Origin of the sequence: Streptomyces virginiae, from assembly GCF_000720455.1 — a bacterium.
In the GTDB taxonomy this organism is placed as follows: Bacteria; Actinomycetota; Actinomycetes; order Streptomycetales; family Streptomycetaceae; genus Streptomyces; species Streptomyces virginiae.
Genome location: NZ_JOAK01000016.1, coordinates 171971 through 402656, shown reverse-complemented (window position 1 = coordinate 402656; position 230686 = coordinate 171971). Strand labels below are relative to the sequence as shown.

At 73.2% G+C, this 230686-nt stretch carries 192 protein-coding genes and 4 pseudogenes (2 of these 196 cut by a window edge); 106 read left to right on the top strand and 90 right to left on the bottom strand.

The genetic code is table 11. From position 1 onward, the window contains the following. Positions 1 to 52 carry the 3' end of a TetR/AcrR family transcriptional regulator gene (locus IG86_RS0124075; RefSeq protein WP_030832945.1) on the top strand. It extends 566 nt beyond the left edge of the window, so only the last 52 of its 618 coding nucleotides appear in the window; its start codon lies beyond the left edge, outside the window; its stop codon occupies positions 50 to 52. 44 nt (positions 53 to 96) lie between these two features. Here the strand turns inward: IG86_RS0124075 and IG86_RS0124070 are convergent, their stop codons facing one another. Continuing rightward, a complete protein-coding gene (locus IG86_RS0124070) occupies positions 97 to 735 on the bottom strand; it encodes a TetR/AcrR family transcriptional regulator (protein WP_037942893.1) in 639 nt (212 codons plus the stop codon). Between the two features lie 77 nt (positions 736 to 812). Here IG86_RS0124070 and IG86_RS0124065 point away from each other — a divergent pair, with 77 nt between their 5' ends. From IG86_RS0124065 to IG86_RS43070, 3 genes are all read left to right on the top strand, one after another. After that, on the top strand, positions 813 to 2420 hold the full coding sequence (locus IG86_RS0124065; RefSeq protein WP_030899509.1) for an FAD-binding oxidoreductase: 1608 nt from the start codon (positions 813 to 815) through the stop codon (positions 2418 to 2420). Between the two features lie 74 nt (positions 2421 to 2494). Then, a complete protein-coding gene (thpR, locus tag IG86_RS0124060; protein WP_037942892.1) occupies positions 2495 to 3079 on the top strand; it encodes an RNA 2',3'-cyclic phosphodiesterase in 585 nt (194 codons plus the stop codon). 47 nt (positions 3080 to 3126) lie between these two features. Then, positions 3127 to 3276: a hypothetical protein gene (locus tag IG86_RS43070; RefSeq protein WP_157854875.1), complete on the top strand. Its 150-nt coding sequence runs from the start codon at positions 3127 to 3129 to the stop codon at positions 3274 to 3276. Between the two features lie 107 nt (positions 3277 to 3383). Here IG86_RS43070 and IG86_RS0124050 read toward each other — a convergent pair whose 3' ends face one another. The 6 genes from IG86_RS0124050 to IG86_RS0124025 all read right to left on the bottom strand — a co-directional run bounded on the left by IG86_RS0124050 (position 3384) and on the right by IG86_RS0124025 (position 10510). Further along, on the bottom strand, positions 3384 to 3935 hold the full coding sequence (locus tag IG86_RS0124050; RefSeq protein WP_157854874.1) for a hypothetical protein: 552 nt from the start codon (positions 3933 to 3935) through the stop codon (positions 3384 to 3386). A gap of 2 nt (positions 3936 to 3937) precedes the next feature. Beyond that, positions 3938 to 4501, bottom strand: a complete 564-nt coding sequence (locus IG86_RS0124045; RefSeq protein ID WP_030832929.1) for a zinc metalloprotease — start codon at positions 4499 to 4501, stop codon at positions 3938 to 3940. 88 nt (positions 4502 to 4589) lie between these two features. Further along, positions 4590 to 5885: an MFS transporter gene (locus IG86_RS0124040; RefSeq protein ID WP_157854873.1), complete on the bottom strand. Its 1296-nt coding sequence runs from the start codon at positions 5883 to 5885 to the stop codon at positions 4590 to 4592. Positions 5886 to 6336: 451 nt separating this feature from the next. After that, the gene (locus IG86_RS0124035) at positions 6337 to 7179 is read right to left on the bottom strand and encodes a MerR family transcriptional regulator (RefSeq protein WP_030899502.1); all 843 of its coding nucleotides are present in this window, start codon (positions 7177 to 7179) and stop codon (positions 6337 to 6339) included. A gap of 150 nt (positions 7180 to 7329) precedes the next feature. Then, the gene (locus tag IG86_RS0124030; protein WP_030899501.1) at positions 7330 to 7986 is read right to left on the bottom strand and encodes a hypothetical protein; all 657 of its coding nucleotides are present in this window, start codon (positions 7984 to 7986) and stop codon (positions 7330 to 7332) included. Positions 7987 to 8242: 256 nt separating this feature from the next. Then, on the bottom strand, positions 8243 to 10510 hold the full coding sequence (locus IG86_RS0124025; RefSeq protein ID WP_030899499.1) for an MMPL family transporter: 2268 nt from the start codon (positions 10508 to 10510) through the stop codon (positions 8243 to 8245). A 175-nt stretch (positions 10511 to 10685) separates the two neighbouring features. On the opposite strand from IG86_RS0124025, the gene IG86_RS0124020 reads away from it, so the two are divergent. Beyond that, positions 10686 to 11858 carry a sensor histidine kinase gene (locus IG86_RS0124020; protein WP_030899497.1) on the top strand — a complete coding sequence of 391 codons (1173 nt, stop codon included), beginning with the start codon at positions 10686 to 10688 and terminating at the stop codon, positions 11856 to 11858. After that, complete coding sequence (locus IG86_RS0124015) at positions 11833 to 12495, top strand: response regulator (RefSeq protein WP_030832911.1); 663 nt, start codon at positions 11833 to 11835, stop codon at positions 12493 to 12495. Before IG86_RS0124020 ends, IG86_RS0124015 begins: the two co-directional genes overlap by 26 nt. A gap of 172 nt (positions 12496 to 12667) precedes the next feature. On the opposite strand, the gene IG86_RS0124010 is transcribed toward IG86_RS0124015, so the two are convergent. Beyond that, positions 12668 to 13639 (bottom strand): helix-turn-helix transcriptional regulator, encoded by a 972-nt coding sequence (locus tag IG86_RS0124010; RefSeq protein WP_037849796.1) that lies wholly within the window; start codon positions 13637 to 13639, stop codon positions 12668 to 12670. A 97-nt stretch (positions 13640 to 13736) separates the two neighbouring features. On the opposite strand from IG86_RS0124010, the gene IG86_RS0124005 reads away from it, so the two are divergent. Continuing rightward, positions 13737 to 14387 carry a TIGR03086 family metal-binding protein gene (locus IG86_RS0124005; RefSeq protein ID WP_030899495.1) on the top strand — a complete coding sequence of 217 codons (651 nt, stop codon included), beginning with the start codon at positions 13737 to 13739 and terminating at the stop codon, positions 14385 to 14387. Positions 14388 to 14663: 276 nt separating this feature from the next. Here IG86_RS0124005 and IG86_RS0124000 read toward each other — a convergent pair whose 3' ends face one another. Continuing rightward, positions 14664 to 14867, bottom strand: coding sequence for a cold-shock protein (locus IG86_RS0124000; RefSeq protein ID WP_030832902.1), 204 nt, complete (start codon positions 14865 to 14867; stop codon positions 14664 to 14666). A 178-nt stretch (positions 14868 to 15045) separates the two neighbouring features. On the opposite strand from IG86_RS0124000, the gene IG86_RS40105 reads away from it, so the two are divergent. Then, positions 15046 to 15588 (top strand): SMI1/KNR4 family protein, encoded by a 543-nt coding sequence (locus IG86_RS40105; protein WP_051785364.1) that lies wholly within the window; start codon positions 15046 to 15048, stop codon positions 15586 to 15588. A gap of 24 nt (positions 15589 to 15612) precedes the next feature. On the opposite strand, the gene IG86_RS0123990 is transcribed toward IG86_RS40105, so the two are convergent. From IG86_RS0123990 to IG86_RS0123980, 3 genes are all read right to left on the bottom strand, one after another. Next, complete coding sequence (locus IG86_RS0123990) at positions 15613 to 16323, bottom strand: hypothetical protein (protein WP_030899492.1); 711 nt, start codon at positions 16321 to 16323, stop codon at positions 15613 to 15615. 89 nt (positions 16324 to 16412) lie between these two features. Beyond that, positions 16413 to 17633, bottom strand: a complete 1221-nt coding sequence (locus tag IG86_RS0123985; protein WP_030899488.1) for an alpha/beta hydrolase family protein — start codon at positions 17631 to 17633, stop codon at positions 16413 to 16415. Positions 17634 to 17843: 210 nt separating this feature from the next. Beyond that, positions 17844 to 18752: a GlxA family transcriptional regulator gene (locus IG86_RS0123980; RefSeq protein WP_051785380.1), complete on the bottom strand. Its 909-nt coding sequence runs from the start codon at positions 18750 to 18752 to the stop codon at positions 17844 to 17846. A 130-nt stretch (positions 18753 to 18882) separates the two neighbouring features. On the opposite strand from IG86_RS0123980, the gene IG86_RS0123975 reads away from it, so the two are divergent. Together IG86_RS0123975 and IG86_RS0123970 are read left to right on the top strand one after the other, a co-directional pair. Beyond that, positions 18883 to 19476, top strand: coding sequence for an MBL fold metallo-hydrolase (locus IG86_RS0123975; RefSeq protein ID WP_030899480.1), 594 nt, complete (start codon positions 18883 to 18885; stop codon positions 19474 to 19476). Between the two features lie 190 nt (positions 19477 to 19666). Then, entirely contained in the window at positions 19667 to 20317 is a 651-nt protein-coding gene (locus IG86_RS0123970) for a hypothetical protein (RefSeq protein WP_030899478.1), read from the top strand. 189 nt (positions 20318 to 20506) lie between these two features. On the opposite strand, the gene IG86_RS45105 is transcribed toward IG86_RS0123970, so the two are convergent. Continuing rightward, complete coding sequence (locus IG86_RS45105; RefSeq protein ID WP_276329193.1) at positions 20507 to 22006, bottom strand: YncE family protein; 1500 nt, start codon at positions 22004 to 22006, stop codon at positions 20507 to 20509. Positions 22007 to 22548: 542 nt separating this feature from the next. Between IG86_RS45105 and IG86_RS0123960 the strand changes: the two genes are divergently transcribed. From IG86_RS0123960 to IG86_RS43670, 4 genes and pseudogenes are all read left to right on the top strand, one after another. Then, a complete protein-coding gene (locus IG86_RS0123960) occupies positions 22549 to 23034 on the top strand; it encodes an NUDIX hydrolase (RefSeq protein ID WP_208864274.1) in 486 nt (161 codons plus the stop codon). Continuing rightward, positions 23031 to 23405, top strand: a pseudogene (locus tag IG86_RS41435) (NUDIX domain-containing protein); the annotation flags it as partial. The gene IG86_RS0123960 and the pseudogene IG86_RS41435, both read left to right, overlap by 4 nt. 195 nt (positions 23406 to 23600) lie before the next feature. Further along, on the top strand, positions 23601 to 24140 hold the full coding sequence (locus tag IG86_RS0123955; RefSeq protein ID WP_051785378.1) for a P-loop NTPase family protein: 540 nt from the start codon (positions 23601 to 23603) through the stop codon (positions 24138 to 24140). 82 nt (positions 24141 to 24222) lie between these two features. Continuing rightward, on the top strand, positions 24223 to 24378 hold the full coding sequence (locus IG86_RS43670) for a DUF6131 family protein (protein ID WP_167751162.1): 156 nt from the start codon (positions 24223 to 24225) through the stop codon (positions 24376 to 24378). A 68-nt stretch (positions 24379 to 24446) separates the two neighbouring features. Here IG86_RS43670 and IG86_RS0123945 read toward each other — a convergent pair whose 3' ends face one another. Both IG86_RS0123945 and IG86_RS0123940 read right to left on the bottom strand, forming a co-directional pair. Then, on the bottom strand, positions 24447 to 24833 hold the full coding sequence (locus tag IG86_RS0123945) for a VOC family protein (RefSeq protein ID WP_030832874.1): 387 nt from the start codon (positions 24831 to 24833) through the stop codon (positions 24447 to 24449). A gap of 50 nt (positions 24834 to 24883) precedes the next feature. Beyond that, positions 24884 to 26101 carry an FUSC family protein gene (locus tag IG86_RS0123940; protein WP_030832871.1) on the bottom strand — a complete coding sequence of 406 codons (1218 nt, stop codon included), beginning with the start codon at positions 26099 to 26101 and terminating at the stop codon, positions 24884 to 24886. 135 nt (positions 26102 to 26236) lie between these two features. Here IG86_RS0123940 and IG86_RS0123935 point away from each other — a divergent pair, with 135 nt between their 5' ends. Then, on the top strand, positions 26237 to 26422 hold the full coding sequence (locus tag IG86_RS0123935; protein ID WP_045937198.1) for a hypothetical protein: 186 nt from the start codon (positions 26237 to 26239) through the stop codon (positions 26420 to 26422). A 40-nt stretch (positions 26423 to 26462) separates the two neighbouring features. On the opposite strand, the gene IG86_RS0123930 is transcribed toward IG86_RS0123935, so the two are convergent. Next, complete coding sequence (locus IG86_RS0123930; protein ID WP_030899466.1) at positions 26463 to 26837, bottom strand: hypothetical protein; 375 nt, start codon at positions 26835 to 26837, stop codon at positions 26463 to 26465. A gap of 147 nt (positions 26838 to 26984) precedes the next feature. Between IG86_RS0123930 and IG86_RS0123925 the strand changes: the two genes are divergently transcribed. After that, the gene (locus IG86_RS0123925) at positions 26985 to 27521 is read left to right on the top strand and encodes a SixA phosphatase family protein (protein ID WP_030832862.1); all 537 of its coding nucleotides are present in this window, start codon (positions 26985 to 26987) and stop codon (positions 27519 to 27521) included. 46 nt (positions 27522 to 27567) lie between these two features. Here the strand turns inward: IG86_RS0123925 and IG86_RS0123920 are convergent, their stop codons facing one another. Together IG86_RS0123920 and IG86_RS0123915 are read right to left on the bottom strand one after the other, a co-directional pair. Next, positions 27568 to 28026, bottom strand: coding sequence for a DUF5709 domain-containing protein (locus tag IG86_RS0123920; protein ID WP_030832859.1), 459 nt, complete (start codon positions 28024 to 28026; stop codon positions 27568 to 27570). 64 nt (positions 28027 to 28090) lie between these two features. Next, entirely contained in the window at positions 28091 to 28441 is a 351-nt protein-coding gene (locus tag IG86_RS0123915) for an STAS domain-containing protein (RefSeq protein ID WP_051785363.1), read from the bottom strand. 110 nt (positions 28442 to 28551) lie between these two features. Between IG86_RS0123915 and IG86_RS0123910 the strand changes: the two genes are divergently transcribed. The 6 genes from IG86_RS0123910 (at position 28552) to dacB (ending at position 35579) form a co-directional block, all read left to right on the top strand. Next, positions 28552 to 29442, top strand: coding sequence for an oxygenase MpaB family protein (locus tag IG86_RS0123910; protein ID WP_030832853.1), 891 nt, complete (start codon positions 28552 to 28554; stop codon positions 29440 to 29442). Positions 29443 to 29513: 71 nt separating this feature from the next. Continuing rightward, positions 29514 to 29918: a hypothetical protein gene (locus tag IG86_RS0123905; RefSeq protein WP_030899462.1), complete on the top strand. Its 405-nt coding sequence runs from the start codon at positions 29514 to 29516 to the stop codon at positions 29916 to 29918. A gap of 176 nt (positions 29919 to 30094) precedes the next feature. Further along, positions 30095 to 31528 carry a carotenoid oxygenase family protein gene (locus tag IG86_RS0123900; RefSeq protein WP_030832847.1) on the top strand — a complete coding sequence of 478 codons (1434 nt, stop codon included), beginning with the start codon at positions 30095 to 30097 and terminating at the stop codon, positions 31526 to 31528. Between the two features lie 185 nt (positions 31529 to 31713). Continuing rightward, a complete protein-coding gene (locus tag IG86_RS0123895) occupies positions 31714 to 32586 on the top strand; it encodes an isocitrate lyase/PEP mutase family protein (RefSeq protein WP_030832845.1) in 873 nt (290 codons plus the stop codon). Continuing rightward, positions 32583 to 32837, top strand: coding sequence for a hypothetical protein (locus IG86_RS0123890; RefSeq protein ID WP_030899458.1), 255 nt, complete (start codon positions 32583 to 32585; stop codon positions 32835 to 32837). Before IG86_RS0123895 ends, IG86_RS0123890 begins: the two co-directional genes overlap by 4 nt. A gap of 1101 nt (positions 32838 to 33938) precedes the next feature. Beyond that, positions 33939 to 35579 carry a D-alanyl-D-alanine carboxypeptidase/D-alanyl-D-alanine endopeptidase gene (gene dacB / locus IG86_RS0123885; RefSeq protein ID WP_030899455.1) on the top strand — a complete coding sequence of 547 codons (1641 nt, stop codon included), beginning with the start codon at positions 33939 to 33941 and terminating at the stop codon, positions 35577 to 35579. Positions 35580 to 35668: 89 nt separating this feature from the next. Here dacB and IG86_RS0123880 read toward each other — a convergent pair whose 3' ends face one another. After that, entirely contained in the window at positions 35669 to 36502 is an 834-nt protein-coding gene (locus IG86_RS0123880; RefSeq protein WP_030822181.1) for a class I SAM-dependent methyltransferase, read from the bottom strand. 136 nt (positions 36503 to 36638) lie between these two features. On the opposite strand from IG86_RS0123880, the gene IG86_RS0123875 reads away from it, so the two are divergent. From IG86_RS0123875 to IG86_RS0123860, 4 genes are all read left to right on the top strand, one after another. Then, positions 36639 to 37169, top strand: a complete 531-nt coding sequence (locus IG86_RS0123875) for a hypothetical protein (protein ID WP_030899451.1) — start codon at positions 36639 to 36641, stop codon at positions 37167 to 37169. 58 nt (positions 37170 to 37227) lie between these two features. Continuing rightward, positions 37228 to 37962: an ArsR/SmtB family transcription factor gene (locus tag IG86_RS0123870; RefSeq protein WP_030899449.1), complete on the top strand. Its 735-nt coding sequence runs from the start codon at positions 37228 to 37230 to the stop codon at positions 37960 to 37962. 55 nt (positions 37963 to 38017) lie between these two features. After that, positions 38018 to 38977 carry a DMT family transporter gene (locus IG86_RS0123865; protein WP_030899448.1) on the top strand — a complete coding sequence of 320 codons (960 nt, stop codon included), beginning with the start codon at positions 38018 to 38020 and terminating at the stop codon, positions 38975 to 38977. 124 nt (positions 38978 to 39101) lie between these two features. Then, positions 39102 to 39611 (top strand): hypothetical protein, encoded by a 510-nt coding sequence (locus IG86_RS0123860; protein ID WP_244306043.1) that lies wholly within the window; start codon positions 39102 to 39104, stop codon positions 39609 to 39611. On the opposite strand, the gene tsaD is transcribed toward IG86_RS0123860, so the two are convergent. Next, positions 39605 to 40693, bottom strand: a complete 1089-nt coding sequence (tsaD, locus tag IG86_RS0123855; RefSeq protein ID WP_030822161.1) for a tRNA (adenosine(37)-N6)-threonylcarbamoyltransferase complex transferase subunit TsaD — start codon at positions 40691 to 40693, stop codon at positions 39605 to 39607. The two genes, IG86_RS0123860 and tsaD, sit on opposite strands and share 7 nt — an antisense overlap. Positions 40694 to 40829: 136 nt before the next feature. On the opposite strand from tsaD, the gene IG86_RS0123850 reads away from it, so the two are divergent. From IG86_RS0123850 to IG86_RS0123830, 5 genes are all read left to right on the top strand, one after another. After that, the gene (locus tag IG86_RS0123850; protein WP_157854872.1) at positions 40830 to 41921 is read left to right on the top strand and encodes a PI-PLC domain-containing protein; all 1092 of its coding nucleotides are present in this window, start codon (positions 40830 to 40832) and stop codon (positions 41919 to 41921) included. A 115-nt stretch (positions 41922 to 42036) separates the two neighbouring features. Then, positions 42037 to 43266 (top strand): cytochrome P450, encoded by a 1230-nt coding sequence (locus IG86_RS0123845; RefSeq protein ID WP_030899441.1) that lies wholly within the window; start codon positions 42037 to 42039, stop codon positions 43264 to 43266. Between the two features lie 202 nt (positions 43267 to 43468). Next, on the top strand, positions 43469 to 44008 hold the full coding sequence (locus IG86_RS0123840) for a rhodanese-like domain-containing protein (protein WP_030822152.1): 540 nt from the start codon (positions 43469 to 43471) through the stop codon (positions 44006 to 44008). A gap of 123 nt (positions 44009 to 44131) precedes the next feature. Beyond that, entirely contained in the window at positions 44132 to 44383 is a 252-nt protein-coding gene (locus tag IG86_RS0123835; protein WP_030652127.1) for an EF-hand domain-containing protein, read from the top strand. 174 nt (positions 44384 to 44557) lie between these two features. Beyond that, positions 44558 to 45400: a class II glutamine amidotransferase gene (locus tag IG86_RS0123830; protein WP_030822150.1), complete on the top strand. Its 843-nt coding sequence runs from the start codon at positions 44558 to 44560 to the stop codon at positions 45398 to 45400. Here the strand turns inward: IG86_RS0123830 and IG86_RS0123825 are convergent. Together IG86_RS0123825 and IG86_RS0123820 are read right to left on the bottom strand one after the other, a co-directional pair. After that, on the bottom strand, positions 45381 to 46481 hold the full coding sequence (locus IG86_RS0123825; RefSeq protein ID WP_051785361.1) for a mechanosensitive ion channel family protein: 1101 nt from the start codon (positions 46479 to 46481) through the stop codon (positions 45381 to 45383). The two genes, IG86_RS0123830 and IG86_RS0123825, sit on opposite strands and share 20 nt — an antisense overlap. Before the next feature lie 85 nt (positions 46482 to 46566). Beyond that, entirely contained in the window at positions 46567 to 47487 is a 921-nt protein-coding gene (locus tag IG86_RS0123820; RefSeq protein ID WP_030822144.1) for a SigB/SigF/SigG family RNA polymerase sigma factor, read from the bottom strand. A 194-nt stretch (positions 47488 to 47681) separates the two neighbouring features. Here IG86_RS0123820 and IG86_RS0123815 point away from each other — a divergent pair, with 194 nt between their 5' ends. Next, positions 47682 to 48059, top strand: coding sequence for a helix-turn-helix transcriptional regulator (locus IG86_RS0123815; protein ID WP_045936705.1), 378 nt, complete (start codon positions 47682 to 47684; stop codon positions 48057 to 48059). Positions 48060 to 48114: 55 nt separating this feature from the next. Here IG86_RS0123815 and IG86_RS0123810 read toward each other — a convergent pair whose 3' ends face one another. Continuing rightward, positions 48115 to 48387 carry a hypothetical protein gene (locus IG86_RS0123810; RefSeq protein WP_030822140.1) on the bottom strand — a complete coding sequence of 91 codons (273 nt, stop codon included), beginning with the start codon at positions 48385 to 48387 and terminating at the stop codon, positions 48115 to 48117. A 245-nt stretch (positions 48388 to 48632) separates the two neighbouring features. Continuing rightward, on the bottom strand, positions 48633 to 49064 hold the full coding sequence (locus IG86_RS43065) for an SsgA family sporulation/cell division regulator (RefSeq protein WP_051785360.1): 432 nt from the start codon (positions 49062 to 49064) through the stop codon (positions 48633 to 48635). Positions 49065 to 49390: 326 nt separating this feature from the next. On the opposite strand from IG86_RS43065, the gene IG86_RS0123800 reads away from it, so the two are divergent. Then, on the top strand, positions 49391 to 49714 hold the full coding sequence (locus IG86_RS0123800; protein ID WP_053679307.1) for an SH3 domain-containing protein: 324 nt from the start codon (positions 49391 to 49393) through the stop codon (positions 49712 to 49714). A 52-nt stretch (positions 49715 to 49766) separates the two neighbouring features. On the opposite strand, the gene IG86_RS0123795 is transcribed toward IG86_RS0123800, so the two are convergent. Both IG86_RS0123795 and IG86_RS0123790 read right to left on the bottom strand, forming a co-directional pair. Beyond that, positions 49767 to 51344, bottom strand: a complete 1578-nt coding sequence (locus IG86_RS0123795) for an amidohydrolase (RefSeq protein ID WP_030899425.1) — start codon at positions 51342 to 51344, stop codon at positions 49767 to 49769. 85 nt (positions 51345 to 51429) lie between these two features. Further along, on the bottom strand, positions 51430 to 51642 hold the full coding sequence (locus IG86_RS0123790) for an MbtH family protein (protein ID WP_030822128.1): 213 nt from the start codon (positions 51640 to 51642) through the stop codon (positions 51430 to 51432). A 93-nt stretch (positions 51643 to 51735) separates the two neighbouring features. Here IG86_RS0123790 and IG86_RS0123785 point away from each other — a divergent pair, with 93 nt between their 5' ends. Together IG86_RS0123785 and IG86_RS0123780 are read left to right on the top strand one after the other, a co-directional pair. After that, a complete protein-coding gene (locus IG86_RS0123785) occupies positions 51736 to 52824 on the top strand; it encodes an alpha/beta hydrolase-fold protein (protein WP_030899421.1) in 1089 nt (362 codons plus the stop codon). 69 nt (positions 52825 to 52893) lie between these two features. Further along, positions 52894 to 53529, top strand: coding sequence for a GNAT family N-acetyltransferase (locus IG86_RS0123780; RefSeq protein ID WP_030822123.1), 636 nt, complete (start codon positions 52894 to 52896; stop codon positions 53527 to 53529). Between the two features lie 30 nt (positions 53530 to 53559). Here IG86_RS0123780 and IG86_RS0123775 read toward each other — a convergent pair whose 3' ends face one another. From IG86_RS0123775 to IG86_RS0123740, 8 genes are all read right to left on the bottom strand, one after another. Next, complete coding sequence (locus IG86_RS0123775; protein ID WP_030822120.1) at positions 53560 to 55260, bottom strand: ABC transporter ATP-binding protein; 1701 nt, start codon at positions 55258 to 55260, stop codon at positions 53560 to 53562. After that, complete coding sequence (locus IG86_RS0123770) at positions 55247 to 66187, bottom strand: non-ribosomal peptide synthetase (protein WP_030899417.1); 10941 nt, start codon at positions 66185 to 66187, stop codon at positions 55247 to 55249. The genes IG86_RS0123775 and IG86_RS0123770 overlap by 14 nt, the downstream gene beginning before the upstream one ends. Before the next feature lie 73 nt (positions 66188 to 66260). Continuing rightward, the gene (locus IG86_RS0123765) at positions 66261 to 68048 is read right to left on the bottom strand and encodes an ABC transporter ATP-binding protein (RefSeq protein ID WP_030899414.1); all 1788 of its coding nucleotides are present in this window, start codon (positions 68046 to 68048) and stop codon (positions 66261 to 66263) included. Between the two features lie 2 nt (positions 68049 to 68050). After that, on the bottom strand, positions 68051 to 69109 hold the full coding sequence (locus tag IG86_RS0123760) for an iron-siderophore ABC transporter substrate-binding protein (RefSeq protein WP_030899411.1): 1059 nt from the start codon (positions 69107 to 69109) through the stop codon (positions 68051 to 68053). Between the two features lie 76 nt (positions 69110 to 69185). Then, a complete protein-coding gene (locus IG86_RS0123755) occupies positions 69186 to 70061 on the bottom strand; it encodes an ABC transporter ATP-binding protein (RefSeq protein WP_030822110.1) in 876 nt (291 codons plus the stop codon). A 41-nt stretch (positions 70062 to 70102) separates the two neighbouring features. Continuing rightward, positions 70103 to 71179, bottom strand: coding sequence for a FecCD family ABC transporter permease (locus IG86_RS0123750; RefSeq protein WP_030899409.1), 1077 nt, complete (start codon positions 71177 to 71179; stop codon positions 70103 to 70105). Then, positions 71176 to 72249: a FecCD family ABC transporter permease gene (locus IG86_RS0123745; RefSeq protein WP_167751161.1), complete on the bottom strand. Its 1074-nt coding sequence runs from the start codon at positions 72247 to 72249 to the stop codon at positions 71176 to 71178. Before IG86_RS0123745 ends, IG86_RS0123750 begins: the two co-directional genes overlap by 4 nt. 47 nt (positions 72250 to 72296) lie before the next feature. Further along, positions 72297 to 73655, bottom strand: coding sequence for a lysine N(6)-hydroxylase/L-ornithine N(5)-oxygenase family protein (locus IG86_RS0123740; RefSeq protein WP_030899404.1), 1359 nt, complete (start codon positions 73653 to 73655; stop codon positions 72297 to 72299). 274 nt (positions 73656 to 73929) lie between these two features. Here IG86_RS0123740 and IG86_RS0123735 point away from each other — a divergent pair, with 274 nt between their 5' ends. After that, positions 73930 to 74877, top strand: a complete 948-nt coding sequence (locus IG86_RS0123735; RefSeq protein WP_030899401.1) for a methionyl-tRNA formyltransferase — start codon at positions 73930 to 73932, stop codon at positions 74875 to 74877. An 85-nt stretch (positions 74878 to 74962) separates the two neighbouring features. On the opposite strand, the gene IG86_RS0123730 is transcribed toward IG86_RS0123735, so the two are convergent. Genes IG86_RS0123730 through aceA form a run of 3 tightly spaced genes read right to left on the bottom strand, consistent with a single transcriptional unit; the run spans position 74963 to position 78746 of the window. Next, complete coding sequence (locus IG86_RS0123730) at positions 74963 to 75835, bottom strand: 3-hydroxybutyryl-CoA dehydrogenase (RefSeq protein ID WP_030899397.1); 873 nt, start codon at positions 75833 to 75835, stop codon at positions 74963 to 74965. Next, positions 75832 to 77424, bottom strand: a complete 1593-nt coding sequence (gene aceB, locus IG86_RS0123725; protein ID WP_030899394.1) for a malate synthase A — start codon at positions 77422 to 77424, stop codon at positions 75832 to 75834. The genes IG86_RS0123730 and aceB overlap by 4 nt, the downstream gene beginning before the upstream one ends. Positions 77425 to 77456: 32 nt before the next feature. Next, on the bottom strand, positions 77457 to 78746 hold the full coding sequence (gene aceA / locus IG86_RS0123720; protein ID WP_030822089.1) for an isocitrate lyase: 1290 nt from the start codon (positions 78744 to 78746) through the stop codon (positions 77457 to 77459). A 380-nt stretch (positions 78747 to 79126) separates the two neighbouring features. Here aceA and IG86_RS0123715 point away from each other — a divergent pair, with 380 nt between their 5' ends. The 6 genes from IG86_RS0123715 (at position 79127) to IG86_RS41425 (ending at position 84799) form a co-directional block, all read left to right on the top strand. Continuing rightward, a complete protein-coding gene (locus IG86_RS0123715; protein ID WP_030822086.1) occupies positions 79127 to 80533 on the top strand; it encodes a short-chain fatty acyl-CoA regulator family protein in 1407 nt (468 codons plus the stop codon). Between the two features lie 105 nt (positions 80534 to 80638). Continuing rightward, positions 80639 to 80881 carry a hypothetical protein gene (locus tag IG86_RS0123710; protein WP_030822083.1) on the top strand — a complete coding sequence of 81 codons (243 nt, stop codon included), beginning with the start codon at positions 80639 to 80641 and terminating at the stop codon, positions 80879 to 80881. After that, a complete protein-coding gene (locus IG86_RS0123705; RefSeq protein WP_030899392.1) occupies positions 80878 to 83253 on the top strand; it encodes a heavy metal translocating P-type ATPase in 2376 nt (791 codons plus the stop codon). The genes IG86_RS0123710 and IG86_RS0123705 overlap by 4 nt, the downstream gene beginning before the upstream one ends. Positions 83254 to 83303: 50 nt before the next feature. Continuing rightward, on the top strand, positions 83304 to 83819 hold the full coding sequence (locus tag IG86_RS0123700) for a copper chaperone PCu(A)C (RefSeq protein ID WP_030899388.1): 516 nt from the start codon (positions 83304 to 83306) through the stop codon (positions 83817 to 83819). A gap of 212 nt (positions 83820 to 84031) precedes the next feature. After that, positions 84032 to 84298, top strand: a complete 267-nt coding sequence (locus tag IG86_RS0123695) for a DUF6296 family protein (RefSeq protein ID WP_030899385.1) — start codon at positions 84032 to 84034, stop codon at positions 84296 to 84298. A 102-nt stretch (positions 84299 to 84400) separates the two neighbouring features. Beyond that, positions 84401 to 84799 (top strand): helix-turn-helix transcriptional regulator, encoded by a 399-nt coding sequence (locus IG86_RS41425; RefSeq protein WP_078848300.1) that lies wholly within the window; start codon positions 84401 to 84403, stop codon positions 84797 to 84799. On the opposite strand, the gene IG86_RS39010 is transcribed toward IG86_RS41425, so the two are convergent. From IG86_RS39010 to IG86_RS40100, 3 genes are all read right to left on the bottom strand, one after another. Continuing rightward, entirely contained in the window at positions 84720 to 85118 is a 399-nt protein-coding gene (locus IG86_RS39010) for an ATP-binding protein (protein ID WP_030899384.1), read from the bottom strand. The two genes, IG86_RS41425 and IG86_RS39010, sit on opposite strands and share 80 nt — an antisense overlap. Positions 85119 to 85279: 161 nt before the next feature. Then, on the bottom strand, positions 85280 to 86758 hold the full coding sequence (locus tag IG86_RS0123685) for an MFS transporter (RefSeq protein WP_030899381.1): 1479 nt from the start codon (positions 86756 to 86758) through the stop codon (positions 85280 to 85282). A 104-nt stretch (positions 86759 to 86862) separates the two neighbouring features. Then, on the bottom strand, positions 86863 to 87591 hold the full coding sequence (locus IG86_RS40100) for a hypothetical protein (protein WP_157854871.1): 729 nt from the start codon (positions 87589 to 87591) through the stop codon (positions 86863 to 86865). A gap of 186 nt (positions 87592 to 87777) precedes the next feature. On the opposite strand from IG86_RS40100, the gene IG86_RS0123675 reads away from it, so the two are divergent. The 4 genes from IG86_RS0123675 to IG86_RS0123660 all read left to right on the top strand — a co-directional run bounded on the left by IG86_RS0123675 (position 87778) and on the right by IG86_RS0123660 (position 93575). Continuing rightward, a complete protein-coding gene (locus IG86_RS0123675; protein WP_234316085.1) occupies positions 87778 to 89391 on the top strand; it encodes a phospholipase A2 in 1614 nt (537 codons plus the stop codon). 112 nt (positions 89392 to 89503) lie between these two features. Next, positions 89504 to 91921 carry a proprotein convertase P-domain-containing protein gene (locus IG86_RS0123670; RefSeq protein ID WP_037848241.1) on the top strand — a complete coding sequence of 806 codons (2418 nt, stop codon included), beginning with the start codon at positions 89504 to 89506 and terminating at the stop codon, positions 91919 to 91921. 107 nt (positions 91922 to 92028) lie between these two features. Beyond that, positions 92029 to 92547 (top strand): hypothetical protein, encoded by a 519-nt coding sequence (locus IG86_RS40095; protein WP_051785358.1) that lies wholly within the window; start codon positions 92029 to 92031, stop codon positions 92545 to 92547. Positions 92548 to 92585: 38 nt separating this feature from the next. Beyond that, a complete protein-coding gene (locus tag IG86_RS0123660; protein WP_045936698.1) occupies positions 92586 to 93575 on the top strand; it encodes a hypothetical protein in 990 nt (329 codons plus the stop codon). Positions 93576 to 93601: 26 nt separating this feature from the next. Here IG86_RS0123660 and IG86_RS0123655 read toward each other — a convergent pair whose 3' ends face one another. Both IG86_RS0123655 and IG86_RS0123650 read right to left on the bottom strand, forming a co-directional pair. Then, on the bottom strand, positions 93602 to 94141 hold the full coding sequence (locus IG86_RS0123655) for a hypothetical protein (RefSeq protein WP_030899377.1): 540 nt from the start codon (positions 94139 to 94141) through the stop codon (positions 93602 to 93604). A gap of 90 nt (positions 94142 to 94231) precedes the next feature. After that, on the bottom strand, positions 94232 to 95494 hold the full coding sequence (locus IG86_RS0123650) for an amidohydrolase (RefSeq protein ID WP_030899375.1): 1263 nt from the start codon (positions 95492 to 95494) through the stop codon (positions 94232 to 94234). A gap of 172 nt (positions 95495 to 95666) precedes the next feature. Between IG86_RS0123650 and IG86_RS0123645 the strand changes: the two genes are divergently transcribed. Beyond that, positions 95667 to 95840, top strand: coding sequence for a thiazolylpeptide-type bacteriocin (locus tag IG86_RS0123645; protein WP_007268044.1), 174 nt, complete (start codon positions 95667 to 95669; stop codon positions 95838 to 95840). Between the two features lie 68 nt (positions 95841 to 95908). On the opposite strand, the gene IG86_RS0123640 is transcribed toward IG86_RS0123645, so the two are convergent. The 10 genes from IG86_RS0123640 to IG86_RS0123595 all read right to left on the bottom strand — a co-directional run bounded on the left by IG86_RS0123640 (position 95909) and on the right by IG86_RS0123595 (position 112240). Continuing rightward, on the bottom strand, positions 95909 to 97846 hold the full coding sequence (locus IG86_RS0123640; RefSeq protein ID WP_030899371.1) for a TOMM precursor leader peptide-binding protein: 1938 nt from the start codon (positions 97844 to 97846) through the stop codon (positions 95909 to 95911). After that, positions 97843 to 98598, bottom strand: coding sequence for an ABC transporter permease (locus tag IG86_RS0123635; protein ID WP_030822042.1), 756 nt, complete (start codon positions 98596 to 98598; stop codon positions 97843 to 97845). Before IG86_RS0123635 ends, IG86_RS0123640 begins: the two co-directional genes overlap by 4 nt. After that, on the bottom strand, positions 98595 to 99578 hold the full coding sequence (locus IG86_RS0123630) for an ABC transporter ATP-binding protein (protein WP_037848237.1): 984 nt from the start codon (positions 99576 to 99578) through the stop codon (positions 98595 to 98597). The genes IG86_RS0123635 and IG86_RS0123630 overlap by 4 nt, the downstream gene beginning before the upstream one ends. A 53-nt stretch (positions 99579 to 99631) precedes the next feature. After that, positions 99632 to 100732, bottom strand: coding sequence for a metalloprotease (locus tag IG86_RS0123625; RefSeq protein WP_030822037.1), 1101 nt, complete (start codon positions 100730 to 100732; stop codon positions 99632 to 99634). Then, on the bottom strand, positions 100729 to 101811 hold the full coding sequence (locus tag IG86_RS0123620) for a lantibiotic dehydratase C-terminal domain-containing protein (protein WP_385872548.1): 1083 nt from the start codon (positions 101809 to 101811) through the stop codon (positions 100729 to 100731). The genes IG86_RS0123625 and IG86_RS0123620 overlap by 4 nt, the downstream gene beginning before the upstream one ends. After that, complete coding sequence (locus IG86_RS0123615; RefSeq protein ID WP_051785357.1) at positions 101808 to 104567, bottom strand: lantibiotic dehydratase; 2760 nt, start codon at positions 104565 to 104567, stop codon at positions 101808 to 101810. Before IG86_RS0123615 ends, IG86_RS0123620 begins: the two co-directional genes overlap by 4 nt. Positions 104568 to 104580: 13 nt before the next feature. After that, on the bottom strand, positions 104581 to 106146 hold the full coding sequence (locus tag IG86_RS0123610; RefSeq protein WP_030822022.1) for a SagB family peptide dehydrogenase: 1566 nt from the start codon (positions 106144 to 106146) through the stop codon (positions 104581 to 104583). 40 nt (positions 106147 to 106186) lie between these two features. Beyond that, a complete protein-coding gene (locus IG86_RS0123605) occupies positions 106187 to 108121 on the bottom strand; it encodes a TOMM precursor leader peptide-binding protein (protein WP_030899362.1) in 1935 nt (644 codons plus the stop codon). Beyond that, a complete protein-coding gene (locus IG86_RS45100) occupies positions 108111 to 110369 on the bottom strand; it encodes a TOMM precursor leader peptide-binding protein (RefSeq protein WP_030899358.1) in 2259 nt (752 codons plus the stop codon). Before IG86_RS45100 ends, IG86_RS0123605 begins: the two co-directional genes overlap by 11 nt. Positions 110370 to 110524: 155 nt before the next feature. After that, complete coding sequence (locus IG86_RS0123595; RefSeq protein ID WP_078906010.1) at positions 110525 to 112240, bottom strand: AfsR/SARP family transcriptional regulator; 1716 nt, start codon at positions 112238 to 112240, stop codon at positions 110525 to 110527. A gap of 646 nt (positions 112241 to 112886) precedes the next feature. Here IG86_RS0123595 and IG86_RS0123590 point away from each other — a divergent pair. Continuing rightward, on the top strand, positions 112887 to 113840 hold the full coding sequence (locus IG86_RS0123590; RefSeq protein WP_030822009.1) for an alpha/beta hydrolase: 954 nt from the start codon (positions 112887 to 112889) through the stop codon (positions 113838 to 113840). A gap of 26 nt (positions 113841 to 113866) precedes the next feature. Here IG86_RS0123590 and IG86_RS0123585 read toward each other — a convergent pair whose 3' ends face one another. From IG86_RS0123585 to IG86_RS0123575, 3 genes are all read right to left on the bottom strand, one after another. After that, positions 113867 to 115702, bottom strand: coding sequence for a glycoside hydrolase family 15 protein (locus IG86_RS0123585; protein ID WP_030822003.1), 1836 nt, complete (start codon positions 115700 to 115702; stop codon positions 113867 to 113869). Positions 115703 to 116106: 404 nt separating this feature from the next. After that, on the bottom strand, positions 116107 to 116646 hold the full coding sequence (locus tag IG86_RS0123580) for a GNAT family N-acetyltransferase (protein ID WP_030821999.1): 540 nt from the start codon (positions 116644 to 116646) through the stop codon (positions 116107 to 116109). A 92-nt stretch (positions 116647 to 116738) separates the two neighbouring features. Then, positions 116739 to 117005, bottom strand: coding sequence for a DUF4235 domain-containing protein (locus IG86_RS0123575; protein ID WP_030899351.1), 267 nt, complete (start codon positions 117003 to 117005; stop codon positions 116739 to 116741). Between the two features lie 166 nt (positions 117006 to 117171). Between IG86_RS0123575 and IG86_RS0123570 the strand changes: the two genes are divergently transcribed. Continuing rightward, positions 117172 to 117747, top strand: coding sequence for a hemerythrin domain-containing protein (locus tag IG86_RS0123570; protein ID WP_063761562.1), 576 nt, complete (start codon positions 117172 to 117174; stop codon positions 117745 to 117747). A gap of 26 nt (positions 117748 to 117773) precedes the next feature. On the opposite strand, the gene IG86_RS0123565 is transcribed toward IG86_RS0123570, so the two are convergent. Then, a complete protein-coding gene (locus tag IG86_RS0123565; protein ID WP_030899349.1) occupies positions 117774 to 118892 on the bottom strand; it encodes a serine hydrolase domain-containing protein in 1119 nt (372 codons plus the stop codon). Positions 118893 to 119024: 132 nt separating this feature from the next. On the opposite strand from IG86_RS0123565, the gene IG86_RS0123560 reads away from it, so the two are divergent. Then, on the top strand, positions 119025 to 119684 hold the full coding sequence (locus IG86_RS0123560; RefSeq protein ID WP_030821987.1) for a TetR/AcrR family transcriptional regulator: 660 nt from the start codon (positions 119025 to 119027) through the stop codon (positions 119682 to 119684). A 19-nt stretch (positions 119685 to 119703) separates the two neighbouring features. On the opposite strand, the gene IG86_RS0123555 is transcribed toward IG86_RS0123560, so the two are convergent. Further along, positions 119704 to 121230: an APC family permease gene (locus tag IG86_RS0123555; RefSeq protein ID WP_078906008.1), complete on the bottom strand. Its 1527-nt coding sequence runs from the start codon at positions 121228 to 121230 to the stop codon at positions 119704 to 119706. A gap of 96 nt (positions 121231 to 121326) precedes the next feature. Next, on the bottom strand, positions 121327 to 122034 hold the full coding sequence (locus IG86_RS0123550) for a TetR/AcrR family transcriptional regulator (RefSeq protein ID WP_030821982.1): 708 nt from the start codon (positions 122032 to 122034) through the stop codon (positions 121327 to 121329). Between the two features lie 112 nt (positions 122035 to 122146). Here IG86_RS0123550 and IG86_RS0123545 point away from each other — a divergent pair, with 112 nt between their 5' ends. The 5 genes from IG86_RS0123545 to IG86_RS0123525 all read left to right on the top strand — a co-directional run bounded on the left by IG86_RS0123545 (position 122147) and on the right by IG86_RS0123525 (position 127534). Beyond that, complete coding sequence (locus IG86_RS0123545; RefSeq protein WP_030821979.1) at positions 122147 to 123394, top strand: saccharopine dehydrogenase family protein; 1248 nt, start codon at positions 122147 to 122149, stop codon at positions 123392 to 123394. A 91-nt stretch (positions 123395 to 123485) separates the two neighbouring features. After that, positions 123486 to 124388 carry a class A beta-lactamase gene (gene bla, locus IG86_RS0123540; RefSeq protein WP_030899344.1) on the top strand — a complete coding sequence of 301 codons (903 nt, stop codon included), beginning with the start codon at positions 123486 to 123488 and terminating at the stop codon, positions 124386 to 124388. Between the two features lie 198 nt (positions 124389 to 124586). Continuing rightward, complete coding sequence (locus tag IG86_RS0123535) at positions 124587 to 125375, top strand: DUF72 domain-containing protein (protein WP_051785356.1); 789 nt, start codon at positions 124587 to 124589, stop codon at positions 125373 to 125375. A gap of 147 nt (positions 125376 to 125522) precedes the next feature. After that, the gene (locus IG86_RS0123530; protein ID WP_030821971.1) at positions 125523 to 126440 is read left to right on the top strand and encodes an SAM-dependent methyltransferase; all 918 of its coding nucleotides are present in this window, start codon (positions 125523 to 125525) and stop codon (positions 126438 to 126440) included. Next, positions 126437 to 127534 carry a terpene synthase family protein gene (locus tag IG86_RS0123525; RefSeq protein ID WP_051785354.1) on the top strand — a complete coding sequence of 366 codons (1098 nt, stop codon included), beginning with the start codon at positions 126437 to 126439 and terminating at the stop codon, positions 127532 to 127534. Before IG86_RS0123530 ends, IG86_RS0123525 begins: the two co-directional genes overlap by 4 nt. A 57-nt stretch (positions 127535 to 127591) precedes the next feature. Here the strand turns inward: IG86_RS0123525 and IG86_RS0123520 are convergent, their stop codons facing one another. The 6 genes from IG86_RS0123520 to IG86_RS0123495 form a co-directional block, all read right to left on the bottom strand. Next, the gene (locus IG86_RS0123520; RefSeq protein WP_030821964.1) at positions 127592 to 129001 is read right to left on the bottom strand and encodes a cytochrome P450; all 1410 of its coding nucleotides are present in this window, start codon (positions 128999 to 129001) and stop codon (positions 127592 to 127594) included. Beyond that, positions 128998 to 129618 carry a GTP-binding protein gene (locus tag IG86_RS0123515; RefSeq protein WP_030651948.1) on the bottom strand — a complete coding sequence of 207 codons (621 nt, stop codon included), beginning with the start codon at positions 129616 to 129618 and terminating at the stop codon, positions 128998 to 129000. Before IG86_RS0123515 ends, IG86_RS0123520 begins: the two co-directional genes overlap by 4 nt. Then, positions 129599 to 129958, bottom strand: a complete 360-nt coding sequence (locus tag IG86_RS0123510; RefSeq protein WP_030651945.1) for a DUF742 domain-containing protein — start codon at positions 129956 to 129958, stop codon at positions 129599 to 129601. The genes IG86_RS0123515 and IG86_RS0123510 overlap by 20 nt, the downstream gene beginning before the upstream one ends. Continuing rightward, complete coding sequence (locus tag IG86_RS0123505) at positions 129955 to 130359, bottom strand: roadblock/LC7 domain-containing protein (RefSeq protein WP_030651942.1); 405 nt, start codon at positions 130357 to 130359, stop codon at positions 129955 to 129957. Before IG86_RS0123505 ends, IG86_RS0123510 begins: the two co-directional genes overlap by 4 nt. 6 nt (positions 130360 to 130365) lie before the next feature. Next, positions 130366 to 131910, bottom strand: coding sequence for an ATP-binding protein (locus IG86_RS0123500; RefSeq protein WP_030899338.1), 1545 nt, complete (start codon positions 131908 to 131910; stop codon positions 130366 to 130368). Between the two features lie 427 nt (positions 131911 to 132337). Continuing rightward, positions 132338 to 132961, bottom strand: a complete 624-nt coding sequence (locus tag IG86_RS0123495) for a TetR/AcrR family transcriptional regulator (protein ID WP_037848232.1) — start codon at positions 132959 to 132961, stop codon at positions 132338 to 132340. 104 nt (positions 132962 to 133065) lie between these two features. On the opposite strand from IG86_RS0123495, the gene IG86_RS0123490 reads away from it, so the two are divergent. After that, positions 133066 to 133854, top strand: a complete 789-nt coding sequence (locus tag IG86_RS0123490; RefSeq protein ID WP_030821953.1) for an SDR family NAD(P)-dependent oxidoreductase — start codon at positions 133066 to 133068, stop codon at positions 133852 to 133854. A gap of 82 nt (positions 133855 to 133936) precedes the next feature. Beyond that, on the top strand, positions 133937 to 134269 hold the full coding sequence (locus IG86_RS0123485) for a hypothetical protein (RefSeq protein ID WP_063761561.1): 333 nt from the start codon (positions 133937 to 133939) through the stop codon (positions 134267 to 134269). Between the two features lie 426 nt (positions 134270 to 134695). Here IG86_RS0123485 and IG86_RS0123480 read toward each other — a convergent pair whose 3' ends face one another. The 4 genes from IG86_RS0123480 to IG86_RS0123465 all read right to left on the bottom strand — a co-directional run bounded on the left by IG86_RS0123480 (position 134696) and on the right by IG86_RS0123465 (position 139070). After that, entirely contained in the window at positions 134696 to 135889 is a 1194-nt protein-coding gene (locus IG86_RS0123480) for a glycoside hydrolase family 64 protein (RefSeq protein ID WP_051785353.1), read from the bottom strand. A 130-nt stretch (positions 135890 to 136019) separates the two neighbouring features. Then, positions 136020 to 137213 (bottom strand): spore photoproduct lyase family protein, encoded by a 1194-nt coding sequence (locus IG86_RS0123475; RefSeq protein WP_030899333.1) that lies wholly within the window; start codon positions 137211 to 137213, stop codon positions 136020 to 136022. 109 nt (positions 137214 to 137322) lie between these two features. Continuing rightward, on the bottom strand, positions 137323 to 138507 hold the full coding sequence (locus tag IG86_RS0123470) for a zinc-dependent alcohol dehydrogenase (RefSeq protein WP_030899330.1): 1185 nt from the start codon (positions 138505 to 138507) through the stop codon (positions 137323 to 137325). An 83-nt stretch (positions 138508 to 138590) separates the two neighbouring features. Further along, a complete protein-coding gene (locus IG86_RS0123465; RefSeq protein ID WP_030821937.1) occupies positions 138591 to 139070 on the bottom strand; it encodes an MSMEG_6728 family protein in 480 nt (159 codons plus the stop codon). Positions 139071 to 139293: 223 nt separating this feature from the next. Between IG86_RS0123465 and IG86_RS44540 the strand changes: the two genes are divergently transcribed. Further along, positions 139294 to 141048 carry a SpoIIE family protein phosphatase gene (locus IG86_RS44540; protein ID WP_051785352.1) on the top strand — a complete coding sequence of 585 codons (1755 nt, stop codon included), beginning with the start codon at positions 139294 to 139296 and terminating at the stop codon, positions 141046 to 141048. 315 nt (positions 141049 to 141363) lie between these two features. Here IG86_RS44540 and IG86_RS44535 read toward each other — a convergent pair. After that, positions 141364 to 142212 (bottom strand): annotated as a pseudogene (locus IG86_RS44535) (MFS transporter); the annotation flags it as partial. Between the two features lie 133 nt (positions 142213 to 142345). Between IG86_RS44535 and IG86_RS0123450 the strand changes: the two are divergent. Further along, positions 142346 to 142918, top strand: a complete 573-nt coding sequence (locus IG86_RS0123450) for a TetR/AcrR family transcriptional regulator (protein WP_078848291.1) — start codon at positions 142346 to 142348, stop codon at positions 142916 to 142918. Between the two features lie 4 nt (positions 142919 to 142922). On the opposite strand, the gene IG86_RS0123445 is transcribed toward IG86_RS0123450, so the two are convergent. Then, positions 142923 to 143840: an MBL fold metallo-hydrolase gene (locus tag IG86_RS0123445; RefSeq protein ID WP_030899315.1), complete on the bottom strand. Its 918-nt coding sequence runs from the start codon at positions 143838 to 143840 to the stop codon at positions 142923 to 142925. Between the two features lie 171 nt (positions 143841 to 144011). Between IG86_RS0123445 and IG86_RS0123440 the strand changes: the two genes are divergently transcribed. Continuing rightward, complete coding sequence (locus tag IG86_RS0123440; RefSeq protein ID WP_030821922.1) at positions 144012 to 144221, top strand: hypothetical protein; 210 nt, start codon at positions 144012 to 144014, stop codon at positions 144219 to 144221. Further along, positions 144208 to 145605, top strand: coding sequence for an Asp-tRNA(Asn)/Glu-tRNA(Gln) amidotransferase GatCAB subunit A (locus IG86_RS0123435; RefSeq protein ID WP_030899312.1), 1398 nt, complete (start codon positions 144208 to 144210; stop codon positions 145603 to 145605). The genes IG86_RS0123440 and IG86_RS0123435 overlap by 14 nt, the downstream gene beginning before the upstream one ends. A 42-nt stretch (positions 145606 to 145647) precedes the next feature. On the opposite strand, the gene IG86_RS0123430 is transcribed toward IG86_RS0123435, so the two are convergent. Further along, positions 145648 to 146016, bottom strand: coding sequence for a hypothetical protein (locus IG86_RS0123430; protein WP_030899302.1), 369 nt, complete (start codon positions 146014 to 146016; stop codon positions 145648 to 145650). Positions 146017 to 146289: 273 nt separating this feature from the next. On the opposite strand from IG86_RS0123430, the gene IG86_RS0123425 reads away from it, so the two are divergent. Both IG86_RS0123425 and IG86_RS0123420 read left to right on the top strand, forming a co-directional pair. Beyond that, on the top strand, positions 146290 to 146787 hold the full coding sequence (locus tag IG86_RS0123425; RefSeq protein WP_030821913.1) for a metallophosphoesterase family protein: 498 nt from the start codon (positions 146290 to 146292) through the stop codon (positions 146785 to 146787). A 124-nt stretch (positions 146788 to 146911) separates the two neighbouring features. Continuing rightward, on the top strand, positions 146912 to 148060 hold the full coding sequence (locus tag IG86_RS0123420) for an AfsR/SARP family transcriptional regulator (protein WP_078906007.1): 1149 nt from the start codon (positions 146912 to 146914) through the stop codon (positions 148058 to 148060). Here the strand turns inward: IG86_RS0123420 and IG86_RS0123415 are convergent, their stop codons facing one another. After that, positions 148061 to 148714: a cutinase family protein gene (locus IG86_RS0123415; protein WP_030821908.1), complete on the bottom strand. Its 654-nt coding sequence runs from the start codon at positions 148712 to 148714 to the stop codon at positions 148061 to 148063. Positions 148715 to 149005: 291 nt separating this feature from the next. Between IG86_RS0123415 and IG86_RS0123410 the strand changes: the two genes are divergently transcribed. After that, positions 149006 to 150592 (top strand): PLL family lectin, encoded by a 1587-nt coding sequence (locus IG86_RS0123410; RefSeq protein WP_385872944.1) that lies wholly within the window; start codon positions 149006 to 149008, stop codon positions 150590 to 150592. Here the strand turns inward: IG86_RS0123410 and IG86_RS0123405 are convergent. Further along, on the bottom strand, positions 150585 to 151547 hold the full coding sequence (locus tag IG86_RS0123405; protein WP_078906006.1) for an aldo/keto reductase: 963 nt from the start codon (positions 151545 to 151547) through the stop codon (positions 150585 to 150587). The genes IG86_RS0123410 and IG86_RS0123405 overlap by 8 nt on opposite strands. Before the next feature lie 131 nt (positions 151548 to 151678). On the opposite strand from IG86_RS0123405, the gene IG86_RS0123400 reads away from it, so the two are divergent. The 9 genes and pseudogenes from IG86_RS0123400 to IG86_RS0123360 all read left to right on the top strand — a co-directional run bounded on the left by IG86_RS0123400 (position 151679) and on the right by IG86_RS0123360 (position 165084). Next, positions 151679 to 152635 (top strand): ArsR/SmtB family transcription factor, encoded by a 957-nt coding sequence (locus IG86_RS0123400; protein ID WP_051785348.1) that lies wholly within the window; start codon positions 151679 to 151681, stop codon positions 152633 to 152635. A 141-nt stretch (positions 152636 to 152776) separates the two neighbouring features. Then, a complete protein-coding gene (locus IG86_RS0123395) occupies positions 152777 to 154291 on the top strand; it encodes a DUF8189 domain-containing protein (RefSeq protein ID WP_030899295.1) in 1515 nt (504 codons plus the stop codon). Positions 154292 to 154356: 65 nt separating this feature from the next. Next, on the top strand, positions 154357 to 156390 hold the full coding sequence (locus tag IG86_RS0123390) for a DUF8189 domain-containing protein (protein WP_030899292.1): 2034 nt from the start codon (positions 154357 to 154359) through the stop codon (positions 156388 to 156390). Between the two features lie 305 nt (positions 156391 to 156695). Then, positions 156696 to 157508, top strand: a complete 813-nt coding sequence (locus IG86_RS0123385) for an FHA domain-containing protein (protein WP_030899290.1) — start codon at positions 156696 to 156698, stop codon at positions 157506 to 157508. Continuing rightward, entirely contained in the window at positions 157505 to 158986 is a 1482-nt protein-coding gene (locus tag IG86_RS0123380) for a serine/threonine-protein kinase (protein ID WP_030899287.1), read from the top strand. Before IG86_RS0123385 ends, IG86_RS0123380 begins: the two co-directional genes overlap by 4 nt. A 439-nt stretch (positions 158987 to 159425) precedes the next feature. Next, positions 159426 to 160922 carry a xanthine dehydrogenase small subunit gene (locus tag IG86_RS0123375; protein WP_030899282.1) on the top strand — a complete coding sequence of 499 codons (1497 nt, stop codon included), beginning with the start codon at positions 159426 to 159428 and terminating at the stop codon, positions 160920 to 160922. Further along, positions 160919 to 163318: a xanthine dehydrogenase molybdopterin binding subunit gene (gene xdhB, locus IG86_RS0123370; protein WP_030899280.1), complete on the top strand. Its 2400-nt coding sequence runs from the start codon at positions 160919 to 160921 to the stop codon at positions 163316 to 163318. The genes IG86_RS0123375 and xdhB overlap by 4 nt, the downstream gene beginning before the upstream one ends. A gap of 1 nt (position 163319) precedes the next feature. Beyond that, positions 163320 to 164096, top strand: a pseudogene (gene xdhC, locus IG86_RS0123365) (xanthine dehydrogenase accessory protein XdhC); the annotation flags it as partial. 244 nt (positions 164097 to 164340) lie between these two features. Beyond that, a complete protein-coding gene (locus tag IG86_RS0123360) occupies positions 164341 to 165084 on the top strand; it encodes a class I SAM-dependent methyltransferase (RefSeq protein ID WP_030821876.1) in 744 nt (247 codons plus the stop codon). Positions 165085 to 165313: 229 nt separating this feature from the next. Here the strand turns inward: IG86_RS0123360 and IG86_RS0123355 are convergent, their stop codons facing one another. Beyond that, positions 165314 to 166285 (bottom strand): TetR/AcrR family transcriptional regulator C-terminal domain-containing protein, encoded by a 972-nt coding sequence (locus tag IG86_RS0123355; RefSeq protein ID WP_030821873.1) that lies wholly within the window; start codon positions 166283 to 166285, stop codon positions 165314 to 165316. A gap of 166 nt (positions 166286 to 166451) precedes the next feature. Here IG86_RS0123355 and IG86_RS0123350 point away from each other — a divergent pair, with 166 nt between their 5' ends. Beyond that, complete coding sequence (locus IG86_RS0123350; protein ID WP_030899274.1) at positions 166452 to 167561, top strand: FAD-dependent monooxygenase; 1110 nt, start codon at positions 166452 to 166454, stop codon at positions 167559 to 167561. A 24-nt stretch (positions 167562 to 167585) separates the two neighbouring features. Here IG86_RS0123350 and IG86_RS0123345 read toward each other — a convergent pair whose 3' ends face one another. From IG86_RS0123345 to IG86_RS0123335, 3 genes are all read right to left on the bottom strand, one after another. Continuing rightward, complete coding sequence (locus tag IG86_RS0123345; RefSeq protein WP_030899271.1) at positions 167586 to 168560, bottom strand: phosphotransferase family protein; 975 nt, start codon at positions 168558 to 168560, stop codon at positions 167586 to 167588. After that, positions 168553 to 169020 carry a hypothetical protein gene (locus IG86_RS39000; RefSeq protein WP_037942888.1) on the bottom strand — a complete coding sequence of 156 codons (468 nt, stop codon included), beginning with the start codon at positions 169018 to 169020 and terminating at the stop codon, positions 168553 to 168555. The genes IG86_RS0123345 and IG86_RS39000 overlap by 8 nt, the downstream gene beginning before the upstream one ends. Before the next feature lie 266 nt (positions 169021 to 169286). After that, on the bottom strand, positions 169287 to 169859 hold the full coding sequence (locus IG86_RS0123335; RefSeq protein WP_063761560.1) for a universal stress protein: 573 nt from the start codon (positions 169857 to 169859) through the stop codon (positions 169287 to 169289). A gap of 310 nt (positions 169860 to 170169) precedes the next feature. On the opposite strand from IG86_RS0123335, the gene IG86_RS0123330 reads away from it, so the two are divergent. Both IG86_RS0123330 and lysA read left to right on the top strand, forming a co-directional pair. Then, a complete protein-coding gene (locus IG86_RS0123330) occupies positions 170170 to 170523 on the top strand; it encodes an SAV_915 family protein (RefSeq protein WP_030821859.1) in 354 nt (117 codons plus the stop codon). Continuing rightward, the gene (gene lysA / locus IG86_RS0123325) at positions 170520 to 171854 is read left to right on the top strand and encodes a diaminopimelate decarboxylase (protein WP_030821856.1); all 1335 of its coding nucleotides are present in this window, start codon (positions 170520 to 170522) and stop codon (positions 171852 to 171854) included. Before IG86_RS0123330 ends, lysA begins: the two co-directional genes overlap by 4 nt. Before the next feature lie 14 nt (positions 171855 to 171868). Here the strand turns inward: lysA and IG86_RS0123320 are convergent, their stop codons facing one another. Beyond that, positions 171869 to 172291 carry a MarR family winged helix-turn-helix transcriptional regulator gene (locus tag IG86_RS0123320; protein ID WP_030821853.1) on the bottom strand — a complete coding sequence of 141 codons (423 nt, stop codon included), beginning with the start codon at positions 172289 to 172291 and terminating at the stop codon, positions 171869 to 171871. Positions 172292 to 172456: 165 nt separating this feature from the next. On the opposite strand from IG86_RS0123320, the gene eno reads away from it, so the two are divergent. Next, the gene (eno, locus tag IG86_RS0123315; RefSeq protein ID WP_030899265.1) at positions 172457 to 173764 is read left to right on the top strand and encodes a phosphopyruvate hydratase; all 1308 of its coding nucleotides are present in this window, start codon (positions 172457 to 172459) and stop codon (positions 173762 to 173764) included. A 22-nt stretch (positions 173765 to 173786) separates the two neighbouring features. On the opposite strand, the gene IG86_RS43060 is transcribed toward eno, so the two are convergent. Both IG86_RS43060 and IG86_RS38995 read right to left on the bottom strand, forming a co-directional pair. Next, on the bottom strand, positions 173787 to 173960 hold the full coding sequence (locus tag IG86_RS43060) for a hypothetical protein (protein ID WP_157854870.1): 174 nt from the start codon (positions 173958 to 173960) through the stop codon (positions 173787 to 173789). 85 nt (positions 173961 to 174045) lie between these two features. Further along, positions 174046 to 174771, bottom strand: a pseudogene (locus tag IG86_RS38995) (APC family permease); the annotation flags it as partial. A 354-nt stretch (positions 174772 to 175125) separates the two neighbouring features. Here IG86_RS38995 and kdpF point away from each other — a divergent pair. From kdpF to IG86_RS43055, 6 genes are all read left to right on the top strand, one after another. Further along, on the top strand, positions 175126 to 175215 hold the full coding sequence (kdpF, locus tag IG86_RS40585) for a K(+)-transporting ATPase subunit F (protein WP_037695290.1): 90 nt from the start codon (positions 175126 to 175128) through the stop codon (positions 175213 to 175215). Between the two features lie 8 nt (positions 175216 to 175223). Then, positions 175224 to 176903, top strand: a complete 1680-nt coding sequence (gene kdpA, locus IG86_RS0123290) for a potassium-transporting ATPase subunit KdpA (RefSeq protein WP_030821843.1) — start codon at positions 175224 to 175226, stop codon at positions 176901 to 176903. Next, on the top strand, positions 176900 to 179008 hold the full coding sequence (gene kdpB / locus IG86_RS0123285; RefSeq protein ID WP_030821840.1) for a potassium-transporting ATPase subunit KdpB: 2109 nt from the start codon (positions 176900 to 176902) through the stop codon (positions 179006 to 179008). The genes kdpA and kdpB overlap by 4 nt, the downstream gene beginning before the upstream one ends. Before the next feature lie 6 nt (positions 179009 to 179014). After that, positions 179015 to 179731, top strand: a complete 717-nt coding sequence (locus IG86_RS0123280) for a potassium-transporting ATPase subunit C (RefSeq protein ID WP_030899261.1) — start codon at positions 179015 to 179017, stop codon at positions 179729 to 179731. Between the two features lie 176 nt (positions 179732 to 179907). Continuing rightward, positions 179908 to 181098, top strand: a complete 1191-nt coding sequence (locus IG86_RS0123275; protein WP_030899260.1) for a hypothetical protein — start codon at positions 179908 to 179910, stop codon at positions 181096 to 181098. A 366-nt stretch (positions 181099 to 181464) separates the two neighbouring features. Further along, positions 181465 to 181641, top strand: coding sequence for a hypothetical protein (locus tag IG86_RS43055; protein ID WP_157854869.1), 177 nt, complete (start codon positions 181465 to 181467; stop codon positions 181639 to 181641). A gap of 86 nt (positions 181642 to 181727) precedes the next feature. Here IG86_RS43055 and IG86_RS0123265 read toward each other — a convergent pair whose 3' ends face one another. Beyond that, a complete protein-coding gene (locus IG86_RS0123265; protein ID WP_051785346.1) occupies positions 181728 to 183014 on the bottom strand; it encodes an extracellular solute-binding protein in 1287 nt (428 codons plus the stop codon). Between the two features lie 346 nt (positions 183015 to 183360). On the opposite strand from IG86_RS0123265, the gene IG86_RS0123260 reads away from it, so the two are divergent. Beyond that, complete coding sequence (locus IG86_RS0123260; protein WP_030899256.1) at positions 183361 to 183939, top strand: hypothetical protein; 579 nt, start codon at positions 183361 to 183363, stop codon at positions 183937 to 183939. A 91-nt stretch (positions 183940 to 184030) separates the two neighbouring features. Beyond that, positions 184031 to 184552, top strand: a complete 522-nt coding sequence (locus IG86_RS0123255) for a hypothetical protein (protein ID WP_107056272.1) — start codon at positions 184031 to 184033, stop codon at positions 184550 to 184552. Between the two features lie 249 nt (positions 184553 to 184801). Here the strand turns inward: IG86_RS0123255 and IG86_RS0123250 are convergent, their stop codons facing one another. From IG86_RS0123250 to IG86_RS0123240, 3 genes are all read right to left on the bottom strand, one after another. Continuing rightward, positions 184802 to 185653, bottom strand: a complete 852-nt coding sequence (locus IG86_RS0123250) for an NmrA family NAD(P)-binding protein (RefSeq protein WP_338116754.1) — start codon at positions 185651 to 185653, stop codon at positions 184802 to 184804. Between the two features lie 108 nt (positions 185654 to 185761). After that, positions 185762 to 186229 carry a hypothetical protein gene (locus IG86_RS0123245; RefSeq protein ID WP_030821819.1) on the bottom strand — a complete coding sequence of 156 codons (468 nt, stop codon included), beginning with the start codon at positions 186227 to 186229 and terminating at the stop codon, positions 185762 to 185764. A 157-nt stretch (positions 186230 to 186386) separates the two neighbouring features. Then, positions 186387 to 186905, bottom strand: a complete 519-nt coding sequence (locus tag IG86_RS0123240; protein ID WP_030899252.1) for a MarR family winged helix-turn-helix transcriptional regulator — start codon at positions 186903 to 186905, stop codon at positions 186387 to 186389. Positions 186906 to 187142: 237 nt separating this feature from the next. Here IG86_RS0123240 and IG86_RS0123235 point away from each other — a divergent pair, with 237 nt between their 5' ends. The 5 genes from IG86_RS0123235 to IG86_RS0123215 all read left to right on the top strand — a co-directional run bounded on the left by IG86_RS0123235 (position 187143) and on the right by IG86_RS0123215 (position 195048). Further along, positions 187143 to 189263: a DUF11 domain-containing protein gene (locus tag IG86_RS0123235; RefSeq protein ID WP_063761559.1), complete on the top strand. Its 2121-nt coding sequence runs from the start codon at positions 187143 to 187145 to the stop codon at positions 189261 to 189263. Positions 189264 to 189518: 255 nt separating this feature from the next. Further along, positions 189519 to 191972, top strand: coding sequence for a SpoIIE family protein phosphatase (locus IG86_RS0123230; RefSeq protein WP_030899249.1), 2454 nt, complete (start codon positions 189519 to 189521; stop codon positions 191970 to 191972). Between the two features lie 18 nt (positions 191973 to 191990). After that, complete coding sequence (locus IG86_RS0123225) at positions 191991 to 192845, top strand: class I SAM-dependent methyltransferase (RefSeq protein WP_030821806.1); 855 nt, start codon at positions 191991 to 191993, stop codon at positions 192843 to 192845. Between the two features lie 302 nt (positions 192846 to 193147). Further along, positions 193148 to 193867, top strand: coding sequence for an RlpA-like double-psi beta-barrel domain-containing protein (locus IG86_RS0123220; protein ID WP_420894114.1), 720 nt, complete (start codon positions 193148 to 193150; stop codon positions 193865 to 193867). Positions 193868 to 194085: 218 nt separating this feature from the next. After that, on the top strand, positions 194086 to 195048 hold the full coding sequence (locus tag IG86_RS0123215) for a hypothetical protein (protein ID WP_157854868.1): 963 nt from the start codon (positions 194086 to 194088) through the stop codon (positions 195046 to 195048). A gap of 3 nt (positions 195049 to 195051) precedes the next feature. Here the strand turns inward: IG86_RS0123215 and IG86_RS0123210 are convergent, their stop codons facing one another. The 6 genes from IG86_RS0123210 to IG86_RS0123185 all read right to left on the bottom strand — a co-directional run bounded on the left by IG86_RS0123210 (position 195052) and on the right by IG86_RS0123185 (position 203623). Continuing rightward, the gene (locus tag IG86_RS0123210; RefSeq protein ID WP_030899244.1) at positions 195052 to 196614 is read right to left on the bottom strand and encodes a dynamin family protein; all 1563 of its coding nucleotides are present in this window, start codon (positions 196612 to 196614) and stop codon (positions 195052 to 195054) included. After that, the gene (locus IG86_RS40080) at positions 196611 to 198554 is read right to left on the bottom strand and encodes a dynamin family protein (RefSeq protein ID WP_051785345.1); all 1944 of its coding nucleotides are present in this window, start codon (positions 198552 to 198554) and stop codon (positions 196611 to 196613) included. Before IG86_RS40080 ends, IG86_RS0123210 begins: the two co-directional genes overlap by 4 nt. Continuing rightward, positions 198551 to 200212: a hypothetical protein gene (locus IG86_RS0123200; RefSeq protein ID WP_030899241.1), complete on the bottom strand. Its 1662-nt coding sequence runs from the start codon at positions 200210 to 200212 to the stop codon at positions 198551 to 198553. Before IG86_RS0123200 ends, IG86_RS40080 begins: the two co-directional genes overlap by 4 nt. A gap of 5 nt (positions 200213 to 200217) precedes the next feature. After that, the gene (locus IG86_RS0123195) at positions 200218 to 201276 is read right to left on the bottom strand and encodes a hypothetical protein (RefSeq protein ID WP_030899238.1); all 1059 of its coding nucleotides are present in this window, start codon (positions 201274 to 201276) and stop codon (positions 200218 to 200220) included. A 73-nt stretch (positions 201277 to 201349) separates the two neighbouring features. After that, complete coding sequence (locus IG86_RS0123190) at positions 201350 to 202246, bottom strand: TRAFAC clade GTPase domain-containing protein (RefSeq protein WP_030821791.1); 897 nt, start codon at positions 202244 to 202246, stop codon at positions 201350 to 201352. 87 nt (positions 202247 to 202333) lie between these two features. Beyond that, positions 202334 to 203623, bottom strand: coding sequence for an Hsp70 family protein (locus IG86_RS0123185; RefSeq protein WP_051785344.1), 1290 nt, complete (start codon positions 203621 to 203623; stop codon positions 202334 to 202336). Positions 203624 to 204055: 432 nt separating this feature from the next. Between IG86_RS0123185 and IG86_RS0123180 the strand changes: the two genes are divergently transcribed. The 16 genes from IG86_RS0123180 to IG86_RS0123105 all read left to right on the top strand — a co-directional run. Further along, positions 204056 to 204916: a Crp/Fnr family transcriptional regulator gene (locus IG86_RS0123180; protein WP_051785343.1), complete on the top strand. Its 861-nt coding sequence runs from the start codon at positions 204056 to 204058 to the stop codon at positions 204914 to 204916. A 119-nt stretch (positions 204917 to 205035) separates the two neighbouring features. Further along, complete coding sequence (locus IG86_RS38985; protein ID WP_157854867.1) at positions 205036 to 206667, top strand: hypothetical protein; 1632 nt, start codon at positions 205036 to 205038, stop codon at positions 206665 to 206667. Then, positions 206664 to 207242 (top strand): hypothetical protein, encoded by a 579-nt coding sequence (locus IG86_RS0123170; RefSeq protein WP_051785342.1) that lies wholly within the window; start codon positions 206664 to 206666, stop codon positions 207240 to 207242. Before IG86_RS38985 ends, IG86_RS0123170 begins: the two co-directional genes overlap by 4 nt. Positions 207243 to 207306: 64 nt before the next feature. After that, complete coding sequence (locus IG86_RS0123165) at positions 207307 to 209943, top strand: P-loop NTPase family protein (protein ID WP_030899232.1); 2637 nt, start codon at positions 207307 to 207309, stop codon at positions 209941 to 209943. Between the two features lies 1 nt (position 209944). Then, positions 209945 to 213415, top strand: a complete 3471-nt coding sequence (locus IG86_RS0123160; RefSeq protein ID WP_030899230.1) for an Hsp70 family protein — start codon at positions 209945 to 209947, stop codon at positions 213413 to 213415. Then, on the top strand, positions 213415 to 214914 hold the full coding sequence (locus tag IG86_RS42355; RefSeq protein ID WP_030821777.1) for a hypothetical protein: 1500 nt from the start codon (positions 213415 to 213417) through the stop codon (positions 214912 to 214914). The genes IG86_RS0123160 and IG86_RS42355 overlap by 1 nt, the downstream gene beginning before the upstream one ends. Further along, positions 214911 to 216386 carry a hypothetical protein gene (locus IG86_RS43970; RefSeq protein WP_030821775.1) on the top strand — a complete coding sequence of 492 codons (1476 nt, stop codon included), beginning with the start codon at positions 214911 to 214913 and terminating at the stop codon, positions 216384 to 216386. Before IG86_RS42355 ends, IG86_RS43970 begins: the two co-directional genes overlap by 4 nt. Next, positions 216383 to 217747 (top strand): hypothetical protein, encoded by a 1365-nt coding sequence (locus tag IG86_RS0123145; protein WP_030821773.1) that lies wholly within the window; start codon positions 216383 to 216385, stop codon positions 217745 to 217747. Before IG86_RS43970 ends, IG86_RS0123145 begins: the two co-directional genes overlap by 4 nt. 83 nt (positions 217748 to 217830) lie before the next feature. Next, the gene (gene recQ / locus IG86_RS0123140) at positions 217831 to 219834 is read left to right on the top strand and encodes a DNA helicase RecQ (RefSeq protein WP_030899228.1); all 2004 of its coding nucleotides are present in this window, start codon (positions 217831 to 217833) and stop codon (positions 219832 to 219834) included. 438 nt (positions 219835 to 220272) lie between these two features. Next, positions 220273 to 220512, top strand: coding sequence for a hypothetical protein (locus IG86_RS0123135; protein ID WP_030899227.1), 240 nt, complete (start codon positions 220273 to 220275; stop codon positions 220510 to 220512). A 99-nt stretch (positions 220513 to 220611) separates the two neighbouring features. Then, positions 220612 to 221418, top strand: a complete 807-nt coding sequence (locus IG86_RS0123130; protein WP_030821766.1) for an HlyD family efflux transporter periplasmic adaptor subunit — start codon at positions 220612 to 220614, stop codon at positions 221416 to 221418. Beyond that, on the top strand, positions 221415 to 223706 hold the full coding sequence (locus IG86_RS0123125) for an NHLP family bacteriocin export ABC transporter peptidase/permease/ATPase subunit (protein WP_078848282.1): 2292 nt from the start codon (positions 221415 to 221417) through the stop codon (positions 223704 to 223706). The genes IG86_RS0123130 and IG86_RS0123125 overlap by 4 nt, the downstream gene beginning before the upstream one ends. Before the next feature lie 10 nt (positions 223707 to 223716). Beyond that, positions 223717 to 226593: an NHLP bacteriocin export ABC transporter permease/ATPase subunit gene (locus IG86_RS0123120; protein WP_030899226.1), complete on the top strand. Its 2877-nt coding sequence runs from the start codon at positions 223717 to 223719 to the stop codon at positions 226591 to 226593. A 226-nt stretch (positions 226594 to 226819) separates the two neighbouring features. Continuing rightward, positions 226820 to 227830, top strand: coding sequence for an alpha/beta fold hydrolase (locus IG86_RS0123115; protein ID WP_030899225.1), 1011 nt, complete (start codon positions 226820 to 226822; stop codon positions 227828 to 227830). Between the two features lie 47 nt (positions 227831 to 227877). Then, positions 227878 to 229980 carry a vWA-MoxR associated conflict system protein gene (locus IG86_RS0123110; RefSeq protein ID WP_157854866.1) on the top strand — a complete coding sequence of 701 codons (2103 nt, stop codon included), beginning with the start codon at positions 227878 to 227880 and terminating at the stop codon, positions 229978 to 229980. After that, positions 229977 to 230686 carry the 5' portion of a MoxR family ATPase gene (locus IG86_RS0123105; protein ID WP_030899223.1) on the top strand. It continues 256 nt past the right edge of the window, so only the first 710 of its 966 coding nucleotides appear in the window; it begins with the start codon at positions 229977 to 229979; the stop codon falls past the right edge of the window. Before IG86_RS0123110 ends, IG86_RS0123105 begins: the two co-directional genes overlap by 4 nt.

Here is a 230686-nt window from a genome sequence, read left to right as displayed (position 1 = left end):
GCGGACCATCGCCCCCACGCTGGCGGTGGACCCGACGTTCCCGGAGGTGTGACGGACGCGTCCGGCGAAGGCGGCCGGCCGGGGCCGCAGGAAATGTCAGCGGAACGGGTCGGCGGGGTCGGATGTGAGGGCCGCGGCCGCCGCGAAGAGGCGGGCGCAGCGCCGGGTCATGGCCTCCGGGGACTGGTCGGGGTGTTTGACCCACCAGCGGACGAGGGTGGCGACCAGGTCCCGCCACACGTACTTGAGCGCGTCCGCGTCCAGGGGGTCGTCGGACCCGGCGGCGCGCAGCAGGTCGGCGGTGCCGCCGGCGGCGAGGGCGTCGATGGCGGACCAGTACTCGGCGGCCCGGCGGGCGGCCGCGCCGTCGGCCGGCAGGGAGGTGTCGTACAGGACGAACCACGCCTCCCGCTGCCCCTCCAGGGCGGTGAAGATGCTCTGGAGCACGCGCAGGGGGGTGTGCGCGGTGGTGCCGTCGCGGCCCATCGCGGTGCGGACGGTGTCCAGCAGGCGGTCCCCGACGGGCACCAGGCAGGCGAGGTACAGATCCTCCTTGGTGCCGAAGTACTGGTGCAGCAGGGTCTTGGTGACCCCGACGCGCTCGGCGATGGCGGGGAGGGAGGCGGCCGCGTAGCCGCGGGTGCCGAACTCCTCCGTGGCGGCGGCCAGGATCTGCTGCTGGCGGTGCTGCCGCGGGACTCCCTTGGTACCGGCTTTCGAGCGTGGGGTTGCCATGGACGGATATTATCAGTAAGTAATTTACCGCAAGGTAAGTTCCTCACGTTCCCGTCCCGCGATCTCTGGAGCGCCCCATGCCCGGTACGACGCCGCAGCCGACCTCCGCCACGCGCACCCGGTCCTGGTGGGGGTGGGGGTGGGCGGACGCGCACCCCGACGACGCGGAGTGCGCCGCGATGGGCGCCCTGATACCCGGCACCCTCGCCCACCCCCTTCCCGTCCCGCGCGTCCGCGACCTGGACATCGAGCGGCCCGCCGTGGAGCCTCCCGCCGGCCTGGCGCACCTGGTCGCCACCGGGCCGCGGGAGCGCGCCGCCCACGCCATGGGCAAGGCCTACCGGGACGTCGCACGGGCCCTGCGCGGACGCCCCGGCCGCATCCCGGACCTCGTCGCACGCCCGACGGAGGAGCGGGAGGTGGCCGACCTGCTGGACTGGGCCGGCGAGCGGCAGGTCGCGGTCGTCCCGTACGGCGGCGGCTCCTCGGTCTCGGGCGGCGTGGAGTACCGCGGCGACGCCCACCGCGCCGTGCTGTCCCTGGACCTGACCGCCATGGGCCGCGTCCTGGAGGTCGACGCCGTCGGCCGGGCGGCGCGCATCCAGGCCGGCACGCTCGGCCCGAGCCTGGAGGACCAGCTACGGCCCCACGGACTGACCCTGCGGCACTTCCCGCAGAGCTTCGAGTTCTCGACGCTGGGCGGCTGGCTCGCCACCCGGGCCGGCGGCCACTACGCCACCGGGCGCACGCACATCGACGATTTCGTCCAGTCCCTGCGCGTGGTCACGCCCGCCGGCACGAGCGCCTCCTGGCGGCTGCCCGCGTCCGGCGCGGGCCCCTCCCCCGACCGGCTGTTCCTCGGCTCCGAAGGCGCGCTCGGGATCATCACCGAAGCATGGGTGCGGCTGCAGGAACGCCCCACCCACAAGGCGTCCGCCTCCCTCGCCTTCACCGACTTCCACGCCGCGCTGGAGGCCGTGCGCGCCATCGCCCAGTCGGACCTCTCCCCCGCCAACTGCCGGCTGCTGGACGCCGGCGAGGCCGCCCTGTCGGGCGCCTCGCACGACGGCTCCGCCGTGCTCGTCCTGGGATTCGAGTCCGCGGACGGGCCGGTCACCGCCCGGCTCGGGCAGGCCGTCGACCTGGCCCGCTCCCACGGCGGCAGGCGCGGCGGCGTGGACGGCGTGGACGGCGCGGACACCGACGCGGCCGTCGGCGCCTGGCGCTCGGCCTTCCTGCGGATGCCCTACCTCCGCGACGGTCTGGCCCGGATGGGAGCCGTCGCGGAGACCTTCGAGACGGCGGCCACCTGGGACCGGATCCCCGGCCTGATCGAAGCGGTCCGTACGGAGGTCGGGGAGGCCGCGCTGAAGGCCTCCGGCCACCCGGCGACCGTCAACTGCCGCCTCACCCACGTCTATCCCGACGGCGCGGCACCGTACTTCACCGTCCTCGCCGCCGGCCGCCCCGGCGACGAGGTGGCCTTCTGGGACGACCTCAAGGCCGTGGCGAGCGACGTCCTGCACCGCCATCGGGCCACGATCACCCACCACCACGCCGTCGGCCGCGACCACCGCCCGGGCTACGACCGCCAGCGCCCCGACCCCTTCGCCCTCGCGCTGCGCGCCGCGAAGGGCGCGCTCGACCCGCGGGGCATCCTCAACCCGGGCGTGCTCGTCGACTGAGCGGCGGCGCAGCGCCGCCGCTGCGGCGGGCCCGAAGATGACCGGAGCGTGCGGCGTACGGTACGAAGACTCCTGTGAAGGAACAGATCCAGCCCTCGACCGTCCGCGTGTTCATAGCGCTCGCCCCGCCCGACGACGCCAAGGAGGAGCTCGCGCGGGCGCTGCGGCCCGCCTACGCGGCTTACCCGGGCATGCGGTGGAACCGGATCGAGGACTGGCACATCACCCTGGCGTTCCTCGGGGAGCTGCCGGTCGGGACCGTTCCGCTCCTGCGGCCGCCGCTGGCGGACCTGGCGGCGGGCCACCGCGCCCTCGAACTGGCGCTGCGCGGCGGCGGGCACTTCGACGAGCGGGTGCTGTGGAGCGGTGTCGACGGCGACCTCGACGGCCTGCACCTGCTCGCCTCCGAGGTGCGCGCCGTGGTCAAGGAGTGCGGTGTGCCCTTCGAGGACCGCCCGCTGCGCCCGCACCTCACCCTGGCCCGGACCCGCCGCAACGATCCCGCCTGCGTGGTGGAGGCAGCCGCCGGACTGGCCGACTTCTCCGGCCGCCGATGGCGGGCCGCCCGCCTGCACCTGGTGGGCAGCAACATCGGCCGCGGCCCGGGCCCGATCCACTACCGCGACATCGAGGCCTGGAGCTTCCGGCAGGGCGGCTAGGTCGTGTCCGCTAGAGGGGTTCGGCCGCCGTACGGCGCCGCGCGGAGGTGCGCCACCGAGTCCGCGGGGGCGCCCAGGGCGAGCGGGCGGAACAGGACGGCGGCCGCATGGTCGTCGGCGTACGCCTCGTCCGGGAGACCGACCTCGCCGCCGCGGCACGTACCACCCTCGCCCTGCGCAACGCCGCCAGCAGCTGACCTGCCTGCTCCACGCCGAACTGGTCCACGACGTCTTCGAGGTGTCCCCGCCGGGCCACGCACCCGCCGGCTGACGGCCCCGCGCACGGGCGCGGCGGGGCGCCCGGTCAGCCCGCCGACGCGTCCACGTCCTCACACGCGCTGCCGGCCGGCGTCTCGGGCGGAGTGGCGATCGCCTCCCGCCAGTGTTCCCGCTCCCCCGTCAGGCCCCGGTCGGCCGGCTCGGCGTACCAGGCCCACGCCTCGGTGCCCGCGGTACCCGCGGTCGATCCGGACTGGACCGCGACGACGTACTGGCGGCCGGGCTCCAGCACCGCGTAGCGGTCCGGGTCCTCCGTGGCGTACCGGCCCGGGGCCCCGCCGTTCTTCACCCCCTGCGTCACGTGGACGACGTCGCCGAACTCGCCCTTGAGAGCCGCCAGGGTCTTCACCCGGGTCGTGAGGTAGGCGCTGCCGCCGTCCTCCCGGTAGCGGGTGTTCTCGACGGCCTCGACGACTGCCACCGCCTGGGACTGCGCGGCGACGACGTCGTCACGGCCCAGATCGGGACCGCACACCGCGTGCGTGGTCCCGGCCTCCTGGGAGGCGGCGAACCAGGCCGCGCCCGCCGCGGCGACGGCCGCGACGAGGCAGCCGCCGACCCATACCTTCACGCCCATGATCAGCCCCACAGCTTCTTCAGGTTGGCCTTGTCGACGTCGGTCGGGGCGTCCGGGTACTGGGCTGCGTCCGGCCACATCACCGAGGACACCGCGTTCTTCCCGCTGCCCGACTTGTGGCACAGTCCGAGCGCGTGCCCGAGCTCGTGCGCCGCGACCATCCGGCGGGTGGCCGGGTCGTAGGTGTCCATGCGCGCCTTGTTGAAGCGGACGAGGTCCGTCGCCGCCGGACCCGGACGCCGCGACCACAGCCCGGCCGCAGAGCTGCGCGGGTCGGAGAAGTCCTCGTAGTTCAGGTCGTTGACGGTCGTCGCCGCATCCGGCGCGATCCTGATCCTCGCCCCCGGGTACGACCACGCCCGGTTGGCGTGGGCGTACTCGGCCTTGTACTTGGTGCTCGCCGTCCACCGGATCTCCCCGTCGTCGACCGAGCTGTCCTCACGCGTCTCGGTGGCGTCACTCCCCGACTTCGCGATGCACGGCGCCGCCACCGCGGCGTGCGCGGGGGCCGGAGCGAGGAGCAGCACGGCGGCGAATGCCGCCGGACCCGCTGAGAAGTTGCGCATCCCATCAACGGTAGGGCAGCCCCCGCCGGGGACGATCGTTTCAGCACGGCCACCCGCCACCCGGCCTTCCCTGCGCAGGGGGCGGCCGTCATGAGCCGGAGGGGGCTCCGGGCGGCCCGGGGGTGGTGCCCGCGTTCCCCGGCTCCGATGCCGGTCCCGGCCTCACGGACGGCACTGCGCGCAGGAGGGGAAGGCAGGCCGACAGGAGCAGGCCCGCCAGGGCCCAGGGGGCGTCGAGCCCGGTGTGCTGGGCCAGGGCTCCGCCCGCCGACGCGCCGATCGGCATGGCCCCCCAGGCGGCCAGGCGGTAGCCGCTGGTGACGCGGCCCAGCATGTGCGCTGGCGCGAGGCGTTGCCGGAGCGACACGGTGCACACGTTCCACAGCACCACTCCGGCGCTGTTGAGGGCCAGCATGAGGGCGACCAGCGGCCACCACGGCAGCACGGCGACCACCAGATAGCTGAGCGCCGACACGGACACCGCCACCTTCAGGCTCCGCCCGGACCCCAGCCACCGCGCGGTGCGGGCCGCCGCGCTCGCTCCGGCGAGGCTGCCGACGGCGGCCGCGACCAGCATCAGGCTGTAGCCGTAGCCCGGCAGCCCGAGTTTCCGTTCCACATACACGACGAGAACCGCGTAGACCGCCTGCTGCCCCACGCCCAGCACCGCCACCACCACCATGAGCCGGCGCAAGACCTGGTCCCGCCCCAGGAACCGCAGTCCGGCCCAGGTGCCGTGCAGCAGGCTCCGCAGGCCCCGCTCGTCGGCTCCCGACTCCGAGGGCGCGGTCCGCGACGGCAGGCCCATCAGCAGCAACGCCGAGGCCAGGAACGTCACGCCGTCCAGGAGGAACGGCAAGGGGTGCCACACCGCCCACGACGCGGCCCCGACAGGTGGCCCCACGAAGCCGGTTCCGGTGATCTGCGCGGCGATGACCCGGGCGTTCGTCCGCTCCAGTTCGTGGTCCGCGGCCAGCATCGGAACGACGGCCTGCGCGGCGCAGTCGAAGAACACCTCGGCCACGCCCGAGGCCAACGCCAGCAGCACCAGTGCCGTCACCGACGTCCGCCCCGTCGCCACGACGGCGAACAGCAGGAGCAGCATCACGCAGCGCGCCAGATCTGCGCCGACCATCGATCGCCGCCCCGGCATGCGGTCCACCAGGGTGCCGATGACGGGTGCGAGCAACCAGGCCACCCGGCCGGCGGCCGCGACCGCGGACACCCAGAACACGTCGCCGGTGCTCCGGGCCGCCAGGAGGGGAAGCGCGGCGAACCGCGCGCCGTCCCCCACCGAGCTGAGCGCGTTGGCGGTGACGAGCCGTCGTAGGACCGGCGTTCGTGACCCTTCGGCCGGACGAGAGGGAGAACCGGCGAATTTCATGGGCAGCGGATTCTTTCGTCGGCAGGACGTCGCGGGCGCGCACACGAATCCATCCGAAGGAGCGGATGTGTCACAGGAACTGCAGCAGGCACACTTCCGCCCTCGCCTGCCCCGTCCGCGGCTGACCATTCATGCTGACGGAGGTGCACGACGGCCGGACCGGCCGGCCCTCCCCCACCCGCACCTGCGAGCGGACGGCGCCATGACACGTAGGGATGTCTGGCGGGGGGGTCCGCCTGGCCGACGGGGGGGACCTCCAGTCCTTGGCCGCCGGTGTACTCGCCGGGTGCGGTCCGACGACTGACGATGCGAAGCCGGGCGGCAGCACGTCGGCGGCGGCCGCGAGAGCGGGAGGTGCCGGGGTTGCTGCGCGGGGTCGGGACGCCAGGCGGTGGTGAAGGGGTCGTGGCGGCGGCCGATCCGGGATCCTCACGCAGGGCCGCACCGGCGATCAGCTGTCTGCGGAGAGGTCCCCGGCAAGGAGCCGTGCCGTGAGTTCCATGCACCGCGTCCGGGCCGCGGAGAAGCCGTAGGGCATCTTGGTCACCGCTTCGAAGGCACTCATCGTGGGGTCCGCCTCGCCGCTCGCCTCGGCGTCGTAGATCTCGAAGAGCTTCTCCTCGGCCACGTCCAGTCCGGCGGCTTCAATGGCCTGGAGCAGGGCCTCGTGGTGGGCGCAGTGTTGCGCGGCGAGTTCCTCGACCCGCGGGTCGTGGGGGTCGACGGTGTCATCGAGGGCGGCGTCGGCCGCGTCGAGGCGGTCTGCCTCGGCCCGCAGGCCGGGATGGGTCGCCAGGGTGATGAACACGCTGGCCTGAACTGCGGCTCCCAGCGGCCCGAAGATCCGTTCCGTGACCAGCAGGGCGTCCAGGTCGGAGGGGCGCAGTGCGTCAGAGGGCAGATGGCCGAGCCGGTCGGTGACCAACGGGGAGAGCAGGCCCAGTGGGCTGCCCACGGCCCGCAGGCGCTGGACTGCCGCGCGCTGACGCTTGATGTCGGCCTCCTGGGCGGCCAGGGTCTCCTCCAGCCGGCCCAGGACGTCCTCGACGTCCCCCGCCTCGTCGAAGGCGGCCCGCATGTCGTCCAGGCTGATGCCGGCCTCGGACATCTTGCGGATCCACAGCAGGCGGATCATGTCGTCGTAGCCGTAGCGGCGGCGTCCGTCTCCGCCTCGTCCGGGCTCCGGCAGCAGACCTATCTGGTGGTAGTGACGAATGGCGCGCGGGGTGGTTCCGGCGAAGGCGGCGGCATCGCCGATCCTGACCTCGCGGGGAGGCATGGCGGAGGGGTACATCGCAGACAGGGCCTTTCGTGCTGTGGTGCCCTCGACGACACCACATGCCGCTACGGCATGTGCAAACAGGGACTGGGGATTTGCAAGGAGCCCCGGCCACCAGGGCGGCCGGGGTACCGCCCTCGGTTCCGACCGCGCCGACTGCCCGCGTCAGTCGCAGGTGTGGAACGTGCACAAGCGCAGATCGACGACCTCCGGCAGCTGCAGGATCTGCTCCTTGGGCCTTTCCTGGCTCTGCCCTTCCGCGAAGGCGTCGGGTATCCCCACGTCGAGTACGAACTGACCGGTCCCGCGCTCATGGACCGAGACCCGCGTGGCGCCGAAGTCTCGCAGCCGTTCCTTGCGCTGATGGAAGTCCCGGTCGAAGTCCCGGTCGTGGACCCGGGTGCCGATGTCGAGTGTCGCGTTGAACCACGGTGGCGGTTCGTTGTCCGGGTCCGGCGGCTGGAGGTAGAACCCCGCCACGACCGCCGCAGCCGCGATGGGCGCGGCCAGGGTCAGCCATGCGCCCGGGCGGTTGCCGGCCGCGGCGAAGGCGGCGACGAGCAGCAACAGGGCCGCCGGGATGAACAGGAACATGCCGATGACGGCGCCGATCATCGCCCAGGCCAGCAGGCCCACCCCGACGACGAGACAAGCCCGGGCGAACAGCTTCGGCTGGTTCCGCATCATCAACGGGACTACGACCGCTGCCGCGCTGATGATGAACAGCCCGGCCAGGTAGGGGCCCATCACGAGCCCGAAGGCCGTCACCAAGGCTGCCGCCACGACCGCCGCCAGCGCCCACCCCCATTGCCGGGCGGACACCCTCTGAGATTCCCCCACCACAAACCCCCGATTGAACGCGTTCAACATACGTGTCGTCAGGGCAGCCTGGCAAGGCGCCCGGCGCGGGCGACTCACGCCGCCGCGTACCTCCGCAACCGGCGTGTGAACGAGGTCCGCAACCCCTACGGCAAGACTCCCGACAGCTACCTCACCCGGACCACCCGATCATCACGACTCGATGTGCCCGTAGGTGACGCGCTGAGGTGCCGGACGCCAAGGGCGGGCAGGAGTTGAGTCAACGGTCGACCAGCCGTGGGTGCGGGGCCTCACCCCCGGATTCCGCGTCGGGGTCGTCGGTGCCGACCGGGCCGCGGGGAAGCATCCGGTCCAGCCACTTCGGCAGCCACCAGTTGGTCCGGCCGAGGAGCGTCATGGTCGCCGGTACCAGCACCATGCGTACGACCGTGGCGTCGATGAAGATCGCGGTGGCCAGGCCGAGCCCGAACATCTTGGTGGAAGGGTCGTCTGCGACGGCGAAGGACAGGAAGACCGCCACCATGATGAGGGCGGCCGACGTGATGATCCGGGCGGTGCCCGCGACGCCCTCCACGATCGCCGTGCCGTTGTCGCCGGTGCGCACGTACTCCTCGCGCACGCGCGAGAGGAGGAACACCTCGTAGTCCATCGACAGGCCGAACAGGATGGCGAAGAGGAACATCGGGATGAACGACACGATCGGAACCGTCGCCTCCAGCCCGATGAGCGCACCGCCCCAGCCCCACTGGAAGACCGCGACCATGACCCCGTAGGCCGCGCCGATGCTCAACAGGTTCAGCAGCACCGCCTTGAGCGGTACGACGACCGAACGGAAGACCAGCATCAGCAGCAGGAACGAGAGCGCCAGCACGGCGGCGACGAACGCCGGCAGGCGTTCGCTGGTGCGTCGGCCCACGTCGGACAGGCTCGCGGCGGCGCCGCCCACGTGCGCCCTGGCCGGGCCGTGCCCGATCGCCGTAGGCAGCACCTCGGTGCGCAGCCGGGCGATGGTGTCGGCCGTGGCCCTGTCCTGAGGGCTGGTGGTCGGGAACACCACGAGGATCGCGACGCCGGTGGCACCGTCGATGTGCGTCGGCGCGACGGACGCGATGCCCGGATCCGCCGCGACCGTCGCGACGAGACGGTCCACCACTCCCGGATCACCGGCGGGGTCCGCGGCGATGACGAGGGGACCGTTGGTGCCCGGGCCGAACCCCTCGGCGACGAGGTCGTAGGCACGGCGCTCGCTACGGCTCTGCGGCAGTGAGCCGTCGTCGGGCAGGCCGACGCGCAGGCCGAGCACGGGCAGCGTCGCCGTCAGCAGCAGCGCCGCCGCGCCGACCGCGTACGCCACCGGGTGCCGGCCGACGTGCCCGATCCAGCGCCGCCACCCGGCGGCGGGGACGGCGCCCGCCGCCGTGTCCCGCCGTCGGCCGAGGCGGCCCGACCGCCCGGCCCGAAGAGCCCGGCCGATCCGGCCGGCCCGGCCCAGCCGCGGACCCGCCGCGCCGAGGAAGGCTGGCAGCAGCGTCACCGACGCGAGCACCATCGTCAGGACGACGATCGAGACGGCAACCCCGCCCACCGTCATGAACGGCACGTTCGCGACCGCCAGGCCGAGGATCGACACGACGACGGTGCCACCGGCGAAGACCACCGGCCGCCCCGCCGTGGCCACCGCTCGTCCGGCAGCCGCGTGCGGATCGAGCCCGCGCGCGAGGTACTCCCGGTGCCTGGCGAGCACGAACAGCGCGTAGTCGATGCCCACTCCGAGCCCGACCATGCTGCCCAGGACCGGTGCGAAGGTGGGGACGTCCGTCACCCCCGCCACTACCGTCATCGTGGCGACCCCGACGGTCAGCCCGAAGACCGCCATGCCGATCGGCAGCGCGGCGGCGACGAGCGAACCGAACGCCAGGAACAGGATCGCGGCCGCGGCGAGGAGGCCGATCAACTCGCTCGCGCCGCCGTCGGGGTCGGAGAAGGCGTAGAAGAGGCCCCCGCCCATCTCGATGCGCAGGGGCAGTTCGGCGCGCAGCCGGTCGCCGAGATCGACGAGGGCGTCGAGGTCTTCGGCCGACAGCCGGCTCTGGCCGGGGTACTGCACCCGGACGACCGCGATCCGCCCGTCGGCCGAGACCAGGCCGCCGCGCACGGCGGTGTCCCCGCCCGCGCCGAGTGCCCCCGCCGGGTCGCTCGTGCCGAGCACGTGCGGCAGCCGCTGCACCTCGGCCCGCAGCCGCGTGAGAGCGGCGCGCACGTCGTCGTCGAAGAACGTCGCACCGTCGTCGCGGGGGGTGACGACCACTTGGGCGGTCATCCCCTCCTGGCCGGTGCCTGCCCGCTCGATCAGTTCCGCGGCCCGTCGGGAGTCCAGTCCCGGAGCGGTCATCGAGTCCGCGGTCCGCCCGCCGAAGGCGACGGCGGCGAGGACGGCGAGCGTGGCGGCGATCAGCCATGCCGCGATCACCCGCCAGGGATGGCGGGCGGCACTTGCGCCCAGGCGCAACAGGGCTTTCGAGAGCATCGGGTCCTCCAACCACCTCGTCGGCCGTCCTTGTACGGCCGCCGATGCCGAGGCTCGTCGCCACGGCGCTCCGCGGCATCGGCCCGCAGGCCGCGGATCCGTCGGCCCCGGGGCGGAGTGACGACCCGTCCTTTCGGCCGATGCGCGGCACGCCGCGGTCCCTAGGCTGAGAACCGTGCACCGAGACGACCTGCGAACCCTGTGGACCGAACCCCGGCCGCCCGACGCGCCCGCCCGGGTGTGGCGGGACTGGGCGCTGCTCGCCGCGGGCCTTGCCGGTGTGGCGCTGGAGGCCACCCTGCGCGAGAACGTCGTGTGGCGGCCGGTGGCGGTGGTGTTCACCGTATGGCTGTGCCTGCTGCTCCTGTGGCGCCGGACCCGCCCGCTGGCGATGGTGACGCTGGCGTTCGGCTCGGTGATCCTGCTTCCGGTGGCCTCGCTCGTCGCAGCACCGGCCGAGCCCGTCGGCCTGTACACCGGCGCGGTCGTGCTCGTGCTCGTGTACGCGCTGCCCCGGTGGGGATCGGGACGGGAGATCGTGCTGGGCGGCGCGGTGGTCCTCGCGGTAGGCGCGCTGTGTGTCGTCACGGACGAGACCCCCGTCGTCGAAAAGGTCGTGGGCTTCGTCTTCCTGCTGCTGCCCGGCGTGGTCGGGTCTGCCGTGCGGTTCCGGGTGACCGCTCGCGAGCGGCAGTTGGAGCAGTTGCGCTCCCGCGAGCGCGAGCAGCTCGCCCGGGAACTGCACGACACGGTGGCCCACCACGTGTCGGCCATGGTGATCATCGCTCAGGCGGGCCGGGTGCTCGCGGGCACCGACCCGTCCGCCGCCGTCGAGGCGCTGGAGGGGGTCGAGGAGGAAGGGGCGCGCACGCTGGAGGAGATGCGCGCCATGGTCGCCGCGCTGCGCGACCGCGGGGTCGGCGCCGAGCTGGCGCCGCCTGCCGGCGTCGCGGATCTGGAACGCCTGGTGCGCACCCCGGGTGGTCGCCTCAGGGTCGACCTGGGACTCGACGGCGAGCTGGACGCGCTGCCCCCGGCCGTGGACGCGGCCGTCTACCGGATCGTGCAGGAGTCGGTGACCAACGCGATGCGCCATGCGGTCGACGCGACCGAGGTCGTCGTCCGGGTCGCCGCCGAACGGCACGCGGTGCGGGTGAGCGTGCGCGACAACGGCCGGCGCACCGGCCGGGGTCGCGACGGATACGGACTTACCGGATTGCGCGAGCGCGCGACGCTGCTCGGCGGCACACTACGAGCCGGCCCCGGTACCGACCGGGGCTGGCACGTCGACGCCGAACTGCCGAGAGCGAGGAGCGAGAGCGGTGTCCATTCGCGTCCTCGTCGCTGACGACCAGACGATCATCCGCACCGGGTTGCGGATCATGCTGAACGCCCAGCCCGGCATCGAGGTGGTCGGCGAGGCCGCCGACGGGCGGGAGGCGGTACGTCTGGCCCGCGAACTGCGCCCCGACGTCTGTCTGTTCGACATCCGCATGCCCGTACTCGACGGGCTCGAGGCCACCCGGCTGGTCGCCGGCCCGGGCGTCGCCGACCCGCTGGCCGTCGTCGTCATCACCACGTTCGACCTCGACGAGTACGTCTACGGCGCGCTGCGTGCCGGCGCCCGCGGATTCCTCCTCAAGGACACGGGACCGGACCTTCTGGCCCAGGCCGTGCGGTCGGCGTCCGGCGGTGAGGCGCTCATCGCGCCCAGCGTCACCGTCCGTCTGCTCCAGGCGTTCGCGGACCTGCCCGCCGGCCGGCCCGTGGCCCAGCCGGTCTCCCCCGTCACCGCCCGCGAGGAGCAGGTGCTCCTCGCCGTCGCTCGCGGGCTGACCAACACCGAGATCGCCGATGCACTGCACATCAGTCTCAGCACGGTGAAGACGCATCTGGCCAGCCTGATGGCCAAACTCGGCGCCCGCAACCGGGTCGAGATCGCGATGTGGGCCTACGAAACGCGCCGCATCCTCCCCGGAACCTGAGCCGGGTGCCGGGGCCATGTCCCATGTCCCATGTCCCAGCCCGGACATCAGTGCACCGGTCGGCTTCACCGGGCGCCCCGAGGAGTGCACCGCGGGCCGGATCCTCACGCAGGGCCCTCCCCGCAACCGGCGAACGGTGCGGCCGTCTTCGACCGAGTCCTTTCGCCATCGGCTACGGGCCGTGGGGTGCTTGTGGTTCCTCCCCCGCGTACATCCCCGTGAGTTCGGCGGCGATCCGGGCCAGCCACTGTCGTACCTCGGGCGGCTCCAGTACCTCGACCCCCGCTCCCAGCCCGGCCAGATGTCCTGCCAGGGCCTTGGCGGCCGGGCCGTCGACCCACACCTCGGTCCAGCCGTCGGGCAGCGGACCTCCGACGCGCACGCGGCCGCCGAGGAACCGTTGCAGGAGGGCCAGCGTGCCGGGGTGGACGCGGGCCCGGGCGGTCACCGCGTTCATGCCGTCCTGGAAGGCTCCGGACAGCGTCCGCCACGCCGTGGCGAGGTCGAAGTCGGGCGGCCGGACCACCGGTTCACCGGTCGGCTCGACGGAGGTGACCCGGCTGAGCCGGAAGGTGCGCAGGCCCTTGTCCGTACCGGCGACCAGGTAGTCCACGCCCGCCTTGGCCACGAGCCCGAGGGGGTCGACGGTGCGTTCGCCGACTGGTTTGCCGACCCCCGCGTACCCGAGGCGGACGCGGATCCCGTCCACGACGGCGCCCTGGAGCGCGGAGCGGTGGGCGGCATCGGCGGTGACGGCGTTGCGGGACCAGTCCGTGGCGTCGACGACCCCCGCGCGGGTCGCGGCCTGGGCCTGCGCCCGCATGGTCGGCGGCAGGGCCCGGACCAGCTTGCGCAGCGTGGTGCGCAGTTCGGGGGTGGCCGACAGGGGGCCTGTGACGAGGAAGAGCGCCCGGATCTCGTCGGCGGTCAGTCCGGTGAGGTTGGTACGGGCCCCGCCGACGAGGGACCAGCCGCCGCCGCGGCCGCGCTGCGAGTAGACGGGGATGCCGGCCGCGGCCAAGGCCTCCAGATCTCGGCGCGCGGTGCGCTCGGAAACCTCCAGTTCGGTGGCCACTTCGGGGACGGTGACGCGGCCGCGTTCTTGGAGGAAGAGCAGGGTCGCCACCAGCCGGTCGGCTCTCATCTGGCCTTTTCCTCCTTCGTGGGTGCCGCGTCGTCGCCTTTCATTCTCGTCGGAAAACTGGCCAGAAGGTGGCCACTTTCGCTTGCACGATGAACCCATGAACAAGACCGAGCAGCTCATCGACACCCCGTCCGACTCCACCGGCGACGTCGCCGCCCCCTCCTCCCCCTCCCCCTCCCCCTTCGATCCGCGGACCGACCTCGCCGCGGCCGTCGAGCTGGCGGGCCGTACGCTGGCCGCCGTGCGGCCCGAGCAGTACGACGCTCAGACCCCCTGCGACGAGTTCGACGTACGGCGGCTGTCGAGCCACCTCGTCGCCGTCGTCCGCCGGATCTCGGTGATCGGGCGCGGCGAGGACCCGTTCAGCGTCCCGTCCTTCGCCGACGAGATCGCCGACGGCGCATGGGCGCAGGCCTGGGTGCCGGGCGCCCGCGAGGTCGCGGAGGTGTGGGCGGATCCGGGCATCCTCGGCCGGCAGCTGCGCCTGCCGATGGGCGTCCTGCCGGGCGCGGCCGCAGCGGCCGTCTACACCCACGAACTCACGGTGCACACCTGGGACCTGGCTAGGGCGACGGGACAGCACCCGGACTGGGACGCGGCCCTCATCGAGCGTGTGATCGGCGTCGTACGCCGTGCGTTGCCGGCCGAAACCCGCGGCGGGCGGATCCCCTTCGCAGAGGTGGTGGACGTGGACCCCGGGGCCCCGGCCATCGACCGGCTCGTGGCCTGGGCCGGACGCCGGCCCTGAGGGCCCCCGTGCGGCGGGCCGCCTCCTGGATCAGTCTGCCGGAAGGGGCTGCTCAAGGTCAGCCCCGCAACCCCTCCAGACAGAGCCCGCGACGCCGCCTTGGCACTACCCGTGCGCGCGGCCCGGGCGATGCTCCGTCCGGCCGTACCGTTTTGTCGAAGCCGTCCGTCGGACGCGGGTGAGCCGCCGTCGTCCTGCCCTTCGGAGGGTCCCGCAGATGGGACATACGCGGGGCAGGGTCGGGTTCCGCGGCAGCGGGTGCAGGCGGGAAGGGAATCAGATGGGGCGGACCTGCTGCGCCTGGGGACCCTTGGGTCCCTGGCCGGTGGTGAACTCCACCCGCTGGTTCTCCTCGAGCGACCGGAACCCGGACGCATCGATCTCGGAGAAATGCACGAACACGTCCGGAGTACCGTCATCCGGCGAAATGAAACCGAACCCCTTCTCCGCGTTGAACCACTTCACAGTCCCCTGAGCCATGACACGCCTTTCCTGTCCACCCCGGCCCGCGAACACCGCGGCCGGCAGCAACCCGATGTTCCCCCCACCCTTCACAGGCGAAACACCTCCCGAGAGTGAACCAACCGGGCGCGGTCCTGTCGTAGCCGCGTGCGAAGGTGGGCCACGACATTGCCCATGAAGTGGGACGGGAGACAAGATGGCGGCCGCCTTGGAGAGGCTGAAGGAACTGCTGGGCGAGCCGGCCTGCTGGGGCTGGGCACGGCCGCGCCTCTGGGAGGCCGCCGAGGAGCACCTCGGCGTACGCCTGCCCGCCGACTACAAGGCGTTCCTCGACCTGTACGGCCCTGGCGCCTTCGACGGCTTCCTTTGGCTGTCGCGGCCCGTGGACGGCACTCCGGAGGAGCTGGAACGGCTCTGGCCCCGGTCAGGGGGCAAGCTCGATCTGCACCTCACCGATCCCGGCCGCTACCCGTTCCCGTTCCACCCCCGGCCGGGCGGCCTGATCGAGTGGGGCGGAGAAGAAGACGGCACCGTCTACTACCTCCTCCCGGAGGAACCCGACCCGGCCGACTGGCGCGTCGTCGTCGAAACAGAAGACGGCGAATGGCACGAGACTCCGGGGCCCGTAACGGAGTTCCTGCTCACCCTCGCCGAGGAACCCCACCGCCTGACTTTCCTGGGGCGCTACCGCCCCGGCCCCGAAATCCGCTACCACCCGGCCCCAACCCCCGCCCCGTGACGGAAGCGTGCGGCCCCGCCGGGGTCAAGAGGCGGCGCAGGCGTAGTGGTCGGCGTATTCCTGGAGGCGGGGAGCGAGCGGGCTCTCGGCGCCTGCGGAGTTGGCCCGCATCCACAGCTCGTTCTCCACGACGAAGCGGTACGCGAACTCCTCGAAGGTGTCGGCGCACCGCATCAGCGAGGAGGCCACCGCTGCCCGGACCTCCTCGGTCGGCTCCCCTTCCGCCCACCAGCCGGCGGACTCCAGTTCCAGATGTGAGAAGACCACGAACGCCTCGCCGGAGGGGCGCAGGTACAGGTACCAGATGACGCAGTCCTGCTGGTCGCGCAGGAACCGTACGAGACGGGCGCCCTCCTCGGCCGGGCTGGGCAGCGGGCCGGAAAGGTGGCTCCAGCAGGCCGTCACCGAGACCTCGTCGAAGGCGCGGGAGAGGTGCTCGCTGCCGTAGAAGGCGGCGAAGCCCTCGGGGAGCGACAGTCCGGCCTCGGCCAGTTCCCGCTCCATGGTCGCGAGATGCTCCGCGTGCGCCGATCGCGGCCCGCCCGCTCCGCCCAGCCAGTCGAAGCCGTCGCCGAGGTGGGCGGCCTCCAGCGGCGGCAGGCTCTCCAGGGGGTACACCTCGTAGGTGTACGCGCACGGCCGCAGGCTCCCCAGGTCCGTGGCGCACCAGCCGGTGGGGAAGGAGACGGCCGCGGCATCGGCTGCGGGACCGGAAACGGAATCGGAAACGGACATGGAGAACCCTTCAGAAGTGGGCTGGTTCAGCGGTACGCCCGCATCCTCTCGCCCCCCACTGACAACGGCCGGCCGGACACCGGCAGGGGTCAGGCCGCGGCGCCGAGGGTGTCGTCGAGCCAGTCGTAGATGCGGGCGATGGACAGACGCATCGCGCCGGGGTGGCAGTGGGCGCCGGCGCCTTCCTCCGTGGTGAACAGCATGAGGGTCCTGGGGCAGGTCAGGTGGTCGTAGAGCTGCTCGGGCTGGCCCTTGAAGAAGATGTCCTCTTCGGCGTCGCACACCAGGGTGGGGCACTGGATCCGCTCGGCGATGCCCCCGGCGAGGGTGTGGTCGAGGTAGGAGGCGTTGAAGGCACGGGGGGTGTCCACGCCCATGACGTACATGCCGTGGTTGATCGCCCAGCGTGCGATCGGGTCACTGTTCATGGCCTGCTCGAAGGCGGCGTCGAGTTCCGGGGCGGACGCGGCGCGCAGCAGTCGTTCGGCCTCCTCGCGGGTGCCGGGGACGTTGCGTACGGCGATCTGGCCGAGGTCGTAGAGGCCGTCCACGGCGATCAGCGCGGCCAGACGGTGCTCGAACGCGGCGGCCCGGGGGGCGAGGAGACCGCCCATGCTGAGTCCGATGAGCGCGATGCGGCTGTCGTCGACCTCGGGGAGGGTCTCGGCGAAGTCCACGACGGGAGTGATGACGTTCTCCCAGTCCGGGCGGAAGACCAGGCCCTGGTGGTGACGCGGGCCGGGCATGCCGGGGCCGTCGAAGGCCAGTACGTTGTAACCGCGCTCGACGGCGGCCATCGCCCCGAAGAAGTGCAGTTCCTCCGCGGTGCCGTCGAAACCGTTGTGCATGATCAGCGTCGGACGGGGTGTCCCCGAGTCGTCGACCCGGTAGAAGTAGCCGGGCAGGGTGGTGTCCTCGTAGGGGATCTCGACCGGCTCGATGACCGGGGTGAACAGCGCTGCCGCCGCCCTGAAGCAGGCCACGGAGCGGTCGTAGACGTGGTCGTGACGCGGGTCGCAGGGGTGACCGTGGAGGAAGAACTCCGCAGACCGGTAGTAGTTCGACGCACGCAGGAACCCGTCTCGGGCACTGATCCGGTGGCCGGCTGCCAGCGCCTTCTCCGCCTCGCCCGACACACGGTCCGCGGTGGCCGTCCACTCGACGAACCAGCTGTCGTAGTCGCCTTCGGTGATCCGCTCGCCGGTGGAGACCACCTCACCGAAGTCCGCACCTCCGTAGGCGATGTGGCTCATCGACCGCAGGGTCTCGTACCAGAACTGGACGTTGTTCGGGAACAGCAGCGGCTTCATCGGATTCTCCTGTCGTTCGAAACGTGGGTGTGCACGCCTTGGCACTTGGCGAGCGTGTCCGCTCGACCGTTCACCGCCGCCTTCGCGGTGCGCTCTCCGGCGTGGTCCAAGATTCCGGCAGGACGATGTCCACCTTCCAGGCCGCACGGGGACGATGACTGTCCACCCTTGTCCGCTGGTGTCCGGCCGCTCGACCGGACCGCTTTTTCGTCACGGCGTGTTGGTGAAAGAGCGGCGGTAGGAGCGGGGCGGCACTCCGCGGCGGCGCACGAACTGTTCCCGCAGGATGGCCGCGCTTCCGTATCCGACGCGGCGGGCGATCTCCTCGACGGGCAGGTCCGTGGTCTCCAGGAGTTCCTCGGCGCTGCTCAGGCGCAGGCTCCGCAGCCAGGCGTGGGGGGTGGTGCCGGTCGCGGCGGTGAAGCGGCGGGCGAAGGAGCGTTTGCTCATCAGGGCTCGCCGGGCCAGTTCCGCGACGGGAAGCGGCTCGTGGAGGTTGGCGCCGGCCCACGCGAGAACCTCGGCGAGACGCTCGTCGGTGCAGTCCTCGGGGACGGGGGCGGCCAGGTACTGGGCCTGCCCACCCTCGCGGTGGGAGGGCAACACCACGTCCCGGGCAACAGCGTTGGCCACCGCGGCTCCGTACTCCCGGCGCAGCAGGTGCAGGCAGAGGTCGAAGCCCGCGGCGGCTCCGGCGCCCGTGAGGACGGTTCCTTCGTCGATGTAGAGGGCGTCGGGTTCGACGGAGACTTCGGGGTGGCGGCGGGCGAGCAGTTCGGCGAACCGCCAGTGGGTGGTGGCCCGCCGGCCGTCGAGCAGTCCAGCGGCGGCGAGCGCGAAAGCACCGACACAGTGGGCCGCGACCACTGAGCCGCGCTCGTGTGCGGCCGACAGCGCATCGAGCACAGCGGGATCGGGTGGCGAGCGGAAGCCGGCCCACGGCAGGGCGATCACCAGGTCGGCCGAGGCGAGCCGGTCCAGGCCGTGCGCGATGCTGAGCGGCACGCCGAGGTCGGTGGGGACCGGCCCGGGCCGGTCGGTGCACAGGGTGAAGTCGAAGCCCGGCAGTTCCTCGCCGTGCGGGCCGAAGACCTCGGCGACGATGCCGACGGCGAGCATGCCGACTCCGGACGGGGCGTACGCGGCGACGGACACGAAGGGAGACACGCGTGCAGTGTGGCACTAATCCTGCGATCAGTGGCAGCTGTGCCAATCGTGAACGGCCGCTCCGGCCGGGAGGATTGGGGCCATGACAGACGCACCGTTCGGCCGCAGCGCCGTGTACACGATCCTGACCACCGGATACGTCGGCTCCACCGGCCCTGGAGTCGCCGCCACCGTCTCCTACATATCCGACGCCGGCCGCCATGTGATCTTCGACCCGGGCATGGTTGCGAGTACCGACCTCATCCTCGCCCCGCTCGCCGGGTTGGGGATCGAGCCCGACGACATCACCGACGTGGTGCTCAGCCACCACCACCCGGACAACACCATGAACGTGGGCCTGTTCAGGCGGGCCCGGGTGCACGATCACAAGGTGGAATACCTCGGCGATCAGTGGAGGAACCGCGACGCCGAGGGCTACGAACTCACCCCGGCGCTGCGCCTGATCCGGACCCCGGGGCACAGCACCGAGGACATCACGCTGCTGGCGGGCACGGACTCGGGCGTGGTCGCCTTCGCCGGTGACCTGTGGTGGCACGCGGACGGCCCGGCGGACGACCCGGTCGCCCCCGATCGTGAGGTGTTGCGCGCCTCCCGGCTCCGGGTCCTGGCAGCCGCGGACCTGATCGTGCCCGGCCACGGCGGGCCGTTCAAGGCCGACGACACCACGCCCCGCTGAGTCGGTGCGGGTCGGCCACCCGTCTCGGCCGGTGGCGTTCCGCAACGGACGGCGGCGGACCGCTCGCAGGACCGTATGCGGCCGGCCACCTGCCGTAGGGGCCTGACCACGTGTGTTCCGCTCGGCTTGGCACCCCCTACGCTGTGCGGGGGTCGGCCCCGGGCGCGGGGTCCAGGGGGCAGGGAACAGGATGTCGACAGAACGTCACATAGCGGGGCTGCTCCAGCAGATCGCCCGTCAGCAGGAGATCGTCGAGATCGCCCCCCAGGGCTCCGCGCCGAAGGCGGCCGCCCTGGCACACGTGGCGGAGCAGTACGGCTACACGTACGGCACGGCGTACAGGACCGGGTTCAAGAACTCGCTCGTCCAGGTCCGGATGTACCGGGACCGGCGGCCCGAAGCGCGCGTGCGCGAGGCGGCCACCATCACCGCCCATCCGCAGGCGGGCAACGGCGGGACAGTGCCGGGGCTGGAGCAGGGCTCGCTGACGCCGCTTCCCGAAGCGGTCGGTGCCGTGGCCGTGCTGAGGGACCTCATCACCTTCGACGTGATGGCCATGTACGTCGCCGACCGGGGCCAGAAGGTGAAGGGCTACCTCGCCTGCGCGGCCCTGACCGTCCTCCTGCTCGTCGACAAGTCGCCGGCTGAAGCGGTCGTCTCCGGCGGGGCGGTCGCGCTGCTCTTCACCGTGGCGTTCAACGTGGGCGAGATCCGCCGCAGGAAGATCGCACAGCGGCTGACGGCCGCCGGGTTCTTCGCGGTGCGCGACGAACGGGGCAGTCAGCGGTTCCTGCGCCCCGGACAGCAGTTGCCCGGCCACGTCAACCCGTTCGGCGCCTGAGGTCCACCCCTGGCTGGTGCTTGTGTTGGACGGCGCCGTGCCCCGATCCGCCGGTCACTGCGGAAACGGGGCACGGGGCACGGGCAGGATTCGTCCCGGGGTCGTCTTCCGGCGGGGTCAGACCTCGGCGGGACGTGGGCGGGGCTGATGCTGTGCCGGCGCCGGGGCGTTCGTCATGCCGGTGTGCGGTTACCGGGGGCCGGGACGGTGGCCGTGGTTGAGCCAGTCGAGGCGCGGCTTGCCGTGACCCGGCTTGCCGTGGTCGGGCTTGTCGTGGCCCGGGCGGTCGTGGTGCGGGTGCTTGGGCTGCTGCTTCCTGTCGACGGTGGTGGTCGCGGTGGCGATGCTGGTGCCGGTGGCGCCGCCGCCGGTGACGGTGGCGGTGTTGGTGACCTGCCACGGCGCGTTGCGGGCGATCTGGACGGTGAGGGTGAGGGGCGGGTAGCCGGCGCCGGGAGCGAGGATGTCGCTGCGGGTGCAGGACAGCGGTGTGAGGGTGCAGGTCCATCCGGTGCCGGAGAAGCTGACCGGGGTCAGGCCGGCGGGGAGGGTGTCGGTGACGGTGACGGTGCTGCCGTCGGTGGGCAGGTCGCCGGTGTTGGTGACGGTGAGGGTGTAGGTGCCCTGCCCGCCCCTGGTGAACGTGCCACCGGCGGTGAGCTTGATCAGCGTCAGCACCGGCGCCGGCCGGGGCACGACCCCGATCGCCACCCCGAACGGGAGGTCGCCGACGGGGACGGTGGCCACGACGGTGTTGGTGGCGGTGTTGATCACGGACACCGTGTCGTCGTTGGCGTTGGTGACGTAGGCGCGGGTGCCGTCCGGCGACACCGCCACCTCTCGAGGCGCATCGCCGACGGGGACGGTGGCGACGACCGTGTTCGTCGCCGTGTTGATCACGGACACCGTGTCGTCGCCGGCGTTGATGACGTAGGCGCGGGTGCCGTCCCGCGACACCGCCACCCCCTGGGGTGCATCGCCGACGGGGACGGTGGCGACGACCGTGTTCGTCGCCGTGTTGATCACGGACACGGTGTCGGCGCCGTAGTTGGTGACGTAGGCGCGGGTGCCGTCCGGCGACACCGCCACCCCGAACGGGAAGTCACCGACGGGGACGGTGGCGACGACCGTGTTCGTCGCCGTGTCGATCACGGACACCGTGTCGCCTTCGGAATCGGTGACGTAGGCGCGGGCGCCGTCCGGCGACACCGCCACCCCGATGGGAGCGTCGCCGACGGGGACGGTCGTGACGACCGTGTTGGTGTTCGTGTCGATCACGGAGACGGTGTCGGCGCCGTAGTTGGTGACGTAGGCGCGGGTGCCGTCCGGCGACACCGCCACCCCGAGGGGCTCAAGGCCGACGGGGACGGTGGTGACGACCGTGTCCGTCGCGGTGTTGATCACGGACACCGTGGCATCGGCGCGGTTGGTGACGTAGGCGCGGGTACCGTTCGGCGACACCGCCACTCCCCACGGCGCATCGCCGACGGGAACCGTGACCACCACCGCGTTCGTCGCCGTGTCGATCACCGACACCGTGTCGTCCTGGAAGTTGGCGACGTAGGCGTAGGTGCCGGGCGGCACGGCCTGGGCGGGCTGCGGGACCACCATGGGCAGGGTCAGGCCGGCCACGAGGACGAGACCTGCCACCAGCGCCCGCAGCAGCCCACCCCACCGGGAGCGACGCACTCGAAGACCGGGCGGCGGCGCCGACGACGGGAGGGCCTCCTGCGCGCCCACCCCCCTCACGGTTTGACAGATGGTCACAGCAATCCTCCCGACCGGACTGACAGAACGGGACGGATTATTACAGTTCGCCGCATTCGGCATGACGGGGACACGCGACCGCCGACCACGGGCCGGGGCGGTCGGTCGCCTGGACGCTCGTGCACCCCACCGAGCGGGACGGGGCGGGTGCGGGGGCGCCCGACGCGGCGCGCGACGGACGCCTCCGTCGCGCCTCAGCCGCGATGGATGACCACTTACCTAACTTCAACGGGAGGGGCGGGAGTTCGGTGCCGTCGGATCCGAGCGGCCGCACACGGCCCCGCAATCCCCCGCGAGGATGACCCCACCCTGTTCGAGCGAGTTTCAGCACCGCCGGCCAAGCCCGCACGGCCCACCACCGGCGGCCCGAACATCCGTTCACGGACTGCCCCCGGAACGGCCGTGACGGGGCCGGTCCCGAACCGTTCTCGGAACCGGCCCTCCCCCGGAACTGTGAGGTACACGTGTCCCCGTCCCACTCCCACATCCGCGGCGTCGTCGCCGCCCACATCGTCGGCGTCCACCTCTATCTGGAACGCGACGGCAAGATCCTGCTCGGACTGCGGCACCCGGACTGCGCCTACGCGGGCTCCACCCACCACTTCCTCGCCGGGCACTGCGAGCAGGAGTCCGCCGTGAGTTGCCTGGTGCGGGAGGCGCAGGAGGAGGCGGGGCTCGTCATCGACCCCGCCGACGTCGAACTCGTCCACCTGCTGCACGTCGTGGACCGTCCGGGCGGGCAGCCCCGCATGCAACTGGTCTTCCGGGCCCGGCGCTGGCTCGGCGAGCCACAACTGCGCGAGCCCGACCGCTGCGTGTCGTGGGCCTGGTGGCCCCTCGACGCCCTGCCGGAGCCGATCGTCCCCTACACCCGGGCCGCGGTCGAGGGCATCCGCGCCGGACGCCCCTACACCGAACTCGGCTGGAGCCGCCCCGGGAGCGCCGGATGACCGCCCCGCAGAGGCACACGCTGCCGGTCGACGTCCACCTCCTGCTGCGCCGCGACGGCGACCGCGGCCCCGAGGTCCTGCTGTCGCGGCGGGCCGGACCGGTGTACGCGACCGGCATGTGGCACCTGCCGTCCGGCCACCTGGAGGCGGACGAGGACTTCGTCGAGGCCGTGATCCGGGAGGCCCGCGAGGAGACCGGGATCCTCATCGACACGGCGGACGTGCGGGCTGCCGTCACCGTGCACCACCGCCCCCCGAGGGGCTCGTCGTCCCGTATCGGTGTCTTCTTCGAGGTGCGCAGGTGGTCCGGCCGGCCCCGCGTGACGGAGCCGGACCGGTGCGACGGCATGGGCTGGTACGCGCTGAACGCGCTGCCGGCGCCGATGGTCGCGTACTGCCGTGCCGGGCTGGACGCCTACCGGGCCGGACTCCCGGCGGCCGTCCACTTCCAGCGGCCGGGCGACCCCGTGGAACACCGGGACGGCGGCCCGGGCGCGGGCCTGGAACCGGGCCCGGGCCTGGAACCGGGCGCGGGCCCGCGCCGGACCGGGATCCCCCGCGGGACCGTGGGAAGCGCGGAGACCCGGCTCGTGGTCGTCCGGGGCAACTCGGCATCGGGCAAGTCCTCGGTGGCGACGGGGATCCGCGACCGGTTCGGCCGCGGCATGGCCCTGGTCGGACAGGACAACCTCAGGCGCATCGTGCTGAGGGAGCGCGACGTGCCCGGCGGCGCCAACATCGGACTGATCGACACGGTCGCCCGCCACGCGCTGGACGCCGGCTACCACGTGGTCGTCGAGGGCATCCTCTACGCCGACCGCTACGGTGACATGCTCCTGGGCCTGCTCGGCGACCACCGCGGCGTCTCGCGCTGCTACTACCTCGACGTCCCGATCGAGGAGACGCTGGCGCGTCACGCCTCGAAGACCGATCCCGGCCTGCTGGCCCGGGTCACCCACCGGGAGCTGCGCGCCTGGTACCGCGAGCGCGACCTCCTCCCCGGCGGCGTCGAGACCGTCGTCGGAGCCCACAGTGCCCTCGCCGAGACGGTCGGGCGCATCATGCGCGACACGGGCCTCACGGAACTGCCGGCCCGGCCCGACTGACATCTGGGAGGAAACAGGCATAAGGCCGCGCATCCGTGGTAGACGCCCTGCATACCGGTTCGACAAGAACCAGGAGGTAGTCATGATCGTTCTGGGCGTCATCCTGCTGATCATCGGCTTCATCACGGGGATCTCGATCCTCTGGACGATAGGCGTGATCCTCGTCGTCATCGGCCTGGTGCTCTGGCTGCTGGGAGCAGTCGGGCACGCCGTGGGCGGCCGCAAGCACTACTACTGACGCCGGGGCATTCCTGGCGCTCCCGGCGGACCCGGGCCCGCCCCGGTCAGGGGCGGTTGCGCCCCCGATCAGGGGCGGTAGCGCAGCGGATGGTCCGCCGGGACCTCCACAACGGCGATCCGTACGCCGTCCGGGTCCGCGATCCACATCTCGACCAGTCCCCATGGTTCACGCAGCGGAGGCCGCAGTACCTCGGCGCCGCGGCTGTGCAGCTCTTCGTACGCCGCCTGTACGTCGGCGACTTGGAGCCACAGCCGCAGGCCCGGTACGGGCGGCGCGTCGGCCCGTCCCGACACCTCAAGGAAGCCGCCGCCCAGGAAGTACACCGTGCCGCGCTCGGGTCCCGTGCCGAACTCGCGATACACGGCGAGGCCGAGGGTCTCGCCGTAGAACGCGCGGGAGCGCTCCGGGTCCGTGGGACGGAGCAGGATCCTGCTGCCCAGTACATGCACCATGCCCCCACCCTCGCGCACGGGCCGCCCCCGCGCACGCACATCCCGCTCGCTCACTCCACCGGCTTCGCGGCCTTCGCGCGGCCGCGCCCGCGGGTCCACGCCCGCAGCCTGCCGGTATGCCGGGTGCGGGCGTGCTGGTCGAGTTCCTCCAGCAGGCGCTGCGAGCGCTTCTCCACGCCCAGCTCGTCGAGAACCCGGTCGATCTCGGTGAGCAGCGCGCCGCGCAACTGCCAGTGCTCGGGGTCCTCGCGGGCGGAGGCCAGCAGCAGGTCCGCGAGCCGGTCGCGGTGGGCCCGGGCCACGGCCAGCTCGCCGGTCAGGCGGGCCTCGGCCTCTTCCGCGTTGGCGCTCACCTGTGCGGTGATCAGCTGGGCGAAGCTCTCCACGGCGATCGCGGTGTGGCGCAGCACCTCGCGCAGGGCCACGGCGGTCGCGGGCTCGAACAGCGGGCCGTCGGGGCGGGTCTTGGCCAGGTCGGTCAGGGTCCGGCACGCCACGCGGAGGACCACCGCGCAGATCTCCAGGGTGTCCAGGCCGGTGCGCAGCACCAGCCGGAAGAGCAGGCCCTCCTTGACCCGCGGATTGAGCCGGATGCTGTCCTCGGCCTGCCGCAGGGCGGTGTCGACCTGCGCGATGTCGTTGTCGAGGCGGCGTGCCTCGTGGAGCCGGGCGGCGGCCTGCTCGACCTTTCCCGGGCCGAGGGATTCCTCGCCGAGGTGGTCGAGCAGGCGGCTCATGCGCAGGGCGAGGTCGGTGATCGCGGCGCCCGCCGGGCCGATCCAGAGGGGTGGCGCGAGGAGGAGGTTGACGAGCAGCCCGACCACCGCGCCGATGAGGGTTTCCAGCACCCGGTCCCAGGCGGTGTCCGCCACCTGCGTGACGCCGAGGACGAGCATGGCGCTGATCGCGACCTCGGGCACGAACTCGTCCACGCGCACCAGATGGCCCACCACCAGGGAGGCAAGGATCAGCAGCCCGAGGCTCCACCAGGTAAGGCCGACGAGCACGCTGAACCCGATGGCGATCAGGACTCCGACGACCACCGAGTTGACCCGGCGGATGCTGGTGGTCAACGTGGAGTAGAGCGTGACCTGGACGACGAGCAGCGCCGTCAGCGGCGCGGTCAGCGGGTTCGGTTCGCTGCTCAGGCGCAGCGCGACGACGTAGCTGATCACGGCCGCGGCGGTGGAGCGGAGCGCCTGGACGGCGACCGGCTCGCGGCGGCGCCGCACGACACGGGTGGCGAAGCTGCTGATCGTTTCCGGCATGTCTGGGCATCTTCCCAGCCTGTGACGGATGACGCGTACCGGAACAGATGGGTCCGGTCGTGTCGCGAGTGACCCGTGGGGTAGGTGGAGGACGTCCGAAGTCCGCACGATCGGATCTGCGAGGGAGCGACAGCCATGAAGGGTACGGAGGACAGGCGTCAGGAGCCGGTGGGGGGCCGCGAGGAGCAGGCCCAGGAACATCCGGGTCCGGACCCGGTGCACCCCGAGGCCAGCAAGCCGGTCGCCGGCAAGACGCCGGAGGAGCTGCGCATCCGCCAGGAGCGGAAGATGTCCCACCCGCGGGACCGGGACGCGAAGTGACGCCGCCGGCTCACGGGCGCCGGCCGCCGCGCGGGCCGGGTCAGGTTTCCCAGGGGCCTTCGTCGTAGGTGCCGGCCTCGACTTCCAGGGCGAGTTCCTGGAGCACCTCGATCGAGGAGATGTCCGTACGCCCGTCGTCGTGGGCGATCGCGAGGCTGGTGAACGCCAGGCTGAAGCCGGAGACCATCGTGTGCAGGGCCGGGCCCAGCGCCTGCGCCACCAGCGTCGCCACCTGCTGCGGTGACGCGTCGGCGGGCACGCTGATCGACGGCAGCATCTCGTTCAGCAGCTGCGTGGCCACTCCGGCCGTCTCGGCCGGGGCGTCCGCGTCCGACCCGGCCTCGGCGGCCCGGCGGATGTCCTGGGCCTCGGTGAGGATGCCGATCACTCGCCTGAGTACGTCTGCGCGTTCCATCCTGTGGAGCGTAGTGCGCCCGCGCCCGCGGCCGGGCCGGGTCGGGTCGGGCGCGGGTCCGGGTGCGGGTCCGGGTGCGCGCGCCGCGGGCCGACCGCACCATGACCGTGTACCCGTGTACGCGCACCAGCCTCAAGGGAGACCGCCATGTCCTCGGACGCAGGGCCGCACACGACCGGGTGCCGACTGCTGCTGGTGCGGCACGCCAAGGCGGTCCCGAAGGGGGACCCCGCCGAGGACTTCGAGCGTGCCCTGGGCGAGCGCGGCAAGGCCGACGCCCCCCGGACGGGACGCTGGCTGGCGGAGAACGGCTACAGGGCCGACCTGGCGCTGTGCTCGCCCTCGCGCAGGACCCGCCAGACCTGGCAGCTGCTGGTGCCCGCCCTGCCCGATCCGCCGGACGCCGTCTATGACGAGAGGCTCTACGACGCGGCGCCGAACGCGCTGGTCACCGTATTGACGGAGCGCGGAGCGGGGCTCGGCTGCGTGGCGCTGGTCGGCCACAACACCGGCATCCACGAGCTGGCCACGGCCCTGTGCGGGACCGGGCCGGCGGAACTCCTGGAGCAGCTGAGGGACGGGTTCCCGACGGCCGGTGTCGTGGTGGTGGACCTCGCGGGCGGCTGGGCGGACCTGACTCCCGGCCGGGGGCACCTGGCCGCCATGTGGTCACCGGCCCACTGACGCCGACGCCGGCCGGCCGCCCCGGAAGGGAGCAGGACGGCGCTGCTCAGGCGTCCAGGTCCTCGGCGGGCGGCAGTTCCTCGACGACGTGAACGGCGGCCTCCTCGGCCGAGGCGGCGCCGCCGTCGATCCCGACGTCACGGGCCAGTACGGAGATGTGGCGCTGCGGAGCCGAGTCGTCCACCGCGGCGAGGCGGCCCGCCCGGTCCGGTCCGGCCAGCATGGCGTCGCCGGCCTCGTCGGAGACCTCGTCCTGGTCCGACACCTCCGGCTGCTCCCGCGCCAGTCGCTGTTCGAGCGTCTCGCCCGTGCGCGCCTCGGCGGCGGTGGTCCCCCGGTCGTCGACCGCCAAGGGGCGGTCGAAGGGCACGTACGCGGTGTCGAGGGTGTCGTCGAGGCCCGGTTCGTCGAGGGTGTTCTCCATGTCGGGCTGCGCCTCGGCGGACTCGTCGGTCTCCTGCGGCTGGTAGACGTCGTCGCCGTAGGTTTCGTCGGCGCTGGTCATCGAGTTCTCCGATCGTTCGGGGTCGGCGTGCCGCCGGCTGGGGGCGCACCGGTCCCCGGAGCGCTCAGCCGGGCACGGAGGCGTCCAGGGGGAAGGAACCGCTCGACCCGGTGAGTTCGAGCAGGCGCAGCAGCTGGTGGCTGGGGGCGGCCAGGCGCAGGACGTGGCCCGTCCGGGCGCCCTGCCGCCGGGCGTCCAGCAGCGTGTTGAGGCCCGTGGAGTCACAGAAGGAGGAATGGCGCAGGTCCACGGTGATCTCGGCGCCTTCGGGCGCCTGCGACAGGGCTGCCGCGAGCGTCGCCCGCAGCTCGCCCGCGTGGTCCAGGTCCATGTCGCCGCTCACCCGCACCACATAGTGGTCGCGGTGCTCGGTGCCAGCGGCGGCCTCCGGTGCGGGCACGTCCTCGGCAGCCATGACGTACCTCCTCGTACAAGGGGCACCTGCCCGACGCGGTACCTCTCAACCGTCCCAACCGTCCTACCGTCCATGGGACCGCGGAGCGGCGCCGGGCGCATACTGGGCGCATGGCGAGCCCGACGACGGCCGTCCGGCGGATCAGGCGGCAAGCCGGCGAGGCGGTGTTCCTGCGCGTCGCCGGGCCCGACGGAGCCCGCAACCGGGAGCGGATCCACTCGACTCCGGGACCCCGCTGGTTCGCCCCGGACCGGCCGGTCAGGCGGGTCCACGGGGACGCGTCGATGTTCGTCGGCGGCCTCGCCGCCCTGCTGCTGCAGTCCCTGCACCCCGTGGCGATGGCGGCCGTGGCGGCGCACTCCGGGTACCGCGGCGACCCGTGGGGGCGTCTGCACCGGACCAGCACCTTCCTGGCGGTCACCACTTTCGGTACGAGCGCCGACGCCGAGGCGGCGGTGGCACGCGTCCGGGAGGTGCACGCCCGGGTCCGCGGCCGGACGGCCGACGGCGTGCCGTACCGGGCCGACGACCCGGAGCTGCTGGCCTGGGTGCACATCGCCGAGGCTGACTGCTTCCTGCGCGCCCACCAGCGGTACGGCAGGCACCCGCTGGATCCGGCGGGCTGCGACGCCTACCTCGCCGACACGGCACGGGTGGCGCGGGCACTGGGCGCGGACCGGCCGCCCGAGGACGTGCGGGAACTGGCGTCGCGGATGGCGCGGTTCAGGCCCTGCCTGCGGCCGACGGCCGCGTCCCGGGACACCGCCCGTTTCCTGCTGACCGATCCGCCGCTGCCGGGGGCCGCCCGGCTGCCGTACGCGCTGCTCGCGGCGGCCGCCGTGGACCTGCTGCCGCCGTGGGCCAGGGCGGCCGTCACCGGCGGCTCGGGTTCCGCGGCCGAGCGGCTACCGGGCCCGGCCGCCCGCGCGGGCGGCCATGCGGTGACCCGGGCGATCCGCTGGGCCCTGCCCCCGGCTCCCCCGCCGTCACCGCGCGGCTGAGCGGGCGAGACACTGGGGGAGGCAGCCGCCCCGACGCCGACCCCGACCCCGACCGGAGAAGTGAACGATCGATGACGCCCCAGCTCCAGGAAGGCCAGCGGGTCAAGCTGGCGGCAGATCTCAGGCTGGCCGGGACGGTCGTCACGGCCGGGCACTCCCCGGCGGGCGAGGAAGCCGCCGTCGGTTCGCTCGCCCTCGCGTCGGGCACCGCGGGCACCGTCGAGCGGGTCGACGCGCCCCGGGAACGGGAGCAGAGCCACGAAGTGCGCGAGTACGTGCGGCTCAAGGCGCTCCTGGACGACTTCGGCCACCAGATGCCCCCGGCCAGCAGGCAGCAGCTGGCCGAGCAGGTCGCCTTGCTCGAAGCCGAGTGGATCGCCCACGGGCAGCACGGACCACGGGTGACGGTGCGCGTCCGCCTGGACAACGGCTTCGTCCTCGACGACGCGCACGCGGACCTCTTCGCCCCCGCCTGACCGGCCCGTACGGGCCCGCGCCGACCTGCTCGTACGGGCCCCGGCCGACCGGGGGGCGGCCCGCTCTGGCAGCCGTACGGGTACCGGGTTTCACTGGAGAGTGCCGTGACAGCGCGCCCGTGCGGGAGCCCCCTTCCGGTCGCCGGAACTCCGCCGGGCATACGCCGGGAGGTTCCGTGAACACGCACACGCCGCCCCGTTTCGACCCCACCCGTGTCCCCCATCTTCTGGGGTCGTTCGCCCCGGTCTCGGAGGAGGTCGACGTGGCCGACCTGGAGGTGACGGGCGAGCTCCCGCCCTCGCTGGACGGCCTGTACCTGCGCAACGGCCCCAATCCGCGGTTCACCCCGATCGGCTCCTACCTGTACCCCATCGACGGTGACGGCATGCTGCACGGGGTCTGGGTCTCCGGGGGCCGCGCCCGCTATCGCAACCGTTTCGTGCGCACCCCCGCGCTGGAGGCGGAGGAGCGGGCCGGACGCGCCCTGTGGGGCGGCCTGGAGTCGCTGATCATGCCGAGCGCCGACCAGGTCGGTCCGGAGCTCGCGGGCACCTTCCGGGACCTCCCCGACATCAACGTCGTCCGGCACGCCGGGCGGATGCTGGCCCTCGCCGAGTCGGGGTGCCCGTTCCGGGTCGACGCGGACCTGGCGACCATCGGCCGCGAGGACTTCGACGGGGCGCTGCCCGCCGGCATCACCGCCCACCCCAAGGTCGATCCGGTCACGGGCGAGATGGTCGTCTTCTGCTACGGCCTGGAGCCGCCGTACCTCACCTGGTCGGTCATCGGCCGCGACGGCGGTGTCACCCGTGGGCCCACGCCCGTCTACGGGGTGGACGAGCCGATGATGATCCACGACATGGCCCTGACCGGCCGCTACGCCGTCCTCGTCCTGGCCCCGGTCTTCTTCGACCTGGCCGCGGCCATGGCGGGCGGCTCGTTCCTGTCCTGGCGGCCCGAGCGCGGTACGCGCGTGGCGCTGATCCCGCGCGACGGCGGGGCGCCGCGCTGGGCGTCGGACGAGGCGTTCTGGTTGTGGCACACCGTGAACGCCTACGACGACGGCCCCGGTGGGGACGCCCCGGTGGTCCTGGACTACGTGCAGTGGAGCAGGCTGACCGTCGGCGACGCGCCGGGGGCGGACGCGGAGCCCGTGCACGGCGGCCTGGTGCGGGCGCGCATCGACCCTGCCGCCGGCCGCATGGCCCGCACCTCGCTGGACGACTCCAGGGTGGAGTTCCCCCGGGTGGACGACCGGCTCATCGGCCGGCGCCACCGGCACGTCGCGCTGGCCACCGAGACCGGACGGACGGACCTGCTGGCGGGCGAGTACGACGCCGTGCGCTGGTACGACACGGAGACGGGGAGCTGCCGCGTCTGGGACGCCGGGAACCTCTCGGTCGGCGAGCCGGTCTTCGCCCCCGAGCCCGGGCGGGACTCCGAGGAGCACGGCCACTGGCTGACCTTCGCCACCGACCGTACGGACGGGGCGAGCTGGTTCCTGGTCATCCCCGCCGAGGACCCCGCGGCGGGGCCGGTGGCCCGAGCCCGCATCCCCGTCCGGGTACCGCTCGGGCTGCACGGCAGCTGGCTGCCCACGGAGGCGTGAACCCCGCCGTCGGCCGCCGTCAGTGACGTTTCTGTGGTGAACCGGCTGGGCCATCGGGGTGAGTAAAGCGTTCATCCGCGAAAGTTCTGCTCTTCATCAAGGAAGTATCTGCTTTAGGTAAAGAGTCCTGGTGGCGCGGCTCTCTGCCCTCCCTGTGCCGATGCGCTCCTCGGAGGAACCGAACGATGACTTACGGGAACAAGCTGCGGGAACAGATCGCGATGCCGGGCACCACGCCGCTCATCGGGGTGTACGACATGTACTCGGCCTCGGTGGCGGCCGCGCACTACGACGGGATGTTCGTCTCCGGCTTCGGGTTCGCCGCCTCCTACTACGGGCTGCCCGACATCGGATTCATCGCCTGGCCCGACATGGTGGCCTTCGTCCAGCGACTGCGCGGCGCCTTCCCCCGTCACCACCTGCTCGTCGACATCGACGACGGCTACGTCGACCCCGAAGTGGCCTGCCACGTCGTGGAGGGGCTGGAGCGGATGGGCGCCTCCGGCGTCATCCTGGAGGACCAGAAGCGTCCCCGGCGGTGCGGGCACGCCGACGGCAAGCAGGTGCTTCCGCTGACGGAGTACCTGGAGAAGCTGGAGATGGTCCTGGCGACCCGCAAGGACCTGGTCGTCGTCGCGCGGACCGACGCGACGGAGGAGGCCGACATCATCCACCGCGCGCAGGCCCTGGCGGCGACCGACGCGGACGTCGTACTCGTCGACGGGGTGCGCAGCGTGGAGTGGATCGAACGCATCCGCGAGGCCGTGGGCGGCAAGCCCCTGCTGTTCAACCAGATCGCCGGCGGCAAGTCACCGCGGCTCTCGCTCGGCGAGCTGACCGACCTCGGTGTCGACGTGGCCATCTACAGCACCCCGTGCCTCTTCGCCGCGCACAAGGCGATGGACACCGCACTCGCCGAACTGCGGCTCGCCGACGGGCGGCTGCCCGCGGCGGACGGCGGCGAGGAGGTCGGTGTCGGCGAGTCCACGAGGCTGCTGACGAAGAACATCTCGCGCCACCACCCCGTACCGGTGGCACGTGAGAGCGTGAAGGTGTGACGGGCGCGCGCATCCGGGCCGCGGCCGCGCTCGCGGTGGCCCTCATCGGCGGCGGCGCGACGCCGGCCGCCGCGAGCGGCAGCCTGATCACCGTCATCGACAACTCGCACTCCGACTCCGTGGTGGAGGTCGACCGCACGGCCAACCTCCAGAGCGGCAGCGGGACGGCGGGCAGCGACCACGACAGCAGCGCCGTCGAGGTGCTCGCCACCCTCGTCGAGGCCGTGCACCCCGGCGACGAGGCGGACTGACCGGACCGCTCGCCTTGCGAGCGGCCCGGCGGTGTGAGGACCGGGCTCTGCCCGGACCCGCGCCTCAAACGCCGGCGGGGCTGGAATGGTGCGGCCTGCTCTGCGAGCGGCTCGGCGGGGTCCGGGGTGCTTCGGCGAAGCCGGGTCGGTCCGCAGTGCCGTTGCCCTGCGGGCCGGCTCGGCGGTGTACGGGTTGCTTCGGCGTGGCCGGAGTCGTGGCCGTTGCCCTGCGGGCCGGCTCGGCGGTGTACGGGTTGCTTCGGCGTGGCCGGAGTCGGTCCGGGCGGTGCGGGGGGCCGTTACCCTGCGGGCCGGCTCGGCGGGGTCCGGTTGCTTCGGCGTGGCCGGGGTCGGTGCGGTCGGTGCGGGGGGTCGGGGTGGGGTGTCTCCTCGGCTCGGCGCGTTCGAGCGGTCTCGGTCGTACCCGGTGGTCGCGCGCTCGTCCTGCGGGGACACCCCACCCCGTCCCCCCTCCCCTTGGCCGCGGAGTACTGCCGTAGCGGGCGGTGGGGTGGGGGCACGTAGGAGGGTCCCCGCGGTGGGGTGGGGGCACGTAGGAGGGTCCCCGCAGGACGAGGCGCGACCACCGGGCACAGCCGCGAGGTGCCCGCACGCGCCGAGCCGAGGAGACCCTCCTGCGGGGCACCACCCCACACCGGGACACGGCAAGCACCCCGACCGGGCCCGGGCCGTACACCGCCGAGCACCCCGCAGGGCACCGGCAAGCACCCCGACCGGCCCGCGCCTCACCCCGCCGAGCACCCCGCAGGGGACGGGCACCACCCCACACCGGGACACCGGCAAGCACCCCGACGGGCCCGGCCGTACACCGCCGAGCACCCCGCAGGGGACGGGCACCGCCCCACACCGGGACACCGGCAAGCACCCCGACGGGCCCGGGCCGCACACCGCCGAGCACCCCGCAGGGGACGGGCACCAGCCCACACCGGCACACCGACAGCCCCGCGCCGAAGCAAGCCGTACACCGCCGAGCACCCCGCAGGGGGTGGGTGCGGCCGACGGTGACATGCATGGCGGAATCGGCCGTGCCACGCTGTTCACAGGCCTCGGGGACGGCAGCCGCGACGAACGGAGCGCGCTGTGAACGGACCGAACCCCTCCGGGCCGCTGCGCCGCGGCCTGGCCGCCGCCTGCGCCGCGCTCCTGTTCGTGGCGCTGGCCTCGGGCTCCGCGACCGGGGCGGCCCCCTCCCCGACGCCCACTCCCACCCCCTCCTCGTCCGGCGGCGCGGACACCGGCGGGCTCGACCCGCGCATCACGGAGATCATGCGCAAGCCGGAGTACCGCAACGCCCAGTGGGGTCTGCTGCAGACCGGGCCGGACGACGGCCGCGTGGTGCACAGCATGTACCCCGACCAGTTCTTCGTCCCCGGGTCCACCGCCAAGCTGGTCAGCGTCTCCGGCCCGTGGCACACCCTCGGCTCCGAACACCGCTTCGTGACACCCGTCCACGCGGTCGGCGACCGCAGCGGCGCCACCCTGACCGGCGACCTCGACCTCGTCGCCCAGGGCGACCTGACCATGGGCGGCAGGACGCGCCCCGACGGCACGGTCGCGTACACGGACCTCGACCACACCTACGCCAACGACTTCACGGGCGCGACCCTGACCCCGGAGAACCCCCTCGCCGGGATCGACGAGCTCGCCCGGCAGGTACGCGCCTCCGGCATCACCCGCGTCGACGGGGACGTGATCGTCGACAGCCGGCTGTTCGCCCCCGACCCGGTCCTCGACCCGACCCCGACGCCGCTGATCATCAACGACAACCTGATCGACCTCCTGAGCACTCCCGGGGACCGGGCGGGCGCCGCCGCCCGGCTGGACTGGCGGCCGAAGGTCGCCCCGTACCAGGTCAGTTCCACGGTCAAGACCGTCGCCGCCGGCAAACCCACCGACATCACGGTGACGGCCACCGACGGCGGCACCCGGATCCGGCTGTCGGGCACGATCGCGGCCGACGCCCAGCCGCTGCTGCGCACCTCCCCCGTGACCGACCCCGCCGCGTTCGGGCGCGCCGCGCTGATCCAGGCACTCGGGCGCGCCGGGGTGGAGGTCACCGCGGACCCGGCCGGCCCCAACCCGGTCGCCAGGCTGCCCCGCGACTACGACGGCAGCCCGCGGGTGGCCGCGTACACCTCCCCGCCCTACGCCCAGTACGCCAAGCTGATCCTGAAGGTCAGTCACAACCTCGGCGCCAACCTGGGCATCTGCCTGATGGCCGTCACGGCCGGCAGCCGCCAGTGCGAGGACGGCTTCCCGGTCCTCGCCGACTTCCTGGACGAGGCGGGCGTCGACCGCGAGCAGCTGCAGCTGGCGGACGGCCGGGGCGGCAACCCGGCGGACCGGGCGACACCCGCCGCGCTGGTGCAGATGCTGGCGTACTGGCAGCGGACCCCCGACGCGCGGCTCTTCCGGGAGGCGCTGCCCGTCCTGGGCGTCGACGGACTGCTGGCCCTGAACTGCCGCGACTGCCCGGCCCGCGGGAAGGTGTTCGCCAAGACCGGTGCGGCGGTCGGAGGGGACTACCTCAACGACCGGCTGGCTGTCGGGGCCATCACCATCGCCGGGTACCTGGACCGGGGCGGCGGCCGCTTCGACCCCTTCTACGCGGGGGTCAACGGCGCCTCCACCCCCGGCCCCGACACCCAGGACGTGGTGGCCATCGCCAACGACCTCGCCATGATCGCCGCCTACCTCCAGGAGGCACCGCCCGCGCCCTGACGGGCGATCGAGTGCCGCGACGAGGGGGGAGGGATCCTCCTGCACCGCCTGAGGAACTCGGCGTGACGGCGCGGCGGCCTCCCGGATGCCTACAGGCGGGCGGCCGTGACCAGGTAGTAGTCCAGGATCCGCTGCTCCCAGGCGGCCATGAAGTTCCGCGGCCAGGTGCCGGGCGCCCAGAGTCGGGCGAGCCAGCGGTCCCAGCCGGGCCAGACCTGCGGGCCGATCGAGTCGGCCCGGACGTCGCCGAATCCGGCTTCGCCGAGGGCCTCCGCGAGCCGGGACACCGGCCGGGCGATGTCGAGTCCGCTGGCGAACGTCTCCAGCAGGCCCGCGAGCCGCTCCTCGGGGGCGGACGCGCCGTCCACGGTGAAGAAGCCGGCGACCGCGACCCGCCCCCCGGGACGCAGCACCCGCGCCGCCTCCCGGGCGAACGCCGGCAGGTCGGGGAAGTGCTGGACCGCCTCGACGCTGTACAGGCAGTCGAACTCCGCGTCGCCGAGCGGCAGGCTCTCGGCCGCTCCGAGTACGAAGCGCAGCCGGCGCGGCTGCGCGGCGAGGAGCGGGGAGTTCGCCTCGCGGGCCCGTCGGAGCTGCTGGGGATGGATGTCCACTCCGGTGACCGTGGTGGGTCCGTACTCTTCGAGGGCCAGGGCGCATCCGAGGCCGAGGCCGCAGCCGACCTCCACGGCGCGGCCGCCGTCGGGGGCGAGCGCGTCGAGCACGTGCCGGTAGAGGTCCTGCTCGCTACGGATCCGGTCGTCCTTCGAGAGCGGCCCTTCGAGGTCGACGGAGTGCCAGTAACCGAAGTTGATGAACCCTCCGGCGAACACCGGCACGGCACTGAGATCGGCCGGTCCGTACGTCTCCCACACCTCGGGCCGTACGGCCGGGGCGGGCCGCTCCGCAGGGTCTTCCGACACCACGCCACCGCCTCCTCGTGACGGGGGCGCCGCACCCCCGGGCCTCCAGTGTGGCCCGTGAAACCCCGTCAGGACAGAGGGCACGCCCGGGGCGGGACACCCCCGGGAGGGGTGCCCCGCCCCCTAGGCTGCCGGCATGGATCATGCCGGGGCCGATGCCGGAGCCGTCGATTCGCCCGCCGACGTGGCGGCGGCTGCCGCCGCCCGGCTGAAGGAGCGGCTGTACGCGACGATCACCATGATTTCCGTGGTGATCGGTCTGGCCGTCTCGGAGCACGCCGACGCCGCCGGGACCGCGGCCACGGTGCTGACCGCCGCCGTCGGGCTGTGGCTGGCCACGCTCGTCGCGGACCAGCAGGCCCACCGCGTGGTCCACGGCCGGCTCGCCACCGGGGCCGAGTTGCGGCACATGCTGTGGGTCGGCAGTCCCCTGCTGCTGTCCGCCGTCGCCCCGTTGATCCTGATCGCCTCCTCCGCCCTGGGGGTGATGGACCTGCGGACCGCCCTGTACGCCTCGGCCGGCGTGAGCGTCGCCAGCCTCTTCGGCTGGGGCTGGTACGGCGGCGTCCGCATGGGCAGCGGCGCGGCCGTCGCCCTGCTGGCCGGCGCCCTCGACGCGGCGATCGGCCTGGCGGTGGCCCTGGTGAAGGCCGCGGCCGGGCACTGAGACCTCGGACAGGAAGAATGGTTCGCCGTATACCGAAATCATCGGGCATCCTGGACGCATGAACGAGTTGCATCCCGGGCCCCCCTCGGACGCCCCGGCCCCCGCGGCCCGACTGGCGGCCTTCGCCGCCGCCCTGGCCGACGAGACACGGGCCTCGATCTGCATGACGCTGCTGGAGGGCCGCGCCTGGACCGCCGGCGAGCTCGCCCGGATCACCGGGGTGGCGCCCTCGACCGTCTCCGGCCACCTGACCCGGCTGCTCGATGCCGGCATCTGCGTGACCGAGCGGCAGGGCCGGCACAGTTACGTGCGGGTCGCGGACGCCGCGACCGCCCGCCTGCTGGACGAACTCGCCTCCTACGCGGTCCCGGACCGGGACGCCGCGCACGCCGTTCCGGTGGTCGGCGCACCGGATCCGCTGGCCAGGGCCCGGACCTGTTACGACCACTTCGCCGGGCGGCTGGGCATGGCGGTGACCGACGCGATGGAACGACGCGGACTGCTGCGCACGGACGGTGTGTTCGAACTGACGGAAGCCGGCCGGCTCTGGTGCGCCGAGGCCGGCATCGGCCTCGCGGGCGAAGGCCGCAGGCGGCCGGCGAGTTCCTGCCTGGACTGGACCGAGCGGCGCCGCCATCTGGGCGGCCTGGCGGGGGCGCGGCTGTGCGCGCGGGCACTGGCGGAGGGCTGGGTGGTACGCCCACCGGGCGGCGGGCGCGCACTGGAGGTGACCGCGGCCGGCGAGCGGGCCTTCGGCGACCTTCTCGGGATCACCTCTCAGGAATGGGCCTAGAACCCGAAACAATATTTCGGTCGACGCCGAAATGTTGTGGTCGTAGAGTGGTCGCATGACGTTCCGCTCGAGTTCGATCCCGCCCGGCGTCCTCACGGTCGGCGCCGTCACCTTCACGGTGTTCGCCTGGGCCTCCGCCTTCGTCTCCATCCGCAGCGCGGGCGCCGCGTACTCCCCGGGCGCCCTGGCCCTCGGCCGGCTGCTGGCCGCCTCGCTCGTGCTCGGTGTCCTGCTCCTGATCCGCCGCCAGGGCCTGCCGCCCCGCGAGGCCTGGCGCGGGATCCTGATCTCCGGCGTGGTGTGGTTCTGCGGCTACACGGTCGCCCTGAACTGGGGTGAGCGGCTGGTCGACGCCGGTACGGCGTCCCTGCTCGTGAACACCGGGCCCATCCTGATGGCGCTGCTCGCGGCCCGCCTCCTCGGTGAGGCGCTGCCGCCGCGCCTGCTGGCCGGCATGGCCGTCTCCTTCGTCGGGGCCGTGGTGGTGGGCCTGTCCATGTCGTCGGGGGACGGCGGCTCCACCTCGCTCCTCGGAGTGGTCCTGTGCCTGCTGGCGGCGGTGGCCTACGCGACGGGCGTCATCGCCCAGAAGCCCGCCCTCTCCTACGGAACGCCCCTCCAGATCACCGCGTACAGCTGCATGACGGGCGCCGCGGTCTGCCTGCCGTTCACGGGCCGGCTGCTCGACGAACTGCCCCGGGCGCCGGTCTCCGCGACCCTGAACATGGTCTACCTGGGCGTGGTTCCCACCGCCCTCGCCTTCACCACGTGGACCTACGCCCTGGCGCGCATGCCCGCCGGCCGGCTGGGCGCGACGACGTACGCCGTCCCGGCCATCGTCGTCCTGCTGAGCTGGGCGCTGCTGGGCGAGGTACCGGCCTGGCTGACGCTGCTCGGCGGGCTGCTGTGCCTGGCCGGCGTGGCGGTCTCCCGGTATGCGCCGCGCACCTCGCGGTCCCCGCGGACTCCCGTCGACGGCACTGCGCCGGCCCCCACGAAGAGCACCCGCACCTGAGGACCCCCTCGACGCCGGAGCCGGCGGCGGTGTCCGAGGCGGCCCCTCACCCGGATGCCCCGTCCAGTGGGCGTCCGGGGTTCGCCGGGCCTTTGACTGGGAGGCCCGGAACACCCTTGGAGGCGTGGTGGCGACGGTCGCGTGGACTCGTGGTGCGGCAGGTGTGGTGCTGGCGGCGGTGGCGCTCGGCGCCGCGGGCTGTTCGGGCGGCGACGGCGACCCGGCCGGGGCCGTCTCCAGTGCCGCGTCCGCGGTGAAGTCGGCCGGCGAGGCCGTCTCGTCGGCCGCCTCCGAGGCCGCGAAGGCCGCCGAGTCCGCGGCCGCCGTCGCGAAGGACAAACTCGCGGACGTCAAGGACGGGGTGGGCGCCAAGGACCAGGTGTCCCTGGGCACCGTGGCCACGGACGCCGACGGCTACACGACGGTCGCCGTGAGCGTGCGGAACACCGACGACGCCACGAAGTCCTTCGCGGTGCAGGTCGAGTTCAAGGACGAGAGCGGCAATCTCGTCGACACGGTGGTGGTGACGGTCTCCGACGTAGCGGGGAAGGGCACGGGCCAGGGCACCGCCCGCAGCACGCACAAGCTGTCCGGCACGGTGTCGGCGCAGACCGCCAAGGCCCTGCGCTACTGAGCCCCTGCGGGCACGCCGGGCCGGCGCGCCGGCCCCGCGGCCGGCCTCGGCGACGGGTGCAGGCTGGCGTGGTCGAGGGGCGCGGACGGGTCGATCGACAGGTCCAGCTGCGCCGGTCGCGCCCCGGCCCGTACGAGCAGGTCCCCGACGGCGGCGATCATCGCACCGTTGTCCGTGCACAGGGTCAGCGGGGGCACCCTCAGCTCCACCCCGGCGGCCGCGCACCGCTCCTCGGCCAGGGCGCGCACCCGGGAGTTGGCCGCGACGCCGCCCACCACGACCAGCGTGCGCACCTCGTACGCGCGGCAGGCGGCCAGGGCCTTGCGGGTCAGTACGTCGGCGACGGCCTCCTGGAGCGAGGCGGCGCCGTCCGCGACGGGGATCTCCTCACCGCTCTGCCGGTGCCGCTCGGCCCAGCGGGCGGCGGCGGTCTTCAGCCCGGAGAAGGAGAAGGCGTACGGATCGTCGCGCGGGCCGGTCAGCGGCCGCGGGAACGCCACCGCGCAGGGGTCGCCGGCCCTGGCCGCGCGGTCGATGGCGGGGCCGCCGGGATAGGGCAGCCCCAGGACGCGCGCGACCTTGTCGAAGCACTCGCCGGCGGCGTCGTCCACGGTGTCGCCGAGGTGCAGGATCGGATCCCGTACGAGGTCGCGTACGAGCAGCAGCGAGGTGTGGCCGCCCGAGACGATCAGCACCGTGCACGGATCGGGCAGCGGGCCGTGCTCCAGGGTGTCGGCGGCGACGTGTCCGGCGAGGTGGTGCACCCCGTACAGGGGCACCCCGGCCGCGTAGGCGAGGGTCTTCGCGCCGGCGAGGCCGACCTGGAGCGCGCCCGACAGTCCCGGCCCGGTGGTGACGGCGACGGCGTCCACGTCCCGGATCCGCAGGCCCGCCCGGTCGAGGGCCTCCCGCACGACGGGGTTGAAGGCGTGCAGGTGGGCGCGGGCGGCGATCTCCGGCACCACCCCGCCGAACCGTGCGTGTTCGTCCATGCTCGACGCCACGGCGTGGGCGAGGAGCCGCCCGCCGGACACGATCCCGACTCCCGTCTCGTCGCACGACGACTCGATGCCCAGCACCACCGGAGCGCCCACGGATCCACCTTTCGCATAAGAAGTGCAGTTGCAATTAATGTGCAACAAGATACGGGGAAATCGCGGGCGCCCCGCACGCGTCCACCGGGAGGTATAACGGCGACCCGCGCGCTAACCTCCCGCCATGATTGACATGGACATGCTGCGAATGCGGTTCCGCGGTCGCCTGCGCCGTGCGCTCCGGAGGGGGCACGCCCGTCGCACCGCGGCGTGCCTCCTCCTGCTGGCACTGCTGGGCGCGGCGACCACCGCCACCACTGCGACCGCCACGACCGCTTCGACCGCCTCGGCCGCGGCGGCGGCGCCCGGTGCCCCGGCCGATCTCGCGGCCGCCCGCTGGGGTGAGCGCCGCCTCGACGAGGTCTCCTTCCTGACCACCCACAACGCCTTCACCAACTACGAGGACTCCCGCTGGAGTTCCGTCAACCAGTCCGAATCGGTGCGCGCCCAGCTCGACGGCGGCGTCCGCGGCATCAGCCTGGACACCCACTGGTACGAGCGCAGCACCTGGCTGTGCGTCATCAGCTTCGGCAGCGACTGCTACCCCAGCGACGTGTACCTGTGCCACGGCGACTGCAAGACCTTCGCCGGTGCCACCTACGCCCTGCCCCGCCAGTCCTTCCACGGCACGATGCAGACCGTGGTGGACTTCCTCGCCGCCCACCCCCAGGAGGTCGTGACCGTCTTCCTCGAGGACTACGTGAGCGCCGACCAGCTGAGCCGGTCCCTCGGCCGGGTCCGGGGGCTGTCCGACATGGTGTTCCGGCCCGACGAGTGGGGCGTGCGGCAGAACGGCTGGCCGAAGGTCGCCGACCTCGTCACCTCCGGCAAGCGGCTGCTGGTCTTCTCCGACCGGTCCGACCGCGAACACCTGGGCGTCATGTACGACAGGTCGTGGACGGTGAGCAACTACTGGAGCCTCGGCGACCTGGGCAACGACACCTCCTGCGTGACCCGTTGGCCCGACGTGCCCCTGGACCGGCAGGAGCCGGGCTTCCGGCGCCTGTTCACGATGAGCCACCACCGCAACGTGCCCACCGTGCTGACGGCGGCCCTGGACAACGGCGCAAAGCTCAGGAACCGCATCGCCGGTCAGTGCCGGCCCGCGGCCGGCGGCCGCGACCCGAACTTCGTCTCGGTCGACTTCCACCGCCTGTCGGACAGCAGCGGTCACACCCCGGCCTCGATCGTCGCCGAGCTCAACGCGAGCCCGTAGGAGCTGACTTGCGCCCTACCGGGCGGGGCCGGGTTCGGGCAGTATGACCCGGCGCACCGCCGGGTCACGCGCGGCCGCGCCCCGCCCGGTCCCGAGCGCGTTCCGGAGGTCCCCCTTGACGTGGCACGACGAGCAGGCACGGCGTGACGAGCTGTACCGCGACCCGTACCCGCTGTACGACGGCGCCCGCCGGGCCGAAGGGCTCACGTACGTGCCCGAGTTCGACGCGTGGCTGGTCGCGCGGGACCGCGAGGTACGGGAGGTGCTGCTGCGCGCGGAGGACTTCTCCTCCGCGAACGCCCTGCTCCCGGACGTCCCGCTGTCCCAGGCGGCTCTGGGCGTCCTGCCGCGGGGGTTCGGGCCCCGGCCCACGGTCGTGTCCTCGGACGGCGCCGCCCACCGCCGGCACCGGGCCCCGCTGAACCGGGGGCTGTCGGCCGCGCGGGTGGCGGCGCTGGTCCCGTACGTGCGCACGTGCGCCGCGGAGCTGGTGGACGGCTTCGCGGCGGACGGGTCCGCGGAACTCGTGGAGGCGTACGCGCAGCGGCTGCCGGGGATGGTGGTCGGACGGCTGATCGGGCTGGACCCGGCCGATGTGCCCGCGGCCGTGCGCGGCGGATACCGGGCCGAGGAACTCCTCTTCCGGCCGCTGCCGCCGGAGGGCCAGGCCGCGGCGGCCGAGGACGTGGTCGCGCTCCAGCACCTGCTGGACGGCTACGTGCGCGACCGGCGCGCCCACCCCCGGGACGACCTGTGCTCGGCCATGGTGGCCGCACTCGCCCCCGGCACGGGCGAACTCACCCTGGAGCAGCGCCATGAGCTGGTGACGAGCCTGCAGAACCTGCTGATCGCCGGCTTCCTCACCACCGGCGCCCTCATCGCCACCACGCTGCTGCACCTGCTCGACGAGGACCGGCGGCAGTGGCGGATGCTCTGCGCCGATCCCTCGCTGATCCCGGCGGCGGTGGAAGAGGCGGCCCGCCACGACACCGCCATCCAGGCCTTCCGGCGGACCACCACCCGGCCGGTCTCGCTCGGCGGGACCGAGCTGCCCGCCGGCGCCGCCGTACTGGTGGCGTACGGAGCCGCCAACCGTGACGGGGAGCGGTACGAGCGGCCCGGCGAGTTCGACGTGACCCGGCCACTGAACCGGCAGCACCTCGCCTTCGGGCACGGTCCCCACGGCTGCCCCGGATCGCAGCTCGCGCGCGAACAGCTCCGGCTGACGCTGGAAGTGCTGACGAGCCGCCTGCCGGGGCTGCGCCCGGACCCCGGCCGGCCGCGGCCGAAGATGCGGCCCACCCTGATCCACCGCTCGCCGGAGGCGCTGCACGTGAGCTGGTGACCGCGACGGGCAGGGGCCCGCACGGGGCGCCGGTTGTTTCCGGAGCGTGGCAGTCGTGTGGCGGGCCCGCCGGGATCCGGCCGGGCCGCCCCGCGGGTGTCTACCATCCCCGGCATGGCTCCGGCGGCGGGCCGTACCGCACCCGTGCGGCACGCCGCCGGGCCTTCCGCTCCGCTCCCCCACGCCAAGGACCAGGTCCGCCATGAGCGTCCCCACCTCACTCGACGTCGAGCAGGCGCACCCACGGCTGCGCGAACTGACCGTCGTCGACGTCCGCACACCGGCCGAGTTCGCGTCCGGCCACCTCCCGGACGCCGTCAACGTCCCCCTGGACCGGCTCGTACGGAGCCTGCCCGAGCTGCGGCGGGCCGCCGATGGCGGCCCCCTGCTGATCGTGTGCGCCTCCGGAGCCCGCTCGGCCGGCGCCGTCGCGGCGCTCGCCCCGCACGGCATCCCCGCGTCGAGCCTCACGGGCGGCACGGAGGCCTGGGCGGCCGGCGGCCACGCCCTGGAGTACCCCGGCGGCGCCCGGTCGCGGGCCGTGTGGGCGATGGAACGCCAGGTCCGCTTCGCGGCGGGTGCCCTCGTGCTGGCCGGCCTGCTCCTCGGGCTGCTCCTCCACCCGGCCTTCTCGCTGCTGTCCGCGGCGATCGGGGGCGGACTGGTCTTCTCCGCGCTCACCGGCACCTGCGGGATGGCGGTGGTGCTGGGCCGGCTGCCCTTCAACCGGAGGTCCGCCTAGGACACGCCCCAGCCGTCCCCGAGGTCCGGACCCCTACCGCGGCAACCTCAGGGGCGCGGACCGCGTCCTCTCGTACAGGACCCGCCGGCCGAGACGGCGCGTGCACCGCTGAGAGGACATGTGATGAGTGAGAAGGCCCGGCGGTTGTTCGACGCCCTCGACCTCGACCAGGACGGCACCCTGACGCGGGCCGAGGTGATCGGCGCCCTGCGCTCCAAGGGACCGACCCTGGCCGCGCAGGGGGCGATCCCGTTCTGGGGCGTGGGGGACACCGAGGAATCCTCGGCGCTGTTCGACGCCGCCGACCAGAACGGCGACCGCGTGCTGAGCTTCGAGGAGTTCGCGGCCGTCGTCGACCGCCGCTTCGGCTGGTAGCCGCCGCCGGCCGTCCGGCGGCCGCCACCAGGTGCGCGGTCGTCCCGCGTGCGGGCCCCGCCCGGCGGCGGGAGAATGACGCATGGGCGACGGGGCGCCCACGCGGGCGGTTACGGCCCCGGCCGGCCCGCGGCACGGTCAACCGGACGGGGCGGACGAGTCAGGTGATCGCACATGTGCCGGTGGCTGGCGTATTCGGGAACCCCTGTGCTGCTCGACACGATCCTGTACAAACCCGCCCACTCGCTGATCGACCAGAGCCTCCATTCGAAGCTGGGCGTGGAGACGACCAACGGTGACGGATTCGGCATCGGCTGGTATCCGGACGGCGGCAGCGGCGACGGCACACCCGCGCTGATGAGGGACGTCGGTCCCGCGTGGAACAACCGCAACCTGCGGGAGCTGTCGGACCACGTCACCTCACCCGTGTTCTTCGCCCACATCCGGGCGTCGACGGGCACGGCGGTGCAGCAGACGAACTGTCACCCGTTCCGGCACGGCCGCTGGATGTGGATGCACAACGGAGCCGTTGCCGGTTTCCACGCGATGCGGCGGGACCTCGCCCTGCTCGTCGATCCCTCGCTGTTCGGGGAGATCGAGGGCACGACGGACTCCGAGGTCATGTTCTACCTGGCGCTCACCTTCGGCCTGGAGGAGGACCCCCCGGGCGCCGTGGCCAGGATGGTGGGGGTGGTGGAGCGCGTCGGCCGCGAGCACGGGGTGGAGTTCCCGATGCAGATGACGGTGGCCGTCACCAACGGGGCCACCGTGTGGGCCTTCCGCTACTCCAGCCAGGGCGCCTCGCGGTCGCTCTTCTACAGCAGCCGGGTGGACACGCTACGCAGGCTGCACCCCGACATCCAGTTCCTCCAGGGCGTGTCCGACGAGACCCGGCTGGTGGTGTCCGAGCCGCTCGGGGATCTGCCGGGGGCGTGGAACGAGGTGCCGGAGAGCAGTTACGGCGTCGTGCAGCCGGGTGGGGACGGGCTGTACCCCTTCACCCCGCTGGCCGCCTGAGGTCGCCGCGGGCCTCGGTACGCCGCTCCGGGCCGACTTCCGGCGAGGGCACCGCGGTGGACGTGGCGACGCGGGGCAGGGCGTACGGATGCTTCTCGGCCAGCCAGCCGACCAGTTGCTCGCGCACCTCGCAGCGGGCGGTCCACAGCCGGTCCGCGTCCTGGGCGGTCACGATCGCCCGGACCACGATGGTGGTGGGGGTGGTGTCGGTGACGGACAGGTCCCAACCGCGGCCGTCCCACGCCTCGCAGCCGTCCAGGATCTCCTTCAGCTTCTCGCGCATCAGGGAGACGGGGGCGGTGTGGTCGCAGTGGAGGAAGACCGTGCCGGTCATCTGGACGCCGCCGCGCGACCAGTTCTCGAAGGGCCGCGAGGTGAAGTACGAGACGGGCATGGTGATCCGGCGCTCGTCCCAGGTGCGCACGGCGATCAGGGTGAGCGTCACCTCCTCGACCACGCCCCACTCCCCGTCGACGACGACCGTGTCGCCGATGCGCACCATGTCGCCGAAGGCGATCTGAAAGCCGGCGAAGAGGTTGCCGAGAGTGGACTGGGCGGCGACGCCCGCGACGATGCCGATGATGCCGGCGGAGGCCAGTACGGAGGTGCCGACGGCCCGGAAGGCGGGGAAGGTGAGCAGCATCGCGGCCGCCGCGACCACGGCGACGACGGCGGTGACGATTCTCCTGATGAGCGTCACCTGGGTGCGGACCCGGCGTACGCGCGAGGGGTCGCGGGTGCCCAACGCGTAGCGGGCGTAGGAGGATTCCACGATGGCGGAGGCGACGCCGACGACGCACCAGGCGCCCGCCCCGATCAGCACGAGCGTCAGGGTCCGGCCCACGGCGGCCTCGTGCTCGCGCAGCGGCTGCCATTCGATCTGCCGGTAGGCCCCGCGCAGCACCGCCGTGAACAGCAGCACCCGCACCGACGGACCGCAGCGGCGCAGCATGTTCCACAGTGGTGTCTCGGGGTGGCGGGCGTCCGCCCGCCTCAGCAGCAGGTCGGTGAGGCGGCCCACGACGAGGGTGAGCACGACGGAGCCGCCCAGGACGGCCAGCAGTCGGACGAAGCTGTTCATGACTCCCCGGTGTCAGGTCTCGGGAACGGTTCGGGGCGGTCGGGCGCCGATGGGCGCCCGGCCCCGTGAGGTCCTCCGACCGCGGTCAGTCGTGCAGCATCTCCTCGCGCAGGGTCTCCAGCGTGCGGTTGAGCAGGCGGGAGACGTGCATCTGGGAGAGTCCGACCTCCTCGCCGATCTCCGCCTGGGTCATCTCCTGGCCGAAGCGCAGCTCCAGGATGCGGGTGCTGCGTTCGTCCAGGCCGGCGAGCAGGGGTGCCAGGGCCTGACGGTCCTCGACGGCCTCCAGGGCGGGGTCGAGGTCGCCGACGGTCTCGGCGAGGGAGCGGGCGGGCTGTCCGCCCGCGGAGGTCCCGGTGCCGCCGGCTTCGGTCTGGGGCGCGTCGAGGGACTGGGTGGAGTAGGCGTTGGCGGCCACCAGGCCCTGGCGGACCTCGTCCTCGGAGAGGCCCAGGTGGGCGGCGAGTTCCGCCGGGGTGGGCGCGTGGTCCGTCTCGGAGGTCAGCTCCTCCGTGGCCTTCGCGAGCAGCAGGCGCTGCTCCTGGAGCCGGCGCGGGACGCGCACGGCCCAGGTGGCGTCGCGGAAGTGGCGCTTGATCTCACCTGTGATGTAGGGCACGGCGAGCGTCGTGAACTGGGTGTTGCGCTCGGGGTCGTAGCGGTCGATGGCCTTGATGAGGCCGATGATGCCGACCTGGACGATGTCCTCGTTCTCGGGGCCGCCGGGGCGGTCGCGGAACGGGCGGGCGGCGAAGTTCACGAGTGAGATGTTCATCTCGATCAGCGTGCTGCGCACGTACTGGTACTCGCGGGTTCCCTCTTCGAGGCTCCGCAGCCGCTCGAAGAAGACCCGGGTCAGCTGCCGGGCGTCGACGGTCGACAGTTCCCGCGGGCAGGGCACCTCGGGCAGTCCGCTCAGCGCGGGGCCCACTGCGGCGCCACCGGTGGGGGTGGCGGCCGTCGTGGGGGGCGTCGTCGAGGTGGTGGCCTCGGTCGTGGCCGTCATGGTCATCGTCTTCGCTCCTTGGGCACAGGTGCTTGCGGCGCGTTGCGCGATCTCTCGGTCGCTCGTTGCTCGGTCGCGGCGGAAGTCCCCTTCCGCTTCCCTGCACCCTGCCGGGGCCCCGGACACACGTCAAGTTATACCGGAAAAACTTTTCTGGATTTGCTTTTCGCGAGTCGTCACTCAAGAATGTCGGAGTGGAGAACGAGCACACGGGTTCCCGCCGGAACCACTGGACCTTTCTGACGAACCACGCCCGGGTCCTGATCGCCATCGCGCGCGACCCGGGGATCCGGCTGCGCGACATCGCGGCGAGCTGCGACCTCACCGAGCGCACCGTGCAGGCGATCGTCACGGACCTGGAGACCGACGGGTACCTCACCCGGACCCGGGACGGCCGGCGCAACCGCTACGCCATCGCCCCCGGCGCGCGCTTCCGCCACCCGGCGGAGGCAGGCCGTGAGATCACGGGCCTCCTGACCTACCTCGCCGGGCCGCTGGGCGCAACGACGGCGCCGCCCGGGCCCGAGGGCGCGGACGGCGTACCCGACGGCAGGGCCCTTCCCCTGCTGTGACGCATCTCGCTACGAGGCGCCCCGCTGCGGGGCGCCTGTTTTCGTGGACCGCCGGCTACGGGGCCACCTTGCAGGCGGTCACCGCGGTGCCGTTGGTCACGCCGCCGCCCTTGGTCAGGGCCGTCACACACCCGGCGTGGTCACCGCTCTGCCCGGTGGCGCACGCCGTCCTGACGTAGGACGGGGCCTCGCCGCCCTGCAGCTCCCGTTCGACCTGGTTGATGCAGGCCGTGACGTCCGCGTGCGCGACGGGGGCCGTGAGGGCCGCGCCGCCGAGTGCGAGGGTCAGACCGGTGAGGACACCTGCGACACGTGTCGACGTACGCATGGAACACACCTGCTCTCAGGGTTTTCTCGCGGCCCGGCGCCCGGATGCCTCCGGATCCGCATGGAATGCGCCGCCGAGCGCCCGCGGCCGACCATACGGCCACCGGGCCGGCTCGGCCGGATCTCCCCTCCTTCGACGCTAGAGCAGCCGCCTGCCGCACGCACCCGCTGGGGTGTCCTGCCGATCGTGCCGGGCTCACGACGTCAGCCGCAGCTCCCCGATCCGGCCTGACCGGCAGGACACCCCTACCGGTCCGCGAGCAGGCCCTCGAAGAACTCCCAGTCCAGGCGCTCCGCTTCGGCACCGGCCGGAACCGCCGCCCACGTCTTCTCCAGCCAGGACTCCAGCCCCGCCCGGTCCACCAGCAAGAGGGCGTACGGGGGCGCCGTCCCCAGCCGCAGGAGGACCTGTCCCGCGCGGCCCGGCCCGGCGCACGGCCGGACCCGCACCTCCCCCGTTCCCGCCAGGGTGCGCAGGCCCCTGGCCAGGAGGTCGCGGCCGATCAGCCAGGTCACGTCGTCGCCCCCCACCGGGTGGAAGGTGACCTCGACACCCAGCGGGTCACCGGACGACCACTGGAACGTGGCTCGCAGGGGGAACCTCAGCCGGGTCCTGACCTGGTGGATCTCGGTCGTCCAGGTCAGGTCCTGCTCGGGGACGTGGGGCCGGTGGTCCATGATGACTCGTCTCTGCAGGAGGGCGGCGGACGGCCGGGGGCCGGGATCGCACCTCCCGGCCGGAGCGGCACGAGGGCACGACGGCACTGACGACACCGGGTGCCGTGGCTCGCGTCTGCTCGTTCGTGCGCGTCCGAAACAGCGGGATCCGGACATGCGCCCGAACAGAGGCACGGCGCGACGGCCCGCGGGCCATTGGAGGGAACCACGGACGTGTCGGCCCCGAAGTCCCCCGATCCGCACGGATAGTCGTGACGGGCACTCTCGACCGTCCGCGGTCCGCCGCGGCATGCCCGCGCCGATGTCGTCGCAGAAGAGGGCCGAAAATGAAGAAGTCCGTATTGCTGTGTGCGCTGGCCGCGGGCCTGGCGCTCGGCCCGCTGGGCGGCACCGGGTGGGCCGCCGCCGCGCCCCGGGCCGCGTACCCGGTCGGCGAGGTCGTCTCGGACGCGCCCCTCCACGTACGCGAGAAGCCGACGGTGTACTCCGGCGTCGTCAAGTCGCTCCGCCCCGGCCAGCGGGTGCTCCTCAGCTGCCAGAAGCGCGGCGGGTGGGTGGACGGCAACCCGATCTGGTACCGCCTCCAGGGCTCCCGGGGCTGGGTGTCGGCCCGCTTCGTCCACGACCACCAGCCGGTCCGCGCCTGTTGACGGTCCGCCGGGCCGCGTCCCCTTCGTAAGGGTGCGGCCCGCAACACACCCCCTACGTATGCGGCTCGTCGGCCTCGCGGCCGTCTACGTAGGTCGCCACCACCTCGATGTCGCCGATGCGCGAGACGTCGACGCGCCGCGGGTCGTCGCCCAGGACGACCAGGTCGGCGCGCTTGCCCGGGGTGAGGCTGCCCGCGCTGTCCTCCCAGCGGCAGGCGTGGGCGCCCGCGACCGTATACGCGTACAGGGCCTCGTCGACGGCGATCGCCTCGTCCGGGCCGATCCGGCGCCCCGACTCGGAGGCGCGCTCGACCATGAACTGGACGGCCCGCAGCGGGGAGCCGTCCGTCACCGGGCGGTCGGAGCTGCCGACCAGTGTGATGCCGTGGTCGAGGAAGCCCCGGCCGCGATACAGCCACGCAGCCCGCTCCTCCCCCATGATCGCCGCGTAGTCGTCGCCGAAGTAGCGCAGGAAGCCCGGCTGGACCACCGCGCTGATGCCCAGCCGCGCGAGCCGCGGGAGCTGGTCGGGGCGGATGAGGCCGGCGTGCTCGATGCGGTGCCGGGCGTCGGGCCGGGGACGCAGGCGCTGGGCCTCCTCAAGGGCGTCCAGGGCCACGTCGGCCGCCCGGTCGCCGATGGCGTGCACGGCGAGCTGCCAGCCGGCGAGGTGGCCGTCGACGATCGACCGGGCGAGGACGTCGGGGTCGTCCTGCAACTGGCCGGCGTGGCCCATGCCCTCGTACGGGGCGCTGAGGGCGGCGGTGCGGGCCATCATCCCGCCGTCGGTGAAGATCTTGAGGGCGCCCACGGACAGCCAGTCGTCGCCGAAGCCGGTGCGCAGGCCGAGGTCGAGGGCCCTGGGGATGCCGTCGGCCTCGTGCGCGCCGACCGGACGCAGCCGGTCGGCGGAGACCATCAGCTGGACCCGCAGCGGCAACAGTCCCTTTTCGCGGGCGAGTTGGTAGGCGCCCAGTTCGACCGGGGTGTGCCCGAAGAGGGCGCCGCCGATGCCCGCCTCGGCGCAGGCGGTGATGCCCTCGGCCAGGCAGGTGCGGGCGGCGCGCCCGATGGATTCGGCCAGTTCCTCCTGGGAGTAGGGCAGTCGCAGCGCGCGGGCGGCTCCCATGGCGCCCTCGGCGAGGAAGCCGTTCTCGTGCGGGACGTCCGCGGGGAGCAGGTCCAGGACGGGGGTGTTGACGACGCAGCCGTGCCCGGAGTCGTGCAGCACGTACAGCTTGTGGCCGCGGCCGACCCGGTCGAGGTCGGCGGCGGTCAGGTGGCGACCCAGCGCCCGCTGGTCGTAGCCGACGATGCTCACCCAGGATCCGGGCGAGTCCTCGCGGGCGACCGCTTCGGCCACGACCGCGAGGGCGTCGTCGATCCTGGTGCAGCCGGCCATGCTGGCGGTGTTCTGTTTGAAGCCGGTCCAGGGCAGGTGCACGTGGGAGTCGATGAACCCGGGGAGCACGGTGGCTCCCTGGAGGTCTATCACCTCGCGGGCGGGCAGGGCGGCCACCGCGTCGTCCAGGCCGACGATCCGGCCCCGCCAGATGCCGAGTTCGCGGGCGACCGGATGGTCCGGGTCCATGGTGAGGAAGCGGGCGTTGGTCAGCCTGGTGCAGAGCATCGTGCGGGGTCCCCCGGGAGGTCGGCCGGCGCCGCCGGCGGCGTGCCGGACATGAGGTGGAGGGGCGGTGGTGGGGCGGTGGAGGTCAGGCGTCCATCCTCCGGGCGAGGGAGCGGGGGCGCAGATCGGTCCAGTTCGCCTCGACGAAGTCCAGGCACGCCTCCCGGCTGTTCTCGCCGAGGGCGATCGTCCACCCGCCGGGGACGTCGACGAAGGACGGCCAGAGCGAATGCTGGCCCTCGTCGTTCACCAGGACGAGGAAGCGGCCCTCGGCGTCGTCGAAGGGGTTGGTGCTCACGGTCATTGCCTCCCCGGAACGTCACGATTAGGTTAGGCTCGCCTAATTGCAACGAGCTTAGTCTCTCCCCTTGCTGCTCACAAGGAGACCCGCATGCGCCTGACCGAGGACGCCTTCGCCGCGTACGGACTTCCCGGCGAGCCCGGGTCCGAGGGGTTCTGGGCGGCGGCGGGAGCACCCGCGTCGGTAGCGGCGCAGGACGGCGGCTGGACGACCCTGTTCCTGTGGCGCGGCTCCTCGGCGAGCGTCGTCTTCGAAAGCTGGTCGGAGCCGGTGGCACTGCGCCGGTGGGCCGACACGGACTGCTGGTACGCGCAGGTCCGCATGCCCGCGCGGCTGCGGGTCACGTACCGGTTCCTCGCGGAAGGCGCGGAGTCCGCCGACCCGTTCAATCCGGCGGGTGCGGGCGGCGACCGGTCCATCGCCGCGACCCCGGACGCGCCGGCCCAGCCGTACTGGCCCGCCCTCGGCGCCGACCAGGTGCTCCCCCTGCCGCGCACCCGGGTCCGCTGGGCGAGCGAACGCCTCGGCGGGCGGCGGACCGTACGGGTCCACCCGGCAGGCGGCGGCGGACCGGTGGTGCTGCTTCTCGACGGGGACGACTGGCTGTACCTGCACCCGGCCGTGGCGGCCTTCGACGCGGCCGTCGCGGCCGGCGGGATGCCGCCCGTCACCCTCGTCTTCCTGCCGACGAGGGACCGGGCGGCGGAGTTCGGATGCCGGCCCGGACTGTGGGAGGCCGTACGGGACGAACTGCTGCCGCTGGTGGCGGACACGGGCCTGCCCGCGGACCCGGACCGCCTGGTGGTCGCCGGGCAGAGCCTCGGCGGGCTGAGCGCGATGTACGCGGCACTGGAGTTCCCGGACCTGGTGTCGCGCGTCGCGTGCCAGTCCCCGTCGTTCTGGTGGGCGCCCGGCGCCCCGGACCTCGCGGACCCGCTGGGCGGTCCGCTCGGCGGCGCCGTCGCGGCGCGCCTGCGCGAGCGCGTCGACCTGTCGGGGCTGCGGGTCGCCTTCGACGTGGGGGAACACGAGACGCGGATGCTGCCCCACTGCGCGCTGGTCGAAACCCTGGCCGCCCGGGCCGGTGCGACCGTACGCGTGTCACGCTCGCCCTCCGCCCACGACCGCGCGGGCTGGCGCCACGCCCTGCTCAGGGATGTCGCGTGGGCCCTGGGCTAGCGCCGGCCACCACCACCCCTGTGTAACATCCAAATTCAGGCATCAGTCGTTACCCGGAGGGGTGTCCGCATGTGGGAGCTCGCGCGTTCGTGGGTCGAGGGATGGGCCGTCTCGCGGCGGACGCCGAAGCCGGTGGACGAGCCGTGGGGGCTGAGCATCCAGGTCGGACTGCCTGACCAGGCGGTCCGGCACGTCCTGCTCGACACGGACACCGAGACCGCTCGCGGACTCGTCGGCGCGATCACCGAACCGGCCGCCTGCGTCAAGGGGTTCTGGGAACCGGCCGTCATGGAACCGTGGTTCCCGCCCGCGTGGGAGCCGGTCGACCCCTGTTTCCTGATGGCCACCGATCTGCGTCCGTGCGCCGTGCACGCGCCCGACGGTTACACCGTCGGGGTCGTCCGGACGGCCGACGGTGTCGTGGGCGTGCGCGTTCTGGCCGCGGGCGGGGAGCTGGCCGCCAGCGGTCTGATCGGTCTGACGGGTGCCTCCTGCGTCTTCGACCAGATCGTCACCGAGAAGGCCCACCGGCGCCGCGGCCTCGGTACGGTCGTGATGGGCGCACTGACCAACGCGGCCGTCGAGAGCGGCGTGGCGACCGGCGTCCTGGGCGCGACCGTCCAGGGCCGGGCGCTCTACGAGACGCTCGACTGGAAGGTCCTCGCACCGCTGACCGGTTTCACCCACCGGCCCGTCGTGGCCTGAAACCAGTGAATCCGGCCGTACCCGAACCGCTCATCGGGCCACCGCCAGACAGTAGTCCCGGTCGGTGGCGAGCAGGTTGCGGTGGGTGTCCTCGGCGGTGATCACGCCGTCGTCCAGGACCAGGACCCGGTCGGCGGCGTCCAGGAGGGCCGGGCTGCTCGTGATCACCACGGTGGTCCGGCCCCTGCGCAGCCGGGCGATGTTGCGCGCGATGAGCTGTTCGGTGACGGCGTCGACGGCCGTCGTCGGGTCGTGCAGGACCAGGACGTCGCTGTCGGCCGCCAGGGCCCGGGCCAGCGACAGCCGTTGGCGTTGCCCGCCGGACAGGTTCGCGCCGCGGTCACGGACGGCGTAGTCGAGTCCCTCGCGGTGGAGGGCGACGACGTCGGTCAGCATGGACGCCTCGACGGCCTCCGCGACCGAGCGGCTGCGGCCCGACGGGTCGATGTTCGTGCCGAGGGTGCCCGCGAACACCTCCGCGTCGTACGGGTTCACGAGCATGTGCTCGCGGACCGCCTCCACCGACAGCTCACCGATCTCCTGCCCGCTGACCCGTACCGCTCCCTCGTAGGCGTGCGGCGGGACCTTCACGGCCAGGACCGCGGCGAGGTCGGCCGCGGCGCGCGGCAGGTAGGCGGCGACGGCCACGAACTCGCCCGCCGCAACGTGGAACTTCAGTGCGCGCAGGGCGCCGTGGCGGACGCCGTCGATCTCCAGGTCGCCGCCGGGGGCGGGGCGCCCCGGGCCCGGGACCGAGACCGGCGGCGCGGTCAGCACCAGCGCCATCCGCTCGGCCGAAGCCCGCGCCATCATCACGTACTTGGGCATGTCCGAGAACATCTTGAGCGGTTCCATGATGAACTGCGCGAGTCCCACCGCCATGACGAGTTCGCCGATGGTGATGCGGCCGTCGAACGCCAGCCAGCCCGCCGTCAGCGTCACCGCGACCGCCAGGGCCGCGTTGAGGGCCGTGGCGGTGCCCGCGTACGCGCCGTTCACCCCGGCGACGGTGACCGCCTGGTGCTTCGCCTCGGTGCTGACCGTCCGGTAGGACCGGAAGGCCGCGTGGTTGCCGCCGAAGCCGTGCAGTGGGCGCAGGCCGGTGATCAGGTCGGCGACCTTCGCGCCCGCCCGGGCCACCCGGGCCTGCTGTTCGCGCGTACTGGAGCCGATCCGCCGGGACATCACCGACAGGATCGACAGGATCGCGACGGTGCCGACGATGACCAGCAGGCCGAGCCGCAGGTCCGCCAGCCCCAGCGCGACGGCGGCGACCAGGACCGCGACCAGCGAGCTGATCAGCAGGGGCACCACCTCGATGATGTCGGCCGTCTGGTCGGCGTCCTCGGTGGCGATGGTCAGGACCTCGCCGGACTTGAGGTCGACGTCCCTGGCCACGGGCTGGAGCCCGCAGTCGGCCACCCGGACCCGCCAGCGGTGCGCCTCGGTCGTGTTGGCCTTCTGCAGGATGCGCATGCCGAAGCGCCACGACAGCGACACCGTCGTGATGATCACGGCCAGCGCGGCGATCGACAGCACCAGGGCGCCGGGGGCCCGGTCCTGCATCGTGTGCTCGACGATCAGGCCGAGTGCGATGGGGAAGGCGGTCTCGCCGGCCTGGTACAGGCCCATGAGCACGGTGCCCCAGGCCATGGCGCCGACGTTGCGGCGCAGTGCGATGCGCAGGATGTCGGACCCCGAACGGGGCCGCTGCGTGTCAGGAGTTGTCATCATCGAGGTGGCGGGCAATCGCTTCCGGGGTTCGCAGGGTGAACAGATCGCGGATCGTGATGACCGGACCGTACTCCCGGCGGAGCAGCCCGATCAGCCGCACCGCCAGCATGGAGTGTCCGCCGAGGGACACGAAGTCGCTCACCGCGCTCACCTCGTCGTCGTCCAGGTCCAGTGCTTCGGCGAAGAACTCGCAGACGACGGTCTCGGTCGCGGTCCGCGGTCCGCGCTCCCCCGCCGTGGTCAGCGCGCCCAGCGGCCGGGCCTCGGGCAGCGCCTTGGTGTCGGCCTTCCCGTTCACGGTCAGCGGGATGCCGTCGACCTGGGCGTAGTGCGTCGGGCGCAGGAAGTCCGGCAGTGCCGCGCCCACTTCGGCGGCGACCGTCGCCAGGTCGCAGCCGTCCAGTACGAGGTAGGCGGCCAGCCGGTACGCGCCGTCGACCTGGGGGTCGGGCTGGGCGACGGCGGCGGCGAACCGGACCGCCGGGTGGGCGGCGAACGCGGCCTCCACCTCGCCCGGTTCGACGCGGTGCCCCCGGATCTTCACCTGCTGGTCGGTGCGGCCCAGGTACGCCAGATTGCCGTCGGGCCGCCGCGCCACCAGGTCGCCGGTGCGGTACATGCGTTCGCCGGGACCTGCGAACGGGCAGGCGACGAAGCGGTGTGCGGTCTGGGCGGCCTGCCCGAGGTAGCCGCGGGCGATGCCGATGCCCGCCACGTACAGCTCGCCGGGGACGCCGTCCGGGAGGGGGCGCAGCCACGGGTCCAGGACGTACACGTCGGTGTTGTCGATGGCCACGCCCACCACCGGGTCCTCGCACTCGAAAGTGCCGACGCCGAGGGTGTTGATGGTGTACTCGGTGGGTCCGTACAGGTTGTAGCCGGCCGTGCCGTCCGTCTCGGCGAGCCGCTGCCACAGCGTCGGCGTGACGGCCTCGCCGCCCAGCAGGACGAGGGCGGGCCGCCGCTGCGGGTCGTCGAGCAGGCCCTCGGCCACCAGTTGCTGGGCGTAGGTCGGGGTCACGTTGACGACGTCGATACCGTTCCGGAGGCAGTACTCGACGAGCCGGGGGGCGTCGCGGCGCAGTTCCTCGTCGCAGACGTGCACCTCGTGGCCGTCGGCGAGCCACAGCAGCTCCTCCCACGACATGTCGAAGGCGAACGACACGGTGTGCGCGATCCGGAAGACCCGGTGGCCGTGGTCCGCCAGCACGGGCTCGAAGATCCGGCGCTGGTGGTTGATCAGCATGTTGGTCAGGCCCGCGTACTCGGTCACCACGCCCTTGGGCCTGCCGGTCGATCCGGAGGTGTAGATGGTGTACGCGGGGTGGCGCAGGCGGTGCGGGTCGTCCGGGGCGAACGTGGCGAGTGGCTCGGCCGCGGGCAGCGGCCGGTCCAGTTCGATCAGGTCGCCGGGCAGCCGGCCCAGCCGGGGGGAGACGGCGCCGACGGTGAGGATCACCTCCGGGCGGGCGTCCGCGACGATCGCGGCGATCCGCTCGTCGGGGTGGTCCAGCTCCAGCGGCACGTACGCGGCGCCCGTGCGCAGTACGGCGAACAGCGCCACGATCGAGTCGAGGGAGCGTGGGACGGCGATTGCCACGGTGGCCTCGGGGCCGATGCCGCGTCCGGCGAGGACCCCGGCCACGGCGCGGCTGCGGTCGCGGAGGTCGGCGAAGGTCATGGTGCGTCCGTGGGCGACGAGGGCGGTCCGCCCGGGGGCGCGGTCCGCCGCCCGGTCGAACCGGTCGACGACGGTGTCCGTGCCCACGTCGGTGCGTTCGGCGGGCTCGGGAAGCGGCCCGGGGCCCCGCAGCGCGCCGACCGGTCCCGTGGCCCGGGCCAGGTCGTCGAGGAGGCGCAGGTAGTCGTCCAGGAGCCGCCGGGCGGCCGGGGTGTCGTGGTCGCGGTACTCCAGTTTGACCGTGAGCCGGTCGCCGGGGGTGACCACCCAGGTGTACGGGTAGTGGGTGGAGTCGTCGGCGCGGACCCCGGTGATGCCGTGGCGGGCGTTCATCTCGGCGAAGGCGTCCATGTCCAGGAAGTTCTGGAGCACGAAGAGGTTGTCGAAGAGCGTGTCGTGTCCGCCGGCCCGCTGGATCTCGCCGAGCCCGATGTGCTCGTGCTCCATCGCCTCGACCCGGCCGGCCTGCACGGCCGACAGGTATTCCCGGACGGTGTCGCCCGGCCGTGCCCGCGTCCACATGGGCACGGTGTTGAGCAGTACGCCGACGATGCCGCCACGGCCTTCGCCCTCCCGGCCGGAGACGGTCACGCCGAAGACGGCGTCGCCGCGGCCCGTCCGGGCGCCGAGCAGCAGGCCGAAGGCGCCGGTCAGCACCGAGTTCAGGGTGACGCCGTGGGTGCGGGCGGCGTCCCGCAGCAGCTGCGACCGGTCGGCGGTGAGCGTGTGGAGCAGGGTGCGGGGCGGCCCGTCGGCCAGGGCCGGTGCCGGTCCGGCGAGCAGCGTCGGGCCGGGGAGGCCGGTCAGGTACCGCGCCCAGAACCGTTCGGCCGCGGCGGTGTCCTCGGCGGCGAGGGCCCGGGCGTGGTCTTCGAAGCTCGGGGTGGCCGGGGCGGGTGCCTCCAACCCGCCGGCGACGGCGGCTTCGTAGGCGCCGAACAGGTCACGGAGCACGATCTCCCGGGACCAGCCGTCCCACAGCAGGAGGTGGTAGCTGAGCAGCAGGCCGTCATGGCCGTCGGGGCGGCGCACCACGGTCAGCCGGATCAGCGGCGGCCGGCCCGTGTCGAATCCGGTGTCGCGGTCCCGGGCCAGCAGGGCGTCGACCTCCGCGTCCGTGGCGAGGTCGACGGTGCGGACGTCGACGCGCCGGCCGGCCGCGAGGACCTGCACGGCGTTGCCGTCGTCGTCGGTGGCGAAGCCTGCGCCCACCGCCGGGTGGCGTGCGATCACCCAGGCCATCGCCTCGGCCAGGGCGTCGGTGTCCAGACGCCGGTCGAAGGTGAACCAGCTCTGCGCGACGTAGTGTCCGGCCGGTCCGGCCAGCTGGGCCTGGAAGAACAGGCCGCGCTGCAGGGGGGTGACGGGCGCGGTGCGCTCGGCGGTCGTGGCGGCCGCCGCGATGCGCTCCAGTGCGTCGCGCCAGTGCCCGGTGATCTCGTCGGGGACGCCGTCGGCGAGGGTGAAGACGGCGTGCAGGCTGCCGGTGGCCGCGTCCGTCCAGGCGTTGACCTCGACGGCGTAGGGGCTGGTGTCCCGGTCGCCGCGGGTGACGGGCAGGGCCTGGGACTCGCCGCTCCGGCCGAGGTAGTTGAACAGCACCTGTGGGTGGGCGTCCAGGAGCGGGGCCGTCTGCGGGTCGAGGTGGCGGAGCCGGCCGTAGGCGAGGTGGGCGCGTTCGTCCGGGCGGCGTGCGGCGACCTCGCGGGCCGCCTCGACCGGGTCGGTGTGCGCGGTGAGCCGGACGGGCGCGATGGAGGTGAACCAGCCGACGGTACGGGTGTAGTCGTGGTGGGGCAGTACCGGGTCGCGGCCGTGGCGCTCCAGGTCGACCGCGAGGTCGGTGGGCGCGGGCTGGACGCGGGTCAGCGCGGTGCGCAGCGCGCCGCACAGCAGTTCGGTGAGGCCGACGCCGAGGGCGGCGGGCGCGGTGCGGGTGACGAGGTCGCCGACCTCGGGCGGGAGCACGACGGTGGTGTCGCGCGGCGCCCGGACGGCGGGCAGCAGCGGGGGTGCCTGGAGGGTGGTGATCCAGTGGCCGAGGCCGTCGTCGGCGGGGTGGGCCGACGGGTCGGCCAGGGCCCGCGCGTACTCGGCGTAGGAGGTGGTCGGCGGCGCGAGCGGGTTCCCGCGCAGGGCGATGGCGATGTCGTCCAGCAGGACCAGCCAGGACACGGCGTCGACGGCGAGGTGGTGCACGGCGACCACCAGGGTGCGGCTCGCCTCCAGCCAGGTGAACGCGATGACGTCGCCGGTCTCGGGGTCGAGCCGTCCGGCGGCTTCGTCCGCGGCGGCCGTCGCGTCGGGGGCGTCGCTGCGTACGACGGTGACCGCACGGGCGGGTTCGGTGCGCAGGGCCCATACGCCGTGCTCGACGCGCAGGCGCAGCCGCAGGGCCGGGTGTGCGGCGACCACGGCGTTGGCGGCGCGCCGGGCGTCGGCGAGTCCGGTGCCTTCGGGCGCGGTCACGGCCCGGGCCTGGGCGAACCGGGCGAGGGAGCCGCCGAGTTCGCGCTGCCGCAGGATGATCGGTGTCGGTGTCAGCGGACCGTCCTCGTGGGCGGCGGGTGCGGGTACCGCAGTGCGCGGTGTGCCCGTCGCCAGGTGGGCGGCGAGAGCGCGGGGTGTCCGCAGCAGGAACACGTCGCGCGGTGAGATCGCGAGGCCGAGGGCCCGGGCCCGGTTGACGACGGTGATGGCGAGGATGCTGTCGCCGCCCGCCCTGAAGAAGTCGCAGTCGCCGTCCACGGCGGTGCCGGGCAGAGTGTCGGTGAAGATGGCGGCCAGCGCCGTGAGCGCGGTGTCCTGCGCCACCACGGTCACGTCGTGCTCCGCGCCCGCGTCCGCCGTACCGGCCCGTTCGGTGAGGGCCTCGCGATCCAGTTTGCCGTTGACCGTCAGCGGCAGGGCGTCGACCGGCAGCACCCGGGCGGGCACCATGTGCGCGGGCAGCTTCGCCGCGAGCCGGCCGGTGAGGTCGCCCGGCACCCGGCCCACGACGTGGGCGACGAGGTGGTCGCCGCTGTCCGCCACGGTGACGGCCGCGTCGACGACGCCGTCGAGTTCCCTGATCGCGGCCTCCACCTCGCCCGGTTCGATGCGGAAGCCCTTGAGTTGCACCTGGTCGTCGGCGCGGCCGGTGAACTCCAGTTCGCCGTCGAGCGTGCGGCGGGCGAGGTCTCCCGTGTGGTACATGCGGGCGCCGCCGCCGGCGAACGGGTCCGCGACGAAGCGGCCCGCGGTGAGCCCCGGCCGGCCCAGGTAGCCGAGCGCGACCTGGTCGCCGGCGACGTAGATGGCGCCCACCCGGCCCGGCGGCACCGGCCGGAGCCGGTCGTCGAGCAGGTGGGTGACCAGCCCGGGGATCGGGCCGCCGATCGGGCTGACGCCGTCGCCGCGCTCGAAGTCCTCGTCGGTCAGCACCCGGTGGGTGACGTGCACGGTGGTCTCGGTGATGCCGTACATGTTGACGAGTTCGGGCGAGGCGGTGCCGTGCCGCTCGACCCAGCCGCGCAGCCGCCCGAGGTCCAGCGCCTCGCCGCCGAAGACGATCCGGCGCAGTGCGGGGAGCGGCTCGGCGGCGCGGCGGTCGGCCTCGATGAACTGGTGGAAGGCGGAGGGGGTCTGGTTGAGCACGGTGACGGCGCGTTCGCGCACCAGCCGGTGGAAGTCCACCGGAGAACGGGTCAGCGCGTACTCCGGCACCAGCAGCTCGCCGCCGTGGACCAGGGCCCCCCACAGCTCCCAGACCGCGAAGTCGAAGGAGTACGAGTGGAACTGGACCCACACGTCGCTCGGTCCGAAGTCCATGGCGGGGCGGGTGTTGGCGAGCAGGGCCACCACGCTGGAGTGCGGGACGACGACGCCCTTGGGCCGGCCGGTCGAGCCGGAGGTGTGGATGACGTACGCGGGGTCGTGCGGGCCGGCCGCGGGGGCGGGGGCGGGCGGCCCCTCGGCGGCCTGCGGCAGCGGCTCCCCCTGGACGAGTACGCGGGCGGCGACGCCCGCCCGGTCCAGCAGCCGGGTGAAGCGGTCGCGCTGCCCGGGGCCGACGAGGACGACCTGCGGGGCGGCGTCGGCGAGGACGTGTTCCAGCCGGCCGTCCGGGTAGGCGAGGTCCAGCGGTACGTAGGCACCGCCCGCGGTGACGACCGCCACGAGGGCGACGACCTGTTCCAGGGAGCGCGGTACGGCGACGGCGACGCGCTCACCGGGGCCGACGCCGACGGCGCGCAGGGTGGCGGCCAGTGCGTCGCGTTCCGCGGCCAGTTCGCCGTAGGTCAGCGAACGGGTGGCGCCGTCGAGGGCGCACTGGGTGACGGCGGTGGCGGCCGGGTCACGGCGGGCGGCGGCGTCGAAGAGGGCGCCCAGGGTGGTCGGGGCGGCATCCGTGCGTGCCGGATGCCGGGCGGTGTCGGGTGCCAGGTCGTCGACCAGGGCGTCCGGCCGGGCGAGGAGGGCGGTGAGGGTGCGGGTGAAGGCGGACAGGATCGCGCGGGCGCCTGCCTCTCGCAGGAGCGTGCCGTCGTAGATCAGGTTGAATCGGGGGCGGCCGTCGGGCGTGCGCTCCGCCACGAGAGTCAGCGGATAGTGCGGGGCGCCCTCGTTGACGATGCCGGTGATGAACAGGGAGTCGTCGGGGCCGCGCAGGGCGGCGGTGTCGGTCGGGACGTCGAAGACCACCAGGGTGTCGAACAGCGGGCCGGTGCCGGTGTGGCGGCTGATGCGGGCCAGGGAGACGTGCTGGTGCGGCAGTACGGCGCCCTGGTGCTCGCGTACGGAGGCGAGCAGGTCGCGGGCCGTGGTGGCGGCGGTCCAGCGGGCGCGGACGGGGACGGTGTTGATGAACAGGCCGACCATGTCCTCGATGCCCGGCACCTGCGCGTCGCGCCCGGACACCGTGGAGCCGAAGACGACGTCGCGGTCGTGCAGGAGGCCGCCGAGAGCCACCGCCCAGGCGCTGTGCACGGCGACGCTGAGGGGCACCCCGGCCGACCGGACCGCCTCGTCGAGGTCGACGTCGGGCTCGACGGCCGTGTCGGCGAACCGGTCGGACGGTGTGTGCCCCTCGGCGACCAGTGAGGGGCCGGGCAGGCCGGCGAGCTGCTCGCGCCACACCCGGTCGCTCTCGTCCTCGTCCCGCCCGGCGAGCCGGCGCACGTAGTCGGTGAAGCCGCCGACGGGGTGCACCGTGCCCGGTGCGTGGTATTCGGCGAGGAGGGCGCGGAGCATCGGCGGCACCGACCAGCCGTCGGCGATGATGTGGTGCACGGTCTGGACCAGGACGGTGCGGCCGGATCCCGCACGGATGAGGGTGTACCGCATGAGCGGGCCGGCGGCCAGGTCGAATCCGGCGCGGCGGTCCTGTTCGGCGTGGTCGCGGATCTCCTCGTCGGTGATGCCGGGCCGGTCCAGGACGGTGAAGGGGGCCCGCGTGCCGCTTTCGAGGACGGAGACCACGCGGCCGTCGGCGAGGGGCGTGAAGCGGGCGGCGAGGTTGGGGAAGAGGGTGAGCAGGCGGGTGGCCGCGGCCGCGAGCCGGTCGGCGTCGACGTCTCCCTCCAGGGTCAGCAGCTGCTGTTCGACGTAGTTGCCGGCGGAGTCGTCGTCGAAGACGGAGTGGAAGTAGAGGCCTTCCTGGAGCGGGGTCATCGGCAGGACGTCGTGCAGGGCCGGGCCGTCCAGTTCGTCGACGTCGGCCTGGGTGAGGGCGACCAGGGGGAAGTCGCTGGGAGTGTGGCCGCCGTGGTCGAGCGCGGCGATCGAGGCGAGGGTCTGGCGGTAGTAGGCGCCGATGGTCGCGACGTCCTCGTCGGTGAGCAGCCCGTCGGGCCAGGAGATGGTGGTGACCAGTTCGTAGGCGCCGCTGGGGTCGGGTTCGGCGACGGCGTTGAACTCCAGGGCGCGCGGCAGCCGCATCCGCGGGTCCCGCCGCTCCCCCAACTGGCCTGTGCTGCCGGCGAGTTCCCAGTCATCGGAGGAGCCCGCGCCGAAGCGGCCGAGGTAGTTGAAGAGCACCTGCGGTGCGGGGGTGTCGAAGCGGACTCCGGCCAGGTGGCGCAGGACGCCGTAGGACAGGCCGTTCCTCGGGACGCGGGCGAGGTCTTCCTTGACGGCCTTGAGGGCGGCCGTCAGGTATGCGGGATCAGTGGGGTCGGCCGCCGGGCCGGGGTCGACGGTGACCGGGAAGAGGGTGGTGAACCAGCCGACGGTCCGGGACAGTTCGGGTTCGAAGCCGGCGCCGTCCGCGACGAAGCGGGCTTCGCGGCCGTGGCCCTCCAGTTCGACGTGGGTGAAGCTCTGGTCCTGGCCGAGGTCGCGGCGCCATCGGGCGAGGGTGACGGCGAGGGCGGTCAGCAGCACGTCGTTGACGCCCGCGTGGAACTGGGCGGGGAGGTCGCCGAGCAGGGCGGCAGTGATGTCGGGGCCGACCGCGATGGTCGTGGTCCGCTCCCGCGCGACGGTGTCGGCCGCGCAGAGCGCGCGCCGGCCCAGTGGTGCGTCCGTCCCGGGCAGGGCGCGCCGGTAGTGGGCGCCGTCGTCGTCGAACGCCGCGTGTTCCAGCAGCTGGGTCCACCGGCGGAACGAGGTCCCCACGGCCGGCAGTCGGACCGGCTCGCCGGAGGCGTACCGGTGCCACGCGGTGGCGAGGTCCTCCATCAGGATCCGCCAGGACACGCCGTCGACCACGACGTGGTGGGCGACGAGGACGAGCTGCCGGGCGTCGCGGCGCCACACGGCCCGCAGCATGACGCCGCGCTCGGGGTCCAGCGCCCCGGTGGCGAGCGCGACGCACTCCTGGAGCGGCCGGTCGCTCTCCTGCCACCCGGCGGCGGTGCGGTCCGCGGGTGCCGGGACGTCGAAGCTCCAGTGGTCGCCGCGGACGAGCCGGGCGCGCAGCATGTCGTGGCGTTCGAGCAGGGCGGCGAGGATCGTGTCGAGGGCGACGGCGGTCAGGTCCGCGGGGGTGTTCAGCACGACGGACTGCACGAAACCGTCGACGGCGTCGGTGGTCTCGCCGAGCCAGCGCACGATGGGCGACCCGCCGACGGGGCCGGTCGCGACGTCGTCGTGGTCCTCGGCGGCGGTGTCGGCGGGGGTCGCCACCGCGGCCAGCGCGCCGATCACGCTGTGGGTGAAGATCTGCCGTGGTGTGACGTGGAGGCCCTCTTTGCGCAGCGCGCCGAGCAGCGAGATGGCGAGCAGGCTGTCGCCGCCGAGCCGGAAGAAGTCCTGGTCGACGCCGACCGCGTCCAGCCGCAGGAGAGTGGCGACCGCGGTGCACACCAGGCGTTCGTTGTCGGTGACGGGCGGGGCGAGCGGGCCCGTCCCGGTGCCGGGCTCCGGGAGGGCGCCGCGGTCGAGCTTGCCGTTGGCGGTGAGCGGGAACTCCTTCATGACGACGATGCGGGCGGGCACCATGTACTCCACCATGTGTTCCGCGGCCCAGTCCGCGACGTCCTGCGCCCGCAGGTCCGCCGCTCCGGCAGCGGGGATGACGTAGCCGACGAGGTAGGTGCCGCCGGCGGTGTTCTTCTTCGCGACGACGCAGGTGTGGCGTACGCGCGGGTGTTCCGCGAGGCCGGCCTCGACGTCCTCGATCTCCAGCCGCATGCCGCGGATCTTGATCTGGTTGTCGGCCCGGCCGAGGAAGTCCAGCGTTCCGTCCGGCGTGTACCGGGCGAGGTCACCGGTCCGGTACAGGCGCGAGCCGTCCCCGGCGAAGGGGTTGGCGACGAACCGGGAGGCCGTCAGGCCGGGGGCGCCGGCGTATCCGCGACCGAGGAGGAAGCCGCCCACGTACAGTTCGCCGCCGACGCCGGCGGGGACCGGGCGCAGCTCGTCGTCGAGGACGTAGAGCTGGGTGTTGGGATTGGCCCTGCCGATCGAAGTGGACAGGCGTTCCGCCGTTCCCCGGTAGATGACGTGGGAGACGCCGATCGTCGTCTCGGCCGGGCCGTAGCCGTGGTACATGGGTATGCCGAGCCGGGTGCGGAACCGCTCGTACAGCTCCGGGGTCAGCACTTCGCCGCCGCACCACACGTGGCGCAGGCTGTCGAGCCGGCCGGAGTCGCCGGCGATCTCCAGCAGCACGTCCAGCATGGACGACACCAGGTAGGTGAAGGTGACGCGCTGGTCGGCGATCACGCCGAGCAGGTGGTGCGGGTCGCGTTCGCCGCCGGGCCGCAGGACCACCAGGCGGCCGCCGGACACCAGCGGCAGGAAGATCTCGTTGATGGAGATGTCGAAGGACAGGGGTGCCTTGAACAGTGAGGCGTCGTCGTGGCCGAAGCCCAGGATCTCGTCGACCTGCCACAGCAGGCGCTCGCTGATCGCCTCGTGCCGGATCATCGCGCCCTTGGGCCGGCCGGTGGAGCCGGAGGTGAAGATGACGTAGGCGAGGGCGTCGCCGGGGGTGGTGATGCCGGTGCCGCCGCCGGGGCGGGAGCCGTGGCGCCAGTCGCCGAGGTCGACGGGCACGGCGGCCGGGTCTCCGGGGTCGTGTTCGCCCGAGTCGTTGAGCTGGAGCACGACGGCGGCGTCCTCGATGACGACGGCCCTGCGTGCGGCGGGCCACTGCGGGTCGAGGGGGACGAACGCGGCGCCGGCCTGGAGTACGCCGAGCAGTGCGACCACCATGTCGGCGGAGCGGGCCAGGGAGATGCCGACGACCTGTTCGGCGGTGATCCCGCGGGCGAGGAGTTCATGGGCCAACTGGCTGGAGAGGCACGTGACCTGACCGTACGTGAGCGTGCGGTGCTCGTCGACGACGGCGACGGCGTCGGGGCGGGTGCGCGCCTGCTCGCGGAACATCTCGACGATGGTCGGGCGGACCCGGTCGGCGCGGGTGTCGTTCCACCGGGCCAGGTCCTCCGTGCGCGCCTCCACGCCGGACGGGGCGATGGTGCCGAGGGGCCGGTCGGGGAAGTCGGCCAGGTCGTCCAGGGCGAGCTGGGCCTCGGCCGGCGGGACGCCTTCGGGGAGGGTGATGCTGCGGGCGTCCGCGCCGATCTCCCAGCCGGCCGCTCCGCCGCCGCCGTTGTCGACCCAGCCGAGGACGTCGGCGAAGAGGGTGGCGGGGGTGAGGTCCATGCCGTCGGGGCTGTGGCCCGTGGCCCAGTACGCCAGCCCGATCGAGCACGCCGCGGTGAGGGTCCGGTCGCAGTGGTCGCCCGTGCGCCGGCGTAATCCGGCCAGGCGCGTGGGAGAAAGCCGCACGAGACGAGCGGTCGGTTCCGTCATCGAAGACTCAACGCCCCTTCAGTGTCCGCTGGTCGCCCCACCCGGACCGGGTGGGCCAGACCCAGGCCGTGTCCTAACTTCCCTCGCGCCAGGCGCGCCACAGTTGCGCGTAGCGGCCGCCCAGGGCCACCAGTTCCTCGTGTGTTCCGTGCTCCACGACCCGGCCCGCGTCGAGTACCGCGATCCGGTCCGCCGCCATGGCCTGGGTCAGCCGGTGCGCGACGAACAGCGTGGTGCGGCCGGCGCACGCGGCGAGCACGGCCCGCTCCAGCTCGGCCGCGCCCTCGCTGCCCGCCTCGGCCGTGGACTCGTCGAGCACCACCACGGGCGAGCGGGCCAGTACCAGCCGGGCGAGGGCGATCTGGGCCACCTTGGTGACGTCCAGGCGTTCGCCGCCCTCTCCGACCGGGGTCCTCAGACCGTCGGGCAGCGCGTCCACCCAGCCGTCGGCGCCGACCGTACGCAGGGCGTCGGTCAGTTCGGCGTCGGTCGCCCGCGGTGCGGCCAGCCTCAGGTCGTCGGCGAGCGGGCCGGAGAACACGTGCGTCTCCTGCGTCAGGATGCTCACCAGGGCCCGCGCGCCGGCCTCGTCCAGACCGGCGAGGTCGGTCGGGCCGATGCGCACCGATCCGGCCTGTGGGGTTCCGATGCCGGCGATCAGCGCCGCCAGGGTCGACTTGCCGGCGCCCGTCGCCCCGACCAGGGCGAGCGAGCCTCCGGCCGGGATCGACAGGTCGACGTCCTGGAGGACCGGCTGTTCGGTGCCGGGGTAGCTGAAGGTCAGGCCCTTCACGGTCACCGGGTGGGGCACGTCGGCCGCCGGCTCGACGGCGGGGGCGCCGACCAGCCGGTCCTGCGCGTCCTCACCGAGGACGCCGACCAGCCGGGTGAGGCTCGCGCCCGACTTCTGAGCCTCGTCGAAGGTGAACATGATGGAGCCCAGGGGGGTGAACAGCCGGTGGAAGAGGAGCGGGGCCGCCGAGACCTCGCCCAGGGTGGCGGCGTCGGCCTCCAGCAGGGCGTACCCCACCACGATGATGAGGACCAGCCCGATGAACTCGGCGCGGTTCTCGCGGCCGACGAACCGGCCGAAGAGCCGGAACACCTCGATGCCGAGTTCGCGGACGCGCCACGACTCCGTGGTGACCTTCTCGCGTACGGCCCCTTCCAGGCGGTAGGCGCGGACGGTGTCGATCCCGTTCAGTCCGCTGATCAGCGCCTGTGCGCGGTCCGCCTGGACGGCGCGCTGCTGCTTGTAGAGGGGGGCGGAGCGGGGCAGGTACCAGCGCAGGGCGAGGGCGTAGGCGGGCAGTGCGCCGGCGCCCGCGAGGCCGAGCCGCCAGTCGAGGCCGAACATGCCGAGGGTGGCGATGACGACCAGGACGCCCGCCGAGAACACGGTGGGGACGGCCGTGCGGATGCCCCTGGACAGCACGGCGACGTCGTCGCCGACGCGGGACAGCACGTCTCCCCGGCCGACCTGTTCGATCCGGGCGCTCGGCATGCCCAGCACCGCCCGGACGGCGCTCTCCCGCAGCCGGGCGAGGAGGTCCGCGCCGAGCCGCCCGACGAGGTAGGTGGACCCGGCGGTGGCCGCCGCGCCGAGGAGCGCGGCGGCCACCATCAGCACGCCCGTGGTGACGAGGATCGAGCGCGGTCCGCCCGCGACCACTGCGTCGACGACCCGGCCGAGCAGGAGCAGCGGCAGCACCTGGAGGGCCGCGCCGGCCACCGTCGTGAGGACGGTGGCGGCCGTCAGCCAGGGCACCTCGCGGCAGTGCGAGGCCACCCAGCGGGTGGCCTCGCGTCCGGTCGTCGTGCGCAGGGTGACCGGCGCGACGAGCGTGTCCGTGGCGCTCACACTCAGCCGGCCGACTTGACGAGTTCGTCGATCGCGTACGGCAGGGAGAGCAGGGTGCCCTGCGACATGGCCGCGCCGACGGCCGGGCCCTCGCTGTCCAGGAGGTAGGAGACCTTCCCGTTCTTGACCGCGTTCAGGTTGGTGAACAGCTCGAACTTCTTCAGTGCTTCCTGGTCCGCCTTGTCGGCGATGACGAAGATGCGGTCGACGTCGACGAGGTCCATGCGCTCGGGGGAGAGCGTGGTGTAGAACTTCCCGTCGGCGATCTTGTCGATCTCGGTCTGGCCCTTGTAGCCGATGCCCGTCACCAGCCGGCCGCGTACGTCGGTGGTGGTGAAGGGGGCCACCGAGTCCTTGTACCAGGACAGTGCGACGGCGGTCCGGTTCGCGAAGTCGGGGTGCGCCTTCTTGGCCGCGTCGAGCTTGTCCTGGATGCCCTTGACCAGTTCGGTGCCCTTGGCCTCCTGGCCCAGGGCCTTGGCGATGTGGACCGCGTTGTCCTGCCAGGGGGCGCTGAACGGCTCTTTCTCGGCCTTGGTCCGGCCCACCGTCGGGGCGATCTTGGAGAGTTTGTCGTAGGCGGCCTGGTCGATCTCGGAGTAGACCGCGACGATCAGGTCGGGCCGCAGGGCGGCGATCTTCTCGTAGTTCGGGCCGGCGTCGCCGTTGTTCATGACGACCTCGGGGCGGGTGTCGCCCCACTTGTCCTTCGTCCAGGGCCACTGGGTGTTGATGTCGGGGCTCGTGCCCGGCAGGTTCGGGTACTGGTCGACCATGCCCACCGGCTTGATGCCGAGCGCGAGGACGGCCTGGTCGTCGGTGTAGCCGACGGAGACGACCCGCTGGGGAGCCTTGGCGACCTTCGTGGATCCGAAGGCGTGCTCCACGGTGACCGGGAAGGTGCCCGCCGCGGCGGCCGGAGCGTCACTGCCCTTCTTGTCGGCCGGGTCCGCCGGATCGGAACCGCATCCGGCCAGGAGCCCGATCCCGAGCGCCGCGGCGGCCACCGTCGCCGTCGGCCGCGCCCAGGGGTTCGTAACTGACCTTCGATGGAGAAGCATCCGCAATCCCTTGCTTTCGTGCTGTCCATTGCGCCCCCGGCCGAGGGCAGGCACACAGTAGCGCGCTCAACTGAGGCTAGCCTAGCCTTACTTGAACCGTATCTTTGTCCATCCGATCAGGCCGTACGTGGGCGCGGCCGATCGGCACGATGAGGGGCCTGTCCCCCACCGGGTCGTCGATCACCTTGGCACGCAGTCCGAACGCCTCGTGCAGCAACTCGGCGGTGATGACCTCGCGCGGGTGCCCCTGCGCCAGGATCGATCCCGCCTTCATCACGACGAGGTTGTCGCTGTATCGGGTGGCCAGGTTCAGGTCGTGCAGGACCAGGACGACCGTGCACCCCGACTCGTGCAGGTCGTCGACGAGATCGAGCACGTCGATGGCGTGCGCCAGGTCCAGGTACGTGGTCGGCTCGTCGAGCAGCAGCAGGTCGGTGCCCTGAGCCAGCGTCATGGAGATCCACACGCGCTGGCGCTGGCCCCCGGACAGCGCGTCGACCGGGCGGTCGGCGAGGTCCGAGACGCCGGTCATGGCCAGCGCGCGCTCCACGACGGCGGCGTCGTCCGAGGACCACTGCCGCAGCCAGCTCTGGTGCGGATGCCGCCCCCGGGCGACCAGGTCGGCCACGGTGAGCCCCTCCGGGGCCACCGGGGCCTGCGGCAACAGACCGAGCTTCCTGGCCACGTCCCGGGTCCTGAGCCGGGCGATGTCGTCGCCGTCCAGGACGACGCTGCCCCGGGTCGGCTTGAGCAGCCGCGACAGGGTCCGCAGCAGGGTCGACTTCCCGCAGCCGTTGGAGCCGATGATCGTCGTGATCACCCGGGGCGGGATCGCCACGTCCAGATCGTCGATGACGACCCGCCCCCCGTACCCGACGGTGACCCCTCTGGCGGCGAGCCGCGCGGTCTCACCGCCCCCGGACGCGATCCCGGTGACGTGCTCAACGGCCACGGTTCCCCCTCGTTCCCAGCCTGCCCGGACATGTTTTTCGATCAACGGAGATTGGCCCGCACCAGCAGGTAGACGAGGAAGGGACCGCCGATCGCGGCGGTGACCACGCCGACCGGCAGGGTCATCGGCAGCGTCGTGCGCGCGACCAGGTCCGCGCCGGTCAGCAGCAGGGCCCCAGTGACCCCCGAGGCGACCATCGGCGGTGTCGGGCACCTCGTCAGGCGCATCGCGACCTGCGGTGCGACCAGCGCGACGAAGGAGACCGGCCCGGCCGCGCTCACCGCGACCCCGGCCAGCAGCACCGCGCACAGCAGCAGGACGGCGCGCACCGCCGTGTAGCGGACGCCCAGGCCCGCGGCCACGTCGTCGCCGAGGTGCAACGGCTTGAACTGGAACGCGACGCCCGCCACGACGGCCGTCAGGGCGAGCGTGCACCAGAGCGCCACCCGTACGTCGTCCCACGAGCGGTTGTCCAGCGAGCCGATCAGCCAGGCCTGCGCCCGGGCCACGTCCCTGATGTCGGCCGTCACCAGCAGCCAGGTCGTGATCGCCTCCATCACCGCGCTCACCGAGAGCCCGATGAGGATCAGCCGGAAGCCGTCGATCCCGCGCCGCCACGCCAGGACGTAGACGAGGAGCCCCGTGCCGAGACCACCCGCAAGGGCGGCCCCGGACAGACCCACCGAGTTGACGACCGCCGTGGCGGTCCCGCCCGACACCGTCACCAGGAACACGGCGACCACGCCGGCGCCCCAGGTGATGCCGAGGATGTCCGGGCTGGCCAGCGGGTTGCGCGCGATGGACTGGGTGATCGCCCCGGACATGCCCAGGGCGATGCCCACGACGCATCCGGCCAGGGCCCGCGGCATCCGCAGATCCATGATCACGAACTCGTCGACCTGCTCGCCCCGGCCCAGGATGGTGGCGATCACCTGGGGCAGGCCGATGGGGAAGTCCCCCACGCCGATGGACAGGCAGAAGACGAGGAACGTCGCCGCCGCGAGCAGCAGCGTGGTGCAGACGAGCCATGGCCGCCAGACGAAGGAGATCCGGCCGATCCGCACGCCGGGGGCCACCGGCGGCTTCACCCGGGGCGCGCTCACATCGGTCCCGCTCATGCGCTCTTGAACTTTCCGCGCCACACCAGCACCGCGAAGAAGGGGGCGCCGAGGAGGGCCACGACGACACCGGCGTCCAGCTCGCCCGGCCGTACCAGCAGCCGCCCCGCGATGTCGCAGACCAGCAGGACGATGGCGCCGAGGAGACCCGCGTACGGCACCAGCCAGCGGTAGTCCGGCCCGGTGAGGTAGCGGGCCACGTGCGCCACCATGAGTCCGAGGAACGCGATGGAGCCGCACGCCGCCGTCGCTGCCCCGGCCAGCAGGGTGATGGCGATGATCCCGACGGTCCGGTTCAGCGCGATGTTCACGCCCAGGCCGCGGGCCACGTCGTCGCCCAGGTTGAGCAGGTTGACGGCGGGCAGCGTGGTCAGCGCCAGCAGCAGGCCGACCGCTACGAAGGCGGTCACCGGCCAGATGACGTCGAATCCGACGCCGGCCACCGAGCCCGCGTTCCAGAAGCGCAGGGCGTTCAGCGACGCCTTGTCGGACAGCGCGACCGCCGTGGTCATGGCGGCGAGGAACACGGTGACCCCCTGCCCGGCCAGTGCGAGCGTCAACGGGTTGCCGGCGCCCCGGCCGATGCTCGCCAGCCCGAACACGACGACGCCCGCGACCGCCGCCCCGGCGAAGGCGAACCAGACGTACTGGAACGGGTTCGCGAAGCCGAAGACGGCGATCACCGAGACCACGGCGAACGAGGCGCCCGCGTTCACCCCCAGCAGGCCCGTGTCGGCGATCGGGTTGCGCGTGTAGCCCTGGATCAGCGCCCCGCCGACCCCCAGGGCCACCCCGGCCACGGTGGCCAGCACCGTGCGGGGGATCCGTACGGTCTGCACGATGAGCCGGATCTCGGTGAGCCGGTGGTCGGCGCCGGGTCCGGCCGACAGGCCGTACCAGACTTCGGACGGACTCAGGCCCCGCGCACCGACGCCCAACGACACCGCCATCACGGTCAGGAGGATCAACAGCAGGGTGAGCGAACCGACGACTCGCCGCCTTCGCACCCGTGTCGTGCCCGTGGGCACGGGACGTTCAACTGCAATCGCGCCCATGTCGCCGTACGTCATCCCTTCGATCCACCGGTGGACTGGGGTCAGCGGAGCCGGACCGCCGGTCAGCGGGCGGCCGTGCCACCGGCGCCGCCGGCGAGCGTGCGCGCCTCGTCGGAGCCGGACTTCAGGCCCCGGCCGAGCAGGGAGTCCAGGATCTCGCCGACCCTGACGGCGGTGTTGGACAGCAGGGACGAGGTGATGCCGTGCGTGTGCTCCGTACCGCCCTGTACGTAGATGCCGCAGCGCAGTGCGGGATCGGTGGCGATGCGGTAGTCGCGCTCGACCCGGACGCGGCCCGAGTCGTCGCGCAGGCACCGCCCGGCGACCTCGCCGAGGAGGCCGAGCGGGTCGGCGGGGCGGTAGCCGGTCGCGAAGACCACGACGTCCGCCTCCAGGGAGGTCTCCTCACCGGTGACCAGGGACCGCACGGTGGCGTGGACGCCCGCCGGGGTCTCCCTGACCTCCGTCAGCCGGGACACGTTGAGGAAGCGCAGGCGCTCGGTGCCGAGGACCTTCTCCTGGTACATCTGCCGGTACAGGTCGTCGATCAGGTCGATGTCGACGACGGAGTAGTTGGTGTTGCCGTGGTAGTCCATGAGCCGGCGCTTGACGTCCTCGGGCGCGGCGAAGAACTCGCCCACGGCCTCCGGGTCGAAGATCCGGTTGGCGAAGCCGCTGTCGTCGGCGGGGCTGTAGCCGTAGCGGGAGAAGACGGCGCAGACCTCGGCCCCGGGGAAGCGGCGGTGCAGGTAGGCGACGTTCTCGGCGGCGCTCTGCCCGGCGCCGACGACGATGAACCGGGACGGGGCGGCGCCGTCCAGGCCGTCGACCTTCGTCAGGAGGTCGGAGTTGTGCCAGACGCGGCCGGTGCGCTCCACCCCGTCCGGCATGGAGGGACGCAGTCCCGTGCCTATGACCACGTTGCGGGCCCGGTGGAGCGCGAGCCCCTCCCCGGAGCGGACCGTGACGTCCAGGTACTCCACCGCTCCGTCACGGGCGACGGGTGTGATCCCGACGACCTCGTGGCCGTAGGACACCGTGTCGTCGACCTTGTCGGCGGCCCACTCGAAGTAGTCGTGGAATTCGACGCGCAGCGGGAAGAGGTTCTTGTGGTTGATGAAGTCGACCAGCCGCCCCTTGCTCTTGAGGTAGCACAGGAAGCTGAACTCGCTCGCCGGGTTCCGGAGCGTCACCAGGTCCTTGAGGAAGCTCACCTGCATGGTCGCGTCGTCGATGAGCATCCCGCGGTGCCAGCCGAAGCGGGGCTGCTGCTCGAAGAAGTAGGCGCTGATCGTTTCCCGTCCGCTGACGCGTAAGTTGTGCTCGCTGACCGCGATGGCCATGGCCACGTTGGAGGGCCCGAAGCCGATTCCAATGAGGTCGTGGACCAACGGGACTTCGCCAGGACGAACCTGTGCCATGTCACTCCCATCGTGCGAGGGCGGCCGCCGGCCGTGGGGACGGGCGGCCGTCGGTCGAGCATCCGCCGGGCGCGGAAATTCGGGCACGCCGACGGAGCCGCAACCATGAGACTTAGGCAAGGCTAAGCTCATCACGGCGGCACTGTCGATAGACAAAACGGACGGTCACCCGTGCGGGTGATCTTCAACTCCCTTGGAAATTGGGCCCATTGCACGCTTAGGCAAGCCTTGCTTTACTCGACATGACCAACCCCCTGCGCTGAGGAGGAACCCCATGCGGGTCGTCATGTTCGGTTACCAGACCTGGGGGCACCGCACCCTGCAAGCCCTCCTGGACTCCGAGCACGACGTGGTGCTGGTCGTGACGCACCCCAAGAGCGAGCACGTCTACGAGAAGATCTGGAGCGACTCCGTCGCCGACCTCGCCGAGGAGCACGGGGTCCCGGTACTGCTGCGCAACCGCCCCGACGACGACGAGCTGTTCGCGCGCCTGAAGGAGGCGGACCCGGACATCATCGTCGCCAACAACTGGCGGACCTGGCTCCCCCCGCGCGTCTTCGACCTCCCGCGCCACGGCACGCTGAACGTGCACGACTCGCTGCTGCCGAAGTACGCGGGCTTCTCCCCACTGATCTGGGCGCTGATCAACGGCGAGAGCGAAGTGGGCGTCACCGCGCACATGATGAACGACGAGCTCGACGCCGGCGACATCGTGCGGCAGGAGGCGGTGCCGGTGGGGCCGAAGGACACCGCCACCGACCTCTTCCACCGCACCGTCGACCTCATCGCACCGGTCACCGTCGGCGCCCTCGACCTCATAGCCGCCGGGCAGCGGGAGTTCGTCCGCCAGGACCGCTCGCAGGCGAGCTTCTTCCACAAGCGCTCCGTCGAGGACAGCCGCATCGACTGGACCTGGTCCGCCGAGGAACTGGACCGCCTCGTCCGTGCCCAGTCCGAGCCGTACCCCAGTGCCTTCACCTTCCACCGGGGCCGCCGGATCGAGGTCCTGGCCGCGTTCGTGTCCCAGGGCCGGTACGGCGGCACGCCCGGCCGCGTCTTCTACCGCGAGGGCGACGGCGTGGTGATCGTCGCGGGCGCCGACGCCCGCACCGGCCGCAACCACGGGCTCGCCCTCACCCGGGTGCGCACCGAAGACGGCCGCGAGCTGCCCGCGGCCGAGTACTTCACCACCATGGGCGGATACCTGACCGCGCGCCCCTGACGGGGGTGCGGCGGACACCACTCCACCGCACCCCCGCTCACCGCGTACCGCCGGGCCCCTCAGCCCGGCGGCGGACCCGGGCCCCTCATCGGCCCTGGTCGTACGTGTGGAACCCGCGTCCGCTCTTGCGGCCCAGCAGGCCCGCCTGCACCATCCGCCGGAGCAGCGGGGGCGGGGCGTAGAGGGGTTCCTTGAACTCGTCGTAGAGGGATTGCGCGATGGCGGCGACGGTGTCGAGACCGATCAGGTCGGCGAGCCTCAGCGGCCCCATCGGGTGGGCGCAGCCCAGTTCCATGCCCGCGTCGACGTCGGTCGCGGTGGCGAAGCCGGACTCGGCCATGCGGATCGCCGAGAGCAGGTACGGGACCAGGAGGGCGTTGACGACGAAGCCGGCCCGGTCGGTGGAACGGACGACGGTCTTGCCCAGCGCCCGGCGGGCGAAGGCCTCCACCGCCTCGACGGTCCCTCGGGCGGTGTGGAGCGAGGAGACGACCTCCACCAGGGGCAGGACGGGGACGGGGTTGAAGAAGTGCAGTCCCACCACCCGGTCGGCGCGGCCGGTGGCCATGCCCAGACGCATGACCGGCAGGGAGGAGGTGTTGGTGGCGAGGATCGCCTCCGGATCCTCGACGATCTTGTCGAGGGCGGCGAACGTCTCCGTCTTGACCTCGGGGTCCTCCGTGACGGCCTCGATGACCAGCTGCCGGTCGGCGAGGTCGTCGAGGCTGCCGGAGAAGACCAGCCGGGCGAGGGCGTCCTCGGCGGAGATCCGGTCCAGCTTGCCGCGCTGGACGGCCCGTTCGAGGGACACGGCCACCCGTTCCCTGGCGGCCAGTGCCGCGGCGTCACCGGCCTCGCAGACGACGGTGTCGAGTCCGGCGCGGGCGCAGACCTCGGCGATGCCGGCGCCCATCTGTCCGCCTCCGACCACGCCGACCCGGCGGATCGCGCCGCTCACGACAGCACCTGCGCACGGCGCACGAGGTGGCGGCTGTAGGCGTCGGCCGTGAAGAAGGCCGGGAGGTCCCGCTCCAGCGCGGCCCGCTCCAGTACGGCAGCGGCCTGTGCCACGAGCGCGTAGGGACGCTCCGCGGTGAGCGCGGCGCATTCCTCGTCGATCACGACGAGCAGGTCCTCCCGGTCGATCCTCCGGTGGCGCAGCCACTGCCAGAGCTGCACCCGGGCGATCTCGGCGGTGGCCGCGTCCTCCATCAGGCCGCCCAGGGCCACCGCTCCGTGGCCGCGCAGCCAGGCCTCGAAGTAGCGCAGCGAGACGGCCACGTTGGCACGGACACCGGCCGCCGTGGGCGGCGCGCAGGTGCGGCGTACGGAGAGCAGGTCGGCGGCTCGGACGTGCACGTCCTCACGGGTCCGGTCGAGCTGGTGGGGCCGGTCGTGCAGTACGCCGTCGAAGACCTCCCGGCAGACGGGGACGAGGGCCGGGTGGGCGACCCAGGAGCCGTCGAAACCGTCCTCGGCCTCGCGTTCCTTGTCCAGGCGGACCGTGGCGAGGGCGGCGGCGCCCGCCTCCGGCTCCTTGGACGGCACCTGGGCGGCCATGCCGCCGATGGCGTGCGCGCCGCGCCGGTGGCACGTGCGGACCAGCAGCTCGGTGTAGGCGCGCATGAACGGCGCGGTCATGGTGACCTGGGCCCGGTCGGGGAGCTGGAAGTCGGTGCGGTGCCCGAAGGTCTTGATGATGCTGAACAGGTAGTCCCAGCGGCCGGCGTTGAGGCCGGCACTGTGTTCCCGGAGCGCGTGGAGGATCTCCTCCATCTCGAAGGCCGCCGTGATCGTCTCGATCAGGACGGTGGCCCGCACGGTGCCGCGCGGGATACCGAGGAGCTCCTGGGCGAGGACGAAGATGTCGTTCCAGAGCCTGGCCTCCTGCGCGTTCTCCAGCTTGGGGAGGTAGAAGTACGGGCCGTGGCCGGCGTCGATCTGGCGCTGCGCGCAGTGGAAGAAGTAGAGGCCGAAGTCGACCAGCGCGGCGGGGACGGGCCGGCCCTCGACCTCCAGGTGCTCTTCGAGGAGGTGCCAGCCCCGGGGGCGGACCATGATGGTCGCCAGGTCCTCCCCGAGGCGGTACTCCCTGCCGTCGGGCGTGGTGAAGTCGATGCGCCGCTCGATGGCGTCGAGCAGGCTGAGCTGGCCGCCGACGATGTTGTCCCAGGTGGGTGCGGTGGCGTCCTCGAAGTCCGCCATCCACACGCGGGCGCCGGAGTTGAGGGCGTTGACGGTCATGCGCCGGTCGGGCGGCCCGGTGATCTCGACGCGGCGGTCGGTGAGGCCGGGGGCCGGGGGCGCCACCCGCCAGTCGGGGTCGGCACGCACGGCAGCCGTGGCGATGGAGAAGTCCAGCGGGGTTCCCGAGACGAGGCGGTCCCGTCGCCGGCGCCGCTCCTTGAGGAGCTCGTCGCGGCGGTGGGCGAAGGCCGCGTCGAGGCGGCCGACGAAGCCGAGCGCCTCCGGGGTGAGGATCTCCTCGTGGCGGTCGCCCGGTGCCGCGAGGACCCGGACCCGGTGCGTGGTGGCGATGGTGGTCATGCGGTCTCCTGACGAGGGTGGGGCGGGGCGCCTCAGTGGAACTGCTCTTCCTCCGTGGAGCCGGCGAGGGCGGTGGTGGAGGAGGCCGGGTTGACGGCGGTGGAGACCAGGTCGAAGTAGCCGGTGCCGACCTCCCGCTGGTGCCTGACCGCGGTGAAGCCGTGCTGCTGGGCGGCGAACTCGCGCTCCTGGAGGTCGACGTAGGCGGTCATGCCGTGCTCTGCGTAGCCGCGGGCGAGGTCGAACATGCCGTGGTTGAGGGAGTGGAAGCCGGCGAGGGTGATGAACTGGAAGCGGTAGCCCATGGCGCCGAGTTCGCGCTGGAACTTGGCGATCTGGTCGTCGTCCAGCGCGGCCTTCCAGTTGAAGGAGGGCGAGCAGTTGTAGGCCAGCATCCGGTCGGGGTACTGCGCGTGGACGGCCTCGGCGAACTCGCGGGCCTGGGCCAGGTCCGGGGTGCCGGTCTCGACCCAGATGAGGTCGGCGTACGGGGCGTAGGCGAGGCCGCGGGCGATGACGGGGGCCATGCCGTTGCGGACCCGGTAGAAGCCCTCCGCCGTGCGCTCACCGGTGGTGAACTGTGCGTCGCGCTCGTCGACGTCGCTGGTCAGCAGGTTGGCGGCGAGGGCGTCGGTACGGGCGATGACCAGGGTCGGGGTGTCGGCGATGTCGGCGGCGAGGCGGGCCGCGTTCAGGGTGCGGATGTGCTGGGAGGTCGGGACGAGGACCTTGCCGCCGAGGTGGCCGCACTTCTTCTCGGAGGCGAGCTGGTCCTCGTAGTGGATGCCGGCCGCGCCGGCCGCGATCATGGCCTTGGTGAGCTCGAAGGCGTTGAGCGGGCCGCCGAAGCCGGCCTCGGCGTCGGCCACGATCGGCGCCAGCCAGTCCGTCGTGTCGGAGCCGCCCTCGGCGGTGGCGATCTGGTCGGCGCGCAGCAGGGCGTTGTTGATGCGGCGCACCACCTGCGGGACGGAGTTGACCGGGTACAGGGACTGGTCGGGATAGGTGTGGCCCGCCTGGTTGGCGTCGGCGGCGACCTGCCAGCCCGAGAGGTAGATCGCCTGGAGGCCCGCGCGGACCTGCTGAACGGCCTGGCCGCCGGTGAGCGCGCCGAGGGCGTGGACGTAGTCCAGTTCGTGGAGCTGGCGCCACAGCCGCTCGGCGCCGCGCCGGGCCAGGGTGTGCTCCTCCCTGACGCTGCCGGAGAGCCGCACCACGTCCCCGGCCGTGTAGGTGCGCTCGATGCCCGCCCATCGCGGGTCGGTGGCCCAGCGCCGTTCGAGCTGCTGGGCCGCTGCCGTGGTCGTCTTCGTCTCTGCCATGACCGTCACCGTTTCCGTCTGTGTGAGTCGCTCGGGTTGCCAATGCCGTTGTCGGGCACGACAAGGCCCTGGCACCGTGTGCCTGAATCTGGGTCGCGGCCGCCGGGCCCCACCGTGGACGGAGCTGAGCAATGGCACCGGGCCGCCGGTTCGGACCGCCGGGATCTCCGACATCAGGGCGTGAATCGCGCCCGGACCGTCCGTCTCGGCCGCCGGGGTCCGGCGGGCCGCAGGACGACTCTGGCACTGGCACCGAGTGCCAACAAGGAGTGCCGTTTGCCAAGTTCTGCGAATCTTCCGGGGCGTTTTTGCCAAGCTTGCGAAGGCCGGCCACGGTGTGACCGGCGTACGCTGAGGCCCTGCCGGGGAGAGGAGTGCGGGTGAGCAAGACGTATGCGGGGGCGCGCCTGCGGAGGCTGCGCGAGGAACGGCGCATGAGCCAGGCCGAACTGGCCAGGGTCCTGGGCATCTCGCCCAGCTACCTCAACCAGATGGAGCACGACTCCCGTCCGCTCACCGTCCCGGTGCTGCTCCGGCTGACCGAGGCCTTCGGTGTCGACCCCGGCTTCTTCTCGGAGCGCGACACGAGCCGGCTGGTGGCCGACCTGCGCGAGGCCCTCGCCGGGGAGGTCGCCGAGGCCCGGGTGTCCCCCTCCGACCTGGCCGAGCTGGCCCACCGGATGCCGGCCGTCGCGTCCGTCCTGCTGGACCTGGGCCGCCGCGGCCAACTGCTCGCGGAGCGGCTCGCGGACACGGCGGACGGCAGGGACGGCGGCGGGGGCGCCGCACCCCGCTCGCCCCACGAGGAGATCCGCGAGTTCTTCTACCGGCGGCAGAACTACCTGCACGACACCGACCTCGCCGCCGAGGGCCTCGCCCGGGAGATCGGCGTCCGGCGCGGGGACGTGCTGCGCGTGCTGGCGGACCGGCTCGCCGACCGGCACGGGATCCGGCTGGCGGCCGGATCCGAGCGGCTCCACCACTTCGACGCGCAGGCACGGGTCCTGCACCTGTCCGGCCGGCTGCGGCCGGGCCAGCAGGCGTTCCGGATGGCCACCCAGCTGGCCCTGCTGGAGTACGGGACGGACCTGGACCGGCTGGCCGCCGAGGACTTCGCGCAGGGCTCCCCCGCCCACGGCCTGGCCCGGATCGGCATCGCGAACTACTTCGCGGCCGCGCTGATCCTCCCGTACGGCGCCTTCCAACAGGCCGCCGAGGAGTTCCGGTACGACATCGAACGGCTCACCGACCACTTCGGTCTCGGCTACGAGACCGTCTGCCACCGGCTCAGCACCCTGCAACGCCCCAGACTGCGCGGGGTGCCCTTCTCCTTCGTGCGGGTCGACCGGGCCGGGAACATGTCGAAGCGGCAGTCCGCCACCGGATTCCACTTCTCCCGCGCGGGCGGCACCTGCCCGCTCTGGAACGTCTACGAGGCCTTCGTCGCGCCCGGCCGCATCCACGTCCAGGTCGCCGCCATGCCCGACGGGCAGCGGTACCTGTGGACCGCACGCGCCGTGACCCGTCACCGCGGCGGCTGGGGCGAGCCCGGCAAGACCTTCGCGATCGGCCTCGGCTGCGAGATCCGGCACGCCTCCCGGCTGGTCTACTCCGACGGCCTCGACCTCGGCAACGTCTCGGCCGCCACGCCCATCGGCATGGGCTGCCGGCTGTGCGAACGGCTCGACTGCCCGCAGCGCGCGGTCCCGCCGCTGGGCCGGGCCCTGGCCGTCGACGAGAACAGCAGCACCTTCATCCCCTACCCCGTGATCCCCGGGAAGGGCTGACGGGCCGGAAACCGGCGGGAACCAGACCGGGACGGCATCCGACCACCTGCGCGGAACTGGCGGGGCGGTGGCTCCGTGAGCGAATCCTCGGATCAGGGAATGTCGATGGCCGATGAACAGCAGTCCGCAGTCCAGGCGCCCGCGGCCACGGGGCGGTGGGGCCCTCCCCCGGCGCTGACCGGCTTCGTGGTGCTGCTCCTGGCGATGTTCGCCCTCGCCTACGGGGTCGGTTCCGCGGCCGGGCCGGTGGCGCCCGGCATGCGGAGCACCGTGGGCGATGCCGGTTCCCCGGAGCGGTCCGGTCCCGGCGGCGGGAACATGGGCGGTCACACCGGCGGTGACCGATGACGGCGGAGGGGAGCACGGTCGCCGGGGTGAGCACCGACCTCGCCGTCCGGGGCATGACCTGTGCGGCCTGCGTGAACCGGGTCGAGAAGCGGCTGGCCCGCATCGACGGGGTGACGGCCGCGGTCAATCTGGCCACGGGCCGGGCGCGCGTGCACCACCCCGCTGACGTCCCGCCCGGAGACCTCCTGGCGGCGGTCGAACGGGCGGGATACCAGGCGGAGTTGTTGCCGCCGCCCGCGCCGCGGGCCGCACCGGGGACCGCGACCGCCGCGGACGGCCCCACCACTGCGGACGGTCCGACGGGGCGGACCGGTCCGCCCGGCCCCGGTGATCCCGACGACCCGGACGACCCCGCCGGTCCGACCCGGGAGGAAGCCCGCAAGGACCGCGAACGCCTGCTGATCACCGCCCTGCTCTGCCTGCCGGTCCTCGTCCTGTCGATGGTTCCCGCCCTGCAGTTCCGCAACTGGCAGTGGCTGTGCCTCGTACTGGCCGCCCCGGTGGCGGTCTGGAGCGCCCTGCCGTTCCACCTCAGAGCGGCCCGCGGGCTGCGGCACTCGGCGGCCACCATGGACACCCTGGTCTCGCTCGGCGTCCTCGCGTCCTTCGCATGGTCCCTCTACGCGCTGTTCCTCGGCGGCGCGGGCGACCCCGGCATGCGGATGCCGTTCAGCCTCCTCCCCTCGGCCGGAACGGAGACCGCGCACGTCTACCTGGAGGCGGCCGTCGCCGTCCCGCTCTTCGTGCTCACCGGCCGCCACCTGGAGGCGCGGGCCCGGCGCGGCACGGGTGCGGCGCTGCGCTCCCTCGCCGGCCTGGCCGCCAAGGACGTGACGGTGAGCGAGGGCGGCCGGGAACGCCGGATGCCCATAGAGGAGCTCGTGCCGGGACAGGGGTTCGTCGTCCGGCCCGGGGAACGGGTCGCGACCGACGGCGTCGTGGTCTCGGGCAGCTCTGCCCTGGACCTGTCGCTGATCACCGGGGAGAGCGATCCCGTCGAGGTGGGTCCCGGCCGGGCGGTGGTGGGCGGCGCCGTCAACATGGGCGGGCTGCTCCTCGTACAGGCCACCGCGGTCGGCGCCGACACCCGCCTGGCCCGGATCACTCACCTGGTCACGGAGGCCCAGGCGGGCAAGGCGCGGGCCCAGCGCCTGGCCGACAAGGTGGCGGGCGTGTTCGTCCCCGCCGTGCTCTCCCTGGCCGTCACCGTGCTCGGTTTCTGGCTCGGCGCCGGCGCCGACCCCCAGGCGGCCGTCACCGCGGCCGTCGCGATCCTCGTCGTGGCCTGCCCGTGCGCTCTGGGCCTGGCCACCCCCACCGCCCTCATGGCCGCCACCGGCCGCGGTGCCCGCCTCGGCATCCTGGTCAGGGGGCCGCAGGCACTGGAGGCCCTGAGGCACGTCGACGTGATCGTCCTGGACAAGACCGGCACCCTCACCACCGGCCACATGTCCGTCGTACGGGTCACGGGGACCGCCGGCGGGATCGGCCGCGAGGCGGCCCTCCGGCTGGCCGGGGCGGTCGAGCAGGGCTCCGAGCACCCGCTGGGCCGTGCGGTCGTCGCGTACGCGCAGCGCGTCGCGGCCGAGGGCCCGCTGCCGGCGGTCACCGGCTTCCTGGCCGTCCCCGGCAGCGGCGTCACCGGGATCGTGGAGGGCCGCCGGGTGGAGGTACGCACGCCCGGCGAGGGCCTGCCCGCCTCCCTGGCACACGCGCTGGCCGAGGCGGAGGCCGCCGCGCTCACCCCGGTCCTGGTGCGGGTGGACGGCTTCGACGAGGCGCTCATCGCGCTGGGCGACGTCCTGCGCTCGGGCAGCTACCGGGCGGTGGACCGGCTGCGGCGGCTCGGCGTTGAACCGGTCCTGGCCACCGGCGACCGGGACGCCACCGCGCGGGCCGTCGCACGTGAGCTGGGCATCACGCGGGTGCACGCCCACTGCACGCCGGAGGGCAAGGCGGCGCTGGTCCGGGAACTGCGCGGCGCAGGCCGCCGGGTGGCGGTGATCGGGGACGGCGTCAACGACGCCGCGGCCCTGGCGGAGGCGGATCTCGGGATCGCCATGGGCAGCGGCACGGACGTCGCCATCGGGGCCGCGGACGTGACCCTCGTACGGGGTGACATCGAGGCCGTCGCCGACTCGGTCCGCCTCGCCCGCCGCACCCTGGCGACGATCCGGCTCAACCTGGTCTGGGCGTTCGGCTACAACGCGGTGACCGTGCCGCTGGCGGCCGTGGGGCTGCTGAGCCCGATGCTCGCCGCCGCCGCGATGTCCGCCAGCTCGCTCCTCGTGGTGGCCAACAGCCTGCGCCTGCGCACCTGGCAGCCCGCGCCGAAACGCCCCGCCACCCCCGTACGAAAGGCACCCCGTTGATGCACCTCCTGCGCATTGCGATCCGGACGGCCTGCCGGGCGGTGAACCGGATGGTGAAGGCGGTGGCGGAAAGCCGCAGGCCCAGCCGCCGGAGCCTGCGCGAGGGGCTGCTCGCCACGCTGGTGCCCCTGATGGCCTGTCTCACGATGCTGGTGGGGCTGACGGCCTGGACCAAGGCGGGCGCCGCGGGCAGCCCGGCACGGATCGACGTCGGCGTGGGCCGGGTCCTCCTGCCCGCCGCGGGCAAGGAGCGCACCACGGCCTTCTTCCGGATCGCCAACACCGGCGACTCCGACGACCAGTTGGTGGGGGTGACCTCGCCGGTCGCGGGCGAGATCACGCTGAACCGGCACGAGCGGGTCGGTGAGGACGGCGAAGCGACGCGCACGGTCTCCTCCGCGAACATCCCGGCGGGCGATTTCCTGGTCATGACGCCGACCACCCTGGACCTGACGATCAAGGTCAGGACCCGCCGCCAGGTGGGCGACGCCATGCCGTTCGTGCTGCACTTCCGCCGCAGCGGACCGGTGGACGCGGTCGCGTTCGTGGTGCGGACCCGCGACTAGGTCGTGTCTTGCCGATCAGGCCGGGCCCGCGCTGCCCGGCACGGGTGTTCCGCCTGCTCCCCGGCCCGTGGTTCACCCGCCAGGACCAGTGGCGCCGCACCGGTGCGGCGGTGGCGGCCGGTGAGGACAGAGCGGCGGGCCGGGCTTAGCGTGGCAGGTGGGGAGTCGGCCACCGCCGGCGAACGGCAGACGTCACGGCAGGAGGGTCGGCCATGAATACGGTGCAACCTGAGGGCGCCCGGTCTCCGGACGGGGACTCGGAGGCCTACGAGGTCGTCTTCGCGGCGGCGGACGGGGTCGGCGAGGACGTCGTCCGGATGACCCGCACCAGCGCGGCGGGGCCGGGCGGGCACCCCGTCTACGAGGACGCCACCGGCATCGTCCGGGCGGAGATCAGCAGCGGCGGCGAGGTCCGGGTGCTGGCGACGGGCGGGGGCCAGGAGCCCGCCCGCGTGCTGCGGGCCCGGGCGGTCACCTGACGCCCGCACCGCCGCCCCGGACGACCCGCGGGGTCAGGCCCGCGCGCGTCCCGAACACCGGATGAACAGGCCGGATGAGCAAAGGGTGCGCATAGTGGACGCATGGGTGTACCCGCGGGCCCCCGACCGCCGTGGACGTTCCTGACCAGCCACGCGCGGGTGCTCGTCACCCTGCACCGGGACCCCGGGGCCCGCCTGCGGGACGTCGCCGCGACCTGCGTGCTCACCGAGCGCACGGTCCAGTCGATCGTCGCGGACCTGGAGGAGGCGGGGTACCTGCGACGGGTGCGCGAGGGGCGCCGCAACCACTACCGGATCACCCCCGGCACGACGTTCCGCCATCCGGCCGAAGCCGGCCACGGCGTCGCGGGATTCCTCGCCCTCTTCACGGGGCCGCCCGGCCCCGGTGAGGTCGCGGACGTCAGCGCGGGACGCGCACGTGGATCGTCTTCCCTCCCGCCGCGTGGTGGCGGATCCCCACGTCGCTCCCCAGCCGGTTGATCAGGTGCCACCCCCAGCCGCCCTCGCCGCGCCGGTCGGGCCTTCTGGATTCCGGCTCCGCGTCGCTGGTGTCCGTGACCTCGATCTCGATCCCGTTCGACGCGAGGCGGACCTCCAGCAGGCAGCCCCCGCTCGTATGGCGGACGGCGTTGGTGACGAGTTCGCTGATCAGCAGGAGCGCCGTGTCCATCGTGAGGAGCGGGAGGGGGTCGTCGCCGCTCGTCGTGGCAGCGGCGAGGTGGGCCCTGGTCGCGCGCCGGGCCTGCGCCGCCGCGCTCCGGCCGTGCAGATCGAGGTGCAGTATCAGCTGGAGAGGCATGAACCCCGCTCTCCTGGAACCATAGAAAAAATCGCATTCCGGCACATTTCCGGTGTTGCGCTTCCTGTGTGCGCCTGCCCGCCCGCCCCTCCTTCACTCGTCCGCCGGTCCGTGCACCTGCGTACACGTTCGGTCACTCCGCGCGGGCGGAGGGCGGGACGTCAGCGGGCGGGGTCCGCTTCGGCGGCCCGGGCGGAGAGCGGGGTGGCGATGTCCTCCAGGGAGCGGCCCTCGGCCGCGACCGCGTAGAAGACGGCGACGAGCCCGGCCGCCACCATCAGCCCGGCGCCGATGGAGAAGGCGAGGACCGCGTCGGAGACCACCCCGCTGGAGGTGAGCCCGGCGAAGATCAGCGGTCCGGAGATGCCGCCGGCCGCGGTGCCGACGGCGTAGAAGAAGGCGATCGACATCGCCCTGGTCTCCATCGGGAAGATCTCGCTGACGGTCAGGTACGCCGAACTGGCCCCGGCGGACGCGAAGAAGAGCACCACGCACCAGCAAGCGGTCATGGTCACGGCGGTCAGCCGCCCCGCGCCGAAGAGCCAGGCGGTCCCGAACAGCAGCGCACCGGACAGGATGTAGGTGCCCGCGATCATCGGCCGTCGGCCCAGCGTGTCGAACAGACGGCCCAGGAACAGCGGGCCCAGGAAGTTCCCGAAGGCCACGACGGCGAAGTAGTAGCCGGTCACGGAGCTGGAGACGTCGAAGAACGTGACCAGGATGGATCCGAAGCCGAAGGTGATGGCGTTGTAGAGGAAGGCCTGCCCGACGAAGAGCGACAGCCCGAGGACGGCCCGGCGCGGGTAGGTGCGGAACACCGTCTTCGCGATCTCCCCGAAGCCGATGCTGCGCCGCACCGTGATGGTGATGGCCCGCTCGGGCTCGGGCAGCCGCCGTCCCGTCTCCTCCTCCACCTGACGTTCGATGTCCGCGACCAGGTCCTCCGCCTCCTGGGTCCGCCCGTGGATGAACAGCCAGCGGGGGCTCTCCGGTACGTGCCGCCGTACGAGCAGGATGACCAGGCCCAGGACGACCCCGAGGGCGAACGTCAGCCGCCAGCCCACCGACGGTGCGAACAGCTCGGTGTTGAGGGCGACCACCGACAGCAGGGCCCCGGCGACGGCGCCGAGCCAGAAGCTGCCATTGATGATCAGGTCGACACGGCCCCGGTACTTGCTGGGGATGAGCTCGTCGATCGCCGAGTTGATGGCCGCGTACTCGCCCCCGATGCCGAAGCCGGTCAGGAAGCGGAAGAGGAAGAACCACCAGACGGAGAAGGACAGGGCGGTCAGGGCCGTCGCCCCCAGGTAGACGGCCAGCGTGATCAGGAAGAGCTTCTTGCGGCCGAAGAGGTCGGTGAGCCGCCCGAAGAACAGCGCCCCCGAGCACGCGCCCGCCACGTACAACGCGGCCGCCAGACCGGTGACCTGCGCGTCGGTGATGGGCAGGCCGCTGCCGTCCTCGGAGAGGCGGCTGGCGATGCTGCCGACGACGGTGACTTCAAGGCCGTCCAGGATCCAGACCGTGCCGAGCCCGATCACGATCATCCAGTGCCACCGTGACCAGGGCAGCCGGTCCAGTCGGGCGGGCACCTTCGTGGTGACGGTTTCCATGGTCGTCGACACTCCTGTCCCGGACATGCCGGGCGTCTGCCCCCGCCGATCAGGAGCAAACGGGGTCGGGACGCGGGCGCGTCCGGGCCCGCACCCCGGTCACGTCGGTCACCCGCCGCGGGTCACGTCGGTCACCTGCCGCGGGTCACGTCGGTCACCTTCACGTCCTCCGTCTCCGGAGCGCCGAACGCCTCGGCGACCACCCCGCCGCCGTCTGCGGTGACTTCCAGGGCCACGTGGCCGCCCATCGCGCGCAGGTCGATCCTGACCCGGGGCGCGCCCGCGCGGTCCGGCATCCGGTGGATCCGCGAGGCGGGGTAGTCGAGTCCCGTCAGCTGCTTGTGCATCGCCTCGTAGTCGGCCGGCTTCGTGCCCTTGAAGGCCTCGCCGACCCGCTTCGCGTGCTCACTGCCCACGCACTTCTCCGTACCGGCCAGCGGCACCTCCGGGGCCGTGGCGGGCGAGGCGGAGCCGGTGGCCGGCTTCGACGGGGGCGCGGCGTCGTCCAGCGGTACGGGGATGTCGCCGTCGGCGTTCGGGACGCCCGGCGGGGTCTGGCCCGGCCCGTACCTCGGCGTGGGTACGGCCTCCGCGCCCGGCAGGTCCTCCGGCTTGGGAACGCCGCCACCGCCCGTGGCGTTCGGCGCGTCCGGGCTGCAGCCCTGCGCGGTACGGGTCATCAGGGCGAGGAAGCGCACCTCCTGATCGTCGCCCGGCGACGACGGGTCCTGCGCGTTCTCGCCCACCGTGCTGCCCGCGGAGGCCCGTTCGGGGGTGTCGTTCTGGGCGCCGCAACCGGAAAGGACCAGGCAGCCGAGGGCGGCCGCCAGTACGGGCTTCAAGAGAGTCGTCGATCGCATGCAGGAATCATGCGCGACGCCGAACACCTTGTGAATGAGTACTCGTACTCATCGTGTCCGGGCCCCAACAATCAACAAAACCCGGTGTTTTGATCGGCTCGGCAATGCTTTGCGGACAACAAAAGCCCTCCCTACGGTCCTGTTTGTCGATCACCGCCGGTCGACTTGATCGAGAGGGAAACACCCATGCGCAGAATTGCGCTCCCGGTCGTGGCCGCCGTGTCCCTGGCCCTGCTGCTCCCGCAGCAGATGGCCTCGGCCACCGAGCTGCCCACGCAGCCCCTCGCCCAGGGCGAGATCCAGAACATCGGCCCGGGCATGTACGTGTCCGAGAGCAACAGCTACCAGATCGCCGAGAACGACGTGCCGGCCGGCCTCATGGGCCGCTCCCACACGATCGTCGGTCAGGCCCAGGGCGTCTCGCAGGCCCAGGACGCCCCCACCACCCGCTCCGATCTGGGTGTGTTCGGCCCCAGCTGGGAGGCCGAGTTCCTCGGCGGGCAGCTCAACCGGAAGCTGACCACGGGCAACGGTGCGATCACCACGACGTACCTGGACACCAACGAGTCCACCCGCTACGACCTGACCGACTCGGTCGCGGGCCCCAACGGCGGCAGCGTCAACACGTACAAGTCGGCGGACGGCTCGACCGTGGTCGAGAGCATCACCTGGGACGACCTCCTCGGTACGCTGAAGACGACCGCCGTGGAGACCCTGAACGTCAACCTGACCACCGTCGAGTCCGGTGACCAGGCCCCGGTCGACCAGTCGGGCAACCCGATCGCCGCGGCCGACCTGAAGACCTCCTTCACGTGGAAGCAGGTCGGCGGGGGCGGCGACAACTGGCGTGTCACCGCCGTGGGCAGCAAGGCGTTCCAGCAGTCCACGGTCGCCTACGACTCCGCGGGCCGCGTCTCCACCGTCAAGGAGCCCGCCCGCGGGGAGACCCCGGCGCAGTCCCTGAAGGTCAACTACGCCACCGCCACCACCGCTTCCGGCAGCGCCCTCGGTGATGTGAACGGCCAGGTGAAGGACATCACCCTCACCGTCGACCAGACCGTTCAGACGCTGGCCCGCTACTCCTACGACACCTCCGGTCTGCTGCGGAAGGTCACCAACCCGGCGGAGGGCAGCGAGCTCAACGCCTACACCTACGACGGCAGCGACCGCGTCGCGACCGCCACCTCGGACAACGGCGCCCGCTGGGAGCTGACGTTCTCCGGTGACGCCGCCGCCCCGCAGGCGCAGGAGACCACCGGCACCGTCCCGGTCGCGGGCAGCGCGATGTCGGGTGCCCCCAGCATCTCCCAGGGTGAGGGCATCACCCCGGCCGCCTCGGACTTCAAGGGCTCGGAGATCACCGACCCGCAGGCGTACCCGCGCTACTGCTCCACCGCCGTGTCGTGGATGTGGTACCAGTACAGCGGCTGCGCCACGAAGGTCGCCCACTACGGCTGGCACAACCCGTACTGGAAGCAGACGCCCACCAAGGCCTGGGTGATCGGCATCAACCACGACCACTGCACCAGCGCCGCCGACAAGCCCTCGGGCTGGGACTTCCGCGCCGCGTGCGACTCGCACGACTACGGCTACGGCACCATCGGCAACAGCTACAAGGGCTACAGCTACTACCTGGACCGCAACAAGGGCATTTCCGTCGATGTCGCGTTCTACAACATCCTGTACAACAACACCTGCCCTGCCTACTTCTGGAAGGGTCTTTGCCGGTCGACCGCCTACACCTACTACACGGCCGTCTTCTACTTCGGACGCCCCAAGAACGGCGCCAACGCCACCTGATCCGTCAGCTGTCCCGGCCCCGTTGAACACGAGGGGGCCCGGCAACGAGAAAGCTTCGCTGCCCGGCCCCCTTTTGCGCGCCCGAATACCCCTTCACGACCTGGAGCAGTAAGTGAAAAGACCCGTATGGGCCTTGGTGACCGCCACCGCGGCGGCCCTGGTGCTCACCGCGATACCGGCGCCCGCCAACCCGCTGCTCGGCACCAGCCCGGCCTCCGCGGCGCCGACCGGCCCGGTCGACCCGCCGCTCCTCGACGAGACGGCGAGCGGCGGCACCGTCCGCGTCAACGTCGTCACCGACCAGCGCACGGACCTGGCTTCGGCCTCCGAGGCGGGCCAGACCCTCGTGTCGTACGACACGCTGCCGATGGTCACCCTCCGCGTGAACCGTGCGGGTCTTGACGCACTGAACTCCAAGCCCGGTGTCCTCAGCGTCACCGAGGACGTCCCGGTCCCGCCGACGCTGAACGAGTCCACCGTCAAGATCGGCAGTGACAAGGCCGCCGCCGCCGGGAAGACCGGCGCCGGCACGGCCGTCGCGGTCCTCGACACCGGCGTCGCCACCAAGCACCCGTTCCTGTCGGGCCGCGTCAAGACGGAGGCCTGCTTCTCCGTCAACGACGAGAGCTACGGCGCCACCAGCCTCTGCCCGAACGGCAGCGCCGAGCAGGCGGGCCCGGGCAGCGCCGACGCCGAGGCCGGCGCCTGCGCCACGCTGGGCACCGCGTGCTCCCACGGAACGCACGTCGCCGGCATAGCCGCCGGCAACGGAGCCGGCATCAGCGGGGCGCCCACCCGCGGTGTCGCCCCCGGCGCGGACATCGTCGCCGTCCAGGTGTTCTCGAAGTTCAACTCCGACGAGTACTGCGGCGCCGGAGCCAGCCCGTGCGTGCTCAGCTTCACCAGCTCCCAGATCAAGGGACTGGAGAAGGTCCACGCGCTGAAGAAGGCCGGCACCAACATCGTCGCCGCCAACATGAGCCTGGGCGGCGGACGCTGGACGACGGCCTGCGCCGCCGACCCCCGCAAGCCGATCATCGACAGCCTGCTCACGGAGAACGTGGCCACCGTCGTCGCGGCGGGCAACAACGGCTACACCGACGCCGTCAGCGCCCCCGGCTGCGTGTCCTCCGCCGTCACGGTGGGCTCCACCACCGATGACGACCAGGTCTCCACCTTCAGCAACCGCGGTCCGCTGCTGGACCTGTTCGCCCCCGGCACCTCGATCGTCTCCTCCGTGCCCGGCAACACCTACGCCAGCAAGAACGGCACCTCGATGGCCGCCCCGCACGTGGCCGGCGCCCTGGCCGTGCTGAAGCAGACCTACCCCACCGAGGGCATCGACAGCCTGGTGTCGCTCCTCGCCACCAGCGCCGCCTCGGTCACCTACAGCGGTACGAGCACGCCCCGCATCGACCTCGGCAAGGCCGTCACGGCGATCGAGCCGAAGCCGGAGGCGGACAAGAAGCCCCGCTCCTTCCAGGTCGACAACGACCTCGACGTGAACATCCCCGACGCCCCCACCGGTGCGGGCACGCCCGGCACGCCGGTCGTCTCGCCGGTGACCGTGACCGAGTACCCCGGCAACGCGCCGAAGAACCTCACCGCGTCCGTCAACATCACCCACGCCTACCGGGGCGACATCAAGCTGGAACTCCTCTCGCCCACCGGCAAGACGTACCTGCTCAAGAACGCCAGCGCCTCCGACGGCGCCGACAACATCATCGCGCAGTTCGCCGTGGACGCCTCCGACTCGCCCGCCAACGGCGAGTGGAAGCTGCGGATGACCGACACCGACGACGGCGACGCGGGCAAGCTGACCACCTGGTCGCTGATCTTCCCGACGCCGTTCGAGAAGACCACCAGCCAGGTCATCCCCGACACCGGGACCCTCTCCTCGACCATCAACGTCTCGGAGATCCCCGGCAACGCCTCCGGCCCGCTCCAGGTCTACACCAACCTCACGCACACCAAGATCGGTGACCTGCGGCTCGTCCTGACGAGCCCCGACAACCAGTCCTTCACCCTCAAGCCCTACGGTTCCGAGGCCGGCGGCACCCTCCAGACCACCTACGGAGTGGACGCCACCGACGCGACCGCGAACGGCACGTGGACGCTGAAGGTCACCGACTCGGCCGGTGGTTCCACCGGTGACCTCAAGGGCTGGTCGCTCAGCTTCCCCTCGTACGAGAACCAGACCGTGAAGGCGATCCCGGACAAGAACTACACGGAGATCTGGACCAAGGCCGACGGCCTGTCCGGTGTCGGGTCCGACAAGCTCCAGGTGTTCGTGCACGTCGAGCACCAGGCCCTGTCCAACCTCAAGATCGACCTGATCGCCCCGGACGGCTCCTTCCACGCCCTCAAGGCGGCCGGCACGAGCGGCACGTCCACCGGGTCGGGCGTCTTCAAGAAGACCTACACGGTCAACGGGACCGACCTGCCGGTCAACGGCTGGTGGAAGCTCCGCGTCGACGACGTCATCACCGGCAACACCGGCACGGTCAACAACTTCGTCGTCAGGTTCTGAGCCGGCTCCCGGCACCCCCGACGACCGACGGCGAACGGCGCGCCCTGAGCACCCGCGAGGTGCGGGGCGCGCCGCCCCCGCCCCGGACACGAAAGGCTCCTCCGCTCATGAAGAAGACCTCCCGCGCCCGCCTCGGCACCGCGCTCGCCACGGTCACGGCGGCCACGGCCCTGGTCGCGGCCACCGCCGGCAGCGCGCAGGCGGCCGAGCACAAGGTCACCTCGAACTGCGACGTGACCTGGATCAACTGCGCCAACGAGCCCCTGCTGATGCTCTTCTACAACTCCAAGGAACTGGCCATCAAGGACGGCTCCTACACCTCCAGCTGGGCCCAGTTCTACGGCAACGTCAGCGACTACACGGGGACCAGCCAGTACCAGGGCTCCACGCTCACCACCTTCCGGTACGTCTTCAACGGCAACGGCACCGGCTCCTGGCAGTACATGAAGAACAACGCCGCCTCGGTGCAGAACTGCTCGGGCACCGACGCCTACCGCGTGTACTTCAACTCCGGCTACGGCGGCACCTCCCAGTACTTCCAGAAGCGGGAGCCCTACGGCAGCTGCCCCTGGTCGAACCTGATCTCCGCGCTGAAGAACGAGAACGCCTCCCAGCACTTCGCCTGACCCGCTCGCCCCTCCCCCTGCGTAAGGAAGCCGAGACCGTGAAGTTCAACCAGCGCGCATCCGCCGCCGCGATCGTGGTGGTCGCGGCCACCAGCCTGCTGACCTCCTGCGCCGGCGGCGCCACGTCGTCCGTCACGCCGGCGGCGCCCGCGGCCGGGGACCGGCCCCTGGTGGACAGGGCCAAGTGGCCCAAGGCCACCCCGGAGCGCGGCCTGGCCCGGGGGCTGACCCTGCCGCTCGAGACCTACATGCAGACCTTCGAGGAGACCGTCGTCCTCGACGGGGCCGTGCGCCGGCTCCAGGAGCGGTGCATGGCCGACTACGGCCTCCCGGTCCAGCTGCCGGTGGAGGGCACGAACCCGCCGCCCAGCGACAACGACGCGAACATGGAACGGCGTTACGGTCTCACGGACCGGGAGGCGGCGGCCGCCCACGGGTACGGCCTGCCCGGGGAGACCACGGAGCCGGTGCGGCAGAAGGTCCCGGAGCTGGAGCCGGCGGAGTTCGAGGTCCTGACCGGCCACAAGCTGCCCGCCGCCGCCGCCAAGGGCGCGCCGCAGCAGGCCCCCGAGCGCGCCCGCGACTCGTACAACGGCAAGAAGCTCCACGAGGGCGGCTGCACGAACTGGGCGGCCCGGCAGATCGAGAAGCCCACGCAGGACGACCTGACGTTCGTCGCCGAGCTGAACGGCAACTCCTTCACCGAGTCCATGAAGCTGCCGGCCGTCACGAAGGCCCTGGGCGAGTGGTCGCAGTGCATGGACGGCAAGGGCCACAAGGGCCTCACGACGCCGTTCGACGCGGCCAACCGGGTGCCCCACGTGGAGGGCCGCCCCTCTCCGGAGGAGATCGCCGTCGCCGTCGCCGAGGTCGACTGCAAGACGCAGACCGGTCTGGTCGACGTGTGGTTCAAGGAGGAGTCACGGCTCCAGACCGCGCTCATCGCCCAGCACCTCGGCACGCTGGACCCGATCCGGTCCCGCAACGGCGCCGCGGTGGACGCGGCCGGCAGCAAGGCCGGCCGCTGACCGCCACCGCCCGTGCGGGCTCCGGCTCACGCGGAGTGGGACACGATCTGGGTGACGACCCACACGGCCCACGCCAGGGGGATGAGGGCCACGTAGGCGAGCGGCCGTCGCAGGACGGGCGGCCCCGTGTCGAGGTGGGTACGCCCCTGGACCGGAGCCGAAGGGGGCAGCGCGCGGTACTTGAGGTGCGCGACCAGGTTCCACACGAGGGTGAGCGGGTTGAGGATCACCAGGGAGAGCGGTCCCCACCAGCCGAGGATCAGGGTCCTGTAGGTCATCTGCCGGACCACGGCCAAGCCGCAGTCCCGGCAGAACGGTCCGTCCAGGTGCTCGAACCTCATCATGATGAGGATGCCCGTGTGGGCGCGGACCTTGAAGTTCACGGCGGTCTGCCCGCCGCACGCGCGGCAGACCGTGGGAACCGGGCCCGCGGGATACGCGGATCCGTGACCGCCGGGCGCGGCGGCGGCGCTGCCCCAGGCCGGAGGGTGGGCCTGACCGCGCGGAGCGTCGTACGGGTTGCCGGTCGCGGGGCCGTGGCCGGCCGGGTGGTGCGGTGTTGCCATGGTGGGACGGATCTCCAAGTCTGCTCGTGGTACAGGAGCTGGGACGAGCGGACCGGAGCCTTCGGTTCCACCACATGGGGCGTGATCGTCTCAAGGACGGCCCAGGCGGGCCAGGGCCGCCCTGGTCAGGGCTCGGACGGCGGCCGGCAGGGCGGTGCGGGCGTCCGGGGCGAAGTCCGGGGCGTGGTTGGCCGGCAGGGCCGCCATCTTCTGCGCCGCCGTCGCGCCCGGGGCGCGGGACCAGGCGGCCGGGCCGGCCGTACCCACCATCCAGTAGCCGAGCCGGATGCCGCGCTCGCCGTGCACCCGCGTCCCCGCGTCGCCGAACAGGGCGAAGTCCTCCGTCGCCAGCGATGGCGGCCACATCGCCACCCGCTCCACCCCGAACTCGGCCGCGTGCGCCTCCCGTACGGCCGCCGTCAGCCCCGGATCCGGGTGGGTGACGGGGGAGGCGGAGAGCCGGACGACCTCCGGATCGCGGGGGCAGCCCGCGGCGGCGCACTCGCCGCGCACGATCCGTTCCACGGCCGCGGCCGCCCGGGCCAGCGAGGCCTCGCTCACCGCCCTTACGGTGACGCCCAGTTCGGCGCGGTCCGGGATGACGTTCGCCCGCTCCCCCGCCCGGAAGGAGCCGACGGTCACCGCCGCCTGGTCCGCCGGGGCGGTCTCCCGCGCCACCACCGTCTGGAGCCTGGTCACCACGTGCGCGGCCGCCACCACCGGGTCCACGGCGAGGTGCGGGGCGCCCGCGTGGCCGCCCCGGCCGTGCACCACCACCCGGAAGGTGACGCTGCCCGCCGTCACGGGCCCGTACGCGTGCGCGACCATCCCCGCCGGCAGCGGCGCCGCGTGCTGGGCCAGGACGTCGTCGGGCCGGCCGCACCGCCGGTAGAGGCCGTCGGCCAGCATCGCCCGGGCCCCCTCCAGCGTCTCCTCGGCCGGCTGCCCGGCCACCACCAGGGTGCCCCGCCAGGCCTGCGGCGTCCCCGCCAGCAGCAGGGCCGCGCCGGCCGCCGCGGCCAGGTGCAGATCGTGCCCGCAGGCGTGCGCCGCCTCCCCGTCGGCCGCGTACGGCAGCCCCGTGGTCTCCCGTACCGGCAGCGCGTCGAGTTCGGCCCGCAGCAGGACGGTGGGCCCGTCCCCGTTGCGCAGCACGCCGGCCACGCCGTGTCCGCCGATGCCCCGCGTGGTCGCGAACCCCGCCGACTCCAGGCGTCCGGCGAAGCGGTCCGCCGTACGCCGTTCCGCTCCCGACAGCTCCGGGTCCCGGTGCAGTTCCAGGTAGAAGGCCGTCAGGTCCCGCAGGTGCGCGTCGAGTCGGGTGAGCGGCAGAGGTGTGTGGTGGCCGGTCATGGAGCCATGATCGGCCGACGGGCCGGGGGCGGTCACGTCAGGGCGCTGACACCTCGTGTCAGAGGAGTGTCAGAGGTACGAAGGGTCCGGTGACGGCGGCACCCGCTCTGATGGGGGCAGGCGCGGCGCAGCCCGGCGCCGTCCCCTCACCGGACCGTCACAAGGAGTCATCATGGAGAAGTCGCCCCTCGCCTCGCTCGCGGACGAGATCCTGGAGCTGGAGTCGGAGACCTTCGAGATCTCCGACTACTCGGACGCCAGCGAGGTCGTGCTCGCCGGTTCCACGAGCTGCAGCTCCACCTCGACCTGTTCCTCGACCACCAGCACCACCTCCTGCTCCGCCTGACCCGTCGGGCCGCGGACGCAAGGATGCCCCGGTCCCCGCACGTGCGGGAGCCGGGGCATCCGCCCGCCCTAGGGGAAGGGGTGCGGGACCCGGCGGACGTCGGAGTCGGCGAGGTCGGCGGTCCGCAGTCCGGCCCTGCGCGGCGCGGTGCGCAGCCGCGGCAGGTACGGGGCGCGCTGCCGTGACCAGCCGAAGTCGATGGGCAGCAGCCCCGGCACCACCGCGCAGACCGTGTGCAGGCCGATCCGCCGCTGCTCGGGGGTGGTCTGGTCGACGACGATGACGTCGTGTCCGGCGCGCACCAACTCGTCGACGACGCACAGCAGATCGTCGCGGAGGTCGCCGGTGCGGGGCCGTCCGTGGTCCGTCCAGGACCGGTAGACCTCGTCCATCGCGCGTACGGCCAGGGGCTCGCGGTAGGGCCGGACGTGTTCGGCCATCGCCGGCAGTCCGTACAGCTGGGCGTGGTCCTTCAGGTGCTGCACCTTGCCGAAGTCGGCTGCCATCGCCTCCAGTTCGCCGCGCCGCTCCTCGACCTGCCGGGGCAGGTGCGGGATGTAGGTGAGCACCTCCGACAGGGCGGCCTCCACCGCCGTCGCCGGGTCGAGGGCGGCGCCGGCTCCGAAGGAGAACAGCCCGGGGCCGCCGTCGCGCCGCACCGCGAGCCCGGTGACCACCGGGACGGCCAGGTCGACGCGGTTGTCGAAGGCGTGCACGTCGTATCCCTGGAGCGCCGCCCGGTCGGCCATCGTGCGCACCGCGGTCCCCGGCACGCTCGCCAGGTCGATCTCGGTGAGCAGCAGTCCCCCGTACCAGGCGAGCAGGAAGGCGTCGCGCTCGACGAGTTCGAGCAGGGCGCCGAGCAGTGCCTCCTCCGGGCAGCTGCCGATGGCGCAGCCGTTGGAGCACTCGAAGACGAAGTTGTCGGCGGCGAGACCGGCGCTGTAGTGCACCAGCCGGGCCGGGACCAGGACGGGCCGGTCGTCGCGCAGCGAGTGCCCGTACACCCACGGGATCGGCCGCTCGGGGTCGAAGGGCGACACGAGCGGGTCGTCGCGGTAGGTCGCGGGCGCGTAGAAGCCGCACTCGGCCGGGTCCAGCGCCCGCTCGCCCAGCTCCGCGTAACTGGCGGTGAGCAGGGCGTTCCCGGTGCGGCGGTGGGTGCCTGCGTAGCGTTCCAGCCCTTCGAGGTGGGCCAGGTCGCGGCTGGCCGTGAAGCTGTTGGCCTGCCCGCTCCAGGTGACGTCCGTCAGGCCGGCGTAGCCGCGCATGAAGACGCTGCCGGCGACCGGTGCGGTGGTCGGTGAGGTGACGTTCAGCCAGGTGCCGCCACCGAGGACGCCCGTCACCGGGTTGGCGAGTGCCGCGTACGGCATCGGGTACGAGGACGCGGGGCGCAGCCGCTGCGCGCCGGGGTCGGGTTTGGGCCTGGACGCGGGTGTGAAGGGCCGTGGCGCGTCGGTGCCCCGCGGGCCGCAGTCCGGGCACAGCGGGTCGGCCAGCAGCGGGTACGTCCGGATCCGCAGCGTCTCCAGGTCCAGCCGGGACACCTGGGGCAGGGCCCGGTCGGCGGCCGGCCCGGCGGGTGCGGTGACCCGCCCGCCGTGGACGGCTTCGTGCAGCGCGTACACCGCGTCGTGCGCGTACGGGGACAGCCGGGGCCATTCGGGGCCGGTGGGCGTGCCCGGGCCGCTGCCCGTCTCCAGCGCGTCGCGCTCGCTGCGGCTGCGCAGCCGCTGGCGGCGCATGGCCAGGCACTGGCCGCAGGCCGGTGCGCTGCCGTCGCCGCCCCACGGGCCGACGAGGACCTCCCTGGCACTGAGGTGGACGCCGGCGGCCGGCCGGACGGCGGCGAACGGGTCGGCGGCGCGCGGCCCCAGGGCGTCGTGCACGCCCAGGGTCACCACGACGGCGCCGAGCGGCTCCAGCGCCCGGGCGAGGTCGCGCCGGGCGGATTCCAGGGGGGTCCCCTCGGGGGCGGGCGGACGTGGCGCGGTCGTCGTCATGTCCGGTTGCTCCAGCGGAAGGTCTTGAGGCCGATCGCGCCGAAGAGGAGGGCGAAGCCGAGCAGTGCCGCGCAGCCGGTGCCGATGGTGGTGAGGGATCCGGTGCCGGTGAGCGCGCCGGTCGCGGCGTCGTTGAGGTAGCGCAGGGGCAGGACGCGGGAGACGGACCGCAGCCACGACGGCATCATGTCGAGCGGCAGGAACGAACCGGACAGGAACGCCATCGGCACCATCAGGCAGTTGGCGATGGCGGCGACGGCCTCGGGGGTGTTGGCGTAGGTGCCGACGATCACGCCGATGGCGAGGAAGGCCGTGATGCCGAGGACGAGGGCGGGCAGCACGAGCGGCCAGCGTCCGTCGAGGACCAGGCCGAAGCCGGGGAGCACGGCCACCGCGATGAACACCGCCGCCTGCACCACGCCCACGGCGAGGGCGAGGACGTACCGGGAGGCGAGCACGGTCGTCAGCGGGGTCGGCGTCAGCCGGATCAGCCGCAGCAGGTCGTCTCGGCGCCACTGCATCAGGGTGAAGGCGATGCCGAAGACGGCCGCGTTGGCGACGCCCCAGGACATCACTCCCGGCGCGATGTAGGAGATGTAGGGGCGGCCGGTCTCCTCCACGTCCTGCCCGCTGAAGATCAGGCCGAAGACGACCAGGAAGAGCAGCGGAAAGGCGAAGGTGAAGAAGAGGGTGGCCTTGTCCCGGACCTGCGCCCGGTAGCCGGCGGCGGTCAGGGCCGTGTACGCGCTCATGCCTGGTGCTCCGTCTGCGTGTGGGGGCCGGCCTGCGGGCCGATGTGCCCGGCGGCCGCGTGTGCGGCGCCGGTGAGTTCGAGGTAGACGTCCTCCAGCGTGGCCGTGCGGGTCATGACCCCGTCCAGCCCGGTGAGGGCGTCCACGGCCTGGAGCACCTTGCCGGGCGTGGCGGTCTCCAGGACGAGGGAGCCGCCCTGGAGGACGGCGCGGTCCACGCCGGGCAGCGCCGCGGCCTCCTCGACGCCGAGCCGGCCGACGGGCAGCAGCAGGCGTGCGGGCGCGCCGGCCGCGGTGACCAGCCGGTGCGGCGAGTCGAGGGCGGCGATCCGGCCGCCGACGAGGATCGCCACGCGGTCGCACAGCGCCTCGGCCTCGTCGAGGTGGTGGGTGGTGTAGACGATCGTGCGGCCCTGGCTCTTCAGGGCGCGCAGCACCTCCCACAGGTCGCGCCGGGCCTGCGGGTCCAGGGCGGCCGTCGGCTCGTCCAGGAAGATCAGTTCCGGTTCGTGGACGAGGGCGGAGGCGATGGCCAGGCGCTGGCGCTGGCCGCCGGAGAGGTTCTCCACCAGGACGTCGCGCTGCTCGGTGAGCCCGACGCTCTCCAGTGTGCGGTCCGCGGCCGCCGGGTCGCGGCGGTACAGGCCGGCGACGGTGGCGAGGTGCTCGCGCGCGCTCTGCCGTACGAAGAAGGCCGAGGCCTGGGTCTGTACGCCCATCCGTGGCAGCAGTGCGGTGTTGCGGGGCCAGGGGCTCTGGCCGAGGACGGTGACCGTGCCGCCGTCGGCCTGCCGCAGCCCCTCCATGATCTCGATGAGGGTGGTCTTGCCCGCCCCGTTGGGGCCGAGGAGCCCGAAGAACTCGCCGCGGCGCACGTCGAGGGAGACCCCGTCCACCGCCCGGCGGTCGCCGTAGCGTTTGTGGACGTCCTGGGCGGCGATGGCCGGGGAGTCGGGCGGCTGGGTGGTGTCTGTCGTCATGGGTCGTGCGTCCCTCTGTGTCTGTCGTACGGGTTGTTCGGGCTGTGGTGGGTTCAGGCGGTGGCGGCGTACCAGACGGCTCCCGTGAGGCCGGCCGCCAGCAGCAGGACGAGGACGGCGGAGCCGACGGCGTATCCGAGGTAGAGCCTTCGGGCGCGGGGCGGGTACGCGGCGGCGGCCGTCCGGTCGCGCATCCGAAGCCGGAGGTACCCGGAACTGGCGGGCGCCAGGCGTGTGACGCGCAGGCCGTGGCCGAGCATCGTGTAGCCGTCCAGCGGGGGCAGCGGGATCAGGTTGACGAGCGCCTGGGCGCTGCCGATGAGCAGCAGCGCGGCGAGCGTCCGCCGGGTGGGGTCGTCGCCCGGGGGCAGCGCCGCCCACCAGGCGGCGAACGGCAGCAGGAACAGCAGGTTGGCGAAGGCTCCCGCGGAGGCCACCGCCAGCTGGTGCCGACGCCGTTCCAGGAAGCGGTAGTTGTCGACGGTGCAGTACATGATGGCGACGGGCAGCCGCCAGCGCAGGCCGATCTCGCCGACGGTCCCACCGACGTGGCGGGCGGCCACACCGTGCGCGAACTCGTGCAGGGCCGTGCTCAGCCACATCAGGGTGGCCACGGCCAGCAGCGGCACCGGATGGCGCAGCAACCACCCGAAGGCGGAGAGGAGTTCACCGAGGGACACGGCGAGGGCGGTCTCCATGGCGAGGCAGCCGAGCAGCAGTGCCCCGAGCACCGCCGGGCGCAGGAGCGGGCGCAGCGCGCGGTGCAGCCGGGCCGTCGTGGCGTCGGCGTCCGCGACCAGGCGCAGCGTGCCGCGCAGCAGGCCGCCCCGGAGCGGCCCGCCGGGCGGGGCGGGCGCGGACGGCGGCGGGCCGCCGGCGAGCAGCCGACGGCTGCCGAGGAGGGCGAGGAGCTGCTGCCAGTTGCCCTCGCCGAGCCTGCGTCCGAAGGCGTGGCCGTATTCGGTGCCGATCTCCGCCAGGCTGCGGGTGCCGTCCAGCCGTGAGACGAGGAAGTGTTCCTTGGGACCGATCTCGAACGAGGCTCCGGACACCGGGTCCTTGACCAGGTGGACGGTGGCCGGTCCGTCGAGGAGCGGCGGGGACAGCAGGACCTCCGGGCGCAGGGCGGGCCGGTGGCCCAGCAGCCCGGTCATGCGGTGACCGCCCCACCGTCGGCCGGGACCTCGCCCCCGCCCTCGCGCAGCACCCGGCCCAGCAGGTGCGCCAGGTAGGCCTCGTCGCGGATGGTCACGTGCAGCCGGTTGTTGGTCATGTGCATGTACGGAGAGAGCAACAGCGGCAGGGCTTCGTCGGGGTCCGTCACCCGCTCGTCGCGGGTGCCGTCCCAGGAACGGAAGACCAGGTCGCCGTCGACGGCGAGCGACTCGGCGCGCTCCCGCAGCTCGTGGCAGTGGTCCGCCCACCCGGCGAGGAAGGCCGGGAGCCGGCCGCTCTCGCCGGAGGCGAGCGCACCGCGCACGGCCGCGAAGCGGCGGCCGAGCCCGGGTGCGGTCTGCCCGTAGGTCCGGTCGTACTCCTCGGAACCGATGAACCCGGTGCCGGGAAAGGCCTCGTGCCAGAACTCGTAGTACCGGTCGAGATATCCGGCGAGTTCCTCGCGGTCGGGCAGGAAGACGCCCGCCATGACCATCATCAGCTGGGCGGAGGTGCCCAGCAGGACGGTGCGCAGGTGCAGGTTCATGCGGTGCAGTGCGTCGATGACCAGATCGCTGGAGCGGGCGAAATGCCATTCGGCGAGTTCGACGCCGGCGGGGCCGCCGTACTTTCCGTATTCGGGCTCGTACGGCTCGCGGGAGTACGAATTGTTCGGCCGCAGGTTCATCCGGCCGTCGGACCCCATGAAGGCGGCCCGGTCGCCCTCGGGGAACTCGATGTCGAACAGCGTGTTGTAGAACTCGTTGAGGAATCCGGAATCGACCTCGTAGAGGGCCGGGCGGGCCTTGAGGAAGCCGGCGACGGCCTCCTCGGCGCGGCGCCGCACCTCGCTCTCCGCCTCCGGCGTGGCGGGGCGCAGCCGCAGCCGCACGTGCGGGCCCTCCAGCCAGTAGTTGATGAAGAAGTGCCCGGCGAGCAGCCCGTCGGCGGTGAGTCCGGCGATCAGCGGGCGGACGCACTGCACCAGCAGGGGCTGCGGGTTGGCCGCGTAGAAGACGTGCAGGGCCTGCCAGGCACCTCGGGTGTCGGCGCGCGCGCCGGTGGTGGACGGGGTCATCTCGGACATCGCGTGCCGCCTTCCTGGTCTTCCGGGTCTGCTTCGTCCCGGACGGTGGTGGTGGTGAAGGTCTCGACGGCCAGTTCGGCGACGTGCGCGCCGCGCGCCGAGTGCACGTGCAGGCCTTCGGGGTCGGGGAGCATCTCGCGGAAGACGACCCGGTGGGCCGGGTCGCGCAGCAGCGTCTCGAAGGCCGCGAGCGAGAGGAGGCTCGCGAAATCGACGTAGGTCGGCTTGGCCCCGGCGGCCGAGGGGCCGGCCGACACGGTCGCGAACACCTGCTCGGGCAGGCCGTGGGTGCGGCGCCAGCGCTGCCAGTCGAGGAAGTGCCCGGCCTCCCGCGCCCCCCGTACGGGCAGGTCGCCGGCGGTGGTGGTCCAGCTGCGGCGGCTCAGCACGACGTCGCCGTGGACCACCCTGGGCCGGGTGGTCACGTTGTCGCGCGCGGCACCCTCCGGTACGCCCGCCCACACGTCGAGCGGTGACATCGACGACGGGGACAGCAGCAGGAGCGTGCGCGGGATCGCGGGCAGCGCGAGCGGCACCAGGTAGCCGAGGTAGACGGGGATCACCTCCCGGCCCAGCCGGCGCGAGCGCAGCACCACGCGTCCGGTCGCGGGCACGTGCTCGGCGTACAGGTCGTCCAGGTGCAGCCGGCGCTCCGGCGGGAGGGTGCCGCTCTCGCCGGGGCAGACGATCTCGTGGCCGGTCAGCCGGCCGTGCAGGTTGAGGTTGGTGGTGACGGGGCCGCCGGTGACCTCGGCGAGGACCGCTCCGGGCGGGGTGATCCGGTCCGCCGTGGCGCGCAGGGCGTCGGAGAGGTCCGCGCCCGTCCCGTCGTACACGTGGGTGAAGCGGCTGAAGGGGAAGGACAGCCCGCCGTACGAGCGGTTCAGCACGGTCAGTGGGGTGCCCTCGGCGGGATCGCGGCCGAGCTGGAGGTGGTGGCAGCGCGGTGCGAACCGCGGTGCGATCGGGGCGAGTTCCTCCGCGACCGCGGCGAGGTCCGGTTCGCCGAGGCGCAGGACGGCCGTCCCGTCGCCTCCGTGCCCGGCCTCGTACGCCGCCCAGGCCTGCCGCATCCGGTCGATGAACGTGCGGCGTGCCGCGTCCAGGGCGCGGATGCCCGGCAGGCCCAGCCAGTTCTCCTCCGCGACGTACTCGCCGCGTTCGTCGAAGGGCTTTCGCCGTGCGGTGAACGACAGGTACTGGTCGAAGAAGTCCTCGTGGAAGTCGTGCACCAGCCCGAGGAGGTCCTCGCAGCGGCCCCCGGCGCCGTAGCGCGCGGTGAAGAAGCCCTCGAAGGTGATCCGCTGGGCCAGGGTGAGGTCGAAGGCGGGCAGGATCCGCTCGACCGACCGCAGCGCGGTCCAGTCGCGGGGCGGGCAGGACAGCTCGCTGCCGGCGCTGACGTCCTCGTACAGCAGGGTCTGCGGCAGGGCCGCGTCCGGGGCGCCCAGCTCCTCCTGGGCGCGGTGCAGTCCGCCGCGCAGGACCCGCAGCAGGTCGGCCCGTTCCGCCCGCCCCGCGGCCGGGTAGCCGGCCAGGGCGGCGGCTGGCGCTTCGAGCAGGGCGGCCAGCCGGTCGGCCCAGGGCCGCTCCAGCGAGGTCAGCGCCTGCCGGAAGGAGCGCAGCGGGTCGTGGCTGTGCACCTCGGTGTCGAGGAGGGGCACGCGCACCATGCCGAGCTGGAGGAGGGCGCGGACGTACGCCTCGCACTGCGCGGGGCCGGCGGCGTGCTCGGCCGCGAGCCAGTCGGTCAGTTCCCGGTGGCGCAGCTCGGGGCGCTCGGCGAACAGGGCGAGGAGCCGGTCGAGGGTGCCGCTGCGGCGCAGGAAGAACAGCCGGTCCTCGACGGCGTCGAAGGTGACCGCGGCCGCGTCGTCGCCCGCCGTCACGGAGCGCCGTACGTAGCGGATCCGGTCGTCCTCGCGGCCCCAGCCGGAGGCAAGGCGCAGCGGAAGGTCCCGGCGGCGCACGGGGTCGGCCAGGATCAGCTCGGCGAGCCGGGCCAGCACCACGACGTTGAGCCGTACGTGGCTGCTCCACGCGTCGGCCACCCGCACCGCGCCGGGCCCGCCCTCGTCGGGGGCGTCCGTGAAGCGTGCGGTGGCCACGGCGGTGAGGGTGCTGAACGGGCTCGTCTTGCAGGCCGTGCGGTACACGTACGACAGGAGGGACCGCTCGGCCTTGCGGGTCCGCCCGTTCTGCGCCCCTTCGGCGCGGGCGTATCCGTCGAGCTGCCCTTCGAGCACCGGTGAGGCGAGCAGCAGGCCGCGGCGCAGGCGCTCGTCGGCGACCAGCGCGCGCAGGGCGGCCCGGTTGCGCGCCAGGTCGGCGGTGAGCAGCGACGGCCCCTGCGCCAGCAGCTTGTCCAGCAGACGGCGCCGGTGCAGCCAGCCGGCGAGCTGCTCGGCGGCGCACTCGTCCACGGTGGCGACGGCCTCCACGGCGGTCTCCGTCGAGGCGTCCGGCCGGGCCGGCAGCCGGTCGTTGTGGATCTGGCGGCGCAGCCTCAGCAGTGCGCGGCGCTGGGCCGCGCCCGGTCCGTCCGGTGCCGGGTCGGTGGCGCCGACGGCGGCGTGCAGTACGTCCTCCAGCCGCTGGGCGCCCTGGCGCAGGCCCGTCTCGGCGGTGAGGACGTCATCGGCCCAGCCGCGGGTGCCGTCGGCGCGCAGGGCTTCGACCTCGGACAGGGCGAGTCCTGCGACGCGCAGCATGAAGCGGTCGCCCGCGTGCCACTCGGTGGTGTCCATCGTGCCGCTCCCTTCAGGCGATCTCGTGGCGGAAGTCGGCCGGCCGCGGGCGTTCACGGCCGAGCAGCATGATCAGCAGGGGGGCCTCGTCGGTGCCGGTCAGCCCCAGCTCCTCGATGTACGCGATGTTGTCGAAGCCGAGGGCCACGCCGGCGCCCAGGCCGAAGGCCGCGGCCGTGGTGTAGAAGGTCTGCGCGACGGCGCCGACGGCGCCGCCCACGAGCCGGTAGCCGCGGTCGCCCACCCGGTCCAGTACGGCGGTGGTGCGGACCGTCGGGACGAGTACCGCGCCGGCCTGCTCCAGGTTGTAGTTGGACAGGAAGTAGTTGCGCTGGAGGAAGGGGCCGGGCGGTCCCGGCTTGACCAGCCGCAGGGTGTGCGCGGCCGGGTCGTAGGCGTACGCGCCCGGGGCGATGCCCTCGACGTGGTTGACGAAGGCGTACAGCGAGGTGAGGGACGGCCCGGCGGGCCGCTCGGCCTCGGTCCCGTAGCGGGTGGCCGCGCAGTCGGCCAGCGCGGCGGCGAGCTGCCCGGCCGCGACCGGGCGTGAGGCGTCGAAGCGGCCGAAGCTGCTGCGGCGTTCGCGCAGGGCGCGGCCGGTGCCGGCCGGCGGTGCGGGCGGAGTCGGCAGCGGCAGCCGATCGGCGCCGCGCGGCGGGTGGGCGGCCGCCGCGTCCAGGGCTTCCGGCGCCGGACGGTCGGCGGCCCGGCCGGCGGTGGCCCGGTGGATGCGCCGCAGGGCCTCGAACTCGATGACGCGGCGGGAGCGTTCGACGTCCCGGTGGCGCGCGGTGGCGCCCGTCGCGCCGCCTTCGGCGGGCGCCCGCGCGCCCTGCCAGGTCAGCGGGACGACCGCGAAGACGCCCTCCTCCTCGGGAGCCACGCCCAGCAGCCGGGCCAGGCGTTCCTCGTCGAACCACAACAGCGGGTCGATCCGCAGCCCGTACTGCGCCGCCCACAGCCGCCATGTCTGCACGAGCGCGCCCACGTCCATGCTGACGGCGTGGAAGGAGAAGCTGTTGTACTTGAAGGCGTTCTGCCAGTACTTGACGCTGAGGACGAGGTACTGCGTCGCCCGCCCGGCGGCGCCCGTCCCCGGGCCGAGGGCCTCTCGCACGTCGCCCGTGACATCGCCCGTCAGGAGCCGGCGCAGCCCGTGCTGGTGCGGCGCGTAGTGGTAGAGGCCGGGGGTCAGCGGTCCGCCCGGGCCGGCCGCCCAGTGGACGGCCACCGGGTAGAGGCCGCCGCCCGAGGCCGTGCCGCGCGACCAGTTCGCGTGGCGGTAGTGCGGCAGCGCGGCCAGGTCGGTGTTGGCCTGCACCGCGAGGCGCCGGCCGGTCAGCCCGTACGAGTCCCTCAGCAGGCCGGACAGCAGCGGCAGGGTGAAGCCGGGTGCGGGCCGCTGCGGCGTCGTGTACGGGGGCTCGGCCGGCGAGGGGGGCAGGGGGAACGTCTCGGCGTCCGGATGGAACTTGGCCTTGCGGGGCCGGTCTGCCCAGTCGGGGACGAAGTCGACGGGCTCCATCGGCACCCTGCCGCGGTGCATGATCTCGTGGGCGTAGACATGGGCGTGGCCCATGGGTCCTCCTGCGTTCGGGGCGGACGCCGGCGGTGGCCGGTCAGGGGAAGGGGTGGGGTGCCGGGTTCAGGTCGCCGGGGTCGAGCGGGCGCTCGCGCAGACCGGCGGTGAACAGGCCGGTCCGCATCCGCGGCATGCCGAGTGCCCGCTGCCGGGACCACCCGAAGTCGATGGGGAGCAGCCCGGGGACGAGGACGCTCACGGTGTGCAGTCCGAGGGCACGCTGCTCGGGCATCGTCTGGTCGACGACCACGACGTCGAACCCCTCGGCCGCGACCGCCGACACGCACCTCTCCAGGTCGGTGCGCACGTCGTCCGAGGCGGGCGCGCCCCACCCGTCCGGCCACTCCAGCTCGGCGAGGGTCCGGGGGCGCTCGCGGCCGGGGCCGCGCAGGAGGAAGTCCGCGTGCTCGGCCATCTCCGGGATGCCGTAGACGAGCGGATGGTCGTGCAGCGCCGTGACCAGCTGGAAGTCGGCCGCCATGGCGCGCAGCCGGGTCTCGTCGCGCTCGGTGCGCCCGGGCAGGTTGACGGCGTCCGTGGCGATCTCGCACAGTGCCGAGGCCAGGGCGGACTCGGGGTCGAGGCCGGCGCCGGCGCCGAAGCACATCCGGCCGGGGCCGCCGTCGAACCGTTCGGCGACCGCCGTCACGACGGGGACGGGGAAGGTGATGCGGGTGTCGAAGAACCGGGCCCGGTAGCCGTACATCGCCAGCCGGTCGACCATCGCCCGGGTCGAGGTCCGGGCGCTGCTCGCCGGGTCGATCTCGGGCAGCGGCTGGCGTCCGTACCAGGTGAGCAGGAAGGCGTCGCGTTCGACGACCTCCATCAGGCCGAAGTAGGCGGCCTCGGCCAGACTGCCGCCGGAGGCGCACCCGTTGGAGCTCTCCTGCACGAACCGGTTCTCGAGACCGGGGGCGTGGTAGTACGTGAGGATCTCCGGGACCAGGCGGGGCACCCGGTCGCGCAGCGACCAGCCCCACACCCAGGCGATCTCCCGGTCCGGGTCGAAGGGGCGTACGCGCGGGTTGTCCCGGTGGAAGGCCTCGCTGTAGAGGCCGGTCTCCCGCGGGTCGACCGCGTCGGCGCCGAACCGCCTGAGGGAGCCGGTGACGCTCGTGGTCCGGGCGCGGGCCCTCATCCCGGCGTAGCGCTCCAGCCCTTCCAGGACCCCCACGTGCGCGCTGCGCGCGAAGGAGTCCGTGTGGCCGCCCCAGAACGTCTCGCGCAGGTACTCGCCCGAGCGCATGGAGAAGCAGCCGATGGTCGCGGAGGTGGAGGTGGACGAGACGTCCTGGACGAGGGAGGGGCCGAGGGCCCCGCACAGCGGGTTCGCGAAGGCCGCCACGTCGATCCCGTACGACTCGACGGGTCGGGTGCGGAACACCCCGGGCCGGTGTTTCGGCGCGGGCGGCAGTTCGGGCACGGCCGCTTCGGCGGTGTCCTCGTACGGGGTGGCGCAGAGCGGGCACTCCGGGTCGGGGACCAGCGGGTACCGGCGTACCAGGCCGGTCCGCAGGTCCAGCAGCCGCACGTCGGGGAAGACGCCGGGCCCGGGGGCGCCGGGGCGGGGTTCCCGGGCGGCCGTGATCAGCGCGGCCAGGGCGTCGGCGGCGAAGGGGTGCGCGTACGGCCAGTCCCCCGCGGCCCGGGTGCCGCCGCCGAGTTCGAGGGCGTCGCGGAGCGCGACGGACCGCACCGCCTGCCAGCGGCGTTCCAGGCAGCGGGCGCAGCCGCCGGACGGCCCGACGACCGCCTGGTGGCCGTACAGGTGCACGGGTACGGCCCCGCCGTCGGCGGCCGAGGGGACGGGCCGGGTGAAGGCGTCGCCGACACCGAGCGGGGCGAGCGTGACCGGGGGCCCGCCGAGCGCTGCGAGGGCGCGGCCCAGCCGTGCGGCGAAGCGGGTCGCCGCGTCGGGGCCGAGGGCGCCGGCGAGGGCGGGGTCGCGGGCCGTCAGCGGATCAGTGGTCATCGCCCGGCTCCTGGGCGGTGGTCAGCAGCACTCTGGCGGTGTGGAGTCCGGCCGAGGCCAGGTCAGGGGTCCCGGTGGGGACGACGTAGGCGTCGCGGCCCGCCGACCGCAGGCGGTCCAGCACCTCGGACCAATCGGCGGCGGCCCGGTCCGGGCCGGGGGTTCGGGCGCCGGGTGCGGTCGTCAGCGTGCGGGCGTCGAGGTCGGGCAGGAGCGGGTCACCGGTGTCGGCGGGCCCGCCGGGAGCGGCGTCGTCCCGCTCGTACTGGACGGCGCCCAGCAGGTCCCGCAGCGCGGCCGCCTCCGACGTCCGCCGGTCCAGGGCCGCGCCCACGGCCCAGCGTTCCCCGGCCCGGGCGAGCAGCACGTGCACGCCGGAGCGCGCCGCCTCGCCGAGGTCGAGGAGCTCGACCGGGAGCCCCAGGCGCTCCGCCGACCGTACGAGGAAGGCGAGTTCGGCGTCGGGGGTGTCGTCGGTCAGCGGTACCGGCGCCGCCGCGGCGCCGTGGACGGCCCGCAGCAGGGCGTCGTGGGCCAGGGCGGACAGCAGGCCCGCGGCGGCCGCGTCGGCGGGAGCGGGTCCGGCCCCGGCGCCGGCGCGGGTGCGTTCGAAGAGCCGGTCGGCGTTGTGCGGGCCGAAGGGGCGGACGGCGCCCGCGGGCACGAGCGCGGGCTCCTTCGTGACGAGGGACACGGCCTGCTGCCATGCGGTGGCCGTGCCGGGCAGGCCGGAGGCGACGGTCAGCGAGCCCTCCGCCACGGCGCTCTCGCCCCGGGCGGCGACACCGTACGCGGGGGCGACGTGCTCGGCGTAGACCACTGCGGCCGCGTCCAGCGCCCGCATCCGGGCCCCGGCGACGTGGTGGACGTCGAATGCCGCGATCGTCCGGGGGCCGGTGTGGCCGAGGCCGAGCTCGACCGCGCCCAGTTTGAGGGGGATCTGGGTCAGCGGCTCGTCGGTGTGGCGCGTGAAGACTCCGGTGTAGGGACGGACCAGCGCGGAGCGCCGGTTCAGCTCCTCCACCAGGGCGTCCGCTGCGCGTGCGGTCTCCAGGGTGGGCAGGGCCGGGGCGGCGGTGGTGCCCGCCTCGGCGAGGTCCACGGGGGCCACGGGCCGGCGCGCGGCCTCGGTGTCCGGGGCGCAGAAGGGGCAGCGCGGGTGGGCGAGGAGCGGCTCGGCCGTGACGTCCAGGGACGCCATGTCCTGCACGATCACCTGGCCGGCGGTCTCGGCGGGCAGCGCTCCGGAGGCGGTGCGGAAGACCTCGTAGCCCAGGAGGTTGCCGATCATCGCGGCGAGCGGCCGCCCGGGCTCCGGACCGGCCGCGGCGGGCCCGCCGGGCAGGGCCAGGGTGCTCCACAGGTCGGCCGCGGCCGCGGCGGCGCCGTCGCGGCCGGCGGCGGCGCCGAGCCGGAGCGCGGCGCAGGCCCAGCAGCCGGGGGTGCCGGCGGCCATGAGCGGTCCGATGACGGCGTCGGCGCCGTAGGACCAGGCCGGCAGGAGGGTGCGGCCGGCCGGGATGCCGGCGCGCAGCAGCGGCAGCAGGCGGGCGGGCGCGGTGCGGCCGCCGGTGACCACCACGACGTCGTAGTCGGACAGTTCGGGCCAGGCGGGCTCCCGCTCCGCCGCCGTCGGCAGGGTGCGCAGTTCGGCGGGGCAGCCGTCGGCGACGGCCTCGGCCACCTCGGCGTCGAGGTCGGGGGTGGCGGGTACGGGGGTGCCGGGCGCGGGCGCGGCGAGGGCCGGTGTCACGCCGACGACCGCGCAGCCGTTGCGTATCAGGCTCGACGCGCACCAGCGGGCGACGTCGTCGTCGCCGAGGACGGCCACCCGGGTCCCGCGGAAGCGCAGGAAGCGCGCCTCGGCGTCGTCGGAGTAGTGGTCGGCGTAGGCGATCTGCGGGGCGTACCGGCGGGCAACGTCGGGGTCGGGCGCCACGTGTCCGGCCGCGGGTTCGGCGGGGGTGGTGACGGGCCGGGCGAAGTCCCGTTCGTACAGGGTCCGGACGAGTTCGCCGACCATCGCCCGCTGCGCTTCGCCGAGGCCCCGGCACAGGTCGGCGACGGAGTGCTCGCCGGTGAGGTGGGGGACGATCAGCGTCGCGAAGCGGTACGCGGACTTGGCCGTGAGGCGGAAGCCGCCGTCCGCGTTGTGGAACAGCACGCCGTCGGGCGTCTCGGTGAACAGCACGTCGCGGCGGATCCGGGGACGGGTCTCGGCAACGGCTCGGTAGCTGGCGTGGGCCATGGGAACACCCCTGGGTGCGGTCTGGGCGGGATCGGGGAGGAAGCCTGGAGCGGGGAGGTGCGAGGGGCCGGGGCGGGGAGGTGCGAGGGTCCGGGGCGGAGAGGCGTGCGGGGCGGCGGGGCCGGGCGGTGCGGGTCGGGCGGGGCCGGGCGGGGTCAGCGCGGTGCGGCCGGGGCCGCCGTCTCGTGGGTGCGCAGACGCCAACGCGCGTAGATGCGGAGCAGGTCGTGCAGGCGGTACGGGCCGGGCGGTCCGTCCTCCAACAGCCCTGCCTCCACGAGCTGTTCGAGTACGGCTTCGCTCTCCCCGGCCGACGGGTCCGCGGCTGCTGCGCGTGCGCCCAGCCGGAGGAACGCCTCCCGCAGATCGGGGGCCAGTGCGTCGAGGGCCTGCCCCAGCACCTCGGGTACGGAGAGCCCGGCGTCCTCGGCGAGCGCCAGCCGTACGGGTGGGTCCTCCGCGAGCCAGGCCGCGCAGTCCGCGAGGGACAGGCCGGGCCGGGTCAGCAGCCGTCCCGCGGCGATCCGCAGGGCGAGCGGGAAGTGCCCGCACACGCGGGCCAGTTCACGGGCGGCGGCGGGCTCCGCCGCGATCCGTTCCGTGCCGACGAGCCCGGCGAGGAGCCCGTACGCCTCGGCGGGCCGGAGCACGTCGAGGCGGTGCACGGCGCCGCCGTGCGTGGCGACGACCGCGGCCAGTTGGCGCCTGCTGGTCACGAGGACGGCGTCGTCCTCCGCGGCGGGCAGCAGCGGCAGCACCTGCCAGGATCCGGCCGCACCGTCCAGGACGATCAGGCGGCGGCCGGGGGCCGGTTCCGGCAGGAGCCGCGCCGCCTCCTCGACGGCGACCGGGGTCCCGTCCGGCCGGGCCAGCTGGAGGGTGAACACCCCGCCGGGGAAGGCCTCCTGCACCTCGTGGGCGGTCTGGCGGGCGAGCGCGGACTTGCCGATGCCCGGCGCTCCCGAGACGACGACCAGGCGCGGACCGCCTGCGGCGGTGAGCCGGGCGGCCATGGCCCTGCGGTCGGCGTCGCGCCCGGCGAAGGCCGGGACCGGCGGTACCGCGCGGGGCGGCCGGGCCGTCGCGGCCGCGCCGGCGGGCAGCGCGGGGGCTCCGGCCGCGTCCGCGGTGCGCGCGGGCAGCGGCGGGGCGGGCGCCAGCTCTTCGGCGCGCAGGATGGCGAGTTCCAGGCGGCGCAGTCCCGGTCCGGGGTCGATGCCGAGTTCGTCCCGCAGCCGGTCGCGCACCGTGCGGTATTCGGCGAGCGCCTCGGCCTGGCGCCCGGTGCGGTAGAGCGCCTCGACGAGCTGCTCGGTGAAGCGTTCGCGCACCGGGTGCCGGCGCGCGCTCTCGTACAGGTCGACCAGGACCTGATGGCAGTTGCCGGCGGCGAGTTCGAGGTCGCAGACCCGTTCCAGCACCCGCAGCCGCTCCTGTTCGAGTGCGGGCACCGCATCGTGCTGGAGCATGCGCGAGGCGACGTTGGCGAGGGGGTGCCCCTGCCAGAGGGACAGCGCCTCGCGCAGCCGGTAGAGCTCCTCCCCCGGGCCGGCCGCCGCCCCGGCCCCTGCCGCGAGCGTGCGGAACTGGACGAGGTCGAGGGTTTCGGTGTCGCTGTGCATCCGGTAACCGCCCGGCACGGCCTCGATCGTGGTCGCGGATATGCCGTACTTGGCGAAAAGCCGGCGCAGCCGCAGGACGCACGTCTGCAGTGCGGCGCGGGCCGTGGCGGGCGGTTCCTCGTCCCATACGGCGCGCAGCAGGTAGGTGGTCGACACCACCGTGTTCGGGTGCAGCAGAAGTGCGGCGAGGAGACTGGTCGGCTTGGACGGTTTGAGAACGACGGTTTCGGGGCCGTGCGCAATGCTCAAGGGCCCCAAAAGCTGGAACCGGATGATTGATCCCCCGTGTCGGGACACGCATTCCCCCAATAGGGAGCGTGGCGGGGGCGGTGGTCTGCCGGTTCTGCGGGGCCGTCACACGCCGGAAATAGTCCGGACCAATCCCGAAGTCGCCGTCCGCCCCCCGTTGGGCGGTGAATAACTGGAACACTACATAACGGATCTTGTGGAAGTCGAGCCGACGGATGGCACATTTCCTTCCCGCCGACCTTTTCTCCCTTCTCCGTAACCCGGACGCTTCGAGGAGTTACCGCCGGTTCGTCAAAACCGTTAAGCGGTAAACGAATTACTGTGGCGGCGCCATCCAAGCACGATGTCGTGATCCAATTAAGGTGCATATCACGCCACTGATATGGCCGATCCTCATCCCCGCCGCGACCGCCGCCCTCCGGACCGCCGACATCGGCCCCTTCCGCTCCTCCTCCCGCCCTTTTCAGAGCGGACACCCTTCGTGTTCGGCACCGCCCGGGGTACACGCCGCCCTGCTCGCCCTCCTCGGCTGAGCGGGTTCCGCTCCGGCGCGCCGGTGGCCGTCTCCCGCCTGCGAGCAGCCGCCGGCGGGATCCTGAACGCCACAGCCACGGCCGCCCGCCACCTCCCTCCAAGGAGTTCCACCATGTCGAGCCGACCCGTCCTGGAGCCCGCCGCCCAGGCCTTCGCCGACGCCACCGCCAAGCCTCCGTTCCTCTACGAGATCCCCGTCGCCGACGGCCGCAAGGCCGTGGACGACGTCCAGAGCGGCGACGGCGTCGCCCTGCCGCCCGTCGACGAGGAATGGATCGCCGTGCCCGGCGGCCCCACCGGCCAGGTCCGCACCCGCATCGTCCGCCCGGGCGGCGCCACCGGCCCGCTCCCCGTCATCCTCTACATCCACGGTGCGGGCTGGGTCTTCGGCAACGCCCACACCCACGACCGGCTGGTGCGCGAACTCGCCGTCGGCGCGGGGGCGGCCGTGGTCTTCCCCGAGTACGACCTCTCCCCCGAGGCCCGCTACCCCGTCGCCATCGAGCAGAACTACGCCGTCGCGCAGTGGATCACCACGGAGGGCCACCGGCACGGCCTCGACGCCGACCGCCTCGCCGTCGCCGGCGACTCGGTGGGCGGCAACATGAGCGCCGCCCTCACCCTGATGGCCAAGGAACGCGGCGACGTCCGACTCGTCCAGCAGGTCCTCTTCTACCCGGTGACCGACGCCTCCTTCGACAGCGCGTCCTACCTGCAGTTCGCGGAAGGGTACTTCCTGCGCCGCGACGCCATGCGCTGGTTCTGGGACCAGTACACGACCGACCCGCTCCGGCGCACGGAGATCACCGCGTCCCCGCTGCGGGCCGGCACCGAGCAGCTCACCGGACTGCCGCCGGCCCTGGTCATCACCGCCGAGGCCGACGTGCTCCGCGACGAGGGCGAGGCGTACGCCGCGAAGCTGCGGGCGGCCGGGGTGCCCGTCACCGCGCTGCGCGCGCTGGGCACCATCCACGACTTCGTCATGCTGAACGCCCTGCGCGAGACCGCCGCGGCCACCCTCGCCATCGGACTCGCCGTCGACACCCTGCGCGAGGCCCTGGCCTGACCGGCACCCCCGGCGCCCCCGGACCCTCAGCCCAGCGCGCGGTCGAGGTTGAACGCGGCGCTGATCAGCGAGAGGTGGGTGAAGGCCTGTGGGAAGTTGCCCAGTTGTTCGCCGGTCGGGCCGATCTCCTCCGCGAACAGGCCGAGGTGGTTGGCGTAGGTGAGCATCTTCTCGAAGGCGAGCCGGGCCTCCTCCAGCCGGCCTGCGCGGGCCAGCGCCTCCACGTACCAGAACGAGCAGATCGAGAAGGTGCCTTCGGGGCCGCGCAGGCCGTCCGGGCTCGCGGTCGGGTCGTAGCGGTACACCAGCGAGTCGGAGACCAGGTCCGTGGTGAGTGCGTCCAGGGTGGAGAGCCACTTGGGGTCGGTGGGCGAGACGAACTTGGCCATCGGCATCATCAGCAGCGACGCGTCCAGCACGTGGTCGTCCAGTCCCTGGACGAACGCCGCCCGCTCGGCCGACCAGCCGCGCCGCATGATCTGCCGGTAGATCGCGTCCCGGGACTCCCGCCAGCGGGTCAGGTCCGCCGGCAGACCGCGGCGGTTGGCCATGCGCATCGCGCGCTCCAGCGCCACCCAGCACATCAACCGCGAGTACACGAAGTTCCGCCGGCCCGCCCTGGTCTCCCACACGCCCTCGTCGGGCTGGTCCCAGTGCTCGCACAGCCAGTCCACCACGGCACCGACCTCGTCCCAGCGGTCACTGCTGATCGGCTGCCCCCACTTGTCGTAGAGGTAGATCGAGTCGATCAGGGCGCCGTAGATGTCCAGCTGGAGCTGGCCGGTGGCGGCGTTGCCGACCCGGACCGGCGCGGAGCCGAGGTATCCCTCCAGGTGCGCAAGCTCGTATTCGGGCAGGTCGGTGCGCCCGTCGATGCCGTACATGATCTGCAACGGACCGGTCTCGCCCGTGCCCCGCAGGATGCCGCGCTCGGAGATGAACCCCATGAACGCCTCGGCCTCCGAGGTGAAGCCCAGGCGCAGCATCGCGTACACGCAGAAGGCGGCGTCGCGGACCCAGACGTAGCGGTAGTCCCAGTTGCGCTCGCCCCCGATCTGCTCGGGCAGGCTGGTGGTCGGTGCGGCGACGATCGCACCGGTCGGCGCGTAGGTGAGCAGCTTCAGCACCAGCGCGGAGCGGTTCACCATCTCCCGCCACCGGCCGTGGTAGCGCGAGCGGGCCAGCCAGTGGCGCCAGAACCGGACGGTCGCCTCGGCCTGCTCCTGCGCCTCGGCGCGCGGGCACGCCCGGGGCGGGACGTCGTCGCCGATCCGGTCCAGGGCGAACACGTGGGACTCGCCCTCGAGCAGCTTGAAGTGCGACCGGACGTCCGGGCCATCGGCTTCCAGGGGTGCGGTGGCAGTCAGCGCGAGCGCCAGTGAAGGGGACCGGAACACCGCCGTGCCGCCTTCGAGGTGCGTGGTGTGCGCTTCTGCGCCGTAGCCGAAGCGGGGGGCGATCCGCGCCCTGAACGGGAGGGTTCCGCGGACGCAGATCACCCGCCGGATCAGCCGGTGCCGGGCCGCCTCGCGGGACTCGTCGACGACGGGCATGAAGTCCTGGATCTCCGCCACCCCGTCCGCGGCGAAGAACCGCGTGATCAGGACGTTCGTGTCGGGGAAGTAGAACTGTCTGGTGCGGGTCGGGACCTCGGCGGCCAGCTCGAACGACCCGCCCCGGTCGGCGTCGAGGATGGACCCGAAGACGCTGGGCGCGTCGAAGCGCGGGCAGCAGTACCAGTCGATGGTGCCGTTCGTGCCGACCAGGGCGGTCGTACGGAGATCGCCGATCAGGCCGTGGTCGGAGATCGGGGTGTACCGGCCGCCGTACGCCTGCTCGGAACCAGTGGTGTCGAACGCCATGCGGGCCTCCCTGCCGCTGCGGCCCGGGCCAGGAAGTGAAGCTCCCCCTTCATGCTAGACCTGCTGCGCCTGCGTTACAGCCGGTGCCCGGTGGCGGCGAGATCTGCCGGGAGCAGCACCGACCAGCGGCGCGGGGTGCCCCTGGCACGGACGGCTGCCGCGCTGCTCGGCCGAGCAGCGCGGAGCGGTGACGGGCCGGCAGACCGTCCGCGCCGTCCAGTACGGTCCGGCGAGAACGAGTCGGTGTCAGCGTCGTCCCGCGGCCCCGCAGCACCCGGGTCCCGGCGCGCTCGGACTACTCGGCCGCGGTGTCCAGCAGGGGGTTCCGATCGGGTGCAGCCCTCCGCCGACGCGGTCGCCCGGGTACGGACCGTGGCCGGTCGGCACGGGGCCTCGGTGCCGCCTCAGGCGGGGGGTGTGCGGACGCCGAACCACTGTTCGGCGCCGAACTCCTCGAAGCGTTCCACCTCGGCGAACCCCAGCTTCGCCGCGAGCCGCACCGCGCGGTCGTTGGCGCTCTGGGTGCACAGCACCACGGGCTCGCCGGGGAGTGCGCCGGCGAACCAGTCGAGGGCCGCCCCGCACGCCTCGGCGGCGTACCCGCGGCCCCACGCGTGCGGCAGGAACATGCAGCCGAGCTCGGTCTCCCCGCCACCCGGACGGACGTGTCCGCGACGACCCGGGGCGCGCGGGTCGAGCGTGATCATGCCGATCATCGCTCCGTCGAGCTCGATCACGAAGAAGCCCGGACGCCGGCCGGGCACCTCGGGCGCCGAGCGCTCCAGCTCGGCACGCGGTCGGGAGCCGCCGACGTAGGTGCCCACCTCCGGCGAGGCGAACAGTTCGACGAACGCCTCACGGTCCCGGGCCTCGGACTCGCGCAGCACCAGCCGCTCGGTCCGTATCGGCGCGGTCGGCCAGGCCACTTGATCGAGTCCCGTCATGAACGTCAACGTACCGCACCGTGGACGCACGGCCGGGTCAGTCGGCCGCCGGTCGCCCGCCGGTCGGCCGCCTGTCGCCCGTCAGTCGGCCGTCAGTCGGGCCAGGTGCCGGTGAGCCGCCGGACGGCCACGGCCCCGCCCCGGTCGATGGACGCCTTGACCGCGGCGAAGACGGCGCCCTGCAGGATCGCGGCGATGAGGATCTCCCGCCACGACCGGTCCTCGTCGGTGGCGTTCGGCGCGTCGTCCTCGCGGCCGAGCCCCTTCCACACTTGCTTGAACGCGACGCCGGCCAGCGCGCCTCCGAGGGCGCCGAGGGCCAGCCCCACGGGCTTGTACGCGACTGCCGAAGCCTTCATCGGTGCCTCCTCGAGACGGGTTCGCGTTCGCTTCTCCCTGGCGCCTGCCCGCTCCGGCGCGCGGCTAACGCGCGGGACGGCCGTTAGCCGGGCGCGACCGAGGGTAGACGCGCAAGCCGGCCGGCGGTCCGCGCCGGCGGGCGACCCTCGACGAAGGAGTTGGGCCATGGCACACGCAGTCGACGTCATCACCGAACTGACCGCGGACCACCGTGAGATGGACGAGACGTTCGACATCATCGAGCGGGCCGTCCCGGCCGGGGAACGGCAGACGGCGGCAGAGCGGCTGACGATCGAGCTGGTCCGGCACACCGTCACCGAGGAGGAGCACCTCTACCCGACGCTGCGCGAGGTGTTCCCGGACGGCGACCTCATCGCGGACCGGGAGATCGCCGAGCACGCCCGGATGGAGAAGCTCCTCAAGGACCTCGAAGGGCTCGACGCCGACGGGCCGGATTTCGATCCGCTCGTCGCGGCCCTCCGGGCCGAGGTCACCGCGCACGTCTGGGACGAGGAGGAGAACCTCTTCCCGCGCCTGCGGGAGGCCTGCGCACAGGAGTCCCTGGAGCGGATGGGCGAGAACATCCGCCGGGCGAAAACGCGATCGCCCGGCCACCCCACCACCCCGCGCACCGGCCTGGTGGAGCACGCCCGCGCCCTCGTCACGACCCGCACCGGGTCCACCGGCCCGGAGCCCGGCGCCCGCCCCAACGCTCCGTACCCGCACCACAACTGGGCATGAGCCGGCCCTCGCCCTGCGCTGCCCGCTCAGCCGTACATCGCCACGCGGTACAGGGTCGCGAGCGCGTCGTCGATGGGATGGGGCTGCGGCCTGCCGGCGCAGTCGAGCCCGTTCCACCTCTGCAGGTTCACCGCGACCGCCATCCGCCGTCTGCCGTCGGCACGGGTCATCGCCAGGGCTCCACCGCCCCAGACCGTGCCGCCGTGGCCCCAGAAGGTGCCCTGGCCGGGGGCCCGCGTCGGGTGCAGGCCGAGGCCGTAGTCGATGATCTTCCCCTCCTGGGAGACGACCGGAACGGTGCGCTGCATCTGCGCCAACGACGACGGGCTGACGATCTCCCCGGCCAGCAGCAGGCCGTAGAAGCGGTTGAGGTCCGAGACGGTCGATATCAGCGAGGCCGAGGGCCCCACCCATGACATGTCGTAGGCGCTGTAGTCGCGCGGCGGGTCGATCATGCCGAACCACGCCTCGTAGAGCCGCGAGTGCGGCCCGTCGACGTCCGGTCCGGTGGGGAATCCGGTGTCCCGGAGTCCGGCGCGCTCGATGACGTTGCGGGTGATGTACCGCTCGGCCGTGGTGCCGGTCACCTGCTCCAGGATCTGGACGAGGAGCAGGTAGTTGGTGTTGGAGTACACGCCCGGCGTGCCGCCGGGGGTGCCGACGGGCGGTGCGGTGACCCCCATCTCGATCAGTTCGGCGGGGTCGAACCGGGTGAGTCGGTGGTCGTCCAGGCTCTGGGGGCCGGTGTCCGCGAGGACGGGGTACGCCTTGAGGGAGGGGTAGGCGTACGGGAGGTACTCGGCGAGGCCGCTGGTGTGGTTGATCAGCATCCGGACCGTGATCGCGTCACCGCGTCCGCCAAAAACCGGCTCCGGAAGGTACCGGCCGATCGGTGTGTCGAGACCGATCCGACCGCTCTCGGCCTGCTGCAGGACCGCGGCGGCGGTGAAGGTCTTGGTGATGCTGCCGACGCGGTGGCGCATGTCGGCGGTCACGGGGCGGCCGGTGTCGACGTCGGCCACCCCGGCGGCCCCGTGCCAGACCTGGTCGCCGTCTCGTACTTCGGCGAACAGTCCCGGCATCCCGGCGCGGTGCACGTTCTCGACGGCCGCGTCCAGTGCCGCGAAATCCAGTGGGTTCTTCACGTCAGGCGTCCTTTCGCGTTCCCCGGGTGAGCTCCGCCGACACACCTCCGGCAGGCCCATGTCCTCATTATGCACGCGGTGCGTGCAACACCAAGTGCATTGGTTAGGATGGGACCTGGCGAGAGGAGCCGAATGGCAGGCCGAAGGCGTTGGTCAACCGAAGAGATCCTGGACGCGGCGGCGGAACTGCTGCGCACGAGCGACGCGGATTCGTTCAGCGTGCGCAAGCTGGCCGCTGTCCTCGGGACCGATTCCAGCAGCCTCTACCGCCACTTCCGCAGCAAGACCGAACTGCTGCGCGCGGTCGCCGACCGGGTGCTTCTGACCGCGATGGACGGCTACCGCCACGAGGGTGACTGGAAGCAGCGCATCACGTCCCTGGCGCTGCACGTGCGGGAGGCTTTCGGGCGGCAGCCCCAGCTCGCCGCGGTCTGGGGGCGCTACGCATCGAGCGGCACCGGCTCCCGGCTGGTCATGGAAGAGGTACTGCAGGCCCTGCGCATGTCGGGGCTGCCCGACGAGGAGATCCCGGCGCGCTACCACCGGCTCGCGGTGCTCATCGCCGCACTGATCTCCTCCGAGGCCGGGGTCAGCACCGTCACCCCCGGGGAGCACGAACAGGGCATGGAGCTGTTCCGCGTGGCGGTCCTGGGCGCCGACCCCGAACGCTTCCCGGCCCTGGCCCACTTCGCCCGCGACGTCCGCCCCCTCGGGGCGGATCGCCGCGGCGCGTTCGACGACATCCTCGCCGCCCAGCTCGCCCACATCGAGGCCGCGGTCCGCCCCGGCTAGCCGGGGCGGAGCGACCGGTTCAGTCCCGGGGCGCCGCGGCGACCGGTTCGCGGGGCCGGGTCTCGTGCGGGGCCGGGGCGGGCGGCGGGCAGGTGGTGGGGCGTTCGGCCCAGAACGTGGCGGACGCCGCTCGGCGGGCGAGCATCAGCAGCACTCCGACCAGGCTCAGGCCGAGGGCGATGACCAGCGGCGGCCCGAGGCCGAACCAGGCGGCCCCGCCGGAGGAGTTGGCCGGGTCCGCCATGTCGGCCACCGCCTCGGCGAGCAGCCACACCAGCATGCCCGCGCCGACGAGGGGGCCGGCCCCGATCAGCAGGAACTCCCGTACTCCCGAGGTCAGCCGACGCCGGTGGTAGACCGCGCAGGCGATGCCGGTGAGGGCGTAGTAGAAGGCGATCAGCAGGGACAGCGCCGTCAGGGAGTCCGCGAGGGCGTTTTCGCTGATCCGGTGGATGAGCAGGTACCAGACGGTGGCCGTTCCGGCGACCCACCAGGTGCTGACGGCGGGCGTGCGGTACCGGGGGTGGATCAGGCCGAAGCGGCCCGGCAGGGCGTGCCGGCGCGCCATGGACAGGGCGGTGCGGGAGGCCGGGATGATCGTCGTCTGGGTCGAGGCGAGCGCGGAGGTGGCGACGGCGACGAGGACGATCCAGTCCCAGCCGCCGAGGGCCTCGTGGGCCAAGGAGGCGAAGACGGCCTCCTCGTCGTCGGCGTGCGCCGCGAGGAAGCCGGTTCCGGCGTAGGCGACGACCGCGAAGGCCACGCAGACGTAGGTGGCCAGGAGGACGACGGTCGACCAGATGCCGGCCCGGCCGGGTGCCGAGGAGGGGTCCTTCGTCTCCTCGGTGAGGTTCACGGCCGACTCCCAGCCCCAGTACACGAAGACGCCGAGGAGGAGTCCGCCGGTCAGCGCCGTTCCGCCGGCCCCGAAGGGGTCGAGCCAGCCGGCGGCCGGCCGTACGGCGCCGAGGGAGGCGGTGCCGGCGTACACCCGGTACAGGGCCACCGCCGCGAACACGAACAGGCAGAGGGTCTGCAGCAGGACGAGGACGTTCTGCAGCCGGGCCGCCGCCTGCGTGTCCCGTACGCACAGGGCCGCCATCACCACGATCACCAGCACGGTCAGCGCCTGCCGGACCAGGGTGTCGCCCGCGAGGGCGTCCAGGCCGCCGGCCAGCAGCCCGAAGTTCACGGCCACGTCGGCGAGCGAGCCGACGACCAGGACGCCGGTCATGGTGATCGCCCAGCCCCCGAGCCAGCCGGCCGTGGGCCCCAGCGCACGCGTCACCCACGAGAAGGTCGTGCCGCAGTCGGGATCGGCCCGGTTCAGGTAGTGGAAGGCGGATGCGATGAGGACCATCGGCACGAAGGACGCGAGCATCACTCCGGGAGCGTGTACGCCGACCAGCGCGACGATCGGCCCGATCACCGCGGCCAGGGAGTACGCCGGCGAGGTGGCGTTGAGCCCGATGGCGAGGGCGTCGGCGAACCCGATCGCGTTCGGTCTGAGCGTGGCGGCCGGCGTCCGCGGGGTGTCTTCGACCATGGTCCCTCACTGGTGCTGTGTGAACGGGGCGTGAATGCGATGAGGAAACCGGTGCGCCGCCCAGAGGGTCAATGGTGTTGGCATAAGCCTGCCGGCTCAGGCTCCGGAGTCCGCCAGCTGCCGCTCCGCCGTCTCCAGCAGCATCTCCAGGGCCACCGGGTAGGCGCTGTGCGGCATGCGGGCGGCCAGCAGCCCGGCGGTGGCCGCGATGTTCGGGTAGGTGTCGGCCGGCAGGCGGGCGTACGTCGACTCCCACCGCTCCTCGTCCGACTCGCGGGCCTCGGCCGTCAGCGCGAGCGGGCCCGCGTCGAGCGCCGCGAAGGCCAGGCTCTGGTCGATGTAGGCGTGGTAGATCCGCACCGCGTCCTCGTCGCCGAAGCCCGCCCCGCGAAGGATGCCCAGGATCGCCTCGTCGGCCGCGATCTCGCGCGGCCGGCCGGTCACCCGGCTCGCGGTCAGCAGGGCGGCCTGCGGGTGGGCGAGGTAGGCGCCGTGGATGCGCAGCCCGAGGGCGCGCAGGTCGTCGCGCCACCGGCCGGTCGGGGTCCAGCCGGCGAGCGCCCGGCCGATCAGCTCCTCGCCGATGGCGAGGGTGAGGCCGTCCATGCCCTCGAAGTACCGGTAGAGGGTGCTGGGGTCCGCGCCGAGGGCGGCGCCGAGCCGCCGGGCGGACAGGCCCGCGCTGCCGTGCTCGCGCACCATCCGCAGCGCCGTCTCGACGATCAGCTTCTCGGAGAGCACCGTCCCCCGGCGGGTCGGCCGCCGCCGCCTGCGGGCCTCCTCCGGCACCACGTCCTTCGCCATCGGCCCGCCTCCATCACGTCCCGGTCTTATGCCAACACCATTGACCTTAACTCGGGGCGCCCGGTTCCATCAGCCCCCTGAGGCGCACGCCTCGCCGAGAAAGGACCAAGACATGCGTGTTCTGCTTGTGGGTGCCGGCGGTGTCGGGAGCGCGATCACCAAGATCGCCGCCCGTCGTGACTTCTTCGACCACTTCGTCGTCGCCGACTACGACCTGGCCCGCGCGCAGGCCGCGGTCGCGGCCCTCGGCGCCGACGAGCAGCGGTTCGGCGCCTGCCGCGTCGACGCCTCCGACGAGGCGGCGGTGACCGGGCTGCTCACCGAGCACGAGTGCGACGTACTCATGAACGCCACCGACCCGCGCTTCGTGATGCCCCTGTTCAACGCCGCGCTGGCGGCGGGCAGCCACTACGTCGACATGGCCATGTCCCTCTCCCGCCCGCACCCGGACCGCCCGCACGCCGAGTGCGGGGTGAAGCTCGGCGACGAGCAGTTCGAGCGCGCCCCGGAATGGGAGAAGTCGGGCCGCCTCGCACTGGTCGGGATGGGCGTCGAGCCCGGCCTGTCGGACGTCTTCGCCCGCTACGCGGCCGACGAACTCTTCGACGACATCGAGGAGATCGGCATCCGCGACGGCGCGAACCTGACCGTCGAGGGCTACGACTTCGCCCCGTCCTTCAACATCTGGACGACGATCGAGGAGTGCCTGAACCCTCCGGTGGTCTACGAGAGCGAGCGCGGCTGGTTCACCACCGAGCCGTTCAGCGAGCCGGAGGTCTTCGACTTCCCCGAGGGCATCGGGCCGGTCGAGTGCGTCAACGTCGAGCACGAGGAGGTCCTCCTGGTGCCGCGCTGGGTCGGAGCCCGCCGGGTGACGTTCAAGTACGGCCTCGGCGACGACTTCATCGGCAAGCTCAAGGCCCTGCACGCCCTGGGCCTGGACTCCACCGCCCGGGTCACGGTCCGCGGCGAGGACGGCGCCGAGGTCCGGGTCTCGCCGCGTGACGTGGTCGCCGCCGCTCTGCCCGACCCGGCGACGCTCGGGGACCGGATGACGGGGAAGACCTGCGCCGGCACCTGGGTCAAGGGCACCAGGGACGGCCGGCCGCGCGAGGTGTACCTCTACCACGTGGTCGACAACCAGTGGTCGATGCGCGAGTACGGCTCCCAGGCCGTCGTCTGGCAGACCGCCGTAAACCCGGTGGTGGCGCTCGAACTCCTCGCGACCGGCGCGTGGTCCGGGGCCGGCGTCCTGGGCCCCGAGGCCCTGCCGCCGGTGCCGTTCCTCGACCTGCTGACGGCGTACGGCTCGCCCTGGGGGGTACGCGAACAGGGGCCCACTCCCGCCCCGGGCCACTGATCGCGCCCGCTGCTCCCGCCGGACGCAACCGGATTGATCATGTTTGGCGTCTTTGTCATCACGTGACCGTCAAAGGGAGAGGAGAGGCGACGTGGAGCAGACCCGTCGTGCCGTACTGACTCTGGGAGCGGGAGTGGCGCTGGGCGCGGCACTGCCGGCGGGCGCGGCCCGTGCGGCGGCGCCCGGCGGGGGCGGCGAGGCCGTCCGGCGGCTGCGCGCGCTGGAGCGTGAGTACGGCGCGCGGGTGGGGGCCTACGCGCGCGACACCGGGACGGGCCGGACGGTGCTGTACCGCGCCGACGAACTGTTCCCCATGTGCTCGGTGTTCAAGGCGCCGGCCGCGGCGGCCGTGATGCGGGACCTGGACCGCGACGGCGAGTTCCTCGCCCGCCGGATCCACTACACGCAGGGTGACGTCACCGCTGCGGGCGGCGGCTCGGTGACCGAGCGCCCGGAGAACATCGCGGGCGGGCTGACGGTGGCCGAGCTGTGCTCGGCCGCCATCGCCCAGAGCGACAACTGCGCCGCGAACCTGCTGCTGCGCGAGCTGGGCGGGCCCACGGCGATCACCCGTTTCTGCCGTTCCGTCGGTGACCGAACGACACGGCTCGACCGGTGGGAGCCCGAGCTGAACTCGGCCGAGCCGTCGCGGGTGACCGACACCACCAGCCCCCGGGCCATCGCACGCACGTACGGGCGGCTCGTGCTCGGCGACGCGCTCGTCCCTCGGCACCGGGAACTCCTGACGCGGTGGCTGGTGTCCAACACGACGAGCGACGACCGGTTCCGCGCCGGGCTGCCCCGTGACTGGGTGATCGGGGACAAGACGGGCGCCGGATCGTACGGGACCAACAACAACGTGGGTATCGCCTGGCCTCCCGGGCGGCCGCCCGTGGAGCTGGCCGTACTGACCACCAAGCCGGATGCGGCCGCACCGCGCGAGAACGCCCTGGTCGCCCGGGCGGCCGAAGTACTGGCGGCGGCGCTCACCTGACCGTCGCGCCCGCTCGCGGCCGTCTCCGTGCGATCACTCCAGCACGGTGGCGGTCGTTCCGGTCCGTCTGGTCCGTCTGGTCCGTCTGGTCCGTCCCGCAGTCGCAACCGCGGGACGGCAGCACGCTTCTGCCCGGCGCTCTCCTCCCCAAACCGGTGGCCGAGGTGTGCCGGACCGCGCCGCGGGCAGGCGGAGGGCGTGAGCGTGTACGTCGGCACCTCCGGGTGGCAGTACCGCGACTGGTCGGGCGTCCTCTATCCGCCGGACCGGCCGCAGCGCCTGTGGCTGGAGGAGTACACCGGTCATTTCCGCACCGTGGAGAGCAACGCCGCCTTCTACCGGTTCTACCGGCTGCCGTCACCCGAGACCTTCGCGCAGTGGCGCGCCCGCACGCCGCCCGGTTTCGTCATGGCCGTCAAAGCCAGCCGCTTCCTGACGCACGTCAAACGTCTGCGCGAGCCCGCCGAGCCGGTTCAGCGGCTCATGGCGCACGCCGCGTCCCTCGGCGACCGGCTCGGACCGGTCCTGCTCCAGCTGCCGCCCACCCTGCGGGCCGACCCGGCCGCGCTCGACGCGTGCCTGGCCTGCTTCCCGGCCGGTACGCGCGTGGCCGTCGAACCCCGGCACGAGTCCTGGTGGACGGAGGCCGTGCGCTCGGTCCTGACCGACCGCGGCGCGGCCCTGTGCTGGGCCGACCGCGGATCGCGGCCCGTGACACCGCTGTGGCGCACCGCGGACTGGGGGTACGTACGGTTCCACGAAGGCCGCGCCCGGCCGGCTCCCCGCTACGGCCGGACCGCCCTGCACACCTGGGCGGCCCGGATCGCGGACACCTGGCCGTCGGGCGCGGACGTCTTCGCGTACTTCAACAACGACCCGGGCGGAGCGGCCGTGGCCGATGCCCGGGCGTTCGTCCGGCTGGTGCCGTCCCACGTCAGGGGCGAGGCCGCCGTCACCGTCAACCGGCCCACGAAACAAGGATCTTGACGGTACCGTGCTGCCCCAGCGGGCTGACGTGGTGCCTCCGAAGTGCCACGATGGTCCGTGCTTCAACAGTGTGCCCTTCGGGACGCTACGCGAGCGGCACCGGCGTGTCCCGGGGGACGGCCCTACCCCACGAAAGGGCGGACACCCATGCGCGTTATACCCTTCGTATGGCCTTTAGGCGGCGGCCGCGACTCGGCCGCGGACGACGCGGTGCGGCTCTACTACAGCCGCAAGACGCAGGAGATCCTGCACAAGTACGGTCCGGGTCCACGCGTCCACTTCCACGTGGGGCTCTATCCGGACGGCCCACCGGACACCACCGTCGCGCAGAGCACGCTGAAGCAGAGCCTGTTCCACGCGCAGGAGCGGATAGTCGACCACGCGGCCCGCTCCTGGGGCGCGTACGAGGCACCTCCCCGGCGGCTGCTCGACATCGGCTGCGGCCTGGGCGGCACCTCGCTCTACTGGGCTCAGGAACACGGGGCGTCGGTCACCAGCCTCACGGTCGCACCGGAACACCTGCCGATCGTGCGGCACTTCGCCCGTCACACCGGGGTCGCGGAGCGCGTGCAGCCCGTACTGGCGGACGTCCACGACCTGGACGAGGTCCGCGCGTACGACGCCGTCTACGCCAACGAGAGCAGCGGATACACCGACCGGAGACGGCTGTTCGAGGTCGTCGCCAAGGCCCTCGTACCCGGTGGCTGGTTCGGGATCCAGGAGCACTTCGCGGGCGCGTCCGAGTGGCGGGAGTTCATGGACGGCTACTACAGGACGCGACTGGGCCGGCGCGCCGAATACCTGGCCGCGGCCGAGGCGGCCGGCTTCGAGCTGGTGCAGGACGAGGACGTGACGGACTCGGTGGCGGAGTTCTGGGTGCAGTCCATGGCGTGGAACACCGCCGAACTAGACCGGCTGAGAGCGGGCTCCGGCGGCCGGCCCGGAGCCTGGACCTCCGAGCGCCTCGAACAGTCGACGATCGCGCACAGCAAGTTCTTCCGGCTGTGGCGTGACCACGCCGTGGAGACGCGGCTGCTGCGCTTCCGGATCGGCGGTGGCCGATGACCGCGCCGCCGCGGCCCTCGCGCCTCGGTACGGGCCTGCCGCCCTTCTACTGCCCCCTGCCGCGCGACCTCGTCCATCCCGACGCGAAGGAGGTGGAGGCCCGGGCGGTCGAGTGGCTCGACGCCTTCGGCCTGTACCCGGATCCGGTCGAGCGCGCATGGGGGCTCGCCACCCACAGCGCCGACTTCTCCTGCCGCATCGTCCCGGACGGGGACACGGAAACCGTCCTGCTGTTCACCGAGTGGAACTACTGGGCCAACGCCGTCGACGACTGGCAGGATTCCGGTTCCGAGGAGGTGGGGACGGCGGCCGTCGTCGAACACGGGGTACGGCTGCTGCGCACCATCGAGGACCCCGGGGCGGCCCTGCTGCCCGACGGACCCGTGACCCGCGCCCTGCTGGACCTGGTCGGCCGCACCCACGCCCTGCTCAGCCCCTACGAGCTGCGCAGATTCGTCGAGGGGACACGGGACTGGCTGCTCGGGGCGGCCTGGCGCGCCGCCCGGGCGGAGGAGGGATCGATGCCGGGGCTGAACGACTTCGTCGCCATGGGGCCGCTCGCGAACGGCACGCGGTTCTCACTGACCTGGTCGGACGCCGCCCGCCGGGACCGGCTGCCGGCGGACGTCCTGTGCTCCCCCGCCCTGACGGCCCTGACGGACGCTGCCGGTTTCGTCGTCAGCGCGGACAACGACCTGTTCTCCTACGACAAGGACGACCACCTGGAACCGCGCGAGGTGAACCTCGTCAACGTCCTCGCCCACCAGAAGGGGTGCCCGCCGGCCGAGGCGGTACCGCACGCGGTGGCGTTGCGTGACCGGGTGATGGTCCTCTTCCTCGGGCTGCGGGCCCGTCTGGAGCACGACGCGGACCGCGAACTGCGCCGTCACCTGGCGGCGTTGGGACACTACGTCGCCGGCTCCATCGCGTGGCAGACCCGCGCACCCCGGTACGCCAGCCCGCGCAACCGCTACGAACTGCCGCTCGTGGACGCCGCGTTCTCGATCCGGTACGCCGACGGCCCCAGCTGCACCGGGACCGAGCCGCCGGACCTGCCGGCCCTGGCGGCCTGGTGGCGGCACCTGCACGCCTGAGCGAGGAACGGAGGGCCCCGGCCGCTGCGGCCGGGGCCCTCGGTACGCGCGGCGGCCTCAGCCGCGGCCGAGCAGTCGGCGCCACCAGCTGACACCCCGGCGCCGTCGGCCACCGGTGACGGCGACCTCGGGAGGCGCCGTCGGCTGCGGCGGGATCACCGGGTGAACGGGGTGCCCGGCCGGCTGCTCCACCGGGAGCTGCGGGGCCGGGGACGCCACCGTGCGCGGGGCGAACCGTACCGGCAGGGACAGCAGGTGACGTGACATCAGGGTGCCCCGCCACTGGAGTTCGCTCGCGTCGACCGCCAGCTGGAGGTCGGGCAGCCGGTCCAGCAGGACCTCGATTCCGGTGTCCGCGATGGCGCGCCCGATGTCCTGGCCCGGGCACTCGTGGGGGCCGCTGCTGAAGGCCAGGTGGGAGCGGTTGCCGTGGACGGACGCGGCCGGATCGGGCCGGATCTGCGGATCGGCGTTGCCCGCGGCCAGGCCGAGCAGGATCATGTCCCCGGCCTTCACCTGCTGGCCGCCGAGCACGGTGTCGCCGGTGGCCCAGCGCCCGATGATCGTGTTGATCGGCGGGTCGTCCCAGAGGACCTGCTCCAGGGCGTCCGGCAGGGTCATGTGGCCTCCGGAGAGGCTCGCCCTGAACCGCGGGTCGGTCAGCACGGTGCGCAGCGTGTTGGCGATCAGGTTGGCGGTGGTTTCGTAGGCCGCGATCAGCACGACGCGCAGGTGCATGAGCACTTCGGTGTCGGTGAGGTCCGCCGGGTGCTCGATCAGCCAGGAGGCGAGGTCGCGGGCCGGCTTGGCCTTGCGCTCCACGACCAGGTTCTCCAGCGTGGTGGTGACGTAGCGGTCGCTCTGGAGGGCCGTCTCCGTCCCCTGGAGCATGTCGCGCGCCGCGTTGACCAGCAGCGGCCCGTGTTCGTCGGGGGCCCCGATGAGCTGCGTCATGACCAGCATGGGGAGCTGGTCGGAGAAGGCGGACACCAGGTCGGCGTACCCCTCGGCCGCGATCTGGTCGACGAGCTGGTTGGCGAAGCGCGTCACGTAGCGGCGGATGCCGCGCTTGTCGAAGCGCTCCAGGGACTCCACCACGGCCGCGCGCAGCCGCTCGTGGACGGGGCCGTCGGTGAAGTTGCACACCGGCACCCAGGAGACCATGGGGCCGAGCGGGGTGTCGGCCGGCACCCGGCCCTCTCTCAGGTCGCGCCAGCCCCGGGGGTCGCGGGCGAAGCGCGACGACGTGCGGGCGACGTCCAGGTTCTCCCGGTGGCCGAGGACCAGCCACGCCGGGAGGTCCCCGCTCACCAGGACCGGGGCCACCGGGCCGTGCTCGGCGCGCAGCTTCTCGTACAGGGCGAGGGGGTCCGCCTGGGCTTCCGCTCCGTGCAGGCGGTGCAGGCCGCCCGCGGTCGCCGCCGCGTGGGCGGGGCACTCGGGCGGTGGGGTGGGGGTGGTGCTCACATTGCCTCCTGGGTGGCTGCCTGGGAGTGCAGGTAGCGCATGAGGGTCAGCAGGACGTCGCGGGACGATTCCCGCCTTCTGGCGTCACAGACGAGGATCGGGACGGCGGGCGGCAGGTCGAGGGCCTCGCGCAGCTCCTCCAGCGGGTGCTCGGGCGCGCCGGGGAAGGAGTTGACGGCCACGACGAAGGGGACGCCGCGCTCCTCAAGCCGCCCGATGACGTCGAAGCTGATCTCCAGCCGACGGGTGTCGAGGAGTACGACGGCTCCGAGCGCGCCTTCGAACAGCCCGCGCCACAGGAACCAGAAGCGCTCCTGGCCGGGTGTCCCGAACAGGTACAGAACGAGTTCGTCGTTGATGCTGATGCGGCCGAAGTCCATGGCCACGGTGGTGGTGATCTTGCGGGCGACGCCCCAGGTGTCGTCGACGCCGACGCCGGCCCTGGTCATCGTCTCCTCGGTGGTCAGCGGCTTGATCTCGCTGACCGCACCGACCAACGTCGTCTTGCCCACGCCGAAGCCGCCGACGATGACGACCTTCACGGCCGCCGCGGCCGTCTGCGGCAGTATGTCCGCCTCGCGCGGCCCGGCGGGCGGGTCAGAGCTTCTGAAGTCCATCGATCACTGCCTCGATCAGAGCAAGGTCGGGTAGCTGCGCGGCGGGAATGGGCGGGCGGACGTGCACGCGCTGGGCGGCCATCAGGTCTCCGACCAGCACGGTGACGACGCTCACGGGCAGGCCCACGTACGCGGCGATCTCGGCCACCGACAGCGGTGACTGGCACATCCGCAGGATGGAGGCCTGCTCGGGTTGCATCTCGGGCCGGGGAGGCCCTTTGGCCACCACTAAGGTCACGAGGTCCAGCCGGACGGAGGTGGAGGGTCCACTGCGTCCGCCGGTGATGACGTACAGCCGTTCGGGACTGCTCTCCTCCCAGCTTGCGGGCGGCTCTTTCACGCGGGCTGCCCGTCATGCCGCGGCGGGCTGCTCAGGTGGTCCCCCATTCGGGTCACCAGGTTGCGCATCTGCGCGCCCATCAGGCCCGCGTCGACACCCTCGTCGGCGAGTACCGCGAGGTAGGAGCCGTCTCCGGCGGCCATCAGGTAGAAGAACCCGCCGTCCATCTCGATCACGACCAGCCGCATTCTGCCCTGGGAGCTGGGCAGTTCGGCGGCCACCGCTCCGGCGAGGCTCTGCAGGCCCGCGCAGGCGGCCGCCAAGCGGTCGGCCGTGTCCGTCTCGGCCCCGTACTGCGCCACGCAGAGCCCGTCCGCGGACAGTACGATCACGTGCCGTGTCTGCGGCACGCCGGCGGCCAGGTCCTTGAGCATCCAGTCCATGCTGCTTCGCTGAGTCATCACTGCTTACGCCCCTTTGGTCGCTGAACCCGACGAGTCCTGGGCGCCCGGTGCGTCCTGGCCGGGCTCACCGGCCAGGCCGCTGTGGAAGGCCTCCAGCCACATTCCGGGGCCGTTGTCGTCCGCCGGCTGCGGCCCCGCCGCCGGCCGGACGTCGGAGGTGGTGACACGGTCCTTGCGGCGCCGCTGCGGCAGACCGGTCGCGGTGCGTTCGGAGCTCGCCCCGCCGCTGACGGGCATCGGCCCGGGCATGGGCCCGGACATCGGCGCGGGAGCCGGCCGCGGCACGGACACGCCGACCGACGACGCGTCGACGGGGTGCTCGCGCGGTGTGGCCGACACGGCCCTGGGCCCCGAGGAGGAGCCGATGCCGTGGGCGAGACCCGTCGCCGCGGACGCGGTGGTGATCAGGTGCTGCGGCACGATGACCACGGCGCGGACGCCGCCGTAAGCGGAGGAGCGCAGCGACACCTGGAAGCCGTACGCCTGCGCCAGCCGGCCGACCACGGCCAGGCCCAGGCGCGGCGTCTCGCCCAGGTCGTTGAGGTCGATGCCGGACTGTGCCTGCGCGAGCATCTTCTCGGCGCGTGCGCGGGCCTCCTCGCTCATGCTGAGGCCGCCGTCCTCGATCTCCACGGCGATGCCCGACTGCACCTCGACGGCGGTGAGGTGGACCCGGGTGTGCGGCGGGGAGTAGCGGGTGGCGTTGTCCAGCAGCTCCGCGAGGGTGTGGATCAGCGGTTCGACGACCGGGCCGACGACGGCGACCTCGGTGACCGAGTGGAGTTCCACGCGCTGGTAGTCGATGATCCGCGACATCGCGCCGCGCATCACGCTGTAGAGGGTGACGGCCCTGCTCCACTGGCGGCCGGGGCGCGCACCGCCGAGGACCGAGATCGAGTCGGCGAGCCTGCCGATGAGGGCGGTGCCGTGGTCGAGTCGCAGGAGGTCGCCGAACACGTCCGGGTTGCGGCCGTGCCGGTCCTCCATCTCGCGCATCTCGTGGGCCTGTTGGTGGACGATCGCCTGCACGCGGCGGGCGACGTTGACGAAGGCCCGCTGCGCCGAGTCGCGCAGGCTCTCCTCGTTGTCGACGGCGTCGATGACGTGGGCCAGTACGGCCTGGAGGGCGGCCCTGAAGCGGGGGGTGAGGGCGGCGTCGTTGCCCCAGCGGTTGCCGTGTCCGGCGCGGCCGCCCAGGGAGGTGAGCACCTCCTCGGCCACCTCGCCCCGGCGCAGTCGCTCGATGGCCTCGGGGAGCACGACGGCGGACAGGCGGGTCGCCTCGGTCTCCTGGCGGGCCAGGGTGTGCTGGAGCGCGGCGATCTGGGCGCTGCGGGCGGCGAGCGCGCGGCCGCGCCGCAAGGCCTCCACGAACACCGCGGCGCCGCAGAGGGCGCCGGCGGCGATCAGGATGGTGCCGACCGGCTCGGAGGAGGAAACAAGCGCCCCGGCCAGGCATACGGCGGCCAGGGAGGCGAACGCGGGCAGCGCCCGGCTTGCTCCCACCTCCGGGTGGACCGTTTCGGGTGGAATGTCTCTTTGCTCCATCGGCGTCCTCGAATTATCGGAAAAGGGTTACCTTCTGACCGGTGGGCGGGAGCATAACTACGCCCAACTGCCCGTACGGGCGCTTTCGTTGGAGTTCATCGGACCGAAGGAACCGTTATGCGTCATCTCCGACGACGATTTCCGGCCGCAGTATCGGGCGGCGCTCGGCGGCGGCCGGCGTAAGGGGAGGTCGACGGCCCGCCCGCACCTTGACGGCAGGGGCCTGCGCACCCGGAACCCCGCCGGCACCGGCCGCACCGCCCGGTCACGAAGTGGCACACCGGGCGGAAATGCGCTAGGGAGTGTCCGCAAAGTAGCGTCGGCCGCCCGGAGGCGGGACTTCGCGGACGCGACCTAGGGGGTGTCTTGCCGATCAGGACACCCGCCGGGCGGGGCGCGGCGCCGGAGGAATCACCGTTTCGAGTGGTCAGGCACCCGGCCGGGCCGCGTCACCGCCGGGGGCCGCGAGGCCGGTGAGCAGGACGTCGAGGGCGAGGTCGGTCGCCTCGGACAGCGGGGTGTCCTCCAGGAGGGAGCCGACCGCCAGGGCCGCGAGGCCGTGGACGGTGGAGAAGGCGACCTGGGCGAGGCGGTCCGGCTCACCCGCCCGTACGACACCCTCCCGCTGCGCGAGGGCGATGAGCCCGGCGGCGATCCGCAGGCTCTGGTGGCCGAGCTCGCGCAGCTCGGCGCTGGAGTCGTCGGCGTGCTTGACCGTGAACATCAGGCTCAGCAGCGGGGCGTTCGCCACGGCGAAGGCGACGTAGGCGCGCCCCATGCCGGCGAGCCGGGCGGTGACGGGGCCGGGCTCGTCGACCGCGGCCCGCAGACCCTCGTTGAGGCGGGTGAAGCCGCCCACGGCGAGCGCGTCGAGCAGTGCCTGCCGGTCGCGGAAGTGGCGTCCGGGTGCCGCGTGGCTGACACCGAGGTCCCGCGCGAGGGCGCGGAGGGACAGGCTGTCCGCCCCGGACGTCGCGAGGACCACCTCCGCGCGCGCCAGCAGGGCCTCTCGGAGGTTGCCGTGGTGGTAGGGCGAATCGGCGTCGGCCAAGGCGGCCTCCCCTCAGTCGATGTTGTCATTGACAACAATGTTTGCTCTGCCTACATTCGAATTATCGTCCATCGGCCGGAACACCGGAACGGAGCGCGCCGACCATGTCTATGACATACCGCGGAACCACAGCCCTGATCACCGGGGCGAGCGCAGGACTCGGCGTCGAGTTCGCCCGTCAGTGGGCGGAGCGCGGCGCGGACGTCGTCCTCGTCGCCCGTCGCGTCGAGCGGCTGGAGGAGGTGGCGGCGGACCTGCGGCGCCGGTACGGGGTGACGGCCCGCGCGGTCGCCGCCGACCTGGCCCGGCCGGGCGCCGCGGCCGAGCTGCGCGCGGAGCTCGACCGGCTCGGGCTCCCGGTGCACACCCTGATCAACAACGCGGGCTTCGGCAGCCACGGCCCGTTCGCCGACCAGGACCCCGCACGGATCGGCGAGATGATCCAGCTCAACGTGACGGCGCTGACGGAGCTGACCAGGCAGTTCCTGCCGGACCTGACCGCCGACGGCCGGGGCGCCCTCGTCACCGTCGCGAGCGCGGCCGCCTACCAGCCGACCCCGGCGATGGCGGTCTACGGCGCAACCAAGGCGTTCGTCCTGAACTTCACCGAGGCCGTCGCGTACGAGACGCGGTCCTCCTCGCTGCGGGTGCTGGCCGTCTCGCCCGGCCCGGTCCGCACCGAGTTCTTCGACGTCGTCGGCAGTCAGGACGCCGCCGTCGGGCGGATGGCCACCCCCGAGCAGGTCGTCACGGCGGCCCGCCGGGCGCTGGAGCGCGACAGGACGCCGCCCAGCATCGTCGTCGGCATCGGCAACCGGCTCTCCGCGACGGCGTCCGCGCTGGCTCCGCGCCGCCTGGCCCTGACGGTGGCGGGGCGGGCCCTCAAGGCGTGACGGGGCGGCCCGACTCGTCCGGGCGGGCCGCCTGCCGCACACTGGTGTCGTCCGGGGAGCCCGGTGTGCGGGGAGGTCCGGCATGGTCATCAGTCACCACATCAGCGACGGAACGCTGCACGTGCGGATCCTGCACGAGCTGAACGTCACCGACCGGGCGGCGGCCGCCCTGCAGATCGAATCCCTGGTCCACGCGCACCGCCCCGAGCGGGTCACGGTCGAACTGCCGAGCCGCTCCCCCTCCCCCATGACCTTCAGCGCACTGGCCCGCGCACAACGGATGTGCCAGAGCCTCGGCGTCCCCCTCACCGCGACGGCCCCCGGCGGACGAGCCCCGCTCTCCCCCTTCGGCCCCGACGAGTCCGGCGCCCCCCGCCCCCACTGGCTGGAACACGGGGCGCGCCACAACCACTGACCCGCGGGCGACGACGCGGCCCGGCCGGGCCACGCCTCTCGTCGTCTTCCACCCGCGCGGATCGAGCCCGTTGCTGGACCGCATGCGCAAGACGCACCAGACGTTCACCGAACGCCGGGACAGGGCCCGGCGCCGCGGCGACGCCGAGCAGGTGCCGCACCCCTTTCACCCCGCGCCCGGTGGGCTGATTTCCTGGGGTTACGACTACAGCGCCGACGAGCACTTATGTGGACCAGTACCACGGCATCGAACCGGAAGCCCTGGAGTTGCTGGAACCGGAGGACTTGGCGGAACTGGTCGCCGCCGGGAGACCGGCCCCGTTCAGCCGAGCTTCGAGCCGTTCTGATCCCGTTGTGGCCGATGCCGCCCACGGCGACAGGCGAGGCTGCGTGCCCGGTCGCGCCGTCAGGAGTACCAGGACATGGGCTAGTTGAACGGATCCAGCGTCATGAAGGCCTCCTGGGGGTTGGCTTCGTGGACCAGTGACTCGTGGGCGCCCACGTCGTCGAAGGCGAAGCCGTAGGCCTTGCCGTCCGCCATCTGGGCGTGGACGAGGCGGGAGTAGTGGTTCGTGACGGCGTCGCGGTAGAAGCCGGCGCCGTTCGCGTCGGGCTGGTTCGGGTTGGTCAGGAGCGTCGAGCGGTTGAAGCCCGCGCACAGGGTGCGGGAGATGGGGCCGCGGACGGTGTCGTTGGGGGCGTCCAGGAGCTTGTAACAGCCGAAGACGCTGTCGGAGTCGGGCTTCTGGAAGCTGGTGACCACCGCCCCCGAGCCGTTGGTGAAGTTCATGACGTTGCCCGAGACCCGGCCGTAGTACTTGGTGTTCGGTTCGTTCGCGAACGGCGTCACGGTGAGGGTGGAGGAGCTGTACTTGCTCCAGACGCGGTTGATGTAGTCGTTCATCGTGCCGGCCGGGATTCCGCCCGCCTCGATGCCGTGGCCGGGCGAGAGCGCGCGCAGGGGGGTGCCGTCGGGGCGGTTCTGGATCAGGCCGCCCCAGCCGGCCGACCGCAGCCCGGCGAAGACGGCGTTGTACCCGCCGGCCTTGAGGTGGCCGGCGCTCTTGACCGTGCCGCCCGGCGCCTTCGCACCCACCGCGTACGGGGCGGAGAACATGTCGACCTGGGTGCTGTTGATCCACAGGCCACCGTCGTTCAGGGTGTACTCGGACCAGTTGAACAGGATGTCGCGGTTGGGGTCGGAGGAGTTCTGCACGGCGGGCTGCACCAGGCCGCCGCTGGTGAGCTTGAAGACGAGCTTCTGTCCGACCGAGAAGTAGACGCGTCCGGAGAACTTGGGCATCCGGATCGTCTTGGTCTGCCCGTTGGCCGGGCCGGCGATCGCCGCATCGGGGGCGGGGGTGGGCGGATTGCCTCCGGCGGGCCAGGGGTGGAACGTTCCGTTCGCGTCGGCCCAGCCCTGCCGGCCCGACGCGAGCTGGGTGCCCAGGTTGTAGATGTAAACGGGCTCGTTGCGTCCGGAGTCGTTCTTGATGGTGAGCGGAATGGTCGCCGGGACGGCCTCGGCGGAAGGCGGCGGACCGAAGAACAGCACGCCGGCGCCGACGGACACCGCCGCGACGCCGAACACCAGCGCTTTCGACGAGCGGGACACTCTCATCCTCCTTGTGTGGGGGGGACCTGCCGATGGGACCGGGCGCGGGCAGGGGTCGACGTATTGAAGCGTGAGAGCGCTCTCAGACTGCGATTGCGTTCAACTTCTGTCAATACTCTTGACACGGCCTCAGTGGTCAGAAGGCGTAACGGATCCGGAGCCACGGGGCGTGGGCGGCCACGAGCGCGCGCATCGTCGCGACGGCCCCGGCCTTCACCTCGCCCCGGTAGCGGACGTTCCAACTGCCGTTCTCCGAGCGCTTCGGCTGCTGGATGCCGGGCCGCCAGAGGACGTCCTCCGCGCGCGGGTGCCAGCCCAGGTTGATGTCGTGCAGGTCCTTGTTGTGCGTCAGCATGATCACTTCGGCGGCGGCCTGGTCCTTCACCCGGGCGGGCAGTACGTCGTCCAAGTGCCGGAGCAGGAGGGACCAGTCCCGTTCCCAGCCCGGGCGCAGGACGACGGGCGAGAGGTTGAAGTGGACCTCGTAGCCCGCGTCCAGGAAGTCTCCGGCCGCGGCGATGCGGCTCTCCACCGGGCTGGTGCGGATGTCGAGCAGCTTGGAGTCGCTCTGCGGCATGAGGGAGAACCGCACGCGGGTACGGCCGCGGGGGTCCAGGAGGAGCAGGTCGGGGTTGACGAACTTGGTGGCGAAGGACGCCTTGGCGGCCGGCCAGCGCGCGAAGGCCCGTACCAGGTCGGCCACGTTGTCGCTGATCAGGGCGTCGACCGAGCAGTCGCTGTTCTCGCCGATGTCGTAGACCCATGCGGTCGGATCGCACTGGTTGGCCTCGGGCTTGGGGCCGAGGCGTGCGAGGTGCCGGGAGAGGTGGGCGATGGTGCGCTCGATGTTGGTGAAGACGGTGATCGGGTTGGCGTACCCCTTGCGGCGCGGGACGTAGCAGTAGGCGCAGGCCATGGCGCAGCCGTTGGCGGGGCCGGGTGCGATCCAGTCCGCGGAGCGGCCGTTGGGCCGGGTGGTGAGCGTCTTCTTCTCCCCCAGGACCAGGGTCTCGGTCTTGATGCGGACCCAGCGGTCGACGTTCCCCTCGTTGCCGTGGAGGTCCGGGATCCGCCAGTGCGAGGCGACGGGGACGATCTCCGCGTCGGGGTACCGGGCGAGGACCTGCCTGCCGCGCGGGGAGGCCGCGGCTGCGGGCTCGGCGAAGATCGCCCGTACGGACAGCAGCCTGCGCGCGGTCGGGGAGTCCCGGAAGAGCGGGCCGGCGTCCGCCTGCGCGCGGGACGCCGGCCCGGTGTCGATGTCCTCCAGGCCGAACAGGGTGTCTGCCGCGCCGTCGTCGGGTCGGCCGGCGGGCGGGTGGGCTCGCATGTACGTCTCCTGCGGGATCAGGGACCGTCCACTGTAGGCCCGGGAGGTGCGTGGGGCGGGCACCTGCCCGAGGCCGGGACACGCACGGCGGTCGGCGCGCTCGGCGCGGTCACGGTGTGAAGAGGACCTTGACGGCCCCGTCCGCCTTCTTGCTGAACATCTCGTACGCGTCCGGCGCCTCTTCGAGCGGCAGCCGGTGGGTCGCGAAGTCCTCCACGCCCAGCGGGTCCCCGTCGGTGAGCAGCGGGAGGATGTCGTCGACCCAGCGCCGTACGTTGGCCTGCCCCATGCGCAGCGTCAGCTGCTTGTCGAACATGGTCAGCAGCGGCATCGGATCGGCGGCGCCGCCGTACACCCCCGACACGGAGACCGTGCCGCCGCGGCGTACGAGGTCGATCGCGGTGTGGAGCGCGGCGAGCCGGTCGATCCCGACGCGTTTCATCAGGGCTCCGGCGAGGGCGTCCGGCAGGAGTGCGGTCGCGCCCTGCACGGCCGCGGCGACGCGGCTGCCGTGGGCCTCCATCCCCACGGCGTCGATCACGGCGTCGGGACCCCGGCCGCCGGTGAGCTCGCGGACGGCGTCCACGAGGTCGTCGCCGCCCTGCCGGAGGTCCAGGGCGTGGACGCCGCGCCGGCGGGCCCGGTCCAGGCGTTCCGGGACCAGGTCGACGCCGATGACCGTGCCGGCGCCGCGGTGGGCCGCGACGCGGCAGCTCATGTCGCCGATCGGCCCCAGGCCCAGCACGGCGACGCTGCCGCCCGGCGGTACGTCCGCGTACTCGACGGCCTGCCAGGCGGTCGGCAGGACGTCCGACAGGTACACGAACCGTTCGTCGGACGGCCCCTGCGGGACCTTGACGGGAAGGGCGTTGCCGAACGGCACCCGCAGGTACTCGGCCTGGCCGCCCGGCACCTGGCCGTAGAGCTTCGTGTATCCGAAGAGGGAGGCGCCGCTCCCGTGCTCGTGGACCTGTGTCGTCTCGCATTGGGAGTGGAGTCCGCGGGCGCACATGTGGCACGTCCCGCACGAGATGTTGAAGGGGACGACGACCCGGTCCCCCGGCTTCAGGGCGGTGACTGCCGGCCCCACCTCCGCGACGACTCCCATCGGTTCGTGGCCGAGGATGTCACCGGCGTCGAGGAAGGCGCCGAGGACCTCGTACAGGTGCAGGTCGGATCCGCACAGGCCGGTCGTCGTGATCTTGACGACGATGTCGTCGTCGGCGCGGATCGTGGGGTCGGGCACCGTGTCGACGCGTACGTCCCGCTTGCCCTGCCATGTCAGAGCCCTCATGACGCCTCCTCCTCGCCCCCGGGGATTTCTCCGTGCACCAGGCGCGTGCCCGCATCCGCCCGGGGGAACCGGGCGCGGCGCGGTCACCTCTCCCGCCCCGGCGTGCGGTCGGAGGCGGGCCAGACGTACGGCAGGTCGTCCGCGACTTCGGGGAAGTGCGGGCGGTAGAAGTCCGGGTCCTTGCGGACCAGCGCGGACTGGTGGCTGCGGTGGAAGTCCGGGGCGCCGAGCCAGGGTGGGAGGTCGCCGTCGTCGGCCAGCTGCCGCTGCGTCCTCGGCTCCGCGCCCGGCAGCCAGGCCCGGAAGTCCTGGACCAGGGTGACGGCGCAGGTGTCGGCGCGTCCCTCGGCCGTCCAGGCCCGGCAGACGTCCAGCCCGTACCGTACGAGGGCCTCCTCGTAGCCGGTCCACATGCGAACGGCCGGGTGCCTGCGCCATCCGTAGTCCGGGACGATCAGGCCGCGCAGTACCTGGAGGGCCTCGACGCGCTGTTTGCCGAGCCTGCGGGCGTCGAGCACGGCTGCGGACGCCCGGAACGACGGGAACGGGAGGAAGGTCTGCAAGGGGTCTCCTCCTCGTCTCCGCGTCCCTGCGTCTCTGCGTCTCTGCACCTCCGGCCGGCCTTCGACCGGCCCATGGCGCGCGCCTGCCCTTCGGGGTGCTGCCGAAACGGCGTCCGGAACCGTCTCCCGCGGGGCTCCGGGCGCGCCCGGCATGATCGGCGGGGCACCCCTACGATGGGAGGCATCGAGGGTGCGGGTGCAACCCGGTAGGAGAGGAAACGGGTTGAATCGGTTCGCCCGGCTCGCCACGCGGCTCCTGGCGGTACCGCTGGGGCTCGTCTGGCTGGAGCCTGCAGCAGAAGCCGCGGGCGCGGTCCCCGAATGCTGGCCGGCCGGGGCGGCACCCGACCCGGCCGTACTGGCGTGCTGCCGGTGGGTCGCCGAGGACGGGCGGCCCCGCTTCCTGTCGCATGCCGGTGGCGGCGACGGCCCGCCCTTCGCGTTCGGCGGGGTGCCCCTCATCGGGGGTTCGGGGGAGCTCCTGGGCGTCCTCGCGGTCGCGGACCGCGACCTCCGGGCGTGGAGCGAGGACGACGTACGGGACCTGTCGGACCTCGCCGCGGCGTGCAGCGCGCAGATGCGGATGCGGTCGCGCTCCGAGACGGTCCGTCAGGCCCGCGAGGCGGCGGAGGACGCGGCGCACGCGGCGGCGGGGGAGGCGACCCGTGTGCACGAACTCCTCAACCGGTCCGAGCTGCTCCTGCGGGCGTCGGAGGACCTCGCCGGCACCAGCGGTCTGGAGGACGTGCGGCGCCAGGTCGGGGACCTGGTCGGCGGGGACCTGGGGCCGGCCCGCATCGACCTGGTCCTGGTGCGGCAGGGGATGCTCCACCACGTCCCGAGTCCCGTCGACGGCGGTTTCGCCGCGCCCGGCGGGGCGGGCGTGGCCGGCACGGCGGGCGTGACCGGCACCGAGGCCTTCCCCCTCGGTTCGGACTGGCCGGTCGCACGGGCGGTGCGCGAGAACCGGATGATCGTGGTCCATGCGCCGCCGGAGAGCGGCGGGGCCGACGCCACTGCCGGCCGCCCACCGGCCACCCCGGCGTTCGACGCCCTGGACCACGGCACGGCCGTCTGCCTGCCCCTGCGCGGCACGCACGACACCCTCGGGGCGCTGGTCCTGGGCTGGGACGCCCCGTACGGGATCGGCGTGGACGAGCGGGCGGTCCTGACCACGCTCGCCGGCTACACGGCCCAGGCCGTCGAGCGTGCCCTGCACCTCGACGAACGGGTGACCGTCGCCCGGCAGTTGCAGCGGGCCATGCTCACCGAACTCCCCGACGTACCCGGCCTGGAACTGTCGGCCCTGTACCGGCCGGCCGGGCAGCACGACATGGTGGGGGGTGACTGGTACGACGCCTATCCCCTGCCGGTGGCACCGGGTGCGGACGCGGCGGGCGGGCTGGCACTGACGGTCGGCGACATCACCGGGCACGACATGCGGGCCGCCTCCCTCATGGGCCAGGTACGCAGCATGCTGCGCCAGGCCGATCACGACCATCCGGGCGACGGCCCGGACCAGGTCCTCGGCGCGCTCGAACGGGCCTGCCGCCGGTTGCACCTCCCGGCCAGCGGCACCGCCCTGCACGCGCATCTCACTGCGACGGGCGCCGGCCACTGGCTGCTGAGGTGGAGCAACGCGGGTCACCCCGCCCCGCTCCTGGCCGCCGCGGACGGCACCGTGGAGAGCCTGACGGAACACGACGTGCTGCTGCACCACGCCCTGGAGCCGGGTCCCCGCACCTGCGCCGGCCGCTCCCTGGCTCCGGGCAGCACCCTACTGCTGTACACCGACGGGCTGGTGGAGGAGCCGGGCGGAGACATCGAGGACAACGTCGGCCGGCTCGCCCACCGCCTCGCCACCGCGCCCCCGGACGTTCCGCTGGACGTGTTGCTCCGCTCCCTCCTGGACGCCGTCGCCCCCCGGGACGCCCGGGACGACGCCGTCCTGTTCGCGGTACGGGTCTGCGCTCCCTGACGGGCCCGCGAGGACGAGGGTGAGCAGCGCGGCCGCAGCCGCCAGGGCGACGAGGGCGGCGTACAGGTGGGCCGCCGTCCGCAGTCCGTACGACTGCGTCAGGACGCCCGCGCCGACGGCCGGCAGGCTCATCGCCACGTACGAGAGGACGTAGTACGCGGCCAGCGTCGTGCTCCGGTCCGACCGCGGGACCGGGGCCAGCACCATGCGCATCGAGCCCTGCGTGACCGCGCCGAAGGCGGCGCCGGCGAGCATCGCCGCGGCGAAGACCGCGGGCAGGCTGACCAGGTGCATGCCGGCCAGGGAGAGGGCCACGGCGGCGGGGACCGCGCCGCTGCCGAGGAGGGTGGCGGTGAGGGGGCGCAGAGCGCGCGTGATCCAGACCGTGACGGCCGCCGACAGGCTCAGGGTGAAGAAGACCATGCCGCCCGCCGCCTGCGGGGCGTGCGGGGCCACGAGGCGGACGAAGGACGGGCCGAGGGAGGAGTAGAAACCGCCGAGCGCCCAGACGGCGACGACGCCTGCGCCGCTGATCAGGAACGCCCGTCGGGCGGGCGGGGAGACGGCGACGCGCGGACGCAGGGAGCGCCATGCTCCGGCGTGCGGGCGGGCCGTCTCGGGGAGAAGGGCGACGGCGACGGCCTGGAGGAGGAAGACCAGCATCAGGGTGAGGTGGACGGTGACGGTGGGTCCGGGTGCGTAGCGGATGAGCAGGGTGGCGGCCAGGACTCCGGCCGCCATGCCGGCCGCCGGCGCGATGCTGTTGGTGAGGGCGGAACGGCCGGGGCTTCCCGGCGGGTCGAGGTCGACGAGGGCGGCTCCGGCCGCGCTGGTCGCGGCGCCGGTGGCGAGTCCCTGCAGGACGCGGGCCGCCATGAGGGCGCCCGCGCCGTCGGCGCTCGCGAGTGCGGCCGTCGCGGACGCCTCCAGGGCGAGCGAGCCGATGAGGACGGGGCGTCGTCCGAGGTGGTCCGACAGGGCCCCGGTGGTGAGCAGTGCGGTCAGCAGGGCCAGGGCGTAGGCGCTGAAGACCACCGTCACGGTGAGGGCGGAGAGCCCCCAGCGGTCCTGGTAGACGGGGTAGAGGGGGGTGGGTGCGCTGGAGGCGGCCAACAGGGCGATCAGCACGGACGCGTTCAGGGCGAAGGGCAGGCGCTTCCCCATCGGCAGCTCCTCACTTAAAGCGTATGGTTAGCTTTAAGCGACGCTACCGCTCGATGCGCATCTAACGCAAATAATTCGCTTTAAGGCGCCTGGAGAGCCCCGTGAAGCAGGAATTTTGCTTTAAGCTGCCGCCATGAGTCGCAAACCGATGGTTCGCCCCGGCGGCCGCAGTGCCCGCGTCCAGGAGGCGGTCCACTCCGCGGTGCGCGAGCTCCAGGCGGAACTGGGCCGCGCGGAGCTGACCATTCCACTGGTCGCGGCGCGCGCCGGAGTCACCCCGTCGACGATCTACCGGCGCTGGGGCGACCTGCAGGAGCTGCTGTCGGACGTCGCCGTGGAGAACCTGCGGCCGGACACGCCGCCGCGGGCCCATGGCAACCTGGCTGCGGACCTGCGGAGTTGGGCCGAGCAGTTCATCGAGGAGATGGCCTCCCCGGTCGGCCGCGCCTACATCCGCGACGCCCTGCTCGGGGCTCCCGACGGCGACAACGCCGCGCGGTGCTCGCAGTACGCGGCGGAGCAGATCGCAGTCGTGCTCGCCCGGGCGGCGGAGCGCGGTGAGGGCGCCCCGGGGGTCGAGCTGGTCCTGGACCGGGTCGTGGCGCCGATGATGTACCGCATCCTCTTCCGCCCCGGCGACCTCACCGCCGACTACGCGCGCGGGCTCGTGGACGGCCTCCTGGACGGCTCCGCCGCGGGTCGCTGACCCGTCAGGGCGTGGCGTCCGCGGCCTCGCCGGGGACGGGTTCGAGCCGGTAGGCGGCGCCGTCGGTGACCACGCGACCCGCGGTCGGCGGGGGGAAGTGCGTGCCGAGGAGGAGCGCGCCCGTGTCGGCGAGCGAGGCGAGGAGCGAGCGGCGGGTCGCCTCGGCGCGCTCGGGGTCGATGTCGACGCAGCTGCCGATCTGGGGGTGCGCCAGCTGCACGGGGTGATGGATGCAGTCCCCGGTGACGAGAGCCGTGGCGTCACCACTGGTCACCCGGACGGCCACGTGGCCGGGCGTGTGCCCCGGGGCCGACACCAGCTCCAGACCGGTGGCCAGGGCGACACCCCGGGCCGGTACGTCGACCGCTTCGAGCAGCCCCGCCTCGTCGACCGGGTGCACGGAGTCGCGGAACATGGCCGCTCGCGCGTCGTCCATGTCGTAGGCGGCCCAGAAGTCGTACTCCGCCTTCGAGGTGAGGTAGCGGGCGTTGGGGAAGGTCGGCACCCAACTGCCGTCGACGTCGCGCGTGTTCCAGCCGACGTGGTCGGTGTGCAGGTGGGTCAGCACGACCAGGTCGACCGACTCCGGCGGGAATCCGGCGAGCGCGAGGCGTTCGAGGTAGTCGGTGCGCAGGTCGTGCCACGCGGGGTTGGCGCGCGTCTTGCCGTTGCCGATCCCCGTGTCGACGAGGACGCGCAGCCCGTCCACGACCATCGCGAAGCTGTGGCTGTCCAGGCGCAGGACGCCGTCCCGGTCGGCGAAGTCGGGCCGCAGCCAGTCCCGTCCGGAGACGACGTCGGCGGTGGCGGCGGGCAGGAGCCAGGGGCCGGTCTGCGAAGGCAGGGGGATCTCGTCGATGCGGTGGACGGTGACGGAGCCGACCGTCCAGGTCGGGGCGACGGCGGGCGGTGCTGCGTGCACGGTGGGACCTTCCTTCGTCTGCGGTCTGCGGGGGGCGAGCGCCCACCTAAAAGCGACTGGTTCGCTTTTAGGTAACCTAGGCCCTGCCCTCAGCTAACGCAACCTGTTAGCTTTTAGGTCCGGTGAACGTCCACCACCCCCTCCCCCTCGGCCCGTTCAGGAAGGACACCCATGTCCGCAGACGACCTCACCCCTCCGGAGGCGGCCCGCTGGGCCGCACGCTCCGGCCTCCCCCTGGCGCCCGAACGCCACGCGGGAGTGGCGGCCACCGCCGAACACATCCACTCCGTCGTGTCCGTCCTGCGGGAACTGGACTTCGGGGACACACCGCCGTCCGCCGCGTACCGCGCGGGAGGGGAGCAGCACCATGGAACCGTATGAACTGACCGTGGCCGGGGCCGCCGAGGCGGTCCGGGCCCGCCGGCTGTCGCCCGTCGAGCTCGTGGAATCGGTACTGGATCGCATCGAGCAGGTGCAACCGCGCCTGGGCGCCTACGTCTCGGTGACGGCGGACCGGGCACGGCGTTCGGCGCGACGCGCCGCCGAGGAGATCGCCGCGGGTGGGGCCACGGGCCCCCTCCACGGCATACCCGCGGGCCTGAAGGACCTGATCGACGTGGCGGGGACGGCCACCTCGGCGAGCTCGCGGGTACGCGTGGACCACCGGGCGCGGGCCGACAGTACGGTCGCCGCACGGCTCTCCGCGGCCGGGGCGGTGTTCGTCGGCAAGACCCACACCCATGAGTTCGCCTACGGTCTGACCACCCCTCAGACGGCCAACGCATGGGACCGGAGCCGGGTGGCCGGCGGATCCAGCGGCGGGTCGGCCGTCGCGGTGGCGGCGCGCGCGGCGACGTTCGCGCTGGGCACCGACACCGGCGGGTCGATCCGGGTGCCCGCCTCCCTGAACGGGGTCGTCGGCCTGAAACCCACGTACGGGCTGGTCCCCCGGCACGGCGTGACCTCCCTGTCCTGGTCGCTCGACCACGTCGGGCCCATCACCCGCACCGTGGAGGACGCCGCCCTGGTCCTGGCCTCCCTGGTGGGCCACGACCCGCGCGACCCGGCGTCCGTCGCACCGCCGCCCGGCGACTACCGGCCGGGCCCCGGCACGGACCTGACGGGGCTCCGGGTCGGCGTGCCAGGCAACTACTACTTCGACCACGTCCACCCGGACGTCGAAGCCGCGGTACGGGGCGCGATCGCCCGGCTGGAGGCCCTGGGCGCGCGGCTCGTCGACGTCGAGATCCCGATGACCCGCTACATCCGGGCGACCCAGTGGGGGCTGATGGTGCCCGAGGCGTCGGCGTACCACGAACGGACGCTGCGGGCGGTGCCCGACCTCTACTCCGCGGACGTACGGGTCCTGCTGGAGGCCGGCGAGCTGGTGACCGCGGGGGACTACCTGCGTGCGCAGCGCGCCCGGACGCTCGTGCGGCGGGCGTGGCTGGACATGATGGACATGGACGCGGTCGACGTGATCGCCGCGCCCACCGTGCCCATGACGGCCGTCGACGCCGGGCAGACCGCCGTGACCTGGGGCGACGGCACGGTGGAGAGCGTCTCCGACGCCTATGTACGGCTGTCGGCCCCGGCGAACGTCACGGGCGTCCCGTCGCTGACCGTCCCGGTCGGCCTGGACCCGCAGGGCCTGCCGATCGGCATGCAGCTCATGGGGAGGCCCTTCGGCGAGGCGGCGGTGCTGCGCGCGGGGCACGCGTACGAGCGGACGGGCACCGCCCGCGACCTGGTACCGGCGGCGTAGCGGCCCGGCCCCGCGTCAGGGTCAGGCGTCAGGCGTCAGGCGTCAGGCGGGCTCGACGGTGACGATGCCGTACACAACGAAGGAGCCGGCCGAGACCAGCAGCAGTGCGAGCCGGACGCCGGAGAGCCGAAGGGCGAGCGCACGCGAGCGGTCGGTACCGGCCCGCGAGAGCAGGACCGCCGTCCCGGCCAGCGACGAGACCAGCAGGAGGGCGGACAGGAAGAAGGCCAGGGCCCTGGGCGAGGTGGGCTCGGTGGCGGGGCCGTGGTCCTCCGTGATCCCGGGCAGCAGCGCCCCCGTGGCGCACAGCACGAGGGCCGTGAAGAGGGATGCCAGGGCATCGAAGGAAAGGGTGAGGGCCCAGCCGTCGGACAGCCGACGGGACGGGCGCGGCGTCCGGTTCACCGGCATGCGTTTCTCCGTGAAATGGGGCGGGGCGAGCGCGGGGGCGCGGGGCGGTCGACGGTCGCCCCGCGTCCCCCTCCCGAGGGCCCGGCTCGGGACGATCCCGGTGGTCGGGAGCAACGTACCGCCCCGAGCGGGCAGTTCGTCCGCGCGGAACGGACAAGGGGGGACACAACCGTCCCCTGGTGAGGCACTTCACGCCATGGCCGGGATCGCGTTCGCCCGTGCGGGGCGGTGTGCCGGGGGACGCGCGCCCGGGGCGGCCGCTACGGTGGACGCATGCGGCTGCTGCTGACCTCGGACACGCACGTGCCCTCGCGGGCCAAGCGGCTTCCCGAGCGCCTGTTGACGGCCGTCGGCGAGGTCGACGTGGTGATCCACGCCGGGGACTGGACCGATGAAGCCACCCTCGACGTGCTGGAGTCGAGGTCGCGGCGGCTGATCGCCGTGTACGGCAACAACGACGGGCCCGCGCTGCGCCGCAGACTGCCCGAGGTCGCCCGCGCCGAACTCGGCGGCCTGCGCTTCGCCGTCGTCCACGAGACCGGACCCGCCGCCGGACGCGAACGCCGCTGCGCCGCGCTCTACCCCGACGCGGACGTCCTGGTGTTCGGCCACAGCCACATCCCCTGGGACTCCACCGCCCCGGGCGGGCTGCGCCTGCTCAACCCCGGCTCCCCCACCGATCGCCGGCGCCAGCCCCACCACACCTACCTGACCCTCACCGCCGAGGACGGCGCCCTGTGCGACGTCGTCCTCCACCGACTGCCCGTGTGAGGCCCCGGTAGGGGTCCCGGGCACGCGTGTCACTCCGGATCGTTCCGGATGCCCCGTCCCGCGCTCTCCCGACTAGCTTGTCGGCGCCCGTCAGACCGACCAGTCCGGAGCCCGGGGAGCCGCGATGCCGACGACCGCCACCGATGACCGCCGCCCGACCGGCACCGTACTCGGGCACCTCGAACGACGGGTTCTGTCCGCGGTCGGCTGCGGGTTGCGGGACGACGAGATCGCCGCCGCCCTCGCCCTCCCCGAGGACGCCGTGGCCGGACACCTCGCGCGGATCCTTGCCGAACTCGGCCTGCGCGACCGCGCCGCCGCCATCGTCCACGCCTTCGACTGCGGCCTGGTCGCCCCCGGACGTGGCCCCCGTACCCGGTCGGCGGGCCCTGCGCCGCAGACCGCCACCGGTCGGGCGGCCGGCCCGAGGCTACGGATCTCCCTGCTCGGGCCACTGCGGGCGACGCAGGCCGGGCGGTCCCTCGATCTGGGCCACCTCCGCCAGCAGGCCGTCTTCGCGGCGCTGGCCCTGGGCGCGGGGCGGATCATCAGCCGGGACGAACTGCTGGGCGACGTATGGGGGATGGAGCCGCCGGCCGCGAACGTGGTACCGGTGTACGTCTACCGGTTGCGCAAGGCCCTGCGGACCGGCGGCGGCCCCGACTCGGTCATCGAGCACGCCCGGCACGGCTACCGGCTGGTCGCCGACGCGGTGGACGTGGACGTGGCGCGCATGGAGGAACTGGTCGCCGACATCGGCAGGGCCGAGCGGGCGGGCGAACCGGCCGAGGCGGCCCGCCTGTGCGCCCAAGCGCTGGAGCTGTTCCGCGGGGAGCTGTTGGCCGGCCTGCCCGGGCCGCTCGCAGAGCTGGAACGGATGCGGCTCGGCGAGCGCCGGATCGCCATCGTGCAGCGGAAGCTGGAGGCGCAACTGCGTCTGGGACAGGAGTCGGAGGCCATCGCCGAGCTGTTCGCCCTCTCCTCGGCGCACCCCCTGAACGAGCCGATGGCCGCGATGCTGATGCGGGCGCTGTACCGGGCCGGCCGGCAGGCCGACGCGCTGACCGTGTTCGATCGGGTCCGCCGCCGGCTCGCCGACGACCTGGGGGTCGCGCCGAGCCGGATGCTGCGGCGGACCCGGCAGATGATCCTGCGCGGCGACGAGGACGTCCCCGGCCCCACCCCGCCGGCCGGTCGGACGCCGCCTATGCCGACGACGCGGCCGACACGGCCGACGAGGCCGAACAGCTCGGCGCCGACGCGCCGGATGTGACTACGCCGGATACCAGGCGCCGTTGTACCAGACCTCGTTGGCGCTGTCGTTGTGGTGGTCCATGTTGAAGTCGGCGGGGTAGTTCTTGACGTGGTTCTCCGGGTAGGTCCAGATGCCCGCGGACTCGTCGCAGACGTAGTCCCAGTGGCAGATCGTCTTGACCGGGATGTTCCCGAAGAACTTGTCGGCGCCGGCGAGCGGGGCGCCGACGAAGCCGCCGAACGGCACGGCCCCGCCGTTGGCGCCGGGAGGGCCCTGGCGCTTGGGGTCCGAGATGAGGACGGCGTTGACGTTGTCGAAGGTCTGCCAGTTCTCGGTGACCCAGATGTGCACCACCGCGGCACCCAGGGAGTACCCGCCCATCTTGACGTGCTGGCCTGGGCAGGCGGCACGCTGGTCACGGACGAGCCGGTTCAGCTCGTTGACGCCCGCCCGCGCGCTCGCGCCGTTGGGGATCTGGGTGGGATACCCCACGTGCTGCTGGATGTTGCCGTAGAAGCCGTCGTTGTTCCACGAACTGCCCGTGCCGCCGACGACGATCGTGTAGGTGCCCTCGCACGGAGCCGCGGCCTGCGCCGCGGGCGCCTGTACCACCGAGATTCCGGCTGTCAGAAGAAGCCCGGCCGACGCCGCCGCCATCCTGCGTGCTCGCATTCGATCCTCCCCAAGTAGTCGGCCCACGGGTCCGCTTACCGATGCGGTACGCCGTCGGCCGAGGTCACCGGACGACAGTGGCAGCGGCCGATGACATCCCGATGAAACCCGGGCCATCGGCATTTCATCGGCGCCCCCTACCGTCGGCCGCCGGCGACCGGACAGCACCGGCCGGCAGCGCCGGGCACCCCACCCCGCGACGGAAAGGGCACCCCCGTGTCGAGAATCGGCTCATGCCGCGTGTTCACCAGACTGGCCGTCATGGCCGGGATCTGGGCCATGGTCATCGCGATGACCCACTCGCCCGCCTCGGCCGGGCAACGGTCCGTTGTGGACCCGGGCGGTCAACGCGCGGGCGTCTCCCGCTATTTCGGCGGCCCGCAGGGGTTCGCCATTCCGACCGTCCCCTGTGACCCGGCCGGACCGTCGGCATCCGACGGCGTCATGGCCGACCAGCTCAACCCGCAGCTGCACGCGAAGATGGCCGGCTACCTGAACGCCTACAAGATGTCCTGCGCGCGGATGGTCACGCAGGCGGTGAAGGACCGGGGGCTCAATCCCCGGGCAGCCGCGATCGCCATCGCCACGATCATCGTGGAAAGCAGCATGAACAACTACGCGCAGGCCGTCGACTACACGAGCCTCGGACTCTTCCAGCAGCAGGACTGGTGGGGTACGCGGGAGGAGCGCCTGAACCCGGCGCACGCCACCAACGCCTTCCTCGACGCGATGGAGCAGCAGTATCCGGGCGGCTCGTGGAACAACGAGGCCATCGGCGAGGTGTGCTGGCACGTCCAGCGGCCCCGGGAGGACCTGCGCGGCCTGTACGCGATCGAGGCGGACGACGCGACGCTCATCGCCAACGCCCTGTGGTCCGGTATGAGCAGCGGCCCCCGGCACCCGTACGCCTCGGGCCGCGTGGTGTCCGGGCGGTCCGCGGACGGACGCCTGGAGGCGTTCGCCGCGGGCGCCGACGGCGTCTACCACTCGTGGCAGACCGCGGTGAACGGGGACTGGTCGCAGTGGCGGTTCGCGGGCGGCCCGCGCAACGCGCAGCTGGCGGTGGCGGCCAACGCGGACGGGCGCCTGGAGTTGTTCGCCCTGTCGGACAGCACCTTCGACCACATGTGGCAGACCGCGCCCAGTGCGGGCTGGTCCACCTGGGAGAACTTCGGCGGCGGAGGCCACCGACTGGCGGCGGGCAACAACGCCGACGGCCGCATCGAGGTGTTCGCCTCCAATCCCAGCGGGGTCTTCCACCGTTGGCAGACCGCACCCAGCGGCGGCTGGGCCGGCTGGGAGGGCACCGGCGGCGGCCCGGCCGACGCGCGGCTCGCCGTCGAGAACGCACCCGACGGCCGGCTCGAGGTCTTCGCCCTGTCGGACACCACGTTCGAGCACCTCTACCAGACGGGCGTCAACGGCGGCTGGTCCACCTGGGAGAACTTCGGCGGCGGCGGACGCGCCGTGGCCGCCGGCCGCAACCAGGACGGCAGGCTGGAGGTGTTCGCGTCCAACGCGAACGGCGTCTTCCACCGCTGGCAGACGAGCCCGACCGCCTGGTCCGAATGGACGGGCACCGGCGGGATCTCCAACGCCGAGCTGACCACCTCGCGTTCGGTCGACGGCCGCGTGGAGGTGTTCGCGATCAACGCCGGCGCCGCGAAGCACGCATGGCAGACCGGCCCGAACGCCGCGTACTCCCCGTGGGAGGACTTCGGCGGCGGCGGCACGGCGGTCGGCGCGGGCAACAACGCCGACGGCCGCATCGAGATCTTCGGCACCAGCCACGCCGGCGTCTACCACCGCTGGCAGACCGGGTTCACCACCTGGTCGGAATGGGGCTGGCTGAACGGTTCGGGCCCCGCGATCAACTAGCCGTCCCCGCGCCCGCCGCCCGTACGCCGCCGCCGGGGCCCGGCCCGTCCGTCGGGCCCCGGCCGTGGTGCGCGCAGTCCAGACGCGCCAGGTCTGCCGGCGAGGGGCACAGTGCGCCCGCGGCCACGTTGGCGGCCAGGTGCTCCGGGTCGCCCGTGCCGGGGATCGCCAGTACGTGCGGCCCCTGCCGCAGGGTCCAGGCCAGCCGGACCTGCGCCGCGCTCGCCCCGTGCGCCCGTGCGACCTCCAGCACCGCGGAACTTTCGTCCCCGCCCGCACCGGCCTGCCGCCCGGTTCCGGCGATCGAGTAGAACGGCACGAACGCGACGTCCTGTTCACCGCAGGTCCGCAGGAACTCGTCCTGCCCGGGCTGAACGCCGATGCCGTACAGGTTCTGGACGCACACCACCGGTGCGATGGCCCGGGCCTCGGCCAGGTGGTGGGGCCGGACGTTCGACAGGCCCAGATGGCGTATGAGGCCCGCCTGCCGGAGCTCCGCCAGCGCGCCGAAGCGTTCGGCGACGGAATCCGTGCCGACGATCCGCAGGTTCACCACGTCCAAGTGGTCACGGCCGAGCTGGCGGAGGTTCTCCTCCACCTGGCCGCGCAGCTGGTCGGGGCGGGCGTGGGGCAGCCATTCGCCCGACGGGTCGCGGCCGGGCCCGACCTTGGTGACGATCACCAGGTCCTCGGGGTAGGGGGCCAGGGCGCGGTTGATCAGTTCGTTGGCGGAGCGCAGCGGGGAGAAGTAGAACGCTGCGGTGTCGATGTGGTTCACACCGAGGTCCACCGCGCGGCGCAGCACGTCTACGGCCTGGCCTCGGTCGCGCGGGACGGCGGCGCCGACGAGGGCCTCGCCCCTCTGCGCCAGGCGCATCGCGCCGAAACCGATCCGGTTGACCGTGCGGTCGCCGAGCTTCCAGGTACCCGCTGCTGTGATCGTCTGTGAGGTCATGCACGGGATGATGGGCGGCGGGTAGGCTGCCGGGCCATTGGTTAAGGCATGTGTGAATCCTCGGCGTGACGGTGCGGGCGGTGTGGGCGGTGCAGGCTGAACTGGCTTTTTCCGTGGGTGACTTGGCCTGCATGAGGTTCGTGGTCTCGCCGATGTGGGAGGTCGGGCCCAGCATGCGCCTGCTCCGGTCGGGGCACGAGCACCCCGTGCACCGGGCCTGGACCGCACAGGTCCGGCCGCGCCTGGCCGCCGCCGGGCTGGACCGGGGCTGGCTCGCCGAACTGGTGCCGCCCTCGGGGTACGTCCCGGACTTCATCAATCCGGCGCCCGCCGGGGCCTCCCCCACCCTGGCGGAGGAGCTCGCCGCGATCCGGGCCACACCTGCCGACCGCCTGCGCGGGGAGCTCGACCGGCTGCGCGACGAGCAGGGCCGTCTCGGCCCGAGGCTCCGCGTCCTCCACGACGATCCGGGCCGGCTGGACCGGGTCGTGGAGGAGATCGAGACCTATTGGGAAGTGGCCCTGGCGCCGTACTGGGTACGGATCCGGGCGGTGCTCGACACCGACGTCTTCCACCGTGCCCGGCAGGTCGCCGAGCACGGCGCCGGCCGCCTCTTCAACGAGCTGCACTCCTCCGTGAGCTGGGACGACAGCACCCTGCGGCTGGCCGACCGGCGCGGTCCGCTGTCCCGGCGGGCGGCCGGCGCCGGGCTGCTCCTGATCCCCTCGGTGTTCACCGGGCCGGTCCCGTTCACCCGCGTGGCGCCGCCGGACCCGCCGCAACTGGCCTATCCGGCACGTGGCGTCGGCGGGCTGTGGATCCCGCGGCGGCCGGTCGGGCGGGGCTGCGCCCTGGCCGCCGTACTCGGCCGCTCACGGTCCCTGCTGCTGGCCGAGCTGGACTCCCCCGCCACCACGACCGAACTCGCGGCCCGGACGGGGCTGTCGGCGGCCGGGGTGTCACAGTGCCTCACGGCGCTGCGCGACGCGGGCCTGGTCAGCGCGCACCGGGCGGGGCGCAGCGTGCTCTACGCCCGTACGTCCGTGGCCGAGGCGCTCCTCGACGCGTCTGCCGCTCCCTCTCCCTGATCCCGGCTGCTCGGCAGGACACTCCCTAGCGGACCGGCTGCCCGCTGTCAGTCCGGAAGCTTCCGGGGGCTCGCGGTCCGGCGCCGTTGCTACCTTCCAGACCGTTCGCACGCCCGGACCGCCGAGGGGGAGGAGCGTCCCGTGTTTCCAGGACCATTCCGACGCGCACTGAACTGTGTTCTCGCGGCGACAGCCGCCCTGCTGCCGGCCGTGGTGGTGACCACGACTCCGGCCGCCGCCCGGCCCGCCGAGCTCACCGCGGCGTGCCCGGCGGCCGGTTTCGTGTCCCAGCACTTCCACAGCGGCCACAACGGCGTCGACATCGCCAACAGCGTCGGGACGCCGATCTACGCGGTGGGCGACGGTGAGGTGACCATCTCCGGGTACACCGGCGACTACGGCCAGTGGATCCGCGTCCAGCACCCCGACGGGAGGATCTCCGAGTACGGGCACATGTCCCGGCGGGACGTCTCCGTCGGCGACCGCGTCGTGGCCGGCCAGCAGATCGCGCTGATGGGCGCCGAGGGGAACTCCACCGGCCCGCACCTGCACCTGCGGATCTGGGGAGACCCGTCCACCTCCTACGGCATCGACCCCGAGGCCCACCTCGCGGAGCGCGGCGTCGTTCTGCCCTGCACCCCGGGCAGCGGTCCGCGGCCCAGGCCGCCGGTGTATCCGGCCGAGTCGGGCCGGGTGGTTTCGGCACGGTCGGCGGACGGACGCCTGGAGGTGTTCGCGGCCGGCGCCGACGGCGTGCACCACGCCTGGCAGCAGGAGGTGAACGGCAACTGGTCGGCCTGGGAGCCGATCGGCGGACCGGGCGGCGGCGCCGAGCTGGCCGTCGCGCCGAACGCGGACGGGCGCCTGGAGGTGTTCGCCGTCAACGGGAGCACCTTCCAGCACCGCTGGCAGCTGTCCCCGTCGGGCGGCTGGTCCAACTGGGAGACCTTCGGAGGCGGCGGGAAGGACACCGCGGCCGGCGTGAACGCCGACGGCCGCATCGAGGTCTACGCCTCCGGCCCGGTCGGGCTCTTCCACCGGTACCAGACGGCTGCGAACGGCGGCTGGTCCGAGTGGGAGCCCGCCGGCGGCCCCGCCGACAGCCGTGTCGAGATGGAGAAGGCACCGGACGGTCGTCTGGAGGTGTTCGCGCTGAACGGCGCCACCTTCAGGCACCAGTACCAGACGGCCCCAAGTGGCGGATGGTCGGCGTGGGAGGACTTCGGTGGTGGCGGCCACGACCTGACCGTCGACCACAACGCCGACGGCCGCCTGGAGGTCTTCGCCTCCGGACCGGTGGGCGTGTTCCACAAATACCAGACCGGACAGGCGAGTTGGTCGCAGTGGGAGCCGACCGGCGGCCCCACGGACGCGCAGCTCACCAGCGAACGCAGCCCGGACGGCCGCGTGGAGGTCTTCGCCGTCAACTCCGCCACCGCGATGCACACCTGGCAGACCGCCCCGAACGCCCCCTACGGCGAGTGGGCCGTCTTCGGCACCGGCGGGACCGAGGTCACGGCGGCCGCCAACGCCGACGGCCGCATCGAGGTCTTCGGTGCCGGCCGCGCCGGCACCTACCACAAATGGCAGACCGGGTTCGCGACCTGGTCGGAGTGGGTGTGGGTCAACGACAAGGCCGGCCCGGCCCTCGACTGACCCACGCCCGCGCCGCCCCGCCCGCCCCGTCAGTCCCTCAGTCCGTCCGTCCGTCTGGAGAGACCATGCTTCCGATCAGCAGGCGGACCCTGATGAAGGGTGCCGCCGGCGCGGGCGCGCTCCCGTTCCTGGGCGCCGCCCGGGCCACGACCGGAACCGGCGCCGGGGAGATCCCGCCCCCGCAGTGGGTCGGGGCGGGGCCCTTCGCGTACGTCCACGACCCGTCCACCGCCGCCGGCCCCCGCTATCTCAACGACCACACGCTGATCAAGGCCGGCGGCCGCTGGCACCTGTTCGGCATCGTCGGCAACAGCGCACCGCGCGGCGAATCCCCGGACAGCTCGGCGGAGACAGCCTTCGCCCACGCCTCCGCGCCGAGCCCGCACGGACCGTGGACCACCCACCCCGACGCGCTCACCGTCGACCCGTCCTACTTCGGCGAGGAACACCTGTGGGCGCCGCACGTCGTGGAGGCGGACGGCAGGTTCTGGATGTTCTACGCCGCGGGTGGCGCGCGGGGCGCCGCGATCAACCTCGCCACGTCCACCGACCTGTTCACCTGGACGCGTGAGCCGTCCGGCCCGCTGTTCCGGGGGCTCGCGGCGCGTGACCCGATGGTGCTGCGGGTCGGCGGCGAGTGGGTCATGTACTACACCGAACTCACGGGCTCGGGCGGCCACCACGTCGTGGCCCACCGCCGGTCCGCCGACCTCCTGCGCTGGAGCGGGGCGGGGGTCGCGTTCACCGACGCGAGCACCGACGCGACCGTGTCGGTCACGGAGTCGCCGTACGTCGTCGAACGGGGCGGCTGGTACTACCTGTTCGTCGGGCCGCGGGGCGGTTACGAGGGCACCGACGTGCTGGCGTCCCGGGACCCCTTCCACTTCGACCTCGCCGGATACGCGGGGCACGTGCCCGGTCACGCCGTCGAGGTGGTCTCCGACGGTGCGAGGTGGTACGCCACCGCCGCGGGCTGGTTCCGGCACGGGCTGTACGTGGCGCCCCTGCACTGGCGGGACACGCCAGCGCCGTGGCAGAGCCCGGACAATCCGGTGGCCGGGCTCGACGCCGACGGCCGCCTGACGGTGTTCGCCCTCGACGCCTCGGACCTGTCGATGCTGCGGCGGGTCCAGCTCGACCCGGACGCCGACACCTGGTCGCAGTGGGAGACCTTCGGCGGGCCGGCCGGCGCCGTACCGGCCCTCGGCCGCAACGCCGACGGCCGGCTGGAGGTCTTCTCGCTCGCCCCGGGCGGGGTGAACCTGCACCACCGGGTACAGCGGCCGGACGGTGGCTGGTACGGCTGGGAGGAGTTCGGCGGCCCGGCCGGAGCCGCCCCCGCCGTGGCCCGTGACGCCGACGGCCGGCTGGAGGTCTTCGCCCTGAGCCCCGGCGGCGCCGGCGTCGCGCGGCGCCGACAGCGCGCAGCCGGGACACCGGCCTGGGAGCCTTGGGAGCCCGGATTCGGCGGGCCGGCCGCCGCGCCACCGGTGGTCGCGGCCAACGCCGACGGCCGGCTGGAGGCGTTCGTCCTCGCCCCCGGCGGCGCCGCGATCGACCACCGGTGGCAGGAGGCCCCGGGCGGTCCCTGGACCGCAGCCTGGCACCGGTTCGGCACGGCGGCCGGCGCGGCCCCGCGGGTGGCGCGGGACGGCAGCGGCCGGCTCACCGTCGCCGCGATCGGGCCGTCGGGCGTGGGAACCTTCCACCGGCGGCAGACCGTGCCGAGCGGCGGCTGGGACGCATGGCTGCCGATGTTCGGCTGGAGCGCGGCCGCTCCGGCGCTGTCCGTCAACGCCGACGGCCGGCTGGAGGCGTTCTCCCTGACGCCCGGCGGCGCCCGGCTGAGCCACCGCTGGCAGGTCGCTCCGGGCGGGGACCCGGCTCCCGGCGGGGAGTTCGGCGAGCCCGGCGTCCGGCTCGCCGCCACGCCCACCGCCGTGCTCGACCCGGCCGGCCGGACCCACGTCTTCGCCGTGACCGCCGAGGGCCGGCTGCGGACCCGCGTCCAGGAACGGCCCAACGGCGGATGGCGGCCGTGGACGGCCTTCGGCGATCGCACGGTCGCGCCCTTGGCGCCGGGCGGTCCCGCGCTCTGACCAGGCAGTCCGGATCTCGCCAACCGCACGGGGAAATCAGGGGGCGAGGACGCGCCGGGAAGCCCCGCAAGCGGCGTTCCGCCCCTTGTGACACGGTGACTTTGCCCACTGTGGGCGGCTCGCGGCGAGGCCACCGCGCCCGTCGCGGCGGGCCGGGTCCCGGCGCCCCGGCCGCCGGCGACCGCGAGCCGCCACCCCCGTCCGGGGCCCCGGCCGAAGTGGCCGAAGTACGCCGGTGAACTCCCCCGCGAGATGAGTATCGTTCCGCTCGTCCGACAAGTGCGACGCGTGGAACAGGGGGAACGGTGAGCGGCGTAGTCGTCCATCTGCCGCGGGGAAGCGGCGGCACCGACGGCGGCGCACCGTGCGGCGACCCGGTGACCCTGCGGCTCGGCCCGGGCGAGGTCGCCCGTTTCGGGCGGGGCTCCGCGACGGTCCCCGTCGAGCTGCGCCTCGACGACGCGGCGATCTCCCGGCTCGCCGGGGAGATCCGCGTGACCGACGACCACTGGCAGCTGACGAACCACAGCAGCACCCACAGCTATCTGGTGGAGAACCCGGAGGGAGCGGGGGAATACCTGAGGGTTGCGCCGCGACGCGTCGGGGCGCCCATCCCGTTCGAGTTCTCGCGCGTGGTGCTGCCCACACGCGGCGACGTTCCCGTCTCCTTCCAGGTGTTCGCCCCCGACCACGTCTATCTGGACCCGGAGGCCATGGGCGTCCCCTGGGGCAACCACACGGTCACCGCGTACTCCCTGGACGAGACGGCCACCTACTTCCTCGTCCTCGTCGCGCTCTGCGAACCGCGCCTGCGCGACCAGTCCCGCGTGGCGGTACCCACCACTCCGCAGATCGTCGAGCGGCTCAGGTCGCACCCCGCCTGCGGCGCGCTCACCGCGCGGGCGGTCAGCTCGCACATCGACTACCTCGCCGACGAGAAGCTCCGCATCGGCGTCCCGGACGGCCCCGCCGAGCACGGCAAGGGCGAACGCCGCAACGGCAAGCGGGAGGAGGTCGTCGGGCTCGCGCTGCGGTTCGGGCTCGTACGGGAGGAACACCTCGCGCTGTTGCCGCCCCTGACGGGGGCTCGCGGGCGGGAGCGGCAGGCCGAGCGATGACACCGCCGCTGGGCCTGGGCGGTACGACGGAGTGCGACCGCACGGACCTGCTCCCGCCCGGCTACCGGGTGGGGGGCTGGGTGGTCACCGGGCTGATCGGGTCCGGAGGCTGGTCCACGGTCTACGCGGCGCGACCGGCCGGCGCGCGTTCGGCCGGCGGGCGGCCGGTCGGCGCGCGATCAGTCGGCACCCCCGCCGGCACCGGTCCGGGCCCCGCCGAGGTCGCGCTCAAGATCATGCCGACCGCCGCTCTCGCGCCGCGCCAGGCGCGCAGGATCGTGGAGTCCGCCCGCCGCGAGGTCGAACTCGGCCGCCGGCTCGGGCATCCCCGGCTGATCGGGTTCCTGGACACCTTCGTGCTCTCCGCACCGGACCGGCCCTCCCTCGACGGGGCGATCGTGCTGGTCATGGAAAGGGCCGCGGCCAGTCTGCGGGAATTCGTCGACGCCGGGGTGCCCGAGGCCGACCGCGGCCGGCTGATCGCGGAGATCTGCGAGGGGCTCTCCCACCTCCACCGCTCGGGCTGGGTCCACGCCGATCTCAAGCCGGAGAACGTCCTGCTGGGCGCGGACCGCTCCGTGAAGCTCTCGGACTTCGGCCTCGCCACCGAGCTGACGGGGACGCACGGTTACGCGCCGCCCATGGGCACCCTGGACTACCTCCCGCCCGAGCGCTGGCGGGCGCCCCTGGGGGAACTGGGCGTACTGGTGCGGCCGACCGCCGACATCTGGGCGCTGGGCGTCGTCATCCACGAGGTGTTCACGTCCGGGGGCTCGCCCTTCACCGGCGCCACCCCCGTGGCACGGGGCGCGGCGGTCCAGGAGTACGGCGCGGGCCGGGCCCCGCTGCGCCTGGACCACGCGCTGCCGCCGTTCTGGCGCGACCTGGCCGCCGACTGCCTCGCCCCGACGCACGCGGCGCGCGCCCCGCACACCGCCGACAGCCTGCTCGCCCGTATCCGCGCCGCCCGGCAGGAGACACCGGTGACGCGGACGGCGCCGGGGGCTGGAAGGCGGCACGGCGGCCGGGCCCGCGCCGCCGTACTGGCCACCGCGCTCTGCGGCATCGCCGGGGCGGCCCTGTGCGCGGACGGGGTGCGCGCGGCGGGCTCGTACGCACCGCCCGGCCGTACGGGCGTGGCGACGGGCGCGGTCCGGGTGTTCAACGCGGAGCGGGGCTGCCAGGAGCGGGCCGAGCGGGACCCTCAGTGCAGCCTGGGCCTGGCGATCGATCCCCGTAAGCCGTACGCCGCGCAGAACGTCGTGGCGACCCGGGTGTGGCACGGCGACGTCCTCGCCGCCGAATGCGAGCTGGCCGACGGCCGGCCCATCATCGACGAGGAGGACCGGCAATCCACCCGCTGGTTCCGCGTCCGTCTCCCGGCCGGCTCCGCGCCGTCCGCGGCGTGGCTACCGGCCGTACGGACCAAGGACCGGCCGTCGCTGCCGGGGTGCCCGCACCCCGCGGCCGCGCCCTGACGCCGCCGCCGAAGGGAACCTGGGGCGGTCCGCCACTGGTTTCGCGTACGAATACCGGCCGGTCGCGGTGGCGGGCTTTCGTGGAATCCACCGGCCTGTGCTTGACCGATGAAGCCGCGGCAACGTAACTTCGACCGCACCCGCTCGTGAGCTGCTGGAAGGAGGCGAAACCGGATGTCGACCATCTCCGGCCTGATTCGCCTCGCACACCAGATCGCCTGGGCTCCGGGTCGTGTAGCACACGGCTGCTGAGCAGCCCCCTTGTCGGCGTGCCCGATTGCGGCCCCGGCACCTTCTCATCTATGTCACCACTTACGGCACGTCGTCGCGTGCCGATGCGTCGCGCTGCGCGTTCCCGGGCCGCGACCACCGGAAGAGAAAGCTCTGAAATGGCGACTTGGACAGTCCGATCGACCGCGCGCCGAAATGAGGACGTGCAATGGTAGCGGCGCGGATCACGGTCAATGGGAAAGAAACACCGATTTCACCGGCGGCACCTCACACCACGGTGCTGGACTTCCTCCGCGAGCGGGGCCTGACCGGTACCAAGGAAGGCTGCGCCGAGGGTGAATGCGGCGCCTGTTCGGTCCTGGTGGCCCGTCCCGGGGTGCACAAGCCCACCGACTGGGTTGCGGTCAACGCCTGCCTGGTCCCGGTCGCGGCGCTCGACGGGCAGGAGGTCGTCACCTCCGAGGGCCTCGCCACCGCCGACGCGTCCGGTACGCCGGCCGTGCTGCACCCCGTACAGGAGGAGATGGCCGTCCGCGGCGGCTCCCAATGCGGTTACTGCACACCGGGATTCATCTGCAGCATGGCCTCCGAGTACTACCGGCCCGACCGCTGCGCGCCCGTCGGCCCGGCCGACGGGTCCGGCGACTCCGACGGCTCAGAGCACGCTCCGAGCGACTCCGAGCACGGTCCGAACGGCTTCGATCTGCACGCGCTGAGCGGGAACCTGTGCCGCTGCACCGGCTACCGCCCGATCCGCGACGCCGCGTTCGCCGTCGGCATGCCCGCCGAGGACGACCCCCTGGCGCGGCGCCGCGAGCAGTCCGCGCCCGCACCGGTCGCCACCCGGTACACGCAGGACGACAGCGCGTTCCTGCGGCCCGGCACCCTGGCCGACGCGGTGCGGCTGCTGCGCGAGCGGCCCGAAGCGGTGGTCGTCGCCGGCAGCACCGACTGGGGCGTCGAGGTCAACATCCGCTCCCGGCGCGCCGGTTGCGTGGTCGCGGTCGACCGGCTGCCCGAACTGCGGGAGCTGCGCGTCGGATCCGACCACATCGAGATCGGGGCGGCGCAGACCCTCACGGAGATCGAACGCCGACTCGACGGCAGGGTCCCGCTGCTGGCGGAGCTGTTCCCGCAGTTCGCGTCCCGGCTGATCCGCAACAGCGCGACCCTCGGCGGCAATCTCGGTACCGGTTCTCCCATCGGTGACAGCCCGCCGGTCCTGCTCGCGCTGGAGGCCTCCCTGGTGCTCGCCGACGCCGACGGCGAGCGCGAGGTCCCCCTCGGCGAGTACTTCACCGGCTACCGGCAGAGCGTGCGCCGTCCCGGCGAGCTGATCCGCGCGGTGCGCGTCCCGCTGCCGCTGTCACCGGTCACGGCCTTCCACAAGATCGCCAAGCGTCGTTTCGACGACATCTCCAGCGTCGCGGTCGCGTTCGCGCTCGAGATCGAGGACGGGACCGTCCGCAAGGCGCGCATCGGCCTGGGCGGCGTGGCCGCCACCCCGGTCCGCGCCCTCGCGACCGAGGCCGCCCTGGAGGGCCGGCCCTGGACGGCGCACACCGCCGAGGCCGCGGCCCGGGTGCTGCGGACCGAAGGCACCCCGATGGACGATCACCGTGCCAGCGCCGGCTACCGCTCCGCGATGCTCGGCCAGAGCCTGCTGAAGCTGTACGCGCGAACCACTGAGGCGGTGTCGTCATGAGTCATCTGTCCGAACGCCCCGAGAAGCCCGTCGTCGGCCTTCCGCTGCCGCACGAGAGCGCCGGCCTGCACGTCACCGGCGCCGCCCTCTACACCGACGACCTGGTCCACCGCACCAAGGACGTGCTGCACGCCTACCCGGTCCAGGTCATGAAGGCCCACGGCACGATCACCGCGCTGCGCACCGGTCCGGCGCTCGCCGTGCCCGGCGTGGTCCGCGTACTGACCGGCGCCGACGTGCCGGGCGTCAACGACGCCGGGATGAAGCACGACGAACCGCTGTTCCCCGACACCGTCATGTTCCACGGCCACGCCGTCGCCTGGGTGCTCGGCGAAACGCTGGAGGCGGCCCGGCTCGGTGCGGCGGCCGTCGAGGTGGAACTCGACGAGAAGCCCTCCGTGATCACGCTGCGGGAGGCGATCGCGTCCGGGAGCTTCCACGGCGCCCGGCCCGTGATGGTGACCGGTGACGTCGACGCCGGCTTCGACGACTCCGCGCACGTGTTCACCGGCGAGTTCCACTTCTCCGATCAAGAGCACTTCTATCTCGAGACGCACGCGGCCCTGGCCCACGTCGACGAGAACGGGCAGATGTTCGTCCAGAGCAGCACCCAGCACCCCTCGGAGACGCAGGAGATCGTCGCGCACGTACTCGGCCTGCACAGCCACGAGGTGACCGTGCAGTGCCTGCGGATGGGCGGCGGCTTCGGCGGCAAGGAGATGCAGCCGCACGGGTTCGCGGCCGTGGCCGCGCTCGGCGCGAGGCTGACGGGCCGTCCGGTCCGGGTACGGCTCAACCGGACCCAGGACCTGACCATGTCCGGCAAGCGCCACGGCTTCCACGCCACGTGGAAGATCGGCTTCGATGCCGAGGGCCGCATCCAGGCCCTGGACGCCACCCTGACCGCGGACGGCGGCTGGAGCCTGGACCTGTCCGAGCCCGTGGTGGCCCGCGCGCTCTGCCACATCGACAACACCTACTGGATTCCCAACGCACGCGTCGCCGGCCGCATCGCCCGGACCAACAAGGTCTCCAACACGGCCTTCCGCGGCTTCGGCGGACCGCAGGGCATGCTGGTGATCGAGGACATCATGGGCCGGTGCGCACCGCTGCTCGGCCTGGATCCCATGGAGTTGCGCGAACGCAACTTCTACCGGCAGGGCCACTCGACGCCGTACGGGCAGCGGGTCCTTCACCCCGAACGGATCTCCGCCGTCTGGCGCCGGGTCCAGGAGGACGCCGGCATCGCCGACCGCAGGGCCGGGATCGCGGCCTTCAACGCCGCGCACCCGCACACCAAGCGGGCGCTCGCGATCACCGGGATCAAGTTCGGGATCTCCTTCAACCTCACCGCCTTCAACCAGGCCGGCGCGCTGGTGCTGGTGTACAAGGACGGCTCGGTCCTGATCAACCACGGCGGCACCGAGATGGGGCAGGGCCTGCACACGAAGATGCTCCAGGTGGCCGCGACCACGCTGGGCATCCCGCTGCACAAGGTGCGGCTGGCCCCGACCCGTACGGACAAGGTGCCCAACACCTCCGCCACCGCCGCCAGCGCCGGGGCGGACCTCAACGGCGCGGCGGTGAAGAACGCCTGCGAGCAGATCCGCGAGCGGCTGCTCCAGGTCGCCGGTACCCGACTGGGTGCGAACGCCTCGGACGTGCGCATCGTCGACGGCGTCGCGCGCGTCCTCGGCAGCGACGCGGAGCTGGCCTGGGACGACCTGGTGCGCACCGCGTACTTCCAGCGCGTCCAGCTGTCGGCGGCCGGTTTCTACCGGACCGAGGGCCTGCACTGGGACGCGAAGGTGTTCCAGGGCTCGCCGTTCAAGTACTTCTCCTACGGCGCGGCCGCGGCCGAGGTGGAAGTGGACGGTTTCACCGGCGCCTACCGGATCCGGCGGGTGGACATCGTGCACGACGTCGGCGACAGCCTCTCCCCCATGATCGACATCGGTCAGGTCGAGGGCGGCTTCGTGCAGGGCGCGGGCTGGCTGACGCTGGAGGACCTGCGCTGGGACGCGGGCGACGGTCCGAACCGCGGCCGGCTGCTGACGCAGGCGGCGAGCACCTACAAGCTGCCGAGCTTCTCGGAGATGCCCGAGGAGTTCAACGTCAGGCTGCTGGAGAACGCCACGGAGGAGGGCGCGGTCTACGGGTCCAAGGCGGTGGGCGAGCCCCCGCTGATGCTGGCCCTCTCCGTACGGGAGGCGCTGCGGCAGGCCGCCGCGGCGTTCGGGCCCGACGGGGTCAGCGTGGAACTCGCCTCCCCGGCGACGCCCGAGGCGGTGTACTGGGCGGTCGAGGAAGCCCGCGGCGGCGGCACGCGGCCCGGCGGGCACGTGCCCGCCGGCAGCGGGGTCCCGGCAGAGGCGAGCGCCCTGAGCCATGCCTGACATGAGCTGGGTGGCCGCGGTCGCGCGGTTGCGGGCGCGCCGGGAACCCGGCGTGCTCGTGACCGTCGCGACCGTACGCGGCCACGCGCCCCGCCGGGCCGGCGCCAAGCTCGTCGTGGGACGCACCGAGACGTGGGGGTCGATCGGCGGCGGCAACATCGAGGCGGTGGCCATCGACCGGGCGCGCGAGCTGTCCGGCGCGGCCGATCCGGAGCCGGAGCTGATGGAGTTCGCCCTCAACGACAAGGTCACCGGCCCGCACGGCGTGCAGTGCTGCGGCGGGGCCGTCACCGTGCTGCTCGAACCGCTGCCGGTGGTCGAGGCCGTGGCGGTCTTCGGCGTCGGGCACGTCGGCCTGGAGCTGGCACGCATCCTGGCGCGCCAGGACCTGGACCTGCACCTGATCGACACCCGCCCGGAGATGCTCGCCGACGATCGGCTCGGCGTCCTCGCGGACGCCGTGGCGCAGGTCCACGTGCACCGCGCCCTGCTGCTTCCTGAGGAGGTGCTCGGGGAGCTGCCGCCCGGCGCCCATGTCCTGATCATGACCCACGATCACGCGGAGGACGCCGCGCTGTGCGACGCCGCCCTGCGCACCGCCGGGCTCGGCTCGATCGGTCTGATCGGCTCGTCGGCGAAGTGGTCGCGGTTTCGCCGGCGCCTGGCCACCGAGGGCGGCCACGCCCCCGCCACGATCGACCGGATCAAGACTCCGATCGGGATCTCGGGGATCACCGGCAAGGAGCCCGCCACGATCGCGGTGAGCGTGGCGGCGGACGGGGGGCGGTGGTGTGGCCCCCCGGGGGGGGGGGCGCCGGGGGGGGGGGGGGGGCGGGGGGGGGGGCCCCCCCCCCCCCCCCCCCCCGCTCGCCGTAGACGCTGCCGGGACGATGTCCGGATCTTCGTCGGTTCTGCCAGTACGGGGGGCCGCCCGGACCCGTAGAGACTTCCGAACAGAAGCCGCGGCGCGCCCCGGGGAGGGGGCCGTGGCCCCTGCATGTCGAAACGGGGAGGACATCACCATGAGCGCGCAGCAGCAGTACGACGAAATCGGCGAGGCCTACGAGGGGTTCAAGGCCCTGCCCCTGGAGCAGTACGTGGTGGTACCCAGCTTCCTGGGCCTGGTCGGGGACGTGCGCGGCAAGTCGGTGCTCGATCTGGCGTCCGGAACGGGCTTCTACAGCCGGGAGTTCATGCGGCGCGGCGCCGCGGAGGTGCTCGGCATCGACATTTCCGGCGAAATGATCGCCGTCGCACAGCAGTTGGAGGACCGGGATCCGCTGGGCGTGCGCTACGAGGTCGGCGACGTCGCCGACTTGCGGCCGATCGCGCGGCGCTTCGACGTCGCCCTGGCGGTCCAACTGCTGAACTACGCCGAGGACATCGCCACGACGGAGCGGATGTGCCGCGCCCTGCACCGCGGCCTGAAGCCCGGTGGTGAGCTGTTCCTGCTCAACCAGTCGCCCGACTTCCGCTTCGACGGGCCCACCCCGGAGAGGTACGGCTTCCGCAGCGAGCTCACCGGCGCGGAGGTCGAGACCGGGCCGCAGGTGCGGACGACGGCGCTGCTCGACCCGCCCGTCTCGTTCGTCGCCAACCTGCCGCGCCGCGAGGTGTACGAGACGTGCCTGCGAGCGGCCGGGTTCGGCGAGTTGACCTGGGTGCCGCTGACGGTGTCGGAGGCCGGACGGCGCGAATTCGACGCGGAGTTCTGGGCGGACTTCCACGCCAACCCGCCGCTCGAGATGCTGCGCTGCCGCGCCTGACGTTCATCGCAGGAGCCGCGAGCCGCGAGCCGCGAGCCGCGCGGCGAAGGCGCGGGCGGCCGGCAGGTCGCCCGCGTCCGGCCGCCGCTTGTTGATGCCGTCGATCAGCCCGAACGGCGCCCAGGCGCCGAGGGCCCGGCAGGTGAAGGCGTCCGCGACGGCGGACCCCCTGCCTTCCAGGAGCCGTACCAGCGGCGAGGGCCCGCCCCGACGAGGTCGGCGGGTGACGTCACCGGCCCGAGGGTCCCGGGCCTTCGACGAGGGGGGTGAGGCCGTCGAGGAGGGCTTTGAGGCCGAATTCGAAGAGGGCGTCGAGCCGGAGGTCGTAGCCGTTCTCGAAGGATCCGATCGCCTTGGCGAAGGCCGGGAAGCGGCCTGATTCCACCAGGTTCCTGAGGTCGGCGGCCCGGCCGTCCATCCACTGGTCCTCCGACTGGCCCGTCACCGCTTCGGCGTGCGCCTCCATCTCCAAGTGCACCGCCATGCCCTGGACGTGGCTGTAGAGCAGCACGTGGATGTCGAACAGCGTCGTCGGGTCGAGGCCGTGGCCGTCGAGGGCCGCCAGCATCCGGTCGCCGTGCACCATCAGGTTGGGTACGAGCAACGGGCGGGTGAGGGAGCCGACCTGGGCCAGCCACGGGTGCTTGCGGTACAGGCCCCACAGGGTCCTGGCCCCCAGCTCGACGCGGGCGCGCCACCCCTGCGGGGCGTCCGCGCGGTAGGACTCCTCCCCGAAGGCGGCGTCGGCCATGTGCAGGACCAGGTCCTCCTTGCTCGGGACGTACCGGTAGGTCGACATCGTCGCGACGCCGAGCCGGGACGCGACCGAGCGCATGGAGACCGCCGCCAGCCCTTCGGCGTCGGCGATCCCGATGGCGGTACGGACGATCCGGTCGAGGCTCAGCTCCCGCTCGGAGTCGGGGGTGGACGAGGAGGCGGGGCCCCTGCGCGTGGGCGCGGTGAGGGCGCCACCGGCGACGACCGTGCCGACCCGTGGGCGGGCTTCGACGAGCCCCTCCAGGCGCAGGGTGGTCAGGGCCTTGGTGGCGGTGGCGAGCGCGACACCCCATTGCGCGGCGATCTGCCGGGTCGAGGGAACCCGGTCCCCCGGGGCGAGTTCACCGTCCGCGATGCGCTGCCGGATCCCGGCGACGATGCGCAGATAGGGCGGGTCGCCCGCCGCGCCTGTGGCCTTGGTCACTCCGTGCCGCCTTCCTGTCCTGTACTAGGGCAGAGGGTAGCAGCGGGAACGCCGGGCCCGCCGGTTATGCCCTAGTACAGGGAGGGCAGTTGGCCTGTTGAAGCGACTGCATGTACGACGTACGTTCAGAGCGCGTACACCGTACAGCCCACTCAAGGAGCCTCTCATGCAGACCGTACTCGTCTCCGGTGGCGGAACAGCCGGCCCCGTCCTCGCCCACTGGCTGCGCCACCACGGCTTCGTCCCCACCGTCGTCGAACGCGCCCCGGGCCGTCGGGCCGGCGGCCAGGCCGTGGACATCCGCGGCGTCGCGCTCGAAGTCGTGCGGCGAATGGGCCTGTTGGAGGAGGCGAGCCGCGCCCGGACCCGGATGCGCGGCATGTCGATCCTCGACGCCGACGGCAACGAGGTGGACCGCTCCACCGAGTCGACCTTCAGCAGCGGCCGGCTCGACAGCGAGGACATCGAGCTGCTGCGCGAGGACCTGGTACGGATGGTGTACGAGCGCACCCGCACCGGCGTGGAGTACCTCTTCGGCGACAGCGTCACCGCGCTCGCCGAGGACGAGACCGGCGTACGCGTCGACTTCGCGCACGGGCCCTCCCGCACCTTCGACCTCGTGGTCGGGGCCGACGGCCTCCACTCCACCGTACGGCGCCTGGCCTTCGGCCCGGAGGAGCTCTTCTCCCACCATCTGGGCAGCTACCTCTCGGTGTTCGGCGCGGACAACTTCCTCGCCCTGGAGGACTGGCAGATGTGGCTGCGGGACGGCGACCAGGGCTTCGGCATCATGCCCGTGCGCGACAACACCGAGCTCCGGATCGCCTTCGGCTTCGAGTCCGCACCGCTCGCCCCCGGGGCCCGCGACGGCGACACCCTGCGGCAGATCGTCGTGGACAGGCTCGCGTCGGTGCGCTGGGAGGGGCGCCGACTGGCCGAAGCAGCCCGAAAGGCGCCCGACTTCTACTGCGACGCCATGGCTCAGATCCGCATGGACCAGTGGTCGCGGGGCCGTATCACCCTGCTCGGGGACGCCGGGTACTGCCCGTCCCCCCTCTCGGGGCAGGGCACCAGCCTCGCCCTCGTGGGCGCCCACGTGTTGGCCGACAGCCTCGCCCGGGCCGACGGCGACCACCGTGCCGCGTACGCCGCCTACGAGGAGCGGATGCGCCCGTTCGTCACGCTCAACCAGGCCCTGGCCACCGAGAACCCCGGCGGACCCGCCTCGGGGGAATCCGTCGAGCACGCCAAGAACGCGATCTCGCTGAGCAGTTGATGCGGGCGCGGGTACGGGACCGGTTCAGGCGTAGCGCTCGAACAGAGCTTCGATGTACCCCTCCAGCCTGCGGGTCAGGACATCGGCGGTCAGGTCGACGCGGCCCAGTTCCCGCCAGGGGACGGCGACCTTCTCCGCGTCCGGGGCGAAGCCCAGCGCGTCGAGCAGCCGCCAGTAGAGATGCGCGGTGCCGTCGGCCAGGGTGCCGCCGGCGTCGGCGTACCGATCGGCGAAGCGCATGCCGGCGGGGACCCCGTGCAGGAGGGCGAGGGCCGTCGAGCAGTGGGCCACGTCCAGGTCGGCCGGCCCCCAGGAGGTCTCCACCCAGTCGACGACACCGCTGATGCGGAGGTCACCGTCGGCGCCCGTGAAGAGGACGTTGCCGGGATGGAAGTCCCGGTGCAGGAAGCAGCCCTGATGGGCCGGGGGCTCCCGGCGGATGACGTCGACCGCCCGCCGCCAGAGGTCGGGCCGCCCGGTGGCGGCGGGCAGGGTCACCCGCTCGGGCGACGCCCACGCCTGGTAGGGCCGCGGACGTCGGGACGCGGTCACCGGCAGCCGGTGGATGGACACCAGTTGGCGGGCCAGCAGTCCGGCGCGTTCGTCGGCGTCCTGGTCGGCCAGGCGTACGGTCCCCGGCAGCAGGGACATCAGCAGGGACGGGTGATCGCAGTACTGCGCGGTCGCGTCCACGGCCGCGAGCGTAGCCGCGGGTACGTCCGTGCCACCGAGCCGGCGCAGGACGGCCGCCTCCCGGGTCAACAGACCCTCCGCGTGCCGGAGGTAGAAGGGTTTGACGAAGGACCTCAGGACGAGTGAGCGCCGCCCGCCCGGCCCGGCGAGGTCCAGTCGGCGCATCTGTGACGTCCAGCCGCCGCGCAGCCGCACGACCTGCTCGATGCGCTCCCCCTCGGCCAGCGTCCGCTCCACCCAGCAGCGCGTGGCCCCCCAACCCCGGCCGTCAGGTCCCGTACCAGCACCCTCGGTTGTCTCACCCATGGGGGCAGGCTATCCGCCCCCGCCGCCCGCGCCGTCCCGGGCGGCGGAAACCGGCCAGGTGCCGCGTTCGATGACGCAGGCCACGACCCCAGGACAGGCCCTGGCCCTCGGTTCCGTGGGGCAACCGGGCGTGCAGCGCGGGACCGCCGACGGTCACCGCGACGAACAGCAACCCGGCGGTGATCAGTGCCGGTTCGGCGAACCACAGGCCGGCCAGCCAGTCCACGATCAGCGCCACGCCCACCAGGAGCACTTTCGCCACCACCAGGCCGAAGAACACCTTCCGGTCGAGCGGAGCCCTCCCGGCGCGGGCGAGTCGGGGCCCGACGACGCGCCCGGCCACGCTGACGCAGAGCACCACCACGAGGACGCGCAGCGCGTGCTCCCAGGCGGGCATGTCCCCGCCGAGCACCCACACGGCGCCCACGGCCACGCCCGCCGCGGCGTAGGCCGCCGGCATGCGAGCGGAACCGGATCCCGTGCGCCCGTCGCGGACAGCGGCCTGGGTCTGCCCGGCACACGCTCGGGCGCTGTAGCTGGACATCTCTCGCCTTTCGTGACGCAAAGTGAATGAATGGGATGAATAACAACAAAACAACTTGCACTTCGAGTGTCATATCTTTGACCCGCCCCGTCAAGCCCTCCAGTGCCCCAGTCGTGTGGCGGCCGGGGTGACGGTGGCGAGCGTGGCCGCTACGCACCGTGGGCGCGACTTGATGACGGCGATCAAGCCTCCCCGGCCTTCGCCACGGAACCGGCCCCCTGGCCGCCGCCCTCCCTCTGGCCGAGCCGTGACAACTCGCGCAGGTCCAGGGGCAGTCTCCAGAGGTTGCGGCGTTGGGCCGCTTCGAGTTCTGCCTGGAGGGGGGACGGGGGGACCGACAGGACGGGGCAGCCGGCGTGGGCGAGGCAGTAGCGGGCCACCGAGGGGCGTAGGAGCCGGCGCAGCGGGGTGCGCGGGCCCGCGCCGACCACGAGGAGGTCCTCCGGGTCCCGTGCGGCGTCGACGAGGGCCGCGCCTGGCGTGCCCCGTACCGTGAGGCCGGCCACGGGGACGCCCGGGCCCACCACGCCGAAGGCCGTACCGAGGGCGTCGCGCAGCCGGTCTGCGGCCGCGGCGCGGCACTCCGCGAGGACGGAGGGGCCGCAGCCGTCGCGGCTCGCGAGGTCGCCGCCCGGCGGCTGCCAGGCCAGGACGGCCAGCAGCTGCACTCCGCGTACGCGGGCCTCGGCGGCCGCCCCGTGCAGGGCCATCAGGCTTCCCGGGGTTCCCGTCACACCGACCACGACTCTCGCCACAGCTTCCGTCCCTCCTGCGTATGCGCCGGTTCGGCCGGTTACATGAAAGGGCTCCGCGGAGGATCCGGGACGGGCGTTGACGGTTCCCTCACGCCGGGAGCCCCGGCCCTAGCGGCTTCCTGACGGCTTCCTGACGCCGCCCGGCTCCGGCCGTCAGCGATCCGTATGGACTCGGCCCGTCGCCGTAAGAGCTGCGTTACGGAGCGGCGCCCGGCGGGGGTGGCCGGGGATAGCTTCGTCGTCGTGCCCCGGACCGCCTCCCCGCATCCGGGGCCCCACCTGCCACTCGTGGTTCCCCTGGGAGGGCCCCATGTGTTTGTTCCAGTACGACGACGACCCCGAGCCCGAGGAACGGGTCCCGGCCGGACCCCTCTGCGTGCCCGTCCGGCCGGGTACCGCGCAGGTGGTGCTCCGGATGTTCCGCACCCCTCTGGGTGAGCGCACCGCCGTCGGATTCACCCGCCCCGATCTGCTGGCGGCGACGCTCGGCGCGGACCACCCGTGGATCCGGCTGTCGGAGTCCGCGCTCCGCGCGCTGGCCGCGCCGCTCGGCGGGTGCCCGCTGACGATCGACCCGACCTTCTCCGCTCCCGCCGTCACCCCGGTGCCGGCCCGGACGGCCGACGTCGCGGTCCGAGCCTTCTCAGGGGGGAAGTCACGATGACCGTCACCGTTCTCTCCGAGGTCGCCACCGGCGCGGAGGACCTGTCCGTCTGGCCCGCGTCCACGCAGCGGCTCCCGCACGGCGGCCTGGCCGTCGGCGGGGTGTCGCTGGCAGAGGTGGCCGACCGGTTCGAGACGCCGGCCTACGTCCTGGACGAGGGCGAGGTGCGCGGGCGCTGCCGGACCTACCAGGACGCCTTCCCCGCCGCCGATGTCCTCTACGCCGCCAAGGCGTTCCTGTCGCGGGCCATGGTGCGCTGGGTGCGCGAGGAGGGTCTGGGCCTGGACGTGTGCTCGGCCGGGGAACTGGAGCTGGCCGTCACCGCGGGCTTCCCGCCCGAACGCATCGTGCTGCACGGCAACGCCAAGTCACCCCGCGACCTGGAGACGGCGCTGCGCCTGGGCGTCGGGCGGATCGTCATCGACGGCCCGTCGGAGATCGCCCGGATCGCGGCCGCCGTCGGCCCGGAGGGCCACCAGAAGGTCATGGTGCGGGTGGTGCCGGGGGTGTCCGCCGGGGGCCACGACAAGATCCGTACGGGCACGGACGACCAGAAGTTCGGCCTGTCCCTGACCGACGGCGGCGCACAGCACGCCATATCCCGGATCCTGGGCCAGCCGCAGCTCGAACTGACCGGCCTGCACTGCCACATCGGCTCCCAGATCACCGAGGTGAAGCCGTACCTGGTGGCCCTGCGCCGCATGGTCGGGCTGATGGCCCGCATCCGCGACACGCACGGCGTCGTCCTGCCCGAACTGGACATGGGCGGCGGCCACGGCATCGCCTACCGGCCCGGCGAACCCGCCCTCGATCTGACCGCGTTGTCCCGACGGCTGCGCGCCGAACTCCACAAGGGCTGCGCCGCCGCCCGGCTGACCGTCCCCCGGCTCCTCATCGAGCCGGGACGAGCGGTCGTCGGACCCGCCGGCGTCGCCGTGTACCGCGTACTCGCCGTCAAGCACACCGGGGAGAAGGTGTTCGTCGCCGTCGACGGCGGCATGAGCGACAATCCGCGGCCGGCCCTGTACGGGGTGCGCTACGCGCCCCGCCTGATCGGCCGCGCCTGCACGGCCGGTCCCCGTACGGCCACGGTCGTCGGCCGGCACTGCGAGGCCGGCGACGTCCTGGCCGCCGATGTGGAACTGCCCGGCGACATCCATCCCGGCGATCTGCTCGCCGTACCGGTGGCCGGCGCCTACCAGCTGTCCATGGCCTCGGGCTACAACCTCGTGGGGCGCCCCGCGGTCGTCGCGGTCCACGGCGGCTCGGCCCGGCTGCTGGTCAGGCGCGAGACGCTGGACGACTTCCGCAGCCGGGACATCGGCGACTGACGCCGGGACACGGCTCAGCGGGCGGCGAGGCGCTCCAGCAGGGCGGTACTCCGCGCCAGCAACGCCCGCTCCTCATCGGTGAGTTCGGCCTCGATGACCTGGGCGAGCCAACCGGCCCTGCGGCCGCGCTCCGCTTCGAGCGCGGCCCGGCCCGCGTCCGACAGCTCGACCAGCGACTTGCGGCCGTCCGTGGGGTGGGGCCGGCGCGTGACCAGGCCCTGTTCCATGAGCAGCCCCACCGCCCGGGCCATCGACTGGGGGCGTACGCGCTGATCGGCGGCGAGGTCGCTGGTGGTCATGGGGCCGTTGCGGTCGAGCGCACCGAGTACGGCGGCCTGGCCGAGCGGGATGCGGTCCTCGTCCTTGACCCGGCGGATGAGCCTGCCCATCGCGATGCGCAGTTCGGCGGCGATGGCGGCGGCTTCCGAGGTGGGCATAGGGCACTTTACCCCGTTGGCCAGCATTGCTGTGCACCTGACCTGCACAGCAATGCTGTACAGCAGAACTGAACAGCATTGCTGTATGGTTTTGCGTTGTCGGGCCCAGCGCCAGCGTCGTCGCAGCCGGGGCCACGGCACATGACCAAACGGGGAGGAACCACCATGTCCGCAAAGGCCGCCGAATCCGCCGACACCGGTATCGAGACCGTCATCGCCCGCCGGATCATCGACAGCCGGGGCAACCCCACGGTCGAGGTCGACGTCGTCCTGGCGGACGGGTCCCTGGGGCGCGCGGCCGTCCCCTCGGGTGCCTCCACCGGCGCCCGGGAGGCCGTGGAACTGCGCGACGGGGACCCCACGCGCTGGCACGGCAAGGGCGTCGACCGCGCCGTGGCCCACGTCAACGGGGAGATCGCGGCAGCCGTGCGCGGCCGGGACGGGGCGGACCAGGCGGGCCTCGACGCCGCGCTGGTAGCGCTCGACGGCACCGCAACGAAATCCCGGCTCGGCGCAAACGCGATCCTCGGCGTCTCCCTCGCCGCCGCCAAGGCAGCCGCGGCGGCCCACCGCCGGCCCCTCTACCGGTACCTCGGCGGCGCCGACGCCCACCTCCTGCCGCTGCCGATGATGAACATCGTCAACGGCGGCGCCCACGCCGACAATCCGCTGGACTTCCAGGAGTTCATGATCGCACCCGTGGGCGCGGGCACCTTCGCCGAAGCCGTCCGCATGGGCAGCGAGGTCTTCCACACCCTGCGCCGCGACCTGCTGGCCGCCGGGCACTCCACGGGGGTCGGCGACGAGGGCGGCTTCGCACCCGCGCTGCGGACCGCCGAGGAGGCCCTCGACTTCGTGGTGGCCGCCATCGAGCGCACCGGCTACCGCCCCGGCACGGACATCGGCCTGGTCATGGACCCGGCATCGTCGGAGTTCTTCCGCGACGGGGTCTACGACTACGCGGGCGAGGGGGTGCGCCGCACCCCCTCCGAGCACGCCGACCACCTGGCCAAGCTCATCGACGCCTATCCGGTCGTCTCCATCGAGGACCCGATGGCGGAGGACGACCTGGACGGCTGGCGCGAGCTGACCGCCCGCGTCGGCGACCGCTGCCAGCTGACCGGCGACGACGTGTTCTGCACCAATGAGACGCTGCTGCGCGAGGGCATCCGTACGGGCGTCGGCAACTCGGTCCTGGTCAAGGTCAACCAGATCGGCACCCTGACCGAGGCGCTGGCCGCGGTGGCCACCGCCCACGAGGCGGGCTGGACGGCCGTCATGTCGCACCGCTCGGGCGAGACCGAGGACACGACCATCGCGGACCTGGCGGTGGCGACCGGCTGCGGCCAGATCAAGACCGGCTCGCTCTCCCGCTCCGACCGGACGGCGAAGTACAACCAGCTGATCCGGATCGAGGAGGAGCTGGGCCCCTCGGCGCGCTACGCGGGCCGCTCCGCACTGCGCCGGGCATGAAGGGCGTGCGCGGCACCACCCCTCAGGGGCGGTGGACCAGCTCGATCCCCATCGCGGCGATGACGCCCCAGACACCGAGGCCGAGCAGCCACATGGCTTCGAGGGCGGCGCCGGCGGCGATGACGGTCAGGCCTGCGGCGCCCAGCGCGTACACGGTCCGGCGGATGCCGCGGTCGGGGAGCCAGTCACGGGTCACGTGACGAGAATCCCGCCGGACCCCCGCGATGGCGAGGGTCCGGCGGGATTCCTGTCGGCGTCTTGATGCCGGTGCGCCCGGCCGGTGCGTGGGCCGGTGCGGCGGCCGAGGCGGTGCTCACCGGCCCGTCCCGCAAGAGGCCGACGACGACCACGGCCAGGATCGACCCCACGAAGAGAGCCGTCGGCACCAGGAAGGCCCTGGCCGAATCCACGACCCCGCGCAGGTTCACGGCGGTGACGAGGAGCAGTGCACCGAGGCAGATCCAGACCCGCTCGGCGTGCAGTTCCGGGAAGGCGGACGTCAGGGCGGCCACACCGGCGGTGACGGAGACGGCCACGTTCAGCACGCAGTCCAGGACCAGCGAGGCCGCGGCGAACAGACTCGTACGCCGGCCCAGGTGCCGCTTGGCGACGGCGTACGCGCCGCCGCCGTCCGGGAACGCGGCGATCACCTGCCGGTACGAGGCCACCAGTACGGCCAGGAGCGCGGCGACGGCGAGCGTGACGGGGAGGGTGAGGCCCAGCCCGTAGGCGCCGGCTGCCGCCAGCACCAGCACGATCGACTCGGGCCCGTACGCGACGGAGGCCATCGCGTCGAGCGACAGCGCGGCAAGGCCTTGGAGGGCGGTCAGCCGGTGCCGGTCCCCTGCCGGGGACGATGTCTGCGCGCCGGTACCGGGCGGCTCCTCCGTGCCGGGCTCCTGCTCCCGCCCCTGCTGCCGCCCCCGCCCGGGTACGCGTACCCCTGCCGCGGCGGCTGCTGTGCCTGCCGTGGCCGACGTGCCCGGCTTTCCCCTGTGCATGGCCATCTTCGCTGGTTCCTCCGTGGGACAAAGTGAGGTCGGCGTCGGCAGGGCACGGCCGGGACACCAGCGCCCTTGGCGGCATCCATACGGCTGCCGCCCCGGTCTTCACGCGCTCCTGACAGCGGGTGGCGTCCCGGCGTATCGGCGCCGTTAAGGGTTCGCCCGCGCCCGTATGGGGCCCGTCAAGGCGGGCCGCCGCCGTGGCGAAGAGGGGGTTATCTGGTGATCGCCGGCCGGTTGGCCGATTCATTTCCACTCTCTTCATCAGGAGCTCACGATGGCCGATCTGGCCTTCGTCGCCACCACGGTCGCGGTGTTCGCGCTGGTGGCCCTCATCGCCCGGGGGGTGACCAAGCTGTGAACGTCGAGAACGTCGTCGGCCTCCTCGTGGCCGTCTCCCTGCTCGGTTACCTCGTCCTCGCCCTCGTGTACCCGGAGAGGTTCTGAGCACTGCCATGAGCTCCGTAACCGCTGGTGTGCTCCAGCTGCTCGCGCTGATCGCCGCGCTGGCCCTGGTCCACCGTCCTCTGGGCGACCACATGGCCCGCGTCTACTCCTCCGACAGGCATTACAGGCCGGAGAAGTGGATCTACCGGGCCATCGGCGCGAACCCGTCGGCCGAGATGCGCTGGCCCGCCTACCTGCGCGCCGTCCTCGCCTTCTCCGCCGTGAGCGTCCTCTTCCTCTACCTCCTGCAGCGGGTGCAGGGCAGCCTGCCGGGCTCGCTCGGCTTCGTGTCGATCGACCCGGACCAGGCCTTCAACACCGCCGCCTCCTTCGTGGCCAACACCAACTGGCAGTCGTACTACGGCGAGCAGGCCATGGGCCACGTCGTACAGACCGGCGGCCTGGCGGTGCAGAACTTCGTCTCCGCAGCCGTGGGCATGGCGGTCGCGGTCGCCCTCGTACGGGGCTTCGCGCGCTCCCGTACCGGGGAGCTCGGCAACTTCTGGGCCGACCTGGTCCGCGGCACCGTCCGGATCCTGCTGCCCATCGCCGTGATCGGCGCGATCGTCCTGGTCGCCTGCGGCGTCATCCAGAACTTCGCCGGGATCCATGAGGTCGGGCAATTCGTGAATCAGCACGGCATGGGCGGCACGCAGCAGTGGAACGGCGGGGCGGTCGCCTCGCAGGAGGTCATCAAGGAGCTGGGCACGAACGGCGGCGGTTACTTCAACGCCAACTCCGCCCACCCCTTCGAGAACCCCACCCCGTTCTCGAACCTGTTCGAGATCTTCCTGATCCTGGTCATCCCGTTCGCCCTGACCCGCACCTTCGGCCGCATGGTCGGGAACCTGCGCCAGGGCTACGCGATCCTCGCGACGATGGGCGTCATCTGGCTCGGCTTCACCGCGCTGATGATGTGGACCGAGTTCGCCCACCCCGGCCCTGCCTTCGACGTCGCCGGCGGGGCGATGGAGGGCAAGGAGACCCGCTTCGGCATCGCCGGCTCGTCGCTCTTCGCGGTGGCCACCACCCTCACCTCGACGGGCGCGGTCAACTCCTTCCACTCCTCCTACACCGGTTTCGGCGGCGGCATCACGATGCTGGGCATGCAGCTCGGCGAGATCGCGCCCGGCGGCGTCGGATCCGGCCTCTACGGCATGCTGATCATGGCGGTCATCGCGGTGTTCATCGCCGGTCTGATGGTCGGCCGCACCCCCGAATACCTGGGCAAGAAGATCGGCACGCGCGAGATCAAGCTCGCCGCCTGCTACATCCTCGTCACCCCCGCCCTGGTGCTGTGCTTCACCGCGGCCGCCATGGCCCTGCCGACCCCGGCCGGCTCCATGACGAACACCGGCGCGCACGGCTTCTCCGAGATCCTCTACGCCTACACCTCCGGCGCCAACAACAACGGCTCGGCCTTCGCCGGCCTGAACGCCGACACCCAGTGGTTCAACAGCACCATCGGCATCGCGATGCTGCTGGGCCGCTTCCTGCCGATGGTCTTCGTCCTCGCGCTGGCCGGCTCGCTGGCCGAGCAGAAGCCCGTCCCGGAGACGGCGGGCACCCTGCGCACCGACAAGCCGCTCTACGCGGGCCTGCTCGTCGGGACGATCGTCATCATCACCGGTCTGACCTACTTCCCGGCCCTGGCGCTGGGTCCGCTCGCCGAAGGGCTCGCAGCATGAGCACCGCCACCCCTACCCGTGCTCCGCACGACGACCTGCGCACCACCGGGCACGAGCCGCCTGCCGGCCGGGTCGGCGGAGGCCTGTTCGACCCGCAGCAGCTGCTGAAGTCCTTCCCCGACGCGGTCCGCAAGCTCGATCCCCGCATCATGGTCAAGTCGCCGGTCATGTTCGTGGTCCTGATCGGCTCGGTCGTCACCACCGTCCTGGCGGTCAGGAACCCGACGGACTGGTTCGGCTGGGCCATCACCGCCTGGCTGTGGCTGACCACCGTCTTCGCCAACCTCGCCGAAGCCGTCGCCGAGGGCCGCGGCAAGGCCCAGGCCGACACCCTGCGCAAGGCCAAGACCGACACGGTGGCCCGCCGCCTGGCCGAGGACGGCAGGACCGAGGAGCAGGTCCCCGGCACCGATCTGAGGATCGGCGACCGGGTCGTCTGCGAGGCCGGGGACGTCATCCCCGGTGACGGCGACGTCGTCGAAGGCGTGGCCTCGGTCGACGAGTCGGCCATCACGGGTGAGTCCGCACCGGTCATCCGCGAGTCGGGCGGCGACCGCTGCGCGGTCACCGGCGGCACGAGGGTGCTCTCCGACCGGATCGTCGTCAAGATCACGACGAGGCCCGGCGAGACCTTCATCGACCGCATGATCGCCCTCGTCGAGGGCGCCGCCCGGCAGAAGACGCCCAACGAGACAGCCCTCAACATCCTGCTCGCCTCGCTGACGATCGTCTTCCTGCTGGCCGTGGTGACCCTGCAACCGTTCGCGATCTACGCGGGCGCCGAGCAGTCGATGATCGTGCTGACCGCCCTGCTGGTCTGTCTGATCCCCACCACCATCGGGGCCCTGCTGTCCGCGATCGGCATCGCCGGCATGGACCGCCTGGTCCAGCGCAACGTCCTCGCCATGTCCGGTCGCGCGGTCGAGGCGGCGGGTGACGTATCCACGCTGCTGCTCGACAAGACCGGCACCATCACCCTGGGCAATCGTCAGGCCTCGGAGTTCGTCCCGGTCAGGGGCACGACGGAGGCCGAACTGGCGGACGCCGCCCAGCTCTCCTCCCTCGCCGACGAGACCCCCGAGGGCCGCTCCGTCGTCGTCCTCGCGAAGGAGAAGTACGGACTGCGCGAACGCCACCAGGGCGAACTCCTCCAGGCAGAGTGGATCGCCTTCACCGCCCAGACCCGTATGTCCGGTGTCGACGTCGACGGCAGGAAGACCCGCAAGGGCGCGGCCGGCTCCGTCATCGCCTGGGTGCGTGAACGGGGCGGCCGTATCTCCGACGACGCCGACCTGCTGGCCAACCGCGTCTCCGAGGCCGGCGGCACCCCGCTGCTGGTCGCCGTCCAGGACGAGAAGGGCGCCCGCGTCCTCGGTGTCATCCACCTCAAGGACGTGGTCAAGGACGGCATGCGCGAACGGTTCGACGAACTGCGCCGCATGGGAATCAAGACCGTCATGATCACGGGCGACAACCCGCTCACCGCGAAGGCCATCGCCGAGGAGGCGGGTGTCGACGACTTCCTCGCCGAGGCCACGCCCGAGGACAAGATGGCCCTCATCAAGCGCGAGCAGGCCGGCGGCAAGCTCGTCGCGATGACCGGGGACGGGACCAACGACGCTCCGGCGCTCGCACAGGCCGACGTCGGGGTCGCGATGAACACGGGCACCTCGGCCGCCAAGGAGGCCGGGAACATGGTCGACCTGGACTCCAACCCCACCAAGCTCATCGAGATCGTCGAGATCGGCAAGCAGCTCCTCATCACCCGCGGGGCTCTGACCACCTTCTCCATCGCCAACGACGTCGCGAAGTACTTCGCGATCATCCCGGCGATGTTCGCGGTGGTCCACCCGGGCCTGGACAAGCTCAACGTCATGGGCCTGTCCTCCCCCAACTCCGCGATCCTCTCCGCCGTCATCTTCAACGCGCTGATCATCATCGCCCTGGTCCCGCTGGCCCTCAAGGGCGTCCGGTACCGCCCCACGAGCGCCGACCGGATGCTCCGCCGCAACCTCGGCCTGTACGGACTCGGCGGCCTCGTCGCCCCGTTCATCGGCATCAAACTCATCGACATGCTCATCTCCCTCATTCCCGGAATCGGTTGATCTGCGATGAACAACTCTGTAGGCAACACGGCGCGCCTGATCGGCGCGGGCCTGCGAGCCCTGCTGGTCCTCACGGTGATCTGCGGCGTGCTCTACCCGCTCGCCGTCACCGGCATCGCCCAGGCCGTCTTCAACGACGAGGCCAACGGCTCCGAGTTCAGGGACGAAAGCGGCCGGGTCGTCGGCTCATCCCTCATCGGGCAGCGCTACGACCTGCCCAAGCAGAACCCCGACGACCCCGAGGAGGCCGCCGGCCCGGACCTCAGGTGGTTCCAGCCACGCCCTTCCAACGGCCTGGGCAGCAACAGCGTCAACACCCGGTACTCCCTGATCCTGTCCGGCGCCACCAACCGCTCCGCCGACAACGGCGCCGTGAACGGCCGGTGCACCGACGACGCCGAGGAAGGCACCCTCTGCGCCCAGGTCGTCGCCGCCAAGGAGGCCGTCATCGCCGACAACTCCACGGCAGGTCACCAGGTCAGGCCCGAGGACGTCCCGGCCGACGCCGTCACCTCCTCCGGCTCCGGCCTGGACCCGAACATCTCCCCCGAGTACGCCGAGCTCCAGGTCCACCGGGTCGCCGAACGCAACGGCCTCGCCGTCGACCAGGTCGACAAGCTGGTCGCCGACCACACCCAGGGCCGCACGCTCGGCTTCATGGGCGAACCGCGCGTCAACGTCCTCGAACTCAACACCGCCCTGAAGGCCCTGTCCGAGAACTGACGCCCCGGGGGGAGGCGGGGGCGGGCAGGCGGCCGGTGGATTAGTGCAAGAGCATGTACATCATGACAGGTCAGCGGCCCTTTTCGTAGGACGGAACGCACAGTTCGTGAGGCTTGTCCGGTCCGCTCCCCAACTCCCAGAATCTCCTTCGTGCATCACCCGGAGACTGGGGGAACATGGGGATGATCAATCACGACGCCGTGCTGCGGGCCCGCGTGCTGCTGCTGGGGTCCGGCCGGCTGGGTCTGCTCGAACAGGTCGACGCGTACCGGGTCCTGGCCGAGGTGAGCCCGAAGGCGTACCTGCCGAAGCTGGTCGACGCGCTCCTCCTGATGAGTTACCGCAGCCGGGTCCCGGAGGTGGACCTGGCGCTGACCACCGAGGCGGTCGAGGCCGCCCGGAGGATCGAGGCCGGCGTGCCGACCCGGGCCGAACGACTGTGCAGGGCCCTGGACGCCCACCAGAGGGCCCTGTTCGCCCTCGGACGCCGGGTGGAGGGACGCGCCGCCTGCGAGGAAATGGCCGCGGCCGGACAGAACGGGCGGCTGGCGAGCGTCCTGGCGGAGGAAGGGCGCTTCCGCGAGGCCGCCGAACTCAACGAGAAGGCAGCCCGCAGCGGCACACCCGAGGTCTCCTTCTGGACCATGGTCGAGTGGGCGGCGAACCTGGAGGGCGCCGGCCTGCACGACGCCGCATCGGCCGTCTTCCGTGAACTCCTCGACGACACCCGGCGCAAGGCCGCCGAGCAGCGCACGGCGCTGGCCATACTCACCTGGGAGTTGGTACACCTCTCCCGCATGCGTGAGGGCGCCGGGCACGGGGCGGACGCCGCAGCCGCGCGACAGGAGGCCCTGACCGTTCTGGAGGAGCTGGCGACGAAGGGCGAGCCGAAGAGCTGGAGCTGCATCCTCGGGTGGTGGGTCACCCTGTTCGCGCTGTCGGGACGGGGCGCCGAACCGCCCGCGAGCGCCGGGTCTCCCATGCCGCCGTTCGGCACCGACCTCGACCGGTTGAGCGCCACGCGGGACGCGTTCCTCGGCACTCTGCCTGCGCTCGAAGCGGAGGCGGCGGAACTGCGCGAGGCAGGCCGAATGCCCCAACTGGTCGACGTCCAGCGCAGGATCAGCATCCGCGAAGCCGTCCGCGAGGGCACCCACCCTTACCAGTTCCGGAACCGGTTCAAAGCGCACTTCGACGAAGGCGTGGCCCTCGCCCGCCGCCTGTCCGACGACCCCGCACGCCTCGCCCGGGCCCTGACGGACCGCTCGATGTTCTTCGTCGCCGCGCGGACCTTCGAGCCCGCGTACGCCGACTTCGCCGAGGCCGTCACCCTCCTCGACGCCCGCCGGGGAGTGTCCGCAAAGTAGCTCCGGCCGCCCGGAGGACGGGCGCCCCTCCGGGCAGGCGGGACCTCGCGGACACGACTGGACCCGGTGGGGCCGGGCCGGGTCCAGGACTGCGGTCCTGGACCCGGCCCGGCGCGCGCGACGGCTTCGGTCGGCACGACGGAGCAGCGGAGCTGCCGTCTTCACAATGGGCGGGAACCGACAGAGGAGCAGGATGGATCTCAGACCCCCGGTGCCGGCGCGGAGGCTCGGACCGCACCCGTTGACCGAGGACGGGGTCGCGGCGCTGCTGGCCCGCTACGAGTTCGCAGACGCCTGCGTCCGCCGGGTCGTACTCGATCAGGAATTCGGTCCGAAGACGCGGGGACGGGTCGCGGCTTCGCCTGGGTGCTCTACGACCCCCCGCAGTTCACCCGCTTCGACGGGCTGTTGCAGGTGGACCTGTGCCCCGAACGCTTCGGCAGCCTGCGCCCGGGGAACGCACGAGAGGCCTTCGAGGGCTCCGAGCTGGTGTTCGCCGCGACCGGCGGCACCTGGAGCGCTCTTCGACCCTGGGGACCGTGACGCGTCCGGGGCGTGGACGGCCCGGGCGCGGCCGCCAGAACCGCGAGGTTCCCGCGCGGCGCGCCCCCGGCCGCGCCCCGGAGCGTTCAACGCTTGTCGGCGGCCAGCTCCGCCTTGTGCGCTATGTCCTCCAGGACCGCCTTCGGGTCGCCGCCCGGGGCGACGGCGCGGCCGATGTTGCGCTTGATCGCGTCGCTGACCGCCACCCACGACGGGTCGTTCACCGGATAGAGGCGGGCCGTCCGCAGCGCGCTGAGGAAGTCCTCGTCGGTCTGGCTGAGGCCGCCGCCAGCCGGGGTCCGCGCGGCGGAGGCGGTGGCCGGCAGCAGGTGGTAGCGGTCCACGAAGTCCGCCAGGTTCTTGTCCTGGTAGACGAACTCCAGGAACTTTCCTATCTCGGCCCGCTTGTCGTTCTGCTTGAAGGCCACCATCCAGTCGGCCACGCCCACGGTCGGCGGGCTCTCCTCACTGCCCAGCGAGTCCGAGACGGGCATGGCGACGGTCCCGACGTCGATCCCCTTCGCGGCCGCCTCGTGGGCGAGTGACGGGTAGCCGTTGAGCATGCCGACCTCGCCCCGCAGGAACGCGGCGAACGCGTCGGCGCGGTTCGTCTCGGACGGCGCAGTGGGTCCGACCAGGCCCGGCGCGACCAGGTTGTCCCTGACCCACTGCCAGGTCCGCACGTTCTCCTCGGAGTCCAGGCTGTAGCTGCCCCGCCCGTCCGCGTAGCCGCCGCCGTTGCTGAGCTCCCAGATCAGCGCCTCGGCATGCGCCTCCTCCGGGCCCAGGGGCAGGGCGTACGGGTACTTCACGCCCTTGTCCTTGAGTGCTTTGGCGGCGGCCTTGAGCTGGGACCAGGTCTTGGGCGGCGCGGCGACGCCGGCCTTGGTGAAGAGCGCCTTGTTGTAGAACAGCAGACGGCTGCTCGCCACGAAGGGCAGGCCGTAGAGGCGGTTGTCGAAGGTCCCCGCGTCGGCGAGCGGCTGGAGGAAGTTCGCCTCGGCGCCGACCGACAGGAGCTCCTCCGCGGAGTACAGCTTCCCCTGCGCGGCGAAGTCCGAGTAGGAGCCCATGAGCGCCACGTCGGGCGCCTCGCCCGCCTTGACCATGCGGGAGACCTCACGGTCGATGTCCGCCCACGGCAGCAGCCGGACCTCGACCCTGATGCCGGGGTTGGCGTCGGTGAAGGCGCCGGTCACCTTCTCCCAGTAGGCCTTGGAACTGGTGGCCGGAGTGTCGCCGTACTCGGCGGCCACCAGGCGGAGCGTTCCGCCGTCATCCGCGCCGCCGCCCGAAGCCCCGCATCCGGACAGTTGTGGCAGGAGGCCGAGTACGAGCGCGGTGGCGGCCGGCCCGAAGATCTTTCGTCGCACGAGCGTATTCCCCTGATGTCGCTTGGATGTTCCCGCGCACGGCGACGCACCCTGCCGGGGGTGCTCTGCGGCCCGGTGGCCGGAATCATCTCCTGAGGTGGAGTGATTGATTCCGCTCGCGGAGCAGGTGTGGCCGAAGATCCAGGGTCAGGACCGTCCGGTTGTGGCTTCCGACGAGCCGCCGGCCGATCCGACGCGCGTAGACCGGACGGTGACGGGGCGGACCTGTTCGGCGGGCCCGTTCGGCGGGATGGTGAAACGCTCCGCCTGCCCACGTTCGAGTGAGCCGGAAGCTCCCCGGCGGAGTCGGCGCCGAGCCGGGGCGGGCCGGGTCGAGGATGCGCGCATGCGATTCTCCTCGACCCTGCCCCGCCGCGCCCTCCTCCCCTTCGTGGCCGCCGTCGCCCTCCTCGCCACGGGCGGCACTGCCGCCGCCACCGGCGCGGACGCCTGCGGTTCGGTCATCACCGCGCCCCTGGCCCCGCCGGTCCCGGCGGACGATCCCTGCCCCAGCACCGATCCGGTCGTGTGCCGTATCCGCGTCCTGCCGATGGACGAGAAGGTGGAGGCGCAGCGGACCCGGATCCGCTACCACGACCTGCTGGAGGCGATGCACCGCACCGAGGCCGACATGCGCGAAGCCGGCGCCTCCGACGAGGAGATCGCCCGGGAGCTCGTCGACATGCGCAACCAGGCGAAGGAGATCACCCGCGCGGGCATGACGCCCGAGGAGGTCCGCGTACTGGAGGAGCGCAACACGGCCAAGTACGGCAACCCCCTCGGCCCCACCGCCGACCAGCTCTACGTGAAGTACGGCTCCTGGCAGAAGGTCACCGACGCCTCCATGCGCACCAGTTACGCGGTGGACCGGGAACTCGCCCTCGACCGGCGCTTGCCTGCCGAGAATCCGGGCAAATCGTCCTGAGTCGAGTCGGTCCGAGCCTGCCGCTCAGGGCTCGGTCACCTTGTGAAACAACCTTTAGGCCGTGTGTCGGAAGTGCTCTAGGTTGGCTGACGTGAACGCGCGGGGGCGGAGTTACCGATATGTCGGACCGGTTGAGCTGAAGGCTGCGGTGCGGCCCGGTGAGGGCGGCCGTCGGATCGGCTCGGCGACTGACTTCGGTGGCTGGATCGTGGAGCAATCGGCGGCGGAACTGACCGAACCGTTCACCTTCGTGATCGATATGGACAGTGTGCTTCGGCTGGCCCCGCGGCGAAGTGAGCACGTGGCCTGTGCCGGCGGAGACATGGTTCTGAGTGCCGGCGAGATCAGCTTCATGCGCGAGGCAGACCGGTGGACCGTGAGCGAGGTCAGCAACCAGTCCACCGGGTACTGCCCGGACGTCAACTCCTGGGCGGAGGTCGCCAAGGCTCTGGACGCTGTAGAGCTCCGGCGGCCTTCCGGCTTCACCCACGAGGTTGTATTCCGGCGGTGCCCCGACTGCCAGGAGCACAACATCGTGCGTGAGGACGACTTCATCTGCGTCTTCTGCGGCAGCGATCTGCCCGCGACGTGGAACGTGGATCCCACCGCGTGACGGTCGGGGGTCTCGCGCGGTTTCCAGTCGGCGAAACAGGAGCGGGCACGTTCCGCAATAGAAGCTGAGCTCGAAGGCGGGCTCGTCGTCGACCATGAGCAAGCGGCGCCGCGGCCCGCCGCCCAGCTCGTGCATTTCCGCGTCGAAGCGCAGCCGCGCCTCGGAGGAAGGGACACCGAGAGTGCGGGGGTCGCCCGTTTTGATCATCACGGACCGACCGTACGGGAGGCCGCGGTGCGGCTCCCCCCGTCAGCGGAAGTTGTCGCGGTGTTCGTGGAGGAAGGCGTCGAGGGTACGGGGCGGTCTGCCGAGGATGCGCGAGACGGTGTCGTTGGGGTATTCGGGTCGGGCGACGGCGAGTTGCTGGATCTCCGTCACATGGTCGGCGAGCCAGGCGGGCATGCGGGCGTGGCGGACGAGGTGGTCACGCAGCTCGTCCGGGGCGAGGTTCACGTAACGGACCGGATGGCCCGTCAATACGCTCATTCGACGGGCGAGTTCGCCATGCGAGACGGCCTCCGGCCCGGTGAGGGCGAAGGCACCGCCCTCTATGTCGGGCCGGGTGAGCACGGCGGCGGCGACATCGGCGATGTCCCGGCAGTCGATGTAGTTGCAGGGCGCCCGACCCATCGCGCCGAGCATGACGCCCTGGGCGATGCCCGGGGCCAGCCGCAGGAGGTTCTGCATGAACGCGTAGGGGCGCAGGACGGTGTGGCTCAGCCCGCGTGCGCGCAGGCGCTCCTCCACGGCGTGGTGCCCGCGGGAGACGGCGACCGGCGAGGCCGGTTCGGCGGCGGGTGCGGAGATCTTGACGACGTGCTCGACACCGGCGTGGGCGGCCATGTCGACGGCCCGGGTTTCGAGTTCGACCTGTGCGGGGCCGTTGGCCATGGTGAGGAAGAGCCGGCTCGCGCCCTCGAAGGCGGCGAGCAGCGAGTCGGGGTCGGCCGCGTCGGCGTACCGGACCTCCGGGCGGGCGCGGTGTGCGGCGCCGATGCCGGGTATCGGCTCGTGCGGGGTACGGGTCAGTGCGCGCACGGGTGCGCCGAGCGCGAGGAGGCTGTGGAGCAGGGCGTTGCCCGTCGCTCCGGTGGCTCCCATGACGACGATCATCGGTGTCCTCGATTCCTGGTGGTTGCGCGGCGGCATCGCCGCCCGGGGGTCGGCTACGTCGAGGGGGGCTTGTCGGCCTGATCGACAGGACCTCCGCTACGGCCGCTGCGTAGCGACCGTGCTTCGCCAGCGCAGGGTGACGACGGTCGTGGCGAGTGCCGCGGAGAGGGGCAGGTCGATGCGCAGGCGCTCCGGCCGGACGACGGCCGGAAGGAGGGTGTGGGCCGGCAGCCACTGGGCGGCGAACCAACCCAGCAGCGCCGCGGCGCCGGTCGCGGCGAGGACCAGTACGGCGGTCACGGCGGCCTTCGGCAGGACGATGGTCCACCGTCGGGGCCGTCCGCCGTGCCGCAGCCAGGCGCCTACGACGAGGGCCACGACGGCGGAGGTGCCGGCGATGGAGGTGAGGGCGGCCACGGCCAGGTCCCGCTGCCCGGTGGCGACACCGGCGGCGCCGGCCGTCAGCGCCGGGGCGGCGTAGGCGGTGAGCACCTCGCGCCACAGCACGAAGGGCCGGGGCGCCGGTCGGCCCCGGCCGGTGCCGGCTCTGGTGCTGTCCTTCATTGCGGGCACGACGGCCCCTTTCCCGGTCGGGGGAGGTGAGTCCCGGCAAGATAATTAGGAAGCTAACTACTTGGTGAAGAAAAAGGCCCTGCCCACAGGGGCGGGGCCGGAAGGGGCGGGGCCGGAAGGGGCGGGGCCGGAAGGGCCGGGCGCCGGGTCAGTCGGCGGCCAGGGCCGCGCTGCCGCGCACCACACGGGCGAGCAGGTCCAGGAACACGGCGCGCTCCTCGACGGAGAGCCCGCCCACCATCGACTCCAGCCGCCCGAAATGCTCGGGCGCCATGTCGCGCAGACGCTGCGCACCACGCGCCGTCAGGATGGCGACGCTCCCGCGGCCGTCCTCCGCGGACGGGCGCCGGGCGATCAGACCTTCACGTTCCAGGCCGTCCAGCAGGCCGGTGACCGTGGCCCTGGAGACCTCGAGGTCGGCGGCGAGGCGTGAGGGGGACTTCTCGCCGCCGTGGTCCTCGAGGTCGGCGAGCAGGCGGTAGCGGCCCGTCGACAGGCCGAACCGGGCGAAGTGCGCCTCGGCCGCCCGGCCGACCCTCGCACCCGCCGAGATCAGCCGCACCGCGACCAGCACCGCCTGCGGGTCGGCGTCCAGGCCGTAGTGCTCGACCTGGCGCCTGGCCTGCTCCAGTGTGGGCGTCTCGTCGCCCGCCCCGTCCTTCGTCATGCATTTAATATGGCACCTAACTACCTTGTTGTCCAGGGCGGCCGGGCCGGCCGGGCCGGCCGGGCGTCGGCACCGGTCCTCGACACCGGTTCCGTTGTACGGCGGTCGAGTGGAACCGCCGTCTCCGGCCGGGCGAGTCCGGCGAGCCGCCGGGGTCCCGCCGCAGCGGCGGCCGGAAGCTGTGGCCCGTCACGAGCGGTGACCGAAGGCAGCGCGAGCAGCGGCAGAGGGGTCGGCATGTCGACATTCACCTGGGGTGTGCGCAGGACCCGCGGACGCGACGCGGGAGGCGGCCGCCGGCGCCGCGCCGACCGGATCGGGGCGGCCGTGGTGCTGGGCCTGGCGCTCGCCGTGGCCCTGCCCGGTACCGCGCTGGCCGCCCCGGGGGACCTGGATCCCACGTTCGGCGGCGGCGACGGGCTGGTGACCACCGACCTCGGCTCCGCCGAAGCCGCCGCCGACACGGTGGTGCAGCCCGACGGAAAGACCGTCGCCGTCGGCGGTGACGTGTCGGACTTCGTCGGCAATTTCGCGGCGGTCCGCTACAACGCCGACGGCAGCCTGGACACCACCTTCGGCACCGGCGGAAAGGTGTCCACCGACATCGCCGGCGGCTCCGACACCGCCAACGGCGTGGCCCTGCAGGCCGACGGCAAGATCGTCGTCGTGGGAGTCAGCGAGAACCTCGAAGGCGGCATCGCCTGGTTCACGGTGGTCCGCTACAACCCGGACGGCAGCCTGGACACGACCTTCGACGGCGACGGCAAGGCGGTCACCGACTTCGGCGGCGGGGGCGCCGACCAGGGCTCCGACGTGGCCGTGCAGGCCGACGGCAAGATCGTCGCCGCGGGCGGTGTCGGCGGCGTGTTCGCGCTGGCCCGGTACAACGCCGTGGACGGCAGCCTGGACACCACCTTCGACGGCGACGGCAAGCTGTTCACCGACTTCGGGGGCCTCCAGGAGGGCAGCACGGCGTACGGACTGGCGCTCCAGCCCGACGGCAGGATCATCGCCGCCGGCGACACCACCGAGGGCCTCGTACGGGACTTCGCGCTGGCCCGGTACAACTCCGACGGCAGTCCGGACACGAGCTTCAGCGGCGACGGCAGGGTGACGACCGATTTCGGGGCCATGGACACCGCCCAGGACGTGGTGGTGCAGTCGGACGGCCGGATCGTGGCCGTCGGCGGCTCCAGCCCGGGGGTGTTCTCGCTGGCCCGCTACAACGCCAACGGCACCCCCGACACGACCTTCGACGGCGACGGCAGGGTGACGACCAACCTCGGCGGCCCGCAGGGCGGCAGCTCGGCGTACGACGTCGTCCAGCAGTCCGACGGCAAGCTCGTCGCCGCCGGCGGCGGCAACGGCGACTTCGCCCTGGCCCGCTACCTGACCAACGGCAGCCTGGACACGGGCTTCGGCGGTGGCGACGGCGCGGTCGCCACGAACCTGGGAGGCGCCGACCTGGCCCACTCCGTGGCGCTGCTGCCCGACGGCAGGATCCTCGCCGCGGGCGGCGGCGGGGCGGGCGAGGACTTCGCGCTGGCCCGGTACGAGGGCGGCGGCACCACCACGCCACCGCCCACCGCCGACCTGGCCGTCACCGTGTCCGGTGCCGCCACGGTCAGCATCGGCGACCAGGCGACCTACACCGTGACGGTGCGCAACAACAGCACCACCACCCCCGCGACGGCCGTCACGCTGTCCGACACCCTCTCCGGGGCCGGAGGCACCCTCCTGTCGGCCACGCCCGGCCAGGGCACCTGCACGCGCACCGCCACCAGCGCGAGCTGCGCCCTGGGCACCCTCGCCGCCGGCGCCTCCGCCACGGTGACCCTGGTGGCCGAGCCCCGCAGCACCGGCACCCTCTCCGACACGGCCACCGCGGACGCGGCGGAGACCGACCCGGTGCCCGGCAACGACGGGGCCACGGCGAACACCACCGTCAACAACGCCCGCGGCTGCACGATCATCGGCACCAGCGGCGCCGACACCCTGACCGGCGGCTACTTCACCGACGTGATCTGCGGACTCGGCGGCAACGACACGATCCGCCCCGGCTACGGCAACGACACCGTGCACGGCGGTGCGGGCAACGACAACATCGACGGCGGCTACGGCGACGACACGCTCAACGGCGGCACCGGGAACGACACCCTGCTCGGCTACTACGGCAACGACCGCCTCAACACGGTCGACGCCGTCTCCGGCAACGACACCGCGAACGGCGGCCTCGGCAGCGACACCTGCACGACCGACCCGGGTGACGCCCGACGATTTGCCCGGATTCTCGGCAGGCAAGCGCCGGGGGTAAACCTGCATATAGCGGACGGCGTATCGATCCAGACGACCTTGTGAAACAACCTTTAGGTCGTGTCCGCAAAGTCCCGCCTGCGCGGCGGGGTCCGGCACGCGCGCCCTCCGGGCGGCCGACGCTACTTTGCGGACACTCCCTAGGGGGTTGGCACGCCCCGCTCCGTGCTGCCCGGGGCGTGTCCGCGCGACACTGGGAATGACGCCCGAAGCGGTACCGGACGGCGCAATGCCTCTGGCTCCCGCCCCGGACATCGGCCAGCATGGGGACAGCGGGACCGGCGGACGAGATGGGCACGCATGCGCGCCAGCGAGAGCAACCAGGACTATCCCTTCGCCGTCACGAACACGGCCGCGGCCCTGCTGGACGATGCCGGGACGGTCCTCGCCTGGACACCGGCGGCCGAAGCCCTCCTGGCACGCCGGTCCGCGGACGTGTGCGGCCGGCCGGTACGGGACCTCCTCGCGGACGCGGACACCGGCGGCTGGGAGGCGGTACTGGCCCAGGGCGGGCGGAGCGGGTGCGCGGGCCGGGACGGCTGGGCGGGCCGGGCCACCGTGCGGCACGGCTCGGGCGGCGAGCTGGAGATCGGCTTCCGCGTCGTCCCGCTGAACGACGGCGCGCCCGGGAAGGCCGCCCGGTGCCTGGTGATCGGCGCGCCTGTGGAGGTGGTCGCCCGGTGGCGGCAGGACCAGGCCTTCACCCGGGAACTGTTCCTCCAGGGCCGGGTGGGCCTGGCCGTCTTCGACGGGGACCTGCGCCTGCTGCGGACGAACACGCACCTGCTGCCGTACACCGGGGTGCCCGTCGACCTGTACGGCCGGCGCCTGGCCGACTTCCTGTGGGCCGAGGACGCGCGCGCCGTCGAGGACCGGCTGCGGGAGGTCCTTGACAGCGGGACGCCCCTGATCGGCTTCAACACGACCGTGCGCACCCTGGACGATCCGAGGGGCGGCCGGATCGTGACCATCCAGGCGTTCCGGCTCCAGGAGCCCGACGACCGGCCGATGGGTGTGGCGGCGGTGTTCACCGACGTCACCGAGCACGAACGCTCGCGCGGGCGCCTGGACCTCCTCTACCGCGCGACCGGGGCGCTGGGCGGTTCCCTGTCCGTCCTGCGCACCGTGGAGGACCTGGTGAAGGTCCTGGCGCCCACGTTCGGCGACTGCGCCGCGGTGGACCTGGCGGAGACCGTCCTCACCGGCGGGGAACCGACCGCCGACGGGCACCTCCCCCTGCCCCTGATCCGCATGGCCGTCGCCGGGGCGGAACCGGATGTGCTGCGTACGGGGACGACGACCCGGTTCGCGGGGCCGCCCTCCGCGTCCGCGGAGCGGGCGTGCCGGGGAGAGCTGGTCACCGGACTCGGCGACCGGCCCGCGCAGTCCGGCGACGACGCGGTCCCGGAGTGGGCCGGGGCCGTGCCGGGCGCGCATTCGGCGATGACGGCCCCGCTGTGCGCACGGGGCATCAGGTTCGGACGGCTCACGCTCTGGCGCACCGGGGAGTCCGCTCCGCTGGAGGACGACGACCTGGCCCTGCTGGAGGAGATCGCCGCCCGGGCGGCCGTCGCCGTCGACAACGCCCGGCGGTACACCAAGGAACGCCGAACCGCCGTCGGCCTGCAGCGCAGCCTGCTGCCGCCGGCCACCTCGGAGAAGCCCGCGGTGGAAGCCGCCGGTCTGTACCTGCCCGCCGACGCGGACAGCGGAGTCGGCGGCGACTGGTTCGACGTCATCCCCCTGTCGTCGGCCCGTGTCGCCCTGGTGGTCGGCGACGTCGCCGGTCACGGTCTGCACGCCACGGCCATGATGGGGCGCCTGCGCAGCGCCGTACGGGCCATGGCCGACCTGGACCTGGAACCGGAGGAACTGCTGGCGCACGTGGACGACATGGTCGTGCAGGTCGCGTCCGAGGCCGAGAGCGAGGACCCGGACGACGGCGACGCGGGCATTGCACTGCCCGGCGGTCCGGCCGGGGCCACCTGCCTGTACGCCGTGTACGACCCGGTCGCCCGTACCTGCGTCATGGCCAGCGCCGGACACCCGCCGCCGGCCGTCGTCGGCACGGACGGAACGGTGGAGTACGTCGAGCTGAGCCCCGGTCCTCCGCTGGGGGTCGGCGGCTGGCCCTTCGAGCCGGTCGAATTCGATCTGCCGCCGGGCAGCGTCCTCGCCCTGTACACCGACGGCCTGATCGAGCGCGGGGAGGGGGACGTCGACGAGGGCATGCGCGACCTCGCGGAGCGGCTGCAGCGCTCGGACGTCCTCGGCAGGCCGCTGCGCCAGGCCCGGCACGACATCGTGGAGGGGCTGCCACCGGGCAGGCTGCGGGACGACGTCACGCTGCTGCTGGCCCGTACCCGGGTGGTGGACACCGGCTCCCTCGCGACGTGGCTGCTCGACGCCGACCCGGCGGTCGTCGCCGACGCGCGTCATCTCGTCCTGGCCCAGCTGACGGCCTGGGACCTCGACGAGCTGGCGTTCAGCACGGAGCTCATCGTCAGCGAGCTGGTCACCAACGCCATCCGCCACGCCGGCGGCCCGGTCCGGCTCCGCCTGATCCGGGCGGACACCCTGACGTGCGAGGTCTCGGACTCCAGCAACACGCAGCCGAGGATGCGGCGCGCGAGGAATTCCGAGGAAGGCGGTCGCGGCCTGTACATCGTCGCCCAGCTCTCGCACCGCTGGGGCAGCCGCTACACCATGGGAGGCAAGACCGTCTGGTCCGAACAGAACCTTCCCCTCGCCTGACCACAGGAGGTGGTGGCCATGAGCAGCAGCACTCCTCGGGTCGATCCCGCGAACGCCGAGCAGGCGCGTGCCTGGGACGGGCGGGAGGGCGCGTACTGGGCGGAGCACGCCGACCGGTTCGACCGCGCGATCCGCCCCTACCGGACGCACTTCCTGGCCGCGGCCGGCATCTCCCCCGCCGACCGGGTGCTGGACATCGGCTGCGGCACCGGGGAGACCACCCGCGCAGCCGCGCGGCGGGCGAGCGGCGGCCGGGCGCTGGGCGTGGACCTGTCTTCGGCGATGCTGGAGGTGGCGCGGCGGCGGGCGGCCGCCGAGGGCGTGCACAACGCCGAGTTCGTGCAGGGGGACGCCCAGGTCCACGCCTTCCCCGCGGCGTCGTTCGACGTGGCCGTCAGCCGCACCGGTTCGATGTTCTTCGCCGACCCGGTCGCCGCGTTCCGCAACATCGGCGGCGCGCTGCGCCCCGGCGGACGCCTCGTACAGCTGGTCTGGCAGGAGGCTGAGGGCAACGAGTGGTTCCTCGCCTTCACGCGGGCCCTGGCCGCGGGACGTCCGATGGCCGGGCCCCCGCCCGGCGCGCCCGGGCCGTTCTCGCTGGCCGACCCCGCGCGCGTACGGGAGGTTCTGGGCGCCGCCGGCTTCACGGACGTCCGGCTGGAGCCGCACAGTGAGGCGATGTGGTTCGGTGAGGACGCGGCCGACGCGGAGCGGTTCACGCTGGGCCTGCACGGCTGGATGCTCGACGGTCTCGACGACGAGGGCCGGCGTCGTGCGACCGACGATCTGAGGGCCACCCTGACCGCCCACGAGAGCGACGACGGGGTGCGTTACGCGTCGGCGGTCTGGATCGTCCGGGCGACGCGCGCCTGACGCCGCCGAGGGTTAAGGCGGGATCAACTGAGCCTTAAGGATCCCGGCGGCCCCGCATCCTCCTCGGCGGTCCGGCCGTCGCCGCGGGCGCCGCACACGTGGCGGGGCATCAGTGGCGGCGGGGGCTGCCACCTGCGCGTTCGCACACCTCTGAAGGGCCCGGGGTCCTCGACGTCATGCCGCGTGCAGCATCCGCGGGCCACGTCACCGCCGGATTTGTAACACGGCGACAAGAACCGAACTCGTCTGTGACGGCGGGCGTATGCAGGACGAAGGGGAGGCCGTGCCCATCCGATCGAGGAGTGTCAATGTCCCGGAAACGGACGATGAGTCTTACGAAGAAGCTCGTGCTCTCTGTCAGCACGGGAGCCCTGGTCACCGGAGGGGTCGTGGTCACGATGGCGACCGGCAACGCCGCCGCCCCCGACGTCGTGTGTCCGGGGTCGACGGTGACGCTGTCGGGTGAAGCCGGTCCCCCGGCGGCGACCAGCGGGACCTTCCCCGTCGGGACGAAGCTGAAGGTCACGAACCTCGACAACGGCCAGGCCACCACCGTCACCGTGAACGGCCCCTCCGGCAGCTGCGTCCTGCTCAACAACGCCGCCTTCGACAAGGTGCGCGAACCCGGCAAGAACCTGATCCGGCGGGCCCGCGTCGAGCGCGTGGGCGGCGGCAACGCTCCGGCCACAGGGGCCGCCCCGGCCGCCCCGGCCGCTCCGGCGAAGCCGGCCGTTCCGTCCGCGGCGCCGGGCGGGCAGGCCCCGCCGGCCGCCGGAGAGGTCGTGTGTCCGGGGTCGACGGTGACGCTGTCGGGTGAAGCCGGCGCCCCGGCGGCGACCAGCGGGACCTTCCCCGTCGGGACGAAGCTGAAGGTCACGAACCTCGACAACGGCCAGGCCACCACCGTCACCGTGAACGGCCCGTCCGGCAGCTGCGTCCTGCTCAACAACGCCGCCTTCGACAAGGTGCGCGAACCCGGCAAGAACCTGATCCGGCGGGCCCGCATCGAGCGCGTGAACTGACCGCTGCGGCAGGCCTGTTCAAGGCTGACGGCGCCATGGTGGGGCGCGGCGCGAGCCGTCTCCCGCCATGGCGCCGACCCTTGCGAAAGAGCCCCGCGGGGCAGGGGTGCGGCGCTAGCCTGGGCGGCCCGGACGCTCGATGCGGGGGGATGCCGATGGCGGGCCGCGGAACGGGAGCACAGGGCGGCAGGCAGCGCCGGCTGTGTCTGATCGTGGATGTGGAGAAGTACAGCGGGCGCAGTCACCGGGCCCAGATGCGGGTGCAGGACGGGGTCGCCCACGCGCTGGACTACGCCTGCGAGCGCGGCGGAGTGCGCCGGCAGGGGTGCGCCCGGCAGGACCGTGGCGACGGTCAGCTGCTCCTGCTTCCCCCCGGGGTGGACGAGGCGAAGGCCGTGCCCGGACTGGTGCAGGGGCTGCGGGACATGCTGCCCGTGCTCAACGCCCGGGCGGCGGCGGACGAGCAGATCCGGCTGCGCGCCGCGCTCGCGCAGGGCTCGGTGCAGCGGGCACCGCTGGGCTTCGTCGCCTGGTCGGTGGAGCTGGCCTCGCGCCTGCTGGACTCCGCCGAACTGCGGTCGGCGCTCGCGGAGTCGGCGGACAGCGACATGGCACTGATCGTGTCGGCGGACCTGTACTCGGACACCTTCGCGACCGGCGCGGGCGGTCTGACCGGCTCGGCGTTCCGTCCGGTGCGGGTGGACATCCCGGAGAAGCGGTTCTCCTCCGACGCGTGGATCAGCGTGCTGCCCCGGGGCCGCACGGCTCCGCTCGGGGTGGCGGTCCCCCCGCCGGGGGCGCTCCCGGCGCGGCGCGGCCGCGGCGTACGGGCGGGCGGCGCCGCCCTCGGCCTGTCCGGGGCGTACGTCCTGGTCCGGGCGCAGCACCAGCCCGACCCCGGGAACCACACCGCGGATCCGCACGGCGGGCACCACGGGAACGACCTGCAACAGGGGCATCTCCACGACATCGGGGAGGAGTTGGCGGACATGGACCACGACGGCCACAACGACGGGCGGACCTGGGACGACGGGCACCTCACCGAGAGCGAGGTGATCGAGGCGGCCGACGGGACCGGCTACACCTCGGTCTCGGACTACGTGCACGGCGAGAACGGCCACGAGCCCGACCCCCATCCGGTGGCGGACTGGGACGACGACCATGGGCACGACCGGTGGTGATGTTCAGGGTGGGGCGGCCCTGAAGTAGAGCTCCTCGCACAGCTCGCGGGCCGTCCGGGCGTGGCGTCGCAGGACCGGTGACGGCCCCGCTTCCAGCCGTCGCCACCGGGTGGCCGCCTCGGCCGCGGTACGGGCCGCGTGCGCGCGGGCCGACGCGGTCGTCCCGGGCGCCGCTTCCGGCAGGCCGAGGCAGGCGGCCGTGGTGGTGCCGGTGGCCAGGCTGAGCAGGGACCGGGTGTCCGCCTCGGACAGGCGGAGCCGGCCGGCGGCGAAGTCGGCCAGGGCCGGTGCCAGTTCGGTCTGGCGCAGCAGCGGGTGGCGGCGCAGGGCGGCAACGCCGGCGCGCAGGTCGTCGAGGGCGCGGGCCGCCGGGGCCGGGGCGCCTTCGCCGAGCGCGGTGCGCGCGGCCTCGTCGAGGAGGCCGAGGGCGGCGGCGGCCCGCAGCCGGTCGGCGGCCGCGACGAAGCGCCGCCGGATCTCGTCCACGAGCGCGTCGACGCCCGAGGCCTCCCGCAGCGCCGCCAGCAGCGCGCGGGCGCCGGGATCACCCAGGGTGTGCACGGCATGCACGGCGGCGCCGATGCCGTAGCAGCCCAGGAGGTCCATGACCCGGGCCCGGCCGCTCTCGTCGAGGGGGCCGTCCGGCCAGTGCAGGAACTCGTGCGGGGAGTACAGCGCGCGCCCCAGGTCCTCGCGCGGCGCGGTCGCGAGCCGGCCCAGCAGGGCGGCGTCCGTCTCGGTGAAGTCCTCGCCCAGCGCCGTCTGCGCCAGCAGTCCCGCCACGGGCACGACGCCGGACAGCAGGCCGGTCAGCCGGGCGGTGTAGGTGGCGGCGACGCGGCGGGCCCGGGGCCAGGGATCGCCTGTTCCGTCGCCGAGTTCGTCGACGCGGCTGAGGACGCCGACGACGTTGAGGGCGGTCATCCGGTCGTGGGCCTGGCGGCGCAGCGCCTCCAGTGCCTCCGCGTCCCCGGCGCCGGGGTGCGGCATGACGTACAGCAGGGCGTCGGCGGCGCCGAGCGCGCGCAGTGCGACGGCGTCGAGTCCGCTGAGGGTGTCCATGCCGGGGGTGTCGACCAGTGTCCACGGGCGGTGCGGGTCCCGGCCGCCGGTGGTCTCGACGACGATCTCCTCGATCTCCTCGCGCGGGGAGCCGAGCAGGGTCACGTCGCGGGGGATGCCGCCGCCGGGGCGGCCGGGCACGTGGTAGCGGCGGCCGTCGGTGCGGCGCACCTCCAGGCGGTTCTGCACGCCGTCGCGGAACCAGGCGACCAGCGTGGTGCATTCGGTGGCGCCGGTGGCGGCCAGCCGGCGGCCGAGCAGGGCGTTGACGAGCGTCGACTTCCCGGCGTTCATACGGCCGCCGACGGCGATGCGCAGGCCCGGTTCGGCGAGGCGCAGCCGTACGGCGGCCAGGGCGGAGGCGACGGGCCCGCCGGGCGGCAGATGCGGGGCGGCGGCGCGGCACAGGGCGTCGACGCGCCCGCACAGCTCGCCCGCCGGCCCCGCCGCGGCGGGGCCGGTGGGGCCGGCGGGGCCGGTGGGGTCAGTCGGACCGAAGGTCATGCGGACTCCGGCTCCGGATCGGGTTCCGGCGCGGCTGCCGCGGCGGCCGCCGCGGCCGCCGCGGCAGCGGGGTGGCCGATGGCGGCGGCGAGGTCGCGGCCCCGGGCGATCAGTTCGCCCAGTGCGGCCGCCCGGCGCCGGGCGCGTTCGCGTTCCTTGGCGAGCTGTTCCCGGCCCGCCGCGAGGTTGCGCTGGAGTTCCTCCAGTTCGCCCTCCAGGAGTGTGCGCTGGGCGGACACCTGGTCGGTGATGCGCGCCGTGATGCGTTCGCTGACGTCGTCGACGGTGCGGGTGATCTCCGGGGGGATCTCGGTGGTCAGTTCGGCCACCATGCGGTGTGCGTACCGCATGGCGTCGCCGCGTACCCGCCCGAGGTCGGTACGGCGCTTGCGGCGGTTGGAGAGCAGCGCGATCATGCCGAATCCGGCGGCGAGCGGCAGCAGGACGCCGCCGGTGGCCAGCGCCGTCACGGTGGCCGCGAGACCTCCCGCTCCCCAGGCGGGCATGACCCGCTCGACGAGGGCGAGGGCGCCGCGGTTGTCGTGGCCGGTGCTGACCAGGGTGGGGAGCGCGTCGAGCCGTTCGGGTCGGGCGAGGGCCAGTTCGGTGACGGCCGGGCCGGCGTCGAGCCGGCACTGGTGCTCCATGAGGGCGACGAGCCGGGCGACTCCCTCCCGGGTGGCGTTGTCCAGGTCCAGCCAGATGGCCTCGACACCGGCCTCCAGGTCGCGGGGCAGTTCGGTGGCGAGGTCGGGTCCCGAGGACGCGGCGATCTTCTCCTCGGCGAGCTGGCGCAGGTCGTTGACGTTGCGCTGGAAGCCGACGCGCAGTCGGCGTTCCAGCTCGCGGGACGCCTGGCGGAGGTTGCCGCGCCAGGTGGCGTCGGAGCGCTGCAGGGTGCGCAGCGCGTCGCGGTGGCCGCGCACCTCGTCCTGGAGGGTGGGGTCCTGGGCGAGTGAGCGCAGCCGGCGTTCCTGTACGGCGGCGAGCGGGGCGAGGACGGAGAGGGTGACGTGGAGGGCGTTGGCGAGCCGCAGCCCGGCGGCCTCCTCGGCGATCCGACCGGACAGGGCCTCGGTCAGCGGGCCGAAGCCGCTGGCCTCCAGGCGGCGGGCGGCGGTCTCCCGGTCACCGGCGGCGGCCGCGGCGTCCGCGTCCTGCTTGGCACGGCTGCTGACGGGGAACCAGGGGGCCTGCGTGTAGCGGGGGGCGTGCTCGGCGAGCAGGGCGCGGTTGCGTTCGAGTACGGCCGGCCATTCGCGGTACTTGTCGGTCTGGGTGAGGACGAAGACCACCTCGGCGATGCGTTCGGTGGCCTGCTCCAGGAAACGGAGTTCGGAGGCGGTCAGTTCGCCGGATCCGTTGACGACGAAGACCAGGGCGTCGGCCTGGGAGAGGGTCGCCATGGTGATCCGGGCGTGGCCGGCGACGAGTCCGCCGACGCCGGGGGTGTCCACGAGGGTCAGCCCGGAGGCGAGCAGGGGTGCGGGTACCCCGACCTCGACGTGGTGGACGTCGTCGCGGCGGGCGGTCTGGGTGATCGGGTCGACGGCTGCGTACTCGGCGATGTCGGCCGGGTCGACGGGTACCGGGGCGGAGCCGCCGGTGAGGTGTGCCACGGCGGTGGGCCGGTCGGCGTGCCGGACGACGAGGTGGACGCCGGTGGCGACGTCGACCTCCACGGGCAGCAGGTCCCGGTGCCCGATCAGGGCGTTGATCAGGGAGCTCTTGCCGCGCTTCTTCTCACCGACGACGACGAGGGAAGCGGCGCCGGAGCGGATGCGGGCCGCCTCGGCGCGGACGGCCGCGGCTGCCTCCGGCGAGACCGGGGTGCCGTCGTCGGCGCCGGAGCGGGCGGCGCGGTCGAGGAGCACGGCGGCGTCCGCGACGAGCCGCAGCACCTCCGCGGCGCGGGGGTGGGTGTGGCGGATGTCGGTCATGCGGGCCCTCCTGGCCGGGAGCGGTACGGGTCGCCCGGATCGGGGTCGGTGCCGCGGTCGGTGCCGGGGTCGGTGTCTGTGCCGGGGTCGGTGTCTGTGCCGGGGTCTGTGCCGATGCCGTCCTGGTCCCGCACGCCGGGGCCGGGCGGTCCGTCGGCATCGGCGGTGAGGGCGCCCCACGCCCCGGCCCGGCCGTCGCGACCGCCGGACGCGCCGCCGCCGGGGGCGGAGACCGTTCCCGGGCCCTCGGCGCTGGCACCCGCCGGGCCGAAGGCCGGACCCGGAACTGCGGCCGCGCCGCCACCACCCGAGCCGTTGGGACCGGAGGGCGCAGGAGGCCCGTCCTGCCGGCCCCCCGCCCTGCCGCCGGGGGCGGAAACGGTGCCAGGGGCACCGTCCTCGGCGCCGGGGCCGGAGGCCGGACCCGGTCCTGCGGCTTCGCCGCGGCCCCCCGGGGCGCGGGCACCGTCCGGGCCGGAGCCCGTGCCAGGGGCGAGCGCGGCGTCCCGGTCCCCGGCGGCCCAGGCCGCTCCCGGGCCGGAATCCGGAGGGAGGGCTTCGGCCGCGCTGCCGGGACCTGGGGTGCCGAAGGCACCGAAGTAGCCTTCGAACGAGGCCTGTTGGGCCTCCACCTCGCGGGTGCGGCCGAGGAGTCCCGGGGCGGGTGGCTCCGGCTGTTCGTACGCCGCGCCGCCCGTCAGGTACGACTCGGCGGCCGCGGGGCGGCGGGGGGCAGCACGCTGCTGCGCGGGCCGATCGTCGGAGCGGCCCCCGTCGACCACGGACCGCAACGCCTCGACGGCCAGTGCCCACAGGCTCTTCCCGCCCTCGTCCCGGGGATGGCGCTGCGGGTCCCTCGCCGGCTTCCGTACGGGCTTGCCCACCGGCCTCGGGGCAGGGGCGCGGGCCGGAGCCGGCGGAGGCGTGCGCGGGGTGCGCCGGTACTCGGTGACGTCCGCGCAGCAGGCGTGCGTGAGGCCCGGCTCGCGGGCGTCGCGCGACCGCTGCCAGCCGGTGGTCAGGACGCAGTCCGCCATCGGCCCGGCGGCGAGCGCGGCGTCCCACAGGCCGTGGGCCTCCGCCGCCGGCAGCAGGTGGACGTCCGCGGTGTGGGCCGTGGGCCAGCGCAGCGCGGCGGCGGAGTCGGCCGGCCGCGCGCCCTCCGCCCAGGGCGCCGCCCCCGCGGTGCTGGGGAGCGTCACGGCGTCCCGTTCCAGGGCGACGTCCCACACCGGGGCGGCCCAGGCCCGGTAGGTGTCACCGGCCCAGCGCGGGAAGGCGGCCTCCAGCTCACCGAGGGCCGGCAGGTCGTGCGCGGCCGCCCGGTCCGGGTGGTGCCAGCCGACGAACCCGTACAGCGGGCGGCCGTGTTCGTCGTACGCCATCTCGGGGCCCAGCCGCGGCACCTGGCAGGCGACCCCGACCAGGACTCCGTGCACGCCCCGGTACAGCAGGAAGCGGGGCGCGGCGTCGAGCCGTGTACCGCCGGCGACCACGGCGAGGACCGTACGTCCGAGCGGTCCCCCGGGGGTCGCCCCGTCGGGCAGTGCCCGCCACCAGCGGTCGACGCGGTGCGTCCGGCCGTAGACGACGGCCGACCAGCCGCCGCCCGGCAGCGGTCCGGGGCGGCCGTGCCCCGCGGTGTGCTCCGTCGACATCGCCGTCAGCCGATCTGGAGCTTGCCGGAGCGGTAGACGGGCATGTTCCGCAGTTCCTCGACCAGTTGTTCGGCCCGGACGCGGGCGGCGGCGACCCGTGCCTGCGCCTCGCCGTGCAGTTCACGGCCTGCGGCGATCTCGGCGTCCTTGCGGCTGATCTCGTTCCTCTTGAAGTAGTTCCTGATCATGCCGCCGCTGCGCAGCCCGGCCAGCTCCTGGGCCTGTTCGTCGAGCTGCCGCCCGACCGCGCGTACGTGCTCCTCGCCGTGGCGGACGATGCCCTCGTCGAGGTAGTGCAGCAGGGCGAAGATCATGGGGTGGTGCAGGTTCTGCGGGTCGACGAGCGTCGGGTCCACGGTGGCGGGCGAGGCCTCGCCGAAGCTGCCCAGCTGGACGGGGCAGAGCATCGCCGTGACGCCTTCGGAGTCGATGACCTTGACCAGTTTGGAGAGGTTGCACGCGGTCTTCTCCAGGGCCTCGTGGGTGGGCAGTCCGGAGATCTCCCCCAGCAGATCGGCCTTGGTGACCAGCACGACGATCGAGGGTGACGGCTCGCCCCGCTGCCGGCGCCGGTCGCAGACGTTGGAGATGGCCCGGGAGAAGCGGGCGATCTTCATGGGGTCGGCGGCGGGGTTGAGGTGGGCCGGGGTGTCGTCGGCGACCCAGCGGCCCACGTGCTGTCCGTCCAGCACGAGGAAGATGCTGTCGGAGCGCTCCAGGCGTTCGGTGAGGGCCGCGATGTCGGCGGGGGCGCCGTCGCCGCCGCGCTGGGTGGCGGCCCCGCCGCGGAAGTCCTGGCAGTCGAAGTCGACCAGCGAGGTCACTCCGTGGCGCAGGACGAACTCGTAGTCGATCGGGTCCTCGTTGTTCGGCGCCGGCAGCCGGCCGTCCGCGCACAGCGCCTCCCAGGCCTCGGCGAGGTCGAGGTCGGTGTCCGGGTCGGTGGCGTACATGAAGTAGCCGCGAAGGCCCATCGAGAGGGTGGCGTACATGCCGTGCAGGTAGGTGGTCTTGCCGGAGCCGGTGGCCCCCAGCATGGTCATGGTGATCCGGTGGTCGCTCATGCGTGGTGTTCTCCCGTTTCGGTGGCACGGTGCGGACACGGGTTCGAAGGCAACGGGCTCGGAGGCGGGGCGCTCAGAAGCAGAGGACGCCGTCCAGCAGCCCGGCGAGGCGTTCGGCCGGCTCGAAGAGGGGCTCCAGGCGCTCGTACTCGGCCTGCGCGGCGCGCTCGTGGCGGGCGCTGATCTCCGCCCAGGAACTCTCCTCCTTCCACCAGCTGGAGATCCGGTCCCAGGCGGTGTCGTTGGCTGCGGCGCGCCGGGCGGAGGCGAGGGACTCCTCGATGGAGGAGTGCAGGGCCAGTCCCCGGCCGACGATCCCGTAGTGCAGGCTCCACAGCACCGGCACGGCGACGTTGACCGGTTCGGGGCCGCAGGCCACGAGCGCCACGGCGCCGCGCAGGTGCTGGGTGCGGGCCACTCCGGCGATCAGGCCGTCGAAGGGCTCGACGAGCCGTTCCAGCAGTCCCGGCCGGTCGAGGTCGAGCAGGTCGCTCTTGGTGAACGCGATGACGAGCGGGGTGAGCTGGTCGCCGCGGGCCTCCAGTGCCCGCTGGACCAGTACGGTCATCCGGCGCGTGTAGCGGTCGGACCCGCTGTGGGTCAGCAGCCGGTGCGCGTCGACGAACACGACGATGCCCTGGGCCTCGACGAGGTCCTGCTGGAGCTGCCCGGCCTGCGGGCTGTCGGCCTGCCGCTCCGTCAGGGCGCCGCCGCGGTAGTCGCGCCACCGGAAGGGCAGCACGTCGCGGCCCTGGTACTGGAGGACGAACTCGAAGACCTGGCGCCTGCTGCTCATGTCGGGATAGCGGCCCCGAAGCACGGCCTCGGCGGCGGAGGTCAGCGCGCCGTGGACGTGCACGTCGTCGGTGCGCAGGCTGAAGCCCTGGATGCCGTCGCGCATCGCCGCGTACATGAGTGACACGTAGGTGGTCTTGCCTGCCGCGCTGTGGCCCAGCATCACGATGTCCATCGGGCTCCCTCGGCGTCGTGGGGAAGGCGGGTGTCGGGGATGCGGGTGTCAGGGCCGCGGGAGGCGGGTGTCAGGGGGCCGCCGGTGTCAGGGCCGCGGGGTGAAGCGGAAGCCCAGGTCGCCGTCCGGGTTCAGGTAGCGCCGGACGCGCCCGCCCGGGGCCGCCGGGCCCTCGGCGTACGTCGCGCCGCCCGCGTGCGCCGTGCCCTGCACGTGCGCCGGCCCGGCGGCCCCCTCCGGACCGGACGGTCCCGCCGGCGGCAGGACGGCCAGGGCGCCGAGGACGACGGCGGACTTGGGGTCGGCGGCGAGCAGCGGCAGCCGCCCGGTCCGCTCGGCGATCAGGTCGGACACCCGGGGGGTGCGGCTGGCCCCGCCGGTGAGCACGATCGCGTGGACGTCCGCGGTGTCGAGCCCGGCGTCCGCGACGGTGGCCGCGAGCAGCTCGTAGCTGCGGGCGAGCAGGGGTTCGGCGGCGGCCCGGTACTCGTGCGCGCGGATCAGGAAGGGCTGCGGGTAGCCGGGCACGGCGAGGTCCACCGAGCCGGTCTGCGAGAGGGCTTCGCGCGCGGCCGTCAGCTCCCGCCCGAGCGCGGCCCGCTGGGCGGCCGCGGGCGGACCGGGGTCCTCCCAGAGGTCGTTCCAGGGGGCGGGGTCGCGGTCGGCGGCGCGTTCGCCGAGGAACTCGCGCAGGCACTCGTCGAGGTCCTCGCCGCCGAGGTGGGGGTCGCCGCCGATGGCGACGGTGTCGAAGCCCCGGGCGGTGCGGCGCAGCACCGCGGTGTCGAAGGTGCCGCCGCCGAGGTCGTAGACGGCCACGGCGCCGCCCTCGGGTACCGCGTGGGCCTGGCCGTGGTGCAGCGCCGCCGCCACCGGTTCGGGCAGGAAGCCGGGAGCGGCGATGCCCGCGCGGTCCGCGGCGTCGGCGAGCCTGTCGCGTTCGGCGGTGCCCCAGCGGGCGGGGTGGGTCAGGACCGTACGGGTGGGAAGGCGGCCGTCGTGCGCGGCGCGGGCCTCCGCGTACACGCGGCGCAGGACCGCGGCGGCCAGCTCAGCGGCGGGGACGGACCGGCCGCCCAGCAGTACCGCCGACTGGCGGGCCAGGGCCCGTTTGGGGGCGCGTTCGGCCTGGTCGGGATGGTGGGCGGCGCGCTGCTGCGCGGCTCTGCCGGTGAGGAGGGCGCCGCTGTCGTCCAGGCAGACCAGGGCCGGCAGGCAGCGGCTGTTGTCGATTTCCAGGGAGCGGGGCCCGACGGCACCCGCGGCGGTCTCGTCCCCGGACGTGGCCGCCGTGGTGAAACAGGTGCCGAAGTCGACGGCGAGCGACCACGCCCGCTCCCCTCGTCCCGCACGGGCGGTGCCCCTGCCGTTGGCCACAACTCCCCCTGGGTGACGTCGTCCCGCTCCCTGGCCCGGCGGTCCCCGCGCCGGGAGCCCCATCGTGGCGGAGGGGCCCCGTCGAGAACCGGTCAGGTGAGGGAATGCGGCCCACTGCGCGGCGCCACGCGGGTCCGGACGGGGCGGATCCCCGCGTGCCGCACAAAGTGACTGGTGAGTAGGCGAGTTGGGGTGTGCAGCGGTCTGTGGTGCGGATGGGGAATGTCTCGCTCCACCGGCCCGGGGCGTCGCCTTATCCGGTCTGTCCATCTGATCCCCGGACAACTTCTGCGTGCGCTAGGTTCCTCGCACTGGCACCGCCCCGTGCACGAGCGGGCGTGAAAGCCGAGGGGGGATCCCATGCGCACGCACACACCATCCAGCTCCAGGAACCACACGACGGCGGCGAGTCGTTGGCCCCGGGGCACACTCATGGCCAACCTGGCGGCCGACGACCGGGAAACGCTGATCGGCCTCGGCCGCGTCGTCGCGTACGGCGTCGGGGAGACCCTCATACGGGAAGGAGGACCCGAGACGACGGCCCTGCTGATCACCTCGGGCTGCGTGAAGGTCTTCGGTGGCGCCGAGGACGGCGCGACCGTGCTGCTGGCCCTGCGCGTGCACGGTGAGATCGTCGGGGAGATCTCCGCGCTGGACGGCCAGCCGCGGTCGGCCACGGTGGTGGCGGTGCGGCCCACCGCCACCCGGGTCCTGACCGCCGCCGCCTTCCGCTCCTTCTTACGGGAGAGCCCGACCGCGGCGGAGGTCGTGCAGCGGTCGGTGGCCGGCAAGCTGCGCGGAGCCACGCGCCACCGCATCGACTCCAGCAGCGGTACGGCCACGGTCCGCCTCGCCCGGACCCTCGACAACCTGGTACGCAGCTACGCGCGCGCCGTCCCCGACGGACTGCGCATCGACGTGCCGCTGAGCCACGCCGATCTCGCCGCCCTCGCCGGGATCTCCGACGCCAGCGTGCAGCGCGCCCTGCGCAGCCTGCGGGCCGCCGGCGCCGTCGCCACGAAGTACCGGGGGGTGGTCGTCCGCGAGCCCGGCATCCTGCGGGCCATCGCGGGGCAGAGCGGCTGGCCGGCGGCCGACGAGAGCCTGCTCCCGGGGATCCCCACGCCGCGCGGCCCGCGGCCGCCCCGGCCCAAGCGGCCGCCGCTGGAACCGCGCCCGTCACGCACCGATCCGGCCACCGGCCCCTACAGCGCGCCCCTGGCCCCGCGCGGGCCGGCGCCCGCCGCCCCGGCGGCGCCGGACGAGGACGGCCCGCTGTCCGAGACGGGCTGAGCCCCGCTCGTCCCCTCCCGGCCCGCACCATGTCCGAAAATGCGTCACCTGACCAATTCTCGTGAGGCTCCCCCGGCGACAGTGGTCGCGGAGGCCAACGCGTTTGGGGGGTTGGTGTGGTGACACAACGCAGGTTCGGGCTCACCTCGCGGCGCGCCCGGGAGCGGGAGCGGGAGCCGGTACGACCGTCCGTCGTACCGGGCCCGACCCACCGTGATCCGAGGGCGCTGGCAGCGGAGCTGCGGGAGCTGGCCGCCCACCCGCGGGCCGGCTCCCACAGCACCGCGCTGCGGGAGCTGGCGGACGCGGTGGCGGGCGGCTCCGGTCTGGAGGTCTGGGCGGGCGGCGGCCTGGTCGCGGCGTACGGCGGACCCGACGCCCTGGCGCCGGGTCCGGACGAGGACGCCGCGCGGGGCCGCAGGCTGGGCGCGCTGCCGACGGTCCTGGTGTTCGTACCGCTGCTGATCACCTGGTTCGGGCTGGGCGCCGCCGCTTGGGCGTACCAGCGGATGCGGGAGGCGGGCAGCACGGCGCAGGGGTCGTTCCTGACGCTGTGGCAGCAGGGCTTCGACGGGCGGCTGTGGCCGGTGCTGCGCTTCGACATGATGGCGCTGTGGACGGTCCTGGCCCTGTCGGCGCTGGCCACGGCCACCTTGATGCGCCACCGCTGGGAGGAGCGGGACGAGAGCGAACGCCGCATGCTGTCGCAGCGGCTGTCCGGTGCGCTCGCGCAGACACAGGCGCTGGCGGCGGCCGCCGCGGCGGCTTCACCCGGGCGGTTCACGGCCGAGCTCCAGGGCGCGGCGGAGCGGCTGCGCGAGCTGCTGGGCCAGGCGGCCACCGTCCAGCAGTGCGCCCGGGACCTGATCGTCCAGGCGGACGGCGCGGCCGGCCGCAGCGTGGCCGCCACGGCCGCACTCGACTCGGCGGCGGACGCGCTGCGTTCGGGGACCACCCAGATGCGTACGTCGGTGCAGAGCACCTCGGCGGCGGCGCAGGAGGTGGCTGCGGGGAGCCGGCTGCTGGCGGAGAGCTTCGACACGGCCGTCACCGCGCTGCGGACGACGGTCGCGGAATCGTTCGTCGCCGCCGGGCAGGACGCGGCGCGGCTCATCGGCGCGGCCGGGGAGTCCGTCGCGTCCCGCTTCGACACGGTCGCGGTGGCCGCCGAGGAGCGGGGGTCCGCCGTCGCCGGGCACGCCGCCGATTCGATGGACCGGGTGGGCCAGGAGGTGCGCCAGGCGCTGACGGCGGCGCGCGGCTCCTTCGCCGAGTCGACGCAGCTGCTGGGCTCGGCGGTGCACGGCCTGGACCGTTCCCTGACCACGCTGCCCGCCTCGCTGGAGGCCTCGGCGTCCGAGGGGGCCGAGCGGATCGGCATGGCCTACGAGCTCGCGGTCGCCGCCCTCGCGGCCTCGCTGCGTCAGGAGGTGCGTTCGGTCTCGGACGAACTCGCGGACCGGATCGAGGAGTTGCGGGAGGTCGTCGCCGCCCGGCAGTCGACGGAGCACGAGCTGCGGGCCGGGCGCGAGCTGCATGACTCCCAGCTGTGCGCCGCAGTGGCGGAGTTCCACGACACGCTCCGCACGCTGACCAAGGCGCTGCGCGAGGCGGGTCCCGCCCTCGCCGACGGCGACGCCCGGCCGCGGGACACCCGCCCGCCCGGTGCCCCGGCCGCACCGCCCGCCCGGTCGGCCCCGCCCGCCGGGGACGGCGTACGGTCCGGGGACGACCGGGAGGGGGTGCGGTGAGCCGGGACTCGGGACGTCCCGGCGGCACCTACCTCGCCGGGTGGCTGTTCGCGGACCTGCTGCTGGTGATCGTGCTCGTGGTGCTCGGCAGCGAGATGCCGGCCGCCGACCCGCACCCCGACCCGGCACCGACGGCCACGGCCACCGCCACCGCCACGGCGACACCGGATCCGTCGCACAGCCCCTCTCCCACCGGCTCGGTCACCTCCCGCCCCGGCGGACTCGACCCGGTCACCGTCTCGATCGGCATCCGCCTCGACCCCGGCGCCCTGATCGCCGGCAGCCCCTCGGAGACCGCCGAACTCACCCGGCAGGTCACCCAGGAGATCAAGCGCTACGAGGGCCGCACCGCGGCGTTCGTGATGGTCTTCGGCACCGTCCGCACCTCCACCGGCGGCTCCGTCGACACCGGCCGCAGCGACGATTACGCCACGGCGGTGGCCCGGCAACTGCCCCAGGCCGCACCGCGGTTCTTCCCCCCGTACTCGGAGAAGATCATCCGCGGCTACCACGACAGCGGGTCGTCGATCGCCTCCGGCACCGCCCGGATCGAGCTCTTCTTCCTCCTGTCCTGACCGGACACCCCTCAGCAGCCCGGCAGCCGGGCATCCCGACGGCCTCGACGGAGTGTGGATCGCTGTGACCTCCACGACGAACAACCTGAGCCTCTCCGACCTGCGGCTCTTCGCCCAGCAGACCCTGACCATGCTCAGCGAGCAGGACGTCCCCGACACACCGGAGGCCCACGCGTCACGGGACCGGGTCCAGACGCTGGCCGGCGAACTCGCCTCCCGGCTCGACGCACCGGTCACCATCGGCGTGGTCGGCGAGTACTCCGTGGGCAAGTCGCTGCTCCTCGGCACCCTGCTGGGCAAGCCCGACCTGCTGCCGGTCGAGGCGGCCCCCAGCACGGGCAACATCACCGTACTGGAGCTGACGCGCGGCGCCCCGGGCAGCGCGACGGCCGTCTCCTCGACCACCGACATCACCTTCCTCGACGAGGAGCGGCTCGCCGCCTGCGTGGGCGCCATCCTCGGCGAGCTGGTCGCCACTGTGGACGCCAGGCACCCGCAGCTCGGCGCGCGCGAGATGCTCGGCGGCTACAACCCGGTCACCGACCCGCGCGGTTGGGCGCCCTTCGAGGCCTGGTACCCGCGGCTGTGGCCCTCGGGCACCGGCCCGGTCGCCCACGAGACGATCTCGGCGGCCCACCGGGACGCCGTCACCGAGCTGTGCCGGATCCGCGACGCCGCCCTCAGCCAGCAGGACCTGCTGGGCAAGCCCATCGGGGTGGCGACGGACTCGATCCGCGCGGCCCTGGTGCTGGAGGCTGCCCGGCGCACCCCTCGGACGCCGCCCAAACGCACCGTGCAGCCCTTCGACGTGGCGCAGCTGAAGCAGGACAAGACCGCCCCGGACGCGCTGCGCCGGGCCTTCCCGCTGATCGAGCGGGTGACGCAGCGGGTCACGCTGTCCCCGGACCACTGGGACATCGGCGGGCTGACCGCCGAGGAGCACACCGTGCGGCTGCTGGACTTCCCCGGCATCGGCGCGGCGGGTTCCTACGGGCGCGACACCTTCCTCAGCCGCCGCGAGCTGGTGAACGTCCACACCATCCTGCTGGTGCTCAGCGCATCACGGGCGGAGTCCAAGGGCGCGTCCGCGTTCTGGGACATGCTCGCCGAGGACGGGCGGCAGCCGCAGGCACTGGCCAGTGCCGCCCTCGTCGCCGCCAACGCCTTCGACCTGGCGAAGCCCCCGGCGCTCAGCCAGTACCCCCACGGGCCGCTGCCGCTGGAGCGGCTGCTGCCCCACGCCGCCGAGATCAACGGCATCCACGTCTACGGCAACAAGTTCGTGGCGCAGCGCGAGGACGGAATCGTCGTGGTGTCCTCGGTCAGCGCCATCCGCGCGCACCAGCTCCCCTACACGGCGACCTCCCCGGAGACCCGCGACCGCATCCGCGCGGCGCTGCGCGACCTGGATCCGCCGGGCACCCGGCGGTGGGAGCCGATCGCCGCCCGGCTGGCGGCGGCCGACCCGGCCAACGCGTGGACGCCGCGGCTGCGCGCGTACGACGAGGACGGCGGCATCTCGCGGCTGCGCACGCTGATCGAGAACCATGTACGGCGCCACGGGCTCGCCCAGAAACTGGAGCGGGCGCAGAGCTCCCACCGCAAGCTGTCGCGCGAACTCGCCGTGCTGCGGGGGCACGTACGGCGTGCGGGGGGCGGCGGCCGCTCGGAGGAGTACCGGGAGCTGTCGCAGAAGCTGACCGAGTTCCGCAGGCTGCTCGACCGCATGCTGCCCGCTCTGCACGCGCTGCGCGACGGCGGCCCGCCGGGCGGGCCGGACGGCGGGCCCGGCGAGGAGCCGGGAGGACGGCCGCCCCGGCGTGGCGAGACCGCCGAGGCCGTGCGCGACGAGGTGTTCGACTGGCGGGAGTGGCAGGAACTGCTGGGCCGGGCCGAACGGGACCGGCACCATCTGGTGCCCCGCAGCGAGCCGCCGTCCAGCGAGGGGATCCCCGTCAAGGGGCGCCGCCCGGGCCGCGGGGCGGGGGCCGGCGGCAGTACGGCGGGCTCCGACAGCGGTGGTGACGGCGCTTCCGCGGACTCCACCGGGGCCTTCCTGGACAAGTTCCGTTCGCTGGTCGACCGCCGTACGGACGACGGCCGCGACCAGCTCCGGGCCTGGTTCGAGAACTGGGCGGCCCACTGGCGCGAGGAGTTCGGGCCGCTGCGTGCCTGGATGGCCGACGAAGCCACCGACGCCGTGCTCACCGAGCTGTTCACGCGGCTGCGGGGCAGCGCGCAGAAGGCGGATCAGCAGCTGGACCACCTGTGGACGGCGCTGGATCCGGTCAATGCGACGGAGCGGGTCACCGAGCTGCTGTCGGCCCCCGGTCCCACGCCCGAGGAGCAGGAGGCCCGGTTCCCGGCCCGTTCCCCCCACGCCCTGCCGTGGCACCACCGGATGCCGCTGCTCGACCAGCAGTCCGACGAACGCGAGCGGCATCCGCGGTCGGTGGTGCAACTGCGCCAGAACACGGCGGACGCGGCCGCGCGGCTGGTCACGGAGTACCTGGGGCGCACCCTGGCCCGGATCGAGAAGGACCTCGTCGCCCTGTACACGAAGGCGGGCGAGTACCTGCCCACGGAGACGGAGGTACGGCCGCCGCGTCCGTCCTTCCCGGCCGCCTCCGCCGCCCCCGACGGCGAGGAAGAGCCCGAACAGCCCATCGACGTCCTCATCCGAGCCTGGAGCGCCGACTGACATGAGCGCAGCACTGAACATCTCCTTCCGCGCCCCGCACCCCGGCGCCGCCTCCGGCGTGGTCGCGCTGGGCCGCAAGCACTTCCGTCTCTACGCGGGCCCGGACGGCATCCCGCTGCCCGAGGTGGTCCTGGAGCAGGACCAGGAGGGTGGCGGGCCCGCGGTCGTCACGGTCCACCTGCCCGCCCGGATCGAGGTCCGGGCCGAGAGCGGGAGCCTGATCCCCGCTCAGCTGGCCTACGCGCTCCAGGCCTGCTGGGTGCCGCAGGAGTTCGCCCCGATCACCGTGGACGGGCCGCGGACGCTGTCCTGCGAGGCTCTGCTGCCGACGTCACTGGTGCACACCGGGACGGGCTCCGCAGCGACCGCGCCCGGCGGCGAGCCGCTGCGGCTGGACGTCTACTGGAGCGTCGACTACGCCGGTTCGCAGGGTGCCGAGACGGCACACGGCGCGGTCATGCTGGAGTTCGCCCCGCCCGGCGAACAGCCCGGTCCGGCCCCGCAGCCGGAGGAGGACGACCTCCTCCGGCTGCGGGACCTGGAGGGCAGCAGCCATCAGAACGAGTTCGTCGTCGTGGACTTCGGTACGACCGCCTCGACGGCGACCCTGCACGACGAGAAGAAGGTCAAACAGCGGCTGGTCGACCCGGCTCAGATGGCGTCCCTGTCGGCGATGCTGGCGGACCTGCTCGGGCCGCCCGCCGACGCGCCGCCCGCATGGCGCGACGAGGTGCGGGCGCTGCTCGCCGACACCGTTCCGCTGCCGCGCGAGGACAGCACCGCGACGACGGGGAGCACGGCACTGGCGCGGGTCGCGGAACCCGGGGCCGCCGACGCGCTGATGCTGCGCGTCGAGAGCATCCGCCAGCAGGCCGAACCGGAGCTGCGGCGGTGGCTCAACCGGCGGCTGCACGCCGGCTACGCGGCCGTGATCGGCACCCCGCCGCTGGAACGGCACGGCGTCAGGCCGGTCGCCTACCCCGACGGCACCGGTCGGCGCACCCACACCCCGGCCAGCGCGATGCTGGAGGTGGAGTACGCCGGCGGGGCGGTGCCCGAGGACCCGCAGGCGCGGCGCTTCCAGCTGTGCGGGGACAACACCAGCGGTCTGACGGGGATCAAGCGGGCCGCCCTCCAGCTGAAGCCGGAGGCGGTGGCGGGCAGTGACCTGTCCGCGGACCATCTCACGCAGCACATGTACCTGCTGCTGGTGGAGGGCGCCGAGGAAGCCACGCGCACCGACCCGCTGGGCACGGTCAGCCGTGTGCCCACCGTCGTGGTCACGTATCCGACCACGATCCTTCCCGAGGTCAAGGACCGGCTGAAGGAACTGGTCGGCCGCGCTCTGGGCGACCCGATGACCGTCATGGACTACGACGAGGGCCTCGCCGCCGGGCTGTACTTCTTGATGCGGGACCTGACCGACGATCTCAACGCGGGTCTGGAGGCACTGCGGGCGCGGTGCCGCCGGGTCGCAGACGATCCGCCGACCTGGCACCGGATCATGCTGGTGGTCGACATCGGGGGCGGCACCACCGACATCGCGCTGCTGCGGCTGACGCTCGTCGACCAGACCCCCGAACTGACCGAGGAGCAGGAGTTCGTCGCCGGCCGCAACTACCGGCTGGAGCCCGAGCTGCTCGGTTCCACGGGCCACGAACGGCTGGGCGGGGACCTGCTGACGCTCCAGGTGCTGTACTGGATCAAGGCCCGGCTGGTGGACGAGCTGCGCTGCCCCGGCCAGGAGCACGACGACGGCCCGCAGGAAGGGGCGGACCCGGCGGCCGGAGCCGGACCGCGGGTGGAGCGGCGCGCACTCGCCGACGCCCTCACCGAGCAGGCCGCGGACCGGCTGGACACCCTGGTGTCCGACGACATCCGACAGATCCTGTCCGACCGCCTGCCCACGGACTGGGCGGGGGTCGTCGACCCGGCCGAACGGAAGGCCCGCCACACCCGCTTCCGGCTGCTGTGGCGGCTCGCAGAGCGCAAGAAGCGGGAACTGGGCGCGGCGGGAGCCGAGGACGCCGTCCTCAAGCACGAGGACGTCGACGCGATCCTGCGGGCCGCCCCGCACACCCTGGGCACGGTGCGCGGCCCGATCACCCTCGACGTGGGAGAGTTCCGCAAGCTGATGCGGCCGGTGCTGCGGCGGGCGGCGAAGCTGGGCGCCGATCTGGTGCGCGGTTCGTTCCGCCGGATCCACGAGGAGAACGCGCGGCGCGCGGAGCAGGGCCTGGACCCGATGCCCGATCCGATGCTCGACCAAGTCGTGCTGTCGGGGCGCACCAGCGCCCTGGAACAGCTCCAGGAGCAGGTCGTCGCGGCGCTGCGGCAGGACGAGGCGGACGGCAGGGACGGGCTCGGCTGGCACGAGGCGACGGAACTGTCGGTCGAGCGGGAGTTCGCCAAGCAGGCCACCTCCCTCGGCGCCGCGTGGGCCCATTCGGTCCGCAACCGGGCCGGCCAGATCGATCACAACGACAACCGGAGCGGACGCACCGGCGCCTCCGTCCGGATGAGCGACCTGGACATCAGGCTCCAGGGCCTCTTCTCCAGCCTGCCCTGTGACTTCGGGCCGATCGGGCAGATGGGGCGGGTCAATCCGCTGCTGTGGGCGGGCGATCCCTTCATCGAGCTCGACTCCTCGGGCCGGCTGGGAGTGCGGACGGACTGGAACCCGCTGAGCCGGGTCGTCGAGCTGCACCGCGACCTCGGCTCCGGCGACTCCATCCAGTGGGGCGTGTTCGACCTCGCGCTGACGGCGAAGAAGGAGAACTTCACGCCGCTCGAATCGGTGTGGCGTCCCCCGAACGGCAGTGGCCGCGGGGTCCGGTACCAGGTCGAGATGGACCACCGGCTGGTCGCGTCGATCCTGCTGTGCAACGGCCCGGCCCATCTGCTGGTCGGCGGGCTGGGGCTGGACCTCGACGGGCTCGTGCCGGGCCTGTCCTTCGACCCGGACCTGCCGGAGTGCTCGGTGCCCGGCCGGATCTGCGTCGCGACGGGGGTGGACGACGACGGGGTGCGGCAGCTGGCCGAGGTGTTCCCGGCGACGGGTCCGGCCGGCCCCACCGGCGCCGAGGACCCGCAGGCGGTCGCCGCCGGCTACCTGCCGGAGTCCTTCCACGACACGGCCGACGCCGACGAACTGCCGCTGCCGGGCCGCGTCGAGGCGATCCCGGTCCCGCCGCTGGAGGCCAACCACACCTATACGTACGAGTTCTATCTGGACCGGGGGGACGGCGACCCGGTGTTCCTGGGCCGCCTGAGCGCGGCGCAGCAGGCCCGCCACCACGCCACCCTCGACGCCCGGGGGCGGCTGCGGGTGCACCGGGGCGTGGTGCCGTACGTGCCCGCCGAGACGCTGCGCGAGGTGCAGCGGTATCCGGGGCGGGTGCTGGCGCGGCGGATGGATCCGCCGCTGACCGACTTCAACCACCACTGGGACCCGAACAGCGGGAGGCACTGATGAGCGGCGCGGACGAGGGCGTTGCGACGTGGCTGAGCGGCTTCGCGGAGGCGGCGGCCGTGGTGCTCGCCACCCCGTCGGAGTGCCGCGCGGCCATGCTCGGCGCGTTGGGCCGGTGCTGGGAGGAGCTGCGCCCGGTGGGCCGCCACCTCCAGCCGTACGCGCACGACCCGGCAGGGGTCTACGACCGCTTCGAGACGGCGCGGGCCTCGCTGGAGCGGCTCCTGTGGGTGGCGGACCGGGCGGGCACGACCGAGTCCGGTCCCGTCGGCGCCGGCCCGGCGGAGGTCTCGGCGGGCCCGGCGGCAGCCTCGCCGGCGGCCCTGACCGACACCCGGCCCCCACTCGACCACGGCGGGACAGGGGCGACGTCGGCTCCGGATCCTGATCCTGATCCTGATCCCGCTGCGGCTGCGGCTGCGGACGAAGCGGGTGCGACACACCCGGCCACGGCCGGAAAGGTCCCGGCCGGATCCGGCGGTGGGGTCGCTCCTGCGGCGCGGTGGAAGCCCCCCGCGGACCCGCTGGCCGGATTCGGCGCCGCGCTCGCGGCTCTCGAAGGGAAACTCCGCGCCGAACAGATCGGCTACCTGCCCCACACCCCGCTGTCCGCCGCGCGCCGCCCCCCGGCCGGCAGCGCCGAACACATCACGGCCACCTGGCAGCGCCTCCACATGGCACTGCTCCGGCTGCCCGCCCACCTCCGCGAAGAATGGCGCGTGCAGGCCCGCGAAACGGCCGAGGCCGCCGGCCTGGCCGTCACCGCCGAGGACGCCTCGGATCCGGACGTGATCGTGCCCGGGCTGCCGCAGGGCCTCCGCGGCGCCGAACGCATCCCGCTCGTGGTCGCAGCCCCCAGGTCCGCAGCGATGAGCGTCCGCGAGGAGATCCACAACAAGCTCGGCACCTCGCCCGACACCCTCATGGACCTGCCGTTCGCCGACCCGCGGCCGCTGTGGGCCGTACGGGCCGAGCAGGCACTCCGCCTGGTGGACCTGGACCCCGAACTCCACGTCGCCGTGATGGTCGAGGACCAGCCGTCCAGCCTGGCCTCGGAGGAGGCCCGGTTGGGCTACCGCCAGCGCCTGGACAGCCTCCTGGAGAGCGCGGGCTCGTCCCAGGCGGACGACTGGCCGGCCGACAGCCGGCTCGGCGCCGCCCACGAGCTCGACATGGTCCTCGGCGGCCTGGTGCACAAGCGGCCCGCGGCCACGGACAGTTGGTGGTGGCAGTGGCGCACCGGCGTCTCGGAGGTCCTCGCGCCGCTGGCCGAGAGCGCCGGGTACCGACTCGTGCCCAAGGCCTACTCACGGTGGACCATGTACGACATCGACGCCTACACCGTGAAGAACTCCGTGCCGGGCCAGAGCGGGGAGCCGTTGGTGCAGTGGGTGCTGTGGACCCCGCTGCAGCGCAAGGGCGGCTCCGCCGGGAACGAACGCAAGGGCCGGATCGTCATGCGTCCGCAGCCGCAGTACGGACCGCAGGCCTCCCCGTGAACGCCGACGGAACGACGCGTTCCGGCGCCGACCGCCGGGCACGGCAGGTCGGCGAACTGCTCGGCGCGTCCGCGACGGGCCGGTCCAACGGGCTCTCGCCGCAGCTCGTGGCCGACCTCGCGGACGTGTACGACGGCACCGGGCGGACGCCGGTCACGGTGCGGGTGGCCGTGCTGCGCGCCGACACCGGCTCCGCCGGCACCGCGCACCGGCTGGTACCGCTCCTGACCGGGGTCCGCCCGCCGGGGCCGCCCGGCGCGGGTGACCTCGTACCGCTCACCTACGTCCACGAGCCCGCCGACCTGCCGCTGCTGCGGCTCGGCGACGCACAGGTACGGGGGCTGAACCGGCTGGCGAGGGCACTGCTGGCACGGCCGGAGCACCTCGACCGGGGCCCGCTGGCCCGGCACGGCACGGCGGCCTGGCTGCGCGTGCGGGCGGCGCAGCGGCGGCGGACGTTCTTCCGGCCGCGGTACGTGGGCCAGGAGGCGGTGGAACGGGCCTGGCGGCGGATCCAGGACGTCACGGCCGCGGGCGCCGGGCCGGCTCCCGGACCGGCCGGCACGGTGCTGGACGTGCCGGTGCGCCACCCGTTCCTCTTCCACGGCGATCCGCTGCCCTGGCCGGCCACGGGCGACGGGGGCGACGGCCGCGGGCTCCCGCGCATCGAGGTGACCGACCTGCCCGTGCCACCCGGCGGCGGGCCGTCGGCGCATCTGGCCGAGGTGCTGGACGCCGCGCACCTGGTGCTGGCGGCCGCCCCGCACACCGCGCTCGCGGGTGAGGAGCCGTTGCCCGCCCTGTTCCGGACCCTGCTGGAGCGGGGCCGGCCGGGCGGGGACCGGGCGGAGGTGGTGCTCGTCGCGACCACCGGCGGGCGGCGCGGCCCCGGTGCGGCGGCCGCGCTGGGCGGCTGGCTGCGCGGCCGGACGCCTCAGACGGTGGGGGCCGCGGCGCGGGACGTGGCCGTGCACGCCGTGGCGGTCGCCGAGGCCGAGCGCGCCCTGCGGATCCTGCGCAGCCCGCAGGGCCGGCCCGCCACGGCGGTGGAGCAGGCCCGGGCGGACTGGGCGATGTCGGGGATGCCGCAGTTGTGCGGGGCGGTGCTGCGGCCCGCGCTGGACCGGGTGGCCCGGACCGGAGGGGAGCTGACGCGGCGTCGCTTCCGTGCGGCGCTGTACGGCGTACGGCTCGACCACCGCCGTCCGGCGGGCGCGCGGCCGGCCCGGGGCCGGGAGAACGACTCCGAGCGGCTGTGGGACGAGCTGGAGGCGTTCGCCGCGGGGCCGCTGGCGGAGCGGGCCGTGCGACATTTCGGTCCGCCTGGCGCACCGGCCTCCGGCACCGGCACGGACGCCGATGCCGCCACCACCGCCACCGCCGCCGCCGCCGGCACCGGCACCGGCACCGGCACCGGCACCGGCACCGATTCCCAGGATCCGTTCGACTCTCGGGGAGCTTCTTCGCCATGACCACCACGACCTGGCTGATCGTCCTGCTGGTGCTGTCCGTCGTCGCGAACGTCGCGCTCACGGCGCAGCTGACCGCCCGGCGCCGCAGGCCGCTGCCGCAGGCACCGGCCACCAGGGTGAGGGACTCGCCCCAGACCCTGCGCGACCTGGAGAGCACCCGCCTGGAGCTGGATCAGGCCCGCCGGGCCGCGGACCACGCGACCGGCCTGATGCAGGGACGCGATCTCGAACTCGGCCGGGTCCGCGGCCTGCTCGCGCAGTCGCAGGTCCAGGCGGCCGACGCGGAGGCCGCGGCGGAGGAGACCGGCGCGCTGCGCAGGGAACGGGAGGACCTCCTCGCCCGGCTGCGGGAGCTGGAGGAGGAGGTGCGACGGCGTTCCCGGGAACGCGACGACACCCAGAGCCAGGCCCTGGCCCGGATCCACGAGCTGGAGCGGCGCCTGGCGGACGCCGAGGCCCGCGCCGAGGGCCCGCTGGGCCCCGAGCCCGTCTCCCCCGCGATCCCCCGGCAGTTGCCGCTGGGCCGCGACACGACCTCCGACAGCAGCGTGGACGGCGCCGACCTCGGGCCGGTGGTGGTGCGGGCGGCTTCGGCGCGCGGCGACCGCGCGCGGCACGACGGCGAGCACCGGCGCGACGCGGTGCTCCTGCGCTTCGCCGAGGAGATCCCGGCGCCGACCTTGCTCAGCGCGGTGGCGGCGGGAACCCCGCGCGGCCGCTGGTCGCAGTCGGCGGCGGACCGCGCCTGCCGGAGCCTGGCCACGCAGGTCGGCCGGTACGGGGAGGGGCTGGGGCGTGAGCTGTACGGGCCGGACGGCGACGACGGCGCCCTCGGCGCGCTGCTGCGTACGGCGCTGCAGGGCGTCGCCCATTCGATGCGGCTGGTGACCCGGGGCGAGGGCCCGGGCGGCGAGGCCGACGACGCGGCGATCGAGGTGTCGCTGACCGGGCTGCTGACCCGGCTGGGCGACGGCCGGGAACGCGAGCACCTGGCCTTCGGTGTCGGTGACGGCGCGCTGCTGCGGCTGCGGGACGGGGTGTGGAGCGCGGAGTTCACGCCGGGGGATTCGGCTGGCGGCCGCACCGGGCGGCTGCCCGCCGATGCCGGGCGGGTCGGCTGGGGGCGGCTGACGACGCTGCCCGGCGACGTGCTCGCGGTGTGCAGCCCGCCGATGGCCGAGCTGCTGCTGCGCGACGACGTAGGCCCGTGGTTCGCGGCCCGGTGGGCGGGCCGGCAGCCGTACCTGACCTCGTTCCTGTCCGAGGTGAACGTCCCGGTCCGGTCCACCGGCGGTGACCGTTCCGTGGTCTGCCTGTGGGACTTCGGCGACGCCCGGGACGCCCGCTCGGCGACACCCTGACGCCTCGGCCCGGACGCTCCTGGCGGCCGCCGGGTTCCGGGGGACGGACCCGGCGTGTCGGCGGGTGCCGTTAGGCTTCTCGGATGGCCCTTCCGGACACTTCCCCCGATACCTCCGACGCTCTGCAGGTACTGCACCGCGTGTTCGGATACGACTCCTTCCGCGGTGAGCAGCAGGAGATCATCGAGCAGGTGGTCGGCGGCGGCGACGCGCTCGTGCTGATGCCGACGGGCGGCGGCAAGTCGCTCTGCTACCAGATCCCGGCGCTGGTCAGGGACGGCACGGGCGTCGTGATCTCGCCGCTCATCGCGCTCATGCAGGACCAGGTGAACGCGCTCAACGCCCTCGGGGTGCGGGCCGGATTCCTCAACTCCACGCAGGACCCCTACGAGCGGCAGGCCGTCGAGCAGGCCTTCCTCGCCGACGAGCTCGACCTGCTCTACCTGGCCCCCGAGCGGCTTCGCACCGAGAGCGCCCAGCGGCTGCTCGACCGGGGCAAGGTGTCGGTCTTCGCGATCGACGAGGCGCACTGCGTCGCCCAGTGGGGTCACGACTTCCGTCCCGACTACCTCGCGCTGTCCATGCTGCACGAGCGCTGGCCCAAGGTGCCGCGGATCGCTCTGACGGCGACGGCCACGGAGGCCACCCACGCGGAGATCGTGGCGCGGCTCGGCCTGGAGGACGCCCGGCACTTCGTCGCCAGCTTCGACCGGCCGAACATCCAGTACCGCATCGTCGCGAAGAACAACCCGGTCAAGCAGCTCCTGGACCTGATCCGGACCGAGCACGCCGGTGACGCCGGTGTCGTCTACTGCCTGTCCCGGGCCTCGGTGGAGAAGACCGCGGCCTCGCTGGTGGAGCAGGGCATCGACGCCGTGGCGTACCACGCCGGAATGGACGCCCGGGCGCGCGCGGCGAACCAGGCGCGCTTCCTGCGGGAGGACGGGGTCGTGGTGGTCGCCACGATCGCCTTCGGCATGGGCATCGACAAGCCGGACGTGCGTTTCGTGGCGCACCTGGACCTCCCGAAGTCGGTCGAGGGCTACTACCAGGAGACGGGCCGTGCCGGCCGCGACGGGGAGCCCGCCACGGCATGGCTGGCGTACGGCCTGCAGGACGTGGTCCAGCAGCGCAAGCTCATCGACGGTTCCGAAGGGGACGAGGCGCACCGCCGCTCCCTGGGCATGCACCTGGACGCCATGCTGGCGCTGTGCGAGACGGTCGAGTGCCGCCGGGTGCGGCTGCTGGAGTACTTCGGCCAGACGGGCACGCCCTGCGGCAACTGCGACACGTGTCTGACGCCGGCCGAGTCCTGGGACGGGACGGTCGCCGCGCAGAAGCTGCTGTCTACGGTGTGGCGGCTGGCGAAGGAGCGGCGGCAGAAGTTCGGCGCCGGCCAGATCATCGACATCCTCCAGGGCAAGAAGACGGCCAAGGTCATCCAGTTCGACCACGACGCGCTGTCGGTGTTCGGCGTCGGGGCGGACCTGGGCACGGCGGAGTGGCGGGGCGTCGTGCGCCAGCTGCTGGCGCAGCGGCTGCTGGCGGTGGAGGGCGACTACGGGACGCTCGTGCTGACGGAGGACAGCGGCGAGGTGCTGGGCGGACGCCGCAGCGTCCCGATGCGGAAGGAGAAGGCGCCCGCCGCCCCCTCCCGCAAGGAGTCCGGGTCGCGCTCGGGCAAGGGCAACCGCGTACCGGTCGACCTGCCGGCCGCGGCGGAGCCGGTCTTCCTGGCCCTGCGCGCCTGGCGGGCCGAGACGGCGAAGGAGCAGGGCGTTCCGGCGTACGTCGTCTTCCACGACGCGACGCTGCGGGAGATCGCGACGCGGCTGCCGGCCACGGTGGAGGAGCTGGGCACCATCGGCGGTGTCGGCGAGGCCAAGCTCGCCAAGTACGCCGAGGGCGTCCTCGACACGCTGGCGCAGTCCGGCGCCGCCGCGCCGGCGACGGCCGCCGTTCCTGCCGGCGAGTCCGCGCTCCCGGAACGGTCCGGCACTCCGGCACACGACGGTCCGGACCCCGACGAGCCGCCCTTCGACCCGGAGGGGATGGAGCCGCCGCCCTGGGACGAGGACTGGCAGTAGGACGCCGGGTCCGCCCGCACGGCCGAAGGGCCGGGTCGTCAGCCGACGACCCGGCCCTTCGGCGTACGCGCACCGGGTGTGGTGGTCCCGTCACGCCCTGCGCCCCCGGCAAACCTGCACATCGTGTCCGCGATCTCGACAGGCAGCCTCCCCCACCCCTCCGTACGGCCGACGAAACGCCTCTATTTTGGACCGTTTTGCCCCACTACGTTCCATGTAAGCAAGGTGCGGTCCATATCTGTTACTCGATCTCGTGAAGAAGTCGCCACCATTCCGTGAATCAAGCTGCACGTCCGCTGTCACAGGCCGCCTTCCGCCCGTGATGGGCAGTCAACGGGATTGGGTGAGTAGCCCGTTCGCGTGCTTTCATCGTGCGCATCGCAGCACCGGAAACCGGCAGCGACGATGAATTCCTCCCCCCATTGAAAGGTGCGCTCCATGCGTAACGACATCGAGACCCGTGAGATCAACGACACCGAGCTGGACGCCGTCTCCGGCGGCATCATCAGCGTGTCCGGTGGCCTGGCCGGCGCCGTGACCAGCGATGTCAACAACGTCGTGGGCGTCGTGGGCTCCCTCCACACCGTCCAGGCCGCGACCGGCATCGTCTCCCACGTCCCCGGCCTCGTCACGGGCGTCACCGGCGTTTCGGTGAACGCCGGTCGCGCCGGTCTCTGATCGGGATATCCCGGTGAACCCCGGAGCATCCCCCACGGCTCCGGGGTTCACGGCTGTCCCCGTGCCCCACCGATACGAATGCAGTTGAAGGAATAGTCCGTGCAGTTTCGCCAAAAGGCTCTTTCCAAGCTGCAATCGCCCGAAGAACTCGACCTGCCCGTACGCTTCGCGCGCCCGCAGGGGCGACTCGTCCTGGCCGTGACGGTCCTCGTCGTGGCCGCCGCGGGCTACTGGGCCTGCACGGGCACCGTGTCGTCCAAGCTGAGCGCACCCGGCATCCTCACCCGGGCCGAGGGCAGTTACGTACTGCAGACACCGGTCGCCGGACAGGTGACGGGCGTCCTCGCCGAGGAGGGCCAGATGCTGGCCGCCGGAGCACCCCTGCTCAACGTCCGTACGGAACAGGGGGAACGCCCCGTGCGCGTGGTGACCGCAGGACGGCTGACGACGCTCGTGGCCAAGGTGGGCTCGGTCGTCGCCACGGGTGCGGACGTGGCCACCCTGGAACGTGCGAAGGATCCGCAGGACCCGCTGGTGGCCGTGCTGTACGTGCCGGGCGGCAGCGGCCCGGCGATCCCCGTGGGCGCCCCCGTCGACCTGAGCGTCCAGTCCGTCCCGCAACAGCGGTTCGGCATGCTGCGCGGACGTGTCACCGCGGTCGGCCGCGCACCCCTCACCCAGGCGCAGATCGCCGGCTTCCTCGGCGACGGCGGGCTCGCCGAGCAGTTCTCCCGCCACGGCAGCCCGGTGGCCGTGGTCGTACGGCTCGAACGCTCCGCCTCCACCGCGTCCGGCTACCGGTGGTCCTCCGCGGACGGGCCCCCGTACGCCGTCGACTCGCGCACGCCCGTCACCGGCGCCGTCCGCCTCGCCGCCCAGCGCCCCGTCGACTGGCTGCTGCCATGACCGCGCGACGGGCCGGAGCGCGGACGCGGGAGCCCCACCTCCCGCCCGCCGGACGCCGCCGCCACCGCCCCGAGCCCGAGCGCGGCGCCCGCCGCAGGCCCGCACGCACGCCCGCGCCGGCGCCCAGGGGCCGTACGCCGCGCCCCGTACGCACTCCCACCGTGCTGCAGATGGAGGCGGTGGAATGCGGCGCCGCCGCCCTGGCCATGGTGCTCGGCCACCACGGCCGCTTCGTCCCCCTCGAAGAACTGCGCATCGCCTGCGGGGTCTCCCGGGACGGCTCCCGCGCCAGCAACCTCCTCAAGGCCGCCCGCGGGTACGGGCTGAAGGCCAAGGGCATGCAGATGGACCTGGCCGCGCTCGCCGAGGTGCGCGGGCCGGCCGTCCTGTTCTGGGAGTTCAACCACTACGTCGTCTACGAGGGCACGGCCCGGCGGTTCGGGCGCCGGGGCGTCTACGTCAACGACCCCGGCAAGGGCCGCAGGTTCGTCCCCATGGACGAGTTCGACACCAGCTTCACCGGTGTCGTCCTCACCTTCGAGCCCGGTGACGGCTTCCGCCGGGGCGGCCGCAGGCCGGGGGTCCTGGGCAGCATGCCGGCCCGCCTGCGGGGCACTTCGGGCACCATGGCCGCCGCCGTGGTCTGCAGCCTCCTGCTGGTCACGGTCGGCGCGACGGTGCCGGCCCTGAGCCGTACGTACATCGACATGTTCCTCATCGGGCAGCAGACGTCCCTGCTGGGGGTGCTGTTCGCCTCGATGGCCGTCGCCCTCGTACTCACCGCGACCCTCACCGCACTGCTGCAGGCCAACCTGCTGCGCGGGCGCGTCATCTCCTCGACCCTGGGCAGCGCCCGCTTCTTCCGGCACCTGCTCCGGCTTCCGGTCACCTTCTACTCCCAGCGCAACCCCGCCGATCTGGTCCAGCGCCTCCAGTCCAACGACGCGGTCGCCGAGACCCTCGCCCGCGACCTGTCCGCCGCCGCCGTGGACGCGGTGGTGATCGTGCTCTACGCGGTGCTGCTGTGGACCTACGATCCGCAGCTGACGCTCGTCGGCGTGGCGGTGGCCCTGCTCAACCTGGTCGCCCTGCGGATCGCGATCCGGGTGAGGGCCACCGGCACCCGCAAGCTGCGCGCCGAGAGCGCCCGGCTGACCAACACCTCGTACAGCGGTCTCCAGCTCATCGAGACGATGAAGGCGACGGGCGGCGAGAACGGCTTCTTCCGACGCTGGGCCGGACAGCACGCGGTCACCCTCGACGTCCAGCAGCGGCTCGGCGTGCCCGGCGCGTGGCTGGCGATCGTCGCGCCCACGCTGGCGGCGTTCAACAGCGCGCTGATCCTGACGATCGGCGGCCTGCGGGCGGTGGAGGGCCACCTCACCGTGGGCCTGCTCGTCGCCTTCCAGGCCCTGGTGACCAGCTTCACCGCGCCGATCTCCCGGCTGGGCGGCGTCGCCGGCCGGATCCAGGACTTCGCGGCCGACGTCGCCCGCCTGGGGGACGTCGAGAACTTCCCCGTCGACCCGGTGTACGCCCGGCGCGAGCCCGCCGCCTCCACCCGGCGCCTCAAGGGGCACGTGGAACTGGACGGCGTCACCTTCGGCTACAGCCCGCTGGACGCCCCGCTGTTCGAGGGCTTCTCGCTCTCGGTCGGACCGGGGCAGCAGGTCGCGCTCGTCGGCGGTTCCGGCAGCGGCAAGTCCACCGTCTCGCGGCTGATCTCCGGCCTGCACGCCCCCTGGGCGGGCGCCGTCCGCATCGACGGGATGCGGCTGGAGGACATCCCGCGCGGCGCGCTCGCCGCGTCCGTCTCCTTCGTCGACCAGGACGTCTTCCTCTTCGAAGGCACCGTCCGCGACAACGTCACGCTGTGGGACCCCACCATCGCGGACGAGGCCGTCGTCGCCGCCCTGGAGGACGCCGCCGTGTACGAGGTGGTGGCCCGCCGGCCCGGCGGCATCCACAGCCGCGTCGAGCAGGACGGCCGCAACTTCTCCGGCGGCCAGCGCCAGCGCCTGGAGATCGCACGGGCGCTGGTGCGCCGCCCCAGCGTGATGGTGCTCGACGAGGTGACCAGCGCCCTGGACGCGGTGACCGAGCAGGTCATCATCGACAACCTGCGCCGCCGCGGCTGTGCCTGCGTCGTCATCGCCCACCGGCTGAGCACGGTGCGCGACAGCGACGAGATCGTCGTGCTCGACCGGGGCACGGTCGTGGAACGCGGACGGCACGAGCAACTGGTCGCCGCGCGGGGCGCGTACGCCTCACTGGTCAAGGAGCACTGAGGTGACGCACATGCACCACCCCGCCACCACCGCCGCCTCCCCCGCCGCCGACCCGGTCGTCGCCGCCCTGGGCACTCTGGGCGCGCCCGTCGACTGCGCGGGCGTGCGCAGCCTGTCCCTGGAAGGCCCGCTCGTCCTGTGGCTGGTCGTGGAGGGCGAGCTGGACCTGTTCGCCGTGGACGCCGCGCAGGCCGGGCACTGGCACTTCCTGGGCCGGCTGGAGCCGGGCACGCTGCTGCTCGGTCCGGCCGAGGGCCCCGAGCACACCCTGGCCGGCCGGCCCCTCCAGGGATGCCGGCTGCGCCGCATCGAACTGCGCGAGCTGTACCGCCCGGAGCATCCGCAGTACCCCCCGTACTCCGAGTACGCGCAGTACGCGCAGTACCCGCAGTACTCGGAGTACGGGGGGTACAGCGCCGCGGAGCGGCCGAGCCCGCTGGAGGACGCCTTCGCGCGCGGCATCGGCCGCGGTCTGCGCGTGCTCTACGAGGCACCCCTGGACGGTGTCGCCGTCCCCGGCCCCGGCGGAGCCGACGACGACATCCTGTGGATGCGGCTCACCCCCGGCAGCGTGCAGTACGGCGCCGTGTACGAGGCGGAGGCGGTGGGCACCCTCCTCGTCGACGCGGCGACGTGGCAGGGCATGGTCGACCAGCAGCACCGGCTGCTGTACGCCCTGGACGACTGGATCGAAGAGCTGGAGCGCGCGCACGAGGACCGCACGGCCGCCGGGATCGAGGCGGGCCGCGCGGCCCGCACCCAGGCGGACCGGACGCTGCTGGCGTCCATCGCCCGTTCACGCCGGGATCCCCACCGGGGCGCGAGCGTCGACGCGACCTTCGCCGCTTGCCGCGTCGTCGCCGACGCGGCCGGCATCGCCCTCACGCCACCGGGCTCTGCCGGCGCCACGTCCGAACAGCTGGATCCCGTCGAACGCGTGGCGCTCGCCTCGCGGATCCGCACCCGTCCGGTCCGGCTCGGCGGGCGCTGGTGGCGGGAGAACGCCGGCCCGCTGGTGGGCCGGCGCGAGAAGGACGGCGCACCCGTCGCCCTGCTGTGGCGGCGCGGCGGCTACGAGGCGGTCGATCCCGCCACCGGCACGCGCGAGCGCGTCGGGAAGAGCGACGCTGCCGCCTTCGAGCCGCGCGCCGTCATGCTGTACCGCCCCCTTCCCGACGGGCGGGTGGGCCTGCCGGCGCTGATCCGCTTCAGCGTCCGCGGCACCCTCCCCGAGCTGCGCAGCCTGCTGCTGGGCGGGCTGGTCTCGGTGGTCCTGGCCGCGCTGGTGCCGATCGGCACGGGCCAGGTCCTCGGCCGGTACGTCCCGCAGGCCGAGAACGGCCTCATCGTGCAGACCGGGCTGGCGCTGATCGCCACCGCCATCGTCTCGGCCGTCTTCATGCTGCTGCAGAACACCTCCCTCCTGCGCATGGAGGGCCGCATCGAGGCGACCTTGCAGCCGGCGGTGTGGGACCGGCTGCTGCGGCTGCCGGCGACGTTCTTCGCGGGCCGTTCCACCGGTGAACTGGCCGGTGCGGCGATGGGAGTCAGCGCCGTCCGCCGCGTCCTGTCCGGCATCGGCCCGGTCTGCGTACAGGCGTGCACGGTCGGCGTGGTGAACCTGGTGCTGCTGCTCGTCCACAGCGTTGCGCTGGCGATGACGGCGCTGGCCATGCTGGTCGTCATCGCGGGGATCTTCCTGGTCCTGGGGCTGTGGCAGCTGCGCTACGAGCGCCGGCTGAACACGCTCGGCCACCGGCTGGCCAACCAGGCCTTCCAGACGCTGCGCGGCCTGCCCAAGCTCCGCGTCGCGGCGGCCGAGAGCTTCGCGTACGCGGCCTGGGCGCGGGAGTTCGCCCGCACCCGCGACCTGCACCAGCGCATCGGCCGGATACAGAACATCAGCACGGTCCTGGGGGCCGTCTACCTGCCGCTGTGCACGCTGGTGATGTTCGTGCTGCTGGCCGGACCGGCCCGCGGCGCCCTGTCCGCCAGCGAGTTCCTCACCTTCAGCACCGCGCTGACGATGCTGCTGTCGTCGGTGGCGCAGCTGACCGGCGCGCTCGTCTCGGCCGCCTCGGTGCTGCCGATGTTCGAGCAGATCGCACCGGTCCTGCGGGAGACCCCCGAGGTGGCCCGCTCCAGTACCGCGCCGGGGGAACTGACCGGCGCCCTCGAAGCCAGGAACCTGTCCTACCGCTATGCCGACGACGGTCCGCTCGTGCTCGACGACGTCAGCCTGCGGGTCGGACAGGGCGAGTTCGTCGCGATCGTCGGAGCCAGCGGCTGCGGCAAGTCGACGTTGTTGCGGCTGCTCATCGGCTTCGACGAGCCCGCCTCGGGCAGCGTGCTCTACGACGGCCAGGACCTGGCGGCGCTCGACCAGGCTGCCGTACGCCGCCAGTGCGGCGTCGTCCTGCAGAACGCCCAGCCCCTCTCCGGCTCCATCCTCGACTGCATCCGCGGCGCCGGGACGTACACGCTCGAAGAGGCGTGGGAGGCCGCCGCGCTGGCGGGCCTGGCGCAGGACATCGAGGCCATGCCGATGGGCATGCACACGATCCTGTCCGACGGCGGGGGCACCGTCTCGGGCGGCCAGCGCCAACGGCTGATGATCGCCCAGGCCCTCATCCGCAAGCCGCGCATCCTGTTCCTCGACGAGGCCACCAGCGCCCTGGACAACGAAGCCCAGCGCGTGGTCATCGAATCCACCCGCGCCCTGCGGACCACCCGCCTCGTGATCGCCCACCGCCTCTCCACGGTCATGGACGCCGACCGCGTGATCGCCATGGCGGACGGCCGGATCGTCCAGCAGGGCCCCCCGGCCGACCTCCTCGCCGATCCCACCGGCCTCTTCCACACCCTGGTCCGCCGCCAGCTCCACTGAGGGCCGCTCCCGGAGCACCGCCCTGCTGCAAAGCGGAAGGCACTCGATGCCACCGTGCCACGGGACCGCGCGGGCGCCCGGGCACGCAGTTCCGTGGCCCGAACGCATGAACGGTCCGCGGTCTGATCCATAACTCTGCGCGTCCTGATCCCAGTTGGTAGTGTCTCGTTTCACCTCGCGGTGGTGTTGGGGAACTCGGGCGAGGCATGCATGGGGGGCGGCATCAATGCAAACCGGAATCAAACCGCAAGTGGTCCTCGTCCACGGGATCGGCGGCCCGCGCGACGTCGAAGCGGAACGCCGGGAGTGGACCATCGCGCTGGCGGAAGGGGCCCGGGCGGCCGGGCACGCGGCCGCGATCTCGGGCCTGACCATGGACTGGACCGCCGACACCGCGTTCGCGCACTACGCCGACCTCTTCGCCCGCGAGGGCGCCCAGGGGGCGGGCGTCGCGGGACTCGACGACGAGGAGGCGGCCGAACTCACCCTCGCGGTGGCCGCCGAAGTCATCGAGGCGCTGCTGGCCTCGCCCGAGTACGCGGGCGACGAGCAGCTCGGACGTCTCCTGGTGCAGGCGCAGCCGACGCCCCTGAACGCGGAGGGCAGGCCCAGACAGGACCAGGGGGTGGGTGCCTCCGCCCGGAGGGCGAGCGCGGTGTGCACCAAGCTGGCACGCGTTCCCGGGGTCCAGAAGGGGCTGAGGCGCGTCAGCGCCGCCCAGTGGCTGGGGATCCTGTCGCAGCCGGGGCGCTACCTGCGGCGCAAGGAGTTCGCCACGCTCCCGGACGGGCGCAGCGCGGCACTGGACGAACGCATCCGGGCCCGTGTCCTGCAGCACCTCGATCCCGGTCGGCCCGCGATCGTGATCGCGCACTCCCTCGGCTCCGTGGTGGCTCTGGAGGCCCTGGCCGGGTACGAGGGGCCGGTGTCCCTGTTCCTCACCGTCGGTTCGCCCATCGCCATGAACGCGTTGGTCTGGCAGCGGCTGCGCCCGAGCCCGCCCGCCGTCCCGCGGACGGTCGAGCGGTGGGTGGACTTCTGGGACGGCGACGACCCGGTGGTCCCGCTGCGCCGGCTCACCGAACTGGTGGCCCCCAACGCCGCGGGCGTGCGGCCCGAACCGGTGCCGTTGGACTCGCGCCGGCTGTGGACCCACCCGGCCACTGACTACCTGCGCCGCCGCGAGGTCGCCGCGCCCCTGATGGAGACGCTCGCCCGGCTGTCAGCGGCTTCATGACGGCGGCGTCCGTCGCGGCCTTACCCCCGGCCAGGCACGTCCTGGTCGTGGCGACCCAGTGTGACGCCCTGGCCGACAAGACACTGAAGGACCTCGTCGACGTCGCGGACGAGCTGCACCGGGTGCTCGTCGACCCGGATCTCGGCGCGTGCCGGGACGCGGGGGTGCCCAACGCCGCACTCGTGCGTTCCGGAGGGGCAGACCGGACCACGGTGGACACGGCCGTCCGGGAGGCCGTCGTGCGTGCCGGTGAGGCGCGCGCCGTCCTCGTCCTGGCCTTCCTCGGACACGGGCAGTCGCCCCCGGGTTCGCCGCAGCTGTACTACATGGCGGCGAACAGCCGCCCGGACGATCCCGTCATGTGCCTCGACGTGAACGGCCTGATCAAGGACGCCGTCAACCATCCGAACATCGCCGGGCTCGTCGTGCTGCTCGACACCTGCCAGTCCGGCGCCGCCCTGCCGTCCGCGGAGGCCCTCGTCGGCGGCTTCCGGGACGGCCAGACCCGGGTGTCGGTACTGGCCGCCACCCCGGCCCAGGAGCCCGCCTACGACCTGGACTTCAGCCGGCGGATCGTCCACCACGTGCGCGAGGGGTTCCGCGAGGCGGGTGAGTTCGTGTCCGTGGCACGCTACCGGGCGGCCCTGGCGGCGGACCTGCCGTCCCAGGACCCGCTCTCCCTGGAGTACGACGGAGTGCCCACCGCCCTGGAGGAGGGTCTGTGGCTGGCGAAGAACAGCAGCCGCAGGCCCGTGGCGATCGCCGTGGGGCTCGGCCCGATCGGCGCCGCGCAGCTCGGCGACGCCCTGCGGTCATGGCCGCAGGGCGCAGCGGAGGCGGCCGCATGCGTCGAGGACCTGCAGGACCTCGCCGCCTTGCGCGAGCGGGCCGGCACCGGCCACGACATCGGCGCGCTGCGCGTGTACGAGGTGGCCGACGCGCTACTCCTGGTGCGGGAGACGGAGCTGTTCCTCGTCATGTGGGCCGGGCAGCAGCTGACGAGCTATGACGTGCGACGCGCCATGACCGAACTCAACGCCGGCAGCGAGGGGTTCCGCAAGCCGCTGACGGCTCCTCCCGAACTGACCGCCGGTGAGCTGCTGCGCCACTTCCTGGAGGACGCCGCGCTGCACGACCCCCACGGCGGCAGCCGCCGGCCCTACGCCCGGGCACTGGCCCGGTGTCTGGTGGCCGTCGCCCACGCGTGCGGCCTGGACGCCGCGGGCGACGAGGTCCTGAAGTGGGCCGACGCGCACGGGCTCACCGTCGAACTGACCGACGCCGTCGAGCGCGCGAGGCGCCTGCGGGAGCAGGAGAGCGCGAGCCTGGTGATCAGCCTGCACGCCGCCCTCACCGACTGGCCCGACTCGCTGACCGTCTGGCTGCGCCGGGGAGACAAGTGCTCCAACGCCCACTCGGTCGCCTGCACCCCCTCGCGCGAAGGCGTGGAGAGCGCCCTGCCCGAGGTGCTGGAGTGGGCCGAGGACCTGCTGCCTCCGGACGTCCGGCTCACGCACATCGACATGGTGGTGCGGGCGGCCCTGCTGCCGAAGTGGCGCCCGGAGGAGGCTGAGGACGGCCTCTACCGGCTCGGGGTGGACCGTTCGGTCGTGCTGCGGTGGGCCGACCGGCTCTTCGTGCCCCGCCACTTCCGCTCGATGAACAAGAGGGCACGCCTGCACCTCGAAGCATGCCGCAAACACGTGCTCGACACGGGCGAGTCACCGGTCGGCTGGCTGAACGCGGCCAGTTCCGGTGACGTGGCGGCGGTGCACGAGCACTGCAAGGCGGGCCTGTGCCCGCCGGCCGTCGGCATCGGACACCGATCCGGAGTCTTCTCCGATCTCCTCCAGACCCTGCTGCCCTACGCGCCGGTCCTGCTGTGGCCCGACGGGGAGAGCGGGACGGTCGTCGAGCCGCCCGCGGGGCTGGCCCGGCTCTGGGAGCGGCTCCCCGCCGACTTCATCCGCGCGCAGCGGCTGCGCTGGTCGGCGGACCTGAACGGGCAGTACGCCGCGGCGCCGAACCCGGAGAGCGCCGAGCTGATGGAGCTGGCCGCGCTACGGGCGGCGTGGCACGACCTGCCCTGGCTCGACTTCTGTGATTCGTTCCGAGGGAGGGCTCCGATGTCAGCAGGAGGTACGGAATGACCTGGGACACCTACTACCGGGGCACGGGGGAGCCCCATGACACGCAGTTGCCCGACCCTCCGCCGTGGCGGGCCTTCCCGCGCCGCTCCTCGCCGCACACCTTCCAGCCGCCCGAGGGCCTGACCGACGCGGTCAACGCCGCCGTCTTCCTGCACCGTCCGCTCCTCATCACCGGGGCCGCGGGCAGCGGGAAGTCGACCGTCATCGAGCAGGTCGCGGACGAGCTGCGGCTGGGCTCCGTGCTGCGCTGGCACATCACCTCGCGCAGCACGCTGCCCGACGCCCTGTACCGCTACGACGCTCTGGGCCACATCCACACGCTGCGACTCGCCCAGTCCGGTTCGCGAGGCGGCCGGAAGCGGGAAGAGATCTCCGAATTCCTCCAGCTGGGTCCGCTCGGCACCGCGCTCCTCCCCGACTCCCCGCGGCCGCGCGCACTGTTGATCGACGAAATCGACAAGAGCGACCTGGACCTGCCGAGCGACCTCCTCGACGTACTGGAGCGGGGGGTGTTCGAGATCCCCGAGCTGGTGCGCCACAGCGAAGCCCGCGTTCCGGTGCGCCGCTGGCGCGGCGACGACGAGGACGAGGCGACGGAGCAGAAGCCCTACGTGGTCCATCGCGGACGGGTCCAGTGCAAGCGGTTCCCCTTCATCGTGATGACGAGCAACGGTGAACGGGAGTTCCCGGCGCCGTTCCTGCGCCG

Coding starts and splice junctions, on each gene's coding strand:
- IG86_RS0124070 (WP_037942893.1), bottom strand. CDS start 735: ATGGCAACCCCACGCTCGAAAGCCGGTACCAAGGGAGTCCCGCGGCAG.
- IG86_RS0124065 (WP_030899509.1), top strand. CDS start 813: ATGCCCGGTACGACGCCGCAGCCGACCTCCGCCACGCGCACCCGGTCC.
- IG86_RS0124050 (WP_157854874.1), bottom strand. CDS start 3,935: ATGGGCGTGAAGGTATGGGTCGGCGGCTGCCTCGTCGCGGCCGTCGCC.
- IG86_RS0124045 (WP_030832929.1), bottom strand. CDS start 4,501: ATGCGCAACTTCTCAGCGGGTCCGGCGGCATTCGCCGCCGTGCTGCTC.
- IG86_RS0124040 (WP_157854873.1), bottom strand. CDS start 5,885: ATGAAATTCGCCGGTTCTCCCTCTCGTCCGGCCGAAGGGTCACGAACG.
- IG86_RS0124035 (WP_030899502.1), bottom strand. CDS start 7,179: ATGTACCCCTCCGCCATGCCTCCCCGCGAGGTCAGGATCGGCGATGCC.
- IG86_RS0124025 (WP_030899499.1), bottom strand. CDS start 10,510: ATGCTCTCGAAAGCCCTGTTGCGCCTGGGCGCAAGTGCCGCCCGCCAT.
- IG86_RS0124010 (WP_037849796.1), bottom strand. CDS start 13,639: ATGAGAGCCGACCGGCTGGTGGCGACCCTGCTCTTCCTCCAAGAACGC.
- IG86_RS0124005 (WP_030899495.1), top strand. CDS start 13,737: ATGAACAAGACCGAGCAGCTCATCGACACCCCGTCCGACTCCACCGGC.
- IG86_RS0124000 (WP_030832902.1), bottom strand. CDS start 14,867: ATGGCTCAGGGGACTGTGAAGTGGTTCAACGCGGAGAAGGGGTTCGGT.
- IG86_RS40105 (WP_051785364.1), top strand. CDS start 15,046: ATGGCGGCCGCCTTGGAGAGGCTGAAGGAACTGCTGGGCGAGCCGGCC.
- IG86_RS0123990 (WP_030899492.1), bottom strand. CDS start 16,323: ATGTCCGTTTCCGATTCCGTTTCCGGTCCCGCAGCCGATGCCGCGGCC.
- IG86_RS0123985 (WP_030899488.1), bottom strand. CDS start 17,633: ATGAAGCCGCTGCTGTTCCCGAACAACGTCCAGTTCTGGTACGAGACC.
- IG86_RS0123980 (WP_051785380.1), bottom strand. CDS start 18,752: ATGCTCGCCGTCGGCATCGTCGCCGAGGTCTTCGGCCCGCACGGCGAG.
- IG86_RS0123975 (WP_030899480.1), top strand. CDS start 18,883: ATGACAGACGCACCGTTCGGCCGCAGCGCCGTGTACACGATCCTGACC.
- IG86_RS0123970 (WP_030899478.1), top strand. CDS start 19,667: ATGTCGACAGAACGTCACATAGCGGGGCTGCTCCAGCAGATCGCCCGT.
- IG86_RS43670 (WP_167751162.1), top strand. CDS start 24,223: ATGATCGTTCTGGGCGTCATCCTGCTGATCATCGGCTTCATCACGGGG.
- IG86_RS0123945 (WP_030832874.1), bottom strand. CDS start 24,833: ATGGTGCATGTACTGGGCAGCAGGATCCTGCTCCGTCCCACGGACCCG.
- IG86_RS0123940 (WP_030832871.1), bottom strand. CDS start 26,101: ATGCCGGAAACGATCAGCAGCTTCGCCACCCGTGTCGTGCGGCGCCGC.
- IG86_RS0123935 (WP_045937198.1), top strand. CDS start 26,237: ATGAAGGGTACGGAGGACAGGCGTCAGGAGCCGGTGGGGGGCCGCGAG.
- IG86_RS0123930 (WP_030899466.1), bottom strand. CDS start 26,837: ATGGAACGCGCAGACGTACTCAGGCGAGTGATCGGCATCCTCACCGAG.
- IG86_RS0123925 (WP_030832862.1), top strand. CDS start 26,985: ATGTCCTCGGACGCAGGGCCGCACACGACCGGGTGCCGACTGCTGCTG.
- IG86_RS0123920 (WP_030832859.1), bottom strand. CDS start 28,026: ATGACCAGCGCCGACGAAACCTACGGCGACGACGTCTACCAGCCGCAG.
- IG86_RS0123915 (WP_051785363.1), bottom strand. CDS start 28,441: ATGGCTGCCGAGGACGTGCCCGCACCGGAGGCCGCCGCTGGCACCGAG.
- IG86_RS0123910 (WP_030832853.1), top strand. CDS start 28,552: ATGGCGAGCCCGACGACGGCCGTCCGGCGGATCAGGCGGCAAGCCGGC.
- IG86_RS0123905 (WP_030899462.1), top strand. CDS start 29,514: ATGACGCCCCAGCTCCAGGAAGGCCAGCGGGTCAAGCTGGCGGCAGAT.
- IG86_RS0123895 (WP_030832845.1), top strand. CDS start 31,714: ATGACTTACGGGAACAAGCTGCGGGAACAGATCGCGATGCCGGGCACC.
- IG86_RS0123875 (WP_030899451.1), top strand. CDS start 36,639: ATGGATCATGCCGGGGCCGATGCCGGAGCCGTCGATTCGCCCGCCGAC.
- IG86_RS0123870 (WP_030899449.1), top strand. CDS start 37,228: ATGAACGAGTTGCATCCCGGGCCCCCCTCGGACGCCCCGGCCCCCGCG.
- IG86_RS0123865 (WP_030899448.1), top strand. CDS start 38,018: ATGACGTTCCGCTCGAGTTCGATCCCGCCCGGCGTCCTCACGGTCGGC.
- IG86_RS0123850 (WP_157854872.1), top strand. CDS start 40,830: ATGATTGACATGGACATGCTGCGAATGCGGTTCCGCGGTCGCCTGCGC.
- IG86_RS0123840 (WP_030822152.1), top strand. CDS start 43,469: ATGAGCGTCCCCACCTCACTCGACGTCGAGCAGGCGCACCCACGGCTG.
- IG86_RS0123835 (WP_030652127.1), top strand. CDS start 44,132: ATGAGTGAGAAGGCCCGGCGGTTGTTCGACGCCCTCGACCTCGACCAG.
- IG86_RS0123830 (WP_030822150.1), top strand. CDS start 44,558: ATGTGCCGGTGGCTGGCGTATTCGGGAACCCCTGTGCTGCTCGACACG.
- IG86_RS0123825 (WP_051785361.1), bottom strand. CDS start 46,481: ATGAACAGCTTCGTCCGACTGCTGGCCGTCCTGGGCGGCTCCGTCGTG.
- IG86_RS0123820 (WP_030822144.1), bottom strand. CDS start 47,487: ATGACGGCCACGACCGAGGCCACCACCTCGACGACGCCCCCCACGACG.
- IG86_RS0123810 (WP_030822140.1), bottom strand. CDS start 48,387: ATGCGTACGTCGACACGTGTCGCAGGTGTCCTCACCGGTCTGACCCTC.
- IG86_RS43065 (WP_051785360.1), bottom strand. CDS start 49,064: ATGGACCACCGGCCCCACGTCCCCGAGCAGGACCTGACCTGGACGACC.
- IG86_RS0123800 (WP_053679307.1), top strand. CDS start 49,391: ATGAAGAAGTCCGTATTGCTGTGTGCGCTGGCCGCGGGCCTGGCGCTC.
- IG86_RS0123795 (WP_030899425.1), bottom strand. CDS start 51,344: ATGCTCTGCACCAGGCTGACCAACGCCCGCTTCCTCACCATGGACCCG.
- IG86_RS0123785 (WP_030899421.1), top strand. CDS start 51,736: ATGCGCCTGACCGAGGACGCCTTCGCCGCGTACGGACTTCCCGGCGAG.
- IG86_RS0123780 (WP_030822123.1), top strand. CDS start 52,894: ATGTGGGAGCTCGCGCGTTCGTGGGTCGAGGGATGGGCCGTCTCGCGG.
- IG86_RS0123775 (WP_030822120.1), bottom strand. CDS start 55,260: ATGACAACTCCTGACACGCAGCGGCCCCGTTCGGGGTCCGACATCCTG.
- IG86_RS0123770 (WP_030899417.1), bottom strand. CDS start 66,187: ATGACGGAACCGACCGCTCGTCTCGTGCGGCTTTCTCCCACGCGCCTG.
- IG86_RS0123760 (WP_030899411.1), bottom strand. CDS start 69,109: ATGCTTCTCCATCGAAGGTCAGTTACGAACCCCTGGGCGCGGCCGACG.
- IG86_RS0123750 (WP_030899409.1), bottom strand. CDS start 71,179: ATGAGCGGGACCGATGTGAGCGCGCCCCGGGTGAAGCCGCCGGTGGCC.
- IG86_RS0123745 (WP_167751161.1), bottom strand. CDS start 72,249: ATGACGTACGGCGACATGGGCGCGATTGCAGTTGAACGTCCCGTGCCC.
- IG86_RS0123740 (WP_030899404.1), bottom strand. CDS start 73,655: ATGGCACAGGTTCGTCCTGGCGAAGTCCCGTTGGTCCACGACCTCATT.
- IG86_RS0123735 (WP_030899401.1), top strand. CDS start 73,930: ATGCGGGTCGTCATGTTCGGTTACCAGACCTGGGGGCACCGCACCCTG.
- aceB (WP_030899394.1), bottom strand. CDS start 77,424: ATGACCACCATCGCCACCACGCACCGGGTCCGGGTCCTCGCGGCACCG.
- aceA (WP_030822089.1), bottom strand. CDS start 78,746: ATGGCAGAGACGAAGACGACCACGGCAGCGGCCCAGCAGCTCGAACGG.
- IG86_RS0123710 (WP_030822083.1), top strand. CDS start 80,639: ATGGCCGATGAACAGCAGTCCGCAGTCCAGGCGCCCGCGGCCACGGGG.
- IG86_RS0123705 (WP_030899392.1), top strand. CDS start 80,878: ATGACGGCGGAGGGGAGCACGGTCGCCGGGGTGAGCACCGACCTCGCC.
- IG86_RS0123700 (WP_030899388.1), top strand. CDS start 83,304: ATGGTGAAGGCGGTGGCGGAAAGCCGCAGGCCCAGCCGCCGGAGCCTG.
- IG86_RS0123695 (WP_030899385.1), top strand. CDS start 84,032: ATGAATACGGTGCAACCTGAGGGCGCCCGGTCTCCGGACGGGGACTCG.
- IG86_RS41425 (WP_078848300.1), top strand. CDS start 84,401: ATGGGTGTACCCGCGGGCCCCCGACCGCCGTGGACGTTCCTGACCAGC.
- IG86_RS39010 (WP_030899384.1), bottom strand. CDS start 85,118: ATGCCTCTCCAGCTGATACTGCACCTCGATCTGCACGGCCGGAGCGCG.
- IG86_RS0123685 (WP_030899381.1), bottom strand. CDS start 86,758: ATGTCCGGGACAGGAGTGTCGACGACCATGGAAACCGTCACCACGAAG.
- IG86_RS40100 (WP_157854871.1), bottom strand. CDS start 87,591: ATGCGATCGACGACTCTCTTGAAGCCCGTACTGGCGGCCGCCCTCGGC.
- IG86_RS0123675 (WP_234316085.1), top strand. CDS start 87,778: ATGCGCAGAATTGCGCTCCCGGTCGTGGCCGCCGTGTCCCTGGCCCTG.
- IG86_RS40095 (WP_051785358.1), top strand. CDS start 92,029: ATGAAGAAGACCTCCCGCGCCCGCCTCGGCACCGCGCTCGCCACGGTC.
- IG86_RS0123655 (WP_030899377.1), bottom strand. CDS start 94,141: ATGGCAACACCGCACCACCCGGCCGGCCACGGCCCCGCGACCGGCAAC.
- IG86_RS0123650 (WP_030899375.1), bottom strand. CDS start 95,494: ATGACCGGCCACCACACACCTCTGCCGCTCACCCGACTCGACGCGCAC.
- IG86_RS0123645 (WP_007268044.1), top strand. CDS start 95,667: ATGGAGAAGTCGCCCCTCGCCTCGCTCGCGGACGAGATCCTGGAGCTG.
- IG86_RS0123640 (WP_030899371.1), bottom strand. CDS start 97,846: ATGACGACGACCGCGCCACGTCCGCCCGCCCCCGAGGGGACCCCCCTG.
- IG86_RS0123635 (WP_030822042.1), bottom strand. CDS start 98,598: ATGAGCGCGTACACGGCCCTGACCGCCGCCGGCTACCGGGCGCAGGTC.
- IG86_RS0123630 (WP_037848237.1), bottom strand. CDS start 99,578: ATGACGACAGACACCACCCAGCCGCCCGACTCCCCGGCCATCGCCGCC.
- IG86_RS0123625 (WP_030822037.1), bottom strand. CDS start 100,732: ATGACCGGGCTGCTGGGCCACCGGCCCGCCCTGCGCCCGGAGGTCCTG.
- IG86_RS0123620 (WP_385872548.1), bottom strand. CDS start 101,811: ATGACCCCGTCCACCACCGGCGCGCGCGCCGACACCCGAGGTGCCTGG.
- IG86_RS0123615 (WP_051785357.1), bottom strand. CDS start 104,567: ATGGACACCACCGAGTGGCACGCGGGCGACCGCTTCATGCTGCGCGTC.
- IG86_RS0123610 (WP_030822022.1), bottom strand. CDS start 106,146: ATGGGCCACGCCCATGTCTACGCCCACGAGATCATGCACCGCGGCAGG.
- IG86_RS0123605 (WP_030899362.1), bottom strand. CDS start 108,121: ATGACCACTGATCCGCTGACGGCCCGCGACCCCGCCCTCGCCGGCGCC.
- IG86_RS45100 (WP_030899358.1), bottom strand. CDS start 110,369: ATGGCCCACGCCAGCTACCGAGCCGTTGCCGAGACCCGTCCCCGGATC.
- IG86_RS0123590 (WP_030822009.1), top strand. CDS start 112,887: ATGTCGAGCCGACCCGTCCTGGAGCCCGCCGCCCAGGCCTTCGCCGAC.
- IG86_RS0123585 (WP_030822003.1), bottom strand. CDS start 115,702: ATGGCGTTCGACACCACTGGTTCCGAGCAGGCGTACGGCGGCCGGTAC.
- IG86_RS0123580 (WP_030821999.1), bottom strand. CDS start 116,646: ATGACGGGACTCGATCAAGTGGCCTGGCCGACCGCGCCGATACGGACC.
- IG86_RS0123575 (WP_030899351.1), bottom strand. CDS start 117,005: ATGAAGGCTTCGGCAGTCGCGTACAAGCCCGTGGGGCTGGCCCTCGGC.
- IG86_RS0123570 (WP_063761562.1), top strand. CDS start 117,172: ATGGCACACGCAGTCGACGTCATCACCGAACTGACCGCGGACCACCGT.
- IG86_RS0123560 (WP_030821987.1), top strand. CDS start 119,025: ATGGCAGGCCGAAGGCGTTGGTCAACCGAAGAGATCCTGGACGCGGCG.
- IG86_RS0123555 (WP_078906008.1), bottom strand. CDS start 121,230: ATGGTCGAAGACACCCCGCGGACGCCGGCCGCCACGCTCAGACCGAAC.
- IG86_RS0123550 (WP_030821982.1), bottom strand. CDS start 122,034: ATGGCGAAGGACGTGGTGCCGGAGGAGGCCCGCAGGCGGCGGCGGCCG.
- IG86_RS0123545 (WP_030821979.1), top strand. CDS start 122,147: ATGCGTGTTCTGCTTGTGGGTGCCGGCGGTGTCGGGAGCGCGATCACC.
- IG86_RS0123530 (WP_030821971.1), top strand. CDS start 125,523: ATGCGCGTTATACCCTTCGTATGGCCTTTAGGCGGCGGCCGCGACTCG.
- IG86_RS0123525 (WP_051785354.1), top strand. CDS start 126,437: ATGACCGCGCCGCCGCGGCCCTCGCGCCTCGGTACGGGCCTGCCGCCC.
- IG86_RS0123515 (WP_030651948.1), bottom strand. CDS start 129,618: ATGGACTTCAGAAGCTCTGACCCGCCCGCCGGGCCGCGCGAGGCGGAC.
- IG86_RS0123505 (WP_030651942.1), bottom strand. CDS start 130,359: ATGACTCAGCGAAGCAGCATGGACTGGATGCTCAAGGACCTGGCCGCC.
- IG86_RS0123500 (WP_030899338.1), bottom strand. CDS start 131,910: ATGGAGCAAAGAGACATTCCACCCGAAACGGTCCACCCGGAGGTGGGA.
- IG86_RS0123490 (WP_030821953.1), top strand. CDS start 133,066: ATGTCTATGACATACCGCGGAACCACAGCCCTGATCACCGGGGCGAGC.
- IG86_RS0123485 (WP_063761561.1), top strand. CDS start 133,937: ATGGTCATCAGTCACCACATCAGCGACGGAACGCTGCACGTGCGGATC.
- IG86_RS0123480 (WP_051785353.1), bottom strand. CDS start 135,889: ATGAGAGTGTCCCGCTCGTCGAAAGCGCTGGTGTTCGGCGTCGCGGCG.
- IG86_RS0123475 (WP_030899333.1), bottom strand. CDS start 137,213: ATGCGAGCCCACCCGCCCGCCGGCCGACCCGACGACGGCGCGGCAGAC.
- IG86_RS0123470 (WP_030899330.1), bottom strand. CDS start 138,507: ATGAGGGCTCTGACATGGCAGGGCAAGCGGGACGTACGCGTCGACACG.
- IG86_RS0123450 (WP_078848291.1), top strand. CDS start 142,346: ATGAGTCGCAAACCGATGGTTCGCCCCGGCGGCCGCAGTGCCCGCGTC.
- IG86_RS0123440 (WP_030821922.1), top strand. CDS start 144,012: ATGTCCGCAGACGACCTCACCCCTCCGGAGGCGGCCCGCTGGGCCGCA.
- IG86_RS0123435 (WP_030899312.1), top strand. CDS start 144,208: ATGGAACCGTATGAACTGACCGTGGCCGGGGCCGCCGAGGCGGTCCGG.
- IG86_RS0123430 (WP_030899302.1), bottom strand. CDS start 146,016: ATGCCGGTGAACCGGACGCCGCGCCCGTCCCGTCGGCTGTCCGACGGC.
- IG86_RS0123425 (WP_030821913.1), top strand. CDS start 146,290: ATGCGGCTGCTGCTGACCTCGGACACGCACGTGCCCTCGCGGGCCAAG.
- IG86_RS0123420 (WP_078906007.1), top strand. CDS start 146,912: ATGCCGACGACCGCCACCGATGACCGCCGCCCGACCGGCACCGTACTC.
- IG86_RS0123415 (WP_030821908.1), bottom strand. CDS start 148,714: ATGCGAGCACGCAGGATGGCGGCGGCGTCGGCCGGGCTTCTTCTGACA.
- IG86_RS0123410 (WP_385872944.1), top strand. CDS start 149,006: ATGACCCACTCGCCCGCCTCGGCCGGGCAACGGTCCGTTGTGGACCCG.
- IG86_RS0123405 (WP_078906006.1), bottom strand. CDS start 151,547: ATGACCTCACAGACGATCACAGCAGCGGGTACCTGGAAGCTCGGCGAC.
- IG86_RS0123400 (WP_051785348.1), top strand. CDS start 151,679: ATGAGGTTCGTGGTCTCGCCGATGTGGGAGGTCGGGCCCAGCATGCGC.
- IG86_RS0123390 (WP_030899292.1), top strand. CDS start 154,357: ATGCTTCCGATCAGCAGGCGGACCCTGATGAAGGGTGCCGCCGGCGCG.
- IG86_RS0123380 (WP_030899287.1), top strand. CDS start 157,505: ATGACACCGCCGCTGGGCCTGGGCGGTACGACGGAGTGCGACCGCACG.
- IG86_RS0123375 (WP_030899282.1), top strand. CDS start 159,426: ATGGTAGCGGCGCGGATCACGGTCAATGGGAAAGAAACACCGATTTCA.
- xdhB (WP_030899280.1), top strand. CDS start 160,919: ATGAGTCATCTGTCCGAACGCCCCGAGAAGCCCGTCGTCGGCCTTCCG.
- IG86_RS0123360 (WP_030821876.1), top strand. CDS start 164,341: ATGAGCGCGCAGCAGCAGTACGACGAAATCGGCGAGGCCTACGAGGGG.
- IG86_RS0123350 (WP_030899274.1), top strand. CDS start 166,452: ATGCAGACCGTACTCGTCTCCGGTGGCGGAACAGCCGGCCCCGTCCTC.
- IG86_RS0123345 (WP_030899271.1), bottom strand. CDS start 168,560: ATGGGTGAGACAACCGAGGGTGCTGGTACGGGACCTGACGGCCGGGGT.
- IG86_RS39000 (WP_037942888.1), bottom strand. CDS start 169,020: ATGCCGGCGGCCTACGCCGCGGCGGGCGTGGCCGTGGGCGCCGTGTGG.
- IG86_RS0123330 (WP_030821859.1), top strand. CDS start 170,170: ATGTGTTTGTTCCAGTACGACGACGACCCCGAGCCCGAGGAACGGGTC.
- lysA (WP_030821856.1), top strand. CDS start 170,520: ATGACCGTCACCGTTCTCTCCGAGGTCGCCACCGGCGCGGAGGACCTG.
- IG86_RS0123320 (WP_030821853.1), bottom strand. CDS start 172,291: ATGCCCACCTCGGAAGCCGCCGCCATCGCCGCCGAACTGCGCATCGCG.
- eno (WP_030899265.1), top strand. CDS start 172,457: ATGTCCGCAAAGGCCGCCGAATCCGCCGACACCGGTATCGAGACCGTC.
- kdpA (WP_030821843.1), top strand. CDS start 175,224: ATGAGCTCCGTAACCGCTGGTGTGCTCCAGCTGCTCGCGCTGATCGCC.
- kdpB (WP_030821840.1), top strand. CDS start 176,900: ATGAGCACCGCCACCCCTACCCGTGCTCCGCACGACGACCTGCGCACC.
- IG86_RS0123280 (WP_030899261.1), top strand. CDS start 179,015: ATGAACAACTCTGTAGGCAACACGGCGCGCCTGATCGGCGCGGGCCTG.
- IG86_RS0123275 (WP_030899260.1), top strand. CDS start 179,908: ATGGGGATGATCAATCACGACGCCGTGCTGCGGGCCCGCGTGCTGCTG.
- IG86_RS0123260 (WP_030899256.1), top strand. CDS start 183,361: ATGCGATTCTCCTCGACCCTGCCCCGCCGCGCCCTCCTCCCCTTCGTG.
- IG86_RS0123250 (WP_338116754.1), bottom strand. CDS start 185,653: ATGGGAGCCACCGGAGCGACGGGCAACGCCCTGCTCCACAGCCTCCTC.
- IG86_RS0123245 (WP_030821819.1), bottom strand. CDS start 186,229: ATGAAGGACAGCACCAGAGCCGGCACCGGCCGGGGCCGACCGGCGCCC.
- IG86_RS0123240 (WP_030899252.1), bottom strand. CDS start 186,905: ATGACGAAGGACGGGGCGGGCGACGAGACGCCCACACTGGAGCAGGCC.
- IG86_RS0123235 (WP_063761559.1), top strand. CDS start 187,143: ATGTCGACATTCACCTGGGGTGTGCGCAGGACCCGCGGACGCGACGCG.
- IG86_RS0123230 (WP_030899249.1), top strand. CDS start 189,519: ATGCGCGCCAGCGAGAGCAACCAGGACTATCCCTTCGCCGTCACGAAC.
- IG86_RS0123225 (WP_030821806.1), top strand. CDS start 191,991: ATGAGCAGCAGCACTCCTCGGGTCGATCCCGCGAACGCCGAGCAGGCG.
- IG86_RS0123210 (WP_030899244.1), bottom strand. CDS start 196,614: ATGACCTTCGGTCCGACTGACCCCACCGGCCCCGCCGGCCCCACCGGC.
- IG86_RS40080 (WP_051785345.1), bottom strand. CDS start 198,554: ATGACCGACATCCGCCACACCCACCCCCGCGCCGCGGAGGTGCTGCGG.
- IG86_RS0123200 (WP_030899241.1), bottom strand. CDS start 200,212: ATGTCGACGGAGCACACCGCGGGGCACGGCCGCCCCGGACCGCTGCCG.
- IG86_RS0123195 (WP_030899238.1), bottom strand. CDS start 201,276: ATGAGCGACCACCGGATCACCATGACCATGCTGGGGGCCACCGGCTCC.
- IG86_RS0123190 (WP_030821791.1), bottom strand. CDS start 202,246: ATGGACATCGTGATGCTGGGCCACAGCGCGGCAGGCAAGACCACCTAC.
- IG86_RS0123180 (WP_051785343.1), top strand. CDS start 204,056: ATGGCCAACCTGGCGGCCGACGACCGGGAAACGCTGATCGGCCTCGGC.
- IG86_RS0123160 (WP_030899230.1), top strand. CDS start 209,945: ATGAGCGCAGCACTGAACATCTCCTTCCGCGCCCCGCACCCCGGCGCC.
- IG86_RS42355 (WP_030821777.1), top strand. CDS start 213,415: ATGAGCGGCGCGGACGAGGGCGTTGCGACGTGGCTGAGCGGCTTCGCG.
- IG86_RS0123145 (WP_030821773.1), top strand. CDS start 216,383: ATGACCACCACGACCTGGCTGATCGTCCTGCTGGTGCTGTCCGTCGTC.
- recQ (WP_030899228.1), top strand. CDS start 217,831: ATGGCCCTTCCGGACACTTCCCCCGATACCTCCGACGCTCTGCAGGTA.
- IG86_RS0123135 (WP_030899227.1), top strand. CDS start 220,273: ATGCGTAACGACATCGAGACCCGTGAGATCAACGACACCGAGCTGGAC.
- IG86_RS0123125 (WP_078848282.1), top strand. CDS start 221,415: ATGACCGCGCGACGGGCCGGAGCGCGGACGCGGGAGCCCCACCTCCCG.
- IG86_RS0123120 (WP_030899226.1), top strand. CDS start 223,717: ATGCACCACCCCGCCACCACCGCCGCCTCCCCCGCCGCCGACCCGGTC.
- IG86_RS0123115 (WP_030899225.1), top strand. CDS start 226,820: ATGCAAACCGGAATCAAACCGCAAGTGGTCCTCGTCCACGGGATCGGC.